Origin of the sequence: Rhodonellum psychrophilum GCM71 = DSM 17998 (assembly GCF_000381545.1) — a bacterium.
Lineage (GTDB): Bacteria > Bacteroidota > Bacteroidia > Cytophagales > Cyclobacteriaceae > Rhodonellum > Rhodonellum psychrophilum.
The window spans coordinates 147485-378170 of record NZ_KB906674.1 but is presented as its reverse complement, the minus strand read 5'-3'; the positions used below and the strand labels follow the sequence as shown (position 1 = coordinate 378170).

Genomic DNA, 230686 nt, shown 5'->3' with positions numbered 1-230686 from the left:
GTTTTGGATCGGCATTTCGGACACCATCCACATCTTTCCAAATGGTGACTGATTGTGCATTCAGGCAAAAAGCAAGGATCGCGGCAGTAAAGTCCGAGCCTTCCCTTCCCAAAGTAGTCGTTTTGCCTTTCGGATCCGCACCGATAAAACCTTGGGTAACGACAGGATACTGCTCCAATTTGGATCCCAAATGTTTCAGACAAAGGTTTTTCGTTTTGTCCCAATCCACCTCTACAAAACGGTAATTGCTATTGGTCGAGATGATTTCACGGGCATCCTGCCAAATACAGAATATCCCCTTGAAACAAAGATATTCCTGCAAAATCCGAGAAGAGAGCAATTCCCCATAGGAAACAATCTGATCATAATAGGCATCATAATTCTCCTGCGTAAGCGGCTTGTCCAGATCCCTGTCCATTTGCATAAAAAGATTTTCGATGATCGAGAAAATCATGCTTTCCGGAGGGAATATTTCTCGGCAAATGCCCAAATGAAAATCCTTTATTTTTGCACTATTCGAAGATGTCAAATCCCCATTTAATTTCAATCTCAAAATCTCTTCCAAACCATTCGTCGTCTTTCCCATCGCCGAAATAACGATGAGAGTACGATTTCGCAATCGATTGAATAAAATATTGAATAGGTTTTCGATGGATTTCGCATCTTTTACAGATGCACCCCCAAATTTGAACACAATTGTTTTTGACATCAAAATATTAATTGTAATTTTCCACTATTAAACTCAAAAATTGTATTTTTAAAAGACATGAAAATCAAGCCCTACACTCCAGACAATTCCACTTTAGCCTATTCTGTAGGCGTAACCCTGGACAGATTTATTAAGAAGAAACAGGATGATTTCCCTTTTGCTTCGGGAGAACTTTCCCAACTGCTCAGGGACATTGCCTTGGCGACAAAGATAGTAAATCGGGAAACCAATCGTGCCGGTCTTTCCAATATTGGAGGGGCCTTTGGCCAAACCAATGTTCAGGGAGAAGAGCAGCAAAAACTGGATGTGATCGCCAACATTCGCTTTACACGAGCATTGACCAAAGGAGGCGAAGTCTGCGCAGTGGTCTCTGAGGAAGACGATGAAGTGATCGACCTTCAAAACAGCTCCGGAAAATACGTGATCGCAATCGATCCACTGGATGGATCTTCAAATATTGATGTCAATATCTCAATTGGGACCATTTTTTCAATTTACCGCAGGGTAACACCCACTGGAAGCCCTATCCAACCGGAGGACATCATGCAACCCGGAAACCAGCAAGTGGCTGCTGGATATGTGCTTTATGGTTCTTCCACCATGTTGGTGTACACCACAGGCAACGGTGTGAATGGATTTACCTACGAGCAATCCCTTGGAGAATTTTTCCTTTCCCATCCCGATATCTGCGCTCCAAAAACCGGGAAAATCTACAGCATCAACGAAGGGTCCTACCATTCCTTTGAAGATGGGCTCAAATCTTACCTCGATCATTGCAAAAGAAAAGAATACAATGCCCGCTATATCGGCAGCTTGGTGGCGGATTTTCACAGGAATCTTCTGAAAGGCGGAATCTACATTTATCCCAAAACCAAAAAATCCCCAACCGGAAAACTCAGGCTGCTCTATGAGGCAAATGCACTCGCTTTTATCGCAGAGCAAGCTGGAGCAAGGGCAACTGACGGGAAAGATAGAATTTTGGACATCATTCCAAATTCCCTCCACCAAAGAACGCCTCTTTACATTGGATCCACCAAAATGGTAGTGGAGGCGGAATCTTTTTTGGAGGTGAAACAAGAAAGTATTCACGAAAAATAAACGGTTTTCCTACTCAAAACCAAAGGCTTTTGTGGGATTGATCCGGTGTCAATCAGCCTGCGGAATACCTTCTGCGGATTTCGATTTTCAACTTGTGTCGGGCGATGATGGCTCTTGCCAAATCGGAAGCCATTTCGTTGGGCTCACTTTCGTGCAGGATGTGTTTGAAGGTGTTCTCGCCCAAGTCTATTTTGTAACAAATTTGAAGCAAGCGCTCAAAATCCCTGTTGAGGAGATGCTGAAGCACGGGGGTAAATAAAATGATCAGCTGCTCCTCGGTCAGTTCGGATTGAACGGCCGGAAGGTCAAAATCCTTTTGAAGGAGCTGTATGGCTTCTTGCAGTAGGGAAGGTTCCATCAATTCTTGATTTTGAAAAATGCTCAAAACAAACGAAGCGGAAATTCACAATGAATTTCCGCTTCGTTTGTTAATTCAACCGTAAAGAAAGCTTAAATACCTAAGGGAATTAAGCCTCTTTTGAATCTTCCGAAGACTCAACGTTGGCATCTGCGCCCTCTTCAGCAACCACTTCCTCCAAGGATTCCGGAACCTGCTTTCTGATGATTTGGTACCAAGTGATCAATTTTTTGATATCGGAAGCATATACCCTGTCTTCGTCAAACTCAGGAAGGACATGCTTGAGGAATGCCTTCAGCTCATCCGCATCGGCAGTACCATCAACACCAAGATCTCCCTTAAATTCCTTTTCGATTTTTTTCATCACGTCTTCCAATGCGATGGCACCTTCTTCCGTCGTGGTATAGATGGAGATCTCGCTCAAAATGGAAACACGTTGACTGGCACCGACGACCAATTTACTTTTCTTTTCATCCAAAGCTTCGAGAATAACGCCGCTTCTGGTTGGTTTTAAGACTTTATACAATCCGGGCTTGCCGGATACTGTTGCTAATTCTTTAAATTTCATATGATCGTTTGCTTAAATCAGGCTGCAAAGATAGACTTTCAATGATAAAGCCCAAATCTTAGTTTGGTGTTGCGTAATATTCTTTCACTTGTTCCTCTATAAAAGAAACCACATCCTTCTTTCCATCGGCTGTTTCAGCGGAGGTAATGAAATAAAGTGGCGCTTCTTGGAAAATCGCTTCGGAGGCATTGAGGAATTTATCCACAGAGGCGTGTGTCTTGGTCTTGGACTGTTTGTCCGCCTTGGTAAAAATGATCACGACGGGAACCCCATTCTTTCCGCACCAAGTGAGAAATTCCAAATCAGGATTCTGGGGGTCCAACCTGCTGTCGATCAGCACAAATACAGCAACGAGATTTTCCCTGCTGGTCAAATAACTTTTGATCATTTTATCCCAATCGGCCTTCAGGGATTTGCTGACCTTAGCAAAGCCATAACCTGGCAAATCGACCATGTACCACTTCCCATCAATATCAAAATGATTGATCAGCTGTGTTTTTCCCGGGGTTCCGGAGATTTTTGCTAGTTTTTTGTTATTGGTGAGCATATTGATCAAAGAACTCTTGCCCACGTTGGAGCGGCCGATAAAGGCAAACTCTGGTTTATTGGGTGCAGGACATTTTTCATGGTCCGTGTTGCTGATTAAAAAGGTGGCAGTTTTGATCATTGTTTTTTAATTTAAACACAAATATAAGGCTTTCAGTCCAAAATCAACCAGCAGGAATCCAAATCCAGCCCTTTAACTTTGTTTTCAAGATTCAAAATGCTCTGGTTTCTCGTCCCAAATAGCCGTATTCTACCATTTCCCCCCCGCTGCATTGGAATATAGAAAGTGGATATATCCTTAACATTTTTCCATTGCGCAGGTTTATTAGTAATATTGCACCATCATTTAATAAAAGTACATGGCAGTAGTCCCATATAAAAACAAACAGGAAGGCAAAAAAGAGCAGGTTGCGGAAATGTTCAACAACATCAGCAAGCGGTACGACTTGTTGAATCATGTGCTCAGCTTGGGAATCGATATTATTTGGAGGAAAAAGGCAATCAAATTGCTCCAAAAAGACAAACCCAAACTGATTTTGGACATTGCCACAGGTACCGGAGATTTTGCGATCGAGGCACTTGCCCTCAACCCCGATAAAATCATCGGTGTGGATATTTCGGCAGGAATGTTGGAAGAAGGCAGAAAAAAGATGAAAAAGCGAAACTTGGAACATATCATCGATCTTCAGATGGGTGATTCCGAAAAGCTCCTTTTTGAGGATAATAAATTTGATGCCGTCATCGTTTCATTTGGAGTCAGAAACTTTGAAACCTTGGAAAAAGGAATTGCCGACATGTATCGGGTGTTGAAACCTGGAGGAAAAACCGTGATCGTGGAATTTTCAAAGCCAAAGAAATTCCCAATGAAGCAAGGATATAATTTTTATTTCAAATATATTTTACCTCGAATCGGTAAACTCGTCTCAAAAGATGATTCCGCCTATACCTATTTGCCAGAGTCGGTACAGGCTTTCCCGGACGGGAATGATTTTCTGGAAGTATTAGAAAAAGTTGGTTTTAAAAACACAAAATGCAAACCCCTGACCTTCGGCATCAGCTCAATTTACATCGGAGAAAAATAGCAGCGAGTCTTTTCCTGCTTCTTTTCACCAGTTCCTCTCTTTTTGCCCAAGCCAGATTCAATGCCATCAGCACGGCTGGTCAGGATGAAAAAGCCATTTCTTATGGTTTTTTTCTTGCCACCCACACCAACTCCTGGAGGCTGAAATATTCAGAAGAATTTCTCAATTCCCAAAATGCGGTTTTGGGACAGGTACAGAGTATCATGCCCGTCTATACACCGGGTTTTTCGCTGGGTTTCCTGACCACATTTAGGCTACACGATCAACTCAATATCCTCTTTACCCCAAAAGTGGCTTTCTACGAATTTAAGACAGATATCAATTTCTTTGGCAACGTTCAACTCGACAACACCATAGATGGAGCACCGCAAGGCAATTCAAGAACGATCGTAACAGAGTCCACCATGGTGGAATTCCCCTTACTTCTCAAATACAAGGCACAAAGATTCAACAATTCCCGGATGTTTTTTACTGCCGGAGGAAGCGCCATGTTCAGGACAAAAGATCAAGATGAGGCGGATATCGAGGGCTTGGTCACCACAGGAAGAGATTTCACCGTGGACATGGGTATCGGATTCGATCTTTATTTCAAATTCTTCAAATTCTCTCCCGAGGTTCGTTTCTCCCATGGATTGAACAACATGTACCGACCGGAAGCTTCTGATTCGGAATTTGCCGGAGCAATCGAATCCCTGAAAAGAAAAAGCATCACGCTGTATTTGAATTTTCAATAAAATGAAAAAAAAGATAGCACTCATTACAGGCGCCACCTCAGGAATAGGAAAAGCCACTGCCCTTTCCCTAGCCAACTTGGGGTACAATATCATTGCCACAGGTAGGAGAAAGGAAAGACTGGAAGCGCTCAAGGCGGAACTACCAGAAGAAGCCCAACTTTTTACACTCTGCTTCGATGTCAAGGATAGAGAGGCGGTGAAAGCAGCCTTTGCCTCACTACCTGAATCTTGGAGAGCCATCGATGTCCTGATCAACAATGCTGGAAATGCCCACGGTATGGATCCCATCCAATCCGGAAATGTGGACAATTGGGATGCCATGATGGACATCAATGTCAAGGGATTGCTATACGTTTCTAAGGAAGTGATGCCAGGTATGGTGGAAAGAGAATCAGGGACCATCGTCAACATTGGCTCCATCGCAGGAAAAGAAGTCTATCCAAACGGAAATGTGTACTGTGCCTCCAAACATGCGGTCGATGCGATCACGAATGGCATGCGGATGGACCTCAATCCATTTGGCATCAAAGTCATCGGAATCCATCCAGGCCTTGTCGAAACAGAATTTTCATTGGTCCGCTTCAAAGGGGATGAAGACCGATCAAAAAAGGTTTACCAAGGTTATGACCCTTTGAAGGCTGCTGACATTGCCGAAATCATAGCCTTCGCCGTGACGCGACCGGCTCATGTGGTCATGGCAGACATCGTCATCCTACCCACTGCGCAGGCAAGTGCAACGATCTTGAAGAAAACGCTTTAAACCTGTGTCCATAAAACAACGCTTCTTTCTTATTGTGGTCTCTGCATTGGTTTTCCAATGCAATCCAAAAACTGTGACTGAAGAGGAAATGGAAATTCCAGCCGAATCAGTGGAAATAGCGAAGGAAGTGATTGCTGAGCCAATTGATGTTGAATCCATCGGTGATTTGGAACAAAGCCTGATCGAGGCGGGATTGGTGAATATTGAAACCGAAATCCCAGGGGTTTTTGTGGAGTTAAAATATTCAACTACGGACAATTTTTTTGGTCAGGATGTCTATGGCGATTTGACTAAGGCATATATCCAACAGGAAGTGGCCCAAATGCTTAAGAAAGCCCACCAAAGACTCAAGGAAGAACATCCGGAACTCACCTTTTTGGTTTATGACGGGGTCAGACCGCTGAGCGTCCAACAAATCCTTTGGGACAATTTGGACAAACCCGACAGTCTCAAACCGCTGTATGTTGCCGACCCAAAAATCGGTGGATTACACAATTATGGTGTGGCTGTGGACCTGACACTAGCCTACCAAGAATCCGGTCAAGCGCTAAACATGGGAACAGGATATGATTTTTTTGGGTATCCCGCCTATCCCGACAGGGAAAATCAAATGCTTCGAGAAGGAAAAATCACCAAGGAACATGTGGCCAACAGAGAAATCCTCCGAAAAGTCATGAAACATGGTGGATTTACGGGAATCGGTTCCGAATGGTGGCATTTCAATGCTTTTTCAAGGAAAGAGGCTGCGGTGAAATTCGATTTGGTAAAATAGTCAATTCGAAAACACGCTTCGGGTTCAAACCGAAGAAACCATTTTTGGCCCAATCCACTTTTACTTTTTCTCAAAAGAGATCATTACCGATAATGGAAAAGGGATGCAAACCATCGGTTTTTAATTATGGAATTACCATTGTACTTGGTATCTTGTAATTTACACATAAACAAACCCACATGAACTCAAAAACCTATTTAACCTCCATGTTGCTTGCACTTTTTATGGTCATCGGCACTGTGGAAATGTCCTTTGGCCAAAGAAATGCCCAGTTCCGGGCTTTGGTATTTAGCAAAACCAAGGGGTTCCGGCACCAGTCCATCCCAGATGGGGTCATGGCCATAAAAAAACTTTCCAGGGAAAATGTCTTTGACATGCATTCCACGGAAGACGCCGATTATATCACGGACAAGAACCTCGCAAATTTTGATGTCATCATCCTGATGAGTACCACCGGTACGATTTTCAATGAAGAACAGAAAGCAGTCATCCAAAGATTTGTCCAAAGTGGTAAGGGAATCGTGGGCATCCACAGTGCCACCGACACCGAATACGACTGGCCTTGGTACACCAAACTGATCGGTGCCCAGTTCATGAACCACCCTCACCAACAAACATTGAAGTTGAATGTCATCAACCGCGAACATCCCTCCACCTATCATTTGCCTGCCAAATGGGTATGGACAGACGAATTGTATGCTTTCAAAAACTTCAATCCAGACGTAACGGTATTGATCACTGCAGACGAAAGAACCTATGACCCTAAAGGTGGAATGGGCGAATTTCACCCGATGTCTTGGACCCATGAGTACGATGGCGGCCGGATTTTCTACACCGCTTTGGGACATACAGATGAATCCTTTTTGGATGACAATTTCCTAAAACACATCCTGGGCGGAATCTGGTGGTCTGCCAAAGGTTTTCCTGTTGATTGAACTAAAGATTAGATGCGTAAAGGCCTTTGGTTTCTGGATTTTTCCAGCAATCAAAGGCTTTTTTATTTCATACTTTTCATTATCAGAAGCATGGATTGGGTCATGGATGCTTTTTTTCACTTTTATTTTTTGCCACTGTCATATAAATCCTGATTTTAGACACTAAGGGATAAGCATGAAAAAACCACAGCTGGAAAAAATCATTAAAGAACTTCACCATGAAGCCTATTTCTGGTCAAGACAATGCTGTGGATTTGATGATGAACAGGCAAAGGATATTCTCCAGCACGTTTATTTGAAAATCCTTGAGGGTACCGCCAAGTTTGATGAAAAATCCAAGGTGAAAACATGGTTGTTTTCGGTGGTAAGATTTACAGCGTCGGAGTGGCGAAAAAAGGAGAACAATCATATAAGGATGGAAGATGGATTTGACATTCCGGAAAACGCGGCACCCATTATAGCCGAATCCCATGAAGAGCTCATCCAAATGCTCCCATTGAGGCAAAAGGAGGTTTTGTTACTGGTGTTTTACCACGGACTGACCTTGGAGAAAGCCGCTGAAGTAATGGAGATCGGCATTGGTTCTACCAGAACACATTATGATCGTGGAAAAACCAATCTCAAAAAACTCATTCTAAAGAAGCAAGCCCATGAAAATGCCAGATAAAGAAACCGATTTAGAATTGCAGGGATTTTTCGCAGAAATGAAGAAGCAGGATGCCCAATCCCAAATCCCTCCCCTTCCAAAATTCCCCAAGACCAAAAATTGGCTTTGGGTTCCCATTGGGATCGCTGCGTCTTTGATTATGGGGATCTGGTATTTTACGCCAATCGATTCCGATTATAAATTGGAAGAGGACATCATCATCATTTCGCTGATACAAGACAAGAACAATGAGTTGCAATTTTCGATAGAGTCCACGACATCCATGGATAGCTGGGAAGCTTCTTCTTCCTCCTTACTTACAGAATTTTAACCAAAATCGAATTACTATGAAAAAGTTAATCTTAATCGCCTTTTTATCTGTCACAGGAATTGCGCAGGCACAGGATATCTTTCAAGGAGACCTTTTCCCTGCTGATCTCATCATGAAAAACAGGGATAAAATTTCTCTGACTGATCAACAGGCAGATAAAATAAAAAAAATACACAGTGTAAATGCAGGAGAATTCAGCACCCTGAAATGGGATTTGGATGCTGCCAACTCAAAGTTAAAGGCTTTACTCAGCGAAACAAAAGTCAACCAGGATGCCGTCCAAAAACAGATGGATGTGGTACTTGCCATAGAAAACAACTTGAAAAAGAAGCAGCTGACCAACCTCGTGGCCATTAAGAATGAGCTGAATGAAAACCAGGTTGATTTACTTAAAGAAACCAAGGGGATTCGTGTAACAGGGTATGCAAGCCAAAAAACAGGTGATAATGCTTCTTCTCCTTTTGCCATTACGGTGAAAAGTGGAGAGAGTGAAGGCCCAAAGCCAAACTTTTATCTTTCTGAAAAAGGCAAGTTGACCAGAACCAAAGACATCAATGCCATCAATCCGAAGGATATAGAAAAAATGGAAGTCTTAAAAGGAAAAGCCGCAACTGACAAAGTGGGTGAAGATGGAAAGAATGGCATCGTCATCATCACCCTTAAAAAGAATTAGGAAAATATCCGCTGAATGAATTCACCTCAACCTCGGAATCAGAATCGAAGTTGAGGTGAATTTTTATTTATGTTTTTTCGTACTCGAGCTCTTTCTTCAAGCAAAAAAAGGAATCAAGAATATTCCATCAATCCAAAAACCTCCATGAACTCTTGTAATCCTTCGGTAAAGTCTCTCCTTTTATCCTGGCCCGAAGCAATTCCACGGGTACGGTGTTTTGGGTGATGATAAAGTCATGAAAGGCTTTTTCGGTCATTTTTCCCGTGTCGACCAATTCCGCCTTCAGCGCATAAAACTGTAACCCTCCGATCATGTAGGCAATTTGGTAAAGTGGCCCATATCTTCCGGTAAAGGATCTTCTCACTTCTGCTTCCGCATTGGCCCGTTCATGGCCTACTTTTTCCACCAAATAGTCGATGCATTCCTGCGGACTCATCTTTCCCAAATGATAGTTGAGGGAGAAAACGATCCTTGCGCAACGGTGCATTCTCCAGAACAACATCCCGATTCGATCCTCTGCCGATCTTGGAAAGTCCTTGTCCCAAAGATTGAATTCCCAATACAAAGCCCAGCCCTCAGTCCAAAATGGCGTGCTGAACAATCTCCTGTGCGGATGATGGCGTTGGTTCATAAACTGCTGCAAATGATGACCGGGAATCAACTCATGTTGAACCGTCGCCCTTGAAAAATGGGGGTTGTTTCCCCGCATGCTCATCATTTTCTCTTCATGCGTCATGTCAGAAGTGGGATACGAAATCTGGATTTCCTCACCACCCAAGAAAAAAGGACTTACCCTTTGTCTTTCAGCCGAAATCATACTCGTCCTCCAGGTTTCTTTGGCGAGCTCAGGCACTGTGATCAGATCATATTTCTCCAAAAAAGCAATCGCTTCATCCGCCATTTCCGTCACCATTCCCGGCCAAACACCCGCCGGAACATACGTGTTTTTCACCATCTCCAAAGCTGCTTTCCAGTCATTGCCAAATCCCAGTTCATTCGATGCTTTCAGCATTTCCTTCTCGCACCAGGCATATTGTTTTTCAGCTTCCTTGATCAATTCTTCGGGACTGTAGTTGATGAATTCAAACTCAAGCTCCTTTTCTATGGCCATCTTCCCTATCGGTTTGCCGATGATTCCGCTGCCATCATCTTTGATCACCGTATTTTCAAAATGGGTTTTCAAAAATGCCTCGTATTCCTGCAAGCCTTTGTTCACCTTTGCGAAAGGCTCCTGCATCCACCAGGTGAATTCCGGATCATAATCAAAGTAAAAATTATAGGCCTCTTCCGTATTCTTCCTCAAGGCCGCAATGACATTGGCCGCCAATTCAGCCTTTTGCCAACTTTCGAAAGGTTTGGATTTCTTCATTTTTTCCCAATCCGCCAGCATGAGTCGATGGGAATCTTCAAAAGCGGCTGCAAGTTTGGGCGATTCTGGCTGCTTCGCTTTTCTTCTATTGGTATAAAAAGCCTGGAGGTGCGATGAAAAACCAGCCACATGGGCCACTGTTTTGTATTCTTGAAATTCCGAATTGTGGAAATAACTTTGTTTTTCGAGATGATTTCTAAAAAGCAAGTAATCCGTTTTCCCGTCTTCAGAAAATGAATCGTAAGACAACGCTTCCAGATTCCCCATCCAATCTCTATACAATTGCTCCATTCTCAGGAAATATTCTTCCGAAAGCGGGTTGCTGTACTTTCGGCTCAGGGAAGAACGGTCTGCCTGATAGGCCATGATGGCTTCATAGAGTTCTGAGGCAGTCGCCTGAAAACCCATCAGTATGACAAGGGAAAAGAGGAGTATTTTTTTCATATCGATTAAAATTGGACTTGCTTTCTGAATGCTTTTGGAGTGTGATGCGTATATTTTTTAAATGCCCGGTTAAAATTGGAAAGATTCTGAAATCCAGTTTGGTAAGCAATCTGGGAGACGGACAAATCAGATTCCTGAAGGTGATGACAAGCTTTGTGAATACGCAGTTGGTTGAGAAATTCGGTGAAGGTTTTCCCTGTTCGTTCCTTGAAAAACCTACAAAAAGCCTCTTTACTCATGTTGGCCACTTCTGCCACTTCGTGTAAGGCGATGTTTCTTTGGCTTTCGGCCAAAATAAACTGCATGACATTCCCCATCCGCTTCCCTTCAAGCTCAGAATAATCTTTACCAGGCATCATTTGATTGAGCTGTACCAATGCTTCCATTTCCTGTAAGGACTTTAGGATCGTCAGGGCAGCGAGAAATTTCTCCAGCCCAGCATTTGCTCCGAATCTTTGGATAGATCTTCCGATCGACTCCTTTTTTTTGCCTTGGATGGAGTAGCAGCCTTTGATGGTCATCATCCATTGTTTGAGTGCCAAAAACTCCTCCACTGCCCATATCTCTTTTCCCAAAGCATCAAAATCAAAAAAAAGGGTATTGCTGCGTGATTTTTTTTGATTTTCACTGGCAAAATATTCCTCATCGCTTCTAAAAACATGGGGCACATTGGAACTCAACAGATAAATATCACCGGGCTCGAATCTTCCCAGATAATCCCCGACCATCAACTGTCCTTTTCCTTCCAAAATCAGCGTCAATTGCCACTCTGGATGCTGGTGTAGCTTGCCATAGAAGTGTTTGCCTTCGTCGATTTGGAAGCGAAGAAACTCCTTCTGGGATTTGGGGATTTTGAATGGGATGATTTTTGACATTTCAATATGATATTAATCAATATTAGAATTAATTCATAAAATAAAATCAATATAATACCAGTATTCATTAATTCAGTGTATAAAAACTTTTAAAAGGCATCCTACCTTTGATAAAAACCACGAAAACTATGAATTGGAAAGGAGTATTCCCCGCAGTGACCACCAAGTTTCACCAGGATGGAAGCTTGGATATGGACATGTTTTTCAAAAACCTGGAAGCCCAAGTAAAAGCAGGCGTACATGGAATTATTCTGGGGGGCACCTTGGGGGAATCCAGTGTGCTCAGCTTGGAAGAAAAAATGGTGTTGACCAAGGAAACGATCAAAGAGCTCAATGGTCAGCTCCCCGTAATCCTGAATATCGCTGAGGGAGCGACCCAAGATGCAATATTTTGGGCGCACAAAGCCGAAGAATTGGGTGCCTCCGGTCTCATGCTGCTTCCACCCATGCGGTATGCCGCAGATGCCCGGGAAACGGTCACTTATTTCAAGGCGGTAGCGAAAAGCACAAGGCTTCCCATCATGATTTACAACAATCCCGTGGATTACAAGACACTTGTGACACTTCCCATGTTTGAGGACCTCCTTGACTGTGAAAATATCCAGGCCGTAAAAGAATCCACCAGAGACATCTCCAATGTCACGCGGATGATCAACAAATTTGGAGATCGGTACAATATCCTTTGTGGAGTGGATACTTTGGCGATGGAAGAATTGCTGATGGGCGCCTCGGGATGGGTAGCCGGATTGGTCTGTGCCTTCCCCAAGGAAACCGTTGCGATTTACAATCTTTTGCAGGAGGGAAAAATTGAAGAAGCCTTGAAAATCTATCGCTGGTTCTTACCTTTATTGGAGTTGGATATCCACCCGAAACTGGTCCAATACATCAAGTTGGCAGAACAAATGGCGGGCATCGGTACCGAATATGTCCGTGCCCCGCGATTGACTTTGGTAGGAGAAGAGAGAATAAAAGTGGAAAACATCATCAAGAGAGGCCTTGAGCATCGGCCGATCATCTAAAACGGTAAATGCTGAGAAAAGCCTTGGTTGAAATCAATTCACCTTTCTAAATCTCCCTTTCCCACAGGAATTTGCTTCATTTTGTCTAATTTGTACATCAGAGATGCAACCTGAAATTGGATCCATTTTATTTTGTACGCATAAAAATTTTGCAAGCAATGGTATCTTCGCCACCCTCCCAAAATCATGGGGATTAATGGGAAGATGCATTTTATTATATTTTATTTCACCTCAAACCAAAAAACCATGACCTACGACCCCATCTTTCAAAAAGCCCAAGAAGCATTCTTTTTTTACAAAAATGTTCCGGGAAAGGAGAAAGCTGCTTTTCTCAGGAAGATTGCGGATGGAATAGAGTCGGAAAAGACCCAATTGATCCCGCTTGCCTCAGAGGAATCCAATCTTCCGGAAGGAAGGATCACCGGCGAACTGGGCCGGACCTGTGGACAGATCAGGTTGTTCGCCAATTTGGTGGAGGAGGGTTCCTGGGTGGAAGCCACCATTGACCATGGTGATCCGACCCGAACGCCCGCAGCAAAGCCGGATTTGAGAAGATTTTTGACCCCATTGGGTCCTGTAGTCGTGTTTGGTGCCAGTAATTTTCCCTTGGCGTTTTCCACTGCCGGAGGGGACACGGTTTCTGCATTGGCTGCCGGTTGCCCTGTGCTCTACAAGGCACATCCAGCGCATCCCAAAACTTCCACACTTGTTTCTTCGATAATCCAAAAAGCGGTAAAAGATTCCGCATTTCCCAGTGGACTATTCCAGCAAGTGGAAGGCGGCGTGGAGACTGGTCAGGCATTGGTAAAGCATCCCATGGCAAAAGCGGTGGCTTTCACTGGCTCGCATGTGGGAGGAAAGTCTTTGTTCGACTTGGCCAACCAAAGGGAGGAGCCCATACCGGTTTTTGCAGAAATGGGTTCTGTGAATCCTATTTTTACATTCCCCAAAAAACTTGAAAACGATATTGTGGGTGCCGCAAAATCTTTTGTGGGCTCGCTGACTTTGGGAGCCGGCCAGTTTTGTACGAACCCGGGATTGATCTTTGTTCCCAAAAGCTTGGAAAAGGAATTTGCGGATGCGGTGAAAAGTGAATTGGAAGATATCACGGCGGCGCCCATGCTGCATGAAGGAATTGCCGAAAGCTATTATTCTGCACTTCAATACCTTCAGGGAAGAAACGAATTGGCATGGGTCAAGGTAGCCGCAGCCAAGGATTTGATCAAAGGCCATCCTGCCCTTGCCAAGATCAAGTCGAAAGACTGGTTGAAGGACAATAAATTCCAGCAGGAAGTTTTCGGCGCTTTTGCTTTGATGGTGGTATATAAAAGTGAGGACGAGCTATTGGAAATCGCCCAAAAACTCCAAGGACAACTCACCGTGACCATCTGGGCCGAAGAGGAGGAATTGAAAGACCAGCTCTATTTGATTAACTTATTGGAAGAAAAATGTGGGAGAATGCTTTACAAAGGTGTTCCGACAGGGGTGGAAGTGGGTTATGCCATGCATCATGGTGGACCATACCCTTCCACGACCGATAGCAGAAGTACTTCAGTAGGGGTGTATTCAATCAAACGCTTTGCGCGCCCGATCGCCTTGCAGGACATGCCGGACATCCTTCTGCCAGATGCACTTAGAGAAGGCAATCCCTTGAAAATCTGGAGAATGGTGGATGGGGAATTTAAAAAATAGGGACAGAAGTAACTTGAGTATCCCAGATTCTTATTCGCCTAATCCTTTCATAAAAAGCCAATTTATTGTTCAGTAATGAAAAAAACATTCAGTTGCATCGATGCGCATACCTGTGGCAATCCCGTCAGACTGGTTTCGGGTGGGGTTCCTTTTTTGGAGGGGAGCAATATGGTGGAAAAGCGACAGTTCTTTTTGGACCATTATGACTGGATCCGAAAAGGTTTGATGTTTGAGCCGAGGGGTCATGATATGATGTCCGGTTCCATGCTTTTTCCTCCCCATGATCCCGCAAATGATGTTGCGGTTCTTTTTATCGAAACCAGTGGCTGTCTTCCCATGTGCGGTCATGGTACGATTGGTACGGTGACAATTGCAATTGAGGAAGGTTTGATTTTACCCAAAACCCCCGGTAAGCTCCGCATAGAAACTCCTGCCGGATTGGTTCATGTTACCTATGTGCAGGAAGGGAAAAAAGTAAAATCCGTCAAGTTGGTAAACATCGCTTCCTATCTCGCAGCTCGGGACATTGAGGTAGAATGTGGTGACTTGGGAATACTGAAGGTAGATGTGGCGTATGGGGGAAATTTCTATGCGATCGTTGATCCACAGGAGAATTTCTCGGGCATCGAAAATTACCGTGCGGAGCAACTTATCACCTGGAGCAGGGAGATCCGCAATAAAATCAATGCTGCCCATGCATTCATTCATCCCGAAAAACCATCCATCAGGGGCCTTTCCCATTTACTATGGACTGGAAAAACAATTGACAGCAATTCAACTGCGCGAAATGCAGTTTTCTACGGAGACAAGGCAATTGACCGCTCTCCCTGCGGAACGGGAACCTCAGCCCGAATGGCCCAATGGCATGCCAAAGGGTTGCTGAAAAAGGGTGAGCTTTTTATTCATGAAAGCTTTATCGGGTCAAAATTCACGGGCGAGGTCGTGGAAGAAACCAAAGTCGGAGATTTCCCAGCCATTATTCCCAGCATCGAGGGATGGGCGATGGTAACGGGATACAACACCATTTTCCTGGATGATGAAGATCCTTATGTGCATGGATTTCAGGTGATTTAGGATTATTATGAATTCCAATCAAGCCATTCTGATGATAAATACACCTTCATTCATAGTCCCTTCTCAATTTCAAGCCATGCAATTTCAATCCCGATTATGAAACCAACCCTTATCATCGGCGGCGGAATCGTCGGATTGTTTACGGCTTATTTTCTACGGGAAGCTGGAGTAGAGGTCATTGTCATTGACAAAGGAGACATGGAGATCAATTGCTCCACGGGAAATGCCGGAATGATCGGACCCAGCCATATTGTCCCCTTGGCTTCACCGGGGTTTATAAACTCCTGCAGTGGTGCCTGCTTTTAGTTTTTGAATCCAACATCAAATACTACCTGCAGACCTTCATATTTCCTTTCAATGACAGTTACATAAAATACATTTGTAAAGGCAGCGCAGATCAGTTCATGCATTTCAACTTTATAGATTAGTTTATTATTGCATATAAACACTTGCTGCCTGTTAAATTCTGCACATTGGTGATGGCGGTAGCGCCCGGCAAGGATGAAATATTTTTCAAAATCAATGGCTGGAAGTTCAGTGTTACAGGTAAAATATTTGATATAGTCAGCTTGTGACTTGATGACAAGGTTTACTTCCCTGGTATCAGGATTTATATGCTGAATGCTACATGGCAAATTTTCCAACTCCTCATTGTAAAAAGTCTCTATCCGTTGGCTATTTTCACCCTCACAACTTTGGTTCAAACTCTCTTCCTGACAACTGCCCAAAAGCACTGTCAAAAGCAATAGAATTGTCACCGATTTAAATTGGTTTTTCATAGTATTTTGCATTGTAATATTGTTTTAAGTACATATAATTCATTTAATGATTGAATAAGAATATGCAAGACACCACACTTAATTTTGGCTCTAGTATCCCTCATTATTTTATGAATTCATTTTTTTTTAAATGTGCTGGAAATTCCTGGTTTTCTATCACAGGGATGCCGGTACTTTAACCGGATTAAGATAAACCTTGCATCGGCATTGCTTTGGTTTAGAACCCATTCTAAATATAACCTTGATATTCCGTTGAAAAAATACCCTGCACAGGGTATTTTTTGCCTATTTTCACCTTTTTTCCTAATATATCCCATGCTCATCTTTGATTCAGACTTATATTTTTTATTATATTCCCTCCAATCAATATGGTATGGCAACAAGTCAACTGAGTGGGATGAATAGTTTCAGATTTGAATTACCTTTATTCGGATTTCATTTGTTGATATCCAATTTGTATAAATGGTTCGAATTCCAAATCTTGCCTACCTAAATTTTCTAAACTCTTTATTCTTGGCTCTTTATACTAGCTACTAAAATATGAAACCAACCCTTATCATCGGCGGCGGAATCGTCGGATTGTTTACGGCTTATTTTCTACGGGAAGCCGGAGTGGAGGTCATTGTCATTGACAAAGGAGACATGGAGATCAATTGCTCCACCGGAAATGCCGGCATGATCGTGCCTAGCCATATTGTCCCCTTGGCAGCGCCGGGAATGATCAGCAAGGGGATTTCCTGGATGTTTTCGGCCAAAAGCCCCTTCTACATCCATCCCAAAATGGACCGAAAACTCCTCCAATGGTGCTTGCTCTTTTACCGCTCGGCCAACAAAAACCATGTGGAAAAAAGCATTCCCTTCCTCAAAAACCTGAGCTTGCTCAGCAAGGCGCTGTATCAGGAGTTCAATGAAAAATATCGGGATGCGGATTTGGGACTGGTTGAAAAAGGCCTCATGATGCTTTACCAGACGCCGGAAGCAGAAAAAGAAGAAATCGAATTTGCCCATCTGGCAAGAAAACACGGTTTGGAAGCCGAAATTTTAACCCCTTCGGATATCCAGAAAAAAGAACCCAACCTGGAAGTCAAAGCCCGAGGTGCATTGCTGTTCCCTGGAGATGCGCATTTATCGCCCTCTTCCCTGTACCGCTTTTTGAAAAATCATCTTGAGAAAAATGGCGTTCAGTTTCAAAACCAGGTAACCGTTACCGGTTTCGAGAAAATTGGTGGAGCTGTAAATGCTGTCCTGACAACAGAAGGGAGAATCGAAGGCGCTAATTTTATGCTCTGCGGCGGGGCTTGGTCTGCTGAATTGGCCAAAATGCTGGGTTTTTCCCTGCCGATGATGGGCGGAAAGGGCTACAGTTTTATGCAGGAAAACCGACCGGAAATCCTCCAGGCCTCCATTCTGACCGAGATGAAGGTTTCCGTCAGCCCATTTGGGAATGAAGTGCGGTTTGGGGGAACCATGGAAATCGCCGGCACGGATGAAACGATCAACATGAACCGCGTCAAAGGGATTTTCGAATCCATCAACCGCTATTACCCTGATTTTCAGGCCAAATTCCCCGAAAAAGACCACATCTGGAAAGGCCTCAGACCTTGCTCCCCTGACGGATTGCCCTATATCGGAGCCGCTCCAGGCCTCAACAATGTTTGGGTGGGTTCCGGCCACAGCATGATGGGAATCAGTCTGGCGCCGGGTACAGGGAAAATCCTGGCGGAAATGCACCAGCATAAAACGACGGAAATGCAGTTGGAGGGATTTAAAGTCGATAGATTCAGATGATTCTTCATCAATAAACAGTAAAAGTCAGTCCCACTAAGTTTAAAGATGAGGTATATCGCTCATTAAAATTAAGCGATTCAAATCTACTCCAAAATAGCTTCAAACGGGGCATAATGGTATAATCAACCCTGGTCATAAATTTATGATCATCGAAAAATCCATGATCCGACAGCACTCTGTACCCATATTGGATAGAGGTTTTATTGAAAAAAACATCGGATTCATATCCTACACCCAAAAAAACATCATTTCCCATTATAAATTTATTCTCCTCATTTTTTTGCTGAAACGTAAGTAAATTCATTGCAAAAAACAATGTATGGTTAATTGGCTTGTCTTTTTTTGATTTCAATCGGATATTGTATCTGGGAGTGACCATAAAAGGAATTTCATTCCCCACCAACCCTATACCAACCTCTGCATTTAATTTTGGATAATAGGGATTTTCTTTATTTTGGAACGTTTCGATGCTGATTTCCCCATCTTCGGAAATTATCATGGACTTGTAGAATTTTTTCTTTTTATAATCTGTATACCATTTATTTTCCTCCCCAATATCTGCCACCAACTGGTTAATATCAGCTTCTTTTAGAATAAGAATTTCATCTAATTCGCCTAAGAAAAAATCCACCTCCATTAAATTAGAAAAATAAGTAAGGGTAACCTGATGCCTGTAAACAGGTAGAAATTCACCATCGATTCTGGAAAATCTAGCAGAAGGAGTTAAGATAACCTTGAGTTCCTCGGTTTCGGGACTGAAAATAAAGTGGTAATTGTTTTTGTCCGGTGCCAAATCAAGACTTTTTACATTTTGAAGAAATTTTTCTATGTCATTGTTGAATCCTAACCAGCCGTCAAATCCTTTCTGTTTGCTCACATCATTCCAGCGGTAGGAAATCTTCTTATTTTCCCCAATAAATATTTCCAAAGTATCATTCACCCCCGTCAGCTGGATTTCAGAACGATCATAAAACCTTTCAGCATTCCTATTTTGAGCCTTATAAGCATTTGGATTGAGGAGAAATAAATCTGTTGGAACTTGCGATGACACCAAAAAAGGAATCAAACTCAATAGGCAAATCATTCCCCATTTCATACAATTCGTCGTTTTCATTTTTTTGTGGTTTTAATGTTTTGACCTCTATTGGTTACAGATTTTTCCTTTGTAAAATGATTTCTCGCTTTCAGCATTTGTTCCATGCTCAACTTTTCGACAACCAATTTTTCTTGTATCCTTTCATTGGATTTAAGCTTGGCCAATGATTTTTTAAGTGCCTGGGCCGAAGGACTCAAGGGTTCTGGTGTGGATTGCTCGACTCTAAATATTTGTGGCAGATTTCTCTCTGGTTCAGAAGGTACTGGCTTCAATGGAATTTCTTTAATTTCTACAATTTCCGGAATCGAGATTTTCTCCGGTGTTTCCTTATTTATATTCTCAAATTCTTTGCTGTCTACACCTGAAGTTGTTGGTTCATCCAGTACCACAACAAGAGGAATGTCAAAATCCGGCTCCTGAACGGTGGTTGTCAATAGGGCATTCTCCTTTGGCATATTATAGGGACTCATCCACCAAAGACCCCCTGACAATAAAATGAAACATGCCGCTATTGAAACGAATTTTAGCCAAAGTCTTTTTTTGGTGTTTCTATTATGGATTTTCGCCCAAATCAGTTCTTTCCTGAAAACCACACCTTCAGGCAAAGTTGCCAATCTATCAATATCTTGAAGTTTTTTAAGACGCATTGTGCCAACCTTTTTTGATGATTATATGTCTGAGATAAGCTTTTGCCTTACTCAGTTGCGATTTTGAGGTGCCTTTACTGATATCCAGTTGCGCTGCAATTTCAGCATGTGAAAACCCCTCTATTTCATATAAATTGAATACCGTTCGGTATCCTTCGGGTAATCTCAGGATTAATCCATAAAGCTCATCACTGGATAATTTTTCCAATATGTTTTCTTCAAGGCATTCTTGGTTTTCATCTGGCTCCACAATAAGAGGCTGTCTTTTTAACTTTCGCAGCAACATCAGACATTCATTGATCATGATCCTTTTGATCCAAACTTCAATAGACCCGTCCCCTCGGTATTCAAATGCGTTTAAGGAATTAAACACTTTTGTAAAACCCGTACTCAGCACATCTTCAGCATCTTCCTGAACTTTGACATAGCGCAGACACAACATAAACATGGGCTTCGAAAGCACCTCGAAAAGAAGTCTGAGCGCTTTTTGGTCTCCCTTCTTTGCTTTATCGATGTTGAGTTTATTTATCAAGGATTTAATGAGATGCTTTACCTGAAAAATGCAGAATTAACGAAAGTGGTTGCCTGAAGAAAGAAAAAAATTTCTTTAAAAAGAACAGGAGCCCAAATTAGTTTGATCAATAAGCAGAATGGAATAGATGAATCTCTTCAACAACTTCAAAATATGTAGAATTTCAGCAGGGATGTGGTCAAAATCCAAACTCATAGATACTTTCGACTAGATCTTACAGCTTTTTTTTAAAACACATCCCTTTTCTTACATTGAATTCAGGTTTTCTTTAAGCAGAAAATCCCCAAACCATAAAATGATTTGAGGATTTTTCGAAAAAAAAATATAGAAACGGTCAATTTCTCGATCAGGTCGTATAAACCGAATTGAACAACACATAATCGGTGGTCAGGTCACTGCCCCAGCCCACCGCCTCCTCATGCCCTGTATTCACTTCGAGGTGAATGCGAATATGGGATTCACGGAGAATTTTTTTCATGTAATTCTTATCAAAATCTGTTGGATTTCCTTTTTCCAAAACAGTGACCATGTGGGTTTTGTCCCCGATCATCAGGTTGACTTTCTTGTAATTGAAAGCAATCCCGGCATTTCCGCAAGCAGCGATAATCCTTCCCCAATTGGGATCCCGACCAAACATGGCAGTTTTGACCAAAGTGGAATCAGAAATGGCCCTTACCAATTTCCTTGCATTTTCCTCCGAACGGGCTTTGGAAACTTTATACTCGATAAACTTGGAGGCGCCCTCACCGTCTGACACAATCAGTTTGGCGAGATGGGTAAGGATTTCAAGCAGTTTTTCCCGAAACACAATAAATCCAGGATCACTTTCAGAGGTGACCTTGGTGTTTCCAGCCATTCCATTTGCCAGGATGGCCACCATATCATTGGTCGAGGTGTCTCCGTCCACCGTGATCATGTTGAAAGTCCTGTCCACACAATACCTTAAGGTCGACTGCAACAAATTTTTATCGATGTCAAAATCCGTGATCACAAAAGCCAGCATCGTCGCCATATTGGGATGGATCATTCCCGATCCCTTGGCTACTCCACCCATATGGATGGTGATCCCTTCATGCTCAAACTCTACAAAGCCTTCCTTGGCAAAAGTATCCGTGGTCAAAATGGCATTGGCCACAAATGAACCTGCCTTCGCTTCCGTGCTCAATTTGGGGATATTCACGCGAATGCCTTCCACTACTTCTTCCGTTGGGAATTTTTCCCCTATCAGTCCGGTAGAAGCCACAATGACATCCTCCTCCGAAATACCCAGCATTTCGGCAGTCACCCGGACCATGGCTTCTGCTCCCAAACGCCCCTGTTCGCCAGTACAGGCGTTTGCATTGCCGGCATTGCAGACAATGACTTGGGCCTGGTTGTTGGCCAGGTTTCTTTGCGTGATTTTTATCGGTTCTGCCTGAACCTTATTCTGAGTCAAAGTTGCCGCAGCTGCTGCAGGAACTTCTGAATAAATGATGGCCAAATCCCTTCTCATGGATTTGATGCCCGAATGGGCACCCCAACATTTGAAACCTCTTACATTTGTAATGTTTTTGATCATAATTTCTTCCCTTTTAGGGTTTTAATGGGATTTGTGATAATCCAGTCGACTCCGACAAACCCAGCATCAAATTCATATTGTGAACTGCCTGACTGGCAGCACCTTTTAATAAATTGTCTATCACGGATACAACAATCACTCTCTGTGTACGCGCATCCCAGACGGGACAGATGTCACAAAAATGACTGCCCCGCACATCTTTCACTCCCGGAGGACTTTTCCGCAATCTGATAAACTGCTTGTCCTGATAAAATTCATGGTAGATTTTATCCAGTTTTTCCTGATTCATTTCCTCAGTCACACTTGCATAAGCCGTCACCAGAATTCCCCTATCAATCGGTAATAAATGTGGTGTAAACTGTAAAGTTACCTTGTTTTGGGACAATGTGGATAATTGTTCCTCTATCTCTACCGTATGCCTATGACTTCCGATGCTGTAGGCTTTGAAATTTTCATTGACATTCGAAAAATGTGTGGTTGCATTCGCCTTGATGCCCGCCCCGGTCAGTCCAGATTTTGCATCGATCACCACACTGCCTTTTTGAATCTTGTTTCTTGCAAACAAAGGACTCAATGCAAGGATCGAAGCTGTCGGATAGCAGCCTGGATTGGCCACCAGATTTGCATCCTTGATCTGGTCAGCATTGAGTTCGGGCAAACCATAGATGGCATTCTTGAATCCTTGTGGGTAAGAATGGTTCTTTTCATACCAATTCTCATAAACCTCGGGACTTGAAAGCCGGAAATCCCCGGAAAGATCAATTATTTTTGCTCCCAGAGGCTCCCATTTGGCCACAAAATCCATGGAAATCCCATGGGGCAATGCCAAAAATATAATGTCTGGTTTTGAATTCTCCACCGCAGAGGCACTCACAAGCTCCATATCCAAAATCCCATAAAACTGGGGATGAAGGTCGGAAAATGGTTTTCCGGTATGCGTTTCCGAGGTTATCATCATTATTTCCACTGCAGGGTGGTGGACAAGCAGGCGGGCCAATTCTGATCCCGTAAATCCTGATGCCCCAACGATTACTACCTTATATATAGGATTATCCATTCTTTTCATCTTTTAATTGTTGTTCCAAAACTTCCTCGATTTTGAGAAGAACTGTTTCCAGATCCTTCTGATCGATGTTCAATGGTGGGACCAAGCGCAGGACCGAATCGGCAGTGGCGTTGGCGATCACTCCTTTTTCCATCAGGGATTTTACCAAAGGGGCTGCAGGCTTGTCAAACTGCACCCCGAGCATAAGCCCAAGTCCTCTGATTTCCAAAATGGAGGGGTATCTTTTCTGAAGCTTCATAAAAGCCGATTTCAGCCATTCTCCCTTTTGGGTAGCTGCTTCGCAGAGCTTTTCTTCCGAGATCACTTGGAGTGTAGCCAATGAAGCTGCAGCCATAAGAGGATTGCCTCCGAAGGTGGTGCCATGATCGCCAAACTGAATAGCGGAGCTCACTTTTTCATTGCAGAGGAAAGCGCCAATGGGAACTCCACCTCCCAAGCCTTTGGCTAAGGTCATGATATCGGGTTGCACACCATAATGGTCTTTTGCAAACCAATTCCCCGTCCTGCCGATACCACTCTGTATTTCATCAAAAATCAGGAGTACATCGTTTTCATCGCAGAGGGTTCTCAGCGATTTCAGATATTCCATTTCCGCCGGAACAATCCCACCTTCCCCTTGAATGGGTTCGAGGATAATTGCCGCCGTTTCTCGGCTCAGAAGATTCTTGATCGCCTCCAAATCATTGAATGGCGCTTGGGAAAACCCGCCTGGAATAGGCTCAAAACCCTGTTGGTATTTGGCTTGGCCAGTTGCGATGGTGGCCAAGGTCCTACCATGAAAAGAATTCAACATGGAAATTACCTGCCCCCCTTTCCCAATTTTGTGGGCATATCTACGGGCAATCTTGATCGCTCCTTCCACGGATTCCGCACCACTATTGGTCAGAAACACCCTGTCCATTCCGGAAATCTTCACCAACAACTCACTCAGGGCCACTTGCGGTGGACTGACGAAAAAATTGGAAATATGCATCAATTCCGCCGCTTGCTCCTGAATGGCTTTCACGACTTTGGGATGACAATGCCCCACGCTGTTCACTGCAATGCCCGCGAGCATATCGATATATTCCTTTCCATCGGCATCCCAAAGCCTGCTTCCTTTTCCTTTGATAAAGGCCAAAGGAAATCTTTTAAAGGTTGGGAGATAGTTTTCCTGATCTATTTCGTGTAGTACCTGATTGCTTATCTGCATGGATTACGGGGTCAAAGTGGTTCCTAAAGATTCATTTTCAAGGATATACCTGCGAAGCTGGTCAGGCTGGGTTCCATTGAGGATTACCGCTTTCCTGACTCCAGCCACAACGGCTTCTTCACAGGATTTTATCTTCGGGATCATCCCGCCTTGGATCGTGGAACCGTAATGTTGGGAAAGATCTGAAAGTCGGAGTTCCCGGATAATGGATTTGGGATCTGGATAATCAGAAAAAAGCCCGTCCACATCGGTGAGAAGGATATATTGGTCCACTTTTAAAGCCGCAGCGATTTGGCCGGCAAAAGTATCCCCATTGATATTGTATCCCGTCCCATCCTTGTCGTTGGCGATACAGGTCATGATAGGTGTGAAACCCCCACTTAACAACAAATCCAACAAGCTGGTGTCCACTGTATCAACCCGTCCTACTTGTCCGAGATCCACATGGATTGGATTCCCTTTACCATCCTTAGATTCGTGATCATATTTGACGGCGGTGACCGAGTTGCCGTCCTTACCGGAAAGCCCCACGGCTTTGAGCCCCGCTTGATTAAAAATACCGACAAGATCTGTATTGACTTCCCCGATTAGGGTTTTTTCTATATGAAGAAAAGCTTCGGAAGTGGTTTTGCGTTGACCATCAAAAAATTCCGATTGGATATCGGCGGATCTTAAGGCCTTGTTGATAAAGGGGCCTCCACCGTGGACCAGAATTACCTGATATCCTTCATCGCTGAGTGCCAACACCTGTTTTGCGATTTCACTTTTCAGAGATTGGTTGGTCATTGCATTCCCACCATACTTGATGAGAAGTTTTTTGGTTTGCATGCTTTTTTGAATTTTATTAAGCTGTTTTTTTGACTATTTTCATTGAAATTCAGGAAAGAAGTCTCAAAACAATTGGAGAAAGGAAGGAACAGAATATTTTGGAAAATGATCAAAAATGCCTTCCGGCCCAATTTAAGCAATAACTATACCATGGGAAGGCAAATAAAGATTTAAAATGATAAAGCCTCCCGATTATTGAAATAGTGTATTTATAAATTTGTTTTTTACCATTTAAGGAATGTTTACTGCCAGTATGTCTGTGCCTCCCGATCTTTTGTACACTGGGCAAGACCAGCTAAAGCTCAACCCGTGTTTTGCCTTACAATTCCACTCCAGCTAACAATTGTCTACCAATCGGAACACTGTCAACCGATTTTGATTTCACCTTATCGGCCCCAAGGCATATTCTTCAAATGGCCTGATTTTCTTGCAGTTTCCACCCTTATTGGAAAACTGAATCCATATTTCAGGTGAAACAGGTAGAAGATTTAACCCGTTTTATGCATGATCAATTCTATTCCGACCTGAAGTTGCTCATTTATCAGCCGGTTTTTTACTGTTTTTGACTATGCATTATTATCCAATTGGTGCGATTTTCTTGTCGTTAGAGGCCTATTGGGCAGCCTCATGCATATTTCCATCTGACTTACTTCAAGTTAGATGCCCTACGTTACTTTTCCGCTGTCTTAGAATTCGGGTTTAAAAACACAAAACAATCCATGATCATCTTACGGAAGAAGCCTCCCATTATGGTTTCCGGCAAGGACCTTCTGAACTTTGGCATTTACTGGTAATACTGAGGATATACACAAAACATTATTTATAAAACAAATAATTATACTTATAAATAAAAATTAACTTTATGGGCAATAAATTATTCAAATGATTTTCATTAAATTAATGGCATTATTTATCTGAATCCTTTGGACAGAAATCTCTTTAAACACCGTTTTTATGATAACCATGGAAAAAAACACTGTTTCTTCAGCACAAAAACCGCCAATCGTATGGGATTTCCCAGTAGGAATCCCCGACACCAAATTCCGGAAGTGGGCAAAAATCGGAGCAGGACAATTGATGTTGCTTTTAAAACCCGGATTGAAAGATAAATTTTTTTCAGGCCACTACCCGAAAGACCGGTATGAAAGGGCGGCATTGGCAAGCTTGGTGAACAATTTGAAAAAATCACAAGATGTGGACCATCTCGCGAAATTACACCAGCAGATCTGGGCCAAAACCTCTGGTTTTAGCGCATATGAGTCCACGGAGGAATTGTTGATGGAGGTAGAACCCTACCTGATGAAAAGTTTCGACAAGCTCCTTGACAAGTCTGCTTTCAAAACCTTGGTAGAGATCGGCTGCGGAACTGGAAAATTCCTCAATTATTTTTCAGAAAAATTCCCCATGATTGATAAATTTATAGGGATTGACATCAGTGCAGGACAGATTGAATTGAACAAAGCGAAATACGAACACAATCCCCGACTTGAATTCCATGCCGGAGACGCTATAGAATGGCTCAAGAAAAATTCCAGTACAAACACGGTTTACGTCACCTACGGAGGGGTTTTGGAGTATTTCAATGAGGACCAGGTCAACAATATGCTTGATTCCATGACGCAGCATGCCCCTGCAGGCCTTGTGGTGTTTGAGCCCATTGCAGATGGCTTTGATCCAAAGAAAGAAAAGCACTCCAAAGTAGACGGCTATGAATTCAACTTCAGCCATCCCTACCCCCACTTCGCCAGACAAGCCGGCATGGAAATCCAATATGAAAAAGTGTTTTATACCGACAATGCCTGGTGGATCATCTTATCGGCAGTCAAAAAATAGTGGTCAGAACAAATATTGGTGTTTCTGCTAATTCCCCACTGTAATATTTTTCAAAACTCAATCAAAGATTTAGCTTAAGAAACTCAAAGGCTGGAATTAGCCCCACCACCTTCCCGTTTTCTTCAAATCGATCGCTATGATTTTCAGTTACAATCACGCCTTTATCAAGATTGAAAAAATCCATGGCCTGAATCAGGCCCGCATATTCCCTCGTGAAATTTTCATCAGAGACATGATAACATACCTGAATAGCATGGGATACTTTTCCTTTTGTGATACCAGAAAATCACACTCTCCTTTTTCCTTGAAAAAATGAATGGAGGTGTACTTGCGGCGGAGATGGAGGTAAACCAGATTTTCTAATTTTCTACCCAAGTTTTCTGAAAAGGAAGTAGAGATAGCAGTGACTAAACCCATATCCATGGCATAGACTTTTTTAGGATTACGATTTTGGGCTTTGAGTGAATAGCTGAATTGGGGTACAAAATCAATCAGGTAGGCATCTTGGAAATAGGAGAAAAAGTCCAAAATCGTCACCGCCGATTTAATCCCAAACATACCTGTAAGTTTATTGGCGGATGTAGGCACCCCTAGATTAATCATCAAATAAAGTGCGAGTTGCTTCAACGAGGCCACGTCTCTAATTCCATGACGGACGGCGATATCTTTCACCAAAATATCATCCAACAAAGCAATTATGATCAACTCATTTTGACTTTTGACAAACTCAGGAATACCGCCAATTTTTTAGTATTCTTCAAGAGATTCCTGAGAGGCTACACGATTGGTAAAAGCGACAAACTCTTGGTAAGAAAAGGGAAACAACTCCATAGACAACTGCCTTCAAAAAGAAGCCCTATTGCACACCTAAAACTTGTACTACGGTTAATTAAAAAGAAGCTGAGTAGTTACAAATTTCTTTATTCAATTATTATTTATTGTTTTTCAATAAATATTTACCGATGTTTGAGATATCAAATTCAAACTCAACAGGCTATGTCTCCTAAAACCGACCTCGTCATCAAGTTCCTACACGTGATCTCATGGATCATCTTCATTGGCCTTTGCATCCAGACGGGAACCCTGATTTTCAATTACGCATTCATCCAGTTTCATATCTTCGAGGTGAAATACCTTTACCTGATTTTGGATCTATCTGAGCTATTTACTCAGAATGAAATCTATTTCGGAATGCTTTTCAGTTTGGCGATCGGCATCACTGCATTGAAAGCTTACACTTTTTTTCTGATCACACAGATTTTTGAGCATTTAAAATTGGATAAGCCATTCAGCATTGAGATTTCCAATCTGATTTCAAAGATCAGCTACTACATTTTCTCAGTTGGAATACTCGGTACAATTGCACACCGATTCAACCAGCAGTTAGCCAAAAGAGGTTATCCAGTCGAAAATGCCTGGGAATATTGGAATGACTATTCAGCCTTTTTGATGATGGCTGCGGTGGTTTTTGTGATCGCACAAATTTTCAAAAAAGGGATGGAATTGCAGTCTGAAAATGAACTCACAGTCTAAGCCTTTCTACTTCGATTATTAAAAAAAGACAGTTTTTTATGAAAACAACTAAAGTATTACTCTGGATTGCATATATCAGTTTTGTGTCATCAATCATAGCCCTTAGTATTTTGGGAGCGGTTTTTTTTCAAACTGAATTCGATGCTGAAGAAGCTGAAAAAGGAAGTTTAGAGGGTGTGGTTTCCAAAAGCACTACCAATAAGTTCGAGCTGCCCATGAACTTGAATGTGGAGTACTATTTCCGAATCAAAAATGGCGTGTTATTAGTAGACAGCTATTTTTTAAAACTTCAAAAGAAATTCCTAACTAATTCTGCAGAAGCGCAAGTCGCGGAAAAGGATGTAGATTACCCTGTATTACTACAGGAAAATTTTTACACAATGCCAGACTCAGAAAGCTATTTGTATATTCCAATTTCATATTCAAGTATTCAGGCTGCAATCACATTTGGAAAGTTTTACTTCTTTTTGGCGGCAGCAATCCTATTATTTGCCATTTTTATAACTATAAGATTCCTGAGAAACTGTGATAAAGGACATTTCTTCGTTCATGCTAACATCACATATATACGGATTATTTCTTATATCGCTATTGGATACAGTTTGATTGACTATGGAGCTCAATGGCATATCTTTAAGAAATTAAACAATAGCTTTAGCGAATTTCCAATCAATATTGATTCTGCTTTGGATTTCAATTGGACTTACGTGATTGCTTCACTTTTCTTATTACTGATCACCCAAGCCTTCAGTGAAGGAATCAAATTAAAAGAAGAACAGTCCTTAACCATCTAAATCATGCCAATAATAGTCAATTTAGATGTCATGATGGCCAAGCGGAAAATGTCCCTCAATGAGCTTTCTGAGAAAGTAGATATCACGCTCTCCAACCTTTCCATTCTCAAGACCGGCAAAGCCAAAGCCATTCGGTTCAGCACGCTGGAGGCGATCTGTCAGGCGCTGCACTGCCAGCCGGGGGATATTCTGGAGTTTAGAGAATGCCTTGAATGACGATTGACGAAGTATAATTTAAGCGCTACAATTCAGCGTTTGACCTACCTCAATAACATGAATGAACCTGAAACCACTTTCGTCTGAGAACCAACGGCCCAATATTCCACCTTATACGCATAAATACCTGGAGAAGAATTCACCCCATTAACTGTTCCATCCCATCCTTTATCTGTTAGCGAATCGGAATAAAACATCAAAGTTCCCCATCGGTCAAAAACCCATAATTTCAACGATTCAATTTGTCTGAATACTGGAAAAAAATAATCATTACTGCCATTTTTGTCGGGAGCAAATGCATCAGGGACTCTTAATGCCGGCCCTCCTACCTCAATGATTTTTTTAATTTCTTTAAAGCAGCCATCACTTGAATTCACTGATAATATGATCTCATAATTTCCTGGCTCAGTATAACTGTGGATAGGGGAAAATTCAGAACTCATAACGCCATTTCCAAAATCCCAAGTGAAGTCCAACTGACCGCTTCCAATTGATAGATTTTCAAACAAAATTATTTCGTTGGGTTCTATCGATCCACTTTGATTTATATTAGAACTCTTCCATTCAAAATTCGCCTCCAAATACGCTATATCCTCATTTTCAATAATTAAGTTAGAAGATTGACTACAGCCTTCGGTGTTTTCAACTCTAATATTGTAGTTCCCGGGACCTATTTCTTTAAACTCAAATGTCCCGATGGATAAATTAGAATTAGTGAAATTAAATGATTCTCCCTCACCTGTTGTTCCTTCAATTGTAAGGTAAAAAGTATCCTCAATTTCGGAATCTATAGCAATTGACAGCGCAAAATCAGAGAAATCCGGGCAGATCCCTTTTTGTCCAATTTTCTGAATATCTACCGTAAAACTTTGCAGAGGTAAAATTTCAAATTCAAGTTCCTGACTGCACCCCAAAGAATTTTGCGCTACTACCTGGTGTTTACCGACTGGAAACGATCTACTGTAGTCTTGGACAAATCCATTGCCATCCAAATAGTCATAACTAACTGCAATATCTTGATTTAATGAATTGAAAGTTACCAATCGATCAGTTATGCTTCCTCCACAACCTGCCTCTTCAATCTCTATCTCCAGATCGAAAAACCCGGACCGAAGGCCAAATTCTTTTGGACAATTTGGGTTATCGGAAGGAATTGCAAAATAGGTTTGACTTATATTGAATGGAATTTCATTTACATATTCAATGGTCGACTCACTAACAGGGAAACTATCGAAATATCTGGTTCCAACCGGAAATAAACTATTAAATTTGGAAATGTTCACCACAGAATTACTTTCCGGTTGGCAAATTGAAATCAAAGAATTGGCTTGATCAAAACCGCATTCTTGAATCAAATATTCGCCCGCTAATACATCCAACAAAACAGGGCCATAAATAGGTGATTCAAGACAGGATCCTCCTTCATCTGCTCCAATTTTTAATGGTGCGGTAGCCATTGAGGTACCTGTAATGCTATTGATCCCCACAATATTACCATCTAGGACAAATGGAAGTCCGCAAGATTGAACTAGGAGATTGCATTGTCCGGTCACCTTTACTTTATATGCGATTTTTCCAAGAATTTGATCCTTTGAATTTGGTATCGGCAAATCACCTATTTCCCAATTTAATACCCCATTACTGAATTCAGGTAATTGTCCGGAAGAATTTGAAAAAAAATATTCAGTTTCTGCACTAACAAATTCAAGTCCATTAGGAATATTCAATTCTAAAAGAGCCTTTTCTATTGAAATTTGTCCCAGATTCCTAATCTCAACCTCCAGTTCTATTTCATCCAATGGCTTAATTTCCGGTATTTCTCCATTAGCATCAGGGGTAATATAATGGTAACCTTCAACAAGGGGCTCATTCGCCTCTACTGCTGTAATGATATTATATATAACATATGCGTCCCCATCAGTTCCATATCGAAAGCGAGTGCCCGTCTGTCCATTCTTAAGAATTTCATTATTATCGTTGGGAATTTCAAAAATGGAAATATCCATTCCCGTATTATTTTTCAATTGCGGATTCCTTAGATTTCCACCTGTGGAAATACTTGAATTGAAAAAATTATTAATTGAATTCCCAGAATGAGAAAGTCTTATAAAATTACCAGAGCCTTCTTCTTTTTCTATTTCAAAGTAATCTCCAAAAGCAGCTACATCGCCTTCGCCTGCAGCGACTCCCAATTTCATTCTTACCGGACCTGAATCGACTGTAGAAAATCCTGAGATCGGAATTGTATAATCCGCAACTACACTTCCCCGAACAAATGCATAACCATCAAATACGGTAATACTTCTGTTAATCATCGAAGGATTCTCGTAAACCACAACCATTGACCATCCTCCATAATGATAGTTTGTTCCTTCTATTGCTGCCAAATCAGCAACAGTATATTCTCCTTCACCGGAATTTTTAACGAAATCAGTGACTTCCACAAAGCCAACAAAAAGACCCAAATCATTGGGTAAATCCAAACCGTAAGTGTACCTTATATCATTTGCTTTTGCTGTAAAAGTTTGTGTAATTCCTGTTGGTCCTTTTAATGTTACCTTCCTTCTATCCAGCTTTTTATTTATACAGGATCCTTTTGACACTTCGAATTCATCCTCAGTAGGCCCCCTTCCAGACCAATACATACCTGCGAATAAAACTTGAGAACAATCAGTATTTGCTCCATTTTCATTTGAAAATTTTAATGTAGCTGAGGATGAATTAATTGTATTTGAATCCCCATCTACATCCACATATATTAGAAGATTATCATTCATCAAGTTGTCTCCATAGTTTTGAAGCGTCAAATTGGTATTGCCTATCAAAACAAAGTCTCCTTTAATTTCAAAGGTTTTCCTGCTTTGATTATTTTGAGAAGCTCTTTCTTGAAAAGGTACTCGAACTTGCGCAATGGCCTGGGAGAAAATAAACGTTAAAAAGAAGAAAATTAACGTTCCAAATAGTTTTCGCATAGCGTTGGTGAAATAATAACACAAGTTCATAGTTAATAAAAATCTAACTTAAATTCGTCCTGAATATCTTATTTTTTTGAAACAAAACTATCCTACAAAATCTAAACGATTGTATTCATGTCCATGTCAGAGAAATCTATGTAACAGACAAAGGCAAGTTTAACCTCACATGGGTACAAATTGCCATCAGTAAAATAAAGAAACAGCTGCAAACCTACCATATGATCAGTGAACGAATGTTTATAAAACATCTAGATAAGTTTTGATATAAGCTGAACAAAAGACACTTCGGTCAAAAGCTTTTTGACAGGCTCATCATTTCTTCAATATAAACTTACTGGCCTGATTGCGGATAATCATATTCCAAAATAATCGATTCCAAAGTTTTACTTTTCGCTATTCAATTTTTGATTTGGGGCAAATTGGTTGTTGGTTTACTGGATAATTGAGGTTTGAAAATTATGTTTAATTTTTCCGTCCCACTGTAAGAGCTCTTTTTCTTGAGGGGTTGTAAAAAAAATTAATCAGAAGAAAGAATGAAAAGGATAGAAATATTCGAATATAGGTTGAGTTTTTTTAATAAATACTTAATCTCCGCATTCCAATGAAAAGTCCGTTATAAAAACAGATCTGGAAGGTTCAGCTGTCATAGTGGTACAAATATTCTTCTCTTCAGGAAGTAACTCTCTGAACTCAAAGAAGAAACTCTGACCTAATTTTGGCTCCTCAATCGGCTCTCCAAAATATTCGTAAAATGCACTCCCTATAGGTATCCTGGCAGCGATTACATTTTCAACCCTACCTGCTCCGCTTTCCATAAAAGAATTCACTGAACGATTTGTTACTTTAATAACAAATCCATCACATGCGTAAGATTGGATCTTTCCCTGATAAGCCAAACACTCTTGCTGCTGATCCGTGCATCGGCAAAGGCAACCAATCACAAAGATCCAAATGGAAATGTTCAAAAATGGTTTCATAGTATGTTTTATAGGTAATAAGACGAGAGTACTCCTTAGTTCGCTACAAGCTCAACGAAAATTGCTTTGTTATCCCTGACCATGAGATGGGATATACCGTTGCGGTATGAATCAATTGACTAATGCCCTTCCAAAGAATCTTTTCCAGATTGAGATTGATGTAGTGCCTTCCTTTCCGATTAATGCACAAATAAATCACCTCTCCCTCGGAGGATTTCTTGCTCTTGGAATTCAAAACAGCAGAGATTTTGAAATCTATCATGGTTCAAAACACCTAGAAAAATTAAGAAGGACAAGAAGGGGGACAAAAAAGGGGACAAAATCATTGGAATTTAACAGAATCAAACAGATTCGAAATAGTGCTAAATGCCTGAAAAACAAAAAACTCCGAACAATTTTTACATTGTTCGGAGTCTAAAAGTAGCGGGAACAGGACTCGAACCTGTGACCTTCGGGTTATGAGCCCGACGAGCTACCAACTGCTCCATCCCGCGATATATCTTTGTAATTATTGGTATCGATCTGAAAATTAAAGGGGCTTCAAATCATTTTTTGACGCCTTGTCCTTTATTGTGATACAAAGGTAAATAGATATTCTATAAAATCAAGTACCTTTGCAAAAAAAAATTATTGTCATGACTGAAATCACACACAAAGCTGGCTTTGTCAATATCATCGGAAAACCCAATGTAGGCAAATCCACGCTCATGAATGTGCTTATAGGTGAAAGACTTTCGATCATCTCCTCCAAGGCACAAACGACCCGTCACAGGATCATGGGCCTGATCAATGACGACAACTATCAGATTGTTTTTTCCGATACCCCCGGAATGCTGAAGCCCAAGTACGAGCTTCACAAAAGCATGATGAGTTTTGTCAACATCTCCCTGGAGGATGCAGATGTGATCCTTTTCGTAACCGATCTATTTGAAACTGAAGAAGAAATAGAAGACGTAATTGAAAAGATCAACCAATCCGGTACTCCTGTACTTCTGGTCATCAACAAAATTGATCTTTCCAAGGAAAATCAATTGGAAGAGGTGACTGCCTACTGGACCCAAAGATTAAAAGCCGAAACGGTAATCCCCATTTCGGCCACAGAAAGTTTTAACACAGAGCGTATTCTCCAGGAAATCCTTGACAGGCTTCCTGACCATCCCCCATTTTACGACAAAGCCGAACTTACCGACAAGCCGGAACGTTTCTTTGCTTCTGAAATCATCCGGGAGAAAATCTTCAACAATTATAAAAAAGAAATCCCCTACAGCACTGAAGTGGCGATTGAGGACTTTTATGAGGATGAGAAAATCATACGGATCCGAGCCATTATCTACGTCGAGAGAGAAAGCCAAAAAGGCATCATCATCGGTGAAGGTGGAAAGGCACTGAAAAGAGTGGGTATCCAAGCCCGTGCTGAAATGGAAAAGTTCTTCGGAAAGAAAATCTTCCTGGAAACCTACGTGAAGGTGGAAGACGACTGGAGAAAAAATAAATTGAAATTGAAAAAATTTGGTTACGACCAATAAGATAAAAACAGAATGGCAAATATAGTAGCGATAGTGGGTAGACCCAATGTTGGGAAGTCTACCTTTTTCAATAGGTTAGTAGAGGAGCGAAAAGCCATCGAAGACAACATGAGCGGTGTCACCAGAGACCGCCATTACGGGCATGCTCAGTGGGGAGGAAAATTTTTCTCCGTGATCGATACCGGTGGATATGTCATCGGATCAGAAGATATATTTGAATCAGAAATCAGAAAACAAGTGAAACTTGCCTTGGATGAGGCCAGCGTGATTTTGTTTGTGGTGGATTGTTTCGAAGGAGTGACAGAACTGGATTTGGAATTCGCCAAAGTACTCAGGAAGACCAAAAAACCTATTTTCATTGTCGCCAACAAGGCCGACAATACAGAAAGGTTGTTGATGGCTACAGAATTCTACAGCCTGGGACTTGGTGACAACGAAGTGTATCCCATCGCTGCGGTCAGTGGAAGTGGCACAGGAGACCTCTTGGATGCAGTCATCAAGGAATTTCCCGACGAAGGAGACGAAGATCCAGATGCAGGAGTGCCAAAAATCGCCATCCTCGGCCGACCAAACGTGGGTAAATCCTCTTTCCTCAACACCCTTTTGGGCACAGAACGCTCCATCGTCACCGACGAAGCAGGAACCACCCGTGATGCCATCCACACCAGATACAAACTCTTCGGTCAGGATTTCATCATCACCGATACGGCAGGAATCAGGAAAAAAGCCAAAGTACATGAAGATATCGAGTTTTACTCCGTCATGCGCTCGCTGAGAACATTGGAAGAATCCGATGTACTGATCATCATGATCGACGCCACCAGAGGACTTGAGGCACAGGACAGCAACTTGATCTCCTTGGGGATAAAAAATAACAAAGGCATCATGATTGTTGTCAACAAATGGGATTTGATCGAAAAGGATCACAAAACCATGGACAAATTCAAGGAAGACATGCTTGAAAAACTTGGCGAAAACAGATGGATACCCATCATTTTCACTTCGGTGGTCAACAAACAAAGGATTTTGCAGGCAATAGAACTGGCTGTAAAGGTGTATGAAAACAAGACCCGAAAAATCCCTACGTCGAAATTGAATGACATCATCTTGGCGGAAATCGAAAGATATCCTCCACCAGCCTGGAAAGGGAAGTATATCAAAATCAAATACATCACCCAACTTCCGACAAGAAATCCGGTGATTGCTTTCTTCTGTAACCTTCCACAATACATCAAGGCGCCTTATACACGATATTTGGAAAACAGAATCAGGGAAAACTTTGATTTTGAGGGCGTTCCAATCAAGGTGACTTACAAAAAGAAATAAAAAATATTTGATCGATTGCTTGATAGTTACATGAATGGTCGTAAATTTGCATCCTTGAATTAAGAAACAAACAAAAAAACATGAAAAAGGTATTTGCATTATTCGCTGTAGCTGGTATGTTGTTCACTGCATCTTGCGGAAACAAAGAAGTTTCAGAAGAGACTACTGAAGTTGAAGTAGTCATTGAAGAAACTCCTGAAGTTATTGAAGAAGCTACTGAAGAAGTACTTGAAGATTCAACTGAAAATGTTGAAGTTGTAGTTGAAGGTTAATTCCTCACTCTTCAAAAAAAATTAAAAACCCCGCATCTGCGGGGTTTTTTTTTGATCAATCCTATTTATCTTTGAGTGGATGAGTACTGCCCAAAAAATCTTCAATTCCCTAAACCTTCATCTTCCCGAGAATTCCGTTCAATATTGCTGGGATCTTTGGAACGAGGACCCTTTCAATTTTTTGATCACCAAGAGCAGAAGCACCAAGTTGGGTGATTTTAGGTATAGGAAGGATAGACCCATCCAGACCATCACAATCAATTCAGACCTCAATACCTTTCAATTCCTGATCACCTACATCCATGAGGTTGCACACCATCGGGCATTCAAGAATTATGGCATTGCGATCAAGCCACACGGGTTGGAATGGAAAAAAACTTTTCAGGAAATCATTTCGCCTATGCTGTCAGATTTGGTCTTCCCCAAAGACATCCTCATCCCTCTCAAAAGACACATGCTCAATCCAAAAGCGAGTACAGGCGCAGATCTCTTTTTAAATAGGGAAATCAAGAAATACAATCTCCAAAACCAGGAACCGGGACATTCACTATTGAATGATATAAAACTGGGGTCAATTTTTGAATTGAAAGGACGGAAATTCCAAAAGGAAACTGTACGAAGAACAAGGGTTCTTTGCATTGAAATTCCCTCCGGAAAAAAATACCTCATCTCCGCACATGCAGAAGTCAGAAAAATTGAGGCATAACTACTCTTTCTCCTCTCCGATCTGGTTTTCTTCCTGAGAAAAATCCTTGGGCTGAGGAAGGTCCTTCAATGCATTGATGCCAAAATATTCCATGAATTTATCACTTGTTCCATAAAGCATAGGCCTGCCCACCCCTTCCGATTTTCCTTTGATCGCAACCAATTCCTTCTCCAATAATTTCTGGACAGAATAATCACAATTCACGCCGCGAATCTGTTCAATTTCGGATTTGGTAACCGGTTGTTTGTAGGCAATAATGGAAAGTGTCTCCATTTGAGCCGTGGAGAGTCTTTTGTGCGATTGTTGTTTGAGCAATATGGAAATGCTGGCTTTGTAGGCCGGCTTGGTCAAAAATTGATACCCACCACCTAAATGCTCCAAGGAAAACGAAAAATCATCCTCTTGGTACTTGTTGCGCAAAGTCAAAATAGCTGCTTTGATGTGCTCATTCGGGACTTCACTTTCAAACATTTCCGTTAGACACTTTTGAATCTCCTCAATGCCTAACGGAGATGGTGAACAAAATATCAAAGCTTCAATATGCTTGGGAAGAAAATCCACTTATTTTTTCGCGAGCTTGGCTTCAATTGAATGCATGGTGTGCGGAACGGCCCTTAACCTTTCCTTGGGAATCAACTTCCCTGTATCCACACAAACCCCGTATGTTGCATTTTTAATACGGACAAGGGCATTTTCGAGATTGGTGATGAATTTTTGTTGCCTAGCAGCAAGTTGACTCAAGCTTTCCCTTTCCAAAGTGTCTGCTCCATCTTCCAGCAATTTTGATGTTGATGAAGTGAAATCAGTTCCGGTATCGTTTTTTTTGCTCAAGGTTTCTTTTAGAGAGACCAGTTCTTCTTTGGCTATTGCCAATTTTCCCAAAATAAGTTCTTCGAATTCCTTAAGCTCTTCTGGAGCGTAAGCTGTTTTTTCTACCTGGTTCATATCTTTGTCGTTAAAGAAGTGTTTTTTTGATCTTTAGATCTCAATCAAAAAGTCCTCTAAAATACACCAAGCAATTTGAAATAAAAAAAAAACCGTCTTTCGACGGCTTTTTAATTTATAGAGAGATTTTGCAACCTCTTCTGCAGTAGCTTTTCATCCATCGCCAAATTGTACTTTATTCTCAGGTATCGCTGGATAACCTTTAGATTCTTGCCCTTTTTTAGGAAATAGGTCTTTAATGTTTGGGTGATTAGGTCATTTTCCATAAGAGCTTTGTTTTAATTGATTTTCACTTTCTAATATAGTACTTTTTACCTTAAATTTTCATTTTTTTTTAAAATTTGGATCCAACAACAACAGTTTTCTTGATCCGACTGACATTTCCATTTAGATCAAAAATTTCTACCCAAACGATGTAATAACCTGGCCTGACTTTTCTTCCTCCTTGATCTGTGCCCTCCCAGGTATAAAACCCGGAATCTCCCCAAATCTCCCCCTGTGCCAATTCCTTCACCAGTTTCCCATCTATCCCGTAGATCCTGATGGTCGCCAAATTACCGGATTGTTCCATTTTGTAGGAGATGGTGGTGAAATTCTGCTGTCCCAGAGCATCTGGGGCAAATACCTTTGGTTGAACATGAATGCCAAATTCCCCCTCTTCTGTATATACTTGCGAGTTTTTATATCCCGGAGTGGCAAACCCCTCAGAGGCCGAGGCAGAATGCCAATTGCTTGGCTTTTCAATTTGAACTGAAGCAGACAACCTTTCCAATGAGACTCCCCTGGTTTCCTTCAATAGGGCATGGTGCATCTTGTCTGAATAGGAAAAATGCTCCTTGATGCTTTCATCAGGATTCAGAAAAACAACATTCCCAGCAGCTATCGGATAACTTGGCAATGCTGCCAATTCCACAAACCTGCCGGCATCCCCCTTTGGGTATTCGGATTTTAACTTTTTAGCATCCGTAGTGAACACCATATAGGAAAAAGGATCCACCAGTTGGTCTTCATGAAACAATACCGTACGGTTGGCCACAAGGCCATCGTTGTCCAGATTGGCCAGTTTCCAATCCCTCAAGTTCAGGTATTTTCCAGAGGCATTGTAAATTTCCACAAATTTGGGAAAACCCGTCCTTGGATTGAAAAGGACTTCATTGAGAATCAAATCCCCCAAAACCGCCTCCGAAGGAATGGCAAAAAACATCTCATTGTGCTCCGGACTGATCAGATTACCGACACAATCCCTGACATTTCCCACCTGAATGGAATACCTCGTCCCCTCTTTCAGTTCCTCCCCAAATGTCACAATCACAGATAATCCATTGGCCGATAAGGAAAAATTTTTCAGGGGTAGATTTGGCACAAAGGACAATTTTGCGGCTGCCAAATCTGCAGCCAAGGATTTTGAAAACAAAAGTACCACCGCAGAATCCCCGACAGCCCTTGCCTGAAGCAATCTCGGAGCAATTCTGTCCGGCGTATCGTCAAAAACGGAATTGATCTTTCCTGGCGTCCCACGATTTGGAGACAAGGAAGGTTTTAGGTTGGAAGTCGCATGGCAAGGATAATATGGATTGACGATTTCCAGACTGTAGCCTCCCTGAGCGATCGCAGAACCCCCATAACTTAAGGTAGAATATAGGAGGCTGTCCACAATATTCCCCGTTCTGTCAAGCAATCTGAGGTGATCTCCGGCATTGAGCAATGTTGGCCAATTCGTCAAACCCAACACCTTCCCAAATTCAACAAACTGACTCGCTTGTGTTCTGGACACCAAAAGTACATATCCACCAGGCCCCAGTGTATCTGCCGGCAAAACCGTCGCGCTTCTGGAATTGGCCAGTGACAATCCTCCAAGGGAAATCCATTCTTGGCTCACATTCAAGAGCTCGATATATTCCACATTGGGCAAAATATTTTCATCCCTAGGCGCAGCCATCACCTCATTGATGATCAGGGATTTGAAAACCAAGCGGTCCGGATCCTTGAAGAGGAAAGGAAATGCGCTTGGGACAATAAAATTTCCTGCCCGATCCGGAATCTGGCTGATCTCAAGCACATAGTTTGCCTGGTCCAAGAAGGATTGCTCCCACACCAAAACCACCTGACTAGGATTTTCCTGAAGAATGACCGATTCGGGTTGTTTTCCTCCTAGGGTATAATTTTGGGGCATGGACGCAAACACCGGATCGATTGGCTCCGAAAAAGTCAAGAGAAGTTTCTTTGGCCCTATGCCGATTGCGCTGACCAAAGTCGGCGAGGTCTTATCCCAGACGATTTCCTTTTTGGAACCAGGAATCCAAATCCCCCTTCGACTCCTTCTAGGAGGTATGGAAAAGAGATATTGAAGGTTTTCCTCCATTTCTCTATTCAAAGAAAGGGAAAGTACCCTCAAGTCATCAGGCACTTCCAAGCGCTGGAAAGTAAAATCCTGATCCGCAATCCTGAAACGTTCCAGGTCCAGTACATCCATGTCCAACTCGAGATCATGGATGAGTTGGATCGTCTTGGAATCCTTGGCAAAGACAGCCTCCAAGTAGTCGTCGTAATAGATTTCCCGCTTTTGGTTTTGACCCTCCTTCCCATTTGTTCCTTTGTTACTGAACACGGTGATCTCATGAAGTTGCGATAGGGGAAGTGGATTGTCCAACAGCAGCTCCACTTCAAACAGATTTTCCATCAGCAAAATATCCACAGGGCTTCGTCCATTGACTTGGTAAAGTGAAGTCTGCGAAGTGACCGCCGGGTCAAAAAACCGGCTGAAGCTGAGCCTAATCCTTTCCGGTCCCACAATCAATACTTCCCCAAGGGAAATGGTATCGTTTCGTATCTCCAGCGATAGATCCGTGGTCAAATCTCCGTTTTTGGCAGTCACATTTTGAAGGATGATTTGTTGGGAATCGGCTACAATTGGCTCATTGAAATGTAAGACGAAGGTGGAATCGGTGGGAAAAGCGAGCCTTGATAGGGAATTGCCCTGCAAAGTCACTTGCTCCTGGGCAAGGCCTTTGATTTCTTGATCCATTTTAAGGAACACAGAAAATGGATTCAGCAATCGTTTTTCCAATACACGGATTTGCCCACGGGGCATTGGACTGGAAGCAAGTCCAAAATCATCCATTAAAAACCTGGCAGCCGACCCGGAACCTAGCCCATAAAGCACCTCTATTTTGACGACCAATTTGGCTTCACTTTGTAGCAATTGGGGGATGGGGATTTCAAAAAATGCGTACTCTGAATTTTTGTTTTGGAAGGTTCCGTTTTCTCCTACCTGCGTTCGAAATTGGAATTCCGCTCCCTGGTTTTTGGAAAAGGAGAGAAAAACAGAAACAGGTCTGGTGCCCGACCCATTCTGTTTGGTTTTGGCATAAAACCCAATTGCTGGAGATGGAAATGTACCCAAAATGATTTCGGTAAAAATCTCGGCATTGAATGAACCGATGGTTTGGACGGCTAAAGCATTTGACCCATTTTTCCCTTCCCCTTTGGCATGAAAAACCCTTGAGGAACTTGCGCTGACCACATTGGCTGACCAATTGGGCAAAAATGTTTCAGGATGATTGACGATCGCAAACTCATTTTCAAAGCCTTGTACCTGTGCAAACGCATTGCACGAAGTCGAAAAAAGCAGGGCGAGAAGGCCAAAAGCGCCAAAACACCAAGAAAAACCCAAATTTCCCATAAAAATAAATTTAAAAAATAGTTTTTAAATGGGCTTCAAAATAAACGTTTACCCGACTAAGCTTGCGTTTTTTGCAACAATCGGGACATTCGTTTGATATTAAAGTAATTATCGCATCAATAATTAGCACAAATGGGAATTCTTACCTTACATTTGCAGGGCATATTTAACCATCATTAAAATCCATAAGCATGAAACTCGCAGTTGTGGGAGCTACCGGTCTGGTAGGCTCAGAAATCCTCGAGGTGCTGCATGAGCACCAATTCCAATTTGACGAATTACTTTTGGTCGCCAGCGAAAGATCTGCGGGCAAAAAAATCACTTACCAAGGTAAGGAACATACAGTCGTTGGATTGAAACAGGCAATTTCTGAGAAACCGGACATTGCTATTTTTTCGGCAGGCGGAAGTACATCTCTGGAATGGGCACCTCAGTTTGCGGCAGTAGGCACGGTCGTCATCGACAATTCCTCTGCCTGGAGAATGGATCCAAGCAAAAAATTGGTGGTTCCTGAAATCAACGCCTCTGAATTGACGAAAGAGGACAAAATCATTGCAAATCCAAATTGCTCCACCATTCAGATGGTATTGGCTTTGGATCCCCTTCGGAAAAAATATGGTATAAAACGTGTCGTGGTATCCACCTATCAATCCGTCACCGGAACCGGCAAAGCCGCAGTGGACCAAATGATGGCGGAAAGAAACGGAGAAACTCCTGAAATGGTCTATCCACACAAAATTGACTTGAACGTCCTTCCCCATATCGATGTATTCCAGGAAAACGGATACACCAAGGAAGAAATGAAAATGATCAAGGAGACCAAAAAGATCTTCAGCGATGACAGCATCCAAGTCACTGCTACCACAGTCAGAATCCCAACCATGGGCGGACATTCCGAATCAGTCAACGTGGAATTCAACAATGATTTTGATTTGGCTGAGGTTAGGGAATTGCTTTCCAATGCCCCGGGAATCGTCGTACAGGATGATCCGGCCAACAATATTTACCCCATGCCATTGACGGCGCACAAGAAGGACGATGTATTTGTCGGCCGATTGAGAAGAGACGAATCCCAGCCAAACACACTCAACATGTGGATAGTGGCCGATAATTTAAGAAAAGGCGCTGCAACAAATGCGGTACAAATCGCGGATTATCTGATAAAAAAAGGATTGGTCTAAATTGGACTTCAAAAGCCTCCATACCGAAGCTTTGAAAAAATTCGTGCAGGATCATCTTCAAGAAGATCCTGCACTTTTACTTTTTAAATATCAGGGGAAAACGGATTTTGACCTGAAAACTGCCGTACAGCAAATTTCTGCCCGACAAAAGGCCAAAAAAAAACTCCCCACCTGGGCAGCAAATCCAGAGGTTATATTTCCAGCGGGGATTTCGGTGGAGCAATGCTCTTCAGAAGAAACCGCAAAGTTTAAAGCCGAATTCGTTTCAGGCAGAGGTTTTCTGGACATGACCGGAGGATTTGGCGTGGACACTTTTTTTATTGGGCAGCATTTCGACACCGTCACTTATTTTGAGCGAAATGAAAGCCTTGCGGCGATCGTCCAACAAAATTTTGAGCTCTTGCAGCCGAATAAATTTGCGGTCCATTCCGGGGATGCCATCACGTTCCTGCGAACTACTCCCCACTATTTTGACCTGATCTATCTTGACCCGGCCCGACGGGGAGACCATAACCAGAAACTCTATAAATTCTCGGATTGCGAACCGGATGTAACGGACCTCTGGGATTTGTTGACCAATAAGGCAAACCAAATACTGGTCAAGGCCTCTCCTATTCTTGAAATCAAGAGTGCATTGAAAGAACTGCCCAAAATCCAAAAAATATGGGTCTTATCGGTCAAAAACGAAGTGAAGGAAATCCTGCTTTACTGGAGCAATGCCGAAGCTGAAAACGAGCCAGAAATCATCTGTACGGATTTGACCCCCGAAGGAAAACAGACCTTTGCATTTACTTATAATGAGGAAGAAACCGCGAACGCCATATTTGGGGCAACGGGCAAGTATTTGATCGAACCCAATGCATCCCTGCTGAAAGCCGGGGCTTTCAAATCCTTTTCAGAAAGGTTTCAACTGAAGAAACTGCATCCCAACAGTCATCTGTATACCACCGATGTATTGGAGGAGCGCATTCCAGGAAGGGTTTTTGAGGTAATCGGGGAAGTGAAGGCAGACAAAAAAGAGCTGAAGAAAAAATTCCCAAAGGGTATTGTCAATGTTATCACCCGGAACTATTCCCTGAAAGCGGAAGCCTTCAAAAACAAATTCAACCTCAAAGATGGAGGCCATGAATTCTTAATTGGAACCAAAGAAGGGGAGAAATACAGGGTGTACCATTGCAAACCCTTTTCCCAAAAAAATCAAAACCTTTGATCTTCTATTCTTTTACTTCTTCATAATCGACATAATCCCCGCCCCTGATTTCCTTGGATTTTCTTTCCTTGAAATCCGTCGGGACAAAATCAACGTTCACGCTTCCATCGGCAGGCCTCTTTCTCCGCTGTTCTTCTTTCTGGAGATTATCGGAATGCGCCACAAATTGTTTCAACTTGCTTCTGAGGAAAAACCCCATCAGCTTGGAAAAGATCCATGAGATGGCAATAAAAAAGAGCAATAATTTGAATACTAATCCCATATTTAAATTTTTTATTGGAAAAGGGAAGGAAGATTTTCCTCTTGGGATATCTTCCTTCCCCAAGCTTATTTATCTACTTAGGTACAAGTTCCTCTCGGAATAGATCTTCAGGAAATAATCATCCATCAGGTCATCGATGAAGTAAATCGCTTCACCCGTGGATTTCATCTCGGGTCCCAATTCCTTGTTCACGTTAGGAAATTTATGGAAAGAGAAAACCGGTTCTTTGATCGCATAACCCTTTTTGGTCGGGTTGAAAACAAAATCCGTCACTTTTTTCTCTCCTAACATAACCTTAACGGCATAATTGACATAGGGTTCCTGATATGCCTTACAAATAAAAGGAACAGTTCTGGAAGCCCTTGGATTGGCTTCAATCACATATACTTTGTCATTCTTGATGGCAAACTGGATGTTGATCAATCCTACAGTCCTGAGTGCAAGGGCGATTTTTTCTGTATAGCTCTCAATCTGGCGCATCACGAAATCCCCTAGGTTATAAGGAGGAAGCACAGCATAGGAATCACCCGAGTGGATACCCGCTGGCTCAATGTGCTGCATGATGCCGATAATATAGACATTTTCCCCATCGCAGATCGCATCCGCTTCGGCTTCAATGGCATTTTCAAGGAAATGATCCAACAAAATCTCGTTGTTGGGAATGTCCCGCAAGACTTCCACAACGTGCTCTTCCAGTTCCTTTTCGTTGATGACAATCTTCATTCCCTGACCACCCAATACATAGGAAGGTCTCACCAAAAGAGGGAAGCCTATCGTTTTGCAAAGCTCAAGTGCCTCATCCGTGCTGTGGATGGTGCCAAATTCCGGATAAGGGACATTGTTGTCCTTCAATAAGGTTGAAAATCTCCCTCTGTCCTCAGCCAAGTCGAGTGCTTCATAACTGGTGCCAAGGATTGGAATACCGAGTTTGTCCAGCTTTTCGGCAAGTTTCAAAGCTGTTTGACCGCCAAGTTGGACGATCACACCGACAGGGTTTTCCAAAAGAATGATTTCGTAAATATGTTCCCAAAATACAGGCTCGAAGTAGAGTTTATCGGAAATATCAAAATCAGTGGAAACCGTCTCAGGATTGCAGTTGATCATGATCGTTTCGTAACCGCATTCTTTGGCAGCCAAAACCCCATGGACACAGGAATAGTCAAACTCGATGCCTTGTCCGACACGATTGGGGCCGGAACCCAACACCACTACTTTTTTGCGGTCTGAAGGGATGGATTCGTTTTCTTCACCAAAGGTGGAGTAGAAATAAGGGGTTTTGGCTTCAAACTCAGCCGCACAGGTATCCACGAGTTTGTACACCCGCTTGATGCCCATTTCCTTGTACCTTTTGTTAAAAACCTCACTTTCCAAACAGCGCAGCAGATGGGCAATTTGACGGTCGGAATAGCCTTTTTTCTTGGCTGTTTCCATCAAATCCTTAGGAATGTTCTCCAAGGTATGTTTTTCAATTTCCCCTTCCAAAAGGATCAGTTCCTCAATCTGCTTGAGAAACCATTTGTCGATTTTGGTCAGGTCATGGATGGTTCTGAAGGAAATGCCCAACTTGAAGGCATCGTAAATATGAAAAAGCCTATCCCAACTTGCATTGGCCAGACTGTAAAGAATTTTTTCTTGGTCCCTGAGCTCTTTGCCGTCGGCACCCAAACCATTTCTCTTGATTTCCAGAGACTGACAGGCTTTTTGAAGCGCTTCTTGGAAATTTCGCCCGATACCCATTACTTCTCCAACGGATTTCATGGACAAGCCCAGTTTCTTATCCGAACCCTTGAATTTGTCAAAATTCCATCTTGGTATTTTGACAATTACATAATCGATGGCGGGTTCAAAAAATGCGGAGGTATTTCCTGTGATCGAATTGGGGATTTCATCCAGATTATAGCCAATGGCCAATTTGGCGGCTACTTTCGCAATCGGGTATCCTGTGGCCTTGGAGGCCAAAGCCGAGGAACGCGACACCCTCGGGTTGATTTCTATGCCGATGATGGTTTTGTTGTCCGGGCTGACGGAAAACTGCACGTTGCAGCCGCCCGCAAAATTACCGATCCCATTCATCATTTTGATTGCCTGGTTCCTAAGCTCCTGATAAACGGTATCAGGCAAAGTCATCGCCGGGGCTACTGTGATGGAATCCCCCGTGTGAATGCCCATTGGATCGAAGTTTTCGATCGAGCAGATTACCACCATGTTGCCGATACTGTCTCTCAGTACCTCCAACTCATATTCCTTCCAGCCCGTGATGCTTTGTTCGATCAATACCTCATGGGTTGGGGAAGCTTGCAATCCAGTGACAAGCGCTTTTTCAAAATCTTCTGCTCTCTCCACGAATCCTCCACCAGATCCACCCAATGTGTAGGAAGGACGGATCACCAAAGGGAAACCTATTTCTTGAGCGATTTCTTTTCCTTCGAGGAAGGAGGAGGCCGTATCACCGATACAAACGCCCACACCAAGCTTTTCCATCAAGGCCTTGAATTTCTCCCTGTTTTCGGCAGTTTCAATGGCATCGATATCCACACCGATCATGCGGATGTTGAATTTGTTCCAAATCCCGGCCTTGTCACAGTCAATGGCAAGGTTGAGGGCCGTTTGGCCGCCCATGGTTGGGAGCACACAGTCAATGTCCGGATGGTCCTGAAGGATTTTGATGATGGATTTCTTTTCCAGCGGGAGCAAATAAACATGATCTGCAGTGACGGGATCCGTCATGATCGTGGCAGGATTCGAATTGATCAGGGTGACGGTAATCCCTTCATCCCGGAGTGATCTGGAGGCTTGGGAGCCTGCATAATCAAATTCACAAGCTTGACCAATGACGATTGGACCTGAACCGATAATAAGTACGTGTTTGATACTGCTATCCTTAGGCATTAAGAACGGAGGTTTAGGAGGTTTATATATTGATGGCTAAATTGGTGCAAAATTAGGGAAATAATTTAAAGTAGCCCGATACATTGGGAAAAAAGCGAAATAAAACCCCGACCCTTGATCAATTGTTTTTTTTTTAATTTAAGCCGATTGATATTGAAAAGGCAAGAGGATTTCTTAAAACCAAGCCCTTTTGGATCAGTTCAACCCGTTTTATGCAGTACGAACGCCATTCAAGATTGTAATTGCTGAATTAAGCCGTCTTTGTTTTAATTTTTGACTTCACCAAATCAGTGATATGGGTAATTCTCCCAATAGCCTGATTTTCTTGCCGTTTCAGCCCCATTAGGAAGCCTCATGCATATTTCGGATTCAACCCATTTTTTGAAAAGCTGAGAGAATCTTCCCTTTTTTCCTTAATCATGGCCTGCTCTTTTTTTCATGACTCCTCCCTTTACCTCCTTGATACTTTGCACATAAAAGAAAGCATTTGGATCAATTTCCGCAGCAGCTTCCTTCATGCGGTGAATTTCCAGACGGGTCACGATGGTCATGATGATGTCACAGTCAAATTTGACATCGAAGCTTTTGGGCAAATAACCCCGCTCCCCTTTGTAGACCGATATCGCCTTCCCAAAATCCACTACCAGAAGTCTCTTGATGGCCCGGTGCTCCTTGGAAATGATGGTGAGTGCGGTGTATTCCTCAAAACCATCCACCACGTAGTCCGAGGTTTTCATAGCCGTGAAGTAAACGAGTATGGAATACATGGCGGTTTCAATCCCAAATTCGTAGGCAGCGCCCAAGATAATCAAGGTGTTCAAGACCAAGATGATCTCCCCTGAGCTGAACCCTGATTTTTTTTGGGTGTAGTAGCCGATGACCTCAAGGCCGTCGATGACACCCCCACCCCTGATGACAAAGCCAATTCCAAGTCCAATAAAAAAGCCCCCGAATACCGCAATCAGGACCTTGTCGGTGGTGAAAGGCTGGATATGAAAGAAGTACATCCCCAAGGCCAGCAATATAACCGCAATAGTCGCCTTGATCCCAAAGGTGTAGCCTATTTTCCTGAACCCGATAATCAAAAAGGGAATATTAAAAAAAACGAGAAGAAAACTGATGTGTATGTTTGAAAACCCTGTTGCCAGAATAGAGAGACCCGTGACCCCTCCATCCAAAAAATTATTGGGCACCATAAAGCCCTGAAGGCCTACCACCGCAAAAAAGACCCCAATGAGTGTGAATAAAATAGATTTGGGATTAAAAATGGACTTCCAGTTAATTTTCTTTTTCGTATTCATCATTTGATTGGGGATTATGCTTGTTTGAGCCGCCTGTTTCTACTCGATCACTTCAAAGGCTTTTATGGAATTTTTTTTGTTTTTCAGACTCAAAAGCCCTACTTCTCGGCATTTAAAGGAGTCTTTTACTTGGAGGTAGCAATCCTCCGATATCAAGATCTGGTTTTTGCTGGCAGCGGTCTGCAAGCGTGAGGCCACGTTGACCGTGTCCCCGATAACTGTGTAATCCAATCTTTTGAGGGTAACGGAGCCTATATTTCCCCAGACCATCCCTCCCGTATTGATGCCAATGGAAACCTCAGGTTGGTAGGACCCTGACTCGATTTTTCCGCCGACTTCCTTTATTTTTTCTTTGATGGAAAGGCAGGCATCAATCGCTCTGTCCAGGTGATAATCTCCCCAAAAAGTGGCCATTATCGCATCTCCCATAAATTTGTCCACCACACCATTTTCCCTGATAATTTCCTTCACCATGATATCGAAATAAGTATTCAATAGCTCCACTACTCTATTGGCTGGCTCATTTTCGGAAATGGAAGTAAACCCGCAAATATCAATAAACACCACGGATCCCTGCATGAATTCATTGTGTGCAAGAATGTTGTCGATTTTCTTTCCACCCATAAAGTTGAGGACATTCTCATCCACATACATCTTGAGGATGTTATTTTCCTTCACTGTTTTAAGCATTTCGCGGATGGTTTGTACATGCTTGAAGGTCTTGTCGATGGTGATTTCCAAGTCTGGGAAATTGACCGGCTTTGTGACAAAGTCAAATGCGCCCCTATTCATCGCCGTGCGGATATTGTCCATATCACCGTAAGCCGATACCATCACGGATTTCAGCAAAACGTCCTGCTCATTGAGCTTGCTGAGCAGGGTGAGGCCGTCCATTTCGGGCATGTTGATGTCGCTGAGCACGATGTCCACGTCGGGGTGTTCCAAAAGCTTATCCAGCGCATCCCGTCCGTTATAGGCGAAGACAAACTCGTATTCATTCTGTCTGATTTTTTGCCTGAACTTCTGTTTGATCAGAACTTCCAAATCCACTTCATCATCCACTACAAGTATTTTGACCATTGTTTTATTTGTTAATGGGTTTTGCTATTTTCACCTTGAGTGAATCAAAAAGTATTGTCTTGGCAATAAACTCTTTGGAGCCGGAACTGACCCCCTTGTGGTGGTTTGCTTCGTCTCCGTATGCTGCAATCATGCTTTCATTGATTGCGGTTTGTTTGGCTTTGACTAGTCTCAGCAGTTCCAAGCCAGCCATCCCGGACATGCTGATATCTGAAAAGGCATCCCTCACTTTGGGGGCTTTTCTTTCCCAAGGAACACCAAATCATTTTGCCTAGAAAAAGCACATTCCAAATACACTTCCCCTCTTCTCATTTCCTTTCGGGATTTTGACGGAACAGCATTTCCGCGTCTTTCTCATCATCAACGCTCAATATTCTCATTCTGTGAATTCAAATGGGTTGGGATTTTAATTATAAACCTGGTGAAAAGCTTCTCCTCACTTTCAAGAGCCAAGCTTCCTTTATGGTTTTTGATGATGTCCTGGGTGATCCCAAGGCCCAAACCTGTGCCCTGCAATCTATTTTTGGTTGTAAAAAAAGGTTCAAATATTTTCTCGCGATGGGACTTGGGAATACCGGGGCCATTGTCCTCAATTTCCAATACAACCCATTCTTCCTTCCACACAGATTTAACGGTAAGCTTTGGCCCTTCGTGATGGGGACCCTCCGAATATTCACGATTTAGTCTCTTGTCGTTCTTTTCTCTTAATGCGTCAAAAGCATTGTTGCAGAGGTTCAGGATCACCCGGCTGAAATCTTCAGCCTTCAATGGGACAAGAGGAATGCTTCTATCAAGATCAAGCTGAATATCCACATTGATGGGGTCTTTGCCTGCTCGCATCCCGTGAAAAGCGAGGTTGACAAACTCCGTGATGAGTAAGTTGAGATCGTAGGGTTCAAACTGCCCTGAGCCCTCTCGAGAATGAAGGAGCATGGAGGTGACAATGCGATTGATTCTGCCTCCATGGTGCTGGATTTTGTTCAGGTTAGTCTCAACATCCTCTATCAAGTCCCGTATTTCGTTTGTCTCGGATTGTTCTTGGATTGACGTGAGTTGTTCCTTGACTTCTTGAAGGTATTCTATGCTCAACTCGGAAAAATTATTGATGAAGCCCAAAGGGTTTTTGATTTCATGGACAATGCCTGCCGAAAGAAGCCCCAAAGTGGAGAGTTTCTCTGCCCGAAGCAATTGTTTTCTTAGCACAGCCCGCTCCTTAAGCATCTCCTGTATTTGAGAGGATTGCGCATCGATGATTTTGTTCAACTGAATTGACTTTTCTTCTCCCGTCATTTCCATAGGGCACATCACTTTAAAGGCAAAAAGCTTCCTGGATGGAATGCTTTTTGAAAAACAAACTGTTTGGCATAAGCCAATTACGCGAATTAACCCCTAATAACATCATGATTAGGAAGGCTAAAAATAAATCTATGAAAAATAATGAGGTCTTCGTCCTTTTCACTTAAAAAAGGTAGAAAACATCATTGTTTATCCATGTTCTTTTTGCTTCAAAGGCTTACACCTAAAAGCTTTTTTAGCTTTTGGAAACACCCTCCCCCCTCTAAAAAAGAATATTTTCTGACTTGAAACAAAATTTTATATAAGTTGGAAAACAAAATTTCTTTAACTGAACAAGATTATCCATGGGTTCAATTTCTCGGAAAGTGTGAATACCGGAAACAATTTAGGCTGAAACTACCTCCACTTAAAGGCCTTGTCATCCATCGCCCTCATCGTGCAGAGCACTCCATTCAAGTGATCAAATTCATGTTGGATCAATTCTGCAATCGCTCCATCCACATCCCACGATTGCCTTTCCCAATTTTCATCCAAATATTCCAGTGTGAGGGATTGGTGCCTCTTCACTTTGACAAGGAGATTGGGAAAACTCATGCAATCATCCCAAAGTTCGAACATTTCTTCACTCGGATTTTTTATTTCGGGATTGATGATGGTATAGCGTTTGTCCAGATTGAGGTAGAAAAGACGTTTCATGATCCCCAATTGTGGGGCTGCAATGCCACGCCCAAAGCCAAACCTTCTCCGGACATCTTCCATCGCTTGGTGGAGTTCCTGCACCCAATTTTCCACTAAAGGAAGTTCTTCATGTGTCACTGGAGAACAAATTTCATAAAGGCGGGGATCACCCAATTTGAGGATATCTTCAACTTTTTTCATCAATAATATTTTAACCCGGAATATGCATTGGTCTTACAAATAAGCCTGTAAATACAAGAAAATCGGACTATTTAGATAATTAATATATCGTCCAACATGATGAAGTCAAAAACACTAAAAACCAACTGATTATGAATCAATTCCAGGTCGGAATAGAATTGATAATGCATAATACGGGTTTAAGAAACAAAACTTAAAATAACCAAACACTCAGCCCACTCACCGGATTGTTTTCTGTAGACAGACCACCTTCCTTCTGCACATTTGGAGCCGCAATATCTGCTTTGGAAAAAGAAGACCATCGCATCGTCCCTAAAAAAAACAGGCTCGGAAAAGGTGAATATTTGACCTCCTCCCATATTTGCAACAACCATTTTTTCCTCTTGGGAAGCAACTTTCAGCTTTGATTCAAAATCATGGACAGTTTTAATTTTCTTGTTCTCAACTAAACCCAATAGAAATTTTCGCTCCTCTTTTGAGAGCTCACATTTTTGGTTTTGCCCCTTGGTAGAAAAACCAGAACCCTCTGTCTCCAGGACTTTTTTTAACCTCATAATGGCCCAATCAGGAATTTCTGAAGAACACTTTATGGGATCATCGGAAATGGAATCAAAGATTTGATTCAGAAACCCATTTCTCGAACTCTCCTGCGCAATAAGAGGAAAAGAGATAAAAAACAAAAGGAAGAAAACTAAATAGATCTGTTTGAACATGATTAAACCCGTGTTATGCTTTACAATGCTATTCCAGTCTGAAATCGCCTATTATTCAGTATTTTTTTACAATTCTTGACTTCACCATATCGGCAAAATACCTTATTCTCCAAAGAGGCTGATTTTCTTGCAGTTTCAACCCCATTTGGAAACCCATTGTATATTTCCATCTAACTTCCCTCAAGTTAGCTGCTTTCCGTTACTTTTCTGCTGTATTGGAATTCGGTTTGAACGTAAGCGTCAGAAATTATTTATCCAAACATAAAAATAAAAACCTGCCAGATTTGGAATTCTGGCAGGTTTAGTAAGCTTGACTTGATGCGATTAAAGATCAAATATGAAGTGCTCTATTGTCCGTAGCGGCCAAACATGCTTCCTTGAAAGCTTCCGTATAGGTCGGATGGGCGTGTGACATCCGGGCAATATCTTCGGCCGAAGCCCTGAATTCCATCGCCACGACCGCCTCTGCAATCATGTCTGCGGTTCTTGGCCCGATCATGTGCACACCCAGGATTTCATCCGTCTCGGCATCTGCCAATACTTTCACCAGTCCGTCGGTATCCATCGAAGCTCTAGCCCTTCCCGATGCCATAAACGGGAATTTACCGGTCTTGTATTTGGTTCCTTTTTCTTTCAATTGCTCCTCGGTATACCCGACAGAAGCCACTTCAGGCCAGGTATAGACAACCCCTGGGATCAAAAGGTAATTGATATGGGGCTTTTGTCCGGCAATGACTTCGGCAACGAAAGTGCCTTCTTCTTCGGCTTTATGGGCAAGCATCGCACCTTTTACCACATCGCCGATGGCGTATATATTTGGAACGTTTGTCCGCAAATGGTCATCCACTTCCACCAATCCGCGGTCGCTTATCTTGACCCCGGCGGCTTCGGCATTCAACCCATCGGTATAGGCTTTTCTGCCAATGGAAACGAGTACATAATCCCCTTTCAGTTCAACGATTTCTCCTTTGCTGTTTTCGGCTTTTACGGTGACCTCTTTTCCTTTTCTTTCAACACCTGTGACTTTGTGTTTGAGGTAAAAATCAAAACCCAATTTCTTGAGTGATTTTTGAAGTTCCTTGCCCATGGTCTTGTCCATGGAAGGAATCAAAGAATCCAAATATTCCACTACGGAAACCTTCGCCCCCATTCTGCCATACACGGAACCGAGTTCCATTCCAATCACGCCACCGCCGATCACGATCATGTGTTTGGGAATCTCTTTCAGGTTCAGCGCTTCCGTGGAAGTAATGACCCTGTCCTTGTCCAATTTGATAAAGGGAAGGGAAGCAGGCTTGGAGCCTGTGGCAATGATGATGTTTTTACCTTGGAGATCTTGGCTTGTTCCATCGTCTTTGGTCACGCGGACAGTATTCTTGTCCACGAAAGAACCCAAACCTTGGTGGACTTCAATCTTGTTTTTCTTCATCAAATACTGGATTCCATCCACGTTTTGCTTGACCACGTCGTCCTTGCGAAGGATCATCTGCTTGAGATCCACTTTCAGGTTGGTCAAGTTGATGCCATGGGTTTTAAAAGTGTGGGCCGCATTGTGATAATGCTCGGAAGAATCCAAAAGTGCCTTGGATGGGATACAGCCAACATTCAGACAGGTCCCTCCCAAAGTTGGGTATTTTTCAATAATGGCCGTTTTCATACCAAGCTGTGCCGCCCTAATGGCTGCCACATATCCTCCCGGCCCGGAGCCAATTACAATTACGTCGTACATGTGTTTTTATTTGTACCATGTACCAAGTAAGAAGTACCCGGCACAGGTGGGTTTACTGAATATTCAAACTTTTTTTCAATTTGACAATCATATTCTGAATATGCTCCAATTCCAGTTCGAATTTTTCAAATTCTTGATCACTGAGATAATTCAGCTTATTTGAGATTACCAGTTGGGTGTCCAACTCAAAGCAAGATCCGAGGGCTATTCCCAAGAAATTGTTAAAATCTTTTGGGCCATTTCTTCCTGCTCCTTCTGCAATGTTGGAAGGTATTGAAACTGACGCGCGATTCATTTGACTGACAAGCCCAAAACGTTCTTCTTTTGGGAACCTTCCTGTTATTTGATAAATGTCTACGGACAATTGAATGGCCTTTTGCCAAACCTTCAAATCCTTGTATCTATTCAAAATTTGTTGTTTTAAAGTGAAAACTAATCTAGTATTTAAAATAGATAGTTTTCACTTTAAAACAAAATCAAGAACGTAGTTTTAATTACTTAGTACTTAAGACTTTTTACTTAGTACACGATAACCAATTACACCCCAAACAACAACCTTTCCGGTGCTTCAAGAAGCTGCTTTACGCGAACCAGGAAGCTTACAGACTCGCGGCCATCGATGACACGGTGGTCATAGGAAAGGGCCAAATACATCATGGGAAGGATTTTCACTTCGCCATTGACTGCCATCGGCCTTTCGACGATGTTGTGCATGCCTAAAATGGCTGATTGTGGCGCATTGATGATCGGAGTCGACATCATGGAACCGAATATACCGCCATTGGTAAGGGTAAAAGTCCCCCCTGTCATTTCCTCTATGGACAATTTGTTGTCTCTGGCTTTAAGCGCCAACCTGACGACCTCTTTTTCGATTTGATCGAAACTCATCGATTCGGCATTTCGGATCACCGGAACGACCAAGCCTTTTGGCGCGGACACGGCGATGGAGATGTCACAGAAATGGTTGTACACAATTTCGTTTCCATCGATTTGTGCATTCACAGCCGGCCATTCTTGCAGGGCTACGCAAACGGCTTTGGTGAAGAAGGACATAAAGCCCAGGTTCACCCCATGCTTTTCCTTGAATTGATCCTTGTATTTCTTTCTCATTTCCATGATCGGACCCATGTTCACTTCATTGAAGGTCGTGAGCATGGCGGTTTCATTTTTCACAGCTACCAATCTTCTGGAAATGGTCCTTCTCAAGGAGGTCATTTTCTCTCTTTTGGTATCTCTGGAACCGGCAATCTTTGGGGCAGAAGAAGGTGCCGTTGCTTCGGTCTTCGGCGTTGGCTTACTTTCCGCTTTCGGTGTTTCTTTGGCTGCCACTTGGGCTCTTTCAGCATCCTCTTTGGTGATTCGACCATCTTTACCGGTGCCTTGGATTCCCTTAGCATCCATTCCTTTTTCGGAAAGAATTTTGGCTGCTGCGGGAGAAGCATGTCCGGTTGCATAAGTGTCTTTTCCAGATACTGAAGTACTGGCTGCTTGGGATCCTCCGTTAGAGGTTGCTTCTTCTTGTTCAGGAGCACCACCTTCTGTCACCTCAATTTTGCAGATCAAGCCTCCAATTTCCAAGGTATCGCCTTCTTGGGCGACGTGTCTCAATATCCCGGTGGCTTCCGCAGGAAGTTCAAAAGTTGCTTTGTCGGAATCCACTTCTGCGATGATCTCGTCGAGCTCCACGAAATCCCCATCGGCTTTCAGCCAATTTGCCAAAGTCACCTCGGTGATCGATTCCCCAACGGTAGGAACTATCATGTCTTTGATTTCGCCTGTTTTGCCTCCTTTGTTGGAGACAGGCTGACTTTCTTCTTTCTTGGTATCATCGGAAGCGCTTTCTCCGGCACTTGCCGAAGAGTCGATCTCACAGATCACTTCGCCGATTTCCAAGGTATCGCCTTCTCCAGCTTTGATTTTCAAAATCCCGGCTGCTTCAGCCGTCAATTCAAAAGTTGCTTTATCAGATTCCAGTTCGCAGATCACCTCATCCATTTCTACAAAATCTCCATCTTTCTTGAACCACTGACCAATGGTGACTTCGGTAATGGATTCCCCTACGGTAGGGACTTTAATTTCTAGGCTCATTGTTTTTCTTTTTTACCCCCAAACCAGTTGGTCCAAGGTTAATTTAACATGATTTTTTTAAATTAAACCAAAAGCAGAGTAAACGATTATGATCCTCTCTGGATCACAATCGTTTTTATGCTGCTCAGGGGTGATTATGAAAGTTTTAAGGCTTTTCTGACGATCGCCGTTTGTTCTTCAACGTGCACTTTGTTATAGCCAGTGGCAGGGGAAGCACTGTTTTTTCGGGCGATCAATTCCATTGGCAGTTCTTTGTAGAGCAACCTAAGGAGATAATTCCAATAACCCATGTTCTCAGGCTCTTCCTGTACCCAGAATACCTCGGCATTTTTGTATTGCTTAAGCGCTTCGAACATCTGTTTTTTCGGCAAAGGGTGCAATTGTTCTATCCGGATGATGGCAACATCAGTGACTTTCTCTTTTTCCCTGACTTCTTCCAGATCATAATAGATCTTTCCGGAACAAAGCACAACCCTTTTTACCTCATCGGGATTGGTTTTGGTATCAAGAATGATTTCTCTAAACCTACCATTGGTAAACTCACTGATCGGGGACATCACTTTGGGGTGCCTCAGCAAGGATTTGGGAGACATCACGACGCAGGGCTTTCTGAATTCCCAGGCCAACTGTCTCCTGAGTAGGTGAAAGAAATTGGAAGGCTCGGTGATGTTGGCCACGATGATGTTGTATTCAGCGGACAGCTGGAGGAATCTTTCCGGCCTGGCATTGGAATGCTCAGGACCCTGACCTTCATAGCCGTGCGGAAGAAGCATGACAAGGCCGTTCATTTTTTGCCATTTGGATTCACCAGAGGTGATAAACTGGTCAATCATGGTCTGGGCACCATTGGCAAAATCACCAAATTGTGCTTCCCATACGGTCAAAGAATGCGGATTGGCCATCCCGTAGCCGTATTCAAAGCCCAAAACTGCATATTCTGACAGCAGGGAATTGTAGATGTAGAATTTACCATCATGCCCTTTCAATTCCTTCAGGAAGTTGTGTGGCGTGTTGGTGTTGGCATCATGGACGACTGCATGTCGATGCGAAAATGTTCCCCGCTGACAATCCTGTCCCGTGATCCTAACCGTTTCTCCATCTTTCAAAAGAGACCCATAAGCCAACAATTCTGCCGCAGCCCAGTTCAAGGATTTGGAATTGAAGAACATGTCCTTCCGTTGCTTGAGCTGAACTTCGATTTGTTTGATTGGCTTGAATCCTTTTGGAATGGTGGTCAGGGCATCGGCAACCACTTTGATGGTTTCTTCCGAAATCCCAGTTTCAGGTGAAAGTTCAAAATCCTCAGGGGTTGATCTCCTCAAAGACTCCCAAACCGTTTCAAACTTGGTTTGTTGATAGGGAAGTGGTTTTTCCTTGACCATGTTCAGTCTGTCCTGAAGCAACTGGCGGAATTCCTCATCCATTTGTTTGGCAATCTTGGCATCGAAATCTCCCCTTTCCGTGAGTTTTTTTACGTAAATTTCACGAGGATTGGGATGCTTAGAGATGATATTATAAAGGGAGGGTTGCGTGAATTTAGGCTCATCAGACTCATTGTGTCCATGCCTTCGGTAGCACACCATATCCACAAATATGTCTTTGTTGAATTTTTGACGGAACTCGGAAGCCAAGCGTGCTGCAAAAACCACTGCCTCGGCGTTGTCACCATTGACGTGAATGACGGGCGCATCGATGATCTTGGCCACATCGGTACAATAAATGGATGACCTCGCATCGTCAAAATCAGTGGTGAAACCCACTTGGTTGTTGATGACAAAATGGATGGTCCCTCCTGTGTTGTATCCTTTCAATTCCGCCATTTGGGTAACCTCATAGACGATTCCCTGACCGGCGACAGCAGCGTCTCCATGGATCAAAATGGCCATTGCTTTTTTGGAATCCCCCTTGTGTTGGGAATCGATTTTGGCACGGATGAATCCTTCAACCACTGGATTGACTGCCTCTAAGTGGGAAGGATTGGGCGCCAATTTCAAATGGATTTTTTTATTGTTGGGAGTAACCAAATCGCTGGAGTATCCCATATGGTATTTGACGTCACCATCACCCATGGTCAAATCTGGCTTGGCGGTCCCTTCGAACTCTGAAAAAATCTGTTCGTAGGTCTTCCCCATGATGTTGGCGAGTACGTTAAGACGTCCTCTGTGGGCCATGCCCAGCATGAATTCCTCCACGCCAAGGTCTGCACTTGCATTGACAACTGCATCAAGGAAAGGAATGGTACTTTCCCCACCTTCCAGTGAAAAACGCTTCTGTCCAATGTATTTAGTATGCAAAAAGTTTTCAAAAACTACCGCTTGGTTTAATTTTGACAGGATTTGTTTTTTCTCCTCCACGGAAGGATTGAAGGCCAATGCCTCTTTTTCCACCTTAGTTTTGAACCAATCCAGCATTTCCGGATCACGGATATAGAGGTATTCAAACCCCATTGGGCCTTCGTATATTGTCTTGAGGGCCTCCATGATTTTGGAGAGCTTGGCTGTCCCAATGCCAATTTCTTTTCCAGCTTGGAATTCGGTATTCAAATCTTGTTGGTCCAACCCAAAATCCTCCAGATCGATAAGCGCTTTTCGATCCTTTCGTTCCCTTACTGGATTGGTTTTTGACCTTAAATGTGCTCTGGATCTGTATGCGTGGATCAAGGCCCTCACTTTGATTTCTTTGGGCAACAATTCCATGTCCATGATGGTCCCCTTAGTCGCTAAGGATCCACTGGAGGTAGGTGTTGTGCTTGGTTCCGCCTCAGCCATACTGGTTCCTTTTAAGGCCCCACCGTTTTCATCTTCACCATATTGGGTAATGGCAAATTCAAAACCGTCAAAAAATGACTTCCAACTGGGATCTACTGATTCTGGATTTTTTTTGTACTCCACATACAGCTCATCAATATAAGCAACGTGGGCATTGGCGATATACGAGAATTTATCCATGTTTGAGTTTTTGCTAACCTTACAAATGTAGATTCAAATTAATTGATATAAAAATTGCATATTCGGATACCCAAATATTATTGGAAATCAGACCTCTACTCGTCAGTAACGGAATTTTATTTTTTAATTTTGATAAAGAGAAATAATTTTAACTGTTTGATTTCTAAAAAATAGCCTTTGACAAATATAATATCCTTTCTGCCCCTGTGATGCATTACCATTTCTGATCCCGCATAAATTTGATCACCAATCCGTCAATTGTAAACTATTATAGACTTCTCCACTGAGGAAATACTCCTAACGCTCCAATAGTCTGATTTTCTTGCAGTTTAACCCAATTTAGAAACCTAATGCAGGTTACGGGTTTAAAGCAGTAAACTGAATAGAAAAGTGATGATTTTCTTCAAATAAAAAAGCAGCACCCATAGGGAGCTGCTTTTTTATTTGAAGAAAGTTTACTCAGTCAATTATCTCAAAGTACTTGGCCATGTGAAACCAGCTGGAGCAATAAGGGTTGTTCTACTCGCCTCATTGTCTGTCGTGATCCAATCAAATACAAGGTTTTTGCCATCGTTGCTGACGAAAGTGAAAGTATAAGTACTTCCGTACTTGTCAGCACCTGTAAAATTAAGTATTCCACAGGAATCATTCAGACGCAAGTTTCCTGCACCCCATCCTGAGTCTGAGCAATCAAACATCCCAAATGAACCATCAGAAATAGTATAGGCAGTTGAGTTGGTAACTGGAGTCAGAGAAATGGTTCCCGTCAAAACCTTTCCTTCACATGATCTTGCATATGGAGAATTGGTAACCACGGTACTGAATGCGTAAGTACCGCCCAAAGCTGTCGGACAAACCACACCTACATTGTACAAGAAAGGGGAAGCATAAAAGAAACCACCTGCCACATCGGAACTTCTATTGTCAGAAGAGAAAACCCTTCCATTCGTAGTCGTCAACACCAGTCTGAATTCAAATGTATCTCCACCTTCAATCTGTGCAGGTGTTAAACCTACGGCAGTAATTGCATCTAGGGCAGCAACTTCAAAAGAAGTTCTCAAGAACCTGCTATTTGGATTTGGTCCAAAATCGGAAGCACTAAGGGTCTTCACCAAGACATCATTTGTTGGTGTATATTCCAAACCTACACCTGGAATCAACCTTCTGTGTCTTACTCTGATTTCCACCGTTGACACTGTCGCTCCATCTTCGATATCCACAGCTTCCAAGGTCAATGCGAATTTGGAAGATTGGAGGTCAAAGAAATTAAAACTATCGCTTGTTCTCGCTATCGTCCTAAGATATGTTGCCGTATCAAAGGTTTTATAGGGAATTCTTGGTTCTACAAAGTCAGTGCAGGAGGTCGCAAGGACCAACAAGGCAACCAACAATCCATAACTATATTTTAGTATTTTCATATTTTTTAGCTATTTATAGATTAATACACCCAAGCATTTCCTTCAGGATTGGTATCCCAGAATACTCGCAAACGCTGAGAAGCCTTCTGAGATGCGCTTGTATTCGTCACCAAATAGTTATTTGGATAGAAAAAGGATCTAGGGAAATCACCGAAATTTGCAATCAAGCCAGGCTGCATGCCATCAGGCTGACCAGTTCTTCTGTAAAGGTTATAGGCTTCATTGCCACTTCCGTACAAAGACAACCAATATTCTCTACCGATGATATTCATCTTCCTTCCCGCAGGAGCAGCATCCCATTCACTTGCAACGAATGTAAGGTAATTCGTTACGGCAGTATTGAATGCAGCTATCGGCTGGAAAGTTGTGATTGCGGCAGCGTCTGCAGTAGAAGTCGAGTAAGCCCTCACATAATCCATGTGCTTTTTGATCCCGCTAAGTGTAAGCGCTTTTGGATCTCCAGAAACACCATCCATTGTCTGGATCGCTTCCGCCAACATAAAGTCAACGAAGGCTGGCAACATAATCGGCTGGATACCCGCTCCAAGTCCACCTAATGTTGGAGAACTAACAGGAGCGCCAGAATTATTGTCGAATCTGCCTCCAGCGGGATAAATACCCCACACCGTTCTATCAAATCCATCCGGCGGAATACCTTCAGCATTCAAATGGTCTCTTCCCCAGTAACCTCTGTCACCAGGCAAGCAGAATGGAAATCCACCAGCAAGATAATGGCCGGGCGCAATTTCAGAAAGACATCTAAGCTTGTCAGGATCAGTTGGATTTACGAGTACTTGTCTGTAGAAGTAATATCTCGCTCTTGGATCATCAAACCCTTTTTCCTCAGTCAAATGATACATGTACCATGTGGACTGATAGTCTCCTCCGCCGGCACCATAAGCGGCAAACCGCGGGTGACGTGAATCAGGATTGGTCAAGCTCGTTCCATATCTGAAAACGAATTCCTGTCCGGGCGCAATGAAATTGTTAGCAGCAATCAAAGCATTGATCGCTGAAGTACTTCCCGATGCATCCACAAGCTTTCTGTTCAAATGGTATTTCAATTCCAAAGAATTGATCAATTTGAGCCATTTGGCTGCATCATTTGCGTAAAAGAAATCATTTGGCGTCCCAACTGAAGGGGCTGCAAAATCAAGTCTTGCTTGTGCCAAGGCAGCGAATGCAGCCTGGTAAACTTGGGCACCTGGATCCACAACCGGGTTGAAATTGGCTGGATCCAAAGCTTCAGTCAAAGGTACTGCATCAAAATAATCAACCATTGTCAACAAAACATAGGCTTTGATTGTCCTGGCGATACCAAGGTGTCTTTTAAATCCTGCTGTTTCAGCCAATGGCTCAAGAAATTTGATATCGTTCAGGATATCTGCATATCCCGTGGTCCAAATCCCGTTGAAATTCACAGGCACATATGCCTGCTCATAAAGGTTACTAGGCTGTCCCAAAACCCGGGTCAATCGCATCCCATTGTTTCCAGTAGTATTGAAGAAACCGGCAAAATCAACCTGGATTTTATTCAGTACTAAATTAGGAGATGCAGTTCCCGGCGTCACCTCATTTGGATCGTCTTGCAAATTCAAATCGCAGGAACTTACCACCAAAACACTCAAGGCGATAAATAGGCTATATAATTTTATTTTCATTGTCTTTTCGTTTTGGGGATTAGAAAGAAAGGGTTACTGTACCACCAAATCTTCTGGAGCTAGGACCAGTTACAAAATCAAAGCCTAAACCATTCCCAACACCAAGTCCCAATACATCCGTATCAAAGTTCATGTTTGGAGGGAAGTTCAAAGCTCTAAACCAAAGGTTGGTTCCACTCAAAGCTATTGAAGCACGTTTGAATGGCGTTTTGCTAACCAAGTTGGATGGGATATCATAACCCAAGGATACTTCTCTTAGTCTGATGGTACTTCCATCAAAGATGTTGGATTCGTCAGCACCAGTATGGTATTGATTGAAGAAGTAGTTTGAAGCTGTGATTTGAATATCATTTGGCGTTCCATCTTGTTTGACACCAGGAAGGATAAAGGTCAATTCCCTATCCACTACAGGATCTTTCGTCACACCCCTTGCCAAAGAGGCCGTTACGGTGTTCGAGAAAATGGTCCCTTTGTGTCTGTATTCCATCATGACGTTCAAGCTCAAACCTTTATACCTAAAGGTATTGATCCAAGATCCTGTCCAAGCTGGATTAGGATCACCCAATTCAACCAATTCAGCAGCGGTTTGGTAATCTCCATTGGGTAATACGATTGGCTGTCCCGTTTGCTCATCTCTTGCAAAACCGGTTCCTTTGATAATGTTGAAAGGTTTGCCTGGTATGGCGAAGTTACCCAAATCGGTAAATCCCGATACGACCACTTCTTCCAATCCTCCACCAAGTTCCATCACGATGGTTCTGTAAAGCCCGAAATTCACAATGGATTCCCAGCTAAAGCCGGACGCTGTACTTACTGGAGTGGCGGTGGCCTGAAGTTCAACTCCCCTGTTTCTGATTTTACCGATGTTGATTTCAGTAAGTGTATAACCAGTGGCCGGATCAATTGGCGCACCAGTGATCAGATCCTTCGTGTTTTTCTGATACACCGAAAGGTCAAGTCTCAATTTGTTATTGAACATGGCTGATTCTACACCAAACTCAAATTCTTCGTGCAACTCAGGTTTCAAATTTGGATTTCCCAAACGTCTGCTCACAGATTGGGATTGAAAAACACTTCCTCCTCTTTCGAAAGACTGAGCATTTTGTTCCAAAATATTCCTGGTTCTGTAAGGGCTTGGAAACCCTGCTGACGTACCGTATCCAAATCTCAATTTAAGATCATTGACAGTACTGGAATTCCAATTAAAAGCCTGGCTAGGCAAGAAAGAAACAGATGCACCTGGATAAAGAATTCTTCTGTTTTCTTTTTCAACAGTTGATGTCCAATCATTTCTTGCAGAAAGGTTCAAGAACAAATAATCATTATAATCCAAAGTAACCGCTGCATAAACCCCCATTCTTCTTTCTTCCTGGGTAAAGTTCAATGCTGCACCATTAAATGGATCTCTTGATGCTGAAGTAAGGAAGTTGGTATGTCTAAAGAGATCAAACGCCAACTGCCCTGTGGAAACAATACCATCCTGAGCATAGGAATCATACCTGGAGTTTCCTCCTATCAAGGCACTGAATCCTATTTTTTCGGAAAGGTCTTTTTTGAAGTTGATGACCAAATCCTGGTTCCAGATGGTGTTTCTGATGCTCAAAGACCTGAAGTACCCCGAATTGACAAGAACACTTGACCCTGTTCCGCCGCCTTTGTTGTACATATTGTCACGCTGTTCGGTGTAGGTATCCAAACCAATCCTGTAGGTAACAGAGAAATTATCGTTTACGTCATAGTTCAACGAAGTTGAATTGAAGAAACGATTCACCAAGCTTGTGTTTCTATAATATTTCGCCAACCAAAGGGGATTGGTCTGGTCATTTCCTGATCTGTAATAAACAGAACTTCTATCCACCGGATTCTCAAATGGCAAATTCGCGATATCCACCGATCTTGGAGTGTACAATACGTTGGCAAATACGGATGGAATACCACCACTTGCACCTGAACCGAAGGCCGCATTTACCGGAGGTGTTTCCAAATCCGTAATGGCGAAGGTAAAGGAAGAGTTCACGGAAAGTTTATCAGTAATGGCTGAGTTTACACCCAAACCAAAATTGAATTTCTGAAGCTCATTTCCAGGTGTAAATCCCTGATCCTTGGTATAGCCAAAAGAGGCGCTGAAGCCTGTTTTGTCCGAAGAACCTGACATTTGTAAAGAAGTATTGGAAACCAAACCTGTTCTAAAGAAAGCAGTACTGATGTCTTCATAGGCTTTGTAGTCATACAAGATAGGCGTACCGTCTGGATTTCTAAATTCTGGGAAAGCGTTTCTGATACTGGCCAAACCTGAGGCCGCAACCGGATGATTAACCTGTAACCCTGTATCCATTCTTGGTCCAAAGTTGGAGAAGAAGAATCCTGGCTGCTGTTGGAAACCATTTCCGTAAATATTCCCGAATGTTGGAAGAGAAGCCGCTTTGTTGGTGAAGAAAGACTGGTTGACAGTCACTTCTGCTGGTCTTCTTTTTGCAGCACCGGATTTGGTTGTAATCAAGATTACACCGTTTCTTCCCTGGTCGCCATACAATACGGTGGCGGAAAGACCTTTCAACACGTTTACACTTTCGATGTTGTTGGGATCAATATCCAAGAAACGGGAGGAAGTAGTGGCTCCACCGGTACTGAATCCATTGGCAGCATTGGTTCCTGTACTGAAAGGAACACCATCAACAATAAACAGAGGCTGGTTGGATCCGGTAGCAGAGGAATATCCCCTGATGATGATATTGGTACCTGAACCGGACATCCCGTTTGTGGCGGTAATGTTTACACCGGCTACTTTACCCTGCAATACCCTAGAGACATCGGCCTCAGGGCGATTAGAAATCTGCTCTTCTCCTACGGAAGAAACAGCATAACCCAATGCCTTCTTTTCCCTTTCGATACCGATCGCCGTTACAACCACTTCTGAAAGCTGGGCAGCATCGATATTGAGGGTGACATTGATAACGGACCTGTTACCGATTGCTTCTTCTTTGGTCTTCAAACCAATAAAGGAGTAGATCAGAACATTTGATCCTGCGGGGACATTGATGGAGTAGTTACCATCCAAATCGGTGGTAGTACCCACTGTAGTCCCTTTGACTAGGATGGATGCGCCTGGCAGGCCCAAACCATCTTCCTCGGAAATTACCTTTCCGGTAATTACCCGTTGTTGCGCCGACACTTCATAGCTGAGAGCCATCGTGAAAAGCGCAAGAACAAGGAGTAAAGCTTTTCTCATAAGGTATTTAGTTTAGTTGATGCGTAAATAAAAATCAATTATCGCACATTTCAAAATATGCCTCTTTTTAGTTGGATTATCTGAATTTTTCAGAACAATACCCCATTATTCAATTAAAAAGCATCCGTTATTGAAATATTAACATAGCTTAACGTTTAATTAACATTTAGAGGATCTGATTACAATAAGTGGCCATTTTTTTGTGTGGACGGTTGAAAAAGCTGAAAATTTGGCAGGAATGCCTTTTTTGCCAAATTTTTAATGCAAAAAGAATTCATTTGACAATAAATAAAAATTTTATTTTGTTCAATTAAATTCAACAACATCGGTACTAAATTCATTTTTACGGCATATATTTTATATTTTTATTAAAAAAAGCATTTTTTCTTGTGTTTATTTCAATAAATATCATTTATACTGACTTTAAACAAAAAACAATCCAGCTGAATACTTTCAGCAAATTTTATGAGACAGCCTATCTATAAATTTTTATTTCATTCTGAAAAAAAATAAATAAGGGGTCCAGAATAAATTTAAAATTGCTTAAAAATAAATTTCAGGGTCAAAAAAAACCCTAAAATTTTAAAAATGTTATTTAGACTTTAGATTTACAGAATTTAAAACCCAACTTTATTCATTTTAACAAAATTGGGTTCATATTCTAAACCAAATAAAATTTTTACCACACTCCTGGTTATAAAAACCGAATAAATCCCAAAAGAGTATCCCAATTTAGATCCATTCGGGAAATCCAAAGGGCCAAAACCAATGGGTAGGAAGAGTTGAACCCTAATTCTCTCGGCAGGGAACTTGGAATGTTCTGACCTTTGAGAGATTGAAGAAAGGGCGCTCCGTAGTTTCTCTGACAAGGTCTCCTACATTAAACCCGAATTCTAAGACATCGAAAAAGTAACGTAAAGCATCTAACTTGATTAAGTAAGTTTGAATAGACAATAGGTTTCCAAATGGGATTGAAACGGAATTTTTATTTTGGGTTCAAGCGCTGCACCACAGATGAGGTCCTACCTGCCTACTTGCATCCAAGGATTGATTCAAATAAAAAAAGGGGCTTAAAAGCCCCTTTTTTTATTTGAATCAGATCATAAATCCAATTATTGAACATCCCACCATATGCGACCATCCAGGTCATCACTTGAAAAGCCTTGACGGGTGAGTGCTTCCTGATGATTTTCAGTGTTCAAATTCGCTTCAGTGGTACCATATGCTTGTCTTCTAGGAATCTGCAAGCTTGGAGTCAGCGCATTGGCCGCAGGCGTAAGACTTGGAATCCCAGTTCTTCTCCATTCTGCCCATGCCTCGTATCCATTTGGAAAAAGAGCAATCCATTTTTGCGTTAGGATTTGCTCCAGCTCCCTTCCGGAACTAAATGCCACTTCAGTATTCGTCATGTAAGCATCGAAGGAAGAACCAACTCCATGTTGATTTAGAGAAGCCTGAATTCCTTGATCGTAATAGGATTTGGCATTTCCAGGAATCCAACCTCTAACAACCCCTTCCGCCAATGCGAAAGCAATCTGTGCAGAAGTGTAGATATAGGCAGGGGAATTTTGTTGCCTAAAGGCATTCCCCAAAAATGACACCCTAGAATTCGGAATTGAACCCGCATCAGCCTCTGACAAACCATAAGGCATCCCAACAAACTGATTGGTCGTATTTTCCAAAGGATTGGCATAAACCGGTAAGCGGGGATCAGCCAGCTTATCCATCTTCCCTCTTGATCCATTATGGGGACTTGCGTAGGAATTCAATTGCATAAAATTCATCACTGGATCTGCAACTGTCCAATCCAAACGCCCTTGGGAGACAAAAGAACTGTAGTATGGATTTTCATAGGTCTGAATATTCAAATACTTGAACATTACATTTTCTGAATTATCGAGTGCAATAACCCCTACATTAAAAGCCAATGCAAATTCTGCAGCGGCCTTGGTTGGGTTAACTTTAGAGAGCCTTTGCGCAGCTACCAAGCGGATTGTGTTGGAAACCTTTTTCCACAACTCCATATTTCCATTCAATAGAATATCTCCTTTAACCGGAATTGTACCAGGCCCTGTAACGATCATGGCCGAAGCATCTTTGAGTGCCTGAATACATCCATCGTATATTTCCGATTGTGGATCAAACTTAGGAGTGAGTATTCCTTCATTCCCTTTAAGCGCTTCAGAATACGGAAGATCGCCCCAACGATCAGTCAAAAACAAGAAATAATACGATTGCATAATTTTGGCAATCGCTATCTGGTTTTCATTTGATCCATCTGCTGATGCAACTACTTTGGTCAACTCATTGGAGTTGATCTCAATGATTTTCTGGAGATCTGCCAAAGGGCCATTGTACCAAAAATCTGAGGCGAAATTAATCGTCTGATAATTATCCGCAGAGGTGTATTGCTTATTGGAAATATGTTGAACATAAAGGGCGCCTTGAGTAGCCAAGACATTCCCACCAGTTGTCAACATACTATTGGTAAGCAATGCACTGGTCTTCGGTGAAGTAGATTCGTTTGGATTGACATTTAAATCCCCAAAGTCATCCCAACTGCATGATCCCATGACCAAACAAATGGATATTGCTGCTATGTAATTCTTCATCGTTTTCATAATTAAAATTTAACCCTTAAATCAACACCAAAGCTTCTTGTTCCTGGTAAGTTTCCACTTTCAACCCAAGATCCATTATTCCTTGCTTGTACTGAATCTCCTCCAATTTCGGAAGGATCTATACCATCCACTTTGGAATACAAAAGGAAAGGATTATTGGCAACCAATGCAATTGATGCACTTTTCACGTAGCTTAACCTGTCCATTAAAACACTTGGGAAGTTATACCCAATTCGCAATTCCCTCATTTTCACAAAGGTAGCATCATACATCCACTGTTCGCTGGTTCCAAACATGGTTTTGAAGTATTGGTCTGCGCGCAGATAGATGTTGTTTTGTGATCCATCTTCAAATACACCACCGAATGAAAGTCCACCACCATCTTCTACAGCATCCCTCATTGGGTTTCCTTTGTCATTATTCCCAACAGTTTCTGATGTTTGACCGGAATAAGCACCAAACATACGGGAGATTGACATAAATGAACCCCCAATCTGATAATCAATGGTAAATGCCAATTCAAAATTCTTATAACTTACTCTATTGAAAATACCACCGGTAAAATCGGGAAGGATTTTGCCCAAGTCTTGATTTTCATCCAAAAGAGGTCGTCCAGCGCTGTTAACGATTACATTGCCATTGTCATCTGTTCTAAATTTACGACCGACAATTCTACCCCACTCATCATTTTCTCTTGCCAATGCCTGACCATTCCATCCACCGACAGTACTCGTTCCCCTGAAAGCATTTGCTAAAGGAAAAGAGGTCAATCCATATCCAAGCTCTTCAATGAAAACCTTATTTCGCGAAATATTGAAATTCACATCCCAGTTTAGCCCTCTAACCTTTTGAATGGGACTTCCACCAATTGACAATTCCCAGCCTTTGGTGTATGATTTGATTGAATTGGTCAAAAATCCACTTCCTCCAGATTGCGAAGGAATCGTAATGCTCAACAATTCATTTGAATTGTCCATGTGGTAAATCGAGAATTCAGTATTGATTCTGTTGTTCAGAAAACCCAGTTCCGCTCCAACTTCTATTGAATTAGTGGTGGCAGCTCTTAAGTTGGGATCTATCAAAGCGTTGGGCACAGAGGTAACTGCATTGCCAGCATAAGGAATCCCCAGTGCATAGGTCTGTTGCGTTCTGTACAAACCAATCTCATTCCCAACTTTTGCGAAACTTGACCTTAATTTACCGAAGGAAAGGAATCTCAAATCAACAAGCTCTGTGAACACGAAACTCGCCGAAACCGATGGGTACACATAATTATTGTTGCCATTGGGCAATCTCGAATCATAATCCTGACGGATGGTGGCATCCAAATAAAGAAAGTCCTTGTAGCCGATTGATCCTTGACCAAAATAACTGTTTACTTTACTTTTTCCTTCAAAATTGGTGGCGACATATGGATCAACGGATGCTGAAATGTTGAACAAATTGTCCACACTCAAACCACCGGAGGTATTCATGCCCCATCTTTTTATCGTATTGGTTCTCCAGTTTACACCTACGTTTGCCACAACAGAAAAATCACCAAACCGCTTGTCATAACTGAGCAAACCTTGGATATTGTCTTCATTTTCCCGGTAACTGTTTGTCGCAAAACGAGCAACTTCCAATGTACCTGTAGCAGTTTGGGAAGTACCTCCACCCGATACAGTATTTCGAGTTCCCTGTACGGATACTTTAAGGCCCTCAACAATCTCATACGCCAACGCAAATTTTGTACTTAAAACCTCCCTATTGGTCTCATTGGGATTTGCATAAAGGGTGGTAAAAGGATTGTCCCAATATAGGGGTCTGGTATTGGTTGGCGAATTGATGTTCCAGGAAGTAAACCGACCATCAGGCATTTGGTAATATTCCCGTAACAAATCGGTATTCAATTGTCTTTGATACCATTGGTTCACATTTGAACCAATACTGTTGTATCCTTCAAATAGATTTCCAAAAGTATTGGCTTCACTATAATTCGCACCGGCAATCAACTCAAGCTTTTTGGATAGTTTGGCATTGAAATTCATGTTCAAAAACAACTTGTCTTGGTTGGTGTTCTCCATTACGCCAGTTCTGGATGACTTGGACAGTGTTGTATTGAGAGCATAATTCTCTCCACTTTTCCCAATGTTGATACTGGTGTTGTTGAGTGCGCCTGTTCTAAAGACATCCCTAACATTGTTTGGCTGTGGTGACCAAGGTCGGGCTTGTCCAAAGCCTCTTGTGCCAGGAGTAAAAGCATCCCATTGTGCAACCATTCGACCATCCAATTTTGGTCCCCAGCTCTCATCAGCATAAAACTCTGTCATTGGAAGCCCGTTCAGCCCAGAAAGTCCCGGGTCATGAATGGTTGGATCAAAATTGAATATCGGGAATTCCTGAGAATAACCGCCACCATATTCATTTTGGAATTTTGGGAGGATATAAACCCTTTCAAAAGTGTTGGTTTGGTTAAAGTCAATATTTACCTGATCACCTTTCCCACCTTTTCTTGAGGTAAGCACCACCACACCATCGCGTGCCCTGGAACCATACAATGCCGCAGCATTGGCTCCCTTCAGCACATTGATGTCTTGGATGTTGTCCATATTGATGGAGGCTGCATCATTGACGATGATCCCATCCAAAACATACAAAGGATCTTGAGCACTTATTCCCCTCAAGCCCCGGATTCGGATGGCAGGCGCACCAAACTTGGCACCTGATCCTGAAACGATCTGGACTCCAGCGATTTTTCCAGCCAATGCAGTATTCACATTGGTTTCACGGGCAACCCTAATGTTGTCCCCACTCACTTGCTGGGTAGCGTATCCCAAGGAACTTTTGTCCCGCTCAATACCCAATGCAGTCACTACTATTTCAGAAAGTTCCGAAGCATCAGGAGACAGGGTTACATTGATGACGGATCTGTTACCGATCGATTCTTCCAGGGTTTTTAACCCAATAAAAGAGAAGACCAAGACATTGGAACCTGCTGGTACATTAATGGAATAATTACCATCCAAATCGGTGGTTGTTCCCATTACGGTACCTTTCACTAAAATGGATGCACCCGGTAGGCCCAATCCATCTTCGTTGGAAATTACCTTTCCGGTAATTGCCCGTTGTTGCGCAGACACATCATAGCTGAGTGCCATCGTGAAAAGCGCAAGAACAAGAAGTAAAGCTTTTCTCATAATGTATTTAGTTTAGTTGATTGGTAAATAAAAATTAATTATCACAGAATTCAAAACGCGCACTATTTTCAGACGATACTATTGTTTTATTTAAATTTTTCTTTACTATATTTAATTATTTTTAATAATACATGATTTTAATTATAGATTATAATGGTTATTTATTATTACAATGTGTAATTAAAATGAGCAGACATTTTTTTGTTTGAATCGTTGAATAAATGAAATCATTATAAAACGCACCTCGTATAAAACTTCTTGAATGAAAAAAAAATAAATTACATAGGCGTGTTTTTTACATTATTTTTAATATAATCACATTATATTGACCTATTCTAATAATTTCCCCACTATACTAGCTTTTATTAAAAATAAATTAATTCATTAATCCAGTTAAAAAATTTTAACAAAAGCCCTTTGTGTAATTTTTTATTTTTATTTAACATTATAGCCCTTATAGCCCTAATGGAAGAAAATTGTCGCTACAAAATAATTTTTGGCTCAAAAAAAAACCACTTTTTAAAAAAAATGCCTAAATCAATTAAAAATTTAAGCTATAGGAGCCAAATTCATTCTTTTCTACAAAACTATATTTATAATCAAACCCAAATAAAATCTATCTTGAATTTGCCAAATCAAAACATCAGGGATAAACAAGCTCACAGTAAAACCATTCGACCAAAAAAGTTAAAAGCAAGATTCAGAATCTGACCAATATTGATCTATAAAAACATAGAGAATCGTGAAAAAGCTGGATCATGACATCACTCCTTCCAAAAACGCAAAAAAAATAGTCTGACCCATCAGGGCCAGACTATTCTCACAAAGTATAAAATCATCTCTAGAATCAATCTGAGCAGTAGACTTATTTAGAAAGTAAACCTGATGGACAAAGCCACCTCATCTCCCCAAAAACCTGCATCTCTGGTCAAGTTGATGGTTGGTTTCCAATCCAAAGACAAGTTGATCGGTGCATCTTCGAATTTATAATCCAATCCGATGATCAAATCCAACCCAATAGCAGTATAACTTCTGTTGCGGTCTCCCCAAGGCGTATTTCCCCTACCAGCATTCCAAGTACCGATATGGGCACCTCCACCATAAAACCATTGTAGATTTTTGACTTCCCTGATATCATTGTGGACTTCGTACAATCCGCCAAAAATCAAGCCTCTCCATCTTGTGTATAAAATACCTTCCAGAGCCGCCTTATCGCTGATGAAATGTTTTACAGTCAATCCATTTCCCGAACCGGCTCTCAAGCCGATCGCAGTATTGTAGCCTTGGGCCAATGCCTCATTTCCAAATCCCAAAAGCGCAAACAAAATAAAGGAGTAGAATATTTTTTTCATAGTACTGAAGTTTATTGATTTAAGTTTTATTTAAAGCGTTCCAACGAAATGGTTTCCTAAAAGGAAAGGATCTTTCCAGGTGTAATACAAATATCCAATGCAATATCGTGATTTTCATGCGGGATAGATTCCACTGGATCAAAATAACTGAATCCGACCTTGAAAACGGGCTGTTTCAAAGACTCCAGAAACCTATCATAAAAACCTTTCCCATAACCCAACCTGTGCCCTTTCAAATCAAATGCCAAAAGCGGGATCACGACCAATTGTATTTCGTCCGATGAAATTTTTTCTGCGTTTTCGGGTATCGGGATGCCCCACTTGTCTATAGCAAAAACACTTTCCCGATGCAAGGCGACTGTGTCAAGCGTGATTTTATCCTTGCTGACCAAGGAAGTATAGACATTGATCTTCCTTTCGAACAGTTTTTTAAGAAGGGCATAAGTATTCACCTCCAACAATCTTTCAATGGGGAGAAAAATATGGATATGCTGTATCTCCTTCCGCTTATCCAAAAATTCAAGAAACCGCTCAGTGATTTTTTCAGATAGGATTTCCCTCTCCTCATTTTTCAGGGATTTCCGCAGCATTCTATGCCTTTCCCTTATTTCTGATTTACTTGTCATCGGAGGCCAAAACCATGAAATCAAAATCGAAGGGGTCAAACAATCCAAATAATTTTTCCACAAAATCATTGTCTGAAAGATAGAACTTCATAAAATTCTCCACACGTTCCTGTGGACTTCCTCCAGGAAAAAAATACGCTTGCACCGCCTTCATGCGATCCAATTCCTCCCCGAATTTTCTTTCCTCAGCTTTCCGGACTTTTACAGACAATTGATCCAAGATCTTCGTCGCACGGACTTTTGCCGAAGCATACGCGCTTTCCAGCGTAGGGTCGATTGAACGGGCGGACAATGCTGCTTGATCAAATAGGTCCTGCAGCTTTTTCTTTTCCCCGACCAAATGAATATCCACATTAGAGTGCTTGGAAACAAATTCTTTTTTCCAGTCTGTGAAATCCATGAACAAGTCCTGAGGTGACAGGTTCAGCTTTTTAATTTTCCTGACAGTCGGCGCATCCAAAACAGCTGCAAAATTCCTTGGCATCACCACCGGAAAAGGGGTTTCAAAATGATCGAACATGGACTTCAACTGAAGCCAGTAAATGACTTCTGCGGGCCCGCCGACATAGGCAAGGTTTGGAAGGATCTGTTCTTGATAGAGTGGCCTGAGCACAACATTTGGACTGAATTTTTCGGGGGAATTTTCAACCATGTCCAAGAACTCGGCTTCTTCGAATTTCAAATCCGTATTCAGTACAAAATATTGTGTTCCTTTCTTTTCGATTCGCTCCCGTAATCCATCTTCCATATAAAAGAAATTGATCGGCCTGGGGAAAATCTGGCTCTTATAGCCCAATGCATCCAATTTGGCGGTTTGCGCATTGACCAATTCGTGCGGGGTTTCGTTCACCAAATCCTCTCGCATCACAGGGATAAATTGCCGCTTGAGGTTGGCATCATTTCCGTCCACAACGACAATTCCTTTTTCACCAAAAAGATGGTGGACGTATTTTCTGACTGCTTCCGAAAGAGTCTTGGAAGACAGGTAAGCTTCCTTAAAAAATGATGGCGCGAAGGCAACCGTTTTCATAAAAGCCTTGAAACTCTCCTCTAGCTTGAAGTCCCCAACCGGTCCTTTCTGTTCCGTTTGCCATTGGTATTTTTTACCGTCTAACTTGAAATAATTGATCTCTTCAAAGTCGTGGTCCTCCGTCGCCATCCAGTAAACGGGAACAAATTCAAATTTGGGATAAGCCTCCTTTAATTTCTTTGCCAAATTAATGGTAGTCACTATTTTGTAGATGAAATAAAGTGGACCCGTAAACAAGTTGAGTTGATGTCCAGTCGTCACCGTGAAAGTGGTTTCGAGCCCCAGTTTCTCGATCTGGGCCTTGGTCAGGGCCAAGTCCTCCACTTCCGAATATTGCGAAAGCAAAGCTTTGACCAATACTTCCCGCTTTTTCCCATCGAATTTTCTTTCCGCGATGATTTTCGCAAAGTTTTCAATCTTGGGAAATTGATTGTAAAAAGGAGAAAGAGCCGGTTTTTGATGAATGTAATCAATAAAAAAGGAAGAAAACTGACCGGTACAGTCTGGCTCAATGGTGGCTTTATTCATGAAATGAAGAAATCAAGGGTCTCAATTTGGGTACAAGTTACACTAACTTCCAGATGGGCTGTAAAGTTCGTGTTTTTTTCTCTATTACAAGAACGGTTGAATCAGGTTTAACCTGTATCATGTCTTGGCAATTCCATCCCATAAATCAATTATACAATAATCAGCCTCTTGCGCATTTTTTTTGACTTCACCGTATCGGTATTTTGCTCTATATTCCGAATAGTCTGATTTTCTTGCCATTTCAAGCTCCATTTAGGAACCCAACGCTTGTTCCCGGTTTAATCTTTTCCGAAATGATATAAAGTTAAGCAAGGCTTTATCGATAAATTTGTAATCAAACAACAAAAGGAAAACAGGAATTCAGACCACAATTGCACTCTCACACCGCACCTGAAATCCTGCCAATTTTAAAAAAAAGCCCCAAATGACACAGAAAAAAGAAGTCCCTGTGACCGGAATGAGTTGCGCAGCTTGTGCGATCAGTGTCGAAAAAACCCTGGCCAAAAAACCTGGGGTAAAAAATGCAGCCGTGAATTATGCCAACCAATCCGCTTGGATAGAATGGGATGAAAAGGCAACAAGTCTTGATGAATTGCAAAAAGAGGTTCAATCCAGCGGATACGACCTGGTCATCCAAGATAAGGATGTAGATGACTTGGAGGACATTCAAAACCAAGCCTATAAAAAACTCAAGCAAAGAACCTTATTTGCTGGGATTTTGGCATTCCCTGTATTTTTGATCGGGATGTTTTGGATGTCAATGCCCTACGGTCATTTCATTATGTGGGCGCTGACCACTCCTGTACTGTTTGTTTTTGGGAACCAATTCTTTCGGCACGCATGGACTTTGGCAAAAAAAGGTCAGACCAACATGGACACCTTGGTTGCCTTGAGTACGGGAATTGCCTATATCTACAGTACTTTCAATACCTTTTTCCCAGAGTTTTTGGAATCAAGAGGGATAGAACCACATGTGTATTTTGAGGCCGCCGCCGTCATTGTCTTTTTTATTCTTCTTGGAAAATCCCTGGAATCCGGCGCAAAATCAGGAACTGGAGCAGCACTGAAAAAGCTGATGGGCTTGCAGCCACAAGAACTCACTGTCTTTGAAAACAACAAGGAGATCATCAAAAAAACCATTGAAGTGGGCGTGGGTGAAATCATTCTGATCAAACCGGGACAAAAAATCCCATTGGACGGAAAGGTTTTGAATGGAGATTCTTACGTGAATGAAAGCATGCTCACAGGGGAGCCAATCCCTGTTTTGAAGAAAACGGGAGAAAAGGTATTTGCCGGAACCATCAACCAAACGGGAAGCTTCACCTTCACTGCCGAGCAGGTGGGGGACAACACGCTTTTGTCCCAAATCATCCAAAGAGTGAAAGCTGCCCAAGGATCCAAGGCTCCCGTCCAAAAATTGGTGGACAAAGCTGCCAGTATTTTTGTCCCCACGGTATTGGTGATCGGCTTGATCACCTTGTTGATATGGGGTTTTAGTGGAGCAGAGGATGCCTGGCTGAGGGGGATGTTGGCCATGATCACCGTATTGGTGATCGCTTGCCCCTGTGCTTTGGGTTTGGCAACGCCGACTGCCATCATGGCCGCAATGGGAAATGGTGCACAAATGGGTGTCCTTATAAAAGATGCGGAGAGTCTGGAAAAAGGAAAAAAAATAGACACGCTGGTACTCGACAAAACAGGGACAATCACGGAAGGCAAACCGCAAGTAACCGCCGTCTATCATGGTGAAAAATGGGATGATGGGGATGCGAAAATCCTAGCTGCCCTTGAATCAAGGAGCGAACACCCTTTGGCCAAAGCCATCGTAGAAAACCTTTCCAATTCCGAGGACAATAAGGAACTGGATACTTTCAAGAGTTTTACGGGAAAAGGGGTCTTAGGAAGTGTCAATGGAAACGAATACAGAATTGGTAATTGGAAATGGTTGGAAGCCACAGGCGTTGCTCCGGATTTGACCTTGCTCAAAAAGGCGGAGGAAGCTTCAGATGAAGGCGCCACGGTTGTTTTTGCAACTAAAAACAACGATTTGGTGGCTGCCTTTAAAATCCAGGACCCTATCAAAGCCGACTCCATTTCAGCCATTCAGGAATTGAAGAAAATGGGAATCACCATCCACATGCTGACAGGAGACCAACAGAAAACCGCAGAATGGGTGGCCCGAGATGTTGGAATTGAGCATTTCAAGGCCGAAGTGCTTCCCCAAGACAAGGCAGCCTATATCCAAAACCTACAAGACCAAGGAAAAAAGGTAGCCATGGCGGGTGATGGCATCAACGACAGTGAAGCCCTCAGCCTCGCGGATTTGAGCATTGCAATGGGTCAGGGAACAGACATTGCCATGGATATTGCCGAAGTCACTTTGGTCCAATCCGAACTCTCCAAAATCCCAAGAACCCTCGAGCTTACCAAAAAAACCGTGAAAATCATCCGCCAAAATTTGTTCTGGGCATTTATTTACAATATTATCGGCATTCCGATTGCCGCAGGCGTTCTGTTTCCCGCTTTTGGGTTTATGTTAAACCCCATGATTGCGGGCGCTGCGATGGCTTTGAGCTCGGTGTCGGTAGTCACCAACAGTCTTCGCTTGAGGTAATTCAGGGCCGAATATCCCTCTAACCACCGCTAGTGAATACAGGATTGCGTTTATTATTTTCATTCGACCCATAAAAACGTCCCTTCGGGAATACAAAAACATGAAAACACAACAATTCAAAACCAATGTAAAGTGCGGCGCTTGCGTACAGGCCATCACGCCCGAAATGGCAAAATTAGAAGCTGATTCTTGGGCAGTGGATTTGCAGGACAAGGACAGAGTCCTGACCGTAACCGGTGATTTGGACCAGGATTCCATATTGGAAGCCCTGAAGAAATCCGGATATCAGGGAGAGCCTATTTAGGCAAACAAAATCCTCCCAAATTGCTTTAATTTATTAGCTTTGCTTAAAACTCAATATGATCGACTACCAAAAATTTGTTCTGGACAATGGCTTACAGGTTTTGGTCCATGAGGACCATACCACCAAGATGGCCGTTTTGAACATCCTCTACAAGGTAGGATCCAGAAATGAAATTCCAGGTAAAACAGGCTTGGCACATTTTTTTGAACACCTCATGTTCGGGAGTTCGAAAAATGTCCCTGTGTTCGACACCCCTTTGGAGAAAGTCGGAGGCTCCTGCAATGCCTTTACCAACACGGATATCACCAATTATTATATCACGCTTCCAGCCATCAATATCGAAACCGCCTTTTGGCTGGAATCTGACCGGATGCTGCAATTGAACCTCAGCGAGAAGACGATTGAAACCCAGAGAAAGGTGGTTTTGGAAGAATTCAAGCAACGGTACCTGAACCAACCCTATGGAGATGTTTTTCACCATTTGAAAGGTCTGGCCTATGATACACATCCCTATCAGTGGCCCACAATCGGCAAAAACCTTGAAGATATTATCGGCTTTACCGCTGCCGATGTCGCCGACTTTTACTACACCCACTACAGACCCGACAATGCCACCATGGTAGTCGCCGGCGATGTGACCTTGGAGCAGGTAAAAAACCTGGTGGAAAAGTGGTTTGGAGATATCCCCAAAGGAATATTACCCAAGAAAGGCATTCTGCAAGAACTCCCGCAAAAAGTCAAAAAAACGCTGACCATTGAGGCCGATGTACCCACCGATGCCTTGTATAAGGTGTACCATATGCCAGCAAGGCTCCACGATGGTTATTTGGAGGCTGATCTGATCACCGACATCTTGGGTTTTGGCAGATCATCCACACTAGAGCAGAGATTGGTGAAAAACGGAAAGGTCTTTGCATCTGTGGGAGGCTATGTTTTGGGAAGTGTGGATCCTGGACTCTTGGTTTTTTCGGGGAAAATGGAAAAAGGCCAATCCGCGGAAGAAGCGGAAAAGGAACTGGACGATGTCATTGAAGATTTTAAAAACAACCCAATCCAGAAATCCATCCTCACCAAGGTAAAAAACCAAGCGGAAGCCATGAAGACGTACGAGTCGATTGAGTTGCTCAACCGCGCCATGAGCCTTGCCTATTATGCACACTTGGGAAATCCGGAGCACTATCAAACCGAATACGAAAAAAAGACCCGGATCAAGCCAGAAGAAATTCTTTCTTGGGCCAACAAGATTTTAAAAGAGGAAAACAGCTCCGTTCTCTATTATAAAAGCAGGGCTTAGGCCTGTATGCAAGCGGGAGTTTGACCAGTTTGATCCATTAAAAAATACTACGGAATCAGAAAATGACGAATTTTAGAATAGGTTTTGGTTATGACGTTCATCAACTCAAAGAGGGATATGAATTTTGGCTGGGGGGCATCAAGCTGGAGCACGAAAAAGGTGCCGTAGGGCATTCCGATGCAGATACACTGATCCATGTGATTTGTGATGCACTTCTTGGCGCTGCCAACCTTAGGGACATTGGGTTTCATTTTTCGGACAAAGACCCCAAATACAAAGGGATCGACAGTAAGATCCTGTTGAAGGAAGTAATGGTACTTGTTCGGAAGGAAGGATATGAAATCGGAAATTTAGATACCACAATTTGTCTTCAAATCCCAAAGGTCAATCCCCACATTCCCGAGATGAAAAAATGCTTAGCTACTGTGATGGAAATCCCCGAAAACAATATTTCCATCAAAGCCACCACTACTGAAAACCTGGGTTTTGTCGGTCGCCAAGAGGGCATCTCCGCCTACTGCGTCGCCTTAATATATCATCAATAGCACATGAACAAAGAAATCAAGATCGTCACAACAGCGGACGGATCCAATACCTTGCTTTTACCGGAATTTGACGAAACCTATCATTCCATGGAAGGGGCCTTTCGCGAAGCCATCCATGTTTTTATGCTCTATGGACTCGAAGCTTGGCTTATTCGCAATCAAGGGGTTCAACCCATCCGGGTTTTCGAAGTGGGATTTGGAACTGGTCTGAATGCCTGGCTGACTTTGGTCTGGGCCGAACAAAACAAAATCCCAGTCCTGTACCATTCCATCGAACCTTTCCCGGTTGACAAGGAGATTTATTCCCAGTTGAATTATACCGAAATAGACCAAACGATCTACCATTTTGCCCCTTATTTCAATAGGCTCCATGAGGCACCATGGGACGAGGGCTTCATCGCTTCGGAATATTTCAACATGAAAAAGGAAAAAACCACCTTGGAAGATGCCGTTCTGTATCACGCGGACGTGGTTTTTTACAATCCTTTTTCAAAAAAGACCCAAGCGGAACTTTGGGATAAATCCATCTTGGAGAAGGTAGTGGAAACCATGAACCCCAATGCTGTTTTGGTGACCCCGAGTGCTGAAAACCAACTGCGATCAGACCTCAAGTCTTTGGGACTGGAGGTAGAAATTCTCCCTGGTCCTTCGGACAAAAACGAGATGACAAGGGCACGTTTGCTTGTGTAAAAAAAAGCCCATTGGATGGTAAAATCCAACGGGCTTTTTTTTGTGATTATCCCTATAAATTCGATTCCTATTTTTCTTTCTTTTTCTTCGGCGGTTTGGGTTGCCCAAGTCCAACACTCCCTTTCAAGCCTGACATCGTTGTTGCCCACCAGTAATTGAAAATAAAGCGCTGGTCATCCCGTGGTTCATATATCGTGGAACTGACGGTATTTTTAAACAATTTCCGTGGATTGTGGCTTTTCACGGCAAATGTATTGATCACAAAGGTCAAAATCCTTCTTCTTCCTTTGGCCTTTTCGAGGGTTCTTTCATCCAGCAAGACCACTTTGATATCGTTGTAAAGCAATGTCATGTTCCCTTTGGCACTGTTGTCATCCGCGATGAACGACCATTCTCCACTGTTTATTTTCCCATCTTCCACTCGTGCAAACGCATTAGTTTCTGTCATCGAATTGACACGCCTCAGGTCAAGTTCCCCGATTTTTACAGAGATCTCCATCGGAAAGGGATGCTCAAAATACAATTCCCCCTCCAAGCCAAGCAAAGCCTCTCCAAACAGGAGCGCATTTGCTGAAATTGAGGTCATTTCTGTCGGATAGGCGTTCGATTCCTTATTCAGGTGGAAGGGGAACAGGCTTGCATTTAATTCTGAGAAGTATATATCCCCTGGAACCATTCCCTTTTCCGGAAATTCAGTATAACTGATCTTTCCATTGAAAACTTGGAGTGTATCCAAATGAACCACCATTCCTGACTTTTTCATGAGCGCTTGCGGCATAAACCTATAATTATCCTTTGGAATAGGATACCTTTTATCCCTGAATATCTCGGCTTCCAAACCCGTTATACTGATCGACTTCGCAATTAGCTCTTGGTCTTGGACAAATCTTACCAAATCCAAATCCTTCACCAAGATCTCAGGTGCAATGACCTGGATCACGTCGGTCTGGGTTCCGAATTGTCTGGTATATTGATATCTGCCCAATCTCGGGGTCATTTTCACAGCCTGCAGCTTTAGCCCCTTATTGGTCAGGGTGATCATTCCAATGTGAATCTGGTTCAGGGAGTCTTTTAGCAATACATGATAGTTGGGCAGGGTGATGTTGAAGTCCTTTTCGAGCAAGCTTTTTTGGTCCAATCCTGAAAGATCCCTCAGGTCAACCCGGAGATCGGCCAAACTCATGTTGAGTTTCTTGAAGTTCCGGGTGGGTTTGGAGGAATTTTTGTCGAGAATGGCCAAGTTCCCTTCCACAATTTCGAAGTCATCGATGATCATGTTTTCAAGGAATAAATCTTTGATGGCCCTCAATTCCTCTTCCTTGGTTTCAAGGCTTACCTCGTCCACAAAAACCTCTATATCCGGCCGGAAAAGCCTCAATTCCTTCAGCCAAAGATCTTTGCTGGACTGAAGTTCTGTCAACACGTTGGTTTTGATCAGCGCCCTCGGAATATGTGCTGAAATAACGGGCACCCCGGGTTTTCCCGAAAGATTCTTTGGGATCACCCTAAAGTTATTCAGCAAAATCCCTTCATTCCGGGTATCTAGTTCCACCTTACTGAAGGTGATTTGATGGATGCTATCAGCCAAGGTTAGCCAAAATTCATCCACACCCATCGACATTCCACTAAAAAACCCTGCGATATCACCTTGGGACAATTTGGCGGAGTCTAGCAAAAAATCATAAATGGTCAAGTCTATCCCCGTATTCATCAATTCACGCTGGACACCATTTTCCCTGAAAGCAAGATTGAAGATCGCTTTTCCAGCTTCGACGGTGTCTATTTTGACCACATCAATGGTCTTGGGAAGGTTCCTATCGCGGCTTCCCCTCCTTCTGGAAACAGCTTTTTCGTCCTCTTCAAAATCCTTGTTGATCAATAGATTGACTTTCGACCCCAAGAGCGAAACCTTGCTCAAACTTAGGGTATTGTCGAACAAGAAGGCCTCTATGTCGACTCCACGGAAAGCTAGAGAGGGGATTTGAGCCGAAACACTGGCTTTATCCTTGCTGTTCCTGCTGGGGTTAAGTCTTACATTGGAGGTGATGATTTCTTCTCTTGCCGTGTTGAAACTGATCCTGTCTGCAAGGATATTGTATTTCCCACCGGCCAGACTGAATACATAATTGTTCAGCCTGAGGTCCACTTCTTCAGAAAACAGAAGCTTGAAAGCCTCCGGGTCGGTCCCTTCGTGGATGTGGAAATTCTTCACTGCTATGGATACGTTGTCTTCCGAAAAGGTTCTCATTCGGTCCCCGGCATAATTCTCGAAATTAAGGGTTCCCTTTTCCAAGATGAGGGAATCTACGGTTACCTCTGAAAAATAACTGGTCAAAAGGTCCAAAATATCCTGTTGTTTGACTGGAGTTCCTAAATCATCCACTTTGGTCCTGTACCTGAGCAAATTGATTTTTGGCGAAGGCACCTTGATTTGTTTCACCTTCAAAACCCCTTCAAAATAGGCTCTTGGAATATCGACTCCTGTGGCCAGGAATTGGGGGATATAAATATCCAAGCTCGTCGTTTTCCCATATCGGTCCAAGGCAGACTGGATTTGGTCGGGGTATTCGGGTCTGATCGAAAAACCATCTATCCTGATCAGCTCCCTTTTGGTATCCAAAAACAATTTGTCGGCGGTAAAAACATGGAGGTTGTCGGAAAGTTTCAAAGCATAATCATCCAGCTCAAGCTGAAGATATTCTGCCATAAAAATCCCCTTGAATTCCCCATCGCCCGTGCTTTCATCGAGGGAAAAATTCTCCAACACCAGATTGATTTTCCCAAATGAAAGGCTATCCTGCCGGACTCTCAGGTTATTGTCAAGAATCAAGGACCCCTCCTGAATTTCCAGTCGATCCACATAGATAGAGGAAAGGAAATCACGGGTGATCATTTCAAGGTCAAATGGCAACTTCTCCTGGTCTTTTCCCTGCACATCCTTCAAGAGAATATCGGGCTTCATCAGCACGATTTCCCGGATATCCAAGATCCCTTCGTTATAGATTTTCCTCAGATTGGCCTCATTGATATTCAATTCGGGAATATCGATTTCAATCAAGGTCTTATTTTGGTCCAGCTCATTCTCCACGAAAGGCGTCAGTGTAAACCCTTCTATTTTGATGTCGTCCGTAAAAGAAGAAAGCTGCACCCTATCTCCTCGGATCCAATGAATGCTATCCACCAGAGCCAGTTCTACCTGAAAAAGGTCCACCTGGGCATCCTGGGAATAAAAGAACTGATTTTTTTTCTTCTCCTGATCCGGACCTATGTACACGTCCTTCATCACAAAATCTATCCTTTCGGCCTTGATCCGGTGTTTGGCCTGATCCGAAAAATTCCGCTGCATAAACTGCCCTTCTTCAATGGACAAATCTGTAATACTGATCGATTTCAACAAGCCCTCGATCAAAGCATAAAGATCAAAAATATCGGTCTCTGCTTTTTTCGAGCTTTTGGTGGAAATAAGATCAAAAATAGGTTTGTTCAGTTTCAATTTCCCAATTTCCACTTCTGAAGTGTAGAATACCTTGTTGATATCGGCATCCGTGAGCTCCAGGTCATCAAGATTTATTTTCAGGTAAGTCTTGGAGGCTTTGGAAAGATCCGGGATAATCTCGATTTTATTGGCTTGGATATATTGTTTCAGGGAGGAAATATGGATTTCCGATGCCTTTACTCTGTGTACACTGTCCGACAACATGACCTCAAATTGCTCGAGATCCACCGAAAAACCCTCTGCATTGAAGGGCGTTTCGGGAATTCTCATTTGGAGCAATTGGATGTCTTTCATCCACAAATCCGCATTGACCGCCTGAATGGCATGTTGGCTGATGAAATTCCTGAACAGAAAATCAGCATTTTCGATAAACAGGTTTTTAATCCTTATTTCCTCCAAACTTGATCCCAAAAATGATTTTTTGATCTCCTCCTGAAGGACTTTAAGTGCAGACTCCTGGTTTTCATCAAGCCCCTCTTTTTCCAGAAAGAAATCAATGACCGGACTGTCCAGCGAGAGTTTTCCTATTTGGAATTCCTTTTTTCTAAATAGGTAATTGATGTTTTTCAGGGAAATCTCCGGCATGGAAATCTTATAAAAAGGGTTCCCGGACAACTCCAAGAGTTCGCTTTCCACGGGACTGAGGACGAATCCATCAAAAGATATTCCCCTTTGAAGCAAGGAAATATAAAACCGGTCAAAATCTATCTCATATTTGTTGTTCGAGGCCAATTTCACCTTCTCCTTCAAAAAATTCCGAAGCAAGAAGTCTGCGGAAAAATAAAGGGTCACCTGAAGAAAGAGCAAGGCAATAACAGACCAGCCTAAAATCCTCAAAAGCTTCCGGGAAGGTCTAAATCCAAATTTTTCTTTATCTTTTTTCTCTGCCATAGGTGCATCTACTAAGGTAAAAGTAATACAATTCGGCCTGAAAAAATAAAAAGAAAGTTTCCTGTTTTATGGGGACAAAAAAAAGGGAATCCAAAAGTGCCGAAAAGCAGCCTTTGAATTCCCTTTTTTGTGTTGGATAAATTGCTGTAGGAGAAGGATTCGAACCTCCACGAGGTAGTTAGGCAACACAAGAGCTCTATGTGCGCTTTATCCTAAACTCCTCACCCCCGAGACAGGAGGGCTTGTCTGCCAGTTTCAACATCCTACAAAGGTTGATTCAAGCGCTTTTGCCTAAATATTTTGCCAAAGTTAACAAACTGGTTTGTTTATTAAACAATTATCAAGAAAATATAATAATTTTTACATTATCATCAATATAACAAACATATATTGCCAAATAATAAAAAAACGATAAAATAAGGAGCAATAATTGGCAAATTCTCAATCCCCCAAACCACTTCTAGCTACATTTCTATGTTATTGATTGGTTTTATATGGCAATAAGTGATTTTTGAAAAATAATGTTTCTTTTTCCTTCTGAATTTTTAGACAATAAAAAAAGCTATGAAACAAAATCTCATAGCTTTAGTCAATTAACAATAAACCCAAAATAACCTGCTGTAAGGAAAGGACTCGAACCTCTACGGAGCATTTAGGCAATATACGAGCTCCATATATGCTTTGTCATTTATCTCCACCCTCGAGACCGGAGGGCTTGTCTGCCAATTTCAACACCTTACAGTATATGTCAACAAAGCCTTTTGCCATTCTTGATACATCAAAGGTAATGCACAGAATCTGTTATTAAAAATAATTCAATAATTTTGCTAAAAATTTACAGTAAATTTAAAATAACGGGATATTTTTTAAATAAATAAAAATTACAACGATTGCGAAAACCCCGATTTTGAAAACTTGACAATTGAATTGAAGTTTCCTATTGAGAATTCAAAAAAATTTAGCAAAATGTTTAATGATTTGCTAAAATATAATGGATAAATTAATAATTGTGTAACACTTTCGCGTCCCCCACTCGAAATCTTCAAAAATTCATCTTTCATGGGAGGTTTTGGCTCTTATATTCATTCATTCAGAATAAAATTTCTTGAAAAAGGGAATGTCATGCTCACAAAAGGGCATAAAAAAGCGCAAAAGTAAATAAGTCAAAATTGACCTTATTCCCTTTGCGCTTCTCTGCTTTTTTTTATTTAATGATTCAGTTCCTGGTAAGGTTCGAAAACCAAATATTCATTAATTCTCATAGGTCACATAATTCTCCCATTTCTCCAATACTTGGGCGAAATCGGCAGGCAATGGTGCCTCAAAATACATTTTCTCCTTCGTGAAAGGATGGACAAATCCAAGCGACATCGCATGCAATGCCTGCCTCGGGATCATCGCAAAACAATTGTGAACGAAGGATTTATATTTGGAAAATTGTGTCCCTTTGCGGATTTTATCTCCACCATACATCGCATCATTGAACAAGGGATGTCCAATATACCTCATGTGGGCACGGATTTGATGGGTTCTCCCCGTTTCCAGGTTACATTGCACCAGAGACACGTACCTCAGGCTTTTCAAAACCTTCCAGTGCGTGATCGCGTGCTTTCCTTGGCTGCCGTCTGGATAGGCTTCGATGACCTTTCTGTTTTTGGCACTTCTGCCCACGTGGGTGTTTATGGTTCCCACCTCATCCTTTGGTTCTCCCCAGACCAAGGCCAAATAGGTCCTCTCGATCGTGTGGTGAAAAAACTGTCCAGCCAAGTCTGACATGGCCAATTCGGATTTGGCGACTACCAACAAACCCGAAGTGTCCTTATCAATCCGATGCACCAATCCTGGCCTCCCGGTATTTCCCGGAAGTTCCGGCAATTGATTGAAATGATACATCAATCCATTGACCAAGGTCCCGGTCCAATTCCCATGCGCAGGATGAACGACCATCCCAGCCGGCTTATTGACGATCATCAAATGCTCATCTTCATACAATATGTCGAGGTCCAAATCTTCCGGTTGGGATTCGGTTTTCTTGGACGGACTTTCCATCATTACCTTGACTTCATCCAAAGGTCTCACCTTATAATTGGATTTCGTCACCGCACCGTTTACCAAAACCATTCCGGTATCTATGGCATTCTGTACTTTGTTTCGGGTGGCATTGGTCACCCTTTCCGTTAAGAACTTATCGATACGGGTTGGAGACTGCCCTTTATCGATAATAAAATTATAATGTTCAAAGAGCTCCAACTCTTCTTCTTCGAATTCTTCTCCGTCAAACACTTCTTCCATTTTACAAAAATAAGGTGCATTTCATAAAGTTTCGGTTATTTGCAGAATAATTCCTCTGAATGTTTTGTTGATCCCTTCCCATATCCCCACCCAAAAAATCGAAAACCCTCTCCTTTTGGAGAAAGGCATCCATCTTTTTGTCAAAAGACTGGACCTTGTTCATCCTTTGGTTTCGGGCAATAAATTTTACAAACTCAAACACAATCTTATAAAAGCAAAGGAGGAAGGCCATTCCCAAATCCTGACTTTTGGAGGTGCATATTCCAACCATATTTATGCTGCTGCTGTGGCAGCCAAGGAAATGGGATTGAAGGCAATCGGTATCATCAGGGGAGAAGAAACCCTTCCTTTGAACCCTACACTGGCTTTCGCAAAGGAAAAGGGCATGCTGCTTCACTACCTGAACCGATCCACCTACAGATCCAAAAACACAACAGAAGTCCTGGAGGGCCTGGCCGCACAATTCGGTCACTTTTACCTTATTCCCGAAGGGGGTACGAATGCACTTGCCATCCAAGGCTGTGGTGAAATACTCTCCCTTGATGACGCACAATTTGATTTTGTATCCCTGAGCATCGGGACTGGGGGCACCTTTACAGGTATCGCCTCAAGCTTGGCGGCAAACCAACAGTTATTGGGGTTTTCTTCCCTAAAGGGAAATTTCATCCATCAGGAAATATTAGACCTGCTTCAACAGCATGTCAATTCCCCACCTTCAAATTATCAGATTTTGGATCAATATCACTTTGGGGGCTATGGAAAACATAACAAGATCTTGGTTGATTTTATAAAGGATTTCTATCTCCAAACCGGAATTCCTCTTGACCCGATTTATACCGGGAAAATGATGTTTGGCTTATTTGACCTTATCAACAAAGGGTTTTTTGAAAGGGGAACAAAAATCCTCGCCATCCATACCGGAGGTCTACAGGGGAATATTGGCTTCAACCAGCAGCACGGAACAGACCTTGACCTGAGTTGATGCCAATCGTATTGCATCATGGGCAATCTTTTCGGAGGAAAGGCCACGAAACCTCTCTAATTATTCTTTCAGGCAGTAGAGGTCTTCTGTTTCTCGGGGGATAATTTTCAACACGTTGGCCAAAACCAGCCGAACCAGCGTCTTGGATGCCAAAATGCGGGGCAAATTGGCCACACTGCAATATTCACTCAGCGTGATGGTTCCTTTTTGCGCCAGCGCCTTCATCAGGATATCCTCTTTTTCCCTGTAAGTAAAAATGATGTCTTTTTGTTTTTTGCCCTGCCGAAGGATTTCCCAGATTTCTTTGCTCGCATGAAGACTTTGATCGGCAGCCCTTATAAAAGCTTTTTTTCGGTTTCCCTCCAACAAAAAATGGGGTCTATGCTCTGATTTTTCAATATGAAAAACAGCGACTCCTTTCTTAGCATTGATTTTCAGCACACTGAGTTGGTAGTTTAATTTAGGCAAGATCAGTTCCGCAATGGCTTTTTCCATGACAAAAACCTCCTCCTCGATGAATTTCTGTCCGCTCACTGTACCATCATCGTCTACCCCAATCAACAAATGCCCCCCTTCCGTATTGGCCAAGGCGATGATCTCCCGAACGATTTTTTCGGGAAATGCAGCTTTCTTTTTGAATTCGATCTTCAAACCTTCCCCCTGCTGGGCCAATCTATGTATTTCCTGAAGTGTCATTTTTTTAGGGCATTTGTATCCAGGCTTAGAAATCCTACATCCCAGCATTCCGAAATGGCCACTGAACTGAATTCTAATCGGGAATTGATTAAGCGTCTATTTCGCCCTTTGTTCAGAAAGGAAGAAAAAAATCCGGTGATTATCCAGAAACGCCTCTGTTCATTTGCTCCAATCTGTTTTTCATTCCCTGCCATTCATCTCTCAATCGTGCAGCCTCCATGAAATCAAGCTCTTTGGCGGCTTTTTCCATCATCTTTTGGGTCTGACCGATCAGTTTTTCGAGTTTATCCTTACTCAGGTATTGCAACAGGGGATCTGCGGCAACCTGTGCTTCCAATTCCAAGGTTTCCTGGTAGATTTTTGCATTTCTCTTGCTGTCCGCCACCTTGGTCTGACCCAGGATTTTTTCCCTGGATTTGATGATGGTGGTGGGTGTGATCCCATGCTTTTCGTTGTATTCTGATTGCACAGCTCTCCGTCTCCGGGTTTCATCCATGGCCAGCTGCATGGAATTGGTCACTTTGTCGGCATACATGATCACCCTTCCATTTTCATTCCTTGCAGCACGACCAATGGTTTGTACCAAACTCCGTTCATTTCTCAAAAAGCCTTCCTTATCCGCATCCAAGATTGCCACCAAGGATACCTCGGGAAGATCCAGCCCTTCTCTCAATAAGTTGACTCCGACCAATACATCGAAAACCCCCAATCGCAGTTCCCTGAGAATCTCAACCCTATCCAGTGGTTTTACCTCGGAATGGATGTAGCGGCTTTTCACGCCGGTTCTTTCCAGGTATTTCTGGAGTTCCTCTGCCATTCTTTTGGTCAACGTGGTGATCAACACCCTGTCGCCAGCCTGAATGGTTTGGTCAATTTCTTCCAAAAGATCATCGATCTGATTGGCACTTGGTCGCACTTCGATGTTCGGATCCAGAAGACCTGTTGGCCTGATGATCTGTTCCACCACGACTCCCTCCGTTTTGGCCAATTCATAATCGGCCGGTGTGGCGCTGACGTAGATCACCTGATTGGTGATGCTCTCAAACTCCTCAAATTGAAGGGGTCTATTGTCCAATGCGGAAGGGAGCCTGAAACCGTATTCGACCAAATTCATTTTTCTGGAACGGTCACCTCCCCACATCGCACGAACCTGGGAAACCGTCACATGGCTTTCGTCAATCACCATCAGGTAATCATCGGGAAAGTAATCCAACAAGCAGAAAGGCCTTGTTCCGGGAAGTCTTCTGTCAAAGTATCGGGAATAATTCTCCACTCCGGAACAGTAACCCAACTCTCGGATCATCTCAAGGTCGAATTCCGTTCTTTCCTTCAATCTTTTTGCCTCGATCAACCTCATGTCCTTTTCGAAAAAAGCCACTTGGGCCACCATGTCATCCTGGATTTCATGGATGGCGGTATCGATCACGTCCCGGCCCGTGACGAAGAGATTGGCAGGGAAAATAGAAATGATTTTTTCGTCTGAAATTTTCTTTCCGGAATCTGGATCGATTCTATGAATCGCTTCGATCTCATCGCCCCAAAAATAAATCCTGTACCCAAAGTCCGCGTAGGCTACAAAAACATCCACCGTGTCCCCTTTTACCCGGAAGGTACCGTGGGTAAGGTCTTGATTGACCCGACTGTAAAGAATGTCCACCAACTTGAACAAAAGCTGGTTGCGGGGAATGCGATCCCCTTCCTGTAGCTTGATGATGTTTTTCCCAAACTCATCGGGATTTCCGATGCCGTAGATGCAGGAAACCGAAGCCACGACGATCACGTCCCTTCTGCCCGAAAGCAGGGAAGACGTGGCGCTCAACCTCAATTTCTCTATTTCCTCGTTGATGGAAAGGTCTTTTTCTATATAGGTACCGCTGGAGGGAATAAAGGCCTCCGGCTGATAATAGTCATAATAAGAGATGAAATACTCAACGGCATTGTCTGGGAAAAACTGCTTGAATTCACCGTAAAGTTGGGCGGCAAGGGTCTTGTTATGGCTCAGGACCAAAGTGGGCTTTCCGGTCTGTTGGATCACATTGGCGACGGTGAACGTCTTGCCCGAACCCGTCACCCCCAGCAGCACTTGGCTGGCATCACCCCTGTTGACACCCTCGACAAGTTGTTCGATGGCAACGGGCTGATCTCCGGTTGGTTTGAATTCTGAAACTAATCTGAAGTCCATAAGGATGTATTGTATTTTAGAGTAAACAGAGAATACCCCTCAAATAGTTTTCCGAACTTCCTTTAATTACCTGCCCTGATCTTTTTGAACTTGTCCAGGTTGTAATAAAGGAAGTTGGTTCTGAGAATGAGGACCAACAATAAAGGCACTATACTCGGGTGGAAAGATTGCCAGCCGAGTATCCAAAAGACAATGGCGGCATCGGCCATGATCAAGGCAAACATCAGGTACTTTCTCACCCAAACTGCGGGTTTGGCTTGAAGAAGGCCATATACCAAGACTAGGTGAGGAGGAAATGCCCAGAGGATATTCCAGTTGTATTTGGTTTGGGAATGGAAAGTGAAAAACCAAAGCATGACAATAACCAAACCCAGGACGCCCAACACCGCAAAAAGCGTGACGTCAAACCCAATCAGGAGGCGTTGCTTTTTGTATCCAAAATAAGTAATCAAAAGAAAAACGATGGCCACTAACCAAAATAGCAGATAGGGATTGAATAAAGAACCGTCCCCTTCTCCATCCGCAAATTCAAGGATTGTTCGCTCTTCTTTGACCAAAGGACGGGTTGGCCCATCCCCTTCTATCGTAGCCGTGGCAAATGCCGCTTCGACATAATCCGGCAAGAACTGTTTTTGCCATTCTGAGGCTTTTCGGTCTATGACCGAACCCAAGGCAAGGTCAATCCCAAAATCCGCCCAAGGCATAGCATAAACATATTCATCGATCAGGTTCCGGTAGGTTTTCTCCTCTGCTGCGGGATCATCGTTCCATTTCAAGCTTTTTCCCAGCACCGATTCCATCATGTCCCTTATCCTTGTGGAGCAATTGTCATAGAAGAAATCATAACGGTAAGCCCGGTTTTCGGGAAGCTGGTTGATCTGTAAAAAACGGACCATATCTGCGGATTGGGTAGGATTCAAGTCCAGGATTTGCTCCCTGACATCTCTTTCATTGTAATGGTACTCCATTAAAAACCTTTCGTAGGTGGTCACACTCAAGATATAATCGAGTGTTCTTTGGGTGAATTTCACGTAGAAAAAGGGGGTATTGAAGTCAAAAGTCCCATAGTTGAAAACCAAATCCTGTCCGGTCTCCCTATCCAAAACCCGTACAGCGCTGTGGCCAAAGGCAGAGTACAATTCCTCTCCCGGATCACAGGTCAGCAGGCTGATCTGATAGTCTTGCGCTGAGGCAATGAAAATAGTCGAATAAATAAACGAATAAATCAGCAACAGTTTTTTCAAATAAGGGGGCATATGTATAGATTTATTCTGGTCCTAATTTTTTAAGCATGACTTTTTGCAAACTCCAACATAAGCTTAGATTTCACAATTTGTGGCGAATTTACTGGATATTCTCCTTAAATCTCCTACAAATCCTTTTATTCTGTCCAAGGCTTTGTGCACAAATTGCATTGGAAACCAACGATTACAGGACCATTTCCTCCGGCAACTTTCAAAACCCCGCCATTTGGGAAACTTGGAATGGGGCGGCTTGGATTCCCACCCTCCTCAAACCAGACAGAAACAACAATATTTTCATTGATCAAGGCAACGAAGTCCGGCTGATGCAAAATGAAGAAGCCAAAAATGTTTATCTCTTCAGTGCTGCCAGCCCCGGAAGAAAACTCAATCTCCAGAATTTTGAGCTTCAGGTTTACGGTGCATTGAGGGGTATGGATAAAACCGCGGGAATATTTATAATCAACAGCGTGACCAATGCCACAACAGATTGGATTTACCCGGAAACAGGGAAAATCGTTTTCAAAGGGATTTCCAGAACGGTGGTAGATCGGATTTCCTGGAGTGCCAATACCACAAACAGCCGATTCACGGTGGTTTTTGAACCGGATTTTGGTGAAACCTTGATTGTCAATTCTGCATTTAAGGCAAACCGCTTCATCATCCAATCCGGAACGGTGATCCAAACCGTCAACACGATGGGCATCCCCGCTTGTTCCACTTTTTCTTTCAATACGCAGGCAATTTTCAATGGCAGCAATCCCTATGGAGATTTGATTATAGAGCCTTTGGCTACCTTGATTTCTGCATGTTCGGCGCCTCTGTCTGCGATCATCCGAAGATCCGAGTCCATTCCAGGAGCACTTTTTCACCTCAAGCCGACGGGAAATCTAATTTTATCTGGAAATATCCCCACCATGGATGTGGCCAATTTTATCATGGAGGGAAGTGTGTATTACAGCTCAAACACCGGCAACCAACAAATGCTCCGCTCAACTATGGCCACATCAGGACGTTTCAAAACCTACCAGAACTTGTTTTTCGAGAATGCGGCCACCAAAACACTGAATGATTCCATTTTCCTCAGAGGAAATTTTGTTTATCTTAACGGTGGCGCCGTATTGGATCGTCCCACATTCCTACGATTTGAAGGCGCAGGAGCGCAACAAATCATCAATCTTGAAATGGACCTCCACCAAATTGAAGTCAACAAGCCTTCCGGAACCCTTTTGACAAACAATAACCTCAGAATAAAATCGAATTTCCTTATGAAAAACGGGAGGGTCGATTTTGGAGGAAACAGGCTCTTTCTCAACACCAGCGGAAATGGTTTTTATACCTATCAAGGCGGAAGCTGGCTGAATCTAAGCCAATTGGTTTACAACCAGATACCAATGGGATTGAATGGGTCAAACGCTGCTTTCCCCTTCGAGGATTTTTATCAGGGAGGCATTCGAGAAGTCCGGCTTTTGGGAAATTCTCCCGGAGGGAATCTATCCATCCGGTTTTTGGAATTCCCAGGAGCAGACTGGGACCCTTCGTTCAATGATTCGGATGGTACTCCGATTTTGTATCAATTGTACAGTTTTTTTGAGTTTTCTGGACTAAATGCAGGTACAGATGATTTGGAGCTAAGAATTTCCGCTAAAAATCTCATCGTGGACGATGTCGATGATCTCAGGATTGTAAGTCTGGGACAAGCTGCTCCAGGAACGCACCTTCCCGGCTTGGATCCCGATAAACTGTGGGCCAGAAGGCAACTCACTTTTGGGGAATTGAACAATCAAACCTTAACTGTGGGCAGCTTTAGGATCATGAGTATCCTTCCAGTCACCTGGCTGGAAACCTCCGCGAAAAGAATTGCCGCAGGGGCTAAGGTCAACTGGTCTACTGCAAAAGAAACGAACAACCACAAATTCAAAATCCTTCAGTCTTTGGGAAATGTAGCATCCTTCAAATCGATTGGAGAGGTTCCAAGCTGGGGAGACAGTGATATTGTTCAACATTATGAATTTGAACACCATGATTTTTATGGCGCACAACCGGTTTATTTCAAAATAGAGCAAGTCGACAAAGATGGAAAATCAACATTGAGCAAGGTCTTCCGCATGATCAATTCTCAAAATCCGGATCGCATCAGCGGGGTTAAGATCTGGCCAAATCCCTATTCTTCAGGTCGGGTATCGATAGTTCTATCCGAATTTTTTGAGCCCAAAACCACAATTGTCCAAATCCATAACCCACAGGGAGTGATCCTCTACCATGATTTACTGGATAAATTATCCCTTGAAAAAGAATTGGAAGGCCTGAAGCCCGGATTGTATTTCATCTCCTTTGTGGACAGGGAAAATCATCAATACCTCCGCTTGCTTAAAGATTGACGGCAGGGAAATTTTACCATTCATCAAATATATCAATGGGCATGTTGAGCGGTTCTTAAATATTTTTTTAACTTAAAACCTCAAACCCAAACCTACCTATGACCATTTTATTTGTACTCCTTAGCATCCTGGTGCTTATTCTTTTAATTACCTGGGTAAAACTCAACCCTTTTCTTGCCTTTTTGATCTCCTCCATCCTTGCAGGCTTCCTCTTGGGAATCCCACCAGAAAAAATAGCCAAATCTGTGCAAATGGGGATGGGCAGCCTTTTGGGGGATTTGGTCATCGTGATCACCATGGGCGCCATGCTGGGAAAATTGGTTGCGGAAAGTGGTGCCGCCCAGAGAATCTCAGACACTTTGATGGCCATTTTTGGCGTGAAAAATGTCCATTGGGCAATGATGGTCACTGGATTGGTGGTCGGAATTCCCCTTTTTTACAATGTAGGATTTGTGTTGCTGGTCCCCTTGGTTTTCACAGTTTCCTACCAATACAAATTGCCAGCGGTGTATGTTGGAATGCCATTGCTGGCCGCATTGTCCGTAACGCATGGTTTTTTGCCCCCGCACCCCTCTCCGGCGGCATTGGTTGCCCAATTCGGAGCCAATATGGGACTCACTCTGGTGTATGGATTGATCATCGTTATTCCCACCATCATCATTGCAGGCCCTTTGTTTGCACGTTTTCTCAAAAACATCAAATCCTCTCCCTTGGAAACTTTCCAGGCCAAACCAAAAAGAGAAGAGGAACTCCCCGGAAATTTCAACAGTTTTTTCTCGGCGCTCTTTCCTGTTGCACTGTTGATCGGAACAACGGTTTTGGCCTTTCAGATTCCTGAAACCAGCAGCATTTACCACTACATCTTATTTGTTGGCGACCCAGGGATGGTGATGCTGATTTCCCTTCTGTTGGCCACTTATACCTTGGGCCTAAGAATGAATTTTTCCATCAATACATTGATGGACCTGTATGTGGTTTCGGTCAAAGATATATCCATGATCCTTTTGATCATTGCTGGAGCAGGCGCGCTCAAACAAGTATTGATGGACAGTGGCGTCAGCCAAACCATTGCAGACGGACTTCAAGGATGGGATGTTCATCCCTTGGTTTTGGCTTGGACGATCACGGCCATCATCCGGGTTTGCGTAGGCTCAGCAACCGTAGCGGGATTGACGACCGCAGGTATCATCGCGCCATTGGTATCGGGAGGTGTGGTGGACCCGAATCTGTTGGTACTGTCCATCGGAGCGGGAAGCCTGATGTTTTCCCATTTCAATGATGCTGGATTTTGGATGTTCAAGGAATATTTCAATGTCAGCATCAAAGACACCCTGAAGTCCTGGTCCTTGATGGAAACCATTGTGGCCGTTGTAGGGCTTGGTGGCGTCATGCTTTTGGATCTAATTATTTAAATTGCATCAGAAAAAAAGGAATTTGATCATTCAAGTGAAAATTTTTACACAAACAAGATGAAAACAGCAGAAGAAAATTTTGAGGCTTTGGGCCTAATATTGCCCCCTCCACCCAAACCGCTTGGGGTTTATAAGCCTTGCCTGATAGATGGCAAATACCTTTATCTGTCCGGACATGGAACTGTTCAAGAGGATGGCACTTTGATTATCGGTAGAATCGGAGAGGATTTGGACATTCAAGCCGGCAAAACCGCCGCACGGCAGGTTGGTTTGGCCATGTTGTCCACGATAAAAGCGAATCTGGGCAGCCTAAACAAAGTGAAACGAGTAATAAAAGTACTCGGAATGGTCAATTGCACATCGGATTTCGAAAAACATCCTTATGTCATCAACGGCTGCAGCGAATTGTTTGCCAGTGTTTGGGGAGAGGAAAATGGTATCGGGGTCAGAAGCGCCGTTGGCTTTGGCTCACTTCCCGACAATATTCCCGTCGAAATAGAGGCCATGTTTGAGCTGGAGCAATGAAAAGAGATAGGATCAACCGCTGTTGGCCAGTAAAATATATTTTCTAAGAAAAGGATTGGAAGACAGAAGCTGGAAGAAAGAAGAATCCTCCAATTAAGATTTTTGGCTTCTACTGGCGTTTTGCGGATATACATAAAAAAGAAAACTCCTTGCTCTGGCAGGGGAAATTTAACAAAAAAAAAAACACTCCAAACATGTTCACCATAGACGCTCATCTTGATTTAAGCATGAATGCCCTCGAATGGAACAGGGATTTGAGAAAACCACTTTCGGAGATCAACCGGAGGGAAAATGGGATGGTAGATAAACCAGACCGTGGAAAGGCCACCGTTTGTATTCCGGAATTGAGAAAAGGGGAAGTTGGCTTGGTGGTGGCGACCCAAATCGCCCGCTTTGTGTCAGAAGGAAATCCCCTCCCGGGATGGCATTCCCCAGAGCAGGCTTGGGCGCAGACGCAAGGACAACTGGCCTGGTACAAAGCCATGGAAGATGCTGGGGAAATGGTCCAGATAAATGACCTTGAAAGCCTGGAAAAGCATCTCCACCTCTGGCTGTTTGAGTTGCCTTGGAGCTACAAACCCATCGGGTACATCCTTTCCTTGGAAGGTGCGGACTCGATCGTGAACCTCAGTTACCTGGAGAAGGCGTACGAAAACGGACTTCGTGCTTTGGGTCCCGCCCATTACGGTCCTGGAAGGTATGCAAATGGGACAGATGCCACGGGCGGTTTGGGCCCGAATGGAAAAGAACTTTTGAAAGAAATGGAAAGGCTCAACATCATTTTGGACGCCACACATCTCTGTGACGATAGTTTTTGGGAAGCCCTGGCCAATTATAACGGTCCCGTCTGGGCAAGCCATAACAACTGCCGGGCACTGGTGAACCACAACAGGCAATTCAGCGATGATCAGCTCAAGGCATTGATCGAAAGGGGAGCCGTGATCGGAGGGGCTTTGGATGCTTGGATGATGGTCCCCAATTGGGAAAGGGGGAAATCAAACCCAAAGGAAATGGATTGTAATCTTGAGAAGATGATCGACCATATGGATCACATCTGTCAGCTGGCCGGAAATGCCAATCATATCGGAATCGGTTCGGATTTGGACGGTGCCTTTGGCCGGGAACAATGCCCCTATGATCTCGAGACCATAGGGGATTTCCAAAAAATTCCGAATCTTTTGACAAAAAGAGGTTACAGTCCAACCGACCTCAAAAAAGTCATGCATGGCAACTGGCTGGGTTTTTTGAAAAATGCATGGAAAGAATGAGGAGCAATCCGGAAACTTCGGAAGTGAATTTATCCAAGTCAATTCAGCCCGTGTCAGCATTCCCAATTCTATTGCGGCCTGAAATTTCTTGAGTAATCAGTCCTTGTTTACAATTTTTGACGACAACAAATCGGGAATATCCGTTATTCCCAAAATTGTCTGATTTTCTAGCTGTTTCCACTCCCATTAGGAAACGGAATACATCTTTCGGATTCAATAAAGAAAGCCCCCGTCCAAAAAAGGAGGAGGGCTTTCTTAATTAATAGGAATAAAAAAACAATCGCAAGGTTGATTAACCAGCGCGTTTTTTACCATCTTTTTTCTCTTTTTTCTCTGCTCTTTTTTCTTTCAGATTTTTTTCAGGCTTTTTTTTCTCTGCCTTCTTAACTGTTTTTTCTTTTGACATACCGGTAGAATTTGTACCAAGTTAATGATTCCCTTTGACAAAAAAAACAGCAAAAAAATCGGACTTGGTAGGTCACAGACCATGAACAGTTTAAACTCTCAAAACCATTTTCAAACAGGATTGTCGGATAAATCAAATCATTTTTCGGGGTTGATTCGGATGGGGTTTCTCTGAAAAAACGGATAAATCCCATTCACCTGCAGCCACTCAAAAAGGCATCCAGTCCGTTTGCCCGATTGAACTGGAGGGAACTGGTTTTCAATGTCTTTCAGACATGAACCCCGGAATTTTTCCAATAATATAGAGCCGGCATTGCAGTCCATCCAAAAATCCTTCACTTGAAGGAAGACGAATATTAATAAGGCATAAAAAAAGGGGACCAATCGTCCCCTTTAGATGGTTTAATAACCTGTTTTTGGTGGCCTCGCTAGGAATCGAACCTAGATCTAAAGTTTAGGAAACTTCTATTCTATCCATTGAACTACGAGGCCAGAATGTTTGTGAAAAAGAGATCAAAACGATTTTCCTTTCTAAAAACGATGCAATTTAAGTCATATATCTGTTAAAGTGCAAATATTATTATGGAAGTTGTTCTTTTCAATCAAAAAATCATATCTTTGCAGTCCAAAAAATAGGATGGACGAGATCCATCAATTCATTAAAAATCAACAATATATGGCAGTAAAAATCAGATTAGCGCGTAGAGGCAGAAAAAAATTAGCCATTTACGACGTAGTAGTAGCTGATGCAAGAGCTCCACGTGATGGACGCTTTATTGAAAAAATCGGTACTTATAACCCGAATTCTGACCCAGCATCCATCAACATCAACAATGAGCGCGCTCTTAAATGGTTGTTGAATGGTGCACAACCAACAGATACAGTAAAAGCAATGCTTTCTTACAGAGGCGTGATGCTTAAGAAACACCTTCAGATTGGTGTCTTGAAAGGCGCAATCACCCAAGAGCAGGCGGATGAGAAATTCCAAGTGTGGGCAGAAGGCAAAGAAACTGTCATCGCAGGTAAGGTAGAGAAATTAACCAAAGCAAAAGACGAAGCACGTCAGACCGCATTCGAGGCAGAAACTGCTAAGAACCAAGCGCGTTTGGATGTCATCAAATCAAGGGAAGATGAAGCAAAGGCTGTTGTAGCTGCTGCTGAAGCTGAAGCTGCCGCCGCAAAAGCTGCAATCGAAGCTGCAAAAGCACCTGTTGTTGAGCCTACTGTTGCTGAAGTTCCTGCTGAAGAAGCTCCTGCAGCAGAACCAGAAGCTGATGCACCTGAAGCATCTGCTGAAGGAGAAGAGTCTAAAGCATAATAGATAACCCCACCATGAACAAAGAAGATTGTTTCCAATTGGGCTACATTTCAAAAGTTCATGGTCTTCGTGGAGAAGTGACAGGAGTGTTAGATGTGGATTTTCCCGAGAACTACCAAGACCTCGAGCATGTCTTCATCGAACAGAAATCCAGATTGGTCCCCATGTTTCTTGAACATTTTGTCTTACAACCCGGAAATAAGGTTTTGGCGAAATTTGAAGATTTCAATTCCATAGACGAAGCAACTCCCCTGGTAGGATCGGCAATGTACCTTCCGCTATCTGAGTTGCCCAAACTTGAAGAAGACCAGTATTACTTCCACGAACTGATCGGATATGAGGTTTTGGATGAAAACCTTGGAAGGATCGGGGATATAAAGGTCATATATGACCTACAAACCCAGGATCTATTGGGTGTCGAACACAAAGGAAAAGAAGTGCTGATTCCGATTCAGGACGGCATTATTCAAAAAGTCGACAAAGCAGCTAAAAAAGTTTACTGCTCACTACCCGATGGATTGCTTGACATTTATTTGGAAGATTGATCCATGCGCATTGACATCATCACAGTAGTACCCGGATTGTTGGAAGGTCCTTTTGCCCACTCGATTCTGAAAAGAGCCGAAGACAAGGGATTGGCCATGGTCAGGGTCCACAACTTAAGGGATTATGCCAGTGGCAAGCAGAAGCAAGTCGACGACTATGCTTTTGGTGGCGGCGCAGGAATGGTCATGTCGATAGAACCTATCGCAAAGTGTATAGAAGCACTCAAAAGCGAAAGGGATTATGAAGAAGTCATTTATATGACCCCGGATGGTCAAACATTCGATCAGAAAATGGCCAACGCATTGTCGCTCAAAGGCAATATGATTATCCTCTGCGGTCATTACAAAGGCGTGGATGAAAGGGTCAGGCAAAAATTCATTACCAAAGAAATCAGCATCGGTGATTATGTCCTTTCGGGCGGAGAACTCGCTGCGGCAGTGGTAACGGATGCCATTATCCGGTTGATACCGGGCGTGCTCAATGACGAAACTTCGGCATTGACAGACTCCTTTCAAGACGGACTTTTGGCGCCACCGGTTTACACCAGACCTGCCGATTACGAAGGTATGGCGGTACCGGAGGTCTTGCTATCAGGACATCAAGCCCAAATAGAGCAATGGAGATTTGAGGCATCGGTTCGCCGGACCAAGGAAAGAAGACCCGACTTATTGGAAGGGTAGGATTTCCAAAGGCGATAGTAATAAGAGCTTAAAATTATAGAATTCACAAAAAATTGCGCTGAGGCGTGATTGCTACAAGCACATAAAATATACAGCTATGAGCGAACTACTTAAATTTGTAGAAGCGGAATATAAAGAGGTGAGAGCCAAATTCCCAACATTCAAAGCGGGGGACACCATCAATGTTCACGTGAGAATCACCGAAGGAAACAAAGACCGTATCCAGCAATTCCAGGGTACAGTGATCCAGAGGAGAAACATCAATTCCAATGGTGAAACCTTCACAGTAAGGAAAATATCCAATGGTGTGGGTGTAGAAAGAATTTTCCCTATCCTGGGTCCAAGCATCGAGAAAATCGAATTGCTGAGAGAAGGTAAGGTGAGAAGAGCAAGATTGTTCTACTTGAGAGGACGTCAAGGAAAAGCTGCCAAGATCAAAGAAAAGATCAGAAGCAGAAAAGCCTAATCTTAAAATCAATCAAAAAAAAGGAACTGGAAACGGTTCCTTTTTTTTGATTTTAAGTCTTGTTTTTTGGTATGAAAGACTTGATTGAACCCGTTTTATGCGTTATTCATTTAATTCCAGCCTAAAAAACCCAAATAATCAGTGAGTGAGTTTTGTTTGCTGTTTTTTATCTTCACCCTATCTGGCCTATACCTGATTTTTTTATCGCTTCAAACCCCATTACGAAACCTATTGCATATTTCGGGTTGAACCACAAACGATAGCTTTTCTCGACAATATTTTGAAAGAATCTTCAGTGATGGGGAACATGCTAATGGGGTGGATTTTCTTTTGAAAATTTGTGCTGGGTCCTTAAGAATTCAATTGATTTTTGATTATTTGGAAAGCGAAACCAACAAAAGCATCCCATAAATAAATGAACGCAGCAGGCAATCCAAAGCGCTTGCCCTTTTTGTTTAGACCAATCCTTATCTTTTCCTATCTTTGCAGTCTGAATTGATTCAGGACAACCAAAACAAGTGGGAAATTCCCGTGTTGTACAAAGCATAAATCAATACCATGAATAAAGAAGTACGCGTTAGATTTGCACCCTCCCCGACGGGAGCTTTACATATAGGAGGGGTTAGAACCGCCCTTTACAATTATCTTTTTGCCCGAAAAATGGGCGGAAAATTTTTATTAAGAATCGAGGATACAGACCAAAACCGTTTTGTTCCAGGTGCCGAAGAATACATCAAGGAATCCTTGAATTGGTTGGGAATCGCACCTGATGAAAGCCCTTGGAATCCGGGAGATTGCGGGCCTTACAGGCAGTCTGAGCGGAAGCCGATGTACATGCAATATGCGATGGATCTGATCGAAAAAGGCCACGCATACTACGCCTTCGATACGCCCGATGAATTAGATGCCATGAGGGAAAGGTTGACGGCAGCGCGCGTTGTGTCTCCGCAGTACAATTCCATCACAAGAACCCAGATGAAAAACTCCCTAACCCTTCCCGAGGATGAGGTAAAGGAAAGATTGGCCTCTGGAGAACCTTACGTGATCCGCGTCAAAATACCTAGAAAAGAAGAAGTAAGACTGAATGACATGATTCGTGGATGGGTTTTGGTTCATTCCAATTCACTGGATGACAAGGTTCTGATGAAATCAGACGGCATGCCCACTTACCACTTGGCCAATATCGTGGACGATCATCTTATGAAAATCACGCATGTGATCCGTGGAGAAGAATGGCTGCCTTCGGCACCTTTACACGTCTTGCTTTACAAGTACTTTGGATGGGAAGATACCATGCCTCAGTTTGCCCATTTGCCGTTGTTGTTGAAACCCGATGGAAATGGTAAACTCTCCAAAAGAGATGCCGAAAAACACGGTTTTCCTATTTTCCCCTTGGACTGGTCAGATCCAAACACCGGTGATATTGTTGCAGGTTTTAGGGAAGCTGGATATCTGCCAGATGCATTTTTGAATTTCCTTTCGTTTTTGGGTTGGAATCCTGGGGACCATCGTGAGTTATTCACTTTGGAGGAATTGGTAGAGGCATTTTCAGTCGAGCGGATTGGGAAATCAGGCACCAAATTCGACATCAACAAGGCCAAATGGTTCAATGAGCAATATCTGAGAGCCAAAACGGACGAGGAATTGGCGGCATATCTGATTGCTGATGTAGAAAAAGAAGGATTGACCGTGGAGGCAAGCAAGGCTGCCCAAATCGCCCATGTCGTCAAAGAGCGTGCAACTTTCCCTGCTGACCTTTGGAAAGAAGGTCGGTTTATGCTGATTGCGCCAAGTCAATTCGACCAAGACATCGCCTCAAAAAAGTGGAATACAGATACCGAAACAGTTTTGGGGACGTACAGAGAAAAGCTTTTGCAATTTTCGGGTGAGTTCACCCCTGAGAACGCAAAATCACTACTGGAAGCCGCTTCGGAAGAAAATGGTATAAAACTCGGCAAAATCATGCAAGCGATTCGACTCGCAGTAACCGGTGTTGGAGCGGGACCTGAATTGATGCCTGTTTTCAACATCATTGGGAAAGAAGAATTAATCAAAAGGATCTCTTTTGCGTTAGAAACCTTGAAAGTAAATTCATAAAAACCATCTCTTCGTTGGATTTGGACCTTTAGATTCTTGTAAACTAATCTAAGTCTGTCCAATTCATCCGAGAGAAACAACCGCAATGACCATGGCCAAGAAATCAAAAAAGGAAGAAAACCCCAAAGTCCACAGTGATCTTGAAGGGTTCAAGATGAACATCAATTCATTCGGTGAAATTTCCAGCAGTTTTCCCATCGACAAGCTCAATGAGTTCCTTAACAAAAACGTGGAAGATAAGAAACTGAAGGACAGGGAAGATATTGATGATATCAAGACGGGCAAGAAGAAAAAATAAGTACTCTTCCAATTCCATCCTAAATCCTTTCTCCAAATAAAAGGAGGGAAAGTCCTCCTACAAAGTTCAAAAAATCACAGCAACCCAAACGTTGCTGTGATTTTTTTTAATCTGAAATAGGCACATCAGGTCTCTTAAAGCGGAGCTGAAACTGCAAGAAAATCAGCCTATTTAAAGAATGAGGGGCAATATCGATAGGCTGAAGTCAATAAAAGCAAACACCTAAATGATTATTATTCAATTATAAGATGGAAGAAAATAGCCAATGCATAAAACGGGTTAAACCTCTTCAACTTAAATCTTTTAAAAAACAGCCCTCAACCTCCATTTTTGTACGATGGAAAACCAAGATTAAATCAATGATTTATCGTCAAAGTGTATGGCTTGGTAAATCATTTCTTATTTTTGGGCATGAAATGGAAAATACTGGTTTGCCTTTTTTCTCTTGGTTTGATTCTGACGGAAACCATTCAAGCCCAAACAAACATTGGGATTAGGGGTGGTTTTTCCACCTCCACCCTCACCTACCGGGCGGAGGTCGGTAGACGGGCAGACCGAGTCGGAGGAATCAAAGCCCCCACTTTTTCGTTTGTCATCGAACAGTATTTGGCAAAAAATGCGGGTGCGAGCCTGGAATTCCAGTTTATCAAACTCGGCTATACCCAAAGAGACACCTTGGAAAGAGTCAACCAAACCTCTTTGGAATACCTTAAAATTCCTTTTTTATCGAACTTTTATTTTGGAAACAGGGGCAAATTTCATGTCAAGCTTGGTCCACACTTCGGTTTTCTGATGAATGCAACTGACCTAAAGAGAGAATATGAAGGGAATGGCTTGTTGCCCACTTATGGCGGAGCTGGGGATGCCCCCAAGAATTTTATGTATGGCCTTACGGCGGGAGTTGGATTGTCCAATCTGTTTGGGAAAAGTACGGTGGCGGCAGATTTGAGATTCTCTTATGAATTTGGACGACCAGAAAGTCAAAACAGGATTTTTGACATGAATTCAACCAATCTGGAATTTACCCTCAGTTACCTTTTTCAAATCCTCAAACCAAAGTGGCAAAATTGATGGTTTCTGGAACTTATCACCCCGAATGCTGTTACTAAAATTACGAATCACAATTCAAACTCAATCTTACCATGTTGCAAGCTCAAAAGAAACCCGTTCATATATATATGGAAGCCAACCCAAACCCAAACTCACTGAAGTTTGTGGTGAATTTTATGTTGGCTGACGATGGCGTAAGCTTTGACTTTCCTGATCAGGAAAGCACTGAAAACTCGCCCTTGGCAAATGAATTGTTTAATTTCGACGCAGTGGAGCGTGTCTTTATTGCTTCGAACTTTGTAACAGTAACCAAAAACACTGAGGTAGATTGGATAGAAATCCAAGACATCGTCCGTGGCCATATCAAAAATTATCTGGAGTCTGGAAAACCTGCCGTACAAATAAACTTTGAAAAAGATCCGTTGTTCGATGAAAACGACTCTGAAGTCGTGAAAAAAATCAAAGGAATATTGGATGAATACATCAGACCTGCCGTCGAGCAGGATGGTGGTGCGATTGTCTTCCACAGTTTTCACGAAGGCGTGGTTAAGGTACTATTACAAGGGTCGTGCTCAGGTTGCCCTTCAAGTACCGTCACCCTCAAAGCCGGCATCCAAAATCTTCTGACCCGCATGCTCCCTGAAGTTAAGGAAGTGGTGGCCGAAGGAGTGTAATCCTCCGTTTCTTCACAAAAAATACGACACCTAAACACAAGTTTCCAGATTCTCAATCCTTATTGGGAACCTGGAGACGTTTGTGACGTAAGGGTTAACAACGGTAACCTTTAGGATAGCATCCTTTTGATTTCTCAAACCTCAAATAAACCCTCACCACCACAATGCTCAAAGGGAATTGGACATGGACCCTCTTGGGGCTGATCAGTCTGTTGATTCGGTATTTAACTGTTCAAAACCCCATAAAAACAGAGGCAATCTACTCAAGGACCATTTTTCCGGGCGTCAGAAACCTGATTGACAAAACCATCTCCCAGCTTCCTTTTGCCACAGTGTATCTATTCGTTGCCTCCATTTTCATTTTTTTTGGGATTTTCATTTATCATTTCAGAAAAAAGCAAGGTTGGAAAAACAAGTTGGGACATTCCATCCGTTCCCTCTTCAATTATCTTGGGGCTTTGGTTTTTTTCTTTTTGGTGCTTTGGGGATACAATTACCAAAGGATACCGATCTTTCAGCAAATCGGGATGAAACCGGTTCCGCTCAATGAGGAACAGCTGATCAGAGAAATTGAACTGACCAGGAATATCCTCAACCAGCTCCGCTACAATATCGAAGAAGATACCGTGCCGATTGGACAGACCATGGAATACGATGACCTTGAAAAATTGGTTCGGGCAAACATGCGCGAAAACATGTTCCTTTTGGGATTGAATTTTACGGGTGAACCCAGAACGAAACAATTTTATCCAGCTGGTTTTATGCGGAGAATGGGAATTCTGGGAATTTATTTCCCCTTTACCGGAGAAAGCTATATCGACCCCTCCTTGCATCCCCTGGAAAAACCCTTCACCATCGCCCACGAAATGGCGCACAGCTATGGTGTAACGGACGAGGGAGAAGCCAATTTTATAGGCTGGGTCATTTGCTCCAATAGCGATCACCCCTTGTTGCAGTATTCGGGGCAGCTGAGACTCCTTCGGTATCAGATGAACGACCTCTACAGAATGTCCAAGGAATTGTATACGCATTTTTACAAAACGCTTCCAAGAGGCATCCGAAATGATTTGGTCTCAATAAATGAAACGGGACAACAGTATAAGCCCATTTCATTGGAAATCAGCAGAAAATCCAATGATATTTTCCTAAAAGCACAGGGGGTAAAAGCGGGAGTCAACAGTTACCAACAATTGCCCATGCTGGCTTTTGCATGGAGAAATAGCCTTAACGAGTAATGGTTTTAATTTTTTTTGCACCAATAAATAATAAATTAGTCAAATTGTTTTTGTGTTTCAAAAAGATGGCCTTAATTTAAAGTTAAAATCAAAACTCTTTCGGTCATGCGTTTTTTTCTAATCCCCCTGTTTTCGGTCATCTTTAGCTTTTCCGCCTTTTCCCAAGTGAATACAACATCCGAATATGATAAGGATGGCAATGTGTTGATCTACGCAGAAAATCCCGATGTGATTCCCTATTCGCTGAAAATTGAATTCAAATCCCTGACAAACCTGATCCCTTCCTCGGGGATGGCTTCCTTTGCAGTTGCCAGCCCGGGAAGAAGTCAAGTCGCCAAGCTTAGAAAACAGGATCCAAATCAAAGTACCACCGTTAAATTTGCCACCACCATCTACAAAGGGAATTTTCTCGCCAAAAACAAGGAAGAAATCCCTTCCCTTCTCCCCGTGGACAAGGGAGTGGAAGTGACCGTTTACAACATGACCCATTTGGAAAACAGCTTAAAATTTGAAAAAACCAACGAAAGTTATGTTGGGATTTCCATTCATTTTGAGTCACCTACATTGATTTGCGCGCCAAGAAAAGGCGTCGTGAGTCAAATAAAGGAGGATGAGGAACTGAAAGGCACAAGCTACACCTTCAGTGCTTTGGACAACTTCATCGAACTCTACCATGAGGACGGTACCTTTACCAAACTTGTGGTGCTTAAGGCAGGTTCTGTCAAGGTAAAAATTGGAGAAACGGTATTTCCCGGTGATGTTTTGGCAGAATCCTCAGGAGAGAAATATGAATCCGGAAGACATGTTAGAATGATCCAAACCAGGCTGGAAAAGAATAATGAGGGATTGACAATGAAAACGATCCAGACCAAATTCTATGATGAAAGCCTTGGTTCCATAGTCACAGAAACGGGCACAAAAATCACCGCCGTACATCCAGGAGCAATGGTCACCAAAGAAATGAGTAAAAAAGAACTCAAAAAACACCAAGAATCAAATTAACCCCATATGGCCATTGGCTTTTTCTTCCTTTGGAATCGGCTTAGTTTGATCACTTTTAAAAAGAATATAATTGCCAAAAACAGTTGGGGATTTTAACTTATTTTGATTTTATAGTATTGATAGTCAAATACTTAATCCTAATTTTTTATTACTGATTGAAATTCGTTTCCGTAGCTATTGTTTTTTTATGAGTTCTTCAAAAAAAGATGTCGGAGCTGCACATTTATTCATCGAAAAAACCAAAAAAAAGGAAGGCTTCAAATGAATTTTTCCTTTTGTCCTTACCTTTTGTTCCCCACCCAAACCCCGACAATCACGGCTGCAATTCCAAAATAATGGCCAAGCAGAAGCACTTCTCCGTCCAATAAGCCCCAGAATATGGCGACGATAGGGATCAGGTAAGTCACAGAACTGGCAAAAACCGGTGTAGCGACCTTTACCATCACATTGAAAAGAATCAGCGCAATGGCCGTCCCCAGTATCCCGAGAAGCATGATGTAAGAAGCTGCCGTCCAAGCGCCTTCCACATGCACCAATTTGAATGAAAATTGGGTGAAAGCGAACAAGTAAATCAAGGCAGCTGGCAAGACCATCAGCAATGAAATGGCCGTAATCGCCACAGGTTTCAATGCAACAAATCGGTATTTGATGATATTCAGGTTGATGCCGTAACAAACGCAGGCCAAAAGCACAAAAAAAGCATAGGAATTGATGGATCCAAAACCCTCAAAACCCGCTCCTTCCTTTACCATCAGCAGGATGACCACACCGACAAAGGCAATCAACAAGCCCACCATGTTCCTGGACGTTATTCTCGCCTTGAAAAACAAGGCTCCGATAATCACCACAAATAAGGGCGTCATGGCATTGAATACCCCCGTCAATGAGCTGCTCAACTGTGTTTGGGCTTTTGCAAACAAAAATGCGGGAATAAAACTCCCCACCAGTCCAACGATGATCAGGTTTTTGACTTGCCTTTTGTTCAGCTGCTTTAATCTGGGAATAGAGAGTGGGATCAAAACCATTCCCGCCGCCACAATCCTAAAAGCACCGACTTCTCCCGGCGAAAAGATTTCAAGACCTCTCTTTATCAAAATAAAGGAACTTCCCCAAATCAAGGCCAATACGATCAGAAATCCCCAGGCTTTCAGGGCACTTTCCTGCTGCAAATCTTTTGTCATTTGTTAGACCATGTGTTCGTTGACCCGGTCAAATAGAGCTGAGTCTATGAAAGGGGTGATTTTAAGAATAATTTGTGCATCTAAATGTGGTTTTTCCGGTAGGGCAAAGAATCCTACCGGAATTCCCTAAAACTCATAATCCGCATACACCTCCGCTACCTGATCGAGAACGGCACAAACATGCTGATAGGTTTCTGCCGTAACCATCTCGGCCCGGAATGGCTTGAAATTGGGCATTCCTCTGAAATAGTTGGTATAATGCCTTCTCATTTCCAAAATTCCCTGTTTTTCCCCTTTCCACTGTACGGAGAAATCAAGATGCTTTTTGGTCACACGGATGCGCTGCTCCAGATCTGGTGCGGCTAATTTTTCTCCGGTGGCGAAGTAATGCTTGATTTCATTGAAAATCCAGGGATATCCAATGGATGCCCTACCGATCATCATGCCGTCTACATTGTATTTGTCCCGATATTCCTTTGCCTTTTCGGGACTGTCAATGTCACCGTTGCCAAAAACAGGAATGTGAAGCCTTGGGTTTGCTTTCACCAAATTCAGGTAGGACCAATCGGCCTCACCCTTGTACATCTGTTGTCTGGTTCTGGCGTGGATGCTGATGGCCTGGATGCCAACATCCTGAAGCCGCTCTGCCACTTCCACAATCCTGATGGTATCTTGGGACCATCCCAGGCGGGTTTTGACCGTTACCGGGATATTGACTGCTTTCACAATCTCGGCAGTCATCGCAACCATTTTGTCGATATCCAAAAGGATTCCAGCTCCAGCGCCTTTACAGGCCACTTTATTTACAGGACAGCCGTAATTGATGTCCAGAATATCCGGGCGCGCAGCTTCTACAATTGCTGCTGCTTCCCGCATGGATTGGATTTCATTTCCAAAAATCTGAATGCCCACAGGCCGTTCATATTCAAAAATATCGAGTTTTTGAATGCTTTTTGCCGCATCGCGGATAAGACCTTCGGAACTGATAAATTCCGTGTACATCAAGTCTGCACCATTCTCCTTACAAACGGCTCTGAAGGGAGGATCGCTTACATCCTCCATCGGCGCAAGCAGCAGGGGAAATTCCCCCAATTCTAAGTTTCCTATTTTTACCACTACTGAATTATAATTTTCGTGTAAATTTACCGCAATTATGGAGATATATAAAACACAATCCACAATTGCCTCGAGAAGTAATTGGCTTTTATCGATAATCGTGATTGTTTTGATCACGATTGGGGTAATGATCGTCATGCAAGGCATTGGAATCTTACTGATCAATCCCCTTTTTTCCATTCCCTTGGATGAAATGGTTTCCCTGTTCACGGGGGAGAGTCAACACCCCAATGGGCGAATGGCCTTTCTCTTTGCTCAGGGATTAGGCGGCGGATTGGCCTTTTTTCTTGCAGCCTTGGTGATTATCAAATGGGTGGACAAAGCCGATATTGAATGGAAACAACAAATTTACAACTTTAGGTTCACGGGTTTGGGATTGACACTCTTGGTGATGGTTGGCGGAGTCCTATTCAATGCTCTTTTGATTGACTGGAATGCCAATGTCAAATTCCCGGAAATGCTGAGTGGTCTGGAGCAAGTGTTAAAGGAAAAAGAGGAGATGGCCATGGGGATGACAAAATTCCTGACGGATTTTGATAATGTTGGGGAATTTTTGATGGGCTTGTTGGTCATTGGCCTATTGGCGGGTTTGGGAGAAGAATTTCTCTTTCGCGGCGTATTGCAACCAAAACTGCATCTGTACACCGGAAACGCCCATATTGGCATCTGGCTGACCGCCTTGATTTTTTCTGCAATCCATTTACAGTTCTATGGTTTTTTTCCAAGAATGCTTTTGGGAGCAATTTTCGGATATTTGTATCTGTACTCTGGAAGCCTTATTTATCCGATTGCCGCACACATAATGAACAATGCTTTTACGGTTATCTTGGTTTATTTAAATAAATTGGGTAAAGTTAACTTTGATATCGAGGAAACGGATCAGGTTTCCATATCTTTCGCCCTGCTGGGCTTATTGATCATGATCCTGGGCATCAAAGTTTTTAAGGAAAAAAACCAACAGCAAAGAGACAATGAAAAATTGGCAGAAGGTATTTGAAAACGGATCCCCGGTGAGGGCTGAGATCGTCAAGGGGGTCTTGGAGGAACATGGAATCAATGCAGTCATCATCAATAAAAAAGAATCAGTCTACCAAATTCATGGCCAATATGAAGTAATGGTACCCAATGACAATTCACTTATGGCCATTAACATCATACAGCATGAGATCACCTTTTAAACTAAGGTCAAGGTTCAACATCAACAACTACAGCAATCTTGGCCAAAGGGTAATCACAGCATTGATTGGCGCAAGTATCATCATCATCGGTTCACTTTACAGTGAATGGGCGTATTTTATTATTTTCGGATTGCTTTTGGGGTTTTCCCAGATGGAATTTTACAAACTTTCGGGCCTTGATGGCATGTTGCCATTGAGGAGTTTCGGTACATTCTTAGGCCTGACGATTTTCACCCTTTCATTTTTTATTGAAATCGGACATTTGGGAAATAAATTCTACTTTCTGATATTCCCCTTGGCCTCCTTGATTTTCTTCATCAAGCTTTATCGGAAATCTGACAAAAAACCATTTACGGGAATCGCCTACACCTTTTTGGGCATCTTCTATGTCTCCGTTCCCTTTTCACTCCTGAATGTATCCGCCTTTGCCGTTGATGGGACGTTTCACTATGAAGTCATCATTGGATCGCTTCTGATCTTATGGGCAAGTGACTCCGGTGCCTACTTTGCGGGAACGAAATTTGGAAAGACAAAATTGTTCGAAAGGGTTTCCCCCAAAAAATCCTGGGAGGGTTTTTTGGGAGGTGCAGCCACTGCGTTTTTGATGGCTTTTATCCTTTCCAACTATTTCAATTCCCTGGAATCTTGGCAATGGTACGTCATCACAGGAATTATCATCATTGCAGGTACTTATGGAGATCTGATAGAATCGCTTTTTAAGCGCAGCATCGAGATCAAAGATTCCGGAAAGGCCTTGCCTGGGCACGGTGGATTTATGGATCGTTTTGACGGATTGCTATTATCTGCCCCATTTATTGCCGCATTTTTGAAAATCTTTTAAAAATGCCTATACCCTATTAAAAATCTCATTAATATTGTATTGTAATTGATTCAATCAACTAAATGACCCCCAAATATGGCTTACATTGAACCGGCTCCTATTAAGGACAAAGAAAATCCTTTGGAGTCAATGATGGAAAGGTTTAACCTTGCAGCTGAAAAACTAGGCCTCTCTGATGAGGTTTACAACGTGCTGAAAAATCCCGCCAAACAAGTAATCGTATCGCTTCCCATTACCATGGACAATGGAAAAATCCAGGTATTTGAAGGCATCCGTGTGATTCACTCCAATATTTTGGGCCCTGCGAAGGGTGGAATCCGCTTTGCTCCAGATGTTCACTTGGATGAGGTAAGGGCATTGGCCGCATGGATGACTTGGAAATGTGCTGTCGTGGATATTCCTTTCGGAGGTGGTAAAGGTGGTGTTAAATGCAATCCCCGCGAAATGTCCGCAGGTGAAATTGAGCGGCTCGTCCGCGCCTATACCCTGTCGATGCTGGATGTTTTCGGTCCGGACAAGGATATCCCTGCTCCAGACATGGGGACAGGTCCACGGGAGATGGCATGGCTGATGGATGAATACTCCAAAGCCCATGGAATGACCGTGAATGCGGTGGTGACAGGTAAACCGCTTGTTTTGGGTGGTTCTTTGGGAAGAACCGAAGCCACCGGACGTGGAGTGATGGTGTCCACACTTGCAGCCATGCAAAAACTAAAAATCAATCCTTTTCAAGCCACTTGCGCAGTGCAGGGTTTTGGAAATGTGGGTTCTTGGGCATCCTTGCTTTTGGAAGAAAGAGGCTTGAAAATCGTTGCGATCTCCGATATTTCCGGTGCTTATTTCAATGCGGCTGGGATCAATATCCAGGAAGCCATTGCCTACCGAGATGGCAACAGAGGTACGCTTGAAGGATTCACCGGAGCAGACAAACTCAATGATCCAATGGAATTGTTGGAATTGGATGTGGACGTTTTGGTCCCTGCAGCGGTAGAAGATGTGATCACCATCCACAATGTGGACAGGATCAAGGCAAAACTTATCGTAGAAGGCGCCAACGGGCCAACTTCCGCAAAGGCAGATGCCATCATCAATGAAAAAGGTATCATGGCAGTGCCGGATATTCTGGCCAATGCAGGCGGCGTGACAGTCTCTTATTTCGAATGGGTACAAAACCGATTGGGATACAAATGGACTGCAGAAAGAGTCAACAGAAGGTCTGACAGGATCATGAAAGACGCTTTTGACAATGTTTATGCTACAGCGGTCAAATATGAAGTGCCTTTACGGATAGCAGCATACATCGTAGCCATCGATAAAGTGGCCAAGACTTATACCTACCGTGGAGGTTTCTAATCCCTGAAATAAGAAAGTTTATTATATTTGAGGTGTGGAAGCGATTTCCACACCTTTTAAATTTTTACCCCAACATGACAATTCACAAAGAAGGAAGGAAATTATTGTTCTGGATGTTGATTATACTGACAGGATTAAACTTAGCCCTACACCAGTTTTTGCCGGAGCAGGAAATGCTCTTGAATTTCAGCCTGCTTGTCAGCGTAATCCTTTATCTATTGGTTTTGCAATTTTTTAGAAACCCATATATCCCTTTGCCCAATGATGAGAACCTTGTCTATGCACCTGCAGATGGCAAAGTCGTGGTCATCGAGGAAACCATGGAATCGGAATACCTGAATGAGAGAAGGAAACAAGTTTCCATCTTCATGTCCCCTATAAACGTTCACGTCAACAGGTCTCCCATTTCCGGAGTGGTAGAATATTTCAAATACCATCCCGGGAAATATCTGGTGGCTTGGCACCCAAAATCCAGTTTCGAAAATGAACGTACCACCATGGTCATCCAAAACAAGGATGGTGTGAAACTTTTGGTCAGACAGATCGCTGGCGCAGTGGCCCGTCGAATCAAGTGGTATGTGAAAGAAGGCAGTCCCGTCATTCAGGGAGGAGAATTTGGCTTTATCAAGTTTGGCTCGCGTGTGGATGTATTTCTCCCGCTGGATGCTGAAATACTCGTGAAGATCGACGACAAAACCAAGGGTGCATTTACGCCGATTGCAAGGCTTAAAAGGCCATAAATTATAGGGTCTTCCAGTCTTTTGTGCTTCCTATAATTCCATGGAAATCGCACCTTAAAAGAAAAACCTTCCTAAAATGCCAAACGGATTTTAGGAAGGTTTTTCTTTTTTTCTTTATCCCTAATTCCAGAATTGACTTAAGCTTGAAGGGCTTTCTTTTTCTTATTATTTCCTTTTGAAAAATTTATATCCCAAGACAACAGTGCTTAGGAAAAATATCAAGGTGGTCCATTCATAAACCCTTTTATCGGATTTTTTCTCATTCACCACTTCCTCTTTTTCAGTCAATGCCCTTTTCAACTGGGTGATTTCCCTTTCCTGCTTTTGTGAAATGAATTTGTAGTCATTTTTCTCATAGGTGATTTCCGTTTTTTCGATCTCACTCATCAACTTCAATTCATCCATGATTTGGTTGTCCTTTTGAATGATCCGCTCCATCCAGTCATTCGTTTCCACCATGTCTTTTTTGGTTCGGTTGCCGAAAATCCCTGTTTTCTTGTTTTCTGAGGTTCTCCACTGTTGATGCAGGCTGTTTCTTTCGTTTACCATTTTGTCAAGTTTGGCTTGGGCAAAAAGACATAACGGCGAAAAAAGCATGAAAACCAATATTAATTTTTTCATTAAAGCGTTGTTTGTTTCGTGAATTTTGAAATTTCAAATAATGTGCCAATATACGAAGACAAAAACACTTAAATCCGAAATATGCATAGGCTACTCAATCGGGTTTAAACCACAAGAAAATCAGACCAATGGTAAACAAGGAATAGAACCGATATGGTGAAGTCAAAAACAATTGTCAAAGACTGATGAATACGCAATTTCAGACTGAAATGGAGTTGATCATGCAAAACACGGGTTAAAGCTTGAATTTTTTGCCGAATTTTTTCCTAAAAGTCCCCCTCCTCCTTTTGTTGTTGGTATAGAAATTATAAAAGAAATTCAAGGCAAAAACGGTGATCGTCAGGGGAATGAAAAATGAGGGCAACATCGTTTTGATTCCCAGAAGGATCAACAGTCCAGCAATCACCCCGATTTTTAAAGTCGTATGGCTATCGGGATAAATTTTACCCACCAAATAAAGACTCAAGATTTCAATGAAAGTCACCAAGATGATCAAATAGGTGAGCATGTCGCGCATGGTCGTATCGCCCGCCCACACCACCCAGGAAAGCCCTGCCGCCACGATGATCAAACTCAGGGATTGTATGGATGCATTCAGTTTCTCTCTCATAATGGCTGCTTTTTGGGGTTTTAAATTGAAATAAGATAGGGATTTTAAGCAAAAAAACAAAAAAGCAAGATCCCCGTGAAATGGATCTTGCCTTTTTTTGTTGCATTTGGAGAGGTCATAGCCTCGCAAAACGAATCACTGTATTTTTTAAATTCCTAACTGTAAATTATTTACAGCTTCCTTTTAATAAAGTCAGTCATCAAAGAATACAAATGCCAAGTGGTGTTTCCACCGTAAATCCCATGGTTCTTGTTGGGATAAAACATGGTTTCAAACTGCTTGTCGGCCTTGATAAGCGCATCGACCAAGTCAACAGAATTCTGGAAATGAACATTGTCATCCCCCGTTCCGTGGATCAAAAGGAAATTTCCTTTCAGTTTATTGACATGGGTGATCGGACTGTTGTCGTCATAACCCGCAGCATTGAGCTGTGGCGTTTGCAAGAAGCGCTCCGTGTAAACCGTGTCATAATATCTCCAAGTGGTCACCGGTGCTACTGCAATGGCTGTCTTGAACACATCATTGCCGATCATCAAGGCCAATGAGGACATGTATCCACCATAAGACCAACCCCAAATACCGATCCTTGTTTGGTCCACAAAAGGCAATCCTCCCAAATATTTGGCACCGGCTATCTGATCCTCGGTTTCATACTTGCCCAGATTGGCGTAGGTCACATGTTTGAAATCCCTACCTCTTCCCCCAGTGCCTCTATTGTCCACACAGACCACAATGTAGCCTTCGGATGCCAAATGCTGATGCCAAAAATCCCGGGTTCCTCCCCAGGAATTGTTGACGTTTTGCGAACCCGGTCCACCATAAACATACATCAGGACCGGATATTTTTTACCCTCGTCAAAATCTGCCGGTTTGATCATGTAGCCGTTCAAGGAGGTTCCGTCTACGGTATTGAATTTAAAAAACTCCTTTTGCGTGATTTCGAAATTTTCAAGCGACGTTTGAAGTGCCGCATTGTCTTCCAATCCCTTCAGAAGCTTCCCCGAGGAATCATGAAGCGTCACCTGCAAAGGCGTGCTGGAATTTGAAAAATTGGCAATGAAATATTTGAAATCCTTGCTCATGTTGACCGAATAGGTCCCTTTTTCTGGCGTCAGCATTTTTTTGCCCTTTCCATCCAAGTTGATGACAAAAAGATTCCTTTCCATCGGAGAAACCTCGGTAGACATAAAGTATATTTTCTTTCCCTTTTCATCGATCCCGACCAGATTGGTCACTTCCCAATCTCCGGTGGTGATTTGTCGAATCAACTTCCCTTGGTTGTCATGGTGGTAGATATGCTTGTAGCCATCCTTCTCTGAAGTTCTGATAAAGCCTTTGTTGCCCTCCAAGAATCGAAGGTCATCATTGTAATCCAAATCCACATAGGTCTCTGATTTGTCTTCAAGTATCAATTTGGTCTCTCCTGTTTCTCCATTCGCATAGAGCAGGTCAATTTGATTTTGAAGCCTGTTGACGCGCAAGAATGCGAGCGTATTGGCATCCCCTGTCCAATAAATCCGTGGCAGATAAATGTCTATTTCACTTCCAGCATCCACCTTAACGGTTTTTTGCGAGGACAATTCATACACGTGGATGCTTACCTCTGCATTCTTCTCCCCGGCTTTTGGATATTTGAATTTATAATCTTCAGGATACAATTTCCCCCAAGTCTGCATGTTGAATTCGGGAACATCGGTTTCATCAAATCGGATAAAAGCGATTTTCTTTCCGTCTGGAGACCAATCAAACGCCTGTGACATGGAAAATTCCTCTTCATAAACCCAGTCTGCCGATCCATTGATGATATGGTTCCACTTTCCATCAGTCGTGATTTGCGTAAGCTGATTGTTTGCCAAGGCAAGCATATAAAGGTTGTTGTCCTTCACAAAGGCAACCTTATCGTTGTCGGGAGAAAGGGTGGCATGCATGATTTTCTCGCCATCCATGAGTTTTTGCGCTTGACCTGTCTTGAGATCCACCACATGGTAAACTCCTTTGCTGGATCGCCTGTAAATGCTTTCCACTTCGGAACCGATCAAGGCTTTAGTCTCATCGGGATTGAAGGAATAACTGGAAAAATCCACGCGTAGGGCAGCACCATCAATCAAAACTCCTGATTCAGCACCGGTGGCCACATTGATTTTGACGACCTTTGGACCTGCTGTACCACGTTGCAAGGAACTGTAATATTGCCCGTCTTTCATCCAGTTGATCCCATAGACGGATTTTTGGCTAAAAGCATTGGACTTGAATACGTCGGCTAAGGCGACTTTCTTTTTTTCTTGGGCAATCGAGTTGTTGACAAGCAACAGGCCCAGCAACAATGCTGAGAATATCTTTAATTTATTCATGAATAAATGGGTTTTATTTCCAATGCTAAAGTTAAATAAATTGATCAAACGGAAATGTTCTTTTTGATAAATGGAAGCATAGGTTCACAACATTTCCTTACGTTAGACAGGTAGAGATTTCGGGGAATTGAAAAATAAACAAACTCTAGGAATGCCTGATTTTCAATCGTTTTGCAATGCTCACCCCTAACAAAACCAATTCCACATATAAGGAGAAAGATTCAAAAATGAACTCAATCCTTTGTCTTTTGAAAATTTCCCGATCATTCTTTGATAAATTAAGCTGATTTTTATGTAATTCGTGGTGTCAACCCCTGAGCGCTATGAAGAAAAAAATTGCCTTGGTCACCGGAGGATATACCGGTGAATCCGTCATTTCCCTTAAAAGTGCTACGGAAGTAGCGAAAAGCCTTGATCGGGAAAAGTACACTGTTTTTAAGATTTTGATTTATCCAGGGGATTGGTACCACGAAACCGAATCCGGCGAAAAAATATCCGTCGATCTCAATGACTTTTCCATTCTCCTGAATGACCAAAAAATCACCTTCGATGGCGTGTTCAACATTCTCCACGGATCTCCTGGGGAAGATGGAAAGCTTGCCGGTTATTTTGACATGATCGGAATCCCGTACACCACCTGCGATGCCCTTACTTCTGCAATTACCATGAATAAGGGGTATACAAAGGCGATTGTACAGGATATCCCTGAACTTTATGTGGCAAAATCCCTGCAACTTTTCGAGAATACCGGAGAAAACACCGCTAAAATCCTGAAGGAATTGAGACTCCCGCTTTTTGTCAAACCCAACAATGGTGGCAGCAGTATCGGAATGAGTAAGGTCAAAAATCCCGAGGAACTTCAGGAAGCGCTGGACAAGGCCTTTGCGGAAGACAATCAAGTCTTGGTGGAGGAATTTGTTTCCGGAAGGGAATTCTCCATCGGGGTGTTCAAAGCCGCAGGGACAACAACAGTTTTACCCGCCACTGAGATCGTAAGTTCTAAGGAGTTTTTTGACTTTGAAGCCAAATATACACCGGGCATCACGGAAGAAATCACGCCGGGAAGAATGTCTGAAGAGGAAGTAGAGCGCGTCAAAAGAGTCGTAGCCACAGTTTACCAAAAACTCAATTGCAAAGGAGCCGTCAGGGTGGATTACTTCTTGGAATTCGAAACCAACAAATTCTACTTTATAGAAATCAACACGGTTCCCGGGCAGACTGAAACCAGTTTGATCACCCAGCAAGTCAGGGCAATAGGCATGGAAATCAAGGATTTTTATACCGCATTGATCGAGGAAATGTTTCATTGAAGGCACATTTGAAAAAGTCTCCGTCCCAAAAATGCAATTCCATTAAAACAAAAAAGCGACTCCTGAGAGTCGCTTTTTTGTTTTATCAAAGGTTGAATGCTTTTTCTATCTTTTCCACATAGTCCAACTTTTCCCAAGTGAAAAGTTCCACTTCCAAGGTAAGTGGTTTTCCATCTGGGGTCTTGAAGGTTTTGGTCACCACTTCATTCACACGGCCCATGTGTCCATAAGCTGCTGTTTCTTCATAAATGGGGAACCTCAATTTCAAACGTTGCTCAATGGCATAGGGTCTCATGTCAAAAATCTCTTCAATCTTTTTGGCGATTTCACCATCAGAGAGTTTCACTTTTGCTGTTCCGTAAGTATTGACATAAATACCCATTGGTTTGGCTACGCCAATCGCATAGGAAACCTGAACCAATACTTCGTCTGCCAATCCCGCTGCCACCATGTTTTTTGCAATGTGACGGGTTGCGTAAGCTGCAGAACGGTCAACTTTGGAAGGGTCTTTCCCGGAAAATGCTCCTCCTCCATGGGCTCCTTTTCCACCGTAGGTATCTACGATGATTTTTCTCCCTGTCAAACCCGTGTCCCCATGTGGTCCCCCAATGACGAATTTCCCTGTTGGATTGATATGGTAGGTGATTTTATCTGTAAAAAGTGCCTGGATTTCCGGAAGAAGCTGCTCCTTCACCCTAGGGATCAGGATATTGATCATGTCCTCTTTGATCTTGGCCAACATAGTAGCTTCGATATCAAAATCATCGTGTTGCGTTGAGATTACAATGGCATCAATTCTCGTTGGCTTATTGTCATCATCATATTCAATAGTAACCTGCGACTTGGAATCGGGTCTTAAGTAAGCAATTTCGCTGTTTTCCCTTCTCATCGCTGCCAATTCCCTCAAAATTCTGTGGGAAAGATCCAATGCCAAAGGCATGTAATTGCCAGTTTCCTTGGTGGCATAACCAAACATCATTCCTTGATCTCCAGCGCCTTGTTCTTCGGGATTGCTCCGGTCCACACCTTGATTGATATCGGGAGATTGCTCGTGGATTGCCGAAAGCACACCACAGGAGTTCCCATCAAACATATATTCTCCTTTGGTATAACCAATACGGTTGATCACATCACGGGCGATTTTTTGAACGTCAAGGTAGGTGTCCGATTTCACTTCTCCTGCCAAAAAAACCTGTCCGGTGGTAACCAACGTTTCGCAAGCTACTTTGGAGCGGGGATCGAAAGCCAAAAAATTATCAATCAAGGCATCGGAAATTTGATCTGCTATTTTATCAGGATGGCCCTCAGAAACAGATTCAGAGGTAAATAAATAGGGCATATATTTTTATTTAATTTGTTTTTAAAATCAGTCCGTAAAAATACATTTTCAAAAGGAAATAAAAAATCCAAATCATTTTACCTTAAATCAAAAGGCAAAATGAAAAGACACTTAAACTTCAAGTCAACTTGAAATCAGCGGCAATCATTCCTTTGTAATTTTCAACACAACACCCTTGAGCCTTGAAAAAAAAGCTTCAGAACTTCAAACCTATCGATTTTCTGTCTTTACTTTTTTGGGGTTTGATAAAATTTCCAAAGATTAAATATAGGAAATTGAAATTTACTTTGAAATTTAAAAAAAGCAAAAAATTCCATTTCTTCAATACTTGCCGTATTGAACCTTTTTGATTTGCCAAAAAAAAGGCAAATCGGTGGGGATGGTACTGGTTTTACCCATCAAAACACAGTTATGCATATCAAATCCCTCATCCAAAAAGCTTTTAAACGGCAATCTTTCAATATTCATCCCCAATCCAAACAGAATCCTTAACTTTGCATTTCCAATAACGCTCACCAATAGCCCTATGAACGAACGGTATATGCAAAGGGGGGTTTCTGCCTCCAAAGAAGATGTCCACCAAGCAATCTCAAAATTGGACAAAGGCCTCTATCCCAATGCTTTTTGCAAAATCGTGGAAGACAGCCTAGGCAACGATCCGGAATATTGCAATATCATGCATGCGGACGGGGCAGGCACCAAATCTTCCTTGGCCTATATGTACTGGAAAGAAACCGGTGATCTAAGTGTTTGGAAGGGAATTGCACAGGATGCCATCATCATGAACACAGACGATCTCCTCTGCGTGGGTGCTGTGAACAATATTCTGGTTTCTTCCACAATCGGAAGAAACAAAAATCGAATTCCCGGCGAAGTCATTTCTGCTTTGATCCACGGAACCGAAGAAGTTTTGCAAATGCTCAGGGACCATGGAGTGAATGTGGTCCTCACAGGTGGGGAAACTGCCGATGTGGGCGACCTGGTAAGGACGATCATTGTGGACAGTACCGTTACTTGTCGGATGAGAAGGGAAGATGTGATTTCCAATGAGGCCATAAAACCCGGAGATGTCATCGTCGGTCTGGCTTCTTTTGGCCAAGCCAAATATGAAGATGCTTACAATGGTGGAATGGGAAGCAATGGCCTCACCTCCGCCAGACATGATGTTTTTAACAAAGTACTGAAAACCAAATATCCTGAAAGTTTTGATCCTGCCGTTCCCGACGACTTGGTGTACTCAGGAAAATACAACCTCACAGACCCTGCACCTGGAACATCCGTCAACATGGGCAAACTGGTACTGTCCCCTACCCGAACCTATGCCCCTATCATGGTGGATGTGTTGAAATACTTAAGGCCAAAAATCCATGGTATCGTCCATTGCAGTGGTGGCGCACAGACAAAAGTGCTCCATTTTGTGGACAATGTCCACGTCATCAAAGACAATCTCTTTGAAACCCCGCCACTTTTCAAAATCATCCAAGAAGAAAGCAATACCGACTGGAAGGAAATGTACAAAGTCTTCAATATGGGCCACCGTATGGAGATCTATTTGGACGAAAGATATGCGGAGGAAGTGATCGATATCGCCGAATCCTTCGGAGTAGAAGCACAGATCATTGGAAGGGTTGCTGCGAATAAAGGCAAAAAAGTAACCATTCAGAGCAGTCACGGTATATTTGAATATTGACATTTGTATCCGCCATCAACAAAACTTTAGTGGATCATTCTCCCTTTAAGATAAATTACCGGAACCCCAAAGCATCAAAATGAGTCAAAAAAAGTCCATCATCCAAAAATCCTTGCACATCATGGCTTGGATATTGGGAACAATGGCGATTCTGGTTCTTTTGACGATTACATGGGTGGATTGGGAAGATTACAGAGAGAAGGATTATTATACCGAAACGATGTCCGATCTGCAGGAGTTACAATTCAATTCCTCAGCATCAGACACCTGGATGGTGGGTTGGTCAACCATCAATGCGACTCCTGAACAACCCACAGCCCTTGTCGGGTACCGACCTAGGGGCAATTACGAATTTGTACTGGACAGCTCATATGTCAAAACCCTGGTCCTCGGAAATGGAAAAAAGAATGTGGCGATTCTCAATTATGAATTGCTGATTGTCCACCCCTATTTGTCCAAAAGAATCCAAGCCGCCATTCGCAGTGAAAATCTCCCCATAGACTTTGTTTATTTTACAGCAACACATACCCACAGCGGGCATGGCGGATACATTCCCGGCTTGATGGGGAAATTGGCATTCGGAGGATTTGATGAAACCATCGTGTCCCTTTTGGAACAAAAAACCATTGTAGGCATCAAATCGGCTTTGGCAACGCAGGATACCGCTGTTCTTCACTACCAAATGGCAAATGCAGACAGTTTGGTCGCCAATAGATTCAAACCGGAAGATCCCACCGACCCTTTTGTACGCCAATTGGTTTTCGAAAAAAGAAACGGTCAAAAAGGCACTTTCCTGACCTATAGCGCCCATCCCACTATCCTAAGTTCCAAGTATATGGGTTTGTCGGGGGATTATCCCTTTTATTTCAACAAAGCCTTGGAGCAGAACGGATACGTTTTTTCACTTTTTGCAGCGGGAACTGTTGGGAGCCATCGACCGGTAGCAAATGGAAATCAACCAGAGGATGTCAAACAATATGCCTTAGACCTGAACAAAAAACTGCCAAACCAAAGCGAAAAACCAAAGAGGATCAACAAGGCCAAAATCCTGACAGCCTGCTTACCCATTGAATTAAGGGAAGTCCATTACAGACTCAGCGACAATATTCGGTTGAGACCATGGATTTTCAATTGGGCTTTCGGGGAAACGAATGCCCACTTTGACATCCTTGTCTTGGGAAATACGCTGCTCATCGGCTCCAGCGGCGAAATCTCAGGCGTATTTTACGACAAATGGGAAAAGAAAGCTGCAGAATTGGGCTTAAATTTGATCATAACCTCTTTTAATGGTGGCTACATCGGCTACATTACGCCGGATAAGTATTACCAAGAGAAATACCACGAAGTTCGGGACATGAATTGGTTTGGCCCTTACAACGGCGCTTATTTCGATGAGATCATCGGTGCCTTAATTGAAAAGCAGCAATAAAAAGGGGAGTAAAAAGGAAAGCTCCAATCTTCTTCGCATAAGCTCGGGGTTCTGGCCTGCTTTCAGAAATTGGATGGCGTGAAAGAGTAAGATCAGCAAAAGGATCCCTGAAAAAATATGGAAATAGGAGGGCAACCAGAGCAGTAAACCCACAAAATACATCCCTCCAAAAACACCGAGTCCAATGATCAAAACTTCCAGTTGCCCTTTTGATAGAAAACTCAGAATAGATTCAAAACCATCTTTTTTATCCGAATCCCTATCTTGATAGGAAAGAATCAAAAGATTCAACCAAGCAACCAAAACATAACCAAAAGCCAGAAAGTAAGAAGAGCTGTTGATCAATTCCCGATCCGCTTTCAGGAAAGGCACCAGTAGGATTCCCAAAACATAAAAAAGCGCGATTGAAATTTCCTTAAGCCATACCGCCTGAGGAACAAGCTTGCGGATCACTACCATCCATAAAACCATTGTTACCCCCAAAGCCAGACCCGGGAGCAATACATAATGCAAAGATTCTGAAAGAATGACCAAAGCAGTTCCTAGTAAGCCCATAGTTCCCCAGCAAGCAAAAATCGTTTTAAAGTATTTTTGGTGAAAAGAATGTCTTTTTGTTTGTGCAATTTCTTTCAAACTCCATACATCAATAAGGTGGTCTAATGTATATACCCCCCAAACCGCCAAAGCCAACAAGAGATATTCAAGCGCTCTTGGATGGACTCCAAGGACAGTGGAAAAAAACACCATCCCTGCGACCGCTCCGAAGACCACATCCAAAGAGAGCAAATTGAGTTTTTGGTGGATTTTTTGAAGACCTTTCATATTAAAAAATAAAGATAGCAGCTTCATTAAAATTATCCAGTTTTAAAAGGTTAACACTGGACAATTTTCTAAATTGGCCATGTAGAAAATCAATCAAGTGTAGAGATTAAAACCATAATATGCATTTGGTTTCCTAATGGACATTAAAACGCCAAGAAAATCAAACTATCTGGTGCATAAGACAATTAACCGATTTGGTGCAGTCTATAGTCGCAACCAAAGATTAATTTTAAAGCCATTTTAGGCTCGAATAAAATTGGTTATGCTTAGAACGGGTAAAGTTGACATCCTTCCATTTAGCTCTCATTAATTATTATTTTACTTTCAAACCTCAATAAACCATTCATCTACTGCTATGAAAAAATCATTTCTGGGATTATTCATGATCCTCATCAGTGCGGGTTTTTCCTTTTCCCAGTCACAAATCAAAGTCGCGTGTATCGGCAACAGCATCACGCAAGGCCCGGGAAGGGACAATCCAGAAAGTTACCCGCTACAGATGCAAACCATTTTAGGGGACAAATATGATGTCAGAAATTTTGGGGTAAGTGGTCGGACGCTTTTGAAAAATGGAGACTTCCCCTATTGGAATGAACCCCAATATCAGGAAGTTTTGGCTTATACACCGGATATCGTGGTTATAAAATTGGGGACAAATGATTCTAAACCCCAAAATTGGAAATACGCAAAGGAGTTCAAACAAGACTATTTGGATTTGATCAGTTCAGTAAAAGCATCCATGCCTGAAGACGGAAAGATTTATATCTGCCTTCCGGTTCCTGTTTTCCAAACCAATTATGGCATCACTGAGAATATCATCAGGGAAGAAATGTTGCCAATCTTGCTGGACATTTCTAAGGAAACAGGTATAGAAATCATTGATCTTCATTCTCCATTTGAAGGAAAATCGGATTTGCTTGCCGATGGTGTGCATCCCAATACGGAAGGACTCGGCATCATGGCAAAGGTAGTTGCCGAAAAAATCAAAAAATGATCTTTGTTTAACCCGTTTTATGCATTATGAACTCCATTTAAAATTTTAATTTACTGATAATCAATTAGGTGTTGGCTAATTTTGACTTCACCCTATTCCTATTGGTGTCAGGAATTTTTCTCGCAATAGTCTGATTTTCTTTCAGTTTCAATCCCATTTGGAAACCTATTGCATATTTCAGGTTGAATGTTATTTTAAAGCACACAAAAAAACCAAAGCTCTTTCAAGCTTTGGTTTTTTTGTGTGCTTATGGGATTCAAAAATTATTTCCCACCAAGAGCGTTTGCTCCGGAGACAATTTCCAAGATTTCATTGGTAATGGCAGCCTGTCTGGTTCTGTTGTACATCAACCTCAGGTCTTTCAATAGATCACCTGCGTTCTCGGTTGCTTTGTCCATAGCGGTCATACGCGCACCATGTTCAGAAGCATTGCTTTCAAGAATCGCTTTGTAGAATTGAATCTTTAAGGAAGTTGGAACCAAATCCTCGATGATAAATTCTCTTGAAGGTTCAAGGATATAATCCACATCTGCACCTTTTATTACTCCCTCTTCCGCTATTTTCTCCATCGGAAGGAATTTTTCAACGATTACGTTTTGCGTCGCCACATTCTTAAATTCGTTGTAAACCAAAACGATCTGATCATAGTCACCGTTGACAAATCCATCCATCACAAAATCAGCAACCCTTCTCACATTTTCAAAAGTCACTTCTGAAAAGACCTGATAAAACTCACCGATAAACTTGTTGTCTTTCTTTTTGAAAAACTCAAAAGCTTTTTTTCCCAGGGGAAGTATTGTGACGTTTTTATCTGCAAAACGTTGGACGATAGCCAAATTAGCCGCCTTGAGAATGTTGGAATTGAAGGCTCCACAAAGACCTTTATCGGAAGTAATCGGTACGATCAAGACATTTTTTACTTCTCTTTTTTCTGCAAAAACAATGTCCTCATCGCCTTCGCTGGCAGAAGAAACATTATTCAAAATGGCAGTCAATTTCTGGGAATAAGGACGCATTTGGATGATTTTATCCTGCGCTCTTCTCAATTTAGAAGCAGAAACCATTTTCATGGCCTTGGTGATTTGCTGCGTCGAAACTACAGAATTAATCCTTTCTTTTACTTCCTTTAAGTTAGCCATAGCTTATTGATGTACTGACGAGGTCAATAGATATAAATTCTTATTGACGCACCCGTCTGGATGCGTCAATAAGAATTGAAGATGATTATTTAGCGTATTTTGGAGTCAATTCTTTTGCTGCAGTTGCAAGCAATTTACCAGCAGTATCAACGTCCCCTTTCTTGATCGCAACCAATGCTTCAGGATAAGCCGCTGACAAAAGGTTGTAGAATTCCTTCTCAAACTCCCTTGATCTGTCAACAGGAACTCCATCCATAAGCCCTTTTGTGGAGGCATAGATAATGGCCACTTGGTATTCAACAGCTACTGGAGAATACTGGGCTTGCTTCAGGATTTCCTGATTTCTTCTACCTCTTTCAATCGTCCTTTTGGTAGTTGCATCCAAATCAGAACCGAATTTAGAGAAAGCTTCCAATTCACGGAACTGTGCTTGATCCAACTTCAATGTACCTGCCACTTTTTTCATGGACTTGATTTGAGCATTACCACCCACTCTGGATACCGAGATACCCACGTTGATCGCAGGACGGATACCAGAGTTGAAAAGATTGGTTTCCAAGAAAATCTGACCATCCGTGATGGAAATCACGTTGGTTGGAATATAGGCAGAAACGTCACCAGCTTGTGTTTCGATAATCGGAAGTGCAGTCAAAGACCCTCCTCCTTTTACCAAATGCTTGATGGAATCTGGAAGATCATTCATCTGACGGGCGATTACGTCCGAACCGTTGATTTTAGCGGCTCTTTCCAACAACCTTGAGTGAAGATAAAACACGTCACCAGGATATGCTTCTCTTCCCGGAGGTCTTCTCAATAGCAAAGAGACTTCTCTGTAAGCTACAGCTTGCTTGGAAAGATCATCATAAACCACCAATGCCGGACGACCGGTATCTCTGAAAAACTCTCCAATAGCCGCTCCTGTGAAAGGTGCAAAAAACTGCATTGGTGCTGGATCAGCAGCTGAAGCAGCAACGACCACTGTATAAGGAAGGGCTCCGGCTTTTTCCAAAACTGCAACCACACCGGCTACCGTAGAGGCTTTTTGTCCGATGGCCACATAGATACAATAAACTGGCTCACCCTTTTCGTAAAATTCTTTTTGGTTAATAATCGCATCCACGGCAACGGCAGTTTTACCTGTCTGACGATCACCAATGATCAGTTCCCTTTGGCCTCTGCCAATTGGGATCATCGCATCGATGGATTTGATTCCTGTCTGCATCGGCTCATTCACCGGCTGCCGATATATAACACCTGGGGCTTTGCGCTCAAGGGGCATTTCATAAAGCTCTCCCAACAATGGACCTTTCCCATCAATTGGATTGCCTAGGGTATCGACAACACGACCGAGCATGCCTTCTCCAACATTGAGGGAAGCAATTTTCTTGGTACGTTTTACGACATCTCCTTCTTTCACTCCTTTGGAATCACCGAAAAGTACGGCTCCAACGTTATCTTCTTCAAGGTTAAGCACCATTGCTTTCAGACCGTTCTCAAACTCGAGCAACTCACCCGCCTGAGCTTTAGAAAGTCCATAAATACGGGCTACTCCATCACCTACTTGAAGGACAGTTCCCACTTCTTCAAGTTCAGCTTGCGTTTTAGCTCCAGAGAGTTGTTCTCTCAGAATTGCTGAAACTTCGTCAGGTCTTACATTTGCCATGCTTATATCTTTATACTGTTATTGCTAATTTTTAAAACTTCTTTTCATAAAGGTTTTGGGAAAATTCAAGTCGCAGCGCTTTCAATTTGCTGTTCAAGGATTCGTCCAATTGCCTGTCATTTACTTTCAAGATAAAGCCACCGATAATCTCAGGGTTTATTTTTTCTATCAACTCCACTTTTTCCAGACCCGAAATCTCTTTCACTATCTCGATAAATTCCTTTTTCAGCTTCTCATCGATGGGAAAGGTGGTCGTCACTGTTGCCAATTGGATCCCTTTGCTTTCGTTGTATTGATTGTGGAATTCTTTAGCAATCTCCATCAATACATTGTCTCTGTTCTTTTTGGAAACAATCTCAAAAAAAGGCAAAGTCAATTCCGATGAACCTTCGGGAAAGAGGGCTTTTAGAATTTTAAGCTTTTTATCTGAGCTGACAATGGGACTATTCAGCATCACCCCCAATTCAGGAGTTGCTTTGTCCAAGGTCAACAGTAATTGCATGTCTTGGTGTACTTCTTCAAGGATACCCTTTTCAATGGCAAGTTCCAAAATGGATTTGGCGTATCGGGAAGCTACTCTAATAGATGACATGGGCGGATTTAATTTAACTTAAGATCTCTAACAAATCCCTCTACCAACTCTTTTTGAGCTGAATCGGAAGCCAAATTCTTTCTCATCAGCTTTTCAGCTACTTCCAAAGTCAAAATGGCAATTTGGTTTTTCACTTCTGTCAAAGCCGCTTTTTTCTCGTTTTCAATGACAGCTTTGGCATTTTCAATCAATTTGGCACCTTCTGATAAGGAAATCTCTTTTGCTGCCTCAATGATTTTGTCCGATGCAGCATGCGCGGTTTTCAAGACTTCGTCTCTTTCCATTCTGGCTTCCATCAAAAGCTTTTCGCTTTTTTCATGGATGTTTGCCATTTCATTTCTAGCCAACTCTGCTGCGTGAAGTGCTGCTTCAATGCTGCTTTCCCTTTCGTCCAATGCCGACAAAATCGGTTTCCACGCAAATTTCGCCAAGATAAAAAGCAAAATCGAGAAGCCGATTATTTGCCAAATCATCAAGCCTGATGAAGGTATTATAAGATCCATAAAGAATTATATTTTAGTTATTATCTCTGTTTTGTTCAATAAAAAGAAAAGATAGGGTTGACTTAATGCCAACCCTATACATTTTTTCTTAGAAAGTGTAACCTTCTTTCAAAGCAATAAGTAGACAAACTACCACTGCGAAAAGAGACACAACTTCGATAAGTGCCGCGATGATCAACATGGCAGTTTGGATTTTTCCAGCTGCTTCAGGTTGACGAGCGATACCGTCCATGGCTTGACCACCGATTCTACCAATACCAAGACCTGCGCCTATCGCGACAATTCCGGCACCGATTCCAGCACCCATAAGTGCAAGACCGGCTGATAACAAGATTGAAGTTAACATACGTGTGTATTATTTATATAAATTGAACAAAGAAATTACGCATTCATTAATGGTGATCGTGTTCCGCTACTGCCTGACCGATGTACATGGCAGAGAAGAGTGTAAAGACGTAGGCTTGAATCGTGGCAACCAAAATCTCAATCATATTGATAAAGACGACCATGATGGTACTGGCAAAGCCCACTGCCATGGATTCAAACACAAAGATCAATCCGATAAAACTCAAGATCACAATGTGCCCCGCGGTAATGGCGACAAAAAGTCGAACCATCAATGCGAAAGGTTTGGTAAATAAGCCGATGATCTCCACAGGGACAATGACCAATAAGAGTGGAAGCGGGACTCCAGGAGTCGCTACCACGTGTTTCCAATAGTCTTTGTTTCCGTTTAGATTGGTTACGAAAAACGTAAATATCGCCAAGGTTGCTGTTACTGCGATGTTACCGGTCATGTTGGCTGCGCCTGGGATCAAACCCATTAAGTTGCCAAACCAGATAAAGAAAAATATGGTCAGTAAATAAGGCGTGAATTTTTTGTATTTGGGACCGATGTTAGACAAGGCGATTTCATCTCTTACAAAAACCACCAAAGGCTCTATAAATGAAGCCACGCCTCTCGGTGCAGTATTCGGATGCTTCTTGTAATGACTCGCCGCAGAGAGTGTCAATGAAATAACGACGATCAACACAATGAACAACATGGCGACATTTTTTGTGATGGAAAGCTCAAGGAAGGATCTGTCCTCAACTTCAGCTTTCAAATGGTCATGTTCATCAATATAGAATCCGTTTTTTCCATATTCCCTTCCAAATGCATGGGTCTCAGGATTCTGAAAATCTGAAGAGCTGAACACTTCCAAACCAGAGTCTTTTGAATAAACAATCACGGGAAGGGGAAGGGTAATGTGCGTATGCCCAAAAGTGGCAAAATGCCATTCATGGGAATCCTTCACGTGATGCATGATAAAACCAGTTTTATCCTCCTCATCAGAAGCAGCAACAGCCACATTCGCAAGCGGTAATAAAAGTGCTGTCAATAAAGCAGTTAGCCAAAGAAATTTACGAATCATTAAATGAATTTTTAAAACCTATTTCGAATGAGGGCGCAAATTAGCCATTAAGCTGTATATATCAAACAATAAGAATAAGAAATAAATAGCAAAGAAATTGGCCACAAACAGAATTTTATTCTCGACACCCAGTACAAGGAGTATTGCAACGAAGCCTGCACTGGCAATAAATCGAATAACTGTTGCTCCTAAAAGGATATTTGAAGAATTTTCTTTGCTCAACTTCATGAGGTATTGGACAAATAGCCCTGAAGCCCACACCAACAAAGCAAAAAAAGAAAGCACTTTCCATACACTTTCATGGATTAACTCGGGCATAATAAAATTTTGCAGCGAATAAACAATTCCTGCAATGACCAAGGAAAAGGAAAGGACTTTTAAGGTAAATATCAAGATTGGCTTCATGACCGTGTGAATCAGGTCGCAAATCTAGGGCTTTTTATTTTTCTGTTGCTCCTTTTCATCATTTTTAAGCGAAATGAAAAGTTGATAAAACGAAACAGCAATGGATAAAAAACAGAATGTCAATAGCCACACCGGGAAATTCATCTGACTTTTTTGCTGGATTTCCCAACCCAACCAAGTTCCCAATCCGATAACGGCGATCATTTGGAAAGACAATCCGATGTATTTGAGGTAGCTTGGGGAGTTATCCCGTGGCACTTTGTTTTCCTCTTTGCTCATTTTTGTCTTCAGATTTGGATACCACCATCGCATTTGTGTTCATCTGGCATTTCCCATTGAAGACCGCTCCGTTTTCCACCACAAGTTTTTGGGTCGTAATGTTCCCCGAAATAATTGCGCTTCTTCTAAGAAATAATATTTCGGTACATGTCACCTCACCCTCGACTTTTCCGGAAATCTCTGCCTCTACAGAGGTGATATTTCCCTTGATCACGGAGACTTCCCCGATGACCACTCTCCCTTTGGAATAAATAGTTCCATCTACAGAACCTTCTATTCGGATATTCCCCAAAGCCTGGATATCACCTGTGATCCTGGTTTCTTTGGAAATCACATTGCTAGTGTCAGTTTGCTCGACTGCAATAGTTCTTTTTTCCTCGATTTTCTCGCTTTTGTTGAACATAGTCTAATCAAATGTTATGAAATGCTGTGGATTCAATGGTTTACCTTTATACCATAATTCAAAATGAAGATGGTGCCCTGATGAAAGTTCGCCGGTGTCACCGACAATGGAAATAATCTCGCCACTTCTTACCAAGTCACCCATCCTCTTCAAAATTACCGAATTATGCTTATATATGGAAATCAATTCATTGGAATGCTGGATACCAATGATAAACCCGGTTTCCAATGTCCATACTGCCAATATTACCGTTCCATCACCGATTGCTTTGACGGGCTCATCTTCCTTGGTCACCACATCTATCCCAAAATGCCCCTTTTCTGGTTGGAAGACCGCGGTGACCACGCCTTTGATGGGGGAAAAAAAATAAGTATCTGTGAAAGGCGCTGAAGCCATTGTTTTCGGATTGGAAAAATCCAAGGGAGCCGATTTAAATTCCTCGATTATGGCTTTTGTTGCCTGGCTTTCTTGGTAATTTCCCTCCTGGACATTTCCCCGATTTGTCAAACCCTCTCGGCGGGAGATTTCCTGTTGCTCCTCGCTGATGTTTTCTCCGGAAATAATCCCCTGGATATTTTTCAAATATGCATCTCTTTGGCTGACTTCCACCGTCAGTGAGTCTATGGCCTCGGACAAAGCAAGAATTTTGGTGATGTTTTCGGATTCCACAAACTCAGGGTCGTACCAAGACCTTAAAAAAGTCCTGGACATCAACAGCGAAAAACCAAAGGCACACAAAAAGAACAAAACCAAAATCAGCGCAACACGGATCTTGGTGATGCTAAAGGAAGTGATCACAGAAAAATCATCTTCCTTTCTGATTACGAAAAGAAATTTGGTTTTTATCCAATCTTTTAATTTTCGCTGGATCTTCAAGCCATGGTGGGTTTATGTTTTGATGTCTTCAAAAATATAATATTAACCAAAAGCGTTTAATTAATTGAATCAAATGGAGTATTTTGGTCATTATTATAACGTACCCCTTCGCATGCACGCAAAATCAAGTCTGGTTATTTTATGTTTTGCCCTGCTTTTATCAGCATGCTCATCGGAGAAAAACACCTTCCCCAATAGATTGTACCACAATACGACCGCAAAATACAATGCCTTTTTTCTTGCAAAGGAGAAGATCATTGAATTGGAAAACTTATTTCAAAGCCAGCACCAAGAAGATTACAGCCAGATTTTACCGATTTTCTACCCGGTTGATAGCGCAACTATCGAACAAAACGAAGCTCTCTTAAAAGAAGCCCGAGAACTTGCTTCAAAGGCCATCGATTGGCACAGGATAAGCAAATGGGTGGACGACAGTTATTTTTTGATCGGGTTGATCGACTACTACCAAGCAAATTTTGATGATGCCATCAACACATTCAAATACATTAACGTCAACAGCAAGGACAAGGATTTGCGTCACAGAAGTCTTATCCAGTTGCTTCGGATTTTTACCGACCTCAAAAAGAACGAAGATGCAGCATTTGTGATTGATTATCTTTCCAAAGAATCCAAAATCAATCCCGATAACAAATTCCTCCTGTTCAAAACATTGGCCTATTATTATGATACTCGTGGGGAAATCAACGGAAAAATCGGAGCATTGGATAAATCCCTTGAATTTGTAAAAGACAAAAAAGACAAATCAAGAATCAATTTTATCCTAGCGCAACTCTATAAACGGGAAGATTTGGATGCCTTGGCCTTCAGTTATTATGGTGAAGCGGAAAAAGGAAACCCACCCTATGAGCGAAGCTTTTTCGCAAAACTTTATGCTCAGCAAGTCGCGGAATTAAATAAAAGCAAGGATTTGCAACGCGTCCGCAACTATTACAGCAGCCTATATGACGACAGTAAAAACAGGGATTTAAGGGATGTAATCCTGTATGAAAGGGCCCTTTTTGAATTGAAACAAAATGGAGAAGAGGAAGCCGAGCGCTTACTGACCCTTGCGGCAAAGGAGGAAGGAAAGAATCAAATCCAAAAAGGTTATATCTACGAAAAATTGGCCGATATCCGTTTTGACCTTAAAAAAGATTACAGAGCGGCCAAATACTATCTAGACAGTGCCTTGGTTTATTTCAAGCCAAGCGATCCTTCCCACTCCCCCATCACGAAAAGGAAGGAAGTGCTGGACGACTATGTCATCCATTTTGAGACCATTATCAGGAATGATAGCCTTATCGCCTTAAGCCTCCTGACTCCAGAGGAACAGGAATTGATAGCTGATGCATTCATCAAAGGGGAGGAAGAAAGACTGCTTAGGGAAGCTGCAAAGAAAGAGGAACCAAAGAGCTCCGGAATCTTTGAGAATCTTTTGGCTTTTAGCGGCAGGGGATCAGGTGAAAACTTCTATTTCGACAATGCAGTGGCCCTTCAGCAGGGATCCATTGATTTTTTCAGAAACTGGGGAAACAGGACACTGCAGGACAATTGGAGGAGAAGTGGTCAGGGATTTCAAAGTGCCATTTCAGAACCTGAGCAAAATATTGAAATCAAACCGAGTCCCTCAGACAGTATTCAAGTTGAGGACGAAAAACCTTTGCTTGGGCAACTTCCGGACAAGGAAAGTCTCATGGCCCAGATCCCAAAAACCGAAGAGTCTCTTAAGGTCCTCAGGGAAGCGCTTGACATCTCCTATTTTGAACTGGGTAAGCTTTTGTTTTTGGACCTGAAAGAACCAGATCCCGGCATTGGATATTTGGAAAACCATATTGAAAAATATCCAAATTCTGTCAAAAAGCCCGAATCCTATTACCTGCTCTATCTTGCACAAACCGAAATCAATGGAGATGCCAGACGCTATGTGGAAAGGCTCAACAAGGAGTTTCCGGAATCTCCATTTACCTTTTCTGTCAATAATCCCGAAGGGGCAACTGGCAATCTGGCATACTTGGAGTCGTCCAAAAAATATGAAGAGGCCTATTCCAAGTATTATTCGAGGCAATATCAGGAGGCAAGATCAATCATCCGTTCAACTCTGGAAGCTTATCCACTTACCCGAAATACCGAGAAATTCATGCTTTTGGATATTATGGTGTCAGGGAAAATCGATGATCGGGAAAGATACCAATCCCGATTGGAGAATTACATTCAGAATACCGAAGATACTGGACTGTTAAATATGGCAAGAAATATGCTGATAGCTTTGACAGGCGAGAAACCAAAAACAGAACAAAAAAATGAAGGATTAGAGGCTGTTGCACGTATTTCAGAGGAAGGAGATGACCGAAAATCAGAATCGGATTCCGAAGAAGCAGAAGAAGTGACTCCTTACAAAGAAAATCCTAACCAAACACATATATTTGTCATCGTCTTAGAACCAAAGCAGGCAGCGGAAGCGAAGGGCTTGCTGGCGGATTTGGAAAATTTCCACAGTCAAAATTTCTCCAATGCACGGTTGAGGACAGGAAATATGAACCTAAATTCTGAAAATGCGATTTTCATTGTAAGTCCGTTTAACAATGCCGAAAGGGCATTGGCCTATCGCGAAAAGTTCATGCAGGATTTCAACACCAGCTCCTTGAATTCATCGGACAAAGACAACAGTTTCCTGATCTCCATAGAGAATTTCCAGGAATTGAATAAAAGAAAAGACATAAACGAATACAGGAATTTCTATAAAAAAACATACCAGTAAATCTTCAAGTAATAAAATAAAATGACCCAAAAAATTATAAAATATATTTGGATAACTTTCACTGTAGGCCTAGCAGGGTTTATTTTGTTTATCTGGGCAGTAAGTGGAAATTTCTTAGGCTTGTTTGGTGAATTGCCGGATTTCAAAGCCTTGGAAAACCCCCAAAGCGAGCAAGCATCCGAACTCTACTCTGCTGACGGGGTACTTCTCGGAAATTATTTCCGTGAAAACAGAAGCCCGGTCACTTACAATGACCTCTCCCCAAATCTTGTCCATGCACTTATTGCCACTGAAGATGTGCGGTTTGAAAAACACTCCGGCATCGACTTCCAAAGCATGGGCCGTGTACTGTTCAAATCTCTCATTTTGAGACAATCCGCCGGTGGAGGTAGTACCTTAAGTCAGCAAACAGCAAAAAATCTCTTCAAATTGCGAACCCAGGAATCCCAAGGCTTACTGAGTAAAATCCCGGGCTTGAAAATGCTGATTATCAAAACCAAAGAATGGATCGTCGCTACAAGATTAGAGAAGAGTTACACCAAAAATGAGATTCTTACGCTTTATTTAAACACATCCGAATTCGGGAGCAATGCGTACGGAATCAAAACGGCAGCAAAAACCTTCTTCAAAAAAGAAACCAACAATCTTAATATCCAGGAATCCGCGACCTTGGTAGGTCTCTTCAAAGCTCCTTCTTATTACAGTCCTGTTTACAATCCTGAAAACTCCCTGCGAAGAAGAAATACCGTCTTGGGACAAATGGAAAAATATGAATATCTCACTAAGGCAGAATATGATTCGATTTCCAAACTCCCTGTAGAATTGGATTATAGAGTGGACAACCAAAATCAAGGCTCTGCCACTTACTTCAGAGAAATCATCAAAGCGGATTTGATCAAGTGGACCAAAGAAAATTTAAAATCGGACGGTTCAACTTATGACCTTTTTGGTGATGGGTTAAAAATATACACCACAATCGATAGCCGCATGCAACGCCATGCTGAAGAATCTGTGGACGAACACATGCGGGAACTTCAGAAGAAGTTTGAAAAGGAAATCGGCAACCGTGATCCTTGGATTGACAATACGGGAAAAGTGATCCCAAATTTCTTGGAAACTGCTGTAAAGCGGACGGAAACCTATCGTTTGTTGGTCAACAGGTATGGACAGAATTCTGATTCTATCCAAATCAAATTGAACGAGAAAAAGAAAATGCGCGTATTTTCCTGGAATAGGTCAGAAATTGACACGCTTATGAGTACCATGGATTCATTGCGTCATTATAAAAAGCATCTGCAGGCCGGTTTTGTATCCATGGATCCAGAAAATGGGCATATCAAGGCCTGGGTAGGTGGTATCAATCACAAACATTTCAAGTATGACCATGTGAAACAGGGAAAAAGACAGCCAGGTTCTACATTCAAGCCTTTTGTCTATGCTGCTGCCATCGAAAATGGTTACAGTCCTTGTTATACCGTCATGGACCAGCCTGTTCAGGTCAACATTCCTGGACAACCTGCATGGAGTCCAAAAAATGCCGATGGAAAATTTTCCTACACCAACATGACGATAAGAAGAGCAATGGCCCAGTCCGTGAACTCTGTTACCGCCTATATGATGAAGAAATTAAGTCCAAAAGTAGTGGTGGAAACAGCACACAGGCTTGGTATCACCAGTGATTTGGAGGAAGTTCCTGCATTGGCCTTGGGTACAAGCGATGTGACCATATTCGAAATGGTCGGGGCATTTGGCACCTTTGTTAACAAGGGTGAGCATATCGTACCTTTTTATATCGATAGGATTGAGGATAAAAATGGCAATGTCTTACAGCAATTTACGCCAAGGAAAAAACCGGCAATGAGCGAAGAGCATGCCTACTTAATGTTGTACATGTTGAGAGGTGGATTTGAGGAAACAAGAGGAACAAGTCAAGGAGTTTCCAGAGATATCAGAGACAATGGAAATGAATTGGGCGGAAAGACAGGAACCACACAAAATGCCTCCGATGGTTGGTACATGGGTGTCAGCAAAGACTTGGTAAGTGGTGTTTGGGTTGGAGGAGATGACAGAGCCATTCACTTCAGGAGTTGGATTAGTGGGCAAGGTGGCCAAACGGCAAGACCCATTTGGGTGAAATATATGGCGAAGGTTTATGCTGATCCAGCATTGAACATTACCAAAGGCCCATTCCCTCGACCGGAAAGACCATTGAGCATAGAAATCAATTGTGATCAATATGAAATGGAAAGCAATCAATTCAGTGATTTCGATTTTGATCCGAAAAAAAATGATTTCTAAAATTCTTTTTTGACAAGCAAAAAAAGCAGCCTCGGAAGAGGCTGCTTTTTTTATATTTACAGCATCATGGAAGCCTCCTTTTACACACCGGACCAAAGCAATCTATTACCCGACCAGCCTGGGGTATACAAATATTATAACAGTGAGAATGAACTGATCTATGTTGGCAAAGCAAAGAGTTTAAAAAAACGGGTAGCAAGCTATTTTACCAAAACAATTGGGTTGAATTACAAGACCAAAAAGATGGTCAAGGAAATCAGAAGGATTGAGATCACGATCGTTGATTCAGAATTTGATGCCCTCTTGCTGGAAAACAACCTGATCAAAAAAACCCAGCCCAGATACAATATTTTATTAAAAGACGATAAAACTTATCCTTACCTCCTGCTTACCAAAGAGCCCTTCCCAAGGATTTACCCAACCAGAAAGATGATTCAGGGAAAGGGAATCTATTATGGTCCTTTCGCCAGTATAAGAGGAATGAACAATGTCCTGGAGTTGATCAGAAGCTTGTTTACCATTCGGACATGCAAACTTGATTTGAACCCCTACAAAATTGGCGAGCAGAAGTACAAGGTCTGTTTGGAATACCATCTGGGAAATTGTCTTGGACCCTGTGAAGGCCTACAAGGAGAGCCTGATTATCTCAACGAAATCGAGCAAGCGAAAAACATTCTTAAAGGAAACCTTGGCGTCCCAAAGGCATATTTCAAACATCAGATGTTGAAATATGCTGAAATGATGGCTTTTGAAAAGGCGCAATTTTTTAAAGACAAAATGGAGTTGCTGGAAAAATATCAGGCAAAATCATTGGTCACCAGCCCTTCCATCCTCGATCTAGATGTCTTTGCGATAGAAACAGATGAAAAAAGCGCATATGTGAATTTTCTTAAGATCAAAAGAGGGGCAATCATCCTTACCAAAACAGTTGAACTCAAGAAAAAGCTGGATGAAACAGACACCGAACTTCTTTTGACTGCCATAGTAAGATTAAGGGATCAATTCCAGAGTGATGCCCAAGAGATTTTGGTCAACATTGATTTTGAGGAGGAATTTGAGGGATTGAACATCACTGTACCGAAAATCGGAGACAAGAAAAAACTTGTGGAACTCTCCCTGAAAAACGCCAAATTTTACAAAAAAGAAAAAGCACTCGCTTCTGGAGAAGTCCAAGACAAAAAATTCAGGGTACTAAAACAGTTGCAATCCGACCTTTCTTTAAAGGAGCTTCCAGATCACATCGAGTGTTTTGACAATTCTAACATCCATGGGACCAATCCAGTGGCAAGTATGGTTTGTTTTTTAAATGGAAAGCCTGCAGTGAAGGAGTACCGGCATTACCACATCAAGACAGTCGAGGGTCCGGATGATTTTGCGAGCATGACTGAGGTGGTTGGGAGAAGATATAAGCGGCTTTTGGAGGAAGCGAAAACACTACCAAAGTTGATTGTCATAGATGGTGGCAAGGGGCAATTGTCTTCCTCAGTGGAAGCACTGAAGCAATTGGGGATTTATGGTAAAATTCCAATTATCGGAATTGCCAAAAGATTGGAAGAGATCTATTTTCCAGAAGACCAATATCCGTTGCATATCGACAAGAAATCGGAATCCCTCCGACTTTTGCAAAGAATCAGGGACGAAGCCCATCGGTTCGCCATTACTTTCCACCGGGATTTGAGAAGCAAACAGGCATTGGGATCATCACTCACGGAAATTGAGGGGATCGGGCCGGAAACAGCGGAAAAATTGTTAAAGCAATTCAAATCTGTGAAAAAAATTAAAGAGGCCAGTGTGGAATCCCTCGAGGCGGTAATTGGAAAAAGTAAGGCGGATAAGCTTATTCAATCCTTCAAGGACATAAAAAAAGCGGGTGATTAAACCCGCTTTTTTTATTACCATTCCCAAAGTCCACTTTCGAACTCCAAGAGACTGTATTCATATTCAAGTGCATCGAGAAAAGCCTGCAGTTGGGGATTTGGATTGTCTGCCCTTACCATGTCCGCAACCAATGCATCATCTGAATTGGTGTATTTTCGAATCACCGATCTGAACAATCTCAAATCAAAGGCCTGATCATAGGTCAAATTTTTAGCTGTGTTCTGAAAATTCAACCACTTTGCCTCTGGATGATCTTTGAAATGATTGTAAAAATCCTTGTACCGAATATAAGCGATAGTCTTCTGACCTGCATTGGAATTTGTAGGGGAAGGCATTACCAACTCTAAATATTTAATATCAAACCTAACCTGAGAGTGATGTTTGTCGAAGATAAAATCCTCTCTAAAATCCAAATAATAAAGATTTTTTGAGAAAATACTGTCCCCATTTGCCGCCAACCAGTAATTTTCCTGGAAATCAGCGATGGACAAAGGCTGCTTAAAATCCTCGTCTCCAAATACCTCTAGGGCATTGTCATCCACAATGGCTTTGTAGATTTGGCTGATGATCCCGTTGTTTTTGGTATCCCCAGATCCATAAAGAGGAAGATTGTACTTTTCCCTAAGGTCTATCCTTCTCCAAACGGCAACTTGATACATTTTGTCATCCTCCCTGATCGGTCTGGCAGAAAATACGGTATCCACTTTGAATTGACGATCTCCAAAGACAGTGGGACTCACACTTGTGGCACCCTGCCCCATTACATCAGTCCCGAGCATTGTACCCAGGAGAGATAGCATTCCAATTAGTTTAACATGTAGTTTCATATGCCTTTTCATTTAAAGAGGATGTCCAAAACACATCTCTTGATCAATTATTTTATTGCAATCCTAATAATTTCAGATTGGTTGCTCTTGATTTTGTTTCCACGGAAATTCGTTCGTGTCACTTCAGTAACTCTTACAATCAGATTATCTCCGCTTTTGGCTGCGGCCAAAAGATTCCTGATCCCAACATTCTTACCCGTGATGGTAACTTTATCTCTAGGAACTTCATTTCTAAGGAGAATTACCTCTCCTCCTGTAACTTCAAAATTAGAGTCCCTTGCCATTGTCCTTCCAAAATTCGCTTCGGCAATTGCCTCAATGATCAATGATGAAGGACCTGGAGCTGGATAAGCGGTACTCAAATCTATCGGGCCCCTTGCGTCATAAGGACGAATACTAGGCGCAGGAACAGGTTTGATATCATAACTCACATCACCGATTTTATTTCCACCACTGCTTACTCCAATGACCGTTTTTCCAGAATTCCCTGGAATTACAGTTACTTGGCCTGGCTTGCTTCCTTTGATGATGCTACCATTATTAATGCTAAAATCAGGTGCATAACTGTTTCCCAATGCAGGAACATCAATGGAAAGGTCGTTTGCACAGTCAGCGTAAAGCTGATTGACTACTTCAGAAGTAACCTTGATAATCGGTTGGGCCACGTAGTATTCGTATTCCACGGGCAAAACTTTGTCTTCACCACCGACATTCGTTACGATTTCACCTTTTAGGACTCTTTTTGCAAGACCTCTATCATCGTATTGACCTGCCGGAGCTACAGTGAATTCAATTTTACCAAATCCGTTTTCAACTGGGATTGCTTTACCATCCAATCTCATGATAGGGGCGGCTGTAGAAGAACTTGAAGCGATGTACATATCTCCCTCAAATTTTGTACCTGCTGCGACAACGTTTGACAATGCTGCAACTCTTGCTTCCACAATATCCGCTTTGAAATAAAACGAACCGATGGATTTTGTTATTTCAGATAAGGACTCACTTTCTATGTTCAATACCTCATTTTGAAATTGAGAGATCAAAGCCATTACCGCTCCAACAGGGGATTTCACAAAATTCAGGTTGACAAAGTTTTTACCTCTGACATCCGGATCGTTTTTGAACAAATCAATATCCTTTGCATCTTTTGCGATAGGCTCAAATGTAAGGTCAATCCCAATCTTTGCCAATACCTCAGAAATTTGAGCAGGGTAAGCATTCAGCTTCTCTTGCATCTCAAATCCTTTCTTATTGTTATTGAAAATATTACCAGGTACATCCACATTTTTCAATGCGGAGTTATTATAGGTTCCTTGGTCGTTTTTTGCATTGGATACCGTTATCAATTCTTGCTTGAGATCCTCCAAATACGAAAACACTTCCGAAGTGATTACCCTAACTTCCTTTGCTGCACCTACTTTTGGTACATCTTTGGCATTGTTTCCCTGCGATTCTACTGTACTTTCAATAGAAGTTACTGTAAACTCATTTTTTTGAATATAATTCCTTGATGTTCTTTCCAAACCATCGTTCAACAAGACAAACTTCTGAAGAATTTGATTGCTTACCTGAAGTGCCAACAATGCTGTCAGCACCAAGTACATCATTCCAATCATCCGTTGCCTCGGTGTCTCTTTAGTACCAGCCATAGCTCTTTTCTAAAATCTTAATTAATAATTAATAAAAGGACTATGATTTCATGGCTGATAACATGCCACCATATATTTTATTCAAAGAACTCACGTTGTGATTCAATTTTGCCAATTCATTTTTGAAAGCCTCGGTTTCTTTACCGGCTTCGCTCAAACCTTCCATTGCGGAAGTAACATTGGAATAGAATTTATTGAGTGCTTTTACATGACTATTGGCATCCTGAAGTTCCATTTCATAGACTACATTCAGGGCCGATAGGTTCTTAGTCACAGTCAACACTTGGGAATGATACGCTTTGGCATCACTAGAAGCAGCAGAAAGTTCAGTCAAAACAGCAGCTGTTTTGCCATAGGACTGATTCATTTCCACCAATGATTTTGAAGCGTTTTTCACATTCGATGCATATTCGTTTGTAGCAACTGCAGCATCTGCCAAATTCCCCATCTTTTGGGCAGAAGAGGCAAGATTTTGCATTCCTTTACCCAAACTATCAATCAATTCCGGGCCGATTTTGGCATTGGAAAGCATTTCGTCGAATTTTTGTGAAACACTTTCACCGCCACCGCTTTTCACTGATTTCCTAACAGCAGGTTCTTCACCGGCCAATTCAGGATATACTTTAGTCCAATCAATCTCATCACTTTTGGGTTCAAATGCAGAAAGGAAAAATATGACTGCTTCGGTAGATAGACCAACCCCAATCATTAAACTGGCAAATGGCCAATCCAAGATTTTGAACATGGCTCCCAAAATAACAACAGATGCACCAATACCATAAATTTTAGGCATGATACTAAAATAGAATTTGTGCTTGAATGAATTTTTATTGTTTTCCATTGGTGATAAAGGTGATTTGTTGTTGGTAGGTTTTAAATTTTAAAATTATCTTTTTCTTCTTCTATTATTACTTACATCCATTGAACCAGATCTTCCGATAAAGGTCATTGCGGTTCTAAAGCCAATATGGGCAGCTTTTACATCTTGGTATTCATATGTCCTTGTACTTGTTTCCAAATAATGGGCCACATCTTTCCAAGATCCACCTCTAACAACTTTTCTTGGCTCGTTGGGATCATGGTTTATTGGATCCAAATCCCAAGTAAGTGCACTACTTACTGGATTGTAGGCATCAAGTACCCACTCCGCAACATTTCCAGACATATTGTAAAGGCCAAATCCATTTGGTGCAAAGACGTCGATGGGGGCGGTGTAGGCAAATCCATCATCGATGTAATTCCCTCTCCCTGGTTTAAAGTTAGCCATTAGGCAACCTCTTTTGTTTTTGATATAAGGACCTCCCCATGGATACTTGGCAATGTCTTTTCCACCTTTTGCCGCATATTCCCATTCCGCTTCTGTAGGAAGCCTGAATCTCGGCAAATCAAAATCAGATTTATCGTTGGCGTTCATGTGATACGTTCTCCACTCCGCATATTTCTGTGCTTGCTCCCAGCTGATTCCTACAACTGGATAATTGTCAAAAGCTGGATGGTCAAAATAGAATTCCATCAATGGATCTCCGTAGTGATAGGAAAAACTAGTAGACCAAACAGAAGTGTCTGGCATAACCTCATCCAAATTGAATTGTGGTGGATCTTTTAAAGTAGTCGGTGTGCTGTAAGAATACTCCCCCGCTCTAACCGCTTCCAAAAATTGTCGGTATTTGTTGTTGGATACTTCATACTTATCCATGAAAAATTCCGAGATGGTAACCTGTTTGTTAAATGCAGATTGGGTATATCCAATGTCCTCATCTGCTTGCCCCATCCAAAAAGTACCTGCTTTGACTGCAACCATATCGATGGGAAGGTTTTGTTGCCAGTTGGTTCTTTTTGGAACGCCGGTTACTTCACCCCTTCTATTGTCTTTCTCACTCGAAGACCCTTTTTTCCCCAGAAGGCCGCAACCTTGAAGAGTAGCGGCGACTAAAAAACCTGCTATAAGGGGTAAAAACCTAGAGTTCATTTTTGTATACATAAACAACACAAATTAAGTTATATAAATAACTAAGGATAATTCAAATTTAACGAGCCTGAAATTTAATGCAAAATCCGAGAAAAACACAAATTGCATATCAATTTCGGGTATTATTATTTTTTTTTTTAAAACCTAAACCTTGGCGTTCTCTGAATCACTTTTTGCAATTCCCTTGAGACAGAAGGTAAATTATACGTTAACATAAACTCGTGGCTGGTAGGTGATTTGGCATCAAGTCCACCCACAACCAAATCAAAGGCATATCCTATTTTCAAAGAGTTGTCCTTAAGAATGCTATAGCCTATCAATAATGATACCGACTCTTCGCCGCGAAATGCAATTCCCCCACTTATTTTTTGTTTATGCGTTGCTATAACGCTTACATCGTAAGAAAAATTATTGAACGAAACTGTTTTTAAAAGAAAAACTGGTTCAAATACCCACAAAGCAAAAGTCTTGAACCTATAGCCTGCTAGTAAATAAGTATGGTTTTTCAATTGGTTATCGATTGCTCCATCCCCAAAATCAAATCCTGGTTCATTGAGATGTTTGCTGCTTAAGCCCACATAATAATTCCCTTTGTCCAGTACCACTCCTGCTCCAAAATTCAAATTCATCTGGGTTTCACTGCCTGTATCTGGGACAAGTGGGTCAGGATTGACCACATTGAATTCATCAAAATTAATGGTGCTCGAAAAAACCCCTCCACTTACTCCAAAACTAAGTTTCCCTCCTCTGATGTTTTTGTGGTATGCAAGCGCCAAATTGATTTCCTGGCTATTGGTCAACCCAATATTATCATTCACAAAAGTCAAGCCGTATCCAATTCCTCTATCTCCCAGAGTTCCCGAAGCAGTTACCAATTGAGTAACTGGTGCTGGACCGTTGGTTCCGGAATAATTCAACCACTGTGTCCGATGCAGAGCCGAAAATCGGTAACCTGCATCTTTTCCCGCAAATGCCGGATTGTAAAACAGGCCATTGTACATGTACTGTGTAAATTGCGCATCCTGCTGGGCAATGGATTGCACAGCATACAAAAGACCAGCCGATAGGATCAGGAAAAATCTAAGAAGAGAAAAATTCAGTTTAACCATGTATCAAAAGATTTATCTTTTAAGTCTCTATTTTACACATTTAAACTGAAAATGGCCACAAAAGATTAAAAAGATGCTATAATAAATTATTCGCCTTCTTGATATAAAGCTCTAGGGCGCCAGTCATGCTTGGAGCATTCGGCATGGGGGCTTCAATATCCAAGATTAGACCGAGTTCTTTTACAGCCATGCCAGTAGTCGGTCCAAATGCAGCGATTCTGGTATTGTTTTGCTCAAACTCGGGAAAATTTTGTTTGAGCGACTTGATCCCGGAAGGACTGAAAAACGCCAAAACATCATATTTAATATCCCTCAGGTCTGAAAGGTCCGCTGACACGGTATGATAAATGATCGCCTCCGTGAACTCAATGTTGTTCTTTTCCATGTAATCAGGAATTTCACCCTTCCGGATGTCAGAACAAGGGAAAAGGTATTTCTCTGATTTATGCTTCTTGAAATAATCGAAAAGATCTGAAGCCGTTTTTTGACCTACAAATAATTTTCTCTTCCTGATAACAATGTATTTTTGAAGGTAGTGTGCGGTTTGGTCAGAGATACAGAAATATTTCATTTCCGGTGGCATCTCTATTTTCAGCTCTTTGCAAATCGTGAAAAAATGATCAATTGCATTTCTACTTGTAAAAATAACTGCCGTATGCTTCAGAATATCTATTTTCTGCTTCCTAAAATCCTTGATCGAAACTGGCTCCACCACAATGAATGGTCTGAAATCAATTTTCAATTTATATTTTTCAGCCAACTGGAAATAGGGTGATTTTAAATCCGTAGGCTTTGGTTGTGAAACTAATATGCTCCTCACTGGATTGAATCTGTCTTTAATAGATTTAGTCATCTTCTTTCGCTTCTCCTAAATTTTACCTTGTGTAAGAATCAGTACAACCCAAGAATCAATTTTGCAATTATCAAAAAGGGGACTAGTTCTGCGGTGCAAATGTAAGCAAATAAATGGTATTTTTTAAACGAAACTCTTTTCATCATAATGATAAATAACATGAAAATACCGAATACATAAACCCAGAAGAAGCTGGTTAAGCCATATTTGATTGCAAAAGGAATTTTTACAGGATTATTTAACGCAAACATGGCGATTACTACCACCATTAGAAAAACCAAAATGGAAATGATCCTCAACAAATAAAAGAAATGGGAAAATTCAAATTTCCCAAGGTCAAAAATAAAGGCCAAAAATCTTAAAAATAAAAATTTGAGGATGGTCACTCCAAATAAGATCAAGGTGACGAGCAGCCAATTTAAAAAGAGCTGGTTCAGGTCTCCATCGACAAAGGTGTACCATTTGGAAATTCCTGACCCTTGAATCACCGCCATCACAAGCAGGGTCAAAAGCATGTTGACGATCAGGATATAAAAAATGACATCAACGGAAAAAAACTTCTGAATGGAATTGCTCTCCGAGAAATCCTCCGCTGAAAAAACCGATACTGGGGTAATAATGGATGCCAGCACAAGTGGATAAATCATTTTATAGATCGCAACCAAAAACAATACGATTATCAATGCGAGAAAGTAAAAATCATAAAACTCGGTCTTTGCTCGCTTCTGGGGCAAATTGTCAACCAGTCTCACTTCGGTTTCCGAAGTCTCCACCCCGAAATACCCCTTTATTACGGAAACCTCCTCTTTAACTATTTCTTTTTTGAAGACTGTCAATTCCAAATTCCCTGCATTTGCCATTTTAAAATTCTCCCTCAAAAAAGAACTTGGGACTCGGAATGCCGTGTCCCTGACAGCGTAAAACCAAAGTTTTTGATCCAAAAAAACGGTTGAGGTTGCAGGAATACTGATTTTGAAAACACTAAGCGGGAAATTCTTCACATCCAAGTTGACCTGGATCATCTCTGACAACTGGAATCCATCAACCTGATCTACTGTCTTAAGTTTACTTTCATAATTTTCAATCACCTGGCCTTCAGTGCCAAAATGCAGGCAAAAAATCAATGTGAAAAGGAAAAATAATCTTTTATTGTAAATCATAGTTCAAAACCTTCCGGTGTACCCAAAGTGAATTTTTGAGAAATTGAGCACAAACTCCTGTGCATTGGATTTCCCGAGGGCATAGATGAAGTTGAAAATCCCGCTTCCGGTTTCCAAGCTGATGCCAACTCCTGTAGATACTGGGTAATCCGCCGGAAAACCCTGGACATTGTTTCCCAGTCTTCCCAAGTCTGCAAAAATCAGAAAATAAGAATAGGTATCAAAATAAAATCTCGGCTCCACATTGAAATAGATATAGTTTTGCGCGAAAAAATAATTTTCATTGAAGCCTCTGATGGATTTCAAACCTCCCAATCGATATAGATCGTTGCCAAAAAGATTCTTGCTGTCCATCATCCCAGCAGATAATCCAGTAAATGCACCAAAATTCTGATTGAGATAAAAATATTTTTTCAAAGCACCTTTGACAAAATACTGTACCGTTTTTGCGTCCAAGCCTTCATAGACGCTTTGGGGTATGCCTGTGTTTTGTAAAATGGACTTGTTCCCCACCCCAAATTCAAACTGTCCGTAAAACCCTCTTCTTGCCTGGAAAACATCATCCAAAAGAAACAATTCATATTGGACCCCATAATTATTGAATCTGAAATCCAAAAATTCAGGCAATGTTGTGATTTGACCCAAATCCGAAACCGCCAACAAATCCCCAGCTTGTCTTCTATAAAAGAAACTCAGGTAGCCATTAGCATTGGGCCGATAACCCAAATCCACCCTGAAATCACGATTCAAAAAAGTAGTATCTTCCTTTAGGAGATAAAAAGAGGCCTTTATATCCAGCATCGACCCCAAAATGAGCGGTTCTATCCCAGAGACTTTTAGATTTTGAGAGTATTGGCTGAGGCGTTGCCAATTGAGTTGATAATTCCGACCCCTTCCACCGACATTGTAGAGGGCAAGGTCAAATTGTCCGGTGACCAGTAACTTATTGTTTTCGATTTCATTGGGAAGAAAGCCGATGATGCCATCCAAAGTATTCATCCGGCGATCATTTAGGGGAAGATAAAGTATCGCCTCCTCGTTTTGAAAACTCAATTCTGGCTCTCCCTCCCATCGTAGATAGGGAAGATTCTTGATTTGACCGATGCCTTGATCCACTTTTTTTTGGGAAAAAGGATCCCCCGGACGGATCTGGAGCAACTTGGATAGATAGGTGGGGTTGATCTTGGAATTGCCCGTGATGCGCAATGAATCAAAGGATATGAAAGGCCCAGGATCAAGGTTTAGAGAGGCCGAAAAACCCTTCCCCGCCCTTTGGATACTGTCCAATTTGATGGAGGAAAATGGAAACCCTGAATTTTCCGATTCCCTCAAAAGCACTGCGAAAACTTTGGCCACCTCCTCATATTCAAAAGGCTTGTTCTGGAATTGTTTGACATCAATCCCGGATTTTACCCACAGCAGCGGGTCCACATTTCCCCTCCCGAGATGCAGCCATTCAAACCGCTCACCGGTTTGGATATGGAGAGACAATGTGTCCGAAGAGGAAGACTGAGGCATTGCCAAAGGATTCAGATATCCCAACAATGCGATCTCCTGGTATCGGCTTTTCACATAATTCACCAAGACCAATGTATCCTCAAAGGCAAGGATTTGCCGCTGGGTGATTCCTCCGGAGAGCTCCAGTTGGAGCCATTTCTTCTCCTGCGAAAAAGCCTGCTGCCCCAGAAGCGAAAGGAAAAATATCAGGAAAAATACCACTTGTTTCAATGTCAGCGCTTTGGTTTGGTTATCTTTGTGTGGCTAAAAGTAAATAAATTGTCCGGTATCTACATTCACATCCCCTATTGTAAACAGGCTTGTCACTACTGTGACTTTCATTTCAGCACCAATGCTTCCCAAATGCAGGAAATGGTGGACATGATCTGCAAGGAATTGATCCTAAGAAAAAACTATCTCCCTTCCAAAAACCCGATTAAAACCATTTATTTCGGCGGGGGTACGCCATCGCTGCTTTCGCTGGCTCAGATGGATCAAATTTTGGAAGTGATTGCGAAGCATTATTCTTTGGCCTTGAAAGAAATGACCCTTGAAGCCAACCCTGATGACCTTCAACCCTCAAAACTACTGGAATTGAAGGCATTGGGTTTCGACAGGCTGAGTATCGGCATCCAAAGTTTCGATGAGCAGATCCTCAAATTCTACAACCGGGCACACAATGCCAAGGAATCAATGCATGCAATTGCGCTGGCAAAACAGGCAGGGTTTCAAAAACTCTCCGTTGACCTTATTTATGGATTTCCTTCCCCCGACCACCAGATATGGAAGAAGGATTTGGAAATCGCACTTGGCCAGGACCCTGGACATATCAGCAGCTATTGCCTGACTGTGGAGCCAAAGACAGCCTTGGGGAATTGGACAAAAAAAGGGGTTTTCCAGCCTGCCTCGGAGGATTTTGCTGCCGAGCAATTCGAAATCCTTCAAGACACAATGGACCAATCTGGATACATTCAGTATGAAATATCCAATTTTGCACGGGAGGAAGCATTCGCACTCCACAACACCAATTACTGGAAGGCAATCCCCTATCTCGGGATCGGACCAAGCGCACACTCCTTTGATGGACAGGACCGTGGATCCAATCGGGCACACAATGCCCATTACATCAAAAACTTACAGCAGAATCAACCTGTGTTTGAGGTAGATTCAATGATCCCAATGGACCTTCTGAATGAATATATCCTCACCTCGATCCGAACCATTTGGGGCACTGACCTTGCTTACATCACAGAAAGGTTCGACTTGGATCTCCTAAAGGAAAATCAGAAGATCCTCAAAAAACTGACGGAAGAAGGTTTGGTCGAGAATCTAAAAAATCACCTCGTACTGACAAGAAGGGGAAAACTCCTGGCCGATAGTATTGCCGCTTCTCTTTTTATATCATAAATTCCATTTACTTTTGAGCCAAGGATGGAAAAACACAGGGATTTTACGGGAAGGAAAAAAGAGGTAGCCCCTCTGAAAGATGCGATTGAGGAATTGCTGAAAGCCTATAGACTCAAGGATAAATTTGACGAAAGGCGCATCATTCAAGCTTGGCCAGAAATCATTGGCCAAACCATCGCCAGCAGGACCAGCTCGATATATATCAAGGAGAAGAAACTCTTTGTCAAACTCACCTCCGGACCTGTCAAGAAAGAGCTGATCATGAACAGGTCCAAAGTCATGGACCTGATCGAAAAACAGTTTGGCAAAGGTGTGATAGAAGAATTGGTTTTTTTGTAGTGAATTACTTGTCTTGGGCGGCAAACACTTTTTTCATCAAAGCCGTCGATCTTTCCAATGGATTTTCCCGGATTTTCCTTTCTTCTTCCATGACCAATTTAAAAAGCCCATCAATGGCCCTTTCGGTCACATATTCTTTTAAATCTGGATTTATTTTCCTGCTGGTCAAGGGAAGGGAATTATAGCCATTGGCCAAATCACCGTAGTATTTGGTTGCACCAACTTCATTCAAGGCCTCTTGGATTTTCGGTTGAAACAAGGCAATCAATTGGGTTTCGGTTGATCTCCTCAGGTATTGAGAGGCAGCATCAGGTTCACCTTTAAGAATGGCAAATGCATCCTGGATGGTCATCTGTTTGATGGCATTGATAAACAAAGGCTTGGCTTCTTTAGCGGCACTTTCTGCACCACGATTGATGGCCAATAGGGCGCGGTCCACCTCTGCTCCAAGTCCCAACTGCCTCAGGGTGTTCTCTACTCTTTGGGCATCTTCAGGCAGTAGAATTTTAATCAGGTCATTCTTGAAAAAACCATCTGTCTGGGAAGCCCTATCTGCTCCATTTTGGATGCCTTGTACCAAGGCTTCTTTTAAACCTCCGGCGACTTCCTGTTGTGAAAGTGGCAATTGCCCGCCCACACCCTGCAGCACTTTGTTCAAGTCCGAGGTGGTACAGGCGGTAAAAAACATCAGCATGATAATCAGGAATGGGTAGGGATTTCGCATGGGAAACTTTAAATATTTTAACATTAATTTATATTTGATCAGGCTAACGTGAACGGGATTATTAAGTTTGTTTTGTATTATTGCGCTTGTCTTTGAATAATGTTTAAAATCCCCAGCATAAATATCGGAAAGATAAGTCTATTGGTTGCCATTTTAACTTGGCTTGCCTTACTTTTTGTAGATATATCAAGGATTTTTGCCGTTTTAAGCCAAATTGATTCGGGTATTTCCATTGAAATTTCCTGGATTCTGGAAATTTCTTTTTTCATAATGGTGTACATTTTTTACAATGACTCCATCCAAAAAAGCGAGAACAACAATTTTCTGGATATGATTTGGCGGGGAGCCACCACCGGCATTTTGGCAACCGCAGTTTCTTTGTTGATCATGTTTTTTTATTATCTTCTCGGCGAAAGCAGGCTGGCGACTGATCCCCTGCTGTTTAATTTTTTCTACCATGTCAATTTTGCCTTTATCACCTTATTTCTCATTTCAAGCACGCTGTTATGGCGGCATCTGATCCTTTACCAAAAAAACAAGAAGGTTGTCCAACAATGGCAAGCATTTGAAATCGCCCTGTTGATCAGTATGTTTTTCATATTTTTCAACAAAAACACGCTTGATTACAGCTTTCTTTTCGGATTGTTTTTTCTCTTGATCTTTGGCACCAGTCTTTCCGCCAACCTGAAGTGGATTCCTTATCTGACTTTCAAGGAGAAATGGAAATCGATCCTGTTTTTGGGCATCATACTGCTCTGTACCAGTTTTCTCTTTTTCCAGTTGCTTTCCTACAGTGAAAGTGCAGATATCTTGGTAAACCTGACGGACAATCTCTTTCTCCTTTCGCTGTTTGGATTCGTCTTTATCTACTCGCTTTTCAGCTTTCTGGTGACGTTTTTCAACCTGCCGACTTCCTCTGTGTTTGAACAAAAACTCTTGGAGGTGATCAACTTCCAGCGGTTAAGCCAATCCATCAAACCAGGGGAAAATGAAAGCCAGGTATTGGACATTCTTGTGGATTCGTGCATGAGTGCAGCCTATGTCGATGCCGCTTGGCTTGAATTGAAACAAGACCATAAGTCCCATTTTATCCATCAGCGGTTTGTGAAAAACAAAGAAAGAAGAGAGCTCTACGAGATGATCAACATGGCAAAACCTTTCTTGGAATTCAACTGGCAGGATCAAGGGAATGAAAGAAAGGTTTTTTATGGTAAAATTCCGCATCCAAAATTCAAGTCTGCCATGGTCATTCCACTGGTGGTCAATAAGGAAACAATGGGCAGGATTTTCCTGGCAAAGGAAGTAAAGGATGGGTTCAACAAGGAAATGATCAACATCATATCCACCTTTGTCGGCCAGGCTTGTATCTCCGTCGAAAACTCAAGGCTACTCAATGAGGCCATCAAAAACGAACGGTATAAGGAGGAATTGAAAATAGCCCAACAGGTACAGCGGAGCCTACTTCCTTCTCAACTCAACCATGATGAGACCTTCGAGATCTTTGGCTTTTCCGAAGCCGCGGATGAAGTTGGTGGTGATTATTATGATACCCATCAAATCGATGGGCATCGTTTTGCGGTAATTATTGGTGATGTCTCGGGCAAGGGAACGTCTGCGGCGTTCAACATGTCCCAAATGAAAGGCATCTTCCACAGCCTGGTCCAGATCGATCCCAGTCCCGGCGAATTCTTGATCAAGGCCAACACCGCACTGAGCAAATGCCTCGAAAAAAACCATTTCATTACCACCACTTATTATATCCTGGATACCAAAAACAAAAACATCTACTTTTCGAGAGCGGGTCATTGCCCAACTTTGTTTTTTGATGCCAGCACCGATTCCTGTGAATTTTTACGTGTTGGGGGAATGGGTTTGGGGATTGTCAGAAATAAGCTTTATGAAAATTATGTCCACGAAAACGAAATCCATTATGAAAAAGATGACCTCTTGGTGATGTACACCGATGGGATTTTGGAGGCCAAAGACGGAAATGGACAGGAGTTTGGCTACGACAGATTGAAGGCTTTGGTAAAAGCCAATCATACCCAATCCGCAAAAATAATAAATGAAAAAATCATTCAGGGTGTTTTTGAGTTTATAGGTGATAATGCAATTCTCGATGATGATTATTCAGTAATGGTAATTCGTTTCAACCAATAACTTAAGCATTTCAATAGCGTATAAGAAATCATGTTAAGGATCGAAAAAACAATTGTCCAGAAAAGTGTCATCCTCCAATTGATTGGAGAAGTGGATGCCAGCAATTCAGTGGAACTGGATGATGCTATCCAGACATTGGTCCAGGAAGATGCCAAAAGCATCCTTGTTGACGGAACAGGACTCGAATACATATCCTCTGCCGGACTTGGCGTTTTCATGTCCTATTTGGAAGAATTCGAAGAAAAACAAATCGTATTGGTGATTTTTGGTTTGAGTGATAAAGTCCAACAGGTGTTTCACATTCTGGGCCTTGATCAATTGATCAACATCAAAGAAACTAAAGAGGAGGCGCTGGAAGTCGTTTATGCAAAATAAGTTAAGACTATATTGTGATACGCAACAACTTGCGGAGCTAAGATTGTTTTTGAACGACTTTCTGATCACTACCCCACTACCAGAGATCGAACAGCACCAAGTCACCCTCGCCGTCGAGGAAGTGTGCGCCAATCTCATCATCCATTCCCATGACTGTAATTCCACTGAATTTATAGAACTCTCCGCCAGACAAAGCGAGGAGGGCTTGATTTTCGAAATAAAGGATTATGGTGTTGCCTTCAACCTTTTGGAATACAAAGAGCCTGAATTGTCCCGTGTCATCAAAGAAAAAAGAAAGGGAGGATTGGGTATTATTTTGGTGAAAAAAATCATGGATAAAATCGAATTTGAATCTTCGGAAACAGAAAACACCTGTCGATTATTCAAGAACCTAAAATCCAAATAATTGTTAATAATTGCTTCTTTCTCCATTCTGGCCCAATATTTCTACATTTTAATTTGTAACATTGCAGTATCATTTTCGGCATGTCACTAAATATGAGCGTCAAACATTTATGTATTGTTATACTGGTTTTCGTCTTTTCCTGTAGCCCCAAAGCTCTAATTCCACAAGAGACCCTACAAGACAATACACCAAAGCCACTTTTAATCATTGGAAACGAGGAAGTGTTTTCAGAGGAATTTTTGCACATTCTCTCCAAAAGCCGAGAGTTTCAGACAATGGATGAGAAGCTTACCTCAGAAGAGTTTGAGAAAAATCTAGCCCTTTTCATCAATTTCAAGCTAAAAGTGAAAGAAGCCGAAAACCTCGGCTTGGATAAGGTTGAGGAATTTGATAGGGAATTTGAAATGTTCAAGGAAGACTTGATCAAACCTTTTTTAATCAAAAATTCTCTCCAAGAAGGCGAATTGATGAAAGCTTACAACAGGATGCAGGAGGTCGTGAAAGCCAGCCACATTTTGCTCCAATTCCCAAACAATGCAAGCAGAGAAGATTCCATTGCTGTTTTCCGCATGGCCGAAAAACTAAAAAAGGAAGCGGAGGCAGGTGCTGATTTCAATGAATTGGCGGCCAAATACTCGGATGACCCCTCGGCCAAAGAAAACAAAGGCAGTTTGGGTTATTTCACTGCTCTGCAGATGGTGTACCAATTTGAGGATGCCGCATTTTCCCTCAATCCAGGGGAAATCTCCTCCCCGGTTTTGACCAATTTTGGATATCATATCATCAAACTCGAAGACAGAAAACCAAATCCTGGTGAAATCAAGGTCTCCCATATTCTGGTGAGAACCCAAGCTGGCGACCCTGTTTCCGAAGAAAGAGCCTTGCGCAAAATCGGTGACATCTACACCGAATTGCAAAAACCCGAAAGTATCTGGGAAGAAGTTTGCCAGGCCTATTCGGAGGATTTGGGGACCAAAAATACTGGCGGAAACCTGCCTTGGATTGGTGTAGGAGCAGTACTTCCCGATTTTGAGAGAGTTGCCTTTGCCCTGACGGAAGAAGGTGAAATTTCTCCTCCAGTAAAAACACTTTATGGCTTTCACATCATTCGCCTTGAAGATAAAAAGCCCATTGCACCCTATGAGGAGATGGAAGCTGCCATCAAGTCAAAAATCTTACGCGATAGCCGGTCCGGCTTAATCCAATCCCAAGTATTGGCGATGCAAAAATCAAAATTCGGCTATGTCGAAAATGAAGCGCTTATCGAGGAAGTGAAAAAGGTGTATACTGAAAATCAAAAAAACAATATTCAGGAAATTGTCTCGCAAAAACAATTGCTGGACAGTACGCTTTTCACGATTACCGCCAAACCCAAAACGGTTGGTGATTTTATCGGTTTTACCAAAGCAGACCGCCAAAACGTACGCATCACAGGAGAGGGATACTTCAAGTCTTGGTTTGATAAGTTTATTGAAGTGAGCCTCAATGAAGCAGAAGAAGCCGATCTTTTGGCCAACAATGACGACTACAGGCTCCTGATCAAGGAATACAGGGATGGCATCTTGTTGTTTTCTTTGATGAATGAGAAAGTTTGGCAAAAAGCATTGGAGGACAGCTTAGGCCAACAAAATTTCTTCGCAGAAAACATCGATAGGTATCAATGGAAAGAACGGGTAAATGCCCTGATCGTCAAAATGGGCAAGGATGAGTCGGCTCCAGCCGTCAAAAAATTCCTTTCCGACAAAAAATTGCTCCCCAATCTTCAGGACAGACTTGAAAACACCTTCTTGGACAAAGATCCTTTGGCATTTACAATGGAGGAAGGAATTTACGAATTGGAGGCACATCCCGTCTTGAAAAAAGCCGATCCGACTAAAACTTTTCAAGATTTGAAAATAGACGGAAAGGTGGTTTTTCTGGTCCTCGGGGAGAAAGTTCCTGCTGGGCCCAAAAAATTTGAGGAGACCAGAGGGAAAGTCATTCAGGATTTCCAGGAATATCTGGAAAAAGACATGGTCAGGATATTGAAAAAAAATTATATCATCAGGATCAATGAGGACGAAAAACAAAGGGTTTTCGAAACTGTGGTCAATAGGTAATTTCCTGCTGTTTGTTACCATTGGGATCAGCGTCACTTCCTGTGACCTTTTCAAATTCAAATCACAGGAAGAACTGGACGAATCAGATCCCATCGTGGCCACAGTGGCCAACCAACACCTTAGAAAATCGGAGCTTTCCTTCGTGAAAACAGAAAGCTCAACTGCAGAAGACAGCATGGAAATGGCCAACCGCTATGTCCAATCTTGGATCAAAAAACAACTGATGATTCGAGAGGCAGGTAAATCCATGGAATTTGATGAGGCGGAAATCAACAGAAAGCTTCTGGATTACAAATATGCCCTAATGGTCTATGAGTATGAAAAAGCTTATGTGAACTCCAAAATAGACCAAGAAATCAGTCTGCAGGAAATAGCGGAGTATTACGCAGCCAATCAAAAAAATTTCACCCTACGGGAAATCATCGTGCGGACAAATTTCCTCAAGATGGAAAAAGGAAACAGCCAAAACCGGGAACTTGAAAAATTGCTTTCCGGAAACAAATCCGCAGAGGACGTTAAAAAAATCGCACTCAAGGATGCTGTCAATTATTTTCTTGAAGACTCCACCTGGGTCAGATTTGAAGATATTATCATCAACACCCCCCTTGTCTCCAATAACAATAAGGTGCAACTCTTGAAGCAGAATTCATTGATAAAGGTAGACGATGAGGATTATCGTTATTACTTCAAAATATTGGAATACAAATTGCAAGATCAAATTCCACCACTGGACTTTGTCAAAGATGAGATTTCCAAAATCCTGATCAATAAAAAAAGGGTATCTTTAATCGATGCGCTCCAAAAAGAAATTTACAACCGAGCACTTGAAAACAATGAGATTAGATTATATGACTAAGATAAATGGATTGCTGATAATTTTCCTGATGTTCTTTGCGCAGGAAATTTCATTTGCACAGGGTCAAGACACTACTGCGACAGCCAAACCCGCAACACCCACACCCACTTCGGGTCAGGTGGTGGATAAGATCATCGCAAAAGTTGACAATTACATCATCCTGGAATCGGATCTTCAAAAAGCATTCCTAGAAGCCCAAGGACAGTCTCAGGAAGGTTTCCCAGTACCCACAAGGTGCGAGGTTTTCGAATCCCTGATGATCAACAAGCTGATGATGGCCAAAGCGGAAATCGATTCAGTCATGGTAACCGATGCTGAAGTAATCATTCAAGCTGACCAGAGATTTGCCATGGTCATGCAGCAATTCGGAGGAGACGAAGGAACCCTAGTTGAGATTTATGGTAAAACCGGCGAACAATTGAAAAAAGAAATCGAGGAGGCGCTAAGAGAACAGTTGACCGTGCAAAAAATGCAGGGGAAAATCACGCAAGGTCTGGCTGTATCTCCGGCTGAAGTGAGGAAATTCTTCAATTCCATCCAAAGGGATTCCCTTCCGTTTTTCTCTGCAGAAGTAACCGTGGGGCAGATTGTGAAAAAACCCGAAGTCAGTAGAGAGGTAAAAAATGACATTGTAAAACAAATGCTCGAATTCAAAAGGATGATTGGCACTGGAGAAAGTGATTTCGCCACGCTTGCCAAACAATACTCCCAAGATCCCGCCTCGGCCATTCAGGGGGGAGAATTGGGTTTCTTCAGAAGAGGGGAACTTGCTCCCGAATATGAGGCAACTTCCCTTTTATTGAAGCCCGGAGAAATCAGTGATCCTGTGGAAACAACCTTTGGATTTCACATGATTCAATTATTGGAAAGAAGGGGAAACACTTTTAACACCAGGCATATCTTGATCAGACCACAACCTTCAGAATCCGATATCCTAAAAGCTGAGAATTATCTTGACAGCCTACGGGCAACCATCCTGGACAAAAAACTCGAATTTGCCAAGGCAGCCAAGGAATACTCCGACGACAGAAACACATCGGACAACGGTGGTTTCTTTTCTGATCCAGGATCTGGATCCAACCGATTGACCTTGAGAACCCTCGAGGACCCTGTACTTTATTTCACCTTGGATAGTATGAAAATAGGGACCATCACCAAACCCATGCGTTTCGAAGACGAAAGGGAAGGAACGAAAGTAAGGATCCTCTATTACAAAGAGAGATTTCCTGCACACAGGGCAAACCTAAATGACGATTACGAAAAGCTTAAAATGGCCACCAAAAGGAAAAAAGAAGAAGAGCTGTTGAACAGCTGGTTTTTGATCGCCAAAGAGGATGTTTTTATTGACATCGATGCTGCATACGACAGGTGCAATGTCCTTCAGAAATAACAAAAATAAAATCGCCCCATAAAAAAGACCGTTGATCAGCGAGGATAAAACCAAAACTGACCAACGGTCTTTTTTTTCACTTTACCAAGCGCACTTTAAAGCATCGGCTTGAATTGCTTTAAAAATCTGACATCATTTTCAGTAAATAACCTCAAGTCCTTGATCTGATATTTCAGCATCGCAATCCGCTCGATCCCCATTCCAAAGGCAAAGCCTGTGTATTTTTTGGAGTCAATACCGCAATTATCCAACACATTGGGATCAACCATTCCAGAGCCACCGATTTCCACCCAACCACTTCCTTTGCAGATATTACAGCCCTTGCCACCGCAAAGTTGGCAGCTGATGTCTATCTCTGCACTAGGTTCTGTAAATGGGAAAAAGGAAGGTCTGAATCTCACTTTTGTTTCCTTGCCAAACATCTCCTTAGCAAAATGGTACAAGGTGTTTTTCAAATCCGCAAAACCCACGTTTTCATCCACATAAAGCCCTTCCACTTGGTGGAAGATACAATGCGCACGAGCAGAAATCGCCTCATTTCTGTACACGCGACCTGGAGAAAGGGTTCTGATGGGTGGCTTTTGGTTTTCCATCACGCGCACCTGCACCGATGAAGTATGCGTCCTGAGGGCAATGTCAGGATCTTTTTCTATAAAAAAAGTGTCCTGCATCTCCCTAGCGGGGTGGTTGATGGGGAAATTCAAAGCCGTGAAATTGTGCCAATCGTCCTCGATTTCAGGTCCTTCGGAAAGATTGAATCCGATGCGCTCAAAAATCTCGATAATCCGCTGACGTGTAGCCGTCAAAGGATGTATTCCCCCGGCCCCAACATTGCTCGGAGGCAGCGTGAGATCAATGTCAAATGCATTGGATTGCTTTTTGTCCGTATTGACCCTTTCTATCAACTCCTGGAATTTTTCCTCTGCAAGTTGCTTCAATTCATTGATCACCTGCCCGAAGACTTTCTTTTCCTCGTTGGGAATATTCTTCATCTCGGCAAAAAGCTCCCCAACAACACTTTTCTTGCTGATATATTCCATTCTATAAGCCTCCAACTCTTCGGGGGAGCTGGCCGTGGCTTGGGCGATGGCATTCTTGATTTCGGCAACCTTATCCTGATGCATGCGGTTTTTGATTTTATTCTTGAGTACAAATCTAAAAGAATCTGCTGGAAAAACTGAGTTGAATCAAAAATTAGGTGTTTACTTAAATCTAATACATGCAATCCCGTCTTTATTCAAGTAGGGACTCACCTATTCAATTGCCAACGGGTCAAACCAGATTCTTCCGAAATAACTTCCATTGCGCTTTTGGCAACATCTGGGAAGTATTTCCCCTCCTATCCACAAACTTTTGATACTTCTCAAGATCCACTTGAATTCAAGAGCGCCTTCCTCGCAATCAATTGTATGGTTGAGATCAGGGGCAATCCCAATGCTGTTTTTGATTGGGGGATATATTTGATTATAAATCGTTGACAATGTGACTCGTTTGGATGAAGTCATGTTTTTTTTATGTCCATAAGATCCAATCCTCTCCTCACTTCCGTAATTCTCCCCAAATAAACAAAAAAACTAAAAATCATGAAAACTATCAAATTATTTCAAGCAGCATTCTTGGCCATGTTTTTTCTAAGTGCTCAAGTAGCTTTTGCTCAAATGGAGAAGACGGTAGAAGTGGGCGGCGCCCCAATGTATCCCTCCAAAAATATTGTGGAAAATGCAGTGAAATCTGCTGACCACACGACATTGGTTGCTGCGGTGACCGCTGCTGGCTTGGTGGAAACGCTTCAAACCGCAGGTCCTTTCACGGTATTTGCTCCTACCAATGCAGCTTTCGCAAAATTACCAGCTGGAACTGTAGAGTCTTTGGTAAAACCAGAAAACAAAGCAACCTTGACCAACATTTTGACCTACCATGTAGTGGCCGGAAAAATGGGTTCCAAAGAAATCGCTGCCGCCATCAAGAAGGGTAACGGTAAAGCCAAATTGACAACTGTCAGTGGTGGAACATTGACGGCCTGGATGGAAGGAAAAGACCTTTACATCTCTGACGAAAATGGTGGAAAATCCAAAGTGACGATTGCAGATGTGTTTCAGTCAAACGGTGTGATTCACGTAGTGGACACAGTCGTACTTCCAAAAAGCTAAAATCAAGCAACACCACAAAAAAAGGAGTCTTCAGATATGGAGACTCCTTTTTTTGTGTCAAAATGACTCAAATCAAGCCCTATCAAGATGTAGAAAGGTTGTTTTGGTAAATTTGGGTTTACCTAGGAAAAGAAGGAAGGCAATGATTTTAAACGAACTGCTGTTATTTTCCTTTTAAGCCCAAAATGTGCATTAGGTTTCGCAATAGAGGTTGAAACTACAAAAAATCAGACTGTTTGGACAATAAGGTATCGTCCAATATGGCGAAGTCAAAAACAGTAAACAACCGACTGATTATTAAGCAATTTCAGGCCGGAATAGAATTGACAATGCATACTTTTGTGCTTTAAAATGGCTACATTAATCCTCTAAAAATGCCCTTATGAAATCTTTCACCCTTCTTTTTTTCCTGTTTATCCTACTCATAGGCTGCCAGCGCAAGGACGAGAGATCCGATAATTCTGATCTTGACAAAACCTCCAAAGACACCCTGAACTCCACAGAAAAGCCTAATATTTTGCCAGATTCGGCTTTAAAGCCAGCAAATGAAAAACCCATATTGGCTTTGACGTCCAATGCCCTGCAATTGGTCATTCTCTTGACAGGATCGACTAGGGAAATTTCCTTCGGAATGCCATTGGACCAGATGGTGGCATTGATGGATCAGGTTTTGGAACTGGAAGTATCCAATGTGGGGCTGAATGGAGAATGCGGTGCCGGTCCTTTGACAATGGCTACCTTGAGCAATGGTTTGACCTTGGTATTCCAAGAGGACAAGACAAAAAATGAATGGGTTTTTGAAGGATGGTATTTGGGAGAGGTTGCGAATTCAAAGGCAACCTTGACGACAATTGCAGGTATTGGCATAGGATCCACAAGGGCAGAAATGGAAGATGTGACTATCATCGAAGTCTTTGAATCCAGTCTGGGCCAGGAGTTTTCCACCGAATCGGGATTGTATGGGGTTTTTTCCGGCACGGGAAAAGATGCTAAAATCACTGATCTCTGGAGTGGGATCAGTTGTATTTTTAGGTAAATGCGCCTTTCATCAAAGTATCCAAAAACAAAAGAGGCCGGAATCAATCCCGGCCTCTTTTGTCAAATACTCATTTTTTACCAAGATCTTCCTCCTCCTCCCGGTCTGCCTCGCTGCCAAGGCTGCTCGGAAGAGGGTTCAGGCTGCTTGAAGTTGCCAAGAATATAAGTGAAGGTCAACATGCTGTATCGGGTCAAAACGTTGGTGAAGACATCCGTCACTGCCACATCGGAAATGGTTCTGGTGATGCTGTTGTTTTGATTGAGCAAATCAAAGATAACCAGCTTCAACTCGGCCTTGTTGTTTTTGGCGAAGCGAAAACCGCCCTCAATGTTCCACAGCCAAACCGACTGGTCAAATCCTTCCGATAGCCCTCTGTATAAAATATTGTTCACAGTGTTGCCCATGAACAATTTCCCGTTGTTTGGGGAAAAATAGAGGCGGAGGTTGGATTCCTGGATGAAATAATTGTTGTCCAGGTTCTGCTGAAGACTGCTGTTTACAATCGTGTAAGTCCCGGTGGTACTCAGGGTAAAGTCAACATTCTTGCTGATGTTACTCGTAAAGGTTACCCCTTGGCTCAAATCAATGTTGTCATTCAGATTTTTCTCCCCGTTGATGATTCCCGGCGTACGGTTGAATCCAAGACGCGTATTGGAATTGAATTGTGTTTTGATTCCCTTGATCGGTGCGCCATAGGTCAGGAAAAATCGAGTTCTGAAATTCCCGTCCAAATTGACCGGCTGCGAAATTTGTCCACCTGGACGAAGGAGGATTTCCCCATTGATCAAGGTGTCCTGGGCAGTGATGAAAGTACTGTTCCCGATAAAATTACTCGTGGATGAATAATTGACAAACATGAAGAGTGTCCGTGATTTTTCCAGATTGACCTTGCTGACATTTGCAAAGATGTTGTGGTTAAAGCTTTGTCCCAAGGAAGGGTTTCCGACTCGGAGATTCAAAGGGTTTTGGTTGTTGACCACATTCTGCAACTCCGCAACGCTCGGCTCATCTGTCCCTGTTCGGTAGCGAAGTCGGTAACTCAAGCCTGATTCACGGTTTCTGTAACTGATATTGGCACTTGGCAGGATATTGTTGAAGTCCCTCTTGAAAACTCCCACAGTAGGGAAAATACTGTTGTTGTCCAATCGGGCATTTTGGTAGTCAAGGTTCAAGTTGACATTCCAGCCTGCATTGTTGTAGGCATATCCTGACCGCAATCGTTGGGTGATAAATTTATTGTCAAACTCATTGCTGAGGGCGGTATCCAACACGTAAATGCCTTGCTCTTCCGCGACGACGAATGTTTTTTGGTCGGCAGAGGTCTTGTTGTTTCCGACTTGGTAGCCGAAGGTACCAATGGATTTTTCTCCCAAAGGTTCGGTGAAGGTGAGGTTTACCCGATAATTGAATCCATCGGAAAGTGCGGTGGTTTCCTGTAAAGTGGTATCCAAACTGGTTCTGATATAGTCCCTGCTTGCTGCCAAGAGATCCGAAAATTGGTCCCGCTTGTTTATCGCCGTGAATACATCCGTGGAAAATGTCCTTCCCACCTTATCGAATTTGTAACGGTAGGTAATGTTGTTGGAGATATTGTAGGACTTGGTTTCCGCATTGGTGACGGAACGAAGCGCACTCAGGGAATCGTTGGAATTTCCCAAGGTCAATGCATCCCTGTCACCAAATGTTTTGTTCGTTTGAAAGGAAATGCTCGGTGTGACGATGATGGCATTCTTTTCATTGAGGTCTGCCTCCATTCTCCCGCTTACCCGATGGTTGTAATTTTCCACTGTATTGATCAGATTTTCCTGATAATACTGTCTCAGATTCTGATTGACGACCGTTTCTCGGTTGGTGATTTGACGCAAATTGTTGGAGGTATTGTTGAAGAAATAACTCCCTGAAAAATTTACTTTTTTACCCCATTTGTCGCTGTAGTTCAATCCCAATGCGCCAGTGGAAAGAATTCCAATGTCATTGCCGACAAAGAAGTTGTTGTTTCCTCCACCTGGTCGGCCACCACCTCCAGGTCGGCCACCACCCCCTCCTCCGGTAGCATTGGCACTGACTCCGGCTAGATCCTGACTGGAAAAGTTTTGCTGGTTGATGTTGTTGAGCAGACCAAGTACCGAAACCCTTCGGTCCCCTTTGAAAAAGTTTAGACTTCCTCCCGCAGAGTAGCGGTCGTCGGTACCATAACCGCCATAAACCCGTCCAAACTGACCATTTTTCCGGTCTTCCCGAAGAATGATGTTGATGGTTTTGGAATAATTTCCATCATCAAATCCCGTCAACCTGCTTTGGTCGGATCGCTGATCCAAGATTTCGATCCTGTCGATGGCATCTGCTGGTAAATTTCTGAGCGCGATGCTCGGATCACTTCCAAAAAACTCCCGGCCATCGACCAAGATCTTCTGAACTTGCTCGCCTTGGGCCTGGATTTGACCTCCCTGAAAAGTGATTCCAGGTAATTTTCTTACCAAATCCTCCGCTTGTGCATTTTCTTGGGTTTTGAATGCATTGGCATTGAAGGACGTCGTATCTCCTTTCATTTCACCGACTGGAACCTGGCCTTCGATGACGACCTCTCCCAGAAGCTTGCTGTCTTCGACCAATACCAAGATGCCCAAATCGAGCGCATCTCCTCTGCTGAGGGTTCTCGTGATTTTCTTGTATCCCAAAAATGAAATTTCCACCACTACTGTCGGGATCCTGGGACGGTCTATTTCAAATGTACCATCTACTCCGGTCACTGTGGAAGTAAGCAAGGAATCCGTCACGGTTTTGATCAGGACATTTGCCCCGATCATCGTGTCTTTACTCAGGCCTTCGATGACTTGTCCTTTTATTTTTTGGACCTGTCCGCGGTTTTCGGGTCGCTGTGAATAGCCTTCCAGGGACATGCCAATCAAAAAAAGCGTGAAAAATAATTTTAAAGTAGAAATTTTCATCATGTGTAAAGTTATATCAGGTTCTTAGACACATGGCTTCCCAAAAAGTTTAAGTGGGTGGCGTCGAAAATTTTGAATGGATTTAAACCCTTTTAAAAGGTTTTAAATACCTATAAACTCAATAAGCATGAATTATTTGGCCTTCAACCCGAAATATGCAATAGGTTTCCAAATGGGATTGAAACTGAAAGAAAATCAGACTATTGGGAGAATAATTCCTGACTCCAATAGCGTTTAGTCAAAAACAGTAAACACCTAATTGATTATCAGTAAATTAAAATATTAAATGGAGTTCGTAATGCATAAAACGGGTTCAAAAACTGCATAAAAAAATAAGTCAAGTGAAATGCCCTATCGCAGAAAAAAGAAATTCCATCAAAAGGAAGAAAACCCTTCCTTTTGATGGAAAATTAAAACCAGTCAATGTACATGAACCTTGTTTCTGAATCAGAGCAGCACCATTGATTCCAAAGGACACAAGCGTGTTTTTTGCATGCCTCTAATCCATGCCCGGCGCGCTCCTTTTACAAGCGACCGATAATGTCGGCATAATTGATCCCCATGTGGCTGTTGTCATATACGGCCACACCTTCCTTGATCAGGATGACCTGTGGAGATTCATGGTAAACATCAAAAGCTTTGGCTACCTCATTGGAAACCTCCCTAAAGCTGATCAAATCCAGATAATAGGGAGTGGCTTTTTCGGAATCTTCCGGCTTCCAGTTTCTTTTCATTCTGTCCCAAGCCATGCTGCTGATGGAACAGCGCGTGGAATGCTTGAAGATCAGGACAGGCTTGTCCTTGCTTTGTGCTTTGATCTCTTGTAGTTGGGTTATATCCTCTAATTTATTCCAATCCATTTCTTAATTTTTCTTAATGCAATACCTGTCTTAACTTTGTTTGCCGTAAAAATAGTTCCTTTGCCCGATTGCCTTCTTACAAAATCCCGAAAAAATGCTTTTGGCACGATTTGGGTGCAAATTGATTTGAAATTACTTTAAGAAAAAATAAATGAGATTCTCCTACCTTTTGGGCTTGTTCCTGTTACTCTTTGTTTCTTGTAAAAGCATCAATCCAGAAAAACCAAAATACAAAGGTGCCCCCATCCTCTTGCCCATTGCCACCTCAAGCGTCAATATCCCCATCGAAATCCCCCTTTCGTACATCGAGGCCAACCTGAACAAAGACTGGAGCAACAAACTCTTTTCCGGTAAGGCAATGCCTTTGGGCAGTGGGATCTTCACGGACATCGATGTCACCAGAACCGGAAAAATCACCCTCTTGGGCATCGCCAACAACAGCCTGAAAGTAAAAATCCCCATGAAACTCAAAGGGGATTTGAAAATTGAAAAAAAGGTCTTCGGCCAAATGCTGTCCACTTCCATTCCCTTTGACGAATTGCTACAGCCCGAGATCAGTTTCAAACCGGAAATCGGCCGCAACTGGGAACTTGCCATCAAGAATGTGCAAATTGAGAATTGGGGGAAATCCCTAAAATACAACCTGATGGGCTTCGAGATCGACTTGGACCCGATCATCCGGGAGCAATTACAGTCGGTTTTGAGCCAACAACTCACTGCTTCAAATCTGGCGGGACTGAATTTCAGGAGCGTGGCGCAAGCCGCTTGGGACACCTATGGCAAACCCTACCCGGTGGAGCAGGAAGGCGTGCTGACTTATTTTTTCACCAATCCTTCCAAATTGAAAATCAGTGAAGAAGTCACCTCGGACCAAAAACTCAAACTCTATCTGGGAATGGAGGGAGAGGTTTTCTCCCAAGTGGGATCGGAGCCAAAATTCACGCCATCGGCCCTACCCAACATCTATTTCAACGACAAAACGGAAAACAAAATCGACATCATCCTTCCCTTGACCATCCGGTACAAGGACCTTGACCAATACCTGAATGAATCCCTTTCCGGGCAATCCCTGAAAATGGACAACAGTACCCAGCTGATTCCCTCCAACCTGAGTACCCAGAGTTTTGGCGATCGGATCCTGCTGAAGATGGATTTCAGGGCGCTGCGCAAGGGAAAGAAAGAAATCAAGGGAGAGCTATACTTTGTAGCAAAGCCTGTGTTCAACCCCGCCACCGAATCGATCCAATTGGAGCAGGTGGACTTTGATGTCAACACCAAAAACCTGCTGGCAAGAAGTGGGTCCTGGATGAAACAGGGCCAAGTCATCGCCCAGATCACCAAAATGGCCGTTTACCCCATTGGTGCTTACCTCAGGGATGCACGCAGGGAAATGCAAAAGCAAGGTTATTTCGAAACCGACTTTGCCACCTTCCGCGTCAAAAACCCAGACCTGGAAGTCGAGGGCATCTACAACACCGCGGACGACATCCGACTCTATCTCCGGTCTACCGGGCAGATGGACGTGAGGCTGAAAGAGGTGAAGTGAGGAGAATCCCCCCACTACCTCAAGCCCACCCGCAACACATACCCATCCGCAGTCATAAATAGCGTTTTTTTATCTGCCGAAAAGGCACAGTTGGAGGTGGCTTCACCGGTAAAGATTCTGGCGATGGGCTTGCCGGAGGGATTGAAAACCAAGATTCCACCGGGACCGCTGGCGAACAAGATTCCCGAAGGGTGCATTTTCATGCCATCGGGAAGCCCTTTCTGCCCTTCCTTTCCCACCAGGTCTGTGGAGTCAAAAAACAGCCTTTTATTGGTCAATTCTCCTGGGGAAACCACATCATATTGGTACCAAACCGCATGCTTGGGATCGGAATTGGCAACCAATAAACGGGTCTCATCAGGACTGAAAGCGATACCATTTGGGCGACTGTTCAAAGAATCGATCAGAACAAGTTCTCCGTTGGTTTTCAAACAATAGACTCCCTGAAAATCCAATTCTCTTGCTGGGTCGTCCACATTCCCTTCCAAGCCATAAGGCGGATCGGTGAAATACAGATTTCCAGCCTTATCAAAAACACCATCATTGGGGCTGTTCAGCCTTTTTCCCTGATAGTTGTCTGCAAGTGTGGTGAATTCCGGCACTGGCTGGGTAATGGATCCCCTCATTTTCGCCACCCTTCTGTCTCCATGTTGGAAGAGGACCAAGGCTCCTTCGGGATCCATGATCAAACCATTGGAACCCACTTCGCCTCCACGCGGAGTGGTGCCGGTATAGCCCGATGGTTTCAGGAAAACTTTGGGTTCCCCATCTTCTCCGATCTGGTAGAGGGTATTGGGCGGAATATCCGAAAACAATAAGATCTGCTGCTCCTCAAGCCAAAGCGGACCCTCTGTCCAGTCAAATCCCGAACAGATTACTTCGATCTCCGCCTCCGGATCGATCAGCGCCAAGGCTTCATTGTCCAGGATTTCAATAAAGGCATTGTCTTTTGTTTTGTTCTCGGAAGGCGCTGTTTGGCAAGAGGTGACGCCGAAAATCAAAAAGAGGAGGAGGGGAAAGGATTTTGGGTTTTTCATAAAACGGGATCTGCTTGATGCAAAATAAGCAAAAAACCAATGGGATCATTTTTTGCAAAAAAAACGGCTGATACAAAAAACAAATTAAGATTCAAGCGCTTGGAAGAATAACCTCTTTTTTTCAAGGTACTAGAAAGCCATCAACCCGTTTTCCTGTCAGCGCATCAAAGCTCCATAATCTTGGATCCCCTTCTGCTCGGCTATTTTCAGCAATTTCAATAGTAACTGGGCAGTCAAAAAAGCATCCCCGGCCGCAGTATGTCTGTCATCCAAAGAAATGTGGTACCTGCCACAAAGTTCATCCAGGGAAAACTCTCCCGGTTTTCCATATCGCGTGTCATAATTCGGCCCCATTTCCAGACGCACGGCCAAATCCTTGGTGTCAATCAGAGGATTGAGCAGCTTCTTGAGCCCAAATGGCTTCAATGCCTTTTCCAACATGGCAATATCAAAGCCAATATGATGGCCCACCAGAATGTCCGTTCCAATAAAGCCCAACATATCCTTGGCAAAATCCTGAAGCGAAAAGGCTTCATGTGAATGCATGATCTCGTGCACCTTCATGGATTCCCGGTTTTGAAGAGGGGCGTTTAAGTAAATTTCCAAGGCAGATTGTACACTGATTGTATAGCCTCGGACTTTCACTGCCCCAAAGGAGAGGATATAATCGGTTTTAGGTTGGAGGCCCGTAGTTTCCGTATCCAACACAATGAAATTCAACTGTGAAATGGGCCGCATCCTCGGGATCCCTTTCACAAAAAGCGCTTCGTAGTCCTTGACAAATCCCGCTTTGGCACTTTCTTTTTTCCCGAAAAAATCCAGCCAGCCCATATCAGTTCGTAAAATAGTCCAGTTGAAACCTCACCCGAATGATTTTTTGCAGCTCATCGATGGGTGCAAAAGCATTTTTCAGCAATTGACGCTGAATCTTGCCCATGCCTTCCGGACTGATAAACCTCCCCGAATTGTTGGACTGAAGTCCCTCAATCGCCCGCATCCGCATCAAGATTTCATAGGCTTTGCCCGCTTCCAAAAACAACTCCCTGTAATTCGGTTCCAACTCCGAAAGTTTTTCAAAACGCTTGAAGGTATTGTTGATGCCGACCACACGATGGCTGAGGACAAGCAGCCTGGCGATGTCGGCCAAAGGCATCATGGCCCGAAGTTTTATGTCAAATTTATCCCGATGTTCCCCGGATTTTTCCACGATGAAATTCCTGAAAAAACCCAAGGGGGCAGGGTTCAACAAGGCGTTCTTGGCCAGAAAATTCAGGAAAATGGTTTTGTCGGCGATTTCATTGTAGATGTGCTGGGTCATCTCCTCCGCCAATGGCTTGTACCCATAAATCGGCCTGAAATCAAAAAAAATGGTGGAATGCATGATCGCCAATTGATTGGGCTGCAAGATCCATTCACTGAAATATTTTTTCCATTCAGAAAGTGGCTGACACCATTTGGGATTGTTGGCCATCATGTCTCCGGGACAGGATTGGAAACCGCAGATCAGCAAAATCTCGATCACCTCCTGGGAAATCAGCAACATGTACTCCTTCACTTCCTTCAATTGTGCCTCCGGAACATCCGCAAAAACCATGGCATTGTCCAGGTCGGTGCGAAGCAATTGCTCCTCTCGCCCTTCACTTCCCAAGGAGAGGAAACAGAACTTCACCTTCGATGCTTCCGGATAATCGGCATCGTGCTTTTTCTTGGCCATCTGAACAGCCCTTTTGATAATGATGTCATTGATCTCCGAAATGATACTGGCCACAAAATCCATGGACAACTCGTTTTCCAGATAATACCGCAGCAGGCGCTCGGCGCTGTCCCTGACCTTGGCCATCTCCTTTACATCCCAAGTCTTCATCAAGGCATTGATCAAAACCGCCGGACTGTTTCCTTGGGAAAGCAGGATATCATGGTCGGATAGGATCCCGATGACCTTGCTTTGTGCAGTTCCATCTTCGGTGAAAATCAAGTGATGGAGCCTGTTTTTGATCATGGTCAGGTACAAGGCAGAAAAACCTGCATCTCTGGTCATGGTCATCACAGGAGAAGTCATGATCTCCTCCACGGGAGTTTCGTAAGGCATATTCTGGGCAATCAACCTGTTTCTGAGGTCTTTGTCCGTGATGATCCCCATAGGGTGTTCTTGCGCATCTGTCACCACAATCGATCCGACACCCATTGTCGACATCTTTTTGACAGCCTCAATGATGGTAATTCCTTGCTGACAGGTGACGACATCCTTGGAGAAATTCAAGTCTGACTGTCCTGTAAAAATCAGGAGGCCTGTGTCCTTGGAGGCTTCCATAAAAATCCCCCTTGCCTTCTGGGATTGGGAAAGATCTGTCCGGACCACCACTTGTCCCGAAGCAAATCCGGCGGCGAAATAAAGACTGACCCGACTATTTTCCTCCAGGATTATTTCAAAAATGGAAACCGGAATCGCATACACCAAACTTTCTTCCTCAGCTACGGCATTCAGAATATAAGGCCTTTTGCCCAGCAGGGCCAATACCCCAAACACATCCCCCTCGTCACAAACTTCCCTTACCTTGGTCTGTCCGTCTTGTGTCTCGGTGAGGTGGACTGAACCTTCCTTGAGCACAAAAAAGCAGTTTTGAGCTGGATCTCCCTGTTTAAAAAGAAATTCGCCTTTGGCAAAATAATGCACCTCAACACCCTTCGCTACAAGTTGTAGGGAAGCCTCACTGAGAAATGTGAAGGGTGGAAATCGTTTCAGAAATTCCTTTACCCGATTGACGATGACGTTGGACATAATTTTGGGTTAATGAGATAAGAGGCTGGCGGAAGGCGGCAGTTTAGCTTATGCAGCTGAACTCCGACATCCAATAGTGGTGTCTGTTTCCAAGTTAATAAATTACCCCATTTGTAAGCCAAATTCATTTCTTGCCGTAGACGAAATGCCGGAAGACCGAAGATTTATTTCTTCTGTCTTCCGGCTTCTCTTTATTTTCTACCTTCCATGATTTCGGTCACCACTTCTGGATCCATCAAGGTAGACGTATCTCCCAAACTTCCCAGATCTCCTTCGGCAACTTTTCGGAGAATCCTTCTCATGATCTTTCCGGAGCGGGTCTTGGGCAATCCGCTCACAATCTGAATCTTATCCGGTCTGGCAATGGCCCCAATGATTTTGGTGACCATTTCCTTGATTTCGTTGACCAGGTTTTCCTCGGTCCTGTTTTTCATGTCGCAGATAACATAGGCATAAATCCCCTGTCCCTTGATATCGTGGGGATAACCCACCACTGCGGATTCTAGCACCAATGGATGTTCGTTGATCGCATTTTCCACTTCGGCAGTTCCCAACCGATGTCCGGAAACATTCATGACATCGTCCACACGACCCAAAATCCTGTAGTAACCGTCATGGTCACGCTTGACCCCGTCACCTGTAAAGTACATTCCCTTGTAGGTTGAAAAATAGGTCTGCTTACACCTTTCATGGTCCCCGTAGATGGTCCTGACCATGCCTGGCCAAGGGAATTTGATGCACAGATTGCCTTCCACAGAATTGCCTGTCAATTCCTTTCCTTCGGGATCCACAATACTCAGCTGGATACCGGGCAGAGGCAATGTGGCATAGGCGGGTTTGGTAGGAGTGATCCCGGCCAAAGGCGAAACCATAATCCCCCCTGTTTCAGTCTGCCACCAAGTATCCACTATTGGGCATTTGGTCTTTCCGATATGGGTATGGTACCAATGCCATGCTTCTTCGTTGATGGGTTCTCCCACAGAGCCGATGACTTTCAATGAACTCAAATCGTAAGGCTGAATCGGATCAGTTCCGTAGGCCATCAAAGCCCTGATGGCAGTGGGAGCGGTATAAAATTGGTTGACTTTGTACTTTTCCACTACCTCCCAAAATCTTCCCGGATGGGGATAGGTAGGCACTCCCTCAAACATGATGGAAGTGGCGCCGGCCAATAAAGGGCCATACACGATATAGGAATGGCCGGTAATCCACCCAATGTCTGCCGTACACCAGAAGACATCCCCGGGTGAATATTGAAACACATTTTCAAACGAATATTTGGTATAGACCATATAGCCACCTGTGGTGTGCACCACCCCTTTGGGTTTTCCGGTCGAGCCAGAAGTGTAAAGGATGAAGAGCATGTCTTCACTGTCCATTTCCTCTGCCTTATTCGTGTCTTCCTGTCCTTCGATCACTTCATGCCACCAATGATCGCGGCCTTCTTTCATGGTGACCTCTTGTCCCGTTCTTTGGTAAACAATGACCGTTTCCACACTGGCTTTTTCCAAGGCTTCATCCACGATTGCCTTTACAGGTATCGTTTTGTTTCCCCTGAAATTCCCATCGGAAGTAAGTACCGCCTTTGCATTGCAGTCAATGATCCGATCTGAAAGGGCGTTGGAACTAAAACCTGCAAATACCACCGAATGCACTGCCCCGATTCTGGCACAAGCCAACATCGCAATGGCAGCTTCCGGCACCATCGGCATGTAAATGATCACTTTGTCCCCTTTGCCAATTCCCTTGGCTTTCAGGGCATTTGAAAAACGGCAAACTTCATGGTAAAGCTCCTTGTAGGTGATTGTTCTTCCCGCTTCGGTTGGATCATTGGGTTCCCAAATGATCGCGGCTCTGTCCCCAATCGTAAAAAGATGCCTTTCGAGTATGTTTTCGGTAATATTGAGCTTTCCGTTGACAAACCATTTTACATCCGGGCCTTCAAAATCCCATTCGAGCACTTTGTCCCAGTTCTTTTTCCAGTGGAAAGAATCCCCAATCCTCGCCCAGAATTTTTCGGGCTCTGCGATTGATTTTTGATATTCATGAAAGTAACCACTCAGGGTATGTATCCTATCACTCATAATGTTTATATTTTAGGTTATCGTAATTGATTTAATTCAGTAATGTTTTGACTTTTGCGACCAGTTCCTTGGTTGAGAAAGGCTTGACCAAGTACAAATCGGCTCCCAAGTCCAGGCCCTTTTGGATGTCCTGCTGTTTGCTTTTGGCAGTCAGGAAGATGATTTTTATTCCTTTGTGTTTCTCTCGAAGATGCTTTGCCACTTCGTATCCATCTACATTGGGCATCATGATGTCCAAAATAATCAGTTCAGGAAGATTTTCTGCAATGATGTCCAGGGCTTCCTCTCCGTCCCGGGCAATAAAGACATGGTAACCCTCTTTCTTGAAAAGAAACTCCAAGGAAAGGAGAATATTGGGCTCATCGTCGACAATGAGGATTTTAATCATGATTGTTTTTTTCCTGGTTCAACTTTATTTTCTCACTTTGGAAAGGCAGGGTAAATTCAAAGCAAGTCATTCCCTCCAATCTTTTCACCGATAGCTCCCCTCCATGGTATTCTATGATTTTTTTGGAAATGGCCAAGCCCAACCCACTTCCGATCGGTTTTTTGCTCGTTTGGTTATTGGCCTGGTAAAACTTTTCGAATATATACGGCAGTTCTTCCTCCTTTATCCCTTTTCCATCATCGCAAACTTGAACCATCAAGCCCATCGGGCTCTCAAATCCCACGAGCCTTATTTTGCTTGCTGCAAATTTGGCTGCATTGGACAGCAGGTTCAGCACCACTTGTTTGATCCTGTCCTCATCGATCATCAACTCCTGCGTTTCAAAATTGAGATGGATACTGAAGTCGATATTTTTTTCCCTAAAAACCTGCATCATGCTATCGGCGGACTGCAAAATACAGATTTTGGGGTCTGTCTTTTCAAAATTCATTTTCTGTCTTCCCGAATCAAAGCGCTCCAGGTCCAGTACCTGATCGATCAATCTGGTCATCCTTTGCGTTTCCTGGATAATAATTTCCAAAAATCGCTTTCTGTCGGCATCCTCAATATCTTCATCCAACAAGATCTCGGAAAATGCCCTGATCGAGGTCAGCGGAGTTTTCATCTCATGGGTTACGGTGGAGATAAACTCATCTTTCAGCATGTCATTCATCCTCAAGGCTTCATTCATTTTCTGGAGTTTATCTGATGCTTTTTTCAATTCCCTTGTCTTCAGGTTGAGCTTTTCGTTCAGCGATTTCAGTTCCTGGGTTTCCCTGAGGATTCCGATTACCTCTTCCATGCTGATCTCCTCCTCCTTGACCACGGAGGCCACCATGATCCTGGCCGAAGCCGACCCGATGATCCCTGAAAGCAGCCTTTCGGAGTAACTCACCAGCTCCGGATCCGCGTAGATGCCTGAGGTCAAGGTTTTTCCGCTGATTTGCCTGTATTCATCGAGTGCCATTTCTGTTTTTTCATTCCCGAGAAAATTGTCCAACAAGGACTTCAGGTCTGGCAAAAATGCCTGCCCTTTCCAGACTATGGAGCTGTCCAAAGCGCTGCTGTATTTGAAAATATCGACAAAAATCACAGCCTGATTGTGTTCTTTGGAACTTTGCTGGGAAAATAAGGATACGACAAGGTACAAGATCAAGTTTACCGAAAGGCTGTAAAACAACCCATGGGTGACATAACTCATCTCGTCCAAACCCAAAAGGGAATAGGGTTTAAGAAATCCCAAACCGAAGAGTCCATCGGTCATGATGCTCGGCGACAGGTAACCTGCAGTAATCATCGTCGGTACCACCAAGGTATAAAACCACAGCACAAATCCGGCAAGGATCCCTGATAGCGCACCCAATCGGGCACCCTTCTTCCAGAAAATCCCACCAATGATGGCCGGGGTAAATTGGGCTATCGCCACAAAGGATATCAAGCCAATGGAAACCAAAGAAAACTGTCCGGCAATCTGCTTGTAATAAATGTAGGCCAACAGAATGATCCCAAAAATGGTGACTCTTCTGGTCCAAATCAGAATGCTTCCCAATCGGTGCTGGTACCTTTTTTGGAATCCATCGTTGACCAGCAGTAAGGGCATAACCAGGTTGTTGCTTACCATCGTACTCAAGGCAATCGTGGAAACGATGATCATTCCCGTCGCTGCCGAAAATCCTCCCAGATAAACCAATAAGGCCATCCATTCCTGATCAAACGCAATGGGAAGTGCCAGTACAAAGGTGTCTGCATCGACAGTCCCAGTCGGGAAATAAACCAATCCCCCCAAGGCGATAGGCAACACAAAAATATTGATCAACAAAAGGTAAAGGGGAAAAAGCCACATCGCCGTATCCAAATGCTTTTCATTGTTGTTTTCGATGACGCCCATCTGAAATTGCCGGGGAAGGAAAAGCACGGCCATCATCGAAAGAACACTCATCCAGAACCATTCCGAAGCATTGTTTTCCCCCTGAAGGACAAAGAGATCCTCGAGTCCTTTTGCGGAGGCCTGTGCAAAAATATCCCCAAAACCATCGAAGACAAAAAAGCTTACAAACACGCCTACCACCAAAAATGCCAGCAGCTTGAAAATGGATTCGAAGGCGATTGCCATCACCATACCCTCGTGTCTGGCCGTGGCTTCGATATGCCTGGTGCCAAACAAAACCGTAAACAAAGCCAAGCCGAGGGCCAAATAAAAAGCGGAATCCTTATAAAAGGGTGCCGACAAAAGTTCATAACCCACCTCCGAAACACTCATAATATCAAAGGAAGAAGCCACCGCCTTGATCTGAAGTGCGGTATAGGGCAAGATTCCCAATAAAGAGAAAATCGTCACAATACCCCCAAGGGTCACATTTTTGCCATATCTGCTGGAGATGAAGTCGGCGATGGAGGAAAGCTGTTGGACCTTACAGATCCTGATGATTTTCCGCATCACGATCCACCAAAGAGGGGCGATCAAACTGGGGCCAATATAAATCGTCAAAAACTCCAAGCCATTGGTAGCAGCCCTTCCCACAGAGCCATAATACGTCCAAGCGGTACAATAAACCGCCAAAGAAAGGGAATATACATAGGGATTGGTGGACAGCCGACGCCCGCTTTTTTCGGATTTTTCGGAAAACCAGGCGATGGCAAAAAGCAGGACCAAATACCCAAAGGTAAACGATATGATCACCCCATTGCTAAGCATCTTTCTTCTTGTCAGATTTGTGCAAGACCAGGAAAGTAACCAAAATCAGGAATGCCCAAATAAGGAAAACAAGCAGGTAAAGCACCGGTATCCCGTACCATACCTCGGGGATGTTGTAAATGGAAAGTACGGGATAATTCAAAAGGAATATCCCCAGAAAAAAAATCACCCATAAATACTGACCCTTCAGTGCTGCTTTCATTTTTTTATTGGTTTTCAAATAAGATAACCCATTTCAACCTCGAAAAAAAGGGAAGCTCCGACAATTCCCTTGCCGGAGTCCCCTATTTGGAATTACTATTTTCTAAGGATCCTCAATGCTCTTGTGCTTTTCCAGCTCCTCTTGGGATCCTGATTTCCTGAATCATGTCCTGCACATACTGTGGTGGTGCTGGGGTGAGTTTGGAAACGATAAAACAAGCCACAAAATTGATCAGCATCCCGATGGATCCAATCCCCTCTGGAGAGATACCAAACCACCAATTGCTGGAGGTAACCGATTCGGGAGATAGGCCGAATAGATTGACCCCAAATTTAAAGTAGGTGATATAACCAAGGGTGAATACCAATCCCGAAATCATCCCGGCAATGGCCCCTTCTTTGTTCATCCTGCTGGAGAAAATCCCCATGATGATCACAGGGAAAAAGGACGCCGCAGCCAATCCAAAGGCAAAGGCGACGACTTCCGCCACAAATCCCGGAGGGTTGATCCCGAACCAACCTGCGATGATCACTGCAACTGCCGCTGCTCCCCTGGCGATTCTAAGCTCCGTCTTTTCGGTCATGGAAGGTCTGAAAGTCCTGAACAAATCCCTTGAAACGGATGTGGAAATCACCAAAAGCAAGCCTGCCGCTGTGGAAAGTGCTGCAGCCATTCCTCCGGCGGCAACAAGTCCAACAACCCAATTGGGCAATTTCGCGATTTCCGGCGCGGCCAAAACCATGATATCCTTGTCGATAATCATCTCGTTGGTCGCTGGGTTAGGCGTGTATTGAACAATTCCGTCCCCGTTGATGTCGTTGATGGTGATCAAATTGGTTTTCTTCCAATTGTCCACCCAGACCGGCAAATCGTTTACAGGCTTGTCTGCCACCGTATTGATCGCATTGTAAATCCCAAAAGCTGCCACTGCAGGTGCTGTGGTATAAAGGATCGCAATAAAAACCAAGGCATATCCTGCAGAAAGACGCGCATCCTTCACCCGTGGGACAGTGAAAAATCTCACGATCACGTGTGGAAGTCCAGCCGTACCCACCATCAAGGCCAGCGTAATGGCGAAAATATCGATCATGTCCTTCCGTCCTGAGGTATATTCAGCAAAGCCAAGATCCCCCAATACACCATCCAATTTGTCAAGAAGGAATTCTCCCCCTTCAACCGTTCCTCCCAATCCCAATTGTGGAATTGGATTGCCGGTGAGCTGCATGGAAACGAAAATCGCGGGAACCATAAAGGCAAAAATCAAAACACAATATTGGGCAACTTGGGTATAGGTGATGCCTTTCATTCCTCCCAAAACCGCGTAGAAGAAGACAATGCCCATCCCGATATATACGCCCGTATTGATATCTACTTCCAAATATCTGGAGAAAACGATGCCCACGCCTCTCATTTGTCCCGCCACATAGGTGAAAGAGATAAAGAGCGCACAGATAACAGCCACTACCCTAGCTTTGTTGGAGTAGTACCTGTCCCCCACAAAATCAGGAACCGTGAATTTCCCGAATTTCCTGAGATAGGGTGCCAAAAGCAAAGCAAGTAGGACATAACCACCCGTCCATCCCATCAGGTAAACAGATCCGTCATATCCCGAGAAAGCGATAATCCCCGCCATGGAGATGAAGGAGGCCGCCGACATCCAATCTGCGGCAGTCGCCATGCCATTGGCCAAAGGGGAAACCCCACCGCCGGCAGTATAAAATTCTTTGGTAGAGCCTGCCCTGGTGGCAATGGCAATCCCGATATAAAGTGCAAAGGAAGCCCCGACCAGTATGTAGGTCCAAGTTAAAATATCCATAGTGATTTTAGTTTTAGAGGTTGGGTTATTCTTCGTTTACATCAAATTCTCTGTCCAATCGATTCATGCGGACAACGTACACAAAAATCAGAATGACAAAAGAATAAATAGAGCCCTGCTGGGCAAACCAGAAACCCAGTTTGAAGCCCCCCATTTTGATGGAGTTGAGCGGTTCTACCAGGAGGATTCCAAATCCGAAGGAAACCAGAAACCAAATGGAGAGCAGGATAAAAAGAGTTTTGAGGTTCTTTTTCCAGTACTCCTGCATGCGTAGTTTGTTGTTTGACATATGTATTTTGGGGTTTAAAGAAATATTTGTGTTTGCAAGATGAATTCCCCGGCAGAACCGGATTGTATAAAGTTTTCAAAGAGAGGCCGTTGGCTGTATTGAAAGGTGATTTTGGCATGATGACTGTTAATGTAGTAATTCAAACCAAGATCATATTGCCAAGAACCCTCGTCAAAGTATTGGAAATTTTTGTGCGTAAGCGCCCCGAAGGGTTGCAAGCGGCCCTTTTCACCAAGGATTTTCTTTGGAAGGAGAAAACCCGATTGGGTATAAAAGATATTTCCGGTGCCGATCGTCGGCTGTGCATTTCCCGGTCCATTCTGCGAAGTTCCTGCACCAAAACCTACATTCATGATCCCTACATTCCGAATATAATTGGGGCCAAAATCATAATTGTAAAACACGGCATAAGTAGTGAGGGCCGTCCCAGAGTTTTTGTTCAAGGGTATATCAAGAAAAGCATCCAAACCTATCAGCGAAATGTCATGGTTTTGGACCACTCCTGACGCATTTTTAGAGGAAGTTGCTCCCGGATGATGGTGCCAACCTCCACCTAAATTAAAGACTTTTTTCGTTCCCAAATAACTCCCGACAAAAAATGGCAGCTTGTTGTTCTCTTTTTCCAAAAACTGGTAAGCGATATATCCCTGTGTGGCCCAACTGTCATTGACGATATTGGCAGAAATGGGTCTTTGGCGTGCCTCATCGTATCTTCCGCCATTGCCCACGGCAAAGGGTTTGTTTAAGGCAAGCCGATAATCCCATTTCCCAAGTTGACCTTTTGCGTAAAAACCGAATTGTCGGGCAAACTGGTCCGTCAATTCAATCAATGGCCAGTTGAAAATCGGAGCATCCACAGCCATAAAATTCAAGGTGCTATGGCTGCTCATTCTTGAGATTCCGTTCCAGTAATGAAGTCCCATACCGATATAAAGTTCATTGAACACTTTGTATTCGGTCCAGATGTCATGAAAAAACAATTGGGGTTTTTTGGCGGAAAGGGCATTTGCGGTTCCAAAACCTGTTTCTGGATCGGTGGCCACCGGAAGCAATCCCGGATTCCCAGTGCCCCCTCCGCCCGGAACGCCACCATTGATAAATGTTTGGTTATTTATTCCGAAGTGGGTAAGGACAAGAAATCGGGGAGAAACTTGGGCATATGCCAAAACCCGCGCTCTTCTCATCCCCATATCGGCAGAATTGCGTTGTGGAGATCCATTTACCCCAAGCGTACCGGGGTTGTTTTCAGTAACCCGTGCCCAGATCTGATTCCAAATCAGAAACCTGACATATTTGGAACCATCTTCGCTGAGATTGAGGGTAAGGGGTTTGTAGGAATGGTCGGTCAAATCCACCTGCCTTTCGTTGGAGGAAAGGGCCAGAGAATCTTTGGCTTGGCTCGGATTCGCCAGGTAGACCATCATCAACGTGCTTCCTAGCAGATTAATTAGATATTTCATTGTCATTTGGGTTTATTGGAGTCGTTCACATAATTAAAGCGCCGACCACAAGAGATCCCCAAGTTGAAAAGTTGTCTTGAAAAAATAACAATTGAAGTATATATCCGGTAAGTAAATATAGCCAACCGAATAAAATTTCCTCTTATCGGTTTTTGAAGCGGACCCATTTGATGATCATGTACTTGTCTCCCAGTTCGGTGATCATCATGCCCGTATTGGTCAAATTCTCCTTCAATGACATAAATTTGACCAATTCAGCATGATTCAGAACTTTGTAGGTGGGTCGGTAATCGTAATTTTCGGGGGCTTTGATCTTGTATTGCTTGACCCAATTCATGACGGACACATGGCTCACACCCAATATTCTTTCGATTTCCCGGTAAGAAATCCCTTCGATGTAAAGCTGTAAGGCTTTGACCACATAGTATTTATCAATCGATTTCCCGAGCTTTTCGACCGTGAAATGATATCCACATTTTTTGCATTTGAACCGTTGTCTTCCACCGACAACGCCACTTTTCACCACTTTAGGGTGTTCACATTTGGGACAGGAGGGTTTTTCCATGGGGCATATCTTTGGCTCTATATATCAATTTACCAAATATATAACATATTAGCAACATATAGAGACCGAAAGCAATACTTACAACCTGAAAGAAATTTAATTTGGTTTACACGGAAAAAACACCCTGATTCTATTTAGAAAATCATCTCAAACGAAATCGCCAAAGCGAAAGCAAATACACTGATCAGAACTTTATTGAGATGAAATCGATGGTCGGGACTGCTCTCGAAGAATATGGTGGTGGATATGTGGAGGAATCCTCCGGCCACCATCCCATAAATCACCCGCAATGCGCCGCCTCCGATAAAATTCTGCTCATACAAAAGAGAGCTCAGCAACATACCCAATGGGGAAGCCAGTGCAAAGACCACCAACAAAACAAACACCCACCTCTTTTTCAAGCTACCCACCAAAACCGCCACCAATGCAAATGCCTCGGGCCCTTTGTGGAGTAAGATTCCAAAAAGGAGGTTGTTGCTCCCATGACTGTGGGAATGTCCTTCGTGGCCGTGCAGGTGATCACTCAAAATCCCATCTTGCGACAATAAAGTCCCCTCCAAAAATGCATGAAGAAAAAGCCCAATCATCAAGGTAAACACACCGGATTGGAGCCCGTGGTGGTGATGGCCTCCGTGATGGATATGCCCATGCTCCACACCGGAAGAAAATAATTCCAAAACCTGCTGCAACAAAAACCCCAACAGGATATAAAGCCCCATATTGGTCGCATCGTCTGTCCCGACAAAGAGTTCGGGTAGAATATGCAAGACCGTGATGGCAAAAAGATAGGAACCCGCAAAAACCAGGACCAATTTGAAATACCGCTGCTGCCAGTTGGGGATGAAATAGGCCAAACTGCCGGCGGCTATTGCGGTAAAAAACAAAATCAGAAAGTTACCAAGCATAGGATCAGTCATGTGGGAAAGACAAGAATGGAATCAAGCCCTCGCTGGCAAAGGTCTTGAGCTGCCCCTGTTCATCGTTGTAAATCAGGAAGAGCTCAAAACCCCCTTCTTTTTGCTGGAGCGCAATGGATTTTTCCACGCCCATGACCATCATGCCCGTCGCCAATGCATCCGCCTTCATGCAGTTGGCGGCCAATACAGTCGCACTGAGCAAACCGTGTTTGACCGGCCTTCCGGTGGCAGGATTGATCGTATGGGAGATTTTGATGCCATCCGCTTCGTAATAGTTTCTGTAATTACCGGAGGTGGCCATGGCTTGGTTGTCCAAGGCGATGATGCTGAAAATATCATCGGCATTTCCCAATTCCTCAGGTCTGTTGATCCCCACTTTCCACAATTCACCTCTTTCGTTGACGCCTTTGGCACTCAATTCCCCCCCGATCTCCACCAGCATGTTTTCTATGCCTTTCGAAGCCAGGTATTCGGCCACTACATCCACGCCATAGCCTTTTGCCACTGCACTGAAATCAAGATACATTCCCGGTTTTCGTTTGATAACCCTGTTGGAATCAAAAACAATGGAATTATAATCTACCAAGGAGAGCATATTTTGGATGTTTACGCTATCCTTTAGCTGCGGACCTCCGGGACCAAAGCCCCATAGATTGACCAAGGGGCCCACCGTCGGATCAAATGCTCCCTCTGTTTTTTGATAGATCTCCTTACTGGCCTGCAAGACGGGATAAAAGTAAGGAAGGTCAAATACCAAAGTATCCGCATTGTTGAATCTGCTGATTTCGGATTCAGGAATATAGGTGGACAGCGATTGGTTGAAAACCAACAAAAGTGAATCCACTTCTTTTTTGAAATCCCGCTCCTGGGCATCCATGTAAACGACCCTATAGGTCGTTCCCATCGTGCTTCCGGAAATACTCACTCTCCCGATCGTCTGTTCGAGGATTTCTTCCGCCGGTTTTTGCTGATTTTGGCGGTAGAGGTAGACTACAGCTACCAATAATAAAAGAATGAGGGAATAGATGATATTCTTGTTTGCGTTGCTTCGCATGGACAATGGTGATTTTTCCGAAAGTTAAATTTATTTTTCCAAATAATTCCCCAAAACCGATAGAGAATGCAATAGGATTGCAGATTGTATTGGAGAACAATTTTTTTTACCCTGATGCCTTGATTGAATTTTCTATCTTTGTAGACGCGGACAAACATGCTATGAGAGAAGATTATCTGAGTGGAGAGAACAACAACCTGAGCGCCTCGGACAAGGAGATAGAAAAAGCGCTGCGTCCCTTGAGTTTTGATGATTTTACGGGACAATACAAAATCGTCGAAAACCTGAAAATTTTCGTTCTGGCGGCAAAGAAAAGAAATGAACCCCTGGACCATGTCTTGCTCCATGGACCTCCGGGCTTGGGAAAAACAACCTTGAGCTATATCATTGCCAACGAATTGGAGGCGGGGATCAAGATCACATCCGGTCCGGTTTTGGACAAACCCTCCGACCTTGCCGGCCTTTTGACAAATCTGGAAGAGGGTGATGTCTTGTTTATTGATGAGATCCACAGGTTGAATCCCATCGTGGAGGAATATCTCTATTCGGCCATGGAGGATTTCAGGATAGACATCATGCTGGATTCGGGTCCAAATGCCCGATCGGTACAGATTTCCCTCAGTCCTTTTACGCTCATCGGCGCCACTACCCGATCTGGACTTTTGACATCGCCTCTCAGAGCGCGGTTTGGTATCAATTCCCGATTGGAATATTACGACGCCAAATTGCTCACCGACATCGTGACCCGATCTGCGGGAATCCTGAAGACCCCGATCGATGATGTTGCCGCCTACGAAATCGCCAGAAGGAGCCGGGGAACGCCCCGTATTTCCAACATGCTCCTCCGAAGAACGCGCGATTTCGCCGAAATAAAGGGAAATGGGACTATCAATATGGACATCGCCAAGATTGCCCTGAACGCTTTGGATGTGGATGAAAATGGATTGGACGAGATGGACAATAGGATCCTGATGACCATCATCGAAAAATTCAACGGCGGGCCTGTGGGTTTGAGTACCATCGCGACGGCTTGTTCTGAAGAAGCAGAAACCATCGAAGAGGTTTACGAGCCCTTTTTGATCCAAGAAGGCTATCTCAAAAGAACTGCAAGAGGCAGAATGGCCACTGAACTTGCCTATAAACACCTAAAAATAAAACCAAATACCAAGGGAGGGACCGCTGGTTTATTTGACCAATAAATGAATGTTCAAAAAGACAAATATGCCCAAATTATAAAAACCCAAGCCAAAAATCTGGGATTTGATTTTTGTGGCGTGGCCAAGGCGGAATTTTTGAAAGAGGAAGCGCCGAAGCTGGAGGATTGGTTGAATAAAAACCACCATGGTGAGATGGCCTACATGGCCAATCATTTTGACAAACGCTTGGACCCAACACTTTTGGTGGAAGGAGCCAAAACGGTGATCAGCCTGATCTACAATTATTATCCCGAAAAAAGGCTCCCCGATTCCCCTGAGAATTTGAAGATTGCCAAATACGCTTATGGTGAAGATTACCACTTCGTCATCAAAGAGAAACTGAAAACGCTGCTCACCAACCTGAGGACCGAAATTGGGGAATTTGGGGGCAGGGCATTTGTGGATTCTGCGCCCGTAATGGAGCGACAGTGGGCACAAAAATCAGGATTGGGCTGGCAAGGAAAAAACAGCCTGCTCTTGAACCGCCAAATGGGCAGTTTCTTTTTTCTGGCCGAACTGATCATCGACCTGGAAGTCACGCCTGATCCTCCCATGATCAAGGACTACTGCGGTACCTGTACCAAATGTGTGGATGCCTGCCCCACAGATGCCATCGTACAAGCGGGAGTGGTGGATGGATCCAAGTGCATTTCTTATTTCACGATTGAGCTCAAGGATCAAATCCCCAATGAGATGAAGGGGAAATTCGAAAACTGGGTCTTCGGATGCGATATTTGTCAGGATGTCTGTCCCTGGAACAGTTTCTCCAAACCCCACCAGGAAGCCAAATTTGCTCCTCATCCCGACCTAAAAACCATGGGAAATAAGGATTGGCAGGAACTCACAGAGGAAACTTTCAATAAGGTTTTTCAAAAATCAGCGATAAAAAGAACAAAATTCCAAGGCTTGTTGAGAAATATTAATTTTAACCTATCTTAGATTAAGTTTTTTAATCCACTGTTTTAGCTAAACCAAAAATCCGATGCGGTTATTGGAAATAAAATCAAAAATCGATGAAAAGGAATTTATCAAGACCCATGTCCTGATAAACAGGTTTTTCCCCAACTGGATCAGACCCTTGGACCAGGATGTTCTGGCTGTATTTGATCCTCAGAAAAACAAACTGCTCCAACATGGAGAGGTGATAAGGTGGATTGTGAAGGACTATGAAGGCAATTGCCTGGGAAGAATCGCCGCTTTTGTGAATAAAAGATACAAGAACAAAGGGGACGAGCTTCCTATCGGAGGGATTGGATTTTTTGATTGTATCGATAAGCAAGAGGTTGCTGATGTATTGTTTGACACTGCCAAGAAATGGTTGGGTGAAAGGGGCATGCAGGCAATGGATGGCCCAATCAACCTGGGCGACAGGGACAAATGGTGGGGATTGTTGGTGGAGGGATTCCATCCGCCGATCTACAGCATGAATTTCAACCCACCTTATTACCAGAAATTATTTGAGAATTACGGTTTCAAAAACTTCTACAACCAGATATGCTGGAGCCTTTCCGTGGCAGAGGAATCAAACCAACTGGAGGCCAAATTTTATGAAAGCCACCAAAAATTTGCTGGCAATCCGGATTTCCAAGCCCGGCATGTCAATAAAAATCAGCTGGATAAGTTTGCGGAAGATTTTTGTGCCGTCTACAACAAGGCGTGGGCAAACCACAGTGGAAATAAGGAGATGGCGATTGCCCAAGCGAGGAAATTGATCCAATCACTCAAGCCCGTCTTGGACGAAAAGCTGGTGTGGTTTGTCTACCATAAAAATGAGCCGGTGGTGATGTGGATCAATCTCCCGGACATCAACCAAATCGTCAAGCACCTCAAGGGCCAATTTGGGATCTGGGCAAAATTCAAGTTTTTTTTGATCAAGACTTTCGGTACCAATACCAACTTCGTGGGAATCGTATATGGAGTCGTACCTGAATTTCAAGGATCGGGCTTGGATTATTTTATGATCGTGGAAGCGGAAAAAGTTATCAAATCAAGGACGGGATACAAAAAACTGGAGCTGTATTGGCAGGGGGACTTCAACCCGAAGATGCTGAATATTTCCAAAAACCTCGGCGGAAAACCTTTTAGAAAATTGGTGACTTACCGCTATCTTTTTGATCGGGATAAACCTTTCAAAAGGCATCCGGTGATTGATTGACAAAAAAAAAGCCCCATTGATGGGGCTGTACATTTTATCCAGAAAAATCGACAAAATATCTGTTTAACACTGGTTCATATATTTTGGAAAAATTCCGATAACACCAATCCCTGAATTCTTTGATTTCGGCCGGCATCAAAAGATTCAGTCCCTTTCGCAACTCTTTCTCGAAGAGTCTCTTGTCAAAACTTACTTTCATCAAAACAATTTTAACGTATTCCAACATAGCTTAAAATTAATTTGTTTGTACAAGTTCAATTTAATAATGGATACGATACTAGATATCGTTTGTTGCGTTTAAAATATAAAGTTAATTTGCGCTCCTCAAGAATAAATACCAATATGAAATTAACGATTGCCAAGTGTCTTTTTGTATTGCTTTTCGGCTTTATTTCTTTCAACACCTGGGCCCAGGAAATAACCATTGAACTGGGGCCTGACGAAATCGGTCTAAATGAGACCTTTAATATAAAGGTCACGATTTCCAATGACAAAATAAAGTCCTACGATCAATTCCCAGAGATCCCCGGATTCCAAAAGCAAGGACTTTCGCAATCCTCCTCCATGAACCTGATCAATGGGCAAATGAGCAGTACCAACAGCATCATCCAATATTACAAACCAACCAAAAAAGGCAGATTCCAAACCGGAAGTTTTTCGGTAAAAATAAACGGGAATGATTATGCTTCCCCCGGAAAATCAATCAACGTGGTAGACGCCCGTGCCGCCCAAAGGACCCCGGGACTCTTTGGGCCAACTGATGATCTATTTGGAGGAACGCAGGCTGAACCTGAATTCATCGAAATCGAGGACGATGCATTTTTCGCCTCCACAGTCAACAAGGAGGAAGTATTTGTCGGTGAAGGCATCAACGTCAGCCTGGCATTCTACATGTCAGAGACCAACCAAGCCCCCTTCCAGTTCTATGAACCTGGAAGGCAATTGGATGAAATGCTGAAAAAAATCAAACCTTCCAATGCATGGGAGGAAAACTTCAACATCACGAGCATTCAACCAGAAAAGGTTACTTTCAATGGGAAAAACTGGATCAAATACAAGGTCTATGAGGCCGTATTTTTCCCTTTTTCCGAAGGGGAAATCAATATTCCCTCAGTGGCTTGGGAAATGATCAAATACAAGTTGGCCAAAAACCCGACGTTTTTTGGCAGCAACCGCCTAGAAGACTTCAAGACCTTTTATTCATCAGGCAAGAAAATCAAGGTCAAACCACTCCCTCCACATCCCCTGAAAAATGAAGTGAGCGTGGGATTGTACCAGCTGCGTGAAAATTTCACCGATCTTCAGGTGCAAACGGGCGAGGGATTCACCTATAATTTCGGTGTCAGTGGCGAGGGAAACATCAATTCGATTTCTCCTCCAAAGGCAAACCAAATCCAAAAACTCAATACCTACGATCCAAATGTCCGCCAGCAGATCAATCGCGGCAATGGGCGGATCTCGGGAATCAAGGAATTCACCTATTTTCTTACCCTGAATGAAGCCGGAGAAGTAAAACTCGCCGACCACTTCAACTGGATTTATTTCAATCCCAATACTGAAAAATACGATACGCTTAGGCCAAAATCAGTGATTCGGGTGGTGGGCGAATCCAAAGTCAATCAAGCCATTTCCAACCAACGACTGGGAGGGATTTATGATTTGATAGAACTAGAGGACAATAAACTTTTAAACCAACGATATAAGTATTATTTTTCGCTCTTTATCAATCTGCTACTGGCAGCTTCAGTAATATTATTGGCTGTCCTGATCATGAAAAAGAGATAATGGGGAATACGTTTGGGAAATTATTCAAGATTAGTACATTCGGAGAATCGCACGGAAAAGCGCTTGGAGTGGTCATCGATGGCTGTCCAGCCGGTTTGGAAATAGATGAGGAATTCATCAAGGCCGAAATGCAAAGAAGAAAACCGGGCCAATCCAAAATCACTACACAAAGAAAGGAAGAAGATGAATTTCAGATTCTTTCGGGAGTGTTTGAAGGAAAAAGCACTGGCACCCCGATTGGGATAGTGATCGCAAACGAGGATCAAAAGAGCAAGGATTATGGGCACATCGCAGATAAATTCCGGCCTTCTCATGCAGATTACACCTATTTTGAAAAATACGGCATTCGCGACCATAGAGGTGGCGGAAGAAGCAGTGCCAGGGAAACGGCAGCCCGTGTTGCCGCAGGGGCAATCGCCAAACTTCTTTTGAAACATTATGGGATCAGCATCCAGGCCTATGTCAGTCAAACAGGCGATCTCAAACTGGAAAAGCAATACACTGAACTTGACCTCAGCCTTACAGAGACCAATATCATCCGCTGCCCTGACCCAGAGATGGCGGAAAAAATGATCACCTTTATCGACGAGGTCAGAAAAAACCGCGATACCGTAGGCGGAATGGTGACATGTGTCGCCAAAAATGTCCCCGCCGGACTTGGCGAACCCGTTTTTGACCGGCTTCATGCTGAACTTGGAAAAGCCATGCTTAGCATCAATGCCGTAAAAGGCTTTGAGTATGGCAGTGGCTTCGAAGGCATCAAAATGAAAGGTTCCGAGCACAATGACGCCTTTTATAAAGATGGAGACCGCATCCGGACCAAAACAAACCACTCAGGAGGAATCCAGGGAGGAATCTCGAATGGGGAGGACATTTACTTTAACGTGGCCTTCAAACCCGTGGCCACGATTATGCAGGATCAGGAATCGCTAAATGAAGATGGTGAGACCGTTACGATTTCTGGAAAAGGGAGACATGACCCCTGTGTCGTACCAAGGGCTGTACCCATCGTAGAAGCAATGACCGCCTTGGTATTGGCAGATTATCTGCTGATTAGCAGATCAAATAAACTTTAAGCAATTAATTCGGAGAATATGTTAAAAAAAATACCCCTGCATACCCAAATCATCGCTGGCTTAGTCTTAGGATTGATTTTTGGGCTGGTCATCGTACAGGCTGGATTTTCTCCGGATTTTACCATCAATTATATCAAACCCATCGGGACGATCTTCATCAACGCCTTGAAAATGATCGCGGTTCCCTTGGTGTTGGCATCGCTCATTGTAGGGGTTTCAAATCTGGGAGACATCTCCAAGTTGAGCCGAATCGGAGGAAAAACCATTGTAACCTATCTGATTACCACCATTTTGGCGGTTAGCCTTGGATTGCTCTTGGTCAATGTATTCCAACCTGGAAAAAGTCTTCCTCAGGAAACGCGTGAAAACTTAATGGCCCTTTATGATGATGCCGTTGACACAAGGACATCTCAAGCGGAAAAATTCAAGGAACAAAGCCCTCTTCAACCATTGGTGGACATCGTTCCGGAAAACATCTTTAAGGCTGCCGCAGACAATGCAAGCATGCTTCAGGTGGTCTTCTTCGCCATCATTGTAGGCATCGCTTTGCTTCAGATCCCTAAGACAAAAGCCACCCCAGTCATTGCTTTTTTTGATGGACTCAATGACGTCATTATTCAAATCGTGGGCTATATCATGATGATCGCACCTTATGGCGTATTCGCCCTGATGGCATCACTGATCGTGGAGATTGCTGGGGACAATCCCGAATCTGCCGTTCAACTGTTGTTGGCCCTACTGAAATACAGCCTGGTCGTAGTCGGCGGTTTGCTGATCATGATGATGGTGGTCTATCCCCTTATCTTGAAATCCTTCACCAAAATCAAGTATCTGGACTTTTTCAAGGCCATTCGTCCGGCACAACTCTTGGCTTTTTCCACCAGCTCAAGCTCAGCCACCTTACCCGTGACGATGAAGCAGGTAGAGGAGGAACTCGGGGTTTCCGAAGAGGTAAGTAGCTTTGTGCTTCCCTTGGGAGCCACGATCAACATGGACGGAACAAGTCTCTACCAAGGGGTTGCGGCGGTTTTTATCGCCCAAGCATTGGGAATGGACCTGACGATTACCCAACAGCTCATGATCGTCTTGACGGCTACACTTGCCTCCATTGGCTCTGCAGGAGTCCCGGGAGCAGGCTTGATCATGCTGATTATCGTTTTGGAATCCATCAATGTTCCTGCAGCGGGAATTGCCCTGATCATTGCTCCGGATAGGATTTTGGACATGTTCCGTACGGTGGTCAATGTCACGGGAGATGCTACGGTCTGTACTTTGGTCGCCAGCACGGAAGGTGAATTGCCAGATGGCTTGATCAGGAAAGCAAATCCCTTCACGCCAAACGAATAGAAGAAAAAGTAAGAATATAAATCAAAAGCCCTACAAATTCATTTTTTGTGGGGCTTTTGAATTTCCCCCTTCCCTTGTCCCTGAGATTCATTTGCCCTATTCTAGGAATCAAACTCATTTTCCCAAAAAAAATGAACCCGATAGGGTGAAATCAAAAATTGTAAATAACAACTGATTATTGAGTGCTTTCAGGCTGGAATGAAATTGGTATTGTCTATGGGAGTCGATAGCTCTAGACTGTAAAAGGAAAAAAGCAGCCCCCTCGAACACCATTCATCAACCGTCCAGCCAATTCTTAAACTCCCCCACTTTTTCCCTGCTCACCAAGATGTCTTGGTCCTCGGTATTTGTCAGTTTTATTTTGAGACGGCTGTTTGAATACGTGTGGATTTCGGAAATAGAGGAAAAGGAGGCAATGTATTTTCGGTTCAGGCGGAAAAACTTCCGGGGGTCCAACATCCCCTCCAATTGGTCCAGGGTATAATCCAAAATGTATCTTCTCCCTTCCTTGGTCTGTAGGTACGTCACTTTTTCTTCACTGAAAAAAATGGAGATATCAGCAGTCTGCACACTTTGAATTTTCTCTCCGTATTTGACCAAAAATCTGGATTTATGGTGGTCGGCTTGGGGCACCAGTAGCGCTTTGAGCTGTTGGATATCCAAACCGGCTTGCTTTTGTTGACTCTGGAATTTTTGAAGGGCTTGATCCAATTCCTGGGGATCGATTGGTTTCAATAAATAATCAATTGAATTTAGCTTAAAGGCCTTGATCGCATATTGGTCAAAGGCGGTCGTGAAAATAATGGGAGATCCGACTTTTATCCTTTCAAAAATTTCAAAACTCTGACCATCTGCCAACTGGATGTCACAGAAAATCAAATCCGGGGCAGGATGTCCCTGAAGCCAATCGACACTGGAAATGATCGTATCCAAGTGTCCATGAAGAACAGCCTCCGGAAAAAATCCCTGCAGCAGTTGCCGCAACCGATTTGCGGCAGGTTTTTCATCTTCAATGATCAAGATTTGGAGCTTGGAGGAATAAGACATTTTGCTTTAAATAATTGGGGATTTTTTAAAATGAATACAAATGCTGGCAATAGTATACCAAAAGGGAGGCAAACGCCTTATTCATCCAGCCTTAACAAAGGCAATTCCACGATGAATTCGGCTTTGGATTTTGTGATTTTTGGTATTTGATCGCTCAGGAGTGCGTAGCGTTTGAAGATGTTTTCCAGGCCGATCCCCCTTTCTTCAACTTCCGGGGTCAGCTTCTCTTGAAGGTTGTTTCGGACGATCAATTTGTCATCAATCCGCTCGATTATGATTTTTAAAGGGTTTTCCATGCTGGCCACATTGTGTTTGACGGCATTCTCCAACAACAGCTGGAGCGAAAGTGGTGGGATGAAATACTCTTCCATCCGATCCACAACAAGTCGAAATTCCAAACTTTCATCAAATCGGATTTTCTGCAAACTCAAGAAATTTTGGGCAAAAGCCAGTTCCCTTTCCACTGCGACCAATTCCTCCTGCTGCACATCCAATACGTAACGGTAGATCCTGGACAGTTGCTGGATAAACGCAGCGGATTTGTCCGGACTTTCGTAAACCAGATGGGAAAGCGCATTGAGGGAATTGAAGAGAAAATGTGGGTTCAATTGGTTTTTTAGGGATTGATATTGACTGGCCAAATTTTCGGATTTCAATTTTTCGGTTTCCAAAGCCGAATTTCTCCATTGGTAAAGCCAGGACCTCGTCGTGAAGATGGAGATAATCACGAGGGCGATCGCCACGGGCATTTTTGTATAGCCGATGATGTCCCACCATGAAATTTTCCCTAAAGTCATTCCTTCCACACTGACCAAAACATACAGGATCACCAAAACATAACTGACGATAAAAGAATAAATCAAATAGGAACCTGCCGTCAGCAACAGCCTTTTCACAGGTTTTTTGATCCAGGGAATCCTCTTGTCAAAGAATTCCTGCACCTGAAACCCTCCCATACTGAGCGCGGAGGACATCAAAAAAGAGAAACCAAAGTCTGGAAGAATGGAAACCAATCCCTCGGAAGACAAAAAACATTTTGCGCATTGAAAAAGCGTCAAGACCAAGGCAATCACAAAATTCAAGAGGATGAATTTCCCAAAAGACCTAAAGATGGGTGCACTGGTGGTGGTATATTTCTTATTTTTCAAATTCATGGTCCTGTCTATTATTTGACCAAAAGGAGAGTCAATCAAAATTTCCCGATTTTACGTTCTTATCGTGTCACAAAGCGATTATCCGATGCACCATGGAAGATATGGTTTTTGCACTTTCTTACAAACAGGATCTTTTGGCAATTGTGGAAAAGGAGTATTCAGACATGAAAAAATTTCGAAAACAGCCCCTCCATCTGGTAAGATGATGGAGGGGCTGTTGGAAACATAGCCAAATTCATGGACACTCCGCCTTCATTTGGGCTGCCATATTTTTGCCCCACATGGGCTCCAATGCTCCTTCTTTTGCTTCAGAGGCTTCTTTTTCAAAAAGTTTCAAACTGGCATCGACCAATCCGCAGGCCTTTTCCGGTCCCTGACCAAAGAATTGGGCCATCCCATTTTCCATTTGGGCCATCATGAAGATGGCTCTCGGGTTTTGTCTGTTCAGTTCGATGGCTTTGGCAAAGGTCTGCATGGCAATCGGCGATAGGCTTTGCCCTCGTGAATTTGGATCCACGCTCAATTCTCCCATGATGATGAATCCTTGCATCGCCACGATTTCAGAATTGTTTGGTGAAATGCTCGCTGCCTTTTTCGCATGCATCTTGGCTTGTCCAAAGAACCCATCCTTTTCCTGAATTCCCCCATCCGTCCTAAAGCCCATATTGGCATAAGCCCAAGCTGCATAATAATCCGGCAACCATTCTTCCTTATTCATTTCCGCAATCCGAGAAAAAACATTGGCCGATTGTTGCAGATCTTGGACACTTCCCGCTCGATACAATTTTTGGATTTCAGTGCGCATGGCTTTTTCATACGCTTCATTAGAAGCTTTGATGCTGATTGAAATCAGGAACATCATTCCGATGGCAAATAGGTACTTTTTCATAGTTTTTTTGTTTTATAAGTTGTTCAATTGATTGGCATTTTTGTCTTTGGAAAGCGTCAGGAATAGGCCGAGAAACAGAAACCGTGGCGCCTGAAGCTTGATCGGCAAGGCCTCAAACCTTCCGGATGCATTGGCCTGTTCACTGAATCGGTATCCGAAAATATTATCCCTACCCAACACATTGGAACAGGCGAGGTGAAGGATCAAGTTGGGACGAGGCAGGTAACTCCAGCTCAAACTCAAATCCTGAAATCCCCTGGTCTTGTCATTCATTTGCCCCGGAAAATTGGGGTTGGTGTAAGTATAGCCGTCATTGATCCCAAAAGAGGCCCCAATCTGGGATTTCAATCCAGATACGAAATGCTTGATGACGAGGGACCCATTGTGTCTCGACGCAAAACCCGGCTGCACCCTTTCCGTGTATTGGGCAAATTTCCTTTTGCTGTCCACAAAGCTGTAGGTGATCCAAAAATCAGTGTTTTTCACTGTCTCCCTGTCCCTATAAAAGAGGTCAAAACCCTGGGCATATCCCTCTCCGTTTTGCTGGATATCGATGTATTGGAAAGGATTCCCTTTAAACGTGGTCAGTTTTTGATATTGTTTGTAGAAAGCCTCTGCCCGAAAAGTTCTGCCGTTTTTGTTCAGAAAATAATTCAAAATCAAATGGTTGGCCTTGGTATTCTGCAATTCCTGATTGAAAATTCGGAGCTGCTCGACTGGCATTTGACTGAATTGGCCTGCGGCAAAGGAAAGTTGGCCCTCGCTGGGAAATTTGTAGGCCAGAGACAATCTCGGGTCCAACCAAGTTTCCTTGGCCAAGGAGCTGTGTCCACCTCTCAGCCCGCCACGCAAGATGAATTTGCTGTTCACGTAAAAATCTGCCTCTGAAAAAATGTTGGTGTGATGGTCATTGAGTTCCCTTTTGCTGTTTTGGGATCGAAAATTCTCTTCATAGCGGTAGGTGTAGGATTCGACTCCGGTTTTGATCGAGAATCTATCCGAAAAACCTTTCAGAGCCACGAACTTGCCATGCAGCACTTGGTTTTGATTGCGAAGATCCACCTGATCCAATACCAGCGCATCGACATTGTTGGAATAAGAAATCCCTCCATAGTAGCTCCAGTCGTTTTTCCCGATTTGCTTGAAGGATCCTTGGGCAAAAGTATAGCGGTTTTGGACATCGACCAATTCCCCTCTTTCCTCCGAACCGGGAATGGCTTGCCAGATTTTCATCCCACCGGATTCCGTATGGACATAGGCTTTGACCATCCCATTATTTCCCCATTTTTGTCTGGCCGAAACTTCGGCATCCCAACCAAACGGCGCTCTTTCCCAATCGAAATTTTGCCGGATCAAGGATTGGTAGGGAGCGAGGTCAAAATAATTGGCAGAGGCCGTAATGCTGCTTTTTTCAGCGGCCAGCGTTTGGGTAAATCCCCCACCGATCGACATGAGACTGACGTCCCCCTGGCTTCTTAGCGGAAAATCCACAGTGTTCAGTGCCAAAGTGGAGGAAAGTGCCTGACCAAATTCGGCGGAATAGCCTCCCGTGCTGAAAAAAGAACCTTTGAACAAATTGGGATTGAATCGGGTCCGCGTGGGGACGTTGGAAGCGGTGGTGCCGAAAGCATTTCCAACCTTCATCCCATCGATGAAGATGGCCGTCTCGCTGGCATCTCCGCCACGAACAAACAATCTTCCATCATTGCCAACGGTACTCGTTCCGGGCAAAGTCTGAAATGCACCCACTATATCTCCCATCGCTGAAGGGACCGTGACAATATCGATTGATTTCAAGACCACCGCTCTTTTTTCATCCGAAGCTTCCATCGCACCTGCAGTGATGGTCACCGCGGTCATGTCGTTGATGGCCTCCCTCATCACGGGATGGAATTCTTGGACACTCCCATTTAAGACCACTTCAAGTTCCTGACTTTTGAATCCCATCGCTTGGAACATCAGGGTTTGAGTCCCTCCCAATTCCGTTTCCATTTGGAAATTTCCCTCCAGATCGGACGAGGTACCATCGTATGTGTTTTTGATAAAGATATTTACGCCTGGGATAGTTTGCCCTTTTTGGTCCTTCACTGATCCTTTGATTAGGGTTTGACCGATGGTTTGCACTGCCAAAAAGAAGAGGAGTATGGAAAGAATTGTTTTCATCGCTTTTGCATTTGACCCAAAACTCAAGAAAACGTGTCTGCCAAAAAATAAAAGCTGACTGAAGTGAGGAATTGGATGGATGAACTGTCAAAAGCAGAAACCAGAAAAAAAATGGGTGTATTCTTTAAATCAAAATGGGTTTGGGAAAACCGGAAGCACTCGGGCTGGACATTTATGCTTTTTAACACCAAGGGTCTCCAGCCATCACTTATCCATGGTTTTCAAAGAGAATTTTTTGTTAATTATTTCTTTTCCAACAAACCTAAAAGCCAAACCATGAAATACCTATTCATTCTTCTTAGCCTATTTTTACTTGAACCCGCTTTTTCCCAACAGGATACGATCGGTATTTTCCCAAGCAGCAAGGATATTGGCAATCCCAAGTTGGCTGGCAGCGCATCCTACGACCAGGATGGACAACATTATATCCTTCAAGGGAGTGGCTATAATGTCTGGTTTGAAAGAGATGAGTTCCATTATTTGTTTGACAAAATAGAGGGGGATTTTATCCTCACGGCCAACTTTGAATTTATCGGCGAAGGAACCGACCCCCACCGAAAAGTCGGTTTGATGATCCGGGATTCAGAAGAAGACAATGCCCCCCACATCAGTGCGGCCCTTCATGGAGACGGCTTGACAGTCTTGCAATGGCGGGAACTGAAGGGCGCTTTTATGCGGGATCCCGAGGATGAGATTTTTTCTCCCAAAAGCCATTATGGGATTTTGCAGTTGGAGCGGACTGGAAAAGAATTCACCATGAGGGCTGCGCATGTAGGCGAACCGCTTCAGCTTATCGGTTCGCACGTGATGAAAACGATGGGGAATTCGATTTTGGCAGGGATCTTTATCAATTCCCACAACGAAAATGTGGTGGAGCAAGCAAAAGTCTGGAATGTCCGAATCGACCGACCTGTTGCAGACAATTACAATCCCGGGAGAGAAGGGTATTTGGGTTGCAGGCTGGAGACCATGAATGTTTTCACCGGAATCAGAAAGGTGATTTATGAGAAAGAAGACCGCTTTGAAGCACCCAATTGGATGCCCGATGGCAAAAAGCTGCTTTTTAATATGGATGGCGCATTGTTCACCATACCTGTAGCAGGTGGGGAAATTGAAAAATTGAACACCGGTTTTGCCGACAGAAACAACAATGACCATGGCATCTCCTTCGATGGAAAATTATTGGCCATCAGCCACCACAGGCAAGGGTTTCCCGGCGGTGGGTCGACGGTTTATGTATTGCCTTTGGCCGGTGGCGAACCCAAACTTATCACGGAAGAAACCCCCTCCTACTGGCATGGATGGTCCCCGGACAACAAGAAAGTACTTTATGTGGGCATGAGAGGTGAGAAAAAGACCTACGACATTTATCAAAAAAACATCTATGGCGGAGCAGAAATCGCTTTGACCAACACCCAGCCTGGGGAACATGTGGATGGCTGTGAATATTCTCCTGACGGAAAATTCATCTATTACAACGGCAGCCAATCCGGCACAATGCAACTCTGGAGAATGAAGCCCGACGGCTCGGGAAACGAACAATTGACCTTTGATGAAAAAAACGATTGGTTTCCACACCTCTCTCCGGATGGGAAATGGATTGCCTTTATTTCCTTTCCTGCTGAGATCCCTGTAAATGACCACCCTTCTTACAAAAGAGTGGAGCTGAAATTGATGCCTACTTCCGGTGGCGCACCCAGAACAATCGCCTACCTCTATGGCGGCCAAGGCACCATCAATGTCCCTTCCTGGTCACCCGACAGTCAATCGATCTCTTTTGTGAGCAATTCGGGAAAATAACCAAGGTTTATTGTCAGATTTCTTATGAACCATAGCGATCACGCTCAGGTACTGGAAGATATTTTCACCTACCATTGGAGTTGGCTAATTTCATAGCGATGATCAGAAATTTCACTTACGCTTTATTGTAATGCTTATTACAGTAATACGCTTTACAATAAATTGATTGAAAACTGAATCCAATCCTAAAGGATAAAATCATTCTCCAAATTTGGAAGGGGCATCCATACAGTCCTAAAAAAAATTCTTGATAAAAAAATTGAGCTCAAAAATAGGCGTTGCCTACTCTTGAGCTCAATTAGTATTTGAAAACCGGATCTAGGATCCCGTTATGGTTTACTGTCCAACCAAGAAAATTGCATTGGCCATCAAAAGCTTTCCGGATTCCCAGAAAGAACGGAACATCGGATTGTCCACCATGTACACAATATGTCCGCGACCTTGGTTTTCTACACCATAGACCATGGATTGGGCCATTCTTGGTTTGATTTTGCTGCCAATGTAGCCAAATCTGTAGGCATCATTGTTTTGGATGATCCCGGCATTTACGCCATTGTTCAGATAAGCATACCTTGACCCGTTGTTCTTCAGGGTATAGAATTTTCCGCCCATGCCGAAAGCCAATGGATGGGTTTCATCCAACTTCAGTTCATACACTGCACCTGCAGCCGTGGTGGAAATTCCCATTCTTTCCCTTTCTTGGTAAGGCTCCAATCTTTCGACATTCTGGATTTCCTTTTCTGCCTTCTCTGCAGCTTTTTTCTCTTCCTCTGTGTCGAATTTACTCAAGTCAAAACCTTCCTTATCGGCAAAAGCCATCAAGGCATTTTCGATGGCAATGAGCTTGCCACCTGCTTTTACCCAGTCCATCACCTTTTTGAAATTTGTATCAGAAAGATAACTTCCATAACTGGAAGGCATGATCACGACATCATAGCCATACAGATCCATTCTTCCCAACATGTCGGCTTCAATGATGCTCACTGGATAATCCAGTTCCTGCTCAAAGAAATACCAAAGCTCCCCAAAATTCAAGGAAGAGGTTCCTGAACCTCCGAGCAAGGCCACTTTGGGCGCTTTGATCGTCCGTACATCCGAAGAACCAAAATCTTTGCCTTTGTCCACATATCCAGTGGTGCTGGTCTTCAAGGAAATTTCCATTTCATTGGCCAAATCCACCACTATTTTGTCAAAATCTTTTTTGTACTGATTGCCATTTCGGTGGATCAGCAGGGAACCTGCAGGATAAGATTGTCCACCGGTTTCAAAGGCGTAATTGGTCACTCGAACCCTGATGCCTTCTCTCAACAAAGCGGCAAGAAATTTGGCATCTTGCGTCGCGTTCCAGGGAGAAATATAGGCCAGTGGCTTTCCGTCAAGCGCATTGGCGATGAAGGGTTCTTTTTCAAATCCCTTTGGCGCATCCAATCTGGATTCCAAAGCATAGGCCTGTACACCATAAGCCAAGGGCAATGCCCAACTGGTAATGTCATACGTAATGGAGTCTTGCAAAGTCGCCTGTGGCTCAAACAACACTTGGGTAAGCACCGATTTTGGCTGATAGGAATTGACGATGATGTCCTTTTCGGTCGTGGAGAAAGTCACGGATTTACCCGTCATGTAGTCCAACCCCTTTATTCCTGATCGGTTGCCGGCAAATCCATATTGTATTTTATTTTTGTCCAAAAGGGCCAAAAGCGCTTTTACCCGCCCTGCATTTTGGTCTCCTTTGATGACGAAGCTTTTGTACTTCGCTCTTGGATTGGCACTGTTGCTTTTAAAATATTTGGCAAATTCATCTGTGAGCCTACTTGCATTTTTGGCGGTCACTTCAATTGCTGAAATCCCGGCTGTGTGCTGGTGGATGATTCTGTCTTTTAAAGTAACGGTATCACCCAAGGCATTCAACATCCCCAAACCTGCTCTTCCGGACCCACCTTGTTCAATCGTCATGCCGATGGCTCCGTTGTACATGGGATAAGTATCTCCGTATGCGGGATACAACAAGTCAAAGCGCTCTTTGGTGAAATAATCCCAACTGTTTTCATCAAAATATCGGGCAGTATTCCTACCGAAAATCTCCTGGAATTCATGTTGGAAAGGGGAAAGTTGCTCATGCAAAGGCGGCGCTGCCGGAGCAAAATAGAAGGGCTCATTGATGCCTTGCTCATGGAAATCGACAAAAAGATGCGGCATCCATTCATGGTAGAGCTTCAGTCTTTCTTCCGTTTCTTTCTGTGTCTGCCATGCCCAGTCTCTGTTGAGATCCATCAGGTAATGGTTGGGTCTTCCTCCCGGCCAAGGCTCAAAATGCTCCACAGACTGCGGATCTGGCTGGAGGCGGTTGTTTTGCTTTTGGCCATACCAAGAGGTGTATCTTTCTCTACCGTCAGGATTGGCGCAAGGGTCGAGGATCAAAACCTGGTTTTGCGTCCATTCCTTGGATTGGGCATTGTTGGGGTCGGCGATTTGCCAGAAAGTCATCATGGCGGCTTCGGTGGCAACGGCTTCGTTGCCATGGACATTGTACTGCATCCAGTTGAGTGCTACTTGGGAAGAAGGAGAACCTTCGACCATACCTGTTCTCTTCAGGTTGTCCAATCGGATATTTTCAATATTGGTCATGTTTGCTGGTGAAGAAACCAAGGCCACAAATAACGGTCTGTTCTCGTAGGTTTCCCCGTAGTAAACCAATTCCACATTGGGAAGGCTGGCAGCAAGATGTTCGAAGTAGGCAACTACCCGATGATGGGGTGTAAAACGTTCACCAAGTGGATAGCCGAGGAATTCTTCCGGGCTTTTCTGGGCCTTGACACTTAAAGCCACTAAAAAAGTGAGCAACAAGAGTTGTATTTTTTTCATATAGGGTCTGATTTTATGCTGAATTGTAAAGAGACACGTAATTTAAGTGCTTTGTTGAGAAACCTCAAACCACTGAAAAAATATTCAGCTTATTCCACAGAATTTTTAGGGTTGAGGGGAAAGTTTTGTTCGTATTGCAGGAAAATCATGTTTGAAAATTTTGGTATTCTTGGGAACGATACCTCATGGAATCCAATTTCAGTTTGGTTATTTACTGGAGATCAAAATGGATGAAAACCACGGGTTGACCTCGGGAAAAAGATATAGGGAAACGAAAGCGTTGAGCGTAAAGAATCTTTTCGGCCAATTTGGTCCAAGGGGAAAAGATGAAATGAATCAGAGATGTGATTTTGAGCAATTCCGGGGATTTTCAATAGAATCTCCCACAGGCCTGTGAAAAAAAATCCAACAATTTATTTCCCTACTCAAGATACCGTTACCGATCTGAATCATTCATTAAGTGGAAATAGGAATGTTATTATTTTGAGTGTTGCGTGATAAAATAGGCGCCACTGTCTGCACTACCCCGCCAAAATTTCAATTGAATCCTCTAAAAATTAGCGCCTTAAATTTTAAAAATGTGGGACCTAAGGGATTCGAACCCATGACCTCTGCTCTGTCAAAGCAGCGCTCTAAACCAACTGAGCTAAGATCCCATTTTTTGAGACCGCTAAATTGTGAAATGCCCTGCTCATTTCCAAAACTTTCCCTCTTCAAGAGAAAAATAAGCTGAAAAGAGCATTGCTATTTTGAATGGTTTCAAACCCATCGCCTTTATCCCACTTTCTCCCAGACAAAAACACCCATCGCCCGCTGCCCATGGACCAAGGCACTTTTGGGGGCTTCCAAATGCCGGAGTCCATATTTTTGGATAATTAAGGCCAACAAAGGCTCCGTCAGGAGAAACCTTTCGCTGCCATCCGGCAATGCAAAAACACCGTTTCCCAGAGCCCTTGCGCTTTCTTCCATCCCGCCATGCCCCGTGGTCATCCTCAGGAAAAATATCCCCCCGGGTTTCAACACCCGCATCATCTCCTCCATCATCCGCATGAACTGACCTTGGTCCCTGGCAAAGTGCAGCACGGCGGAGCTGAGTATCGCGTCAAAAGCACCTTTGTGAAAAGGCATATCCTCCACCAAAGCAGTCTGAAACCGATAAATATCATAGTCTTTTTGAATGGTCTGGGCGTAAATCCTCGCCATCTGTATGGCAATCGGGTTGCTGTCCACACCGAAGATCGAATATCCCTCATTCAGGAAATAAATGCAGTTTCGGCCTTCCCCGCAACCCGCGTCCAGGATTTTCATATCCTTGGTAAATCTTCCCTTGAGGATTTGGTCCAAAAGGTAAATATCAATGTTTCCCAGAAGGGAGTTAAGCTTGCTGATTTCCATTTTCAAATTTTTCGATTGCCGTCAATGCCTTGCTTCTGCCGATTTTGATCAATTCCGAAGCCCTGTAAAATTCAAGTGTGCCGGCCTGCATCCTTGAAATTTCAATCAGCATGTCCATTTTGTGTTTTTTGATGACAAAGGCAGAAAGCTTGTCCTGAAGCAAGTCAAAAGAATGGTTCAGCAATTCAATGGACCCCATTTGCTTGGGTTGTTCTACCTTCTTTTCATCTGAGCTGATGTATTTGCTGAATTTATCCCTGTAATCTGCTGCCCAGATCGGCAGTTTAAGTAAATGGCCCCCCTCATCCGTTTTCACGGGTTTTTCTGGATTGACAAAGGCCTCCCTTGGACCATTGAGGTCAATGGCCACGACCAATTCCCCTTTGGTTTTTTTGGAAAGCAAGCTAAAGGGTATGGGATTCAAAATCCCGCCGTCAATATAGAATTTCCCCTTGACTTGGGCTGGCGTAAGGACGGTTGGAATGGAAACGGAGGCCCGGATGGCACTATAGAGGCTTCCTTTGGTAAATATTTTTTCTTTCCCAAAGGGAATTTCAACAGCTGTACACCGAAATGGAATCTTCAAATCCTCAATTTGACAGTCAGGTACAATGTTTTGGATGGCATTGAAGACACGGTCTCCTTTGATGAAACCATTTCTGGAAAGGGTAAAATCCATCAGGGAAAAAACGTCAATTTTATCCAAATTGCATATCCATTCCTTGAATTCAGGAAGCTTCCCAGTCGCATAGACACCACCGATCAATGCCCCAATAGAGCTGCCGGCGATGGAAACGATCGTGTAACCGGATTCCTCCAATGCTTCGATTGCCCCGATCTGCGCCATGCCTCTGGCCCCACCACTGGAAAGCACCAATGAAACTGTTTTATTGCCCATAATTTGAAAACTACATAGAAATCTGAAACCACTCCAGTACTTTTTAACTCTGTTCGCATTTTTTCAGGCTTGTCTCCCTTCTTTCTGCTATGGTTTTTGTTTTGTTTTATCTCTCCTGAAACCGATTTCTCCGGATAAAAATAGTTCAAAATGTTGGCTTTTATGGGTTGACGTCCAAAAACGATGGAACGTTGATGCATATTTTGAACCGCTGGGGAAAACAGATGCAAGATTTGGTGATCATGAAGACAAAGCTGATGGAAAAGATCGCCTCCATCCGCTTTTCGAGTCCGTTTTATCGAAGAATGAATTTCGGCAGGATTGGTCGAAAAACCCAAAAATACAATTTCAAGAAGTGATAAATCCTAAATAGACAAAGGGAGAAAACCCTGCGTCCTGCCAAAAAAAACTGATCCGTGAATTGGAGAAAAAAAAGGGATAATACCCTATGGATAATCCACATTCTTGAACATCAGAAAGCTGTATCCATTCAGAAAAGTCACGCAGATACGAGCATCAAATTTTAGCATTCTTGAATAAAAAATAATGGCATTTGGAAGTAATACCTATGAAAACATCATTAGAAATGCGATGGTCAAACAATGATTTTCGAGTCCATCAATATCAAAAAAATAGCTGATTACCTCTAGGCCCTCCATCCCCTAGTAGACCACTTTCGCAAACCTTCCAAAAATGCGCTCAAATTCCAGAACCTTAGTTCCAACTTGAAGCCTGATTTCATATTAATTTTTTAATGTTTTTTGACTTTGATAAAAAATAAATAAAAGTATTTTTTCTTTATATTTTTTTTATTGCGCAATATCATACTTTAGCATAAGATAAATTCTTATGTATCAATAGAATTCAAATTAAAATTTGATTATATTTAGTATTTCCTTTATAAATCATTTCGTAGAAAAGTTTTATTTCAAATAAGTTAACTTTTAACCCAAAAGCTTATGTCAAGAAGGAATATTTTTTTCCCATAATTCATTCATTATAAAATCTGTCAAAGTATCACCCATCCATTCAGGTCATATGGATTGAGGAGATAAGATTTGGTTGTCATCGGTATAATATGCGTTGGTTCAAAATTTTCAAGCAAGAAACCAATGTCCTTATTGTGTTCAAAAACTGCTGTTAAAATAAAAAAACAACTCAAAATTAACCAATCTTTTTTATGGAATCATTTTACAAAAAACTAAGCGTGTTTTTACTGCTCTTAGTGCTGTCCAGCGCAACGTTGCTGGCGCAAATTAAAGTCACGGGAACTGTTCTGGATGAATCCGGAGTGGAACTCCCGGGCGTGACGGTGCTTGTCAAAGGAACAACGACAGGGGTTGTGACAGACATGGATGGAAACTATACAATAAATGTTCCTTCGGCCCAATCGGTGTTGGTGTTCTCATTTATTGGATTTGAGACCCAAGAAGAAGTTGTGGGGAACCGATCCCAAATAAGCATAAGGCTACAGCCCTCCATCAGGGCGCTGCAAGAAGTGGTTGTGACGGGTTATGGCGCACAATCAAAAAGGGACATTACAGGCGCCGTGACCACCGTGGAAACAAAGGATTTATTGTCCATTCCGGCCACAACCTTTGCGCAGCAACTACAAGGAAGGGCTGCGGGCGTTAATATTGTCAATGATGCTACACCAGGTGGAGAAGCTACTGTAAGAATCAGAGGATTTGGTACCATAGGAAACAACAACCCACTGTATGTCATTGATGGTGTTCCCACAGAAAGGCAGGGGAACCTTAATCCGGAGGACATAGAGTCCATTCAGGTTTTGAAAGATGCTTCGGCGGCTTCTATTTATGGATCCAGGGCTGCCAATGGTGTGGTGATCATCACAACCAAAAGGGGAAAGGTAGGAAAGCCCACCATCACCTTCAATACTTATCAAGGCACCCAAAGATCAGGGAATTCTCCAGATGTTCTGAATGCGGAAGAGCTTGGAAGGTATCTGTATTTAGCAGACATCTATGCAGGCAAGACCCCTGGTCATGGCCAATATACCTTTGGCCCAAATGGGGAGGTCAGTATTCCGGATTATGTATTTCCAAGTGGAGCCATGGAGGGAGATCCAAGCACAAACCCCAGTCTTTATGCATTAAGACCCGGAAACATTTATGCCATCACCAGATCTGCAGATACCAATTGGTGGGATGAGGTGACGAGGTCTGCCCCCATCCAAAATTACCAGATATCTGCCTCAGGAGGCACCGAAAGTGGCCGGTACGCCCTTTCGGCCGGATATTTTAACCAAGAAGGGATCGTGAAATTCATTGGATATGAAAGGTATTCCCTAAGGGCGAACACAGAATTTAAAGCCCTCAACAATAAGTTGACGATCGGAGAAAATCTATCCGTTACTTTTGATAATCGAAAAGGGGGATTTGGAAACCAAGATGAACAAAATGCAGTATCAGGCGCATATAAGCACCATCCACTGCTTCCTGTATATGATATAGAAGGGAACTTTGCTGGAAGTAGAGGGGCCAATTTGGGCAACAACTTCAATCCGTTTGCGGTTTTGTCCAGACAGCAGGACAATAGAAACATGAGAATGAGGGTTTTTGGAAATGCTTATGCCGCCTTTGACTTCAACGAAAACTTTCAATTGAAAACCAGCCTCGGAATAGATGGCAATACCAGTCGAGGCCGATTCTTGGGCAGACCCCAACCCGAATATGTTGAAGGTAATTTTATCAACAGTACCACTGCGAGGCATGATTACCAATACCAATGGGTTTGGTCAAATGTGCTGAGTTATAGCAAGGTTTTCAAAGAGGTCCATTTTGTAGATGCATACGTCGGAACTGAAGCTATTCAGGAATTTGGGGAATTCTTTGAGGCAGGCAGACAAAGATTTGCCTTCATTACACCGGAAATATTGAGCTATCTGGATTTGGGGGATGCCACTACGGCGACGAACTCGGGTAATGTTTTCAGAGATTACAGTTTGTTTTCTCAATTCGGCAAATTCAATTATGCTTACGCAGATAAGTACCTGGTTCAGGTCATTATCAGGAATGATGCCTCATCCAGATTTTTATCGGCTTCAAGAAATGCGATTTTCCCTGCCTTTAGCTTAGGTTGGAGATTGTCTGAGGAAGCCGCTGTAAAATCAGCTCTTCCTTTTGTGTCGGATATGAAACTTCGCTATGGATGGGGAAAGACAGGAAATCAGGCAATTGGTGATTACAATGCTTTCACAACCTATCGGTCTAATATTTTCAATGCCGGATATCCTATTGATGGCTCTCTCAATTCCCCAACATTGGGATTTGATGCACAGCGGTTTGGTAATCCCAATGCCAAATGGGAGACAACCACTTCCAATAATTTAGGTCTGGATGTTTTGTTATTCAACGATAAATTAAACTTTGAATTTGACCTCTGGCAAAGAGTCACTTCAGACATGTTGTTCACAATACCGATTACATTTACTGCAGGTGATGCGTCCGCACCTTCCTCTAATGTCGGGCAGATAACCAATAAAGGGATTGATATCAATTTGGGTTATCGAAACACCACCATGGGAGGGGATTTTAGATACAGTATCTCCGGTAATTTCTCCACCTATAGAAACAAGGTTGATCGGTTGGACGAAAATGAAGATACGCGATTCTTTGGATTTGGATCAAGGGTTCCTGCTGTTACGGTTACGCAGGCAGGCCTACCCCTTTCATCCTACTATGGATTCAATGTATTGGGGATTTTCCAGTCCCAGGAAGAGGCAAATTCACACCCTACATACGGGAGTTATAATGCCCCTGGAAAATTCAAGATTGAGGACGTAAACAATGATGGGGTAATCACCGACGATGATAGAACCGTTATTGGAAATCCCCACCCGGATTTTACTTACGGCATCAATTTGAACCTGGGCTATAAAAGCTTTGATCTTACCATTTTCGGAAATGGGTCTGTGGGAAATGATATTTTTAATTATGTACGTTATTTCGCAGATTTCAATACATTTCAGGGAAACAGATCCAAATCCGCTCTCTATGATGCTTGGCAGCCCACCAATCCCCAAGCACCTCGAGCCCAGTGGGTAGCTGCCAATCCAAATGCCAAAACTCCTATAATGGATGCCAATGATCAGGTCAGTAGCCGTCCTTCAAGTTATTTCATTGAAGATGGTTCTTACTTTAGAATCAGGAATATACAGCTCACCTACAGCCTACCTGCAAGTGCCTTGTCAAAACTTGGATTTGGTAGGGCATCGGTTTATCTGCAGGGGCAAAACCTGTTTACTTTCACCAAATATTCAGGCCTAAATCCGGAAATTCAAACGAATACCGATAACACCTTGGGATTTGATGGAGGATATATGCCGGTATCGAAAAATCTTTTGATTGGCCTTAACCTTAATTTCTAAATAAATTCCTGTTATGAAAACAATTTATAAAGTTATAACCTTTGCGGCGGTATTATTTATTACTATCAGCTGCGGTGACGAGTTTTTGACCAAGGAACCCCAGGGTCAATTCAGTTCAAGTGGCTTGGCCACAGAGTCTGGAGTAGAAGGACTCTTGCTAGGATCATACAAAATGTTATCAGGCACAGGTCTTGACGGTCAGGCTCCCTGGGAAAATGATGTCCAAAACTGGGTGTTTGGTGGTATTGCTTCCGATGATGCATATAAAGGAACAGATGCAGGGGATCAGCCCGAACAGTCTTTTATCGAAGCGTATGATTTCCAGGCCTTCAACGGGCACATCCGGAACAAATGGAGAGGTCTCTACAAAGGAGTTGCCCGAGCCAATGATGCTCTCAATACCCTGAAGAAGGTAGAAACCATCAGTGACCAGAATAGGGCGCGGATAATTGGTGAGGCTAGGTTTTTAAGGGGTTTTTTCCATATGGAAGCCAGAAAAATGTGGAGAAATCCACCCTATATCAGCGACGAGATATTTGATATTTCGGATGTAGAAAGCACCAAAGTGCCCAATAACCTGGAAATTTGGCCATTGATAGAAGCGGACTTTGAAGAGGCCATGAAAAGCCTTCCCGAAACCCAGGCCCAAGTGGGAAGACCTACCAAATTGGCAGCCATGGCATTCCTGGCAAAAGCCAAAATGTATCAGGGTTGGGATGCCAACGGGAGTGCCAATTCAGTCAAACTTCTAGAAGCAAAAGCCCTTCTGGATCAAATCGTCAGCAGTGGTAGATTTACCTTGGTTGATAAATTTGCAGATAATTTTCTAGTGGCAACCCGCAACAATGCCGAGTCAATATTTGAAATTCAATACGCCATCAACAGTGCCAATGATCAGGCATCCAATCAAGGAGTCGGTTTGGCCCATCCTTATATCGATCCATGGGGATGCTGTGGGTTTTACCAGGCTTCCCAAAACCTTGTAAATGCATTCAAGACGACCCCTTCGGGACTTCCCCTGTTGGATACTTTCAATGATACGGATGTGACATGGCAAACTCCTTATAATGGCCCTCTCGACCCCCGAATTGACCATTCCCTGGGTAGACCCGGTATTCTGTTTAAGGATTTCAAAATTCACGGTACAGACTTTATCAGAGATGTATCCTATGCAGGTCCTTATTCCTCCATGAAACATGTTGCCGAACAAGCGGCTTTTGGTGTAGGCGGATGGGGTAATCTAACGGCCAACAATTATCGGATTATGCGTTATGGAATGATTTTACTTTGGTTGGCAGAGGCTGAGGTCGAAGTAGGAAGCCTTGAAAGAGCTCGGGAGCTTGTGAATATTGTCAGAACAAGAGCAGCCAACCCGGAAAATTTTGTTCCAAAAGCCATTCAGGGCAGTTCCAGAAATGATTTTACCATTTTAGCGGGACAACCGGCGGCCAATTATATCATCAAAACCTATGATACTCCATGGGCGGATAAAGACCTGGCCAGAAAAGCAGTAAGATTTGAAACAAGACTTGAATTCAGTATGGAAGGACACCGCTTTTTTGATCTTCAAAGATGGGGCATTGCTGCTGAAACACTGAATAAATATCTTGAAGTGGAAAGGACCAAACGTGTTTATTTGGCTGGGAGGAGTTTTGTTAAAAACAAAAATGAATTTTTCCCCATTCCTTTGGAAGCGATAGATAGATCTTTGAAAGATGGCCAGCCCACTTTGACACAAGATCCCGCCTATTAATTCAACCTAAATACCAAAAAGAGGCTGCTTTCCAAGCAGCCTCTTTTTGGTATTGAACCAACCATTGCTGTTTGCTACAGGGGGTGGTCTCGACGGAGGGAAACCTTGATCAGGGCTGTCCGCTTTTGGTTGTCTCAATAGTCCACAGTCATAGGAATTTATGGATTTCCATATCTTCTGTAATTTCGAAAAAGGGCAAAACCGAAGATGGTTTTTGCCCTTTTTTTCGCAAATGATGGGCAGTGTGTCTCAGAGGCCTTTGAATAAAGTACCCAGCGGAATTGGAAATTGAAGTCTGGATTTTACAGATAGGCTTTGGCAGTGGCTATCTGGGGTATTCAAGTTTTTCTGAAAACCTGGCAAAGACCATTGAACCGATGTTGTGCATCACCTATTCCATTCTAAACTAGAATCGATCCATAATCGATCTTTGTTCCCTTGCTTTTGACTTCAACCTGTCGGTGATATCAAAAACAGTCACCATCCAATTGATTGTCTTTCAATTACAATATTGCGTTGAGTCCATAATGCATAAAACGGGTTAAACATAAATAATCGAATCAATCCAAATCAAAAAAACCCATGACTTCTGTGTTATCCGACCCCTTGCTGATCCCTTAAAATGCATTCCAAAAACGTCATGGAAAATCTAAGCCTTATTGCTAACTTGGCACTCAAGTAGTGCCAAAATCAAATTACCTCTTAAATCCCAACATACTAAAAAAACATGAGTGAATTTAAGCCTTTTCATTTAGCATTCCCGATCAGGGACATTGAAGAAACCAGAAAGTTTTACGGGGACCTTTTGGGCTGTGCCATTGGAAGAAGTACGGATAAATGGATCGATTTCAATTTTTTCGGCCATCAATTGTCTGCACATATCAAACCCGAAGAACTTCATCAAATGAGTGCCAATCAAGTCGATGGCAAAAACGTGCCTGTCAGGCATTTTGGCGTGATTCTTCCCTGGGAAGAATGGCACCAATTGGCGGATACACTTCAGGAATACGGCATTGATTTCATCATCGAACCCTATATCCGTTTCAAGGGTGAGGTGGGGGAACAGGCCACCATGTTCTTTTTGGATCCTTGCGGCAATGCTCTGGAGTTCAAATCATTCTGGGACGAAAGCCAGATCTTTGCAAAATAACAGCCGCCTGGAACCAAATTTTCCTACGCTACGGTCCGGTAAATGGTGATGCAATCATTCACCATTTACCTTCTGCCCTTCCTTGCTCCAAAGATCCTCTTGTCCGAAAAAAGACCTTTTTATCAAGCGTAAATCTTTTTCGTTCCCAAACTGAAATAAGCGTCTATGCATCCATTTTTACTGACCTCAAAAATCAACAGAACCATCCTGCACGAGGGTCGTGACTACCTTTTCTTCAGTGGGACAGCTTATTTGGGAATGGGGAGTTCGGAGGCATTTGAGGAATTGGTGATCTCTGGTATTAAAAAATATGGACTCAACCATGGCCTCAGCAGGATCAACAATGTCCGATTGGCCGTTTATGAGCAGTTTGAAACCTATTTTGCAGAAAAAGCAGGTGCAGACAGAGCACTTGTCTGGAGCAGTGGTTATTTGGCCGGAAATGCGGCTGTCAATCATTTGAGAAAAGGGATGGATAAGGTCTTCGTAGCCCCAGACACCCATCCTGCTGTTTTGCCCGAGGATTGGGCCCTTGATCCCAAGCCAACTTTCGCCGAATGGGTATCTATGGTTGGTGCGTTTTGCGAAAAAAATTCTGCCCAAAAGATACTGATCCTTGGAAATGCCTTGGACCCGCTCGAACCTAGTCTCCATGATTACAACTGGATCCAAACGCTCCCCTTAAAACATGAGTACACGCTCCTGGTTGATGACAGCCATGCGTTTGGTGTGGCCGGCGAGGGTATTTTCGGGACATACAGACAGCTAAAGCACCTCTCCGTCAATCTGGTCGTTTCCGGTTCCCTTGGAAAAGGGATTGGTCTGCCTGCAGGAATCATTTTGGGAAATCTAGAGACAATAGGGTTGATCGAAAATCACCAGACTTTCCGCTCTTCTTCTCCTCCACCCCCGGCATATTTGGATGCTTTTTTACAAGGACAGCATTTGTATGTGGAGAGAAAGGAAAAACTATTCAACAATTTGGAATATTTTTCCGCCCTCACAAAAAACACAAAGGGCTTGACCTTTATACCTCGCTATCCAGTGTATTCATTCACGGATCCCAATTGGGTAAACCATTTGCAGGAGCATGGGATCATAGTATCTTCTTTTCCCTATCCGTCTGCCCATTCCCGCAAGGTAAACAGGATCGTGATCTCGGCACACCATGAAGAATCGGACCTTTATACACTTTCAAAAGTTCTTGGTGCAATTGCCGAACATTCTTGAACCCGAAATATGCATTAGGTTTCCTATTAGGTGTTGAAACTGTAAGAAAATCAGACCAATTGAAGAATAAGGTGAAGTACCAATATGGTGAAGTAAAAAACTGAATGATTATTAAGCTATTAAAGGGTGGAATTGAATTGGCAATGCATAAAACGGGTTGAATGGTAATGGAGAGTCGGTTTCTTTATTCAATATCTGGTTGTTCACCTTTATGGTACAGTTCCCCAATTATTTGTTCTCAAAAATTAAAATCCGGCATAAAAAAAGCTCCCTTTTAGGAAGCTTTTAAATCAGTTGGTTTCGGCTATAAATTTATCGAGGTCTTCTAGCTTGATGATGTTTTCATAATAAGCCCTGCCAAAAACCGCAGCTTTCAGGCCCATGTCTCTTAATCGCTTGAAGTCATCGATACTTCTGACCCCGCCACTGGCCGCCAGAAAAATTTCCGGAAATTTCTCCCGGATCTGCGCATACAGCTCAAAGTTAGGGCCGTCGGATACACCATCACGTGTTATGTCTGAGCATTTGAGATACTTCAGGCCTTTTTCGTAGAAATTTTCAATATGTTCAAAAAGGTCGATTTCGGTTTTTTTCAACCAACCCCCGATAATGACTTTGTGATTCTGTGGGTCGGTATCGGCGGCAAGATTGATTCTTTCACGTCCATAAGAAACAAGCCATTGGGCAAATTTATCCGGATCTTTGGCGGCAATGGACGCTGCGGTAATGGTTTTGGCACCGTGCTCAAATGCCTTGATCACATCTCCATCCGTGGAAATCCCTCCGGTAAAGTCCACCAAAAGATTGGTGTAGCCGGTAATGGCCTCCAAAATATGGTAATTTTTGGGTTCTCCTCTCTTGGCACCATCAAGGTCAACCAAGTGGATTCTTTTGATGCCGTGGTCTTCAAATGCCTGGGCTATTTCAAGGGGATTGTTGGAGATAACTTGCTCAGTGGCAAAGTCTCCTCTTTTCAGACGAACACATTTCCCGTTTATCAGCCAAATGGAAGGTATTATTTCAAACATATTTTTTTATTTCAAATCGTTTAAATCAGGAGTATTTCCCCGGTCAGAAATCGGATGATTGTTAACTTCATGGCGGGTTGGAAATAATAAATATAATAAAACAAGCCAGCAATCAGCAATCCCGACAAAAAATCTTTGTCATTTTTGGGCTTGGGAAAAATAAAAATCGAAATATCGCGGTCTTACTTTTCCTTATCGGGATTTTCCACTCAGCCAACCCGGTTTCATGGCAAGTACCAAATCTTTGAAAAGAAGTTCTTTTCAAAGATTAAAAACCTTTTTCATTCGGAAAATTACTAGGGAAACCAATTTTTGAAAAATCTATTGCTCAACAATCAAAACAATCAGAATTTGAGTTTTGCAATTTTCCCATTTGCCCCTGACGCCCAAACACCGCTTTGGGATTTGTCCAAGTAAACGGAATGGAAAGCTTCATCCGAAAATCTCTCCCAACCGTAACCCCCATCTTTTGAAAAATCACCTCCATTTGGTCCGACGGTGATTACCCAATGGTGTCTTGGAAAATAGGCAACTCCTGACCGGTATCCGCTCGGAGGATTCCCCGAAGCTGCGGTCCAGGTTTTGCCCAGATCATTTGATAGAATCACATTTTTTTCCGAAAAGTCAGGCTGAAGATAATCCCCTCCCACAGCGATCATGTTGTCATTGTCAACACGTGTGATGGAATATATTCCTTGGGACATTTCGCCTTGAAGAATTGGAGTATCTTGAACAGTCCATTTCGATCCCCCATCATTGGAGTTATAAACCCTACTTATGGACCCGCCACTGGCAAACCAGATATTGTCTGTCCCCATAATGATTCCTGATCCGCTGGCCGCAAAAGCCGCTTCCCCTTCCTTTGATTTCGGAGAGGATTCCAACAGCGCCCAAGTTTCACCTTGGTCATTGGTCCTTAGCACCATCCATTTCCCACCTACGGGGTCTCCAATCACGTACCCATTTTTGTCTTTATTGAAATCAAATCCGTCAAAAAAAGCTCCCTCAGGACCTTTGAATTTTTCAACCCAATTTTTTCCCCCATCGATGGTTTTGTAAATTACTGCAGGCTGACCACTTGATAGTGCCAAGGCAGTAGATGCGCTGAAGCCTTCGATATCCCTAAAATCAACGGTATCCAATCCACCAATCACACCAGTCTCCCAGGTATCTCCTCCATCCACTGTCAATAACCAAACACCGCTAGAGCCACTGGCCCAAACGATTTCGTTGGTGACGGGTGAAAGCCCGCGAAGGGAGGCCTGGGTGGGGGTTTCAATAATCTCCCACCCAGTTGGTCTCTCTAATATGACACTATTTTCCTTTTGTTGACAACTATTGAAGGCGAGCACGCCTATGCTTAAAAATAAAAAAGAAAATAGCCTCATATACTGTTTTTATTTGAATTGATCTGCTTTTCTATAGGCAGCGATCAGCGCCTGTTCACCTTCTTTTCCGGGAATCGCATTTCCGTGTTCCATTCCACAAATGCCCTTGAAACCCTTACCATGAATGTATTTGAACACATTTTGATAATTTATTTCGCCAGTTCCGGGTTCTTTTCGACCCGGATTATCACCGATTTGTATATAAGCGATTTCGTCCCAACAAGATTCCATATTGGGAATAAGATTTCCTTCATTGCGCTGCATGTGGTAAGCATCGTACAGGATTTTGCAGGAAGGGCTGTTCACCGCCTTGCAAATCGCATGGGTTTGATCAGAATATCGGAGGAAAAGCTCCGGGGTATCGCTCAAAGGCTCCATAACCATGGCAATCCCATGTGGTTCAAGTATTTCCGCTCCCTTTCTCAATGCTTCGATCACATTGGAGGTCTGGATTCCCATTGGTAATTTTCTCTCGAAGAATCCCGGTACCACAGTTGCCCATTTGGCATTGACCCTCTTGGCCGTTTCCACGGATTTTTTGCAGGTATTGACAAAATTCTGGACGAATTCTTCTTTTCCGGTGGTGAGAGAAATTTTCCAATTGTCTCCACCATCGATCACAAAAACACCCATCCGCATTCCAAGTTGCTCCAGGGTTTTGCCGATTTTGTTTTGGTCTTCCACGGATCTTCCCAGCAAACCATTGTCTTCCAAAGAACGGAAACCTTGGTCGGCCATGAATTTTAGCTGATCTACCAAATCATCTCCAGAATGCCCTTTGAACATCCCAAAATGGGGAGCATAGTCCAAATTGAAGGTGTCTGCACTTGGGATTTTGGCCCCAAAAGCTGGAATGAAACTGGATCCGGCAAGGGCGGAAACTGCTCCGCCCCAACTGATATTTCTTATGAATTTTCTCCTTTCCATCTTAAATCACTTTAGTTTTTCCAGGAATCGCATGTGGATAAAATCCATCCGCATTGGGAAGTAATTTTGGCATGGCATCCCAAGCCAAACGTTCCGGCATCAAATCAATGTTGGAATTCAGTGCCTCATCCCAAGTAATGACCTTTCCGGAATAGGTTGCGTATCGACCCAAAATTGAAGTCATGGTACTCTTCGCACCATTTTCGGCATCCGCAAATTTGTATTCCCCTTTCGAAATTGCGGCAAAAAGTTCATCATGCTCTACCTGATAGGGATTGGGGTTGTTTTCCCGGTTGTGGGTGTAAATTTCATTTCCCGAACGATCGGTGATGACCCCATGGTTGCCGGCACTGAGGTAAACTTTTCCCTTGGTTCCCTGGAAAGTTTCATCCACTCTATTGTGAGCTCCCGGGAAATGTCTGCACTCACTGAAAATCGTAGATCCATCGGCATAAGTGAAAGTGATGCTGTGGTGGTCAAAGATCTCTCCATGGTCCTTTCCGGTCCGAATGGTCCGTCCGCCAGTCCCTTCTGCTTTGACGGGATAGCCGCCTTTTACCCAGTTGGCCACATCGATGTTGTGTACATGTTGTTCGGTGATGTGATCCCCACAGAGCCAATTGAAATAATACCAGTTTCTCATCTGATATTCCATCTCTGTTTGTTCGGGTTTTCTTGGATTGACCCAAACGCCTCCGTCATTCCAATAGACTTGTCCAGCGACAATATCGCCGATGGCTCCGTCTTGGATTCTTTTGATGGTCTCTCTATAGTTGGACTGATAGTGCCTTTGCAAACCCACGACTACATTGAGTTTCTTTCTTTTGGCTTCCTCAGCTGCCGCCAAAACGCGTCGAATTCCGATGGCATCCGTGGCAACTGGTTTTTCCATAAAAATCTGCTTGCCCTGCCTTACCGCTTCTTCGAAGTGGGCGGGTCTGAACCCTGGAGGTGAAGCCAAGATCACCACATCGGCATCCTTCATGGCTTCCTTGTAACCATCAAATCCCACGAATTTCCTGTCCTCCGGCACGTTGACTTTGTCCTTGCCGTATTTGTTGAAAATGGGCTCATAGCTTTTGTCAATCCTGTCCCTAAAGGCATCGGCCATCGCGACAAGTTGAATATTGTGGCCAGTCTCGAAAGCTTGAAAAACTGCTCCGGTTCCACGACCGCCGCAGCCGATCACGGCCAACTTGATCACATCTGATCCAGCTGCAAATGCCCCAGGCATACTGAATGGCATCATCAATCCTCCCGTCACCAGCGCGCTGGTTTTCAGGAAGTCTCTTCTTGGGTTATTTTTTTTGTTATTCATGGGTCTTGATTTATGGTTTAATAGTCTGTTATCGGTGGATTGTCGTAATAGTCATTGATTTCTTCGGGACTCGGCGGGTCCAATGGCCTCACCAATCTGAGTCCCAAAAACGGAGCTTCGGGAAACCACCATTGGCTTTTTGGGATCTGTGGATCGATTCTTTTCCATTCCGGCGTGGAAGCAAACCGCTTGGAGGAGCGCAAATCCGAGGGCTCACTTTTATAACTTCCTCCCCTGATGGCGCCGGGATATAGGATTTTGACGGGGATTTTTGGGTCCACGGTTTTTTTGTCAGCCCTGCTGGAGTACACATCTGCACCATATTGGTCCGAAGTCCATTCCATCACATTTCCGAGGATATCGTAAAGTCCCCAAGGATTTGGTTTTTTCTGTCCGATTTCCTGCGTCAAACCGGCGCTATTTTCACCATACCAAGCAAAATCGGCCAATTTGCTTTCATCCGACCCAAAAAAATAGGGATCAGAAGATCCTGCGCGGCAGGCATATTCCCATTCGGCTTCGGTTGGAAGTCTGTAAAAGACACCTGTTTTGAGATACAGCCATTTACAAAACTGGATGGCTCCATATTGGGTCATCCCTATGGCAGGCTTATTTTCTTTTCCCATCCCAAAAGTCATGTCCAAATAGGGAATACTTGGTCTGCTCAAGCCATCGACATAGGCCGGAAGCGGTTTTTCGGCAATGGCCTCTTCATAATTTTTGTCCAAAAACATTTCGAAAATATCCCAAGTGACTTCATGTGTCCCCATCCAAAATGCCGAAATTTCCACTTGGTGCAGGGGAACTTCATCGTTGCCACCTGCTGTACCTCCCATGGTAAAAACACCTGCTGGAATCGGCGTCATCCCAAAGGTGACGGGTGCATCAGGAATGCTTTGGACATAAGGTTTGAAGTCTTCCGCCTGGTAATTGTAGCCCACAAAAGCGGCACAGAACAAGCCGCAGAGTACGGCTGTGTATTTCAAAATCGACATTTTATAACAATTTAATGGTCATACAAGTACCCCATTTATTTTCAGAAGCGAGAATACTTTTTTACCAAATAAGCTTAATTTTTTGACAACGGGGAAAACAACTTATCGATGGTCCAGCTACCGATTTCCCTTCCCTGTTTTTGCCCTTCTGTGATCGCATCCATAAAATGAATACCTCCATAAAGACGGGAGATTGCGGCCTCTTCCGCTGCCTGATGGAATCCCTCAAAATCGCGTGTGGGCAAGCCAAATTTGACCTCCACCGTGTCCGTATAGGCGAAATTTTCTCCGAAATAATGGGTCAGTACCACAGCCGATGCAGTGGAAACAACGGAGTGTCCACTGAGGTATTCCGGAAATGGTGGCGTCTGGAGCAGGGGTTTATAGTTGGGGTCAATCAGTTTGCGGATGATTGTTTCGGGGCGGATCCGATTGCTCCGGTATTTTTCATCCCAGCAACCCATAAATGCATCATGCAATGACATGGCCAATACACCGTTGATTTCCATGGCTTTGTCAAAACCGACTTGATTTACCTTGCAGGCAATGTTGCCAATTCCCATCCAATGCGCCCCCGGCGAGATTTTTTTCATCCCGATCATCAAGTGCCCATTTTCTTCCAGTGCAAAAGGATTGCAATCCCAAAAAGCGGCAACAAGCTTTTTCTCCTCCGTCAATTCAACCTGATACACTTCTTCCATCATCTTGTAAAATGGAGAATTTTTATCTGTTGAAAAACGCGCTGGCGAGATGGGTTTAAATTGCGAAGCAGAGTCAAGAAAAAATGGGCGCAAAGTATTGAAATACGGCTCCACCGGGGCAAAAAATCCTGGAGGGGTCGGATACCAACTCCCTTCTGCTGCCAAAGGGGTATATTTTGGAAAACCACTTGTTTTGTTATAATTGTCCGTGGCGGCGTATTTTAGAATCTCTCCGCTGACTTCAATACCAAAGGCCTTCGATTGGTCGATAATTTTCTGGTCAAAACCCAATGCCAAACATCTTTTGGCAAATTCATCTTCGTATACCTCCAAGAGACTCCCCGAAGGCTGCATTTTTTTCGCGGTATGCAGCATGGCAAACACGGCACTTATCCGATGCTCATATTTTTCTGGTTGCTTGATTTTATTGACCGTAGCGCTGTATCCGTTTATTTTTTGAGAAAGCAGTGAAAGAGAATCTTCCTGGTAGGAAAGCGCCTCCATGCCCGCCAGACTCGCATAGGCAAAAAACTTTGCCGCCAATGGAGGGTTGGTCACATCATGAATCATGATATCGGTCATTTGCGAAATCACATTGGCAATTTCATCATTTTGGATGGGTTGGGGTGCTTTTGGTTCGGCGCAGGAGATGGAAACCAAAACCAACAAGCTTCCTAAAACGATTCCTTTCCAAGCCGATTTCCTGCGATTTTCCATTGAATTATTTTTGCATTTCATAAACGGATATCCCCTCTTTATTGATGTAAAACAAGGATTTCCCCTCTCCCAAAGTCAGGATATTCCTGACATCTCCCCTCAAGCCCAATCCTGAAATAGGTTGTGGAAGGTATTCCATTTCACCCTTTTGGTTTACTTTCAAAACCACACCATAATTGGCATCGCTTTTCCCCAATCTTAGCCGTGCGGTTTCCGCATTTCCCGCGAAAATCAGGTGTCCTTCTTTTCCATTTTGGGCAGGAATCCACTCTATGGCATATACCGGAGCAAACTGAACCTGGACAGGCAGCTCCTGCAACTTAAATTTACCATTTGATTCCAAAGTAAAAAAAGCAGTTTTCAGAAAATTTGCCTCCAAAACCTGCGCGCCGTCCAATTCTTCAGGAGAAAAAATATATTCCATTTGGGCCTCTGAGAAACTTTCATAAGTCAGAAATTTATTCCTTTTGGAGGCAAATTGATCGAAGAGCTCATCCCTTGTCAAGTAGGGATATTTCTTGTCCTGAATGTAAAAATTGAAAATGGGATCCATGGATCCGTTTTGGTCAAAATCCTTTGCATAAAGCTCCGCCGGCTGTTCGAAACTTGCCTTGACTTGGCTATTGGTCCCGTGATTTCCTACCAATAGATCCGGCCTGCCATCACCATTGAGATCTTCAACCGTCAGGGTATTCCACCATCCGGAATAATTCCTGTCAAAAAAATCAAAGGTTCTTTCCTCAAGCCTTTCTCCCGTATTGATGAACACGGTGATGGGCATCCATTCTCCCACGACCACGAGATCGAGCAGATTGTCTCCATTGAGATCAATCCACGCAGCATCCGTCACCATTCCGATATGCTTCAATTCCTTGGAAAATTTATCGGTTTGGTCGGTGAAATTCCCCATCCCGTCATTGATCAAAATATAGCTGGTAGGGATTTCAGGATATCTTCCCGGCACCACTCGACTTCCTACATAAAGATCCAAAAACCCATCCCCATTGATATCCGCAGCTGCCACAACTGAAGTGCTGGTGGGCATCTTGGGCAAGTTTTCGGTGCCGTCAAGCCATCCGCCTTTACCATCATTGAGATAAAGCCGGTCCTGAAGCAAAGGATCTTCGGGAAGATAATTCCCATAACCCCCACTGGCCACATAAAGGTCTGGAAATCCATCTCCGTTGGCATCAAAAAATAGGGCATCAGTATCTTCCGATCCTCGGTATTTTTCCGTCCATTCCAATTTGGGCAAAGCCATAAAATTCTTGTTCGGCTTCTGAACAAACAACTGCCCGGCGATGCCGGCAAGCCCCCCGATATATACTGCGTTGGATCCTACTTCCTTGAGTTCGCCTTTTGCCATGGCACTTCTGGTGCCGGAAATGGGGCTGATCATCAAGGGTTGTCTTTTGAAATCATTGATGCCAGAATATGGATTGGGTAGTGAAAAGGGCGCCAATGTGCTTTTTTTGAATAGGGGAGCATTCGCTTTCTTTGTTGAAAAGCCCCCCTTTTTTGCTTCGCTTTCCTTCAAAACAAGGAGTTGGTTTGCAGTGGTACTGAAGAGGGTTTGTTCATCACCGCCAAGCCATCTGACTTTTAAAGAATCCACTTTTTGGGATGCCCCCAAGCCAAAATGCAATATTGGGGAAACACTCGATTGGTAACCTCTTGTGGGCATCTGCTCGATCATTTGGGTAATTCCATCATGATACAGAATCACTTTGGCCCCTAGGCCGGAGGTATTTTGTTTCGCCCCCTCCAATTTTATTTTTAGGAAATGGTTGTTTTCCTTGGTGTTGGAAAGGTTTTCGTAGACAAATCCTTTTTCATTGACATTGTTGATGATCAAGTCCAGGTCACCATCATTGTCCAGGTCGGCATAGGCTGCCCCATTGCTGTTGGCGATGGGCTTGAGTCCCCATTTGTCGGTGACATTTTCGAATTGCAGGCCGTCTTTGTTCTTGAAGACATAATTGCCGATATCCGAGGCAGGAATTTTGGAGACCAACCCAAGAATGTCCTCCCGCTTGAGATTGCTTTGATGCTGGACAAAATCCCCCATGTACTTCAGGAAATCCATATTGGTGTAATCGCGGTTGTAGCCATTGGTGACCAAAAGGTCTTTCAATCCATCGTTGTCATAATCGGCAAAAAGTGCGGCCCAACTCCAATCGGTATTGGAAACTCCAGCCAACTGACCGATTTCGCTGAAGGAACCATCTCCATTGTTCAGGTGGAGCATATTGCGCATGTATTGGTGATGGAAACCAACATTGACCATGAAGTCAAACTTCTCATAGTTGTCGGGTGCCATCAAAAGTTTTTGCCTCTTGTTGCTTTCGGGAAGCATGTCGAGGGTGTAGATGTCGACCAATCCGTCATTGTTGATATCGGCCAAGTCATTTCCCATCGAAAACTGGGAAATATGGCCCAAGGCGGATTTGCTAACATCCGTGAATGTCCCATTCTTGTTGTTGATATAAAGGAAATCCGGAGCGGTATAATCGTTGCTGATGTAGATATCAGGCCAGTCATCCCCATTCAGATCGGCTACCCCAACGCCCAAACCATAGGAAAGTGCAGAGTTTTGGATGCCTGCTTTTTCGGTGACTTCCACAAATTTCCCATTGTCATTCCTGAACAATTGAGAGCCGGAAGGGTCTTTGTATTTCAATACTTCAGCAGTGCTCGATTCGTCCAGAATCGGCAGTGATTTTGGATTGTGGTTGAGCAAAAACATATCCAAATCCCCATCTTTGTCATAATCAAAAAACAAGGCTTGCGTGGAATAGGAATCTATCGCAAGACCATAAGCGGCGGCCTCTTCGGAAAAAGTTGGAATTCCATTCTCATTGGGACCATTGTTGATGAAAAGTTGGTTTTTCCGCTTTTCGGAAGGCATGTTTCCTGAATAACAGACATAAATATCCAAACGTCCGTCTCCATTCACATCGGCCATGGTCACACCCGTTGTCCAAGGTCCATTTCTGCCTGCCACACCTGCCAAGTCGGTAATGTCTTCAAATTTTAAATTTCCTTTGTTCAAATAGAGTTGGTTGGGAACCATGTTCCCAGTAAAATAGAGGTCATCCAGACCGTCTCCATTGAGATCGCCAACTGCCACACCTCCTCCATTGTAAAAATACTCATACACCAAAACGTTGGTATTCAGGGTTTCAGTCAATAGATTATTGAAATGGATTCCTGAGTTTTCTGGAGAAACAAGATTAAAAAGAGGTTGGTCTACGGGCAAAGCAACAACCTTCTCCTCTGAAGTGGGTGGATCACAGGAGATCACCAGAACCATAATCAAAACCGTCAGACAAACACGAGAAGTAAAATCACACATGGGGCAATATTTATATGCGGGTAAAACACAAAGAAGCAACTTGGCAGGAAATTAATGATTTCCAAGCCAAGTTGCTTCATCAAAAGGTCAATTCAATGAATTAAAATCCTGGATTTTGTATGAGTAGAGCGTTTCGGTTCATCTCATCAAAACTTAGAGGCATAAAATACATTTTGTCTAACCAAAGTCTGTTTTCCTTTCCAGGATCGATTTCTATTATTTCATAGGAATAATCATAGAGTTCGGGGTCGTATCTGTACACAGAAAGCGATTTTCCAGGCTTCAATTTACCGGAAACCTTGATCCCATTGGCTTGTCTTCCCAAGGTTTCTGGGGCGATCATCCATCTTCTGACATCATAGTAGCGGTGTTCTTCAAAGACCAACTCCACCCTTCTTTCATTGATGTATTTTTCTTTTAAGGCCTGTCCTGATGCAGTAATGGCTGGCATACCGGCTCTGAAGCGGATTTTATTCAACCAAGTTCTGGCTTCTTCTTCCTCACCAAGTTCAATACATGCCTCTACGTAATTGAGGACAATCTCTGATACTCGGATGGCAGGCCAAGGAATTTCTTGCCAGGTATTTTGATCAACGAAGGCTGGATTTGGCTCCACGAATTTTCTGATGTAGTAGCCTGTATAACTTCCGTTCCAATCTTCAATTGGACTGCTACGGGTATCCAAACCTGGTACAATCACTTTGGCTCCAGACGCATTGACCACCTCATAGGAACCTGTTTGGATCTGGCCCAAAGGATCCCTGGATTGGTTGGCAGAGGATCTTGGTTTCCACTGGGCTCCATCATACAAGAAGGTGGAATAGAATCTTGGATCTCTGTTGTCATAAGGGGCTTTTGCGTTTGCAGGATTGCTCCAGTCAAATTCACTGCCATCCATCATTTCATAATCATCGATCAACAATTGTACGGGCGTGTTTCCAGCCCAGTTGTTGTAGCCATTCGGTCCGTTGAACAAGCCTTGTCTTCCTCCACCTTCTGGTTTTGAACTCAAGAAATACCTACCGAAGATCATTTCGTTCTGTCCACCATTTCTGGAAAGGGAATTGTTCATGTAAACGGTTTTGGCTGTTTCTGGATCCAAAGGAGCGGTGTGATCCAGCTCATTGCCACCCACCAAATCCAAGACGGATTTAGCAGCACTTTTCGCACTTTGCCATCTGGCCATTCTGTCACCACCTGTAAAACCAATCAGTTCTTTGTTGGCAAAACTGGAAATCACAGAAGATTTGGAAGATGCAGTGGGCACGTCGTGCAGGTCACTGGCGGCATACAACAACACCCTTGATTTCAAGGCCAGCGCTGCTACTTTGCTTGCCCTTCCACGCACCATGTTTTTTCCATTGAGCAATTCTGCTGCTTTGTCCAAATCAGTGTTGATGAAATTCACACATTCCTCAAAAGTGTTTCTGGCTTTCTCGAAGGTATCGTCTCCAAGACCAACAGTCCTGTCAGGAATTGGAAATGCACCGAAGTTTCTCAGCAACTGATGGGAGAAATAAGCCCTCATAAAGGTTGCCTCACCCAAAAGACGATCAACGATACCGTTGGTATTGGGGAATTTTGGATTTGTGAGGTTTTCAATCGCGATATTGGCGGATCTGACCCTGTTGTACATGTTGTTCCAAGAACGAGGACCACCAATCCAACCTGTATCTTGTGGGTTGGAACGTGCTTCAGTCACGGTGGTAATGCCCCTTCCTGGGTGCGTAAAGATGGCCTCATCGGTAAGGGAAGCAAGCATTTGCTCATCAAAACCACCGAATCCCAATCCGCCGTAAATATCTGTCACAAAGGCTTCTGCCAAACCGGCATCTGTCCACACTGCAGATTCGGAGACTTGCCCTAAAGGTTGGGTATCCAGAAAACTGTCGTTGCAGCTTCCCAAAGTGAACCCAATAAAGGCTACGATAATATATTTTATGCTATATCTCTTCATAACTTGATTAAATTTTTAAAATGAAACAGCAAAACCACCATTGATCACCCTAGACTGTGGATAATATTGTCCGGTTGAATTGTCAGATTCAGGATCGTACACTTTAAGCTTATCCCAAGTCAACAGATTGAGCCCGTTTACATAAAAACGTACACTTCCCAAACCAATTCTGGAACCAATATGTGCTGGCAAGGTATAGCCAAGCTCAAGGTTTTTCAGCCTGACATAATCAGAACTTCTATACCAATAGGTATTGTTGGAGGAGAAATATTGATCACTCCTATTGGCAATCCTAGGATCTACACTGCTTGGATTGTCCACCGTCCATCTTTTTTCATAAAATTCCAAAAGATAGTTTCCAATGTTACCGGATTCCCCAGCACTCACCATTGCCATTGCACCTGCCGCTCCTTGGAACAAAACAGACAAATCAAAAGCTCTGAAATTTGCTGACAAAGTCATACCACCTTGGAATCTTGGGATGTTGTTTCTGTCCAATCTCACTCGGTCCAAAGGAGTAATCTTTCCATCTCCATCCACATCCTTGAACTTCATGTCACCCGGACGGATTTCATTGGTAATGGCGGAATAATCAAGAGTGGTCCTATCGATATCAGCTCTATCTCTAAATACACCATCATAGATGTAGATCGGTCCCGGAGAACCCATGGGTCTGCCGGTTGACTGCTGCCATTCTGGGGCACCTGGAGGCTCATCCCAGAACAAGATTTTGTTCTTGGCATATCCACCATTAACACTCACGCTGTAATTGAGCTCCCCTTTTTGACCTCTGTATCCCAATTGAATATCGAATCCTTTGTTTTCAACCTCACCGATATTTTCGGCAGGAAGCAAGGAGGACAAACCGGTACTTTGCGGAATAGAAGCATTTTTTCTCCAAAGGATATTGGTTCTTTTGTTGTAAAACACATCCGCTTCGAAGAATATTTTTCCTTGGAGCAATTGACCTTCGATACCAATATTGCTGTTGTTGGCCACTTCCCATGTGATGGCATTGTTAGGAACCCTTGTTTCATACAGTGTTTTGACTTCTGCACCTTCCAAAATATGGCTTCTGAATCCGTAGGTAGAAAGGAATTGATATTCCTGAAGTGTATTGTCATAAAAGATCTGGTCATTTCCCATTTGTCCATAAGACCCACGAATTTTGAAGAAATCAAATGCCGGCATGGAATTTTTCCAGAAACTTTCTTCCGAAACCACCCATCCCATCATGATTCCCGGGAAGAATCCATATCGGGTATCTTTCGGGAAAATATAAGAAGCATCATATCTCCAAAGGAATTCGGCGAGGTATTTTTCTTTGTAATTGTAAGCAACCCTACCAAAATAATTCAGACGGGCCCTTTCAAAAGCACCACCACCGTTGTTCTTCTCAGCATCACCACCGGCAAACATCTGATCGATTGCTGGAGAGATGAAAAACCTTCTGTAAGCAAAGAAATCATCCCCTTCTACAGTTTCCTTGTTTGTTCCAGCCAGGGCCGAAAATCCATGATCACCAAACTGACGGTCATAGGTGAAGACACCCCCCAATAATATGTTCAACTGGTTGTTGTTGCCTTGCGTCAATCTTGGTTCCGCTGGTCCTCTCAAAGTAGGAACAAGGGTGGGAGTCACTCCATCAGCCTCAAATCCACTTCCTTTTTGGTAAAGTGTCCAGGGAGTTTCCCATCTTTTGGTAAATCTGCTCAGTTTATCCACAGAGGCAGTACCTTGAAATTTCAATCCTTCTATTCCAGGGATTTTGATGTTCAACTGCGCGTTGGTCTGGAAATAATCGCGGGTATCCCTGTCGTAACCTGTTGCATTGGTTGTGATGACAACAGGGTTTTCACCATTTTCGATATCAGGTCCAGGTCTTCCGTCAGGCCAGTAAGCAGGCTCGTTTGGTTTGCCTCTCATTTGCATCCTGAAGATCGCGCCTGCACCACGTGTTGGGAAAAATCTGGATTCCTGTCTTCCCAAAACACCGATTTGTACGTCAACATAATCGTTGATTTTTGCATCTATGTTTAGACGCATGTCATACTGCTTGAACCCAGTGGCAGAATTCTTATAAAAAGCATCCTGATTTTGGTAGCCAATGGAAGCTAAGTATCTGATATTTTCACTTCCACCATTCATTTGGACATTGTGTCTTACCTGCGGTGACCAAGTTTTCAAAGTGGCATCGTACCAATCCGTGTTTGGATAGTTCCAAGGATCTGTTCCTGCCCTGTACATTTCGAGTGCCTCTGGTGAGAATGGCGCATTTCTGGTTTGACCATTTGGTCTTGTATATACACCTGTATTTCTGAAAGCATCGGTAGCACCCTGCCATTCGCTGACAGGAAGTTCATAAACCGACAGGTCATTCAACATTTCACCATACTGGGAAGCATTCGCCAATTTCGGGATAACCGTTGGCTGTGCAAATCCTTGGTTGAATTGATAACTCAATTCCGGCTTACCGGATTTTCCTCTTTTGGTCGTCACCAAAATAACACCGTTTGCAGCCCTAGCGCCATAAATGGCAGCAGATGCATCTTTCAAAACAGAAATGGATTCGATATCATTTGGATTGAGCCTGTCGATACCCCCTGTTCTTGCAGGGATACCATCGATTACGATCAAGGCATCGTTGTTTCCCAAAGTATTGGACCCACGGATCCTGATACCAGCACCATCATAGCCTGGCTCACCGCTTCTGTTTACCGCGACCACACCGGCCATTCTACCGGCAATGGAGTTGGTCAAGTTCATGGCAGGCGATTTGGCAAGCTCGGCACCTTTAACGGTGGCGACAGATCCTGTGATCGTTTCTTTCTTTTGCTCACCATACCCAACGACGATCACTTCGCTGAGGGATCTCATGTCCGGCGCCATGGTGACATTGTACGAGTTTTGGTTGGTCAGAGCCAATTCCTGGGTAGCAAACCCAATGAAGGAAAGCACCAGGGTTTGTTCACCTGGATTAACCGATATCCTGAAATTTCCATCGATATCGGATACCGTTCCCCTGGTCGTTCCCTTTACGAGAACAGATACACCTGGAAGAGGAAGGTTGTCCTCACTGGAAATTACCACCCCGCTGATTTCACGGGTCTGAGCGAACGATGAACTGGGTAACCACCAGAGCATCATCACAAGTAAGCTTAAGAGCTTAAGGTTAGTAAAGTTTTTTAACATGTGGTTTATAGTTAATTGTGAAAAAAACACTTACATCAAAATAAAGAAACTTCGTATCCAAAAGCAAACAAAAAATATTATGTGGTTTTTTGATTGTATCAACAATTATTACCTACCCAATCACGAAAATGAAAGCACTCTATTTTCCTATACGATATTGACTTTTATTTGTCAATAATTAACCAAATTTAAGATTTTGATGCCAAAAGCGTCAAAATTACAGCTTGATATTTTTTCTGTTTTTTTTATAATAATTTGAATTCGCTACAAAACATTACTCGCAGAAAGAGTTTATTTGACACCATGTACCTTGGCTGTATTTGAGAAAGAAAAAATAGGTGGTAAAACTTAAGTTTCTTTAGGTTAATTTAAATAAATAGGATCTGTGCAGAAAAACATCATTTTTCTATTTTCCTCAAACCCTGACTGAACACCCTCATTTACAATTGTCTTGACCAACCCCTGATGGAGCTGGTCAAGACAAAGTACCCGTTTGTTAAGTTCTATGAGGAGACTGATCTGAAAAACAGCTGCCTGAAATCCGGCTACATAACGTGGGTCCTGAAGTAATCGCCTCAATTGCTTTTTTTTAAACCTTAGTATTTTTGAACCTGTTCATTGGTCTTGATTGAAAACATCTTTAGAACCAATCTTTGGGAGCTTTTCATCCCTAAGCGGATAAAAGTCCCACGGCTGCAAAAACGGAATCAAACTTGCTCTATATAAAAAAATCTTCCCCATCTAAAGGGAGGATGTGCGGGAAAATCCTTAAATAGTAAGGCATAATAAGGAACCATCAACGTTCCGGATTTTGTATTCAATCGAAATTTTAATAAGGATGGAATTAGATTCCTTATTAGGGATTTTTCTCAATGAATCATTATTAAAACTTTACCTATGGAAATCTTGGAAGATGAAATTGTCAAGCGTCAAATTGAAGATGTTTTCTCCAAACAGCGCGTTCAGGCCTTGAAAATGAGGTCAAGCAAACCTTCCCAAAGAATCGAAATGCTCAAGAAGATGTTGGATTGGATCCAAATCCATCAAGAGGATATCAGAAAGGCGGTTCATGCAGATTTTAAGAAACCCTATCCTGAAATCGACATCAGCGAAATATTTGTGGTCACCGCGGAAATCAACCATGCAATCAAAAATCTTGAGGCTTGGATGAAACCCAAAAAAGTATCCACGCCAAAGACCTTGCTGGGGACCAAATCCCATATCCAGTACGAACCCAAGGGCACTTGTCTGATCATCGCACCTTGGAATTACCCCTTCAATTTGGCCATTGCCCCTTTGGTTTCCGCATTGGCCGCAGGCTGTACCGCCATCATTAAACCTTCCGAAATGACACCCCACACCTCCGCCCTGATCAGAAGATTGGTGGAAGAGGTTTTCGACCAACACAACGTTGCTGTTTTTGAAGGAGAGATTCCCGTTTCCCAAATGCTGTTGGCCAAACCTTTTGACCATATATTCTTTACCGGAAGTCCTGCAGTGGGGAAAATGATCATGAAAGCTGCAGCGGAACATCTCACTTCGCTGACTTTGGAGTTGGGAGGAAAATCTCCCGCCATCATCGACCGACAGGCAGATTTGCAAGATGCGGCGGCGAAAATCATCTGGGGAAAATTCGTGAATTGTGGACAAACCTGCATCGCCCCTGATTACATATTGGTCGATGAACTGGTAAAAGAAGACTTCCTTACTGAACTGAAAATCCAGCTTCTGAAAATGTACGATGCGGATGCAAAAGGAATTGACAAATCGAAGGATTATGCCCGCATTGTCAGCCAAAAGCATCTGCAAAGACTCAAGCGAATGCTCTCCGATGCCAACCTGAAAGGCGCCAAAACCATTTTTGGTGGTGGTATCTCCGAAACTGATAATTATTTCGAACCCACATTGTTGACAGAAGTCACGGACGAGATGGACGTGATGCAAGAAGAGATTTTTGGCCCGATTCTTCCGGTTCTTTCCTATACCGATCTTACCGTAGCCATCGATTACATCAACAAAAGACCGAAACCTTTGGCCCTGTATGCCTTTTCCAAGGACAAATTCACGACGGACCAAATCCTGCAACAAACCTCATCGGGCGGAGCTGTCATAAATGATTGTGTCCTTCATTTTCTGCAAAATGAACTTCCATTTGGAGGGGTAAACAACAGTGGGATGGGAAAAGCACATGGGCATCATGGATTTTTGGCCTTCACCAATGAAAAGGCAGTACTCAACCAACGCATTGGATTGACGACATCAAAACCTCTTTATCCCCCTTATGGCATCACAGGCAAAAAGATCATCCAAGCATTGATCAAATGGTTTTAACAAAGGAAATGGTAGACAAATATTGGATATCCCTGGTTATCCTCAGCTGTTTTGCAATGGGAAACGAATTGAAAGCACAGACAAGGGCCCGGGATTTGGGCATTGAAATTGGTATTTTACCCACGGGAAAACTCAATTCGATTACCGACGTGGAAGGGGTTTTGGTGGGCCATCTTACCAAAATTCAGGGGAAAGACATCAGGACGGGGGTCACGGCCATCCTGCCCCACCGCGGAAATCTCTTTCAAGAAAAAACACCTGCAGCTGTTTTTGTTGGAAATGGCTTTGGGAAATTGGCGGGAAGCACCCAGATCGAGGAACTGGGCAATCTGGAAAGTCCCATCGTGCTGACCAATACGCTGGGAATTGCCGCAGGGATGGAAGGCATCATTGAATACACCCTCGAATTGCCAGGAAATGAAGCTGTCCAATCCGTGAATGCAGTGGTGGGCGAAACCAATGATGGCTACCTCAACGATATCCGCGGCCAACATGTCCGAAAGGAAGATGTTTTGTCAGCCATACGCGCGGCAAAAGAGGGGCGGGTGGAAGAAGGAAATGTCGGTGCCGGAACTGGAACAGTTTGCTTTGGATTCAAGGGAGGCATCGGTACTTCTTCCCGGAAATTACCGGAAAGCCTTGGTGGCTATACCGTTGGGGTTTTGGTCCAAACCAATTTTGGCGGAGTATTGCAGATCAACGGCGTGCCTGTTGGGGAGGAATTGGGGCAATACAGTTTTAAAAACCACTTGGAATCTGCTGACGGTTCTTGCATGATCATCGTGGCCACTGATGCTCCGGTCAATGAAAGAAACCTGAAAAGGATCGCTCAGAGGGCCATGATGGGGCTGGCGAGGACTGGAGGAATTGCCTCAAATGGATCGGGGGATTATGTCATTGCCTTCTCCAACCATTCCCAAAACCGCATCGCACACCAAGCCACTACACTGGATTTGCTACAAAACGAGATGTTGAGAAACGACGACATGAGTCCTCTTTTCTTGGCGACCATAGAAGCAACGGAAGAAGCCATCATCAATTCCCTTTTTGCAGCAAATGATATGGAAGGGAAAGAGGGAAGGATCGTGAAATCCCTGCCTTTACCAAGGGTGATGGAAATCATCAAAAGCTTTGGCAATAAGGATTGAACTATAAATTGGAAATGGCCCATTCCTTACGGGAATGGGCCATTTGGCTTAAAGATTTTCGATGTTTTTAAGGTAATAATCAGCTTGGGCGAGAATCTCGTCCTTCTCCTTCATTTTGCCCAGCGTGGGATACACCATCCCAATGCGGGGGTTTTTGGAAAGTTTTTCCCTATTTCTTTCGTAAAAATGCCAATAAAGGCTGTTGAAAGGGCAGGCTTTTTCACCATGTTTCACGCTCTTTTTGTAGAAACATGACCCGCAGTAGTCGCTCATCTTGTCGATATAATTCGCAGAAGAAACATAGGGTTTGGTACCCACGATTCCGCCATCGGCAAATTGGCTCATTCCCCTTGTGTTGGTAATCTCCACCCACTCAATCGCGTCTATATAAATGCCCAAATACCATTGGTCCACTTCATCCGGATCAATCCCCGCCAAGAGTGCAAAATTGCCTGTCACCATCAGGCGTTGGATGTGGTGGGCATAGGCATGATCCAACGATTGCGTGATGGCTTGCCGCATACAGTTCATCTTGGTTTTTCCTGTCCAGAAATAATCAGGGAGTTTCCTATCCTGTCCCAAGAAATTCAGCTGCGCAAACTCCGGCATCTTCGCCCAATAGACCCCTCGCATGTATTCCCGCCAACCGATGATTTGCCTGATAAATCCTTCGGTTTGGGCAATGGAGATTGAATCCTGATGGCCCAACCAATATTTCTCCACTGTTTCCACAACCTCGAGCGGGGAAACCATTTTCGTGTTCATTGAAAAACTGAGCCTGCTATGGAACAGGAATACATCACCCGAATACATTGCGTCTTGGTATTCCCCGAAGCGGGGCAGTAGGTTTTCACAGAAGTAATCCAAAACGTCAAGACTTTCTTCCCTTGACGTTGGCCAATTGAAATTCTCCGAGTCTACATTCCCAATGGTTTTCACCTCCATTTTCTCCAAAAGCTCCGTGAATTCGCTTACGTTTTTTGGATTGACTTTTGCCTTTTTCAACAAAAGTGGATCCTTGAGCTTGTTTCTGTTGTCATGGTCGTAATTCCATTTGCCCGTCATGGGTTCATTTCCATCCATCAGGATGTTGTTTTTTTTCCTCAT

Annotated in this window: 187 protein-coding genes, 3 tRNA genes and 2 pseudogenes (2 of these 192 cut by a window edge); 82 read left to right on the top strand and 110 right to left on the bottom strand. The window is 43.1% G+C overall.

Annotation, left to right across the window (positions count from 1 at the left end; translation table 11 throughout):
- A protein-coding gene (locus F824_RS0104915) for an aspartate kinase (protein ID WP_019596749.1) crosses the window boundary here: on the bottom strand, window positions 1-709 show its 5' portion. 557 nt of this gene lie to the left of the window's left edge; 709 of the gene's 1266 nt are visible here — the first part of the coding sequence; it begins with the start codon at window positions 707-709; its stop codon lies off the left edge, out of view.
- A 57-nt stretch (window positions 710-766) separates the two neighbouring features.
- On the opposite strand from F824_RS0104915, the gene fbp reads away from it, so the two are divergent.
- Entirely contained in the window at window positions 767-1807 is a 1041-nt protein-coding gene (gene fbp / locus F824_RS0104910) for a class 1 fructose-bisphosphatase (RefSeq protein ID WP_019596748.1), read from the top strand.
- 52 nt (window positions 1808-1859) lie between these two features.
- On the opposite strand, the gene F824_RS0104905 is transcribed toward fbp, so the two are convergent.
- The 3 genes from F824_RS0104905 to yihA all read right to left on the bottom strand — a co-directional run bounded on the left by F824_RS0104905 (window position 1860) and on the right by yihA (window position 3400).
- On the bottom strand, window positions 1860-2165 hold the full coding sequence (locus F824_RS0104905) for a hypothetical protein (protein ID WP_031326954.1): 306 nt from the start codon (window positions 2163-2165) through the stop codon (window positions 1860-1862).
- 109 nt (window positions 2166-2274) lie between these two features.
- On the bottom strand, window positions 2275-2733 hold the full coding sequence (locus tag F824_RS0104900; RefSeq protein ID WP_019596746.1) for a DUF5606 family protein: 459 nt from the start codon (window positions 2731-2733) through the stop codon (window positions 2275-2277).
- Between the two features lie 58 nt (window positions 2734-2791).
- Window positions 2792-3400 (bottom strand): ribosome biogenesis GTP-binding protein YihA/YsxC, encoded by a 609-nt coding sequence (gene yihA / locus F824_RS0104895; protein ID WP_019596745.1) that lies wholly within the window; start codon window positions 3398-3400, stop codon window positions 2792-2794.
- 238 nt (window positions 3401-3638) lie between these two features.
- Between yihA and ubiE the strand changes: the two genes are divergently transcribed.
- From ubiE to F824_RS0104845, 8 genes are all read left to right on the top strand, one after another.
- Window positions 3639-4361, top strand: a complete 723-nt coding sequence (ubiE, locus tag F824_RS0104885; protein WP_019596743.1) for a bifunctional demethylmenaquinone methyltransferase/2-methoxy-6-polyprenyl-1,4-benzoquinol methylase UbiE — start codon at window positions 3639-3641, stop codon at window positions 4359-4361.
- The gene (gene porT / locus F824_RS0104880; RefSeq protein WP_019596742.1) at window positions 4310-5095 is read left to right on the top strand and encodes a type IX secretion/gliding motility protein PorT/SprT; all 786 of its coding nucleotides are present in this window, start codon (window positions 4310-4312) and stop codon (window positions 5093-5095) included. The genes ubiE and porT overlap by 52 nt, the downstream gene beginning before the upstream one ends.
- Window position 5096: 1 nt before the next feature.
- Entirely contained in the window at window positions 5097-5855 is a 759-nt protein-coding gene (locus F824_RS0104875; RefSeq protein ID WP_019596741.1) for an SDR family NAD(P)-dependent oxidoreductase, read from the top strand.
- Between the two features lie 10 nt (window positions 5856-5865).
- On the top strand, window positions 5866-6627 hold the full coding sequence (locus F824_RS0104870; protein WP_026333504.1) for a M15 family metallopeptidase: 762 nt from the start codon (window positions 5866-5868) through the stop codon (window positions 6625-6627).
- A gap of 179 nt (window positions 6628-6806) precedes the next feature.
- Window positions 6807-7562 carry a ThuA domain-containing protein gene (locus tag F824_RS0104865; protein WP_019596739.1) on the top strand — a complete coding sequence of 252 codons (756 nt, stop codon included), beginning with the start codon at window positions 6807-6809 and terminating at the stop codon, window positions 7560-7562.
- 175 nt (window positions 7563-7737) lie between these two features.
- Window positions 7738-8229, top strand: a complete 492-nt coding sequence (locus F824_RS0104855) for an RNA polymerase sigma factor (RefSeq protein WP_019596737.1) — start codon at window positions 7738-7740, stop codon at window positions 8227-8229.
- Window positions 8213-8539 carry a hypothetical protein gene (locus F824_RS0104850; protein WP_019596736.1) on the top strand — a complete coding sequence of 109 codons (327 nt, stop codon included), beginning with the start codon at window positions 8213-8215 and terminating at the stop codon, window positions 8537-8539. Before F824_RS0104855 ends, F824_RS0104850 begins: the two co-directional genes overlap by 17 nt.
- A gap of 16 nt (window positions 8540-8555) precedes the next feature.
- The gene (locus tag F824_RS0104845) at window positions 8556-9212 is read left to right on the top strand and encodes a Spy/CpxP family protein refolding chaperone (protein ID WP_019596735.1); all 657 of its coding nucleotides are present in this window, start codon (window positions 8556-8558) and stop codon (window positions 9210-9212) included.
- 127 nt (window positions 9213-9339) lie between these two features.
- Here the strand turns inward: F824_RS0104845 and F824_RS0104840 are convergent, their stop codons facing one another.
- Both F824_RS0104840 and F824_RS0104835 read right to left on the bottom strand, forming a co-directional pair.
- Window positions 9340-11025, bottom strand: a complete 1686-nt coding sequence (locus tag F824_RS0104840) for a DUF885 family protein (RefSeq protein WP_019596734.1) — start codon at window positions 11023-11025, stop codon at window positions 9340-9342.
- A gap of 5 nt (window positions 11026-11030) precedes the next feature.
- On the bottom strand, window positions 11031-11900 hold the full coding sequence (locus F824_RS0104835; RefSeq protein WP_019596733.1) for an AraC family transcriptional regulator: 870 nt from the start codon (window positions 11898-11900) through the stop codon (window positions 11031-11033).
- Between the two features lie 128 nt (window positions 11901-12028).
- On the opposite strand from F824_RS0104835, the gene F824_RS0104830 reads away from it, so the two are divergent.
- The 4 genes and pseudogenes from F824_RS0104830 to F824_RS0104810 all read left to right on the top strand — a co-directional run.
- The gene (locus F824_RS0104830) at window positions 12029-12919 is read left to right on the top strand and encodes a dihydrodipicolinate synthase family protein (protein WP_019596732.1); all 891 of its coding nucleotides are present in this window, start codon (window positions 12029-12031) and stop codon (window positions 12917-12919) included.
- A gap of 246 nt (window positions 12920-13165) precedes the next feature.
- Window positions 13166-14611, top strand: a complete 1446-nt coding sequence (locus tag F824_RS0104820) for an aldehyde dehydrogenase (NADP(+)) (RefSeq protein WP_026333502.1) — start codon at window positions 13166-13168, stop codon at window positions 14609-14611.
- 75 nt (window positions 14612-14686) lie between these two features.
- The gene (locus F824_RS0104815) at window positions 14687-15685 is read left to right on the top strand and encodes a 4-hydroxyproline epimerase (RefSeq protein ID WP_019596729.1); all 999 of its coding nucleotides are present in this window, start codon (window positions 14687-14689) and stop codon (window positions 15683-15685) included.
- A gap of 96 nt (window positions 15686-15781) precedes the next feature.
- A pseudogene (locus F824_RS0104810) lies at window positions 15782-15967 on the top strand (FAD-dependent oxidoreductase); the annotation flags it as partial.
- A gap of 20 nt (window positions 15968-15987) precedes the next feature.
- On the opposite strand, the gene F824_RS0104805 reads toward F824_RS0104810, so the two are convergent.
- Window positions 15988-16464 carry a hypothetical protein gene (locus F824_RS0104805; protein WP_019596727.1) on the bottom strand — a complete coding sequence of 159 codons (477 nt, stop codon included), beginning with the start codon at window positions 16462-16464 and terminating at the stop codon, window positions 15988-15990.
- Between the two features lie 540 nt (window positions 16465-17004).
- Here F824_RS0104805 and F824_RS0104795 point away from each other — a divergent pair.
- Window positions 17005-18252 carry an NAD(P)/FAD-dependent oxidoreductase gene (locus tag F824_RS0104795; RefSeq protein ID WP_019596725.1) on the top strand — a complete coding sequence of 416 codons (1248 nt, stop codon included), beginning with the start codon at window positions 17005-17007 and terminating at the stop codon, window positions 18250-18252.
- Window positions 18253-18259: 7 nt separating this feature from the next.
- On the opposite strand, the gene F824_RS0104790 is transcribed toward F824_RS0104795, so the two are convergent.
- The 7 genes from F824_RS0104790 to argB all read right to left on the bottom strand — a co-directional run bounded on the left by F824_RS0104790 (window position 18260) and on the right by argB (window position 25171).
- Window positions 18260-19366, bottom strand: a complete 1107-nt coding sequence (locus tag F824_RS0104790) for a hypothetical protein (RefSeq protein WP_139189620.1) — start codon at window positions 19364-19366, stop codon at window positions 18260-18262.
- Entirely contained in the window at window positions 19363-19995 is a 633-nt protein-coding gene (locus F824_RS0104785) for a hypothetical protein (protein ID WP_019596723.1), read from the bottom strand. Before F824_RS0104785 ends, F824_RS0104790 begins: the two co-directional genes overlap by 4 nt.
- On the bottom strand, window positions 19985-20527 hold the full coding sequence (locus tag F824_RS0104780) for an RNA polymerase sigma factor (RefSeq protein WP_019596722.1): 543 nt from the start codon (window positions 20525-20527) through the stop codon (window positions 19985-19987). The genes F824_RS0104785 and F824_RS0104780 overlap by 11 nt, the downstream gene beginning before the upstream one ends.
- Before the next feature lie 346 nt (window positions 20528-20873).
- Window positions 20874-22085 carry a bifunctional glutamate N-acetyltransferase/amino-acid acetyltransferase ArgJ gene (gene argJ, locus F824_RS0104770; RefSeq protein ID WP_019596720.1) on the bottom strand — a complete coding sequence of 404 codons (1212 nt, stop codon included), beginning with the start codon at window positions 22083-22085 and terminating at the stop codon, window positions 20874-20876.
- Between the two features lie 13 nt (window positions 22086-22098).
- Window positions 22099-23151 (bottom strand): N-acetyl-gamma-glutamyl-phosphate reductase, encoded by a 1053-nt coding sequence (argC, locus tag F824_RS0104765; protein ID WP_019596719.1) that lies wholly within the window; start codon window positions 23149-23151, stop codon window positions 22099-22101.
- Window positions 23135-24343, bottom strand: coding sequence for an aspartate aminotransferase family protein (locus tag F824_RS0104760; RefSeq protein ID WP_019596718.1), 1209 nt, complete (start codon window positions 24341-24343; stop codon window positions 23135-23137). Before F824_RS0104760 ends, argC begins: the two co-directional genes overlap by 17 nt.
- Window positions 24344-24346: 3 nt before the next feature.
- Complete coding sequence (argB, locus tag F824_RS0104755) at window positions 24347-25171, bottom strand: acetylglutamate kinase (RefSeq protein WP_019596717.1); 825 nt, start codon at window positions 25169-25171, stop codon at window positions 24347-24349.
- Between the two features lie 954 nt (window positions 25172-26125).
- On the opposite strand from argB, the gene F824_RS0104740 reads away from it, so the two are divergent.
- The gene (locus F824_RS0104740; protein WP_022582269.1) at window positions 26126-27004 is read left to right on the top strand and encodes a class I SAM-dependent methyltransferase; all 879 of its coding nucleotides are present in this window, start codon (window positions 26126-26128) and stop codon (window positions 27002-27004) included.
- Window positions 27005-27196: 192 nt separating this feature from the next.
- On the opposite strand, the gene F824_RS26615 is transcribed toward F824_RS0104740, so the two are convergent.
- Entirely contained in the window at window positions 27197-27709 is a 513-nt protein-coding gene (locus F824_RS26615) for a DUF4143 domain-containing protein (protein ID WP_022582270.1), read from the bottom strand.
- 291 nt (window positions 27710-28000) lie between these two features.
- Between F824_RS26615 and F824_RS27700 the strand changes: the two genes are divergently transcribed.
- Genes F824_RS27700 through F824_RS0104720 form a run of 3 tightly spaced genes read left to right on the top strand, consistent with a single transcriptional unit; the run spans window position 28001 to window position 29547 of the window.
- Window positions 28001-28537: a DUF2975 domain-containing protein gene (locus F824_RS27700; protein ID WP_019596713.1), complete on the top strand. Its 537-nt coding sequence runs from the start codon at window positions 28001-28003 to the stop codon at window positions 28535-28537.
- Between the two features lie 38 nt (window positions 28538-28575).
- Window positions 28576-29331 (top strand): DUF2975 domain-containing protein, encoded by a 756-nt coding sequence (locus F824_RS0104725; RefSeq protein WP_019596712.1) that lies wholly within the window; start codon window positions 28576-28578, stop codon window positions 29329-29331.
- A gap of 3 nt (window positions 29332-29334) precedes the next feature.
- Complete coding sequence (locus tag F824_RS0104720; protein WP_026333500.1) at window positions 29335-29547, top strand: helix-turn-helix domain-containing protein; 213 nt, start codon at window positions 29335-29337, stop codon at window positions 29545-29547.
- Window positions 29548-29591: 44 nt separating this feature from the next.
- Here the strand turns inward: F824_RS0104720 and F824_RS0104715 are convergent, their stop codons facing one another.
- Window positions 29592-32519 carry a T9SS C-terminal target domain-containing protein gene (locus F824_RS0104715; protein WP_019596710.1) on the bottom strand — a complete coding sequence of 976 codons (2928 nt, stop codon included), beginning with the start codon at window positions 32517-32519 and terminating at the stop codon, window positions 29592-29594.
- Window positions 32520-32620: 101 nt separating this feature from the next.
- Here F824_RS0104715 and F824_RS27695 point away from each other — a divergent pair.
- Window positions 32621-32851: pseudogene (locus F824_RS27695) on the top strand (IS1595 family transposase); the annotation flags it as partial.
- 255 nt (window positions 32852-33106) lie between these two features.
- On the opposite strand, the gene F824_RS28235 reads toward F824_RS27695, so the two are convergent.
- Together F824_RS28235 and F824_RS0104700 are read right to left on the bottom strand one after the other, a co-directional pair.
- Window positions 33107-33499, bottom strand: coding sequence for a hypothetical protein (locus tag F824_RS28235; protein WP_211218917.1), 393 nt, complete (start codon window positions 33497-33499; stop codon window positions 33107-33109).
- Window positions 33500-33920: 421 nt separating this feature from the next.
- Window positions 33921-33993: transfer RNA gene (locus F824_RS0104700), tRNA-Met, on the bottom strand.
- A 141-nt stretch (window positions 33994-34134) separates the two neighbouring features.
- On the opposite strand from F824_RS0104700, the gene era reads away from it, so the two are divergent.
- The 4 genes from era (at window position 34135) to F824_RS0104680 (ending at window position 37329) form a co-directional block, all read left to right on the top strand.
- Window positions 34135-35025, top strand: coding sequence for a GTPase Era (era, locus tag F824_RS0104695; protein WP_019596707.1), 891 nt, complete (start codon window positions 34135-34137; stop codon window positions 35023-35025).
- 12 nt (window positions 35026-35037) lie between these two features.
- A complete protein-coding gene (gene der / locus F824_RS0104690) occupies window positions 35038-36351 on the top strand; it encodes a ribosome biogenesis GTPase Der (RefSeq protein WP_019596706.1) in 1314 nt (437 codons plus the stop codon).
- An 80-nt stretch (window positions 36352-36431) separates the two neighbouring features.
- Window positions 36432-36623: a hypothetical protein gene (locus tag F824_RS0104685; RefSeq protein ID WP_019596705.1), complete on the top strand. Its 192-nt coding sequence runs from the start codon at window positions 36432-36434 to the stop codon at window positions 36621-36623.
- Between the two features lie 79 nt (window positions 36624-36702).
- A complete protein-coding gene (locus F824_RS0104680; RefSeq protein WP_019596704.1) occupies window positions 36703-37329 on the top strand; it encodes a SprT-like domain-containing protein in 627 nt (208 codons plus the stop codon).
- On the opposite strand, the gene scpB is transcribed toward F824_RS0104680, so the two are convergent.
- The 3 genes from scpB to F824_RS25555 all read right to left on the bottom strand — a co-directional run bounded on the left by scpB (window position 37330) and on the right by F824_RS25555 (window position 41956).
- Window positions 37330-37890, bottom strand: coding sequence for an SMC-Scp complex subunit ScpB (scpB, locus tag F824_RS0104675; protein ID WP_026333498.1), 561 nt, complete (start codon window positions 37888-37890; stop codon window positions 37330-37332).
- On the bottom strand, window positions 37891-38274 hold the full coding sequence (locus tag F824_RS0104670) for a TraR/DksA family transcriptional regulator (protein WP_019596702.1): 384 nt from the start codon (window positions 38272-38274) through the stop codon (window positions 37891-37893).
- Between the two features lie 334 nt (window positions 38275-38608).
- Window positions 38609-41956, bottom strand: a complete 3348-nt coding sequence (locus F824_RS25555) for a lamin tail domain-containing protein (protein ID WP_019596700.1) — start codon at window positions 41954-41956, stop codon at window positions 38609-38611.
- Window positions 41957-42147: 191 nt separating this feature from the next.
- On the opposite strand from F824_RS25555, the gene F824_RS0104655 reads away from it, so the two are divergent.
- A complete protein-coding gene (locus F824_RS0104655; protein WP_019596699.1) occupies window positions 42148-43137 on the top strand; it encodes an aspartate-semialdehyde dehydrogenase in 990 nt (329 codons plus the stop codon).
- A 1-nt stretch (window position 43138) separates the two neighbouring features.
- A complete protein-coding gene (locus tag F824_RS0104650) occupies window positions 43139-44347 on the top strand; it encodes a class I SAM-dependent methyltransferase (RefSeq protein WP_019596698.1) in 1209 nt (402 codons plus the stop codon).
- A 4-nt stretch (window positions 44348-44351) separates the two neighbouring features.
- Here F824_RS0104650 and F824_RS0104645 read toward each other — a convergent pair whose 3' ends face one another.
- From F824_RS0104645 to F824_RS28070, 21 genes are all read right to left on the bottom strand, one after another.
- Window positions 44352-44609, bottom strand: a complete 258-nt coding sequence (locus F824_RS0104645) for a DUF4834 family protein (RefSeq protein WP_026333497.1) — start codon at window positions 44607-44609, stop codon at window positions 44352-44354.
- Window positions 44610-44678: 69 nt separating this feature from the next.
- Window positions 44679-47498 carry a carbamoyl-phosphate synthase large subunit gene (gene carB / locus F824_RS0104640; protein WP_019596696.1) on the bottom strand — a complete coding sequence of 940 codons (2820 nt, stop codon included), beginning with the start codon at window positions 47496-47498 and terminating at the stop codon, window positions 44679-44681.
- Window positions 47499-47911: 413 nt separating this feature from the next.
- Window positions 47912-48802 carry a YitT family protein gene (locus tag F824_RS0104635; RefSeq protein WP_026333496.1) on the bottom strand — a complete coding sequence of 297 codons (891 nt, stop codon included), beginning with the start codon at window positions 48800-48802 and terminating at the stop codon, window positions 47912-47914.
- A 36-nt stretch (window positions 48803-48838) separates the two neighbouring features.
- A complete protein-coding gene (locus F824_RS0104630; RefSeq protein ID WP_019596694.1) occupies window positions 48839-49879 on the bottom strand; it encodes an adenylate/guanylate cyclase domain-containing protein in 1041 nt (346 codons plus the stop codon).
- A gap of 4 nt (window positions 49880-49883) precedes the next feature.
- Window positions 49884-50108 carry a response regulator gene (locus tag F824_RS27920; RefSeq protein ID WP_019596693.1) on the bottom strand — a complete coding sequence of 75 codons (225 nt, stop codon included), beginning with the start codon at window positions 50106-50108 and terminating at the stop codon, window positions 49884-49886.
- Window positions 50109-50239: 131 nt separating this feature from the next.
- Entirely contained in the window at window positions 50240-51175 is a 936-nt protein-coding gene (locus F824_RS25545; protein ID WP_019596692.1) for a sensor histidine kinase, read from the bottom strand.
- A 396-nt stretch (window positions 51176-51571) separates the two neighbouring features.
- The gene (locus tag F824_RS0104615) at window positions 51572-52054 is read right to left on the bottom strand and encodes a peptide deformylase (protein ID WP_019596691.1); all 483 of its coding nucleotides are present in this window, start codon (window positions 52052-52054) and stop codon (window positions 51572-51574) included.
- 179 nt (window positions 52055-52233) lie between these two features.
- Window positions 52234-52608, bottom strand: coding sequence for a hypothetical protein (locus tag F824_RS0104610; protein ID WP_139189616.1), 375 nt, complete (start codon window positions 52606-52608; stop codon window positions 52234-52236).
- Window positions 52609-53098: 490 nt separating this feature from the next.
- Window positions 53099-54496: a dihydrolipoyl dehydrogenase gene (gene lpdA, locus F824_RS0104600; protein WP_019596687.1), complete on the bottom strand. Its 1398-nt coding sequence runs from the start codon at window positions 54494-54496 to the stop codon at window positions 53099-53101.
- Between the two features lie 52 nt (window positions 54497-54548).
- A complete protein-coding gene (locus F824_RS0104595; RefSeq protein WP_019596686.1) occupies window positions 54549-54905 on the bottom strand; it encodes a four helix bundle protein in 357 nt (118 codons plus the stop codon).
- A 128-nt stretch (window positions 54906-55033) separates the two neighbouring features.
- Entirely contained in the window at window positions 55034-56584 is a 1551-nt protein-coding gene (gene odhB, locus F824_RS0104590) for a 2-oxoglutarate dehydrogenase complex dihydrolipoyllysine-residue succinyltransferase (RefSeq protein WP_019596685.1), read from the bottom strand.
- 134 nt (window positions 56585-56718) lie between these two features.
- Window positions 56719-59532, bottom strand: coding sequence for a 2-oxoglutarate dehydrogenase E1 component (locus tag F824_RS0104585; RefSeq protein WP_019596684.1), 2814 nt, complete (start codon window positions 59530-59532; stop codon window positions 56719-56721).
- A gap of 467 nt (window positions 59533-59999) precedes the next feature.
- The gene (locus F824_RS0104575; protein WP_019596683.1) at window positions 60000-60950 is read right to left on the bottom strand and encodes a hypothetical protein; all 951 of its coding nucleotides are present in this window, start codon (window positions 60948-60950) and stop codon (window positions 60000-60002) included.
- Window positions 60951-60970: 20 nt separating this feature from the next.
- Window positions 60971-62611, bottom strand: coding sequence for a SusD/RagB family nutrient-binding outer membrane lipoprotein (locus F824_RS0104570; RefSeq protein WP_019596682.1), 1641 nt, complete (start codon window positions 62609-62611; stop codon window positions 60971-60973).
- Window positions 62612-62630: 19 nt separating this feature from the next.
- Window positions 62631-65840, bottom strand: a complete 3210-nt coding sequence (locus F824_RS0104565) for a SusC/RagA family TonB-linked outer membrane protein (protein WP_019596681.1) — start codon at window positions 65838-65840, stop codon at window positions 62631-62633.
- 1112 nt (window positions 65841-66952) lie between these two features.
- Complete coding sequence (locus tag F824_RS0104550) at window positions 66953-68452, bottom strand: SusD/RagB family nutrient-binding outer membrane lipoprotein (protein ID WP_026333495.1); 1500 nt, start codon at window positions 68450-68452, stop codon at window positions 66953-66955.
- 11 nt (window positions 68453-68463) lie between these two features.
- Complete coding sequence (locus F824_RS0104545) at window positions 68464-71640, bottom strand: SusC/RagA family TonB-linked outer membrane protein (protein WP_019596677.1); 3177 nt, start codon at window positions 71638-71640, stop codon at window positions 68464-68466.
- Between the two features lie 869 nt (window positions 71641-72509).
- Entirely contained in the window at window positions 72510-72992 is a 483-nt protein-coding gene (locus F824_RS0104535) for a hypothetical protein (RefSeq protein ID WP_019596675.1), read from the bottom strand.
- Between the two features lie 56 nt (window positions 72993-73048).
- Complete coding sequence (locus tag F824_RS0104530; RefSeq protein ID WP_019596674.1) at window positions 73049-73618, bottom strand: 5-formyltetrahydrofolate cyclo-ligase; 570 nt, start codon at window positions 73616-73618, stop codon at window positions 73049-73051.
- The gene (gene bshC, locus F824_RS0104525) at window positions 73608-75176 is read right to left on the bottom strand and encodes a bacillithiol biosynthesis cysteine-adding enzyme BshC (RefSeq protein WP_019596673.1); all 1569 of its coding nucleotides are present in this window, start codon (window positions 75174-75176) and stop codon (window positions 73608-73610) included. The genes F824_RS0104530 and bshC overlap by 11 nt, the downstream gene beginning before the upstream one ends.
- 117 nt (window positions 75177-75293) lie before the next feature.
- Window positions 75294-75416 (bottom strand): hypothetical protein, encoded by a 123-nt coding sequence (locus F824_RS28070; RefSeq protein ID WP_262500752.1) that lies wholly within the window; start codon window positions 75414-75416, stop codon window positions 75294-75296.
- A gap of 184 nt (window positions 75417-75600) precedes the next feature.
- Here F824_RS28070 and F824_RS0104515 point away from each other — a divergent pair, with 184 nt between their 5' ends.
- The 5 genes from F824_RS0104515 to mnmD all read left to right on the top strand — a co-directional run bounded on the left by F824_RS0104515 (window position 75601) and on the right by mnmD (window position 80623).
- Window positions 75601-77790 (top strand): heavy metal translocating P-type ATPase, encoded by a 2190-nt coding sequence (locus tag F824_RS0104515; RefSeq protein ID WP_019596671.1) that lies wholly within the window; start codon window positions 75601-75603, stop codon window positions 77788-77790.
- A 100-nt stretch (window positions 77791-77890) separates the two neighbouring features.
- A complete protein-coding gene (locus F824_RS0104510) occupies window positions 77891-78094 on the top strand; it encodes a heavy-metal-associated domain-containing protein (RefSeq protein ID WP_019596670.1) in 204 nt (67 codons plus the stop codon).
- Window positions 78095-78149: 55 nt separating this feature from the next.
- A complete protein-coding gene (locus F824_RS0104505) occupies window positions 78150-79388 on the top strand; it encodes a M16 family metallopeptidase (RefSeq protein ID WP_019596669.1) in 1239 nt (412 codons plus the stop codon).
- Between the two features lie 62 nt (window positions 79389-79450).
- Window positions 79451-79933: a 2-C-methyl-D-erythritol 2,4-cyclodiphosphate synthase gene (gene ispF / locus F824_RS0104500; protein ID WP_019596668.1), complete on the top strand. Its 483-nt coding sequence runs from the start codon at window positions 79451-79453 to the stop codon at window positions 79931-79933.
- 3 nt (window positions 79934-79936) lie between these two features.
- Window positions 79937-80623 carry a tRNA (5-methylaminomethyl-2-thiouridine)(34)-methyltransferase MnmD gene (gene mnmD, locus F824_RS0104495; protein WP_019596667.1) on the top strand — a complete coding sequence of 229 codons (687 nt, stop codon included), beginning with the start codon at window positions 79937-79939 and terminating at the stop codon, window positions 80621-80623.
- Window positions 80624-80690: 67 nt separating this feature from the next.
- Here mnmD and F824_RS0104490 read toward each other — a convergent pair whose 3' ends face one another.
- Both F824_RS0104490 and F824_RS0104480 read right to left on the bottom strand, forming a co-directional pair.
- Complete coding sequence (locus F824_RS0104490; RefSeq protein ID WP_019596666.1) at window positions 80691-85010, bottom strand: AsmA family protein; 4320 nt, start codon at window positions 85008-85010, stop codon at window positions 80691-80693.
- Between the two features lie 1251 nt (window positions 85011-86261).
- Window positions 86262-87302, bottom strand: coding sequence for an RluA family pseudouridine synthase (locus tag F824_RS0104480; RefSeq protein WP_019596665.1), 1041 nt, complete (start codon window positions 87300-87302; stop codon window positions 86262-86264).
- A gap of 64 nt (window positions 87303-87366) precedes the next feature.
- Here F824_RS0104480 and F824_RS0104475 point away from each other — a divergent pair, with 64 nt between their 5' ends.
- Entirely contained in the window at window positions 87367-88284 is a 918-nt protein-coding gene (locus F824_RS0104475; protein WP_019596664.1) for a 1-aminocyclopropane-1-carboxylate deaminase/D-cysteine desulfhydrase, read from the top strand.
- A 60-nt stretch (window positions 88285-88344) separates the two neighbouring features.
- Here the strand turns inward: F824_RS0104475 and F824_RS0104470 are convergent, their stop codons facing one another.
- From F824_RS0104470 to F824_RS0104460, 3 genes are all read right to left on the bottom strand, one after another.
- On the bottom strand, window positions 88345-88980 hold the full coding sequence (locus F824_RS0104470; RefSeq protein WP_019596663.1) for an AlbA family DNA-binding domain-containing protein: 636 nt from the start codon (window positions 88978-88980) through the stop codon (window positions 88345-88347).
- 139 nt (window positions 88981-89119) lie between these two features.
- A complete protein-coding gene (gene uvrB / locus F824_RS0104465) occupies window positions 89120-91162 on the bottom strand; it encodes an excinuclease ABC subunit UvrB (RefSeq protein ID WP_019596662.1) in 2043 nt (680 codons plus the stop codon).
- Window positions 91163-91224: 62 nt separating this feature from the next.
- Window positions 91225-92418: an Lnb N-terminal periplasmic domain-containing protein gene (locus F824_RS0104460; protein WP_019596661.1), complete on the bottom strand. Its 1194-nt coding sequence runs from the start codon at window positions 92416-92418 to the stop codon at window positions 91225-91227.
- Window positions 92419-92576: 158 nt separating this feature from the next.
- On the opposite strand from F824_RS0104460, the gene F824_RS25540 reads away from it, so the two are divergent.
- The 4 genes from F824_RS25540 to F824_RS0104440 all read left to right on the top strand — a co-directional run bounded on the left by F824_RS25540 (window position 92577) and on the right by F824_RS0104440 (window position 97989).
- Window positions 92577-94784 carry a hypothetical protein gene (locus F824_RS25540; protein ID WP_019596660.1) on the top strand — a complete coding sequence of 736 codons (2208 nt, stop codon included), beginning with the start codon at window positions 92577-92579 and terminating at the stop codon, window positions 94782-94784.
- Window positions 94785-94882: 98 nt separating this feature from the next.
- Window positions 94883-96196 (top strand): gluconate:H+ symporter, encoded by a 1314-nt coding sequence (locus F824_RS0104450; protein ID WP_019596659.1) that lies wholly within the window; start codon window positions 94883-94885, stop codon window positions 96194-96196.
- 57 nt (window positions 96197-96253) lie between these two features.
- Window positions 96254-96721, top strand: a complete 468-nt coding sequence (locus tag F824_RS0104445; RefSeq protein WP_019596658.1) for a RidA family protein — start codon at window positions 96254-96256, stop codon at window positions 96719-96721.
- 194 nt (window positions 96722-96915) lie between these two features.
- Window positions 96916-97989 (top strand): dipeptidase, encoded by a 1074-nt coding sequence (locus tag F824_RS0104440; protein WP_026333494.1) that lies wholly within the window; start codon window positions 96916-96918, stop codon window positions 97987-97989.
- 822 nt (window positions 97990-98811) lie between these two features.
- Here F824_RS0104440 and F824_RS0104420 read toward each other — a convergent pair.
- Window positions 98812-98886, bottom strand: a tRNA-Arg gene (locus F824_RS0104420).
- A 145-nt stretch (window positions 98887-99031) separates the two neighbouring features.
- Between F824_RS0104420 and F824_RS0104415 the strand changes: the two genes are divergently transcribed.
- From F824_RS0104415 to F824_RS0104365, 10 genes are all read left to right on the top strand, one after another.
- Complete coding sequence (locus F824_RS0104415; protein WP_019596653.1) at window positions 99032-99712, top strand: 30S ribosomal protein S16; 681 nt, start codon at window positions 99032-99034, stop codon at window positions 99710-99712.
- 14 nt (window positions 99713-99726) lie between these two features.
- Complete coding sequence (rimM, locus tag F824_RS0104410; protein WP_019596652.1) at window positions 99727-100257, top strand: ribosome maturation factor RimM; 531 nt, start codon at window positions 99727-99729, stop codon at window positions 100255-100257.
- 3 nt (window positions 100258-100260) lie between these two features.
- Complete coding sequence (gene trmD, locus F824_RS0104405; RefSeq protein WP_019596651.1) at window positions 100261-100938, top strand: tRNA (guanosine(37)-N1)-methyltransferase TrmD; 678 nt, start codon at window positions 100261-100263, stop codon at window positions 100936-100938.
- 97 nt (window positions 100939-101035) lie between these two features.
- On the top strand, window positions 101036-101404 hold the full coding sequence (rplS, locus tag F824_RS0104400) for a 50S ribosomal protein L19 (RefSeq protein WP_019596650.1): 369 nt from the start codon (window positions 101036-101038) through the stop codon (window positions 101402-101404).
- Window positions 101405-101962: 558 nt separating this feature from the next.
- Window positions 101963-103501, top strand: coding sequence for a glutamate--tRNA ligase (gene gltX / locus F824_RS0104390; protein WP_026333493.1), 1539 nt, complete (start codon window positions 101963-101965; stop codon window positions 103499-103501).
- Window positions 103502-103592: 91 nt separating this feature from the next.
- The gene (locus tag F824_RS0104385) at window positions 103593-103799 is read left to right on the top strand and encodes a hypothetical protein (RefSeq protein ID WP_026333492.1); all 207 of its coding nucleotides are present in this window, start codon (window positions 103593-103595) and stop codon (window positions 103797-103799) included.
- Between the two features lie 411 nt (window positions 103800-104210).
- Window positions 104211-104870, top strand: coding sequence for a porin family protein (locus F824_RS0104380; protein WP_019596646.1), 660 nt, complete (start codon window positions 104211-104213; stop codon window positions 104868-104870).
- Window positions 104871-104941: 71 nt separating this feature from the next.
- The gene (locus F824_RS0104375; RefSeq protein WP_019596645.1) at window positions 104942-105523 is read left to right on the top strand and encodes a NifU family protein; all 582 of its coding nucleotides are present in this window, start codon (window positions 104942-104944) and stop codon (window positions 105521-105523) included.
- Window positions 105524-105687: 164 nt separating this feature from the next.
- The gene (locus F824_RS0104370) at window positions 105688-106758 is read left to right on the top strand and encodes a DUF3810 domain-containing protein (protein ID WP_019596644.1); all 1071 of its coding nucleotides are present in this window, start codon (window positions 105688-105690) and stop codon (window positions 106756-106758) included.
- A gap of 105 nt (window positions 106759-106863) precedes the next feature.
- A complete protein-coding gene (locus F824_RS0104365; RefSeq protein WP_019596643.1) occupies window positions 106864-107760 on the top strand; it encodes a peptidoglycan DD-metalloendopeptidase family protein in 897 nt (298 codons plus the stop codon).
- A 281-nt stretch (window positions 107761-108041) separates the two neighbouring features.
- On the opposite strand, the gene F824_RS0104355 is transcribed toward F824_RS0104365, so the two are convergent.
- Window positions 108042-108941: a DMT family transporter gene (locus F824_RS0104355; protein WP_019596641.1), complete on the bottom strand. Its 900-nt coding sequence runs from the start codon at window positions 108939-108941 to the stop codon at window positions 108042-108044.
- 126 nt (window positions 108942-109067) lie between these two features.
- On the bottom strand, window positions 109068-110057 hold the full coding sequence (gene dusB, locus F824_RS0104350; RefSeq protein WP_026333491.1) for a tRNA dihydrouridine synthase DusB: 990 nt from the start codon (window positions 110055-110057) through the stop codon (window positions 109068-109070).
- A gap of 37 nt (window positions 110058-110094) precedes the next feature.
- Here dusB and F824_RS0104345 point away from each other — a divergent pair, with 37 nt between their 5' ends.
- The 5 genes from F824_RS0104345 (at window position 110095) to F824_RS0104325 (ending at window position 114169) form a co-directional block, all read left to right on the top strand.
- Window positions 110095-111054, top strand: coding sequence for a CPBP family intramembrane glutamic endopeptidase (locus F824_RS0104345; RefSeq protein WP_026333490.1), 960 nt, complete (start codon window positions 110095-110097; stop codon window positions 111052-111054).
- A complete protein-coding gene (locus F824_RS0104340) occupies window positions 111029-111235 on the top strand; it encodes a putative signal transducing protein (RefSeq protein WP_019596638.1) in 207 nt (68 codons plus the stop codon). The genes F824_RS0104345 and F824_RS0104340 overlap by 26 nt, the downstream gene beginning before the upstream one ends.
- Window positions 111219-112076, top strand: coding sequence for a phosphatidate cytidylyltransferase (locus tag F824_RS0104335; RefSeq protein ID WP_019596637.1), 858 nt, complete (start codon window positions 111219-111221; stop codon window positions 112074-112076). Before F824_RS0104340 ends, F824_RS0104335 begins: the two co-directional genes overlap by 17 nt.
- A gap of 75 nt (window positions 112077-112151) precedes the next feature.
- Window positions 112152-113429: a Glu/Leu/Phe/Val family dehydrogenase gene (locus tag F824_RS0104330; RefSeq protein ID WP_019596636.1), complete on the top strand. Its 1278-nt coding sequence runs from the start codon at window positions 112152-112154 to the stop codon at window positions 113427-113429.
- A 74-nt stretch (window positions 113430-113503) separates the two neighbouring features.
- Window positions 113504-114169 carry a phosphatidylserine decarboxylase family protein gene (locus F824_RS0104325; protein ID WP_019596635.1) on the top strand — a complete coding sequence of 222 codons (666 nt, stop codon included), beginning with the start codon at window positions 113504-113506 and terminating at the stop codon, window positions 114167-114169.
- A 165-nt stretch (window positions 114170-114334) separates the two neighbouring features.
- Here F824_RS0104325 and F824_RS0104320 read toward each other — a convergent pair whose 3' ends face one another.
- From F824_RS0104320 to F824_RS0104310, 3 genes are all read right to left on the bottom strand, one after another.
- Window positions 114335-114790: a hypothetical protein gene (locus tag F824_RS0104320; RefSeq protein ID WP_019596634.1), complete on the bottom strand. Its 456-nt coding sequence runs from the start codon at window positions 114788-114790 to the stop codon at window positions 114335-114337.
- A gap of 235 nt (window positions 114791-115025) precedes the next feature.
- On the bottom strand, window positions 115026-115400 hold the full coding sequence (locus tag F824_RS0104315) for a hypothetical protein (protein ID WP_026333489.1): 375 nt from the start codon (window positions 115398-115400) through the stop codon (window positions 115026-115028).
- Between the two features lie 170 nt (window positions 115401-115570).
- On the bottom strand, window positions 115571-117751 hold the full coding sequence (locus tag F824_RS0104310) for a S9 family peptidase (protein ID WP_019596632.1): 2181 nt from the start codon (window positions 117749-117751) through the stop codon (window positions 115571-115573).
- A gap of 323 nt (window positions 117752-118074) precedes the next feature.
- Here F824_RS0104310 and F824_RS0104305 point away from each other — a divergent pair, with 323 nt between their 5' ends.
- On the top strand, window positions 118075-119061 hold the full coding sequence (locus F824_RS0104305; RefSeq protein WP_019596631.1) for a D-alanine--D-alanine ligase: 987 nt from the start codon (window positions 118075-118077) through the stop codon (window positions 119059-119061).
- An 85-nt stretch (window positions 119062-119146) separates the two neighbouring features.
- Here F824_RS0104305 and metK read toward each other — a convergent pair whose 3' ends face one another.
- Window positions 119147-120400, bottom strand: coding sequence for a methionine adenosyltransferase (metK, locus tag F824_RS0104300; RefSeq protein ID WP_019596630.1), 1254 nt, complete (start codon window positions 120398-120400; stop codon window positions 119147-119149).
- A gap of 526 nt (window positions 120401-120926) precedes the next feature.
- Here metK and F824_RS0104285 point away from each other — a divergent pair.
- Both F824_RS0104285 and F824_RS0104280 read left to right on the top strand, forming a co-directional pair.
- On the top strand, window positions 120927-122090 hold the full coding sequence (locus tag F824_RS0104285) for an AIR synthase related protein (RefSeq protein ID WP_019596627.1): 1164 nt from the start codon (window positions 120927-120929) through the stop codon (window positions 122088-122090).
- 79 nt (window positions 122091-122169) lie between these two features.
- Complete coding sequence (locus tag F824_RS0104280) at window positions 122170-123519, top strand: hypothetical protein (RefSeq protein ID WP_019596626.1); 1350 nt, start codon at window positions 122170-122172, stop codon at window positions 123517-123519.
- Here F824_RS0104280 and F824_RS0104275 read toward each other — a convergent pair.
- Window positions 123499-124341 (bottom strand): hypothetical protein, encoded by an 843-nt coding sequence (locus tag F824_RS0104275; RefSeq protein WP_019596625.1) that lies wholly within the window; start codon window positions 124339-124341, stop codon window positions 123499-123501. The two genes, F824_RS0104280 and F824_RS0104275, sit on opposite strands and share 21 nt — an antisense overlap.
- Window positions 124342-124696: 355 nt before the next feature.
- Between F824_RS0104275 and F824_RS0104270 the strand changes: the two genes are divergently transcribed.
- Window positions 124697-125335 (top strand): GDSL-type esterase/lipase family protein, encoded by a 639-nt coding sequence (locus tag F824_RS0104270; protein WP_019596624.1) that lies wholly within the window; start codon window positions 124697-124699, stop codon window positions 125333-125335.
- A 263-nt stretch (window positions 125336-125598) separates the two neighbouring features.
- Here F824_RS0104270 and atpG read toward each other — a convergent pair whose 3' ends face one another.
- The 10 genes from atpG to F824_RS0104220 all read right to left on the bottom strand — a co-directional run bounded on the left by atpG (window position 125599) and on the right by F824_RS0104220 (window position 132610).
- A complete protein-coding gene (gene atpG / locus F824_RS0104265) occupies window positions 125599-126474 on the bottom strand; it encodes an ATP synthase F1 subunit gamma (RefSeq protein WP_019596623.1) in 876 nt (291 codons plus the stop codon).
- Window positions 126475-126559: 85 nt separating this feature from the next.
- On the bottom strand, window positions 126560-128137 hold the full coding sequence (gene atpA, locus F824_RS0104260; protein WP_019596622.1) for a F0F1 ATP synthase subunit alpha: 1578 nt from the start codon (window positions 128135-128137) through the stop codon (window positions 126560-126562).
- A 31-nt stretch (window positions 128138-128168) separates the two neighbouring features.
- Entirely contained in the window at window positions 128169-128729 is a 561-nt protein-coding gene (gene atpH / locus F824_RS0104255; RefSeq protein WP_019596621.1) for an ATP synthase F1 subunit delta, read from the bottom strand.
- 8 nt (window positions 128730-128737) lie between these two features.
- Window positions 128738-129232 (bottom strand): F0F1 ATP synthase subunit B, encoded by a 495-nt coding sequence (atpF, locus tag F824_RS0104250; RefSeq protein ID WP_026333488.1) that lies wholly within the window; start codon window positions 129230-129232, stop codon window positions 128738-128740.
- A gap of 88 nt (window positions 129233-129320) precedes the next feature.
- Window positions 129321-129578 carry an ATP synthase F0 subunit C gene (gene atpE / locus F824_RS0104245; protein WP_019596619.1) on the bottom strand — a complete coding sequence of 86 codons (258 nt, stop codon included), beginning with the start codon at window positions 129576-129578 and terminating at the stop codon, window positions 129321-129323.
- A 46-nt stretch (window positions 129579-129624) separates the two neighbouring features.
- Entirely contained in the window at window positions 129625-130647 is a 1023-nt protein-coding gene (gene atpB / locus F824_RS0104240; RefSeq protein WP_019596618.1) for a F0F1 ATP synthase subunit A, read from the bottom strand.
- A gap of 18 nt (window positions 130648-130665) precedes the next feature.
- Complete coding sequence (locus F824_RS0104235) at window positions 130666-131052, bottom strand: hypothetical protein (RefSeq protein WP_019596617.1); 387 nt, start codon at window positions 131050-131052, stop codon at window positions 130666-130668.
- Between the two features lie 24 nt (window positions 131053-131076).
- The gene (locus F824_RS0104230; protein WP_022582278.1) at window positions 131077-131331 is read right to left on the bottom strand and encodes an AtpZ/AtpI family protein; all 255 of its coding nucleotides are present in this window, start codon (window positions 131329-131331) and stop codon (window positions 131077-131079) included.
- On the bottom strand, window positions 131297-131734 hold the full coding sequence (locus tag F824_RS0104225; protein WP_019596615.1) for a bactofilin family protein: 438 nt from the start codon (window positions 131732-131734) through the stop codon (window positions 131297-131299). The genes F824_RS0104230 and F824_RS0104225 overlap by 35 nt, the downstream gene beginning before the upstream one ends.
- Window positions 131735-131737: 3 nt before the next feature.
- A complete protein-coding gene (locus F824_RS0104220; RefSeq protein ID WP_019596614.1) occupies window positions 131738-132610 on the bottom strand; it encodes a M23 family metallopeptidase in 873 nt (290 codons plus the stop codon).
- A gap of 112 nt (window positions 132611-132722) precedes the next feature.
- Here F824_RS0104220 and porW point away from each other — a divergent pair, with 112 nt between their 5' ends.
- The 3 genes from porW to uvrC all read left to right on the top strand — a co-directional run bounded on the left by porW (window position 132723) and on the right by uvrC (window position 139544).
- Window positions 132723-135368 (top strand): type IX secretion system periplasmic lipoprotein PorW/SprE, encoded by a 2646-nt coding sequence (porW, locus tag F824_RS0104215; protein ID WP_019596613.1) that lies wholly within the window; start codon window positions 132723-132725, stop codon window positions 135366-135368.
- A gap of 21 nt (window positions 135369-135389) precedes the next feature.
- Entirely contained in the window at window positions 135390-137666 is a 2277-nt protein-coding gene (locus tag F824_RS0104210) for a penicillin-binding protein 1A (protein WP_019596612.1), read from the top strand.
- Between the two features lie 66 nt (window positions 137667-137732).
- Window positions 137733-139544 carry an excinuclease ABC subunit UvrC gene (gene uvrC / locus F824_RS0104205; protein ID WP_026333487.1) on the top strand — a complete coding sequence of 604 codons (1812 nt, stop codon included), beginning with the start codon at window positions 137733-137735 and terminating at the stop codon, window positions 139542-139544.
- Window positions 139545-139558: 14 nt separating this feature from the next.
- Here uvrC and porN read toward each other — a convergent pair whose 3' ends face one another.
- The 8 genes from porN to F824_RS0104165 form a co-directional block, all read right to left on the bottom strand.
- A complete protein-coding gene (porN, locus tag F824_RS0104200) occupies window positions 139559-140344 on the bottom strand; it encodes a type IX secretion system ring subunit PorN/GldN (RefSeq protein WP_236613217.1) in 786 nt (261 codons plus the stop codon).
- A gap of 74 nt (window positions 140345-140418) precedes the next feature.
- Window positions 140419-142020 carry a type IX secretion system motor protein PorM/GldM gene (gene porM / locus F824_RS0104195; RefSeq protein ID WP_022582277.1) on the bottom strand — a complete coding sequence of 534 codons (1602 nt, stop codon included), beginning with the start codon at window positions 142018-142020 and terminating at the stop codon, window positions 140419-140421.
- Between the two features lie 40 nt (window positions 142021-142060).
- Window positions 142061-142861 carry a type IX secretion system motor protein PorL/GldL gene (porL, locus tag F824_RS0104190; protein WP_019596608.1) on the bottom strand — a complete coding sequence of 267 codons (801 nt, stop codon included), beginning with the start codon at window positions 142859-142861 and terminating at the stop codon, window positions 142061-142063.
- 45 nt (window positions 142862-142906) lie between these two features.
- Complete coding sequence (gene porK, locus F824_RS0104185; protein ID WP_019596607.1) at window positions 142907-144001, bottom strand: T9SS ring complex lipoprotein PorK/GldK; 1095 nt, start codon at window positions 143999-144001, stop codon at window positions 142907-142909.
- A gap of 125 nt (window positions 144002-144126) precedes the next feature.
- The gene (locus F824_RS0104180; protein WP_019596606.1) at window positions 144127-145098 is read right to left on the bottom strand and encodes a PorP/SprF family type IX secretion system membrane protein; all 972 of its coding nucleotides are present in this window, start codon (window positions 145096-145098) and stop codon (window positions 144127-144129) included.
- A 76-nt stretch (window positions 145099-145174) separates the two neighbouring features.
- Window positions 145175-145951: a uroporphyrinogen-III synthase gene (locus F824_RS0104175; RefSeq protein WP_019596605.1), complete on the bottom strand. Its 777-nt coding sequence runs from the start codon at window positions 145949-145951 to the stop codon at window positions 145175-145177.
- A 38-nt stretch (window positions 145952-145989) separates the two neighbouring features.
- Window positions 145990-147111 carry a DUF4271 domain-containing protein gene (locus F824_RS0104170; protein ID WP_019596604.1) on the bottom strand — a complete coding sequence of 374 codons (1122 nt, stop codon included), beginning with the start codon at window positions 147109-147111 and terminating at the stop codon, window positions 145990-145992.
- A gap of 3 nt (window positions 147112-147114) precedes the next feature.
- Window positions 147115-148830: a POTRA domain-containing protein gene (locus F824_RS0104165; protein WP_236613219.1), complete on the bottom strand. Its 1716-nt coding sequence runs from the start codon at window positions 148828-148830 to the stop codon at window positions 147115-147117.
- A 57-nt stretch (window positions 148831-148887) separates the two neighbouring features.
- On the opposite strand from F824_RS0104165, the gene hemW reads away from it, so the two are divergent.
- Together hemW and F824_RS0104155 are read left to right on the top strand one after the other, a co-directional pair.
- Window positions 148888-150015: a radical SAM family heme chaperone HemW gene (hemW, locus tag F824_RS0104160; protein ID WP_026333485.1), complete on the top strand. Its 1128-nt coding sequence runs from the start codon at window positions 148888-148890 to the stop codon at window positions 150013-150015.
- Window positions 150016-150039: 24 nt separating this feature from the next.
- Window positions 150040-150354, top strand: a complete 315-nt coding sequence (locus tag F824_RS0104155) for a DUF721 domain-containing protein (RefSeq protein WP_019596601.1) — start codon at window positions 150040-150042, stop codon at window positions 150352-150354.
- Between the two features lie 4 nt (window positions 150355-150358).
- Here F824_RS0104155 and F824_RS0104150 read toward each other — a convergent pair whose 3' ends face one another.
- Together F824_RS0104150 and F824_RS27915 are read right to left on the bottom strand one after the other, a co-directional pair.
- Complete coding sequence (locus F824_RS0104150; RefSeq protein WP_019596600.1) at window positions 150359-151078, bottom strand: DUF4197 domain-containing protein; 720 nt, start codon at window positions 151076-151078, stop codon at window positions 150359-150361.
- Window positions 151079-151155: 77 nt separating this feature from the next.
- Window positions 151156-151347 (bottom strand): hypothetical protein, encoded by a 192-nt coding sequence (locus F824_RS27915; RefSeq protein WP_236613215.1) that lies wholly within the window; start codon window positions 151345-151347, stop codon window positions 151156-151158.
- Window position 151348: 1 nt separating this feature from the next.
- Here F824_RS27915 and F824_RS0104145 point away from each other — a divergent pair, with 1 nt between their 5' ends.
- The 6 genes from F824_RS0104145 to F824_RS0104120 all read left to right on the top strand — a co-directional run bounded on the left by F824_RS0104145 (window position 151349) and on the right by F824_RS0104120 (window position 158364).
- Entirely contained in the window at window positions 151349-153238 is a 1890-nt protein-coding gene (locus tag F824_RS0104145; RefSeq protein WP_236613214.1) for a PP2C family protein-serine/threonine phosphatase, read from the top strand.
- Window positions 153239-153268: 30 nt separating this feature from the next.
- Window positions 153269-153613 carry an STAS domain-containing protein gene (locus F824_RS0104140; protein ID WP_019596598.1) on the top strand — a complete coding sequence of 115 codons (345 nt, stop codon included), beginning with the start codon at window positions 153269-153271 and terminating at the stop codon, window positions 153611-153613.
- Complete coding sequence (locus tag F824_RS0104135; RefSeq protein ID WP_026333484.1) at window positions 153603-154019, top strand: ATP-binding protein; 417 nt, start codon at window positions 153603-153605, stop codon at window positions 154017-154019. The genes F824_RS0104140 and F824_RS0104135 overlap by 11 nt, the downstream gene beginning before the upstream one ends.
- A gap of 92 nt (window positions 154020-154111) precedes the next feature.
- A complete protein-coding gene (locus tag F824_RS0104130) occupies window positions 154112-156118 on the top strand; it encodes a peptidylprolyl isomerase (protein WP_019596596.1) in 2007 nt (668 codons plus the stop codon).
- On the top strand, window positions 156072-156974 hold the full coding sequence (locus tag F824_RS0104125; RefSeq protein WP_019596595.1) for a peptidylprolyl isomerase: 903 nt from the start codon (window positions 156072-156074) through the stop codon (window positions 156972-156974). Before F824_RS0104130 ends, F824_RS0104125 begins: the two co-directional genes overlap by 47 nt.
- Window positions 156967-158364: a peptidylprolyl isomerase gene (locus F824_RS0104120; protein WP_019596594.1), complete on the top strand. Its 1398-nt coding sequence runs from the start codon at window positions 156967-156969 to the stop codon at window positions 158362-158364. Before F824_RS0104125 ends, F824_RS0104120 begins: the two co-directional genes overlap by 8 nt.
- A gap of 95 nt (window positions 158365-158459) precedes the next feature.
- On the opposite strand, the gene pheS is transcribed toward F824_RS0104120, so the two are convergent.
- A complete protein-coding gene (gene pheS, locus F824_RS0104115) occupies window positions 158460-159488 on the bottom strand; it encodes a phenylalanine--tRNA ligase subunit alpha (protein WP_019596593.1) in 1029 nt (342 codons plus the stop codon).
- 459 nt (window positions 159489-159947) lie between these two features.
- Here pheS and F824_RS0104100 point away from each other — a divergent pair, with 459 nt between their 5' ends.
- The gene (locus F824_RS0104100) at window positions 159948-160514 is read left to right on the top strand and encodes a fasciclin domain-containing protein (protein WP_019596591.1); all 567 of its coding nucleotides are present in this window, start codon (window positions 159948-159950) and stop codon (window positions 160512-160514) included.
- A 382-nt stretch (window positions 160515-160896) separates the two neighbouring features.
- Window positions 160897-161550 carry a hypothetical protein gene (locus F824_RS0104095; RefSeq protein WP_019596590.1) on the top strand — a complete coding sequence of 218 codons (654 nt, stop codon included), beginning with the start codon at window positions 160897-160899 and terminating at the stop codon, window positions 161548-161550.
- 77 nt (window positions 161551-161627) lie between these two features.
- Here the strand turns inward: F824_RS0104095 and F824_RS0104090 are convergent, their stop codons facing one another.
- Window positions 161628-164501 (bottom strand): outer membrane beta-barrel protein, encoded by a 2874-nt coding sequence (locus F824_RS0104090; protein WP_019596589.1) that lies wholly within the window; start codon window positions 164499-164501, stop codon window positions 161628-161630.
- A 524-nt stretch (window positions 164502-165025) separates the two neighbouring features.
- Window positions 165026-165361 (bottom strand): bacillithiol system redox-active protein YtxJ, encoded by a 336-nt coding sequence (gene ytxJ / locus F824_RS0104080; protein WP_019596587.1) that lies wholly within the window; start codon window positions 165359-165361, stop codon window positions 165026-165028.
- 151 nt (window positions 165362-165512) lie between these two features.
- Between ytxJ and F824_RS0104075 the strand changes: the two genes are divergently transcribed.
- The gene (locus F824_RS0104075; protein WP_019596586.1) at window positions 165513-166907 is read left to right on the top strand and encodes a DUF4403 family protein; all 1395 of its coding nucleotides are present in this window, start codon (window positions 165513-165515) and stop codon (window positions 166905-166907) included.
- A 14-nt stretch (window positions 166908-166921) separates the two neighbouring features.
- Here the strand turns inward: F824_RS0104075 and F824_RS0104070 are convergent, their stop codons facing one another.
- From F824_RS0104070 to F824_RS0104005, 13 genes are all read right to left on the bottom strand, one after another.
- Window positions 166922-167944: an SMP-30/gluconolactonase/LRE family protein gene (locus tag F824_RS0104070; RefSeq protein WP_019596585.1), complete on the bottom strand. Its 1023-nt coding sequence runs from the start codon at window positions 167942-167944 to the stop codon at window positions 166922-166924.
- 156 nt (window positions 167945-168100) lie between these two features.
- Window positions 168101-168775 carry a 3'-5' exonuclease gene (locus tag F824_RS0104060; protein WP_019596583.1) on the bottom strand — a complete coding sequence of 225 codons (675 nt, stop codon included), beginning with the start codon at window positions 168773-168775 and terminating at the stop codon, window positions 168101-168103.
- A gap of 1 nt (window position 168776) precedes the next feature.
- Window positions 168777-170723: a DUF294 nucleotidyltransferase-like domain-containing protein gene (locus F824_RS0104055; protein ID WP_019596582.1), complete on the bottom strand. Its 1947-nt coding sequence runs from the start codon at window positions 170721-170723 to the stop codon at window positions 168777-168779.
- A gap of 191 nt (window positions 170724-170914) precedes the next feature.
- Window positions 170915-172807 (bottom strand): acetate--CoA ligase, encoded by a 1893-nt coding sequence (gene acs, locus F824_RS0104050; RefSeq protein WP_019596581.1) that lies wholly within the window; start codon window positions 172805-172807, stop codon window positions 170915-170917.
- Window positions 172808-172838: 31 nt separating this feature from the next.
- A complete protein-coding gene (locus tag F824_RS0104045; protein ID WP_019596580.1) occupies window positions 172839-173195 on the bottom strand; it encodes a response regulator transcription factor in 357 nt (118 codons plus the stop codon).
- A complete protein-coding gene (locus F824_RS0104040; RefSeq protein WP_019596579.1) occupies window positions 173188-175929 on the bottom strand; it encodes a sensor histidine kinase in 2742 nt (913 codons plus the stop codon). The genes F824_RS0104045 and F824_RS0104040 overlap by 8 nt, the downstream gene beginning before the upstream one ends.
- The gene (locus tag F824_RS0104035; RefSeq protein ID WP_019596578.1) at window positions 175922-176131 is read right to left on the bottom strand and encodes a hypothetical protein; all 210 of its coding nucleotides are present in this window, start codon (window positions 176129-176131) and stop codon (window positions 175922-175924) included. Before F824_RS0104035 ends, F824_RS0104040 begins: the two co-directional genes overlap by 8 nt.
- Window positions 176132-176243: 112 nt before the next feature.
- Entirely contained in the window at window positions 176244-177947 is a 1704-nt protein-coding gene (locus F824_RS0104030) for a sodium:solute symporter family protein (protein ID WP_019596577.1), read from the bottom strand.
- A gap of 25 nt (window positions 177948-177972) precedes the next feature.
- Window positions 177973-178236, bottom strand: coding sequence for a DUF4212 domain-containing protein (locus tag F824_RS0104025; protein WP_019596576.1), 264 nt, complete (start codon window positions 178234-178236; stop codon window positions 177973-177975).
- A gap of 14 nt (window positions 178237-178250) precedes the next feature.
- Window positions 178251-179696, bottom strand: coding sequence for a hypothetical protein (locus tag F824_RS0104020; RefSeq protein WP_019596575.1), 1446 nt, complete (start codon window positions 179694-179696; stop codon window positions 178251-178253).
- 142 nt (window positions 179697-179838) lie between these two features.
- Complete coding sequence (locus tag F824_RS0104015) at window positions 179839-180261, bottom strand: IS1/IS1595 family N-terminal zinc-binding domain-containing protein (RefSeq protein WP_019596574.1); 423 nt, start codon at window positions 180259-180261, stop codon at window positions 179839-179841.
- 134 nt (window positions 180262-180395) lie between these two features.
- Window positions 180396-181178 carry a ZIP family metal transporter gene (locus F824_RS0104010; protein ID WP_019596573.1) on the bottom strand — a complete coding sequence of 261 codons (783 nt, stop codon included), beginning with the start codon at window positions 181176-181178 and terminating at the stop codon, window positions 180396-180398.
- Window positions 181171-182232: an FAD:protein FMN transferase gene (locus F824_RS0104005; protein WP_019596572.1), complete on the bottom strand. Its 1062-nt coding sequence runs from the start codon at window positions 182230-182232 to the stop codon at window positions 181171-181173. The genes F824_RS0104010 and F824_RS0104005 overlap by 8 nt, the downstream gene beginning before the upstream one ends.
- 161 nt (window positions 182233-182393) lie before the next feature.
- Here F824_RS0104005 and ruvB point away from each other — a divergent pair, with 161 nt between their 5' ends.
- Genes ruvB through F824_RS0103990 form a run of 3 tightly spaced genes read left to right on the top strand, consistent with a single transcriptional unit; the run spans window position 182394 to window position 185583 of the window.
- On the top strand, window positions 182394-183431 hold the full coding sequence (gene ruvB, locus F824_RS0104000) for a Holliday junction branch migration DNA helicase RuvB (protein ID WP_026333481.1): 1038 nt from the start codon (window positions 182394-182396) through the stop codon (window positions 183429-183431).
- Window positions 183432-184367 (top strand): tRNA epoxyqueuosine(34) reductase QueG, encoded by a 936-nt coding sequence (gene queG, locus F824_RS0103995; RefSeq protein WP_019596570.1) that lies wholly within the window; start codon window positions 183432-183434, stop codon window positions 184365-184367.
- A gap of 43 nt (window positions 184368-184410) precedes the next feature.
- Entirely contained in the window at window positions 184411-185583 is a 1173-nt protein-coding gene (locus F824_RS0103990) for a hypothetical protein (RefSeq protein ID WP_019596569.1), read from the top strand.
- Window positions 185584-185617: 34 nt separating this feature from the next.
- Here F824_RS0103990 and F824_RS27910 read toward each other — a convergent pair whose 3' ends face one another.
- Window positions 185618-185809 (bottom strand): hypothetical protein, encoded by a 192-nt coding sequence (locus F824_RS27910; protein ID WP_019596568.1) that lies wholly within the window; start codon window positions 185807-185809, stop codon window positions 185618-185620.
- 116 nt (window positions 185810-185925) lie between these two features.
- Here F824_RS27910 and F824_RS0103980 point away from each other — a divergent pair, with 116 nt between their 5' ends.
- Genes F824_RS0103980 through F824_RS0103970 form a run of 3 tightly spaced genes read left to right on the top strand, consistent with a single transcriptional unit; the run spans window position 185926 to window position 189791 of the window.
- Window positions 185926-187368, top strand: a complete 1443-nt coding sequence (locus tag F824_RS0103980; protein ID WP_019596567.1) for a BatD family protein — start codon at window positions 185926-185928, stop codon at window positions 187366-187368.
- Window positions 187368-188444 (top strand): chorismate synthase, encoded by a 1077-nt coding sequence (gene aroC, locus F824_RS0103975; protein WP_019596566.1) that lies wholly within the window; start codon window positions 187368-187370, stop codon window positions 188442-188444. Before F824_RS0103980 ends, aroC begins: the two co-directional genes overlap by 1 nt.
- A gap of 18 nt (window positions 188445-188462) precedes the next feature.
- Entirely contained in the window at window positions 188463-189791 is a 1329-nt protein-coding gene (locus F824_RS0103970; RefSeq protein ID WP_019596565.1) for a dicarboxylate/amino acid:cation symporter, read from the top strand.
- Window positions 189792-190067: 276 nt separating this feature from the next.
- Here the strand turns inward: F824_RS0103970 and F824_RS0103955 are convergent, their stop codons facing one another.
- The 4 genes from F824_RS0103955 to F824_RS0103935 form a co-directional block, all read right to left on the bottom strand.
- Window positions 190068-190838: a LytR/AlgR family response regulator transcription factor gene (locus F824_RS0103955; RefSeq protein WP_019596562.1), complete on the bottom strand. Its 771-nt coding sequence runs from the start codon at window positions 190836-190838 to the stop codon at window positions 190068-190070.
- Between the two features lie 77 nt (window positions 190839-190915).
- Window positions 190916-191992, bottom strand: a complete 1077-nt coding sequence (locus tag F824_RS0103950; protein ID WP_019596561.1) for a sensor histidine kinase — start codon at window positions 191990-191992, stop codon at window positions 190916-190918.
- A 235-nt stretch (window positions 191993-192227) separates the two neighbouring features.
- Entirely contained in the window at window positions 192228-192881 is a 654-nt protein-coding gene (locus F824_RS0103940) for a hypothetical protein (RefSeq protein ID WP_019596559.1), read from the bottom strand.
- Between the two features lie 12 nt (window positions 192882-192893).
- Window positions 192894-195044, bottom strand: a complete 2151-nt coding sequence (locus F824_RS0103935; protein WP_022582172.1) for a TonB-dependent receptor — start codon at window positions 195042-195044, stop codon at window positions 192894-192896.
- A gap of 276 nt (window positions 195045-195320) precedes the next feature.
- Here F824_RS0103935 and F824_RS0103930 point away from each other — a divergent pair, with 276 nt between their 5' ends.
- The gene (locus F824_RS0103930) at window positions 195321-196844 is read left to right on the top strand and encodes a TolB family protein (protein ID WP_026333480.1); all 1524 of its coding nucleotides are present in this window, start codon (window positions 195321-195323) and stop codon (window positions 196842-196844) included.
- 336 nt (window positions 196845-197180) lie between these two features.
- Here F824_RS0103930 and F824_RS0103925 read toward each other — a convergent pair whose 3' ends face one another.
- The 4 genes from F824_RS0103925 to F824_RS0103905 all read right to left on the bottom strand — a co-directional run bounded on the left by F824_RS0103925 (window position 197181) and on the right by F824_RS0103905 (window position 201999).
- On the bottom strand, window positions 197181-199706 hold the full coding sequence (locus F824_RS0103925; protein ID WP_019596555.1) for a M14 family metallopeptidase: 2526 nt from the start codon (window positions 199704-199706) through the stop codon (window positions 197181-197183).
- Window positions 199707-200287: 581 nt separating this feature from the next.
- A tRNA-Val gene (locus F824_RS0103915) sits at window positions 200288-200362 on the bottom strand.
- Window positions 200363-200480: 118 nt separating this feature from the next.
- Window positions 200481-201101: a class I SAM-dependent methyltransferase gene (locus F824_RS0103910; protein ID WP_019596553.1), complete on the bottom strand. Its 621-nt coding sequence runs from the start codon at window positions 201099-201101 to the stop codon at window positions 200481-200483.
- Complete coding sequence (locus F824_RS0103905) at window positions 201082-201999, bottom strand: patatin-like phospholipase family protein (RefSeq protein WP_019596552.1); 918 nt, start codon at window positions 201997-201999, stop codon at window positions 201082-201084. The genes F824_RS0103910 and F824_RS0103905 overlap by 20 nt, the downstream gene beginning before the upstream one ends.
- A gap of 194 nt (window positions 202000-202193) precedes the next feature.
- Here F824_RS0103905 and F824_RS27415 point away from each other — a divergent pair, with 194 nt between their 5' ends.
- The 5 genes from F824_RS27415 to F824_RS0103860 all read left to right on the top strand — a co-directional run bounded on the left by F824_RS27415 (window position 202194) and on the right by F824_RS0103860 (window position 210522).
- On the top strand, window positions 202194-202358 hold the full coding sequence (locus F824_RS27415) for a hypothetical protein (RefSeq protein ID WP_019596551.1): 165 nt from the start codon (window positions 202194-202196) through the stop codon (window positions 202356-202358).
- A gap of 821 nt (window positions 202359-203179) precedes the next feature.
- Complete coding sequence (locus F824_RS0103890; RefSeq protein WP_019596549.1) at window positions 203180-206389, top strand: SusC/RagA family TonB-linked outer membrane protein; 3210 nt, start codon at window positions 203180-203182, stop codon at window positions 206387-206389.
- A gap of 13 nt (window positions 206390-206402) precedes the next feature.
- Window positions 206403-208142, top strand: coding sequence for a RagB/SusD family nutrient uptake outer membrane protein (locus F824_RS0103885; RefSeq protein ID WP_019596548.1), 1740 nt, complete (start codon window positions 206403-206405; stop codon window positions 208140-208142).
- A gap of 727 nt (window positions 208143-208869) precedes the next feature.
- Window positions 208870-209292, top strand: coding sequence for a VOC family protein (locus F824_RS0103870; protein WP_019596545.1), 423 nt, complete (start codon window positions 208870-208872; stop codon window positions 209290-209292).
- A gap of 165 nt (window positions 209293-209457) precedes the next feature.
- Complete coding sequence (locus F824_RS0103860) at window positions 209458-210522, top strand: aminotransferase class I/II-fold pyridoxal phosphate-dependent enzyme (RefSeq protein WP_019596543.1); 1065 nt, start codon at window positions 209458-209460, stop codon at window positions 210520-210522.
- Between the two features lie 290 nt (window positions 210523-210812).
- Here F824_RS0103860 and F824_RS0103855 read toward each other — a convergent pair whose 3' ends face one another.
- From F824_RS0103855 to F824_RS0103805, 9 genes are all read right to left on the bottom strand, one after another.
- Window positions 210813-211550 carry a 1-(5-phosphoribosyl)-5-[(5-phosphoribosylamino)methylideneamino]imidazole-4-carboxamide isomerase gene (locus tag F824_RS0103855; protein WP_019596542.1) on the bottom strand — a complete coding sequence of 246 codons (738 nt, stop codon included), beginning with the start codon at window positions 211548-211550 and terminating at the stop codon, window positions 210813-210815.
- Window positions 211551-211894: 344 nt separating this feature from the next.
- Window positions 211895-212938, bottom strand: coding sequence for a WD40/YVTN/BNR-like repeat-containing protein (locus F824_RS0103845; protein WP_019596540.1), 1044 nt, complete (start codon window positions 212936-212938; stop codon window positions 211895-211897).
- A gap of 9 nt (window positions 212939-212947) precedes the next feature.
- Complete coding sequence (locus F824_RS0103840) at window positions 212948-213865, bottom strand: hydroxypyruvate isomerase family protein (protein ID WP_019596539.1); 918 nt, start codon at window positions 213863-213865, stop codon at window positions 212948-212950.
- A 1-nt stretch (window position 213866) separates the two neighbouring features.
- Window positions 213867-215183, bottom strand: a complete 1317-nt coding sequence (locus F824_RS0103835; RefSeq protein ID WP_019596538.1) for a Gfo/Idh/MocA family protein — start codon at window positions 215181-215183, stop codon at window positions 213867-213869.
- 17 nt (window positions 215184-215200) lie between these two features.
- Window positions 215201-216178, bottom strand: coding sequence for a formylglycine-generating enzyme family protein (locus F824_RS0103830; protein ID WP_019596537.1), 978 nt, complete (start codon window positions 216176-216178; stop codon window positions 215201-215203).
- Between the two features lie 74 nt (window positions 216179-216252).
- Window positions 216253-217596: a vanadium-dependent haloperoxidase gene (locus F824_RS0103825; protein ID WP_051107540.1), complete on the bottom strand. Its 1344-nt coding sequence runs from the start codon at window positions 217594-217596 to the stop codon at window positions 216253-216255.
- A gap of 4 nt (window positions 217597-217600) precedes the next feature.
- A complete protein-coding gene (locus F824_RS0103820) occupies window positions 217601-220951 on the bottom strand; it encodes a VCBS repeat-containing protein (protein ID WP_031327031.1) in 3351 nt (1116 codons plus the stop codon).
- Between the two features lie 100 nt (window positions 220952-221051).
- The gene (locus F824_RS0103810) at window positions 221052-222908 is read right to left on the bottom strand and encodes a RagB/SusD family nutrient uptake outer membrane protein (RefSeq protein ID WP_019596533.1); all 1857 of its coding nucleotides are present in this window, start codon (window positions 222906-222908) and stop codon (window positions 221052-221054) included.
- 15 nt (window positions 222909-222923) lie between these two features.
- A complete protein-coding gene (locus tag F824_RS0103805) occupies window positions 222924-226052 on the bottom strand; it encodes a SusC/RagA family TonB-linked outer membrane protein (protein WP_019596532.1) in 3129 nt (1042 codons plus the stop codon).
- 945 nt (window positions 226053-226997) lie between these two features.
- On the opposite strand from F824_RS0103805, the gene F824_RS0103790 reads away from it, so the two are divergent.
- Together F824_RS0103790 and F824_RS0103785 are read left to right on the top strand one after the other, a co-directional pair.
- Entirely contained in the window at window positions 226998-228431 is a 1434-nt protein-coding gene (locus F824_RS0103790) for an aldehyde dehydrogenase family protein (protein ID WP_019596530.1), read from the top strand.
- Window positions 228422-229579 (top strand): P1 family peptidase, encoded by a 1158-nt coding sequence (locus tag F824_RS0103785; RefSeq protein ID WP_019596529.1) that lies wholly within the window; start codon window positions 228422-228424, stop codon window positions 229577-229579. The genes F824_RS0103790 and F824_RS0103785 overlap by 10 nt, the downstream gene beginning before the upstream one ends.
- 48 nt (window positions 229580-229627) lie before the next feature.
- On the opposite strand, the gene F824_RS0103780 is transcribed toward F824_RS0103785, so the two are convergent.
- A protein-coding gene (locus tag F824_RS0103780; protein ID WP_019596528.1) for a cryptochrome/photolyase family protein crosses the window boundary here: on the bottom strand, window positions 229628-230686 show its 3' portion. The gene runs 471 nt beyond the window's last position; 1059 of the gene's 1530 nt are visible here — the last part of the coding sequence; its start codon lies beyond the right edge, outside the window; the stop codon is at window positions 229628-229630.

What these genes read in the sequence shown, in the direction of transcription:
- F824_RS0104340 (WP_019596638.1), top strand. Translation starts at nt 111,029, where the DNA reads ATGAAAAATTGGCAGAAGGTATTTGAAAACGGATCCCCGGTGAGGGCT.
- F824_RS0103990 (WP_019596569.1), top strand. Translation starts at nt 184,411, where the DNA reads ATGCGGTTATTGGAAATAAAATCAAAAATCGATGAAAAGGAATTTATC.
- carB (WP_019596696.1), bottom strand. Translation starts at nt 47,498, where the DNA reads ATGCCTAAGGATAGCAGTATCAAACACGTACTTATTATCGGTTCAGGT.
- uvrC (WP_026333487.1), top strand. Translation starts at nt 137,733, where the DNA reads ATGGAAGCCTCCTTTTACACACCGGACCAAAGCAATCTATTACCCGAC.
- F824_RS0103925 (WP_019596555.1), bottom strand. Translation starts at nt 199,706, where the DNA reads ATGAAAAAAATACAACTCTTGTTGCTCACTTTTTTAGTGGCTTTAAGT.
- F824_RS0104585 (WP_019596684.1), bottom strand. Translation starts at nt 59,532, where the DNA reads ATGGATAAATTCTCGTATATCGCCAATGCCCACGTTGCTTATATTGAT.
- F824_RS0104210 (WP_019596612.1), top strand. Translation starts at nt 135,390, where the DNA reads ATGACCCAAAAAATTATAAAATATATTTGGATAACTTTCACTGTAGGC.
- F824_RS0103940 (WP_019596559.1), bottom strand. Translation starts at nt 192,881, where the DNA reads ATGAAAAAGTACCTATTTGCCATCGGAATGATGTTCCTGATTTCAATC.
- atpG (WP_019596623.1), bottom strand. Translation starts at nt 126,474, where the DNA reads ATGGCTAACTTAAAGGAAGTAAAAGAAAGGATTAATTCTGTAGTTTCG.
- F824_RS0104905 (WP_031326954.1), bottom strand. Translation starts at nt 2,165, where the DNA reads ATGGAACCTTCCCTACTGCAAGAAGCCATACAGCTCCTTCAAAAGGAT.
- F824_RS0104550 (WP_026333495.1), bottom strand. Translation starts at nt 68,452, where the DNA reads ATGAAGAATTACATAGCAGCAATATCCATTTGTTTGGTCATGGGATCA.
- F824_RS28070 (WP_262500752.1), bottom strand. Translation starts at nt 75,416, where the DNA reads ATGGCAAGAAAATCAGACTATTCGGAATATAGAGCAAAATACCGATAC.
- queG (WP_019596570.1), top strand. Translation starts at nt 183,432, where the DNA reads ATGAATGTTCAAAAAGACAAATATGCCCAAATTATAAAAACCCAAGCC.
- F824_RS0103805 (WP_019596532.1), bottom strand. Translation starts at nt 226,052, where the DNA reads ATGCTCTGGTGGTTACCCAGTTCATCGTTCGCTCAGACCCGTGAAATC.
- F824_RS0103785 (WP_019596529.1), top strand. Translation starts at nt 228,422, where the DNA reads ATGGTTTTAACAAAGGAAATGGTAGACAAATATTGGATATCCCTGGTT.
- F824_RS0104635 (WP_026333496.1), bottom strand. Translation starts at nt 48,802, where the DNA reads ATGATGAATACGAAAAAGAAAATTAACTGGAAGTCCATTTTTAATCCC.
- rimM (WP_019596652.1), top strand. Translation starts at nt 99,727, where the DNA reads ATGAACAAAGAAGATTGTTTCCAATTGGGCTACATTTCAAAAGTTCAT.
- F824_RS0104505 (WP_019596669.1), top strand. Translation starts at nt 78,150, where the DNA reads ATGATCGACTACCAAAAATTTGTTCTGGACAATGGCTTACAGGTTTTG.
- F824_RS0103790 (WP_019596530.1), top strand. Translation starts at nt 226,998, where the DNA reads ATGGAAATCTTGGAAGATGAAATTGTCAAGCGTCAAATTGAAGATGTT.
- F824_RS28235 (WP_211218917.1), bottom strand. Translation starts at nt 33,499, where the DNA reads ATGAAACCATTTTTGAACATTTCCATTTGGATCTTTGTGATTGGTTGC.
- F824_RS0104630 (WP_019596694.1), bottom strand. Translation starts at nt 49,879, where the DNA reads ATGGTCAAAATACTTGTAGTGGATGATGAAGTGGATTTGGAAGTTCTG.
- F824_RS0104815 (WP_019596729.1), top strand. Translation starts at nt 14,687, where the DNA reads ATGAAAAAAACATTCAGTTGCATCGATGCGCATACCTGTGGCAATCCC.
- gltX (WP_026333493.1), top strand. Translation starts at nt 101,963, where the DNA reads ATGAATAAAGAAGTACGCGTTAGATTTGCACCCTCCCCGACGGGAGCT.
- atpF (WP_026333488.1), bottom strand. Translation starts at nt 129,232, where the DNA reads ATGGATCTTATAATACCTTCATCAGGCTTGATGATTTGGCAAATAATC.
- F824_RS27415 (WP_019596551.1), top strand. Translation starts at nt 202,194, where the DNA reads ATGCATATTTTGAACCGCTGGGGAAAACAGATGCAAGATTTGGTGATC.
- F824_RS0104075 (WP_019596586.1), top strand. Translation starts at nt 165,513, where the DNA reads ATGAGATTCTCCTACCTTTTGGGCTTGTTCCTGTTACTCTTTGTTTCT.
- F824_RS0104440 (WP_026333494.1), top strand. Translation starts at nt 96,916, where the DNA reads ATGTTCACCATAGACGCTCATCTTGATTTAAGCATGAATGCCCTCGAA.
- F824_RS0104835 (WP_019596733.1), bottom strand. Translation starts at nt 11,900, where the DNA reads ATGTCAAAAATCATCCCATTCAAAATCCCCAAATCCCAGAAGGAGTTT.
- F824_RS0104785 (WP_019596723.1), bottom strand. Translation starts at nt 19,995, where the DNA reads ATGCGTCTTAAAAAACTTCAAGATATTGATAGATTGGCAACTTTGCCT.
- F824_RS0104040 (WP_019596579.1), bottom strand. Translation starts at nt 175,929, where the DNA reads ATGCTTAGCAATGGGGTGATCATATCGTTTACCTTTGGGTATTTGGTC.
- F824_RS0103890 (WP_019596549.1), top strand. Translation starts at nt 203,180, where the DNA reads ATGGAATCATTTTACAAAAAACTAAGCGTGTTTTTACTGCTCTTAGTG.
- F824_RS0104010 (WP_019596573.1), bottom strand. Translation starts at nt 181,178, where the DNA reads ATGACTGATCCTATGCTTGGTAACTTTCTGATTTTGTTTTTTACCGCA.
- F824_RS0103870 (WP_019596545.1), top strand. Translation starts at nt 208,870, where the DNA reads ATGAGTGAATTTAAGCCTTTTCATTTAGCATTCCCGATCAGGGACATT.
- F824_RS0103885 (WP_019596548.1), top strand. Translation starts at nt 206,403, where the DNA reads ATGAAAACAATTTATAAAGTTATAACCTTTGCGGCGGTATTATTTATT.
- porN (WP_236613217.1), bottom strand. Translation starts at nt 140,344, where the DNA reads ATGCTATCTCTCCTGGGTACAATGCTCGGGACTGATGTAATGGGGCAG.
- F824_RS0103810 (WP_019596533.1), bottom strand. Translation starts at nt 222,908, where the DNA reads ATGAAGAGATATAGCATAAAATATATTATCGTAGCCTTTATTGGGTTC.
- F824_RS0104335 (WP_019596637.1), top strand. Translation starts at nt 111,219, where the DNA reads ATGAGATCACCTTTTAAACTAAGGTCAAGGTTCAACATCAACAACTAC.
- F824_RS0104415 (WP_019596653.1), top strand. Translation starts at nt 99,032, where the DNA reads ATGGACGAGATCCATCAATTCATTAAAAATCAACAATATATGGCAGTA.
- F824_RS0103930 (WP_026333480.1), top strand. Translation starts at nt 195,321, where the DNA reads ATGAAATACCTATTCATTCTTCTTAGCCTATTTTTACTTGAACCCGCT.
- F824_RS0104845 (WP_019596735.1), top strand. Translation starts at nt 8,556, where the DNA reads ATGAAAAAGTTAATCTTAATCGCCTTTTTATCTGTCACAGGAATTGCG.
- F824_RS0104715 (WP_019596710.1), bottom strand. Translation starts at nt 32,519, where the DNA reads ATGCGAAAACTATTTGGAACGTTAATTTTCTTCTTTTTAACGTTTATT.
- mnmD (WP_019596667.1), top strand. Translation starts at nt 79,937, where the DNA reads ATGAACAAAGAAATCAAGATCGTCACAACAGCGGACGGATCCAATACC.
- porK (WP_019596607.1), bottom strand. Translation starts at nt 144,001, where the DNA reads ATGTATACAAAAATGAACTCTAGGTTTTTACCCCTTATAGCAGGTTTT.
- der (WP_019596706.1), top strand. Translation starts at nt 35,038, where the DNA reads ATGGCAAATATAGTAGCGATAGTGGGTAGACCCAATGTTGGGAAGTCT.
- F824_RS0104380 (WP_019596646.1), top strand. Translation starts at nt 104,211, where the DNA reads ATGAAATGGAAAATACTGGTTTGCCTTTTTTCTCTTGGTTTGATTCTG.
- pheS (WP_019596593.1), bottom strand. Translation starts at nt 159,488, where the DNA reads ATGCATCAGGATAAGGTTGCCGAAATCAAGAATGCCATCGCCCAAGCC.
- F824_RS0104095 (WP_019596590.1), top strand. Translation starts at nt 160,897, where the DNA reads ATGAAATCTTTCACCCTTCTTTTTTTCCTGTTTATCCTACTCATAGGC.
- F824_RS0104100 (WP_019596591.1), top strand. Translation starts at nt 159,948, where the DNA reads ATGAAAACTATCAAATTATTTCAAGCAGCATTCTTGGCCATGTTTTTT.
- F824_RS0104070 (WP_019596585.1), bottom strand. Translation starts at nt 167,944, where the DNA reads ATGAAAAACCCAAAATCCTTTCCCCTCCTCCTCTTTTTGATTTTCGGC.
- F824_RS0104365 (WP_019596643.1), top strand. Translation starts at nt 106,864, where the DNA reads ATGCGTTTTTTTCTAATCCCCCTGTTTTCGGTCATCTTTAGCTTTTCC.
- F824_RS25545 (WP_019596692.1), bottom strand. Translation starts at nt 51,175, where the DNA reads ATGGAAATGACGGGAGAAGAAAAGTCAATTCAGTTGAACAAAATCATC.
- F824_RS0104530 (WP_019596674.1), bottom strand. Translation starts at nt 73,618, where the DNA reads ATGACAAGTAAATCAGAAATAAGGGAAAGGCATAGAATGCTGCGGAAA.
- F824_RS0104490 (WP_019596666.1), bottom strand. Translation starts at nt 85,010, where the DNA reads ATGGCAGAGAAAAAAGATAAAGAAAAATTTGGATTTAGACCTTCCCGG.
- F824_RS0103860 (WP_019596543.1), top strand. Translation starts at nt 209,458, where the DNA reads ATGCATCCATTTTTACTGACCTCAAAAATCAACAGAACCATCCTGCAC.
- F824_RS0103855 (WP_019596542.1), bottom strand. Translation starts at nt 211,550, where the DNA reads ATGTTTGAAATAATACCTTCCATTTGGCTGATAAACGGGAAATGTGTT.
- F824_RS0104820 (WP_026333502.1), top strand. Translation starts at nt 13,166, where the DNA reads ATGACCTACGACCCCATCTTTCAAAAAGCCCAAGAAGCATTCTTTTTT.
- rplS (WP_019596650.1), top strand. Translation starts at nt 101,036, where the DNA reads ATGAGCGAACTACTTAAATTTGTAGAAGCGGAATATAAAGAGGTGAGA.
- F824_RS0104670 (WP_019596702.1), bottom strand. Translation starts at nt 38,274, where the DNA reads ATGAACCAGGTAGAAAAAACAGCTTACGCTCCAGAAGAGCTTAAGGAA.
- bshC (WP_019596673.1), bottom strand. Translation starts at nt 75,176, where the DNA reads ATGAATAAAGCCACCATTGAGCCAGACTGTACCGGTCAGTTTTCTTCC.
- F824_RS0104280 (WP_019596626.1), top strand. Translation starts at nt 122,170, where the DNA reads ATGAGTCAAAAAAAGTCCATCATCCAAAAATCCTTGCACATCATGGCT.
- F824_RS0104850 (WP_019596736.1), top strand. Translation starts at nt 8,213, where the DNA reads ATGAAAATGCCAGATAAAGAAACCGATTTAGAATTGCAGGGATTTTTC.
- ubiE (WP_019596743.1), top strand. Translation starts at nt 3,639, where the DNA reads ATGGCAGTAGTCCCATATAAAAACAAACAGGAAGGCAAAAAAGAGCAG.
- F824_RS0104230 (WP_022582278.1), bottom strand. Translation starts at nt 131,331, where the DNA reads ATGAGCAAAGAGGAAAACAAAGTGCCACGGGATAACTCCCCAAGCTAC.
- F824_RS0104570 (WP_019596682.1), bottom strand. Translation starts at nt 62,611, where the DNA reads ATGAAAATAAAATTATATAGCCTATTTATCGCCTTGAGTGTTTTGGTG.
- porW (WP_019596613.1), top strand. Translation starts at nt 132,723, where the DNA reads ATGCACGCAAAATCAAGTCTGGTTATTTTATGTTTTGCCCTGCTTTTA.
- F824_RS0103935 (WP_022582172.1), bottom strand. Translation starts at nt 195,044, where the DNA reads ATGAAAACAATTCTTTCCATACTCCTCTTCTTTTTGGCAGTGCAAACC.
- argB (WP_019596717.1), bottom strand. Translation starts at nt 25,171, where the DNA reads ATGCAAACCAAAAAACTTCTCATCAAGTATGGTGGGAATGCAATGACC.
- F824_RS0104320 (WP_019596634.1), bottom strand. Translation starts at nt 114,790, where the DNA reads ATGAAAAAATTAATATTGGTTTTCATGCTTTTTTCGCCGTTATGTCTT.
- F824_RS0104900 (WP_019596746.1), bottom strand. Translation starts at nt 2,733, where the DNA reads ATGAAATTTAAAGAATTAGCAACAGTATCCGGCAAGCCCGGATTGTAT.
- F824_RS0103840 (WP_019596539.1), bottom strand. Translation starts at nt 213,865, where the DNA reads ATGGAAAGGAGAAAATTCATAAGAAATATCAGTTGGGGCGGAGCAGTT.
- F824_RS0103980 (WP_019596567.1), top strand. Translation starts at nt 185,926, where the DNA reads ATGAAATTAACGATTGCCAAGTGTCTTTTTGTATTGCTTTTCGGCTTT.
- F824_RS0103835 (WP_019596538.1), bottom strand. Translation starts at nt 215,183, where the DNA reads ATGAATAACAAAAAAAATAACCCAAGAAGAGACTTCCTGAAAACCAGC.
- F824_RS0104355 (WP_019596641.1), bottom strand. Translation starts at nt 108,941, where the DNA reads ATGACAAAAGATTTGCAGCAGGAAAGTGCCCTGAAAGCCTGGGGATTT.
- F824_RS0103950 (WP_019596561.1), bottom strand. Translation starts at nt 191,992, where the DNA reads ATGAATTTGAAAAATAAGAAATATACCACCACCAGTGCACCCATCTTT.
- F824_RS0104720 (WP_026333500.1), top strand. Translation starts at nt 29,335, where the DNA reads ATGCCAATAATAGTCAATTTAGATGTCATGATGGCCAAGCGGAAAATG.
- ytxJ (WP_019596587.1), bottom strand. Translation starts at nt 165,361, where the DNA reads ATGGATTGGAATAAATTAGAGGATATAACCCAACTACAAGAGATCAAA.
- F824_RS0103820 (WP_031327031.1), bottom strand. Translation starts at nt 220,951, where the DNA reads ATGTGTGATTTTACTTCTCGTGTTTGTCTGACGGTTTTGATTATGGTT.
- F824_RS0104225 (WP_019596615.1), bottom strand. Translation starts at nt 131,734, where the DNA reads ATGTTCAACAAAAGCGAGAAAATCGAGGAAAAAAGAACTATTGCAGTC.
- F824_RS0104375 (WP_019596645.1), top strand. Translation starts at nt 104,942, where the DNA reads ATGTTGCAAGCTCAAAAGAAACCCGTTCATATATATATGGAAGCCAAC.
- F824_RS0104030 (WP_019596577.1), bottom strand. Translation starts at nt 177,947, where the DNA reads ATGGATATTTTAACTTGGACCTACATACTGGTCGGGGCTTCCTTTGCA.
- F824_RS27915 (WP_236613215.1), bottom strand. Translation starts at nt 151,347, where the DNA reads ATGAAAAAAGAAATTTCCAGAATCCAGGAAATTTCAATGGAAATACCC.
- F824_RS0103825 (WP_051107540.1), bottom strand. Translation starts at nt 217,596, where the DNA reads ATGGAAAATCGCAGGAAATCGGCTTGGAAAGGAATCGTTTTAGGAAGC.
- atpB (WP_019596618.1), bottom strand. Translation starts at nt 130,647, where the DNA reads ATGATTCGTAAATTTCTTTGGCTAACTGCTTTATTGACAGCACTTTTA.
- F824_RS0104805 (WP_019596727.1), bottom strand. Translation starts at nt 16,464, where the DNA reads ATGAAAAACCAATTTAAATCGGTGACAATTCTATTGCTTTTGACAGTG.
- F824_RS0103910 (WP_019596553.1), bottom strand. Translation starts at nt 201,101, where the DNA reads ATGGAAATCAGCAAGCTTAACTCCCTTCTGGGAAACATTGATATTTAC.
- lpdA (WP_019596687.1), bottom strand. Translation starts at nt 54,496, where the DNA reads ATGTACGACGTAATTGTAATTGGCTCCGGGCCGGGAGGATATGTGGCA.
- F824_RS0103830 (WP_019596537.1), bottom strand. Translation starts at nt 216,178, where the DNA reads ATGTCGATTTTGAAATACACAGCCGTACTCTGCGGCTTGTTCTGTGCC.
- F824_RS0104740 (WP_022582269.1), top strand. Translation starts at nt 26,126, where the DNA reads ATGATAACCATGGAAAAAAACACTGTTTCTTCAGCACAAAAACCGCCA.
- F824_RS0104035 (WP_019596578.1), bottom strand. Translation starts at nt 176,131, where the DNA reads ATGAAAGCAGCACTGAAGGGTCAGTATTTATGGGTGATTTTTTTTCTG.
- F824_RS0104180 (WP_019596606.1), bottom strand. Translation starts at nt 145,098, where the DNA reads ATGGTTAAACTGAATTTTTCTCTTCTTAGATTTTTCCTGATCCTATCG.
- era (WP_019596707.1), top strand. Translation starts at nt 34,135, where the DNA reads ATGACTGAAATCACACACAAAGCTGGCTTTGTCAATATCATCGGAAAA.
- F824_RS27910 (WP_019596568.1), bottom strand. Translation starts at nt 185,809, where the DNA reads ATGTTGGAATACGTTAAAATTGTTTTGATGAAAGTAAGTTTTGACAAG.
- F824_RS0104535 (WP_019596675.1), bottom strand. Translation starts at nt 72,992, where the DNA reads ATGAAAAAAATATTCTACTCCTTTATTTTGTTTGCGCTTTTGGGATTT.
- acs (WP_019596581.1), bottom strand. Translation starts at nt 172,807, where the DNA reads ATGAGTGATAGGATACATACCCTGAGTGGTTACTTTCATGAATATCAA.
- F824_RS0104830 (WP_019596732.1), top strand. Translation starts at nt 12,029, where the DNA reads ATGAATTGGAAAGGAGTATTCCCCGCAGTGACCACCAAGTTTCACCAG.
- F824_RS0104045 (WP_019596580.1), bottom strand. Translation starts at nt 173,195, where the DNA reads ATGATTAAAATCCTCATTGTCGACGATGAGCCCAATATTCTCCTTTCC.
- F824_RS27700 (WP_019596713.1), top strand. Translation starts at nt 28,001, where the DNA reads ATGTCTCCTAAAACCGACCTCGTCATCAAGTTCCTACACGTGATCTCA.
- argC (WP_019596719.1), bottom strand. Translation starts at nt 23,151, where the DNA reads ATGAAAAGAATGGATAATCCTATATATAAGGTAGTAATCGTTGGGGCA.
- metK (WP_019596630.1), bottom strand. Translation starts at nt 120,400, where the DNA reads ATGCCCTATTTATTTACCTCTGAATCTGTTTCTGAGGGCCATCCTGAT.
- F824_RS0104875 (WP_019596741.1), top strand. Translation starts at nt 5,097, where the DNA reads ATGAAAAAAAAGATAGCACTCATTACAGGCGCCACCTCAGGAATAGGA.
- F824_RS0104795 (WP_019596725.1), top strand. Translation starts at nt 17,005, where the DNA reads ATGAAACCAACCCTTATCATCGGCGGCGGAATCGTCGGATTGTTTACG.
- F824_RS0104305 (WP_019596631.1), top strand. Translation starts at nt 118,075, where the DNA reads ATGAAGAAAAAAATTGCCTTGGTCACCGGAGGATATACCGGTGAATCC.
- F824_RS0104610 (WP_139189616.1), bottom strand. Translation starts at nt 52,608, where the DNA reads ATGAGGTTAAAAAAAGTCCTGGAGACAGAGGGTTCTGGTTTTTCTACC.
- F824_RS0104790 (WP_139189620.1), bottom strand. Translation starts at nt 19,366, where the DNA reads ATGAAAACGACGAATTGTATGAAATGGGGAATGATTTGCCTATTGAGT.
- F824_RS0104060 (WP_019596583.1), bottom strand. Translation starts at nt 168,775, where the DNA reads ATGGGCTGGCTGGATTTTTTCGGGAAAAAAGAAAGTGCCAAAGCGGGA.
- F824_RS0104055 (WP_019596582.1), bottom strand. Translation starts at nt 170,723, where the DNA reads ATGTCCAACGTCATCGTCAATCGGGTAAAGGAATTTCTGAAACGATTT.
- F824_RS0104140 (WP_019596598.1), top strand. Translation starts at nt 153,269, where the DNA reads ATGTTAAGGATCGAAAAAACAATTGTCCAGAAAAGTGTCATCCTCCAA.
- F824_RS0103905 (WP_019596552.1), bottom strand. Translation starts at nt 201,999, where the DNA reads ATGGGCAATAAAACAGTTTCATTGGTGCTTTCCAGTGGTGGGGCCAGA.
- F824_RS0104135 (WP_026333484.1), top strand. Translation starts at nt 153,603, where the DNA reads ATGCAAAATAAGTTAAGACTATATTGTGATACGCAACAACTTGCGGAG.
- F824_RS0104330 (WP_019596636.1), top strand. Translation starts at nt 112,152, where the DNA reads ATGGCTTACATTGAACCGGCTCCTATTAAGGACAAAGAAAATCCTTTG.
- argJ (WP_019596720.1), bottom strand. Translation starts at nt 22,085, where the DNA reads ATGATCAAAAACATTACAAATGTAAGAGGTTTCAAATGTTGGGGTGCC.
- F824_RS0104725 (WP_019596712.1), top strand. Translation starts at nt 28,576, where the DNA reads ATGAAAACAACTAAAGTATTACTCTGGATTGCATATATCAGTTTTGTG.
- F824_RS0104370 (WP_019596644.1), top strand. Translation starts at nt 105,688, where the DNA reads ATGCTCAAAGGGAATTGGACATGGACCCTCTTGGGGCTGATCAGTCTG.
- atpH (WP_019596621.1), bottom strand. Translation starts at nt 128,729, where the DNA reads ATGTCATCTATTAGAGTAGCTTCCCGATACGCCAAATCCATTTTGGAA.
- F824_RS0104275 (WP_019596625.1), bottom strand. Translation starts at nt 124,341, where the DNA reads ATGAAAGGTCTTCAAAAAATCCACCAAAAACTCAATTTGCTCTCTTTG.
- F824_RS0104575 (WP_019596683.1), bottom strand. Translation starts at nt 60,950, where the DNA reads ATGAAAATACTAAAATATAGTTATGGATTGTTGGTTGCCTTGTTGGTC.
- F824_RS0104090 (WP_019596589.1), bottom strand. Translation starts at nt 164,501, where the DNA reads ATGAAAATTTCTACTTTAAAATTATTTTTCACGCTTTTTTTGATTGGC.
- yihA (WP_019596745.1), bottom strand. Translation starts at nt 3,400, where the DNA reads ATGATCAAAACTGCCACCTTTTTAATCAGCAACACGGACCATGAAAAA.
- F824_RS0104385 (WP_026333492.1), top strand. Translation starts at nt 103,593, where the DNA reads ATGGCCAAGAAATCAAAAAAGGAAGAAAACCCCAAAGTCCACAGTGAT.
- F824_RS0104645 (WP_026333497.1), bottom strand. Translation starts at nt 44,609, where the DNA reads ATGGGATTAGTATTCAAATTATTGCTCTTTTTTATTGCCATCTCATGG.
- porL (WP_019596608.1), bottom strand. Translation starts at nt 142,861, where the DNA reads ATGGAAAACAATAAAAATTCATTCAAGCACAAATTCTATTTTAGTATC.
- F824_RS25555 (WP_019596700.1), bottom strand. Translation starts at nt 41,956, where the DNA reads ATGGGAAATTTGGGTTTTTCTTGGTGTTTTGGCGCTTTTGGCCTTCTC.
- F824_RS0104325 (WP_019596635.1), top strand. Translation starts at nt 113,504, where the DNA reads ATGACAATTCACAAAGAAGGAAGGAAATTATTGTTCTGGATGTTGATT.
- ispF (WP_019596668.1), top strand. Translation starts at nt 79,451, where the DNA reads ATGACGAATTTTAGAATAGGTTTTGGTTATGACGTTCATCAACTCAAA.
- F824_RS0104235 (WP_019596617.1), bottom strand. Translation starts at nt 131,052, where the DNA reads ATGAAGCCAATCTTGATATTTACCTTAAAAGTCCTTTCCTTTTCCTTG.
- F824_RS0104655 (WP_019596699.1), top strand. Translation starts at nt 42,148, where the DNA reads ATGAAACTCGCAGTTGTGGGAGCTACCGGTCTGGTAGGCTCAGAAATC.
- F824_RS0104145 (WP_236613214.1), top strand. Translation starts at nt 151,349, where the DNA reads ATGGTGTACATTTTTTACAATGACTCCATCCAAAAAAGCGAGAACAAC.
- F824_RS0104155 (WP_019596601.1), top strand. Translation starts at nt 150,040, where the DNA reads ATGGAAAAACACAGGGATTTTACGGGAAGGAAAAAAGAGGTAGCCCCT.
- F824_RS0104175 (WP_019596605.1), bottom strand. Translation starts at nt 145,951, where the DNA reads ATGACTAAATCTATTAAAGACAGATTCAATCCAGTGAGGAGCATATTA.
- F824_RS0104865 (WP_019596739.1), top strand. Translation starts at nt 6,807, where the DNA reads ATGAACTCAAAAACCTATTTAACCTCCATGTTGCTTGCACTTTTTATG.
- porM (WP_022582277.1), bottom strand. Translation starts at nt 142,020, where the DNA reads ATGGCTGGTACTAAAGAGACACCGAGGCAACGGATGATTGGAATGATG.
- F824_RS0104270 (WP_019596624.1), top strand. Translation starts at nt 124,697, where the DNA reads ATGAAAAAATCATTTCTGGGATTATTCATGATCCTCATCAGTGCGGGT.
- F824_RS0104470 (WP_019596663.1), bottom strand. Translation starts at nt 88,980, where the DNA reads ATGACACTTCAGGAAATACATAGATTGGCCCAGCAGGGGGAAGGTTTG.
- F824_RS0104450 (WP_019596659.1), top strand. Translation starts at nt 94,883, where the DNA reads ATGACCATTTTATTTGTACTCCTTAGCATCCTGGTGCTTATTCTTTTA.
- uvrB (WP_019596662.1), bottom strand. Translation starts at nt 91,162, where the DNA reads ATGGACTTCAGATTAGTTTCAGAATTCAAACCAACCGGAGATCAGCCC.
- F824_RS0104840 (WP_019596734.1), bottom strand. Translation starts at nt 11,025, where the DNA reads ATGAAAAAAATACTCCTCTTTTCCCTTGTCATACTGATGGGTTTTCAG.
- F824_RS0104685 (WP_019596705.1), top strand. Translation starts at nt 36,432, where the DNA reads ATGAAAAAGGTATTTGCATTATTCGCTGTAGCTGGTATGTTGTTCACT.
- porT (WP_019596742.1), top strand. Translation starts at nt 4,310, where the DNA reads ATGCAAACCCCTGACCTTCGGCATCAGCTCAATTTACATCGGAGAAAA.
- F824_RS0104005 (WP_019596572.1), bottom strand. Translation starts at nt 182,232, where the DNA reads ATGCGAAGCAACGCAAACAAGAATATCATCTATTCCCTCATTCTTTTA.
- F824_RS0104565 (WP_019596681.1), bottom strand. Translation starts at nt 65,840, where the DNA reads ATGAGAAAAGCTTTACTCCTTGTTCTTGCGCTTTTCACGATGGCTCTC.
- trmD (WP_019596651.1), top strand. Translation starts at nt 100,261, where the DNA reads ATGCGCATTGACATCATCACAGTAGTACCCGGATTGTTGGAAGGTCCT.
- F824_RS0104615 (WP_019596691.1), bottom strand. Translation starts at nt 52,054, where the DNA reads ATGAAAAAAGTTGAAGATATCCTCAAATTGGGTGATCCCCGCCTTTAT.
- F824_RS0104515 (WP_019596671.1), top strand. Translation starts at nt 75,601, where the DNA reads ATGACACAGAAAAAAGAAGTCCCTGTGACCGGAATGAGTTGCGCAGCT.
- F824_RS0104445 (WP_019596658.1), top strand. Translation starts at nt 96,254, where the DNA reads ATGAAAACAGCAGAAGAAAATTTTGAGGCTTTGGGCCTAATATTGCCC.
- aroC (WP_019596566.1), top strand. Translation starts at nt 187,368, where the DNA reads ATGGGGAATACGTTTGGGAAATTATTCAAGATTAGTACATTCGGAGAA.
- F824_RS0104125 (WP_019596595.1), top strand. Translation starts at nt 156,072, where the DNA reads ATGAGGACGAAAAACAAAGGGTTTTCGAAACTGTGGTCAATAGGTAAT.
- F824_RS0104760 (WP_019596718.1), bottom strand. Translation starts at nt 24,343, where the DNA reads ATGCAGATAAGCAATCAGGTACTACACGAAATAGATCAGGAAAACTAT.
- F824_RS0103970 (WP_019596565.1), top strand. Translation starts at nt 188,463, where the DNA reads ATGTTAAAAAAAATACCCCTGCATACCCAAATCATCGCTGGCTTAGTC.
- F824_RS0104150 (WP_019596600.1), bottom strand. Translation starts at nt 151,078, where the DNA reads ATGCGAAATCCCTACCCATTCCTGATTATCATGCTGATGTTTTTTACC.
- F824_RS0104460 (WP_019596661.1), bottom strand. Translation starts at nt 92,418, where the DNA reads ATGCCCCCTTATTTGAAAAAACTGTTGCTGATTTATTCGTTTATTTAT.
- F824_RS0104680 (WP_019596704.1), top strand. Translation starts at nt 36,703, where the DNA reads ATGAGTACTGCCCAAAAAATCTTCAATTCCCTAAACCTTCATCTTCCC.
- F824_RS0104130 (WP_019596596.1), top strand. Translation starts at nt 154,112, where the DNA reads ATGAGCGTCAAACATTTATGTATTGTTATACTGGTTTTCGTCTTTTCC.
- F824_RS0104480 (WP_019596665.1), bottom strand. Translation starts at nt 87,302, where the DNA reads ATGGAAGAAGTGTTTGACGGAGAAGAATTCGAAGAAGAAGAGTTGGAG.
- F824_RS0104170 (WP_019596604.1), bottom strand. Translation starts at nt 147,111, where the DNA reads ATGATTTACAATAAAAGATTATTTTTCCTTTTCACATTGATTTTTTGC.
- F824_RS0104285 (WP_019596627.1), top strand. Translation starts at nt 120,927, where the DNA reads ATGAACGAACGGTATATGCAAAGGGGGGTTTCTGCCTCCAAAGAAGAT.
- F824_RS0104310 (WP_019596632.1), bottom strand. Translation starts at nt 117,751, where the DNA reads ATGAATAAATTAAAGATATTCTCAGCATTGTTGCTGGGCCTGTTGCTT.
- F824_RS0103955 (WP_019596562.1), bottom strand. Translation starts at nt 190,838, where the DNA reads ATGTCTTATTCCTCCAAGCTCCAAATCTTGATCATTGAAGATGAAAAA.
- F824_RS0104315 (WP_026333489.1), bottom strand. Translation starts at nt 115,400, where the DNA reads ATGAGAGAGAAACTGAATGCATCCATACAATCCCTGAGTTTGATCATC.
- atpE (WP_019596619.1), bottom strand. Translation starts at nt 129,578, where the DNA reads ATGTTAACTTCAATCTTGTTATCAGCCGGTCTTGCACTTATGGGTGCT.
- F824_RS0104345 (WP_026333490.1), top strand. Translation starts at nt 110,095, where the DNA reads ATGGAGATATATAAAACACAATCCACAATTGCCTCGAGAAGTAATTGG.
- ruvB (WP_026333481.1), top strand. Translation starts at nt 182,394, where the DNA reads ATGAGAGAAGATTATCTGAGTGGAGAGAACAACAACCTGAGCGCCTCG.
- F824_RS0103845 (WP_019596540.1), bottom strand. Translation starts at nt 212,938, where the DNA reads ATGAGGCTATTTTCTTTTTTATTTTTAAGCATAGGCGTGCTCGCCTTC.
- fbp (WP_019596748.1), top strand. Translation starts at nt 767, where the DNA reads ATGAAAATCAAGCCCTACACTCCAGACAATTCCACTTTAGCCTATTCT.
- F824_RS0104120 (WP_019596594.1), top strand. Translation starts at nt 156,967, where the DNA reads ATGACTAAGATAAATGGATTGCTGATAATTTTCCTGATGTTCTTTGCG.
- F824_RS0104545 (WP_019596677.1), bottom strand. Translation starts at nt 71,640, where the DNA reads ATGAGAAAAGCTTTACTTCTTGTTCTTGCGCTTTTCACGATGGCACTC.
- odhB (WP_019596685.1), bottom strand. Translation starts at nt 56,584, where the DNA reads ATGAGCCTAGAAATTAAAGTCCCTACCGTAGGGGAATCCATTACCGAA.
- F824_RS0104020 (WP_019596575.1), bottom strand. Translation starts at nt 179,696, where the DNA reads ATGAAATATCTAATTAATCTGCTAGGAAGCACGTTGATGATGGTCTAC.
- F824_RS0104855 (WP_019596737.1), top strand. Translation starts at nt 7,738, where the DNA reads ATGAAAAAACCACAGCTGGAAAAAATCATTAAAGAACTTCACCATGAA.
- F824_RS0104510 (WP_019596670.1), top strand. Translation starts at nt 77,891, where the DNA reads ATGAAAACACAACAATTCAAAACCAATGTAAAGTGCGGCGCTTGCGTA.
- F824_RS0104025 (WP_019596576.1), bottom strand. Translation starts at nt 178,236, where the DNA reads ATGTCAAACAACAAACTACGCATGCAGGAGTACTGGAAAAAGAACCTC.
- atpA (WP_019596622.1), bottom strand. Translation starts at nt 128,137, where the DNA reads ATGGCAAATGTAAGACCTGACGAAGTTTCAGCAATTCTGAGAGAACAA.
- F824_RS0104015 (WP_019596574.1), bottom strand. Translation starts at nt 180,261, where the DNA reads ATGGAAAAACCCTCCTGTCCCAAATGTGAACACCCTAAAGTGGTGAAA.